Origin of the sequence: Shinella yambaruensis (genome assembly GCF_022899355.1) — a bacterium.
GTDB classification, from domain to species: domain Bacteria; phylum Pseudomonadota; class Alphaproteobacteria; order Rhizobiales; family Rhizobiaceae; genus Shinella; species Shinella yambaruensis.
Genome location: NZ_JALJCK010000002.1, coordinates 451414 through 678517, shown reverse-complemented (window position 1 = coordinate 678517; position 227104 = coordinate 451414). Strand labels below are relative to the sequence as shown.

The 227104-nt window shown below is 67.0% G+C and carries 206 protein-coding genes (2 of these 206 running past the window's edge); 74 read left to right on the top strand and 132 right to left on the bottom strand.

Features of this window, described 5'->3' with window-relative positions:
* Window positions 1-1473 carry the 5' portion of a DNA polymerase Y family protein gene (locus tag MUU56_RS07050; protein ID WP_244766595.1) on the bottom strand. The gene continues 51 nt to the left of window position 1, outside the view, so the window shows 1473 of its 1524 coding nt (coding positions 1-1473); it begins with the start codon at window positions 1471-1473; its stop codon lies beyond the left edge, outside the window.
* Complete coding sequence (locus MUU56_RS07045) at window positions 1385-2146, bottom strand: ImuA family protein (RefSeq protein WP_244766594.1); 762 nt, start codon at window positions 2144-2146, stop codon at window positions 1385-1387. The genes MUU56_RS07050 and MUU56_RS07045 overlap by 89 nt, the downstream gene beginning before the upstream one ends.
* Before the next feature lie 174 nt (window positions 2147-2320).
* Between MUU56_RS07045 and MUU56_RS07040 the strand changes: the two genes are divergently transcribed.
* Complete coding sequence (locus MUU56_RS07040) at window positions 2321-2626, top strand: hypothetical protein (RefSeq protein ID WP_244766593.1); 306 nt, start codon at window positions 2321-2323, stop codon at window positions 2624-2626.
* A gap of 110 nt (window positions 2627-2736) precedes the next feature.
* Here the strand turns inward: MUU56_RS07040 and MUU56_RS07035 are convergent, their stop codons facing one another.
* From MUU56_RS07035 to MUU56_RS07025, 3 genes are all read right to left on the bottom strand, one after another.
* Window positions 2737-3060, bottom strand: a complete 324-nt coding sequence (locus MUU56_RS07035; RefSeq protein ID WP_244766592.1) for a hypothetical protein — start codon at window positions 3058-3060, stop codon at window positions 2737-2739.
* Between the two features lie 76 nt (window positions 3061-3136).
* Window positions 3137-4156: a GlxA family transcriptional regulator gene (locus MUU56_RS07030; protein ID WP_064333285.1), complete on the bottom strand. Its 1020-nt coding sequence runs from the start codon at window positions 4154-4156 to the stop codon at window positions 3137-3139.
* Window positions 4157-4334: 178 nt separating this feature from the next.
* A complete protein-coding gene (locus tag MUU56_RS07025; protein WP_244766591.1) occupies window positions 4335-5198 on the bottom strand; it encodes a DMT family transporter in 864 nt (287 codons plus the stop codon).
* Window positions 5199-5522: 324 nt separating this feature from the next.
* Here MUU56_RS07025 and MUU56_RS07020 point away from each other — a divergent pair, with 324 nt between their 5' ends.
* Complete coding sequence (locus tag MUU56_RS07020) at window positions 5523-6917, top strand: aminotransferase-like domain-containing protein (protein WP_244766590.1); 1395 nt, start codon at window positions 5523-5525, stop codon at window positions 6915-6917.
* Here MUU56_RS07020 and MUU56_RS07015 read toward each other — a convergent pair.
* The 6 genes from MUU56_RS07015 to MUU56_RS06990 all read right to left on the bottom strand — a co-directional run bounded on the left by MUU56_RS07015 (window position 6914) and on the right by MUU56_RS06990 (window position 12923).
* Window positions 6914-7696, bottom strand: a complete 783-nt coding sequence (locus MUU56_RS07015) for an ABC transporter permease (protein ID WP_244766589.1) — start codon at window positions 7694-7696, stop codon at window positions 6914-6916. The two genes, MUU56_RS07020 and MUU56_RS07015, sit on opposite strands and share 4 nt — an antisense overlap.
* A gap of 3 nt (window positions 7697-7699) precedes the next feature.
* Entirely contained in the window at window positions 7700-8878 is a 1179-nt protein-coding gene (locus MUU56_RS07010; RefSeq protein WP_244766588.1) for an ABC transporter permease, read from the bottom strand.
* On the bottom strand, window positions 8875-9948 hold the full coding sequence (locus MUU56_RS07005; RefSeq protein ID WP_398431640.1) for an ABC transporter ATP-binding protein: 1074 nt from the start codon (window positions 9946-9948) through the stop codon (window positions 8875-8877). Before MUU56_RS07005 ends, MUU56_RS07010 begins: the two co-directional genes overlap by 4 nt.
* Window positions 9949-10166: 218 nt before the next feature.
* A complete protein-coding gene (locus tag MUU56_RS07000) occupies window positions 10167-11195 on the bottom strand; it encodes an ABC transporter substrate-binding protein (RefSeq protein ID WP_244766658.1) in 1029 nt (342 codons plus the stop codon).
* A gap of 234 nt (window positions 11196-11429) precedes the next feature.
* Entirely contained in the window at window positions 11430-12170 is a 741-nt protein-coding gene (locus tag MUU56_RS06995) for an SDR family NAD(P)-dependent oxidoreductase (RefSeq protein ID WP_244766586.1), read from the bottom strand.
* Between the two features lie 72 nt (window positions 12171-12242).
* Entirely contained in the window at window positions 12243-12923 is a 681-nt protein-coding gene (locus MUU56_RS06990; protein WP_244766585.1) for a GntR family transcriptional regulator, read from the bottom strand.
* 282 nt (window positions 12924-13205) lie between these two features.
* Here MUU56_RS06990 and MUU56_RS06985 point away from each other — a divergent pair, with 282 nt between their 5' ends.
* Together MUU56_RS06985 and MUU56_RS06980 are read left to right on the top strand one after the other, a co-directional pair.
* Window positions 13206-14255, top strand: a complete 1050-nt coding sequence (locus MUU56_RS06985) for a phosphotransferase (protein WP_244766584.1) — start codon at window positions 13206-13208, stop codon at window positions 14253-14255.
* A gap of 2 nt (window positions 14256-14257) precedes the next feature.
* Window positions 14258-15574, top strand: coding sequence for an aspartate aminotransferase family protein (locus tag MUU56_RS06980; RefSeq protein ID WP_244766583.1), 1317 nt, complete (start codon window positions 14258-14260; stop codon window positions 15572-15574).
* 781 nt (window positions 15575-16355) lie between these two features.
* Here the strand turns inward: MUU56_RS06980 and MUU56_RS06975 are convergent.
* From MUU56_RS06975 to MUU56_RS06945, 7 genes are all read right to left on the bottom strand, one after another.
* Window positions 16356-16694: a RidA family protein gene (locus MUU56_RS06975; protein WP_244766582.1), complete on the bottom strand. Its 339-nt coding sequence runs from the start codon at window positions 16692-16694 to the stop codon at window positions 16356-16358.
* A gap of 22 nt (window positions 16695-16716) precedes the next feature.
* A complete protein-coding gene (locus MUU56_RS06970) occupies window positions 16717-16896 on the bottom strand; it encodes a hypothetical protein (RefSeq protein ID WP_244766581.1) in 180 nt (59 codons plus the stop codon).
* Between the two features lie 116 nt (window positions 16897-17012).
* On the bottom strand, window positions 17013-17942 hold the full coding sequence (locus MUU56_RS06965) for a phosphatidate cytidylyltransferase (RefSeq protein WP_244766580.1): 930 nt from the start codon (window positions 17940-17942) through the stop codon (window positions 17013-17015).
* The gene (locus tag MUU56_RS06960; protein WP_244766579.1) at window positions 17942-18595 is read right to left on the bottom strand and encodes a lysophospholipid acyltransferase family protein; all 654 of its coding nucleotides are present in this window, start codon (window positions 18593-18595) and stop codon (window positions 17942-17944) included. Before MUU56_RS06960 ends, MUU56_RS06965 begins: the two co-directional genes overlap by 1 nt.
* Complete coding sequence (locus MUU56_RS06955) at window positions 18592-19029, bottom strand: hypothetical protein (RefSeq protein WP_244766578.1); 438 nt, start codon at window positions 19027-19029, stop codon at window positions 18592-18594. The genes MUU56_RS06960 and MUU56_RS06955 overlap by 4 nt, the downstream gene beginning before the upstream one ends.
* Window positions 19026-20360 carry a phosphatase PAP2/dual specificity phosphatase family protein gene (locus MUU56_RS06950; protein ID WP_244766577.1) on the bottom strand — a complete coding sequence of 445 codons (1335 nt, stop codon included), beginning with the start codon at window positions 20358-20360 and terminating at the stop codon, window positions 19026-19028. Before MUU56_RS06950 ends, MUU56_RS06955 begins: the two co-directional genes overlap by 4 nt.
* Window positions 20361-20367: 7 nt before the next feature.
* Window positions 20368-22104 carry a bifunctional alpha/beta hydrolase/class I SAM-dependent methyltransferase gene (locus tag MUU56_RS06945; protein WP_244766576.1) on the bottom strand — a complete coding sequence of 579 codons (1737 nt, stop codon included), beginning with the start codon at window positions 22102-22104 and terminating at the stop codon, window positions 20368-20370.
* Between the two features lie 119 nt (window positions 22105-22223).
* Here MUU56_RS06945 and MUU56_RS06940 point away from each other — a divergent pair, with 119 nt between their 5' ends.
* The gene (locus MUU56_RS06940; RefSeq protein WP_244766575.1) at window positions 22224-22820 is read left to right on the top strand and encodes a CDP-alcohol phosphatidyltransferase family protein; all 597 of its coding nucleotides are present in this window, start codon (window positions 22224-22226) and stop codon (window positions 22818-22820) included.
* A 3-nt stretch (window positions 22821-22823) separates the two neighbouring features.
* On the opposite strand, the gene MUU56_RS06935 is transcribed toward MUU56_RS06940, so the two are convergent.
* The 18 genes from MUU56_RS06935 to MUU56_RS06850 form a co-directional block, all read right to left on the bottom strand.
* Window positions 22824-24140 carry a replication-associated recombination protein A gene (locus tag MUU56_RS06935; protein WP_244766574.1) on the bottom strand — a complete coding sequence of 439 codons (1317 nt, stop codon included), beginning with the start codon at window positions 24138-24140 and terminating at the stop codon, window positions 22824-22826.
* Between the two features lie 129 nt (window positions 24141-24269).
* Window positions 24270-25040 carry an ABC transporter ATP-binding protein gene (locus MUU56_RS06930; RefSeq protein ID WP_244766573.1) on the bottom strand — a complete coding sequence of 257 codons (771 nt, stop codon included), beginning with the start codon at window positions 25038-25040 and terminating at the stop codon, window positions 24270-24272.
* 8 nt (window positions 25041-25048) lie between these two features.
* On the bottom strand, window positions 25049-26023 hold the full coding sequence (locus tag MUU56_RS06925; protein WP_244766572.1) for an ABC transporter substrate-binding protein: 975 nt from the start codon (window positions 26021-26023) through the stop codon (window positions 25049-25051).
* Between the two features lie 32 nt (window positions 26024-26055).
* Window positions 26056-26907, bottom strand: coding sequence for an ABC transporter permease (locus MUU56_RS06920; protein WP_244766571.1), 852 nt, complete (start codon window positions 26905-26907; stop codon window positions 26056-26058).
* A gap of 9 nt (window positions 26908-26916) precedes the next feature.
* Window positions 26917-28269 carry an LLM class flavin-dependent oxidoreductase gene (locus MUU56_RS06915; protein ID WP_244766570.1) on the bottom strand — a complete coding sequence of 451 codons (1353 nt, stop codon included), beginning with the start codon at window positions 28267-28269 and terminating at the stop codon, window positions 26917-26919.
* Window positions 28270-28391: 122 nt separating this feature from the next.
* Entirely contained in the window at window positions 28392-28931 is a 540-nt protein-coding gene (locus tag MUU56_RS06910) for a flavin reductase family protein (protein WP_244766569.1), read from the bottom strand.
* A gap of 202 nt (window positions 28932-29133) precedes the next feature.
* A complete protein-coding gene (locus MUU56_RS06905; protein WP_244766568.1) occupies window positions 29134-29526 on the bottom strand; it encodes a RidA family protein in 393 nt (130 codons plus the stop codon).
* 74 nt (window positions 29527-29600) lie between these two features.
* On the bottom strand, window positions 29601-30689 hold the full coding sequence (locus MUU56_RS06900; RefSeq protein ID WP_244766567.1) for a D-TA family PLP-dependent enzyme: 1089 nt from the start codon (window positions 30687-30689) through the stop codon (window positions 29601-29603).
* Between the two features lie 108 nt (window positions 30690-30797).
* Entirely contained in the window at window positions 30798-31547 is a 750-nt protein-coding gene (locus MUU56_RS06895; protein WP_244766566.1) for an SDR family NAD(P)-dependent oxidoreductase, read from the bottom strand.
* A 10-nt stretch (window positions 31548-31557) separates the two neighbouring features.
* A complete protein-coding gene (locus MUU56_RS06890; RefSeq protein ID WP_244766565.1) occupies window positions 31558-32331 on the bottom strand; it encodes an SDR family NAD(P)-dependent oxidoreductase in 774 nt (257 codons plus the stop codon).
* A 108-nt stretch (window positions 32332-32439) separates the two neighbouring features.
* Window positions 32440-33720 (bottom strand): NAD(P)/FAD-dependent oxidoreductase, encoded by a 1281-nt coding sequence (locus MUU56_RS06885; RefSeq protein ID WP_244766564.1) that lies wholly within the window; start codon window positions 33718-33720, stop codon window positions 32440-32442.
* A 64-nt stretch (window positions 33721-33784) separates the two neighbouring features.
* On the bottom strand, window positions 33785-34543 hold the full coding sequence (locus MUU56_RS06880; RefSeq protein WP_244766563.1) for an iron ABC transporter ATP-binding protein: 759 nt from the start codon (window positions 34541-34543) through the stop codon (window positions 33785-33787).
* A complete protein-coding gene (locus MUU56_RS06875; RefSeq protein ID WP_244766562.1) occupies window positions 34540-35481 on the bottom strand; it encodes an iron chelate uptake ABC transporter family permease subunit in 942 nt (313 codons plus the stop codon). The genes MUU56_RS06880 and MUU56_RS06875 overlap by 4 nt, the downstream gene beginning before the upstream one ends.
* A complete protein-coding gene (locus MUU56_RS06870; protein WP_244766561.1) occupies window positions 35474-36451 on the bottom strand; it encodes an ABC transporter permease in 978 nt (325 codons plus the stop codon). The genes MUU56_RS06875 and MUU56_RS06870 overlap by 8 nt, the downstream gene beginning before the upstream one ends.
* Window positions 36448-37350 (bottom strand): siderophore ABC transporter substrate-binding protein, encoded by a 903-nt coding sequence (locus tag MUU56_RS06865; RefSeq protein WP_244766560.1) that lies wholly within the window; start codon window positions 37348-37350, stop codon window positions 36448-36450. Before MUU56_RS06865 ends, MUU56_RS06870 begins: the two co-directional genes overlap by 4 nt.
* A gap of 33 nt (window positions 37351-37383) precedes the next feature.
* On the bottom strand, window positions 37384-37683 hold the full coding sequence (locus MUU56_RS06860) for a DUF2218 domain-containing protein (protein ID WP_244766559.1): 300 nt from the start codon (window positions 37681-37683) through the stop codon (window positions 37384-37386).
* 100 nt (window positions 37684-37783) lie between these two features.
* A complete protein-coding gene (locus tag MUU56_RS06855; RefSeq protein WP_244766558.1) occupies window positions 37784-39391 on the bottom strand; it encodes an alpha/beta hydrolase-fold protein in 1608 nt (535 codons plus the stop codon).
* A complete protein-coding gene (locus tag MUU56_RS06850) occupies window positions 39391-41562 on the bottom strand; it encodes a TonB-dependent siderophore receptor (protein WP_244766557.1) in 2172 nt (723 codons plus the stop codon). Before MUU56_RS06850 ends, MUU56_RS06855 begins: the two co-directional genes overlap by 1 nt.
* Before the next feature lie 231 nt (window positions 41563-41793).
* On the opposite strand from MUU56_RS06850, the gene MUU56_RS06845 reads away from it, so the two are divergent.
* The 5 genes from MUU56_RS06845 to MUU56_RS06825 all read left to right on the top strand — a co-directional run bounded on the left by MUU56_RS06845 (window position 41794) and on the right by MUU56_RS06825 (window position 47868).
* Window positions 41794-42669, top strand: a complete 876-nt coding sequence (locus MUU56_RS06845) for a helix-turn-helix transcriptional regulator (protein WP_244766556.1) — start codon at window positions 41794-41796, stop codon at window positions 42667-42669.
* A gap of 229 nt (window positions 42670-42898) precedes the next feature.
* A complete protein-coding gene (locus tag MUU56_RS06840) occupies window positions 42899-43411 on the top strand; it encodes an RNA polymerase sigma factor (protein WP_244766555.1) in 513 nt (170 codons plus the stop codon).
* 93 nt (window positions 43412-43504) lie between these two features.
* Entirely contained in the window at window positions 43505-44476 is a 972-nt protein-coding gene (locus MUU56_RS06835) for a FecR family protein (protein ID WP_244766554.1), read from the top strand.
* A 132-nt stretch (window positions 44477-44608) separates the two neighbouring features.
* Entirely contained in the window at window positions 44609-46918 is a 2310-nt protein-coding gene (locus MUU56_RS06830) for a TonB-dependent receptor (RefSeq protein WP_244766553.1), read from the top strand.
* A 44-nt stretch (window positions 46919-46962) separates the two neighbouring features.
* Window positions 46963-47868 (top strand): siderophore ABC transporter substrate-binding protein, encoded by a 906-nt coding sequence (locus MUU56_RS06825; RefSeq protein WP_244766552.1) that lies wholly within the window; start codon window positions 46963-46965, stop codon window positions 47866-47868.
* Window positions 47869-47871: 3 nt separating this feature from the next.
* On the opposite strand, the gene MUU56_RS06820 is transcribed toward MUU56_RS06825, so the two are convergent.
* From MUU56_RS06820 to MUU56_RS06795, 6 genes are all read right to left on the bottom strand, one after another.
* Window positions 47872-48936, bottom strand: a complete 1065-nt coding sequence (locus MUU56_RS06820) for an ABC transporter ATP-binding protein (RefSeq protein ID WP_244766551.1) — start codon at window positions 48934-48936, stop codon at window positions 47872-47874.
* Window positions 48933-49856, bottom strand: a complete 924-nt coding sequence (locus MUU56_RS06815) for a PfkB family carbohydrate kinase (protein WP_244766550.1) — start codon at window positions 49854-49856, stop codon at window positions 48933-48935. Before MUU56_RS06815 ends, MUU56_RS06820 begins: the two co-directional genes overlap by 4 nt.
* Window positions 49857-50873 carry an SIS domain-containing protein gene (locus tag MUU56_RS06810; protein WP_244766549.1) on the bottom strand — a complete coding sequence of 339 codons (1017 nt, stop codon included), beginning with the start codon at window positions 50871-50873 and terminating at the stop codon, window positions 49857-49859.
* Window positions 50874-50875: 2 nt separating this feature from the next.
* Complete coding sequence (locus MUU56_RS06805; protein ID WP_244766548.1) at window positions 50876-51721, bottom strand: carbohydrate ABC transporter permease; 846 nt, start codon at window positions 51719-51721, stop codon at window positions 50876-50878.
* Window positions 51721-52605 carry a carbohydrate ABC transporter permease gene (locus tag MUU56_RS06800; protein ID WP_244766547.1) on the bottom strand — a complete coding sequence of 295 codons (885 nt, stop codon included), beginning with the start codon at window positions 52603-52605 and terminating at the stop codon, window positions 51721-51723. The genes MUU56_RS06805 and MUU56_RS06800 overlap by 1 nt, the downstream gene beginning before the upstream one ends.
* Window positions 52606-52674: 69 nt before the next feature.
* Window positions 52675-53913 carry an extracellular solute-binding protein gene (locus MUU56_RS06795; RefSeq protein WP_244766546.1) on the bottom strand — a complete coding sequence of 413 codons (1239 nt, stop codon included), beginning with the start codon at window positions 53911-53913 and terminating at the stop codon, window positions 52675-52677.
* A gap of 189 nt (window positions 53914-54102) precedes the next feature.
* Between MUU56_RS06795 and MUU56_RS06790 the strand changes: the two genes are divergently transcribed.
* The gene (locus MUU56_RS06790) at window positions 54103-55308 is read left to right on the top strand and encodes an ROK family transcriptional regulator (RefSeq protein ID WP_244766545.1); all 1206 of its coding nucleotides are present in this window, start codon (window positions 54103-54105) and stop codon (window positions 55306-55308) included.
* A 243-nt stretch (window positions 55309-55551) separates the two neighbouring features.
* Here MUU56_RS06790 and MUU56_RS06785 read toward each other — a convergent pair whose 3' ends face one another.
* The 3 genes from MUU56_RS06785 to MUU56_RS06775 are packed head-to-tail and all read right to left on the bottom strand — an operon-like array spanning window position 55552 to window position 58288.
* Window positions 55552-56328, bottom strand: coding sequence for an SDR family oxidoreductase (locus tag MUU56_RS06785; protein ID WP_244766544.1), 777 nt, complete (start codon window positions 56326-56328; stop codon window positions 55552-55554).
* A gap of 11 nt (window positions 56329-56339) precedes the next feature.
* Window positions 56340-57488, bottom strand: coding sequence for a galactonate dehydratase (gene dgoD, locus MUU56_RS06780; protein WP_244766543.1), 1149 nt, complete (start codon window positions 57486-57488; stop codon window positions 56340-56342).
* Between the two features lie 35 nt (window positions 57489-57523).
* The gene (locus MUU56_RS06775; protein WP_244766542.1) at window positions 57524-58288 is read right to left on the bottom strand and encodes a FadR/GntR family transcriptional regulator; all 765 of its coding nucleotides are present in this window, start codon (window positions 58286-58288) and stop codon (window positions 57524-57526) included.
* Between the two features lie 191 nt (window positions 58289-58479).
* Between MUU56_RS06775 and MUU56_RS06770 the strand changes: the two genes are divergently transcribed.
* The 8 genes from MUU56_RS06770 to MUU56_RS06735 all read left to right on the top strand — a co-directional run bounded on the left by MUU56_RS06770 (window position 58480) and on the right by MUU56_RS06735 (window position 70929).
* On the top strand, window positions 58480-59463 hold the full coding sequence (locus tag MUU56_RS06770; RefSeq protein WP_244766541.1) for an arabinose ABC transporter substrate-binding protein: 984 nt from the start codon (window positions 58480-58482) through the stop codon (window positions 59461-59463).
* A 78-nt stretch (window positions 59464-59541) separates the two neighbouring features.
* Window positions 59542-61056, top strand: a complete 1515-nt coding sequence (gene araG / locus MUU56_RS06765) for an L-arabinose ABC transporter ATP-binding protein AraG (RefSeq protein ID WP_244766540.1) — start codon at window positions 59542-59544, stop codon at window positions 61054-61056.
* Complete coding sequence (gene araH, locus MUU56_RS06760) at window positions 61053-62003, top strand: L-arabinose ABC transporter permease AraH (RefSeq protein WP_244766539.1); 951 nt, start codon at window positions 61053-61055, stop codon at window positions 62001-62003. Before araG ends, araH begins: the two co-directional genes overlap by 4 nt.
* A 414-nt stretch (window positions 62004-62417) precedes the next feature.
* Window positions 62418-64094: a heparinase II/III domain-containing protein gene (locus tag MUU56_RS06755; protein WP_244766538.1), complete on the top strand. Its 1677-nt coding sequence runs from the start codon at window positions 62418-62420 to the stop codon at window positions 64092-64094.
* Between the two features lie 115 nt (window positions 64095-64209).
* Window positions 64210-64650: a hypothetical protein gene (locus MUU56_RS06750; protein ID WP_244766537.1), complete on the top strand. Its 441-nt coding sequence runs from the start codon at window positions 64210-64212 to the stop codon at window positions 64648-64650.
* Window positions 64647-66866: a glycosyltransferase family protein gene (locus MUU56_RS06745; protein ID WP_244766536.1), complete on the top strand. Its 2220-nt coding sequence runs from the start codon at window positions 64647-64649 to the stop codon at window positions 66864-66866. Before MUU56_RS06750 ends, MUU56_RS06745 begins: the two co-directional genes overlap by 4 nt.
* Window positions 66867-66874: 8 nt before the next feature.
* The gene (locus tag MUU56_RS06740; protein WP_244766535.1) at window positions 66875-68752 is read left to right on the top strand and encodes a methyltransferase domain-containing protein; all 1878 of its coding nucleotides are present in this window, start codon (window positions 66875-66877) and stop codon (window positions 68750-68752) included.
* Between the two features lie 86 nt (window positions 68753-68838).
* Window positions 68839-70929: a caspase family protein gene (locus tag MUU56_RS06735; protein ID WP_244766534.1), complete on the top strand. Its 2091-nt coding sequence runs from the start codon at window positions 68839-68841 to the stop codon at window positions 70927-70929.
* A gap of 177 nt (window positions 70930-71106) precedes the next feature.
* Here MUU56_RS06735 and MUU56_RS06730 read toward each other — a convergent pair whose 3' ends face one another.
* A complete protein-coding gene (locus MUU56_RS06730; RefSeq protein ID WP_244766533.1) occupies window positions 71107-71376 on the bottom strand; it encodes a LexA family transcriptional regulator in 270 nt (89 codons plus the stop codon).
* Complete coding sequence (locus tag MUU56_RS06725; RefSeq protein WP_244766532.1) at window positions 71373-73667, bottom strand: FdhF/YdeP family oxidoreductase; 2295 nt, start codon at window positions 73665-73667, stop codon at window positions 71373-71375. The genes MUU56_RS06730 and MUU56_RS06725 overlap by 4 nt, the downstream gene beginning before the upstream one ends.
* A 162-nt stretch (window positions 73668-73829) precedes the next feature.
* Here MUU56_RS06725 and MUU56_RS06720 point away from each other — a divergent pair, with 162 nt between their 5' ends.
* The 3 genes from MUU56_RS06720 to MUU56_RS06710 all read left to right on the top strand — a co-directional run bounded on the left by MUU56_RS06720 (window position 73830) and on the right by MUU56_RS06710 (window position 83309).
* Window positions 73830-74306, top strand: coding sequence for a GNAT family N-acetyltransferase (locus MUU56_RS06720; protein ID WP_244766531.1), 477 nt, complete (start codon window positions 73830-73832; stop codon window positions 74304-74306).
* A 5-nt stretch (window positions 74307-74311) separates the two neighbouring features.
* A complete protein-coding gene (locus tag MUU56_RS06715; RefSeq protein ID WP_244766530.1) occupies window positions 74312-76327 on the top strand; it encodes a beta-N-acetylhexosaminidase in 2016 nt (671 codons plus the stop codon).
* 187 nt (window positions 76328-76514) lie between these two features.
* A complete protein-coding gene (locus MUU56_RS06710; protein ID WP_244766529.1) occupies window positions 76515-83309 on the top strand; it encodes a beta strand repeat-containing protein in 6795 nt (2264 codons plus the stop codon).
* A 78-nt stretch (window positions 83310-83387) separates the two neighbouring features.
* Here MUU56_RS06710 and MUU56_RS06705 read toward each other — a convergent pair whose 3' ends face one another.
* From MUU56_RS06705 to MUU56_RS06670, 8 genes are all read right to left on the bottom strand, one after another.
* Window positions 83388-84386, bottom strand: a complete 999-nt coding sequence (locus MUU56_RS06705) for a hypothetical protein (protein ID WP_244766528.1) — start codon at window positions 84384-84386, stop codon at window positions 83388-83390.
* Window positions 84383-86071 (bottom strand): glycerol-3-phosphate dehydrogenase/oxidase, encoded by a 1689-nt coding sequence (locus MUU56_RS06700; RefSeq protein ID WP_244766657.1) that lies wholly within the window; start codon window positions 86069-86071, stop codon window positions 84383-84385. The genes MUU56_RS06705 and MUU56_RS06700 overlap by 4 nt, the downstream gene beginning before the upstream one ends.
* Before the next feature lie 38 nt (window positions 86072-86109).
* Entirely contained in the window at window positions 86110-86886 is a 777-nt protein-coding gene (locus MUU56_RS06695) for a DeoR/GlpR family DNA-binding transcription regulator (protein ID WP_244766527.1), read from the bottom strand.
* Window positions 86883-88418: an FGGY-family carbohydrate kinase gene (locus MUU56_RS06690; protein WP_244766526.1), complete on the bottom strand. Its 1536-nt coding sequence runs from the start codon at window positions 88416-88418 to the stop codon at window positions 86883-86885. Before MUU56_RS06690 ends, MUU56_RS06695 begins: the two co-directional genes overlap by 4 nt.
* A 14-nt stretch (window positions 88419-88432) precedes the next feature.
* Window positions 88433-89404, bottom strand: coding sequence for an ABC transporter permease (locus MUU56_RS06685; protein WP_244766525.1), 972 nt, complete (start codon window positions 89402-89404; stop codon window positions 88433-88435).
* A 3-nt stretch (window positions 89405-89407) separates the two neighbouring features.
* Complete coding sequence (locus tag MUU56_RS06680) at window positions 89408-90958, bottom strand: sugar ABC transporter ATP-binding protein (RefSeq protein ID WP_244766524.1); 1551 nt, start codon at window positions 90956-90958, stop codon at window positions 89408-89410.
* A gap of 54 nt (window positions 90959-91012) precedes the next feature.
* Window positions 91013-92131, bottom strand: a complete 1119-nt coding sequence (locus tag MUU56_RS06675) for a sugar ABC transporter substrate-binding protein (RefSeq protein WP_244766523.1) — start codon at window positions 92129-92131, stop codon at window positions 91013-91015.
* 233 nt (window positions 92132-92364) lie between these two features.
* Complete coding sequence (locus MUU56_RS06670; protein WP_244766522.1) at window positions 92365-92769, bottom strand: MerR family transcriptional regulator; 405 nt, start codon at window positions 92767-92769, stop codon at window positions 92365-92367.
* A gap of 51 nt (window positions 92770-92820) precedes the next feature.
* Between MUU56_RS06670 and MUU56_RS06665 the strand changes: the two genes are divergently transcribed.
* The 6 genes from MUU56_RS06665 to nadE all read left to right on the top strand — a co-directional run bounded on the left by MUU56_RS06665 (window position 92821) and on the right by nadE (window position 99616).
* The gene (locus MUU56_RS06665) at window positions 92821-93603 is read left to right on the top strand and encodes a glutaredoxin family protein (protein WP_244766521.1); all 783 of its coding nucleotides are present in this window, start codon (window positions 92821-92823) and stop codon (window positions 93601-93603) included.
* Between the two features lie 157 nt (window positions 93604-93760).
* Window positions 93761-94861, top strand: coding sequence for a hypothetical protein (locus tag MUU56_RS06660; protein ID WP_455431259.1), 1101 nt, complete (start codon window positions 93761-93763; stop codon window positions 94859-94861).
* A gap of 4 nt (window positions 94862-94865) precedes the next feature.
* Window positions 94866-96821, top strand: a complete 1956-nt coding sequence (gene asnB / locus MUU56_RS06655) for an asparagine synthase (glutamine-hydrolyzing) (protein WP_244766519.1) — start codon at window positions 94866-94868, stop codon at window positions 96819-96821.
* Window positions 96822-96823: 2 nt separating this feature from the next.
* Entirely contained in the window at window positions 96824-97078 is a 255-nt protein-coding gene (locus MUU56_RS06650; RefSeq protein ID WP_244766518.1) for an acyl carrier protein, read from the top strand.
* A gap of 13 nt (window positions 97079-97091) precedes the next feature.
* On the top strand, window positions 97092-98630 hold the full coding sequence (locus MUU56_RS06645) for a class I adenylate-forming enzyme family protein (protein WP_244766517.1): 1539 nt from the start codon (window positions 97092-97094) through the stop codon (window positions 98628-98630).
* Entirely contained in the window at window positions 98627-99616 is a 990-nt protein-coding gene (nadE, locus tag MUU56_RS06640) for an NAD(+) synthase (protein ID WP_244766516.1), read from the top strand. The genes MUU56_RS06645 and nadE overlap by 4 nt, the downstream gene beginning before the upstream one ends.
* A gap of 81 nt (window positions 99617-99697) precedes the next feature.
* Here the strand turns inward: nadE and MUU56_RS06635 are convergent, their stop codons facing one another.
* Window positions 99698-101086 carry a S8 family serine peptidase gene (locus MUU56_RS06635; RefSeq protein ID WP_244766515.1) on the bottom strand — a complete coding sequence of 463 codons (1389 nt, stop codon included), beginning with the start codon at window positions 101084-101086 and terminating at the stop codon, window positions 99698-99700.
* Window positions 101087-101197: 111 nt separating this feature from the next.
* Here MUU56_RS06635 and MUU56_RS06630 point away from each other — a divergent pair, with 111 nt between their 5' ends.
* From MUU56_RS06630 to MUU56_RS06550, 17 genes are all read left to right on the top strand, one after another.
* Window positions 101198-101740, top strand: coding sequence for an RNA polymerase sigma factor (locus tag MUU56_RS06630; protein ID WP_244766514.1), 543 nt, complete (start codon window positions 101198-101200; stop codon window positions 101738-101740).
* A complete protein-coding gene (locus MUU56_RS06625) occupies window positions 101737-102477 on the top strand; it encodes an anti-sigma factor family protein (protein ID WP_244766513.1) in 741 nt (246 codons plus the stop codon). Before MUU56_RS06630 ends, MUU56_RS06625 begins: the two co-directional genes overlap by 4 nt.
* Window positions 102478-102937: 460 nt before the next feature.
* Window positions 102938-103618, top strand: coding sequence for a TetR/AcrR family transcriptional regulator (locus MUU56_RS06620; RefSeq protein ID WP_244766512.1), 681 nt, complete (start codon window positions 102938-102940; stop codon window positions 103616-103618).
* The gene (locus tag MUU56_RS06615) at window positions 103569-104105 is read left to right on the top strand and encodes a GFA family protein (RefSeq protein ID WP_244766511.1); all 537 of its coding nucleotides are present in this window, start codon (window positions 103569-103571) and stop codon (window positions 104103-104105) included. Before MUU56_RS06620 ends, MUU56_RS06615 begins: the two co-directional genes overlap by 50 nt.
* Entirely contained in the window at window positions 104098-104406 is a 309-nt protein-coding gene (locus MUU56_RS06610) for a DUF6958 family protein (protein ID WP_244766510.1), read from the top strand. The genes MUU56_RS06615 and MUU56_RS06610 overlap by 8 nt, the downstream gene beginning before the upstream one ends.
* A gap of 104 nt (window positions 104407-104510) precedes the next feature.
* Window positions 104511-105227, top strand: a complete 717-nt coding sequence (locus tag MUU56_RS06605; RefSeq protein WP_244766509.1) for a DUF6065 family protein — start codon at window positions 104511-104513, stop codon at window positions 105225-105227.
* Between the two features lie 178 nt (window positions 105228-105405).
* The gene (locus MUU56_RS06600) at window positions 105406-105765 is read left to right on the top strand and encodes a hypothetical protein (RefSeq protein ID WP_244766508.1); all 360 of its coding nucleotides are present in this window, start codon (window positions 105406-105408) and stop codon (window positions 105763-105765) included.
* 285 nt (window positions 105766-106050) lie between these two features.
* Complete coding sequence (locus tag MUU56_RS06595) at window positions 106051-107313, top strand: ABC transporter substrate-binding protein (protein ID WP_280530971.1); 1263 nt, start codon at window positions 106051-106053, stop codon at window positions 107311-107313.
* 111 nt (window positions 107314-107424) lie between these two features.
* Entirely contained in the window at window positions 107425-108300 is an 876-nt protein-coding gene (locus MUU56_RS06590; RefSeq protein ID WP_244766506.1) for a sugar phosphate isomerase/epimerase family protein, read from the top strand.
* The gene (locus MUU56_RS06585) at window positions 108297-109082 is read left to right on the top strand and encodes a 6-phosphogluconolactonase (RefSeq protein ID WP_244766505.1); all 786 of its coding nucleotides are present in this window, start codon (window positions 108297-108299) and stop codon (window positions 109080-109082) included. Before MUU56_RS06590 ends, MUU56_RS06585 begins: the two co-directional genes overlap by 4 nt.
* Window positions 109079-110023 carry an ROK family protein gene (locus MUU56_RS06580; protein WP_244766504.1) on the top strand — a complete coding sequence of 315 codons (945 nt, stop codon included), beginning with the start codon at window positions 109079-109081 and terminating at the stop codon, window positions 110021-110023. The genes MUU56_RS06585 and MUU56_RS06580 overlap by 4 nt, the downstream gene beginning before the upstream one ends.
* The gene (locus MUU56_RS06575; protein ID WP_244766503.1) at window positions 110020-111093 is read left to right on the top strand and encodes an ABC transporter ATP-binding protein; all 1074 of its coding nucleotides are present in this window, start codon (window positions 110020-110022) and stop codon (window positions 111091-111093) included. The genes MUU56_RS06580 and MUU56_RS06575 overlap by 4 nt, the downstream gene beginning before the upstream one ends.
* A 1-nt stretch (window position 111094) precedes the next feature.
* Window positions 111095-112003, top strand: coding sequence for a carbohydrate ABC transporter permease (locus MUU56_RS06570; RefSeq protein ID WP_244766502.1), 909 nt, complete (start codon window positions 111095-111097; stop codon window positions 112001-112003).
* A 1-nt stretch (window position 112004) separates the two neighbouring features.
* Window positions 112005-112844, top strand: a complete 840-nt coding sequence (locus tag MUU56_RS06565) for a carbohydrate ABC transporter permease (RefSeq protein WP_244766501.1) — start codon at window positions 112005-112007, stop codon at window positions 112842-112844.
* Window positions 112845-112873: 29 nt separating this feature from the next.
* Window positions 112874-113959: a Gfo/Idh/MocA family protein gene (locus tag MUU56_RS06560; RefSeq protein ID WP_244766500.1), complete on the top strand. Its 1086-nt coding sequence runs from the start codon at window positions 112874-112876 to the stop codon at window positions 113957-113959.
* A 32-nt stretch (window positions 113960-113991) separates the two neighbouring features.
* Window positions 113992-114558 carry a TetR/AcrR family transcriptional regulator gene (locus MUU56_RS06555; RefSeq protein WP_244766499.1) on the top strand — a complete coding sequence of 189 codons (567 nt, stop codon included), beginning with the start codon at window positions 113992-113994 and terminating at the stop codon, window positions 114556-114558.
* Between the two features lie 28 nt (window positions 114559-114586).
* Window positions 114587-115432, top strand: a complete 846-nt coding sequence (locus MUU56_RS06550) for a cupin domain-containing protein (RefSeq protein WP_244766498.1) — start codon at window positions 114587-114589, stop codon at window positions 115430-115432.
* 203 nt (window positions 115433-115635) lie between these two features.
* Here MUU56_RS06550 and MUU56_RS06545 read toward each other — a convergent pair whose 3' ends face one another.
* Genes MUU56_RS06545 through MUU56_RS06525 form a run of 5 tightly spaced genes read right to left on the bottom strand, consistent with a single transcriptional unit; the run spans window position 115636 to window position 121847 of the window.
* Entirely contained in the window at window positions 115636-117366 is a 1731-nt protein-coding gene (locus MUU56_RS06545) for an acetyl/propionyl/methylcrotonyl-CoA carboxylase subunit alpha (RefSeq protein ID WP_244766497.1), read from the bottom strand.
* Between the two features lie 10 nt (window positions 117367-117376).
* A complete protein-coding gene (locus MUU56_RS06540) occupies window positions 117377-118969 on the bottom strand; it encodes a 5-oxoprolinase subunit B/C family protein (protein WP_244766496.1) in 1593 nt (530 codons plus the stop codon).
* A 7-nt stretch (window positions 118970-118976) separates the two neighbouring features.
* Window positions 118977-119786 (bottom strand): putative hydro-lyase, encoded by an 810-nt coding sequence (locus MUU56_RS06535; protein WP_244766495.1) that lies wholly within the window; start codon window positions 119784-119786, stop codon window positions 118977-118979.
* A 9-nt stretch (window positions 119787-119795) separates the two neighbouring features.
* Window positions 119796-120563: a LamB/YcsF family protein gene (locus MUU56_RS06530; protein ID WP_244766494.1), complete on the bottom strand. Its 768-nt coding sequence runs from the start codon at window positions 120561-120563 to the stop codon at window positions 119796-119798.
* Window positions 120564-120581: 18 nt separating this feature from the next.
* Complete coding sequence (locus MUU56_RS06525) at window positions 120582-121847, bottom strand: NRAMP family divalent metal transporter (protein ID WP_244766493.1); 1266 nt, start codon at window positions 121845-121847, stop codon at window positions 120582-120584.
* A gap of 243 nt (window positions 121848-122090) precedes the next feature.
* Between MUU56_RS06525 and MUU56_RS06520 the strand changes: the two genes are divergently transcribed.
* A complete protein-coding gene (locus tag MUU56_RS06520) occupies window positions 122091-122753 on the top strand; it encodes a GntR family transcriptional regulator (RefSeq protein ID WP_244766492.1) in 663 nt (220 codons plus the stop codon).
* Window positions 122754-122809: 56 nt separating this feature from the next.
* Here MUU56_RS06520 and MUU56_RS06515 read toward each other — a convergent pair whose 3' ends face one another.
* The 12 genes from MUU56_RS06515 to MUU56_RS06455 form a co-directional block, all read right to left on the bottom strand.
* Window positions 122810-123223 (bottom strand): type II toxin-antitoxin system VapC family toxin, encoded by a 414-nt coding sequence (locus MUU56_RS06515; RefSeq protein WP_244766491.1) that lies wholly within the window; start codon window positions 123221-123223, stop codon window positions 122810-122812.
* Window positions 123220-123468, bottom strand: coding sequence for a type II toxin-antitoxin system VapB family antitoxin (locus MUU56_RS06510; protein ID WP_244766490.1), 249 nt, complete (start codon window positions 123466-123468; stop codon window positions 123220-123222). Before MUU56_RS06510 ends, MUU56_RS06515 begins: the two co-directional genes overlap by 4 nt.
* A gap of 70 nt (window positions 123469-123538) precedes the next feature.
* On the bottom strand, window positions 123539-125143 hold the full coding sequence (locus tag MUU56_RS06505) for a GMC family oxidoreductase (protein ID WP_244766656.1): 1605 nt from the start codon (window positions 125141-125143) through the stop codon (window positions 123539-123541).
* 17 nt (window positions 125144-125160) lie between these two features.
* The gene (locus tag MUU56_RS06500; protein WP_244766489.1) at window positions 125161-126690 is read right to left on the bottom strand and encodes an FGGY-family carbohydrate kinase; all 1530 of its coding nucleotides are present in this window, start codon (window positions 126688-126690) and stop codon (window positions 125161-125163) included.
* Between the two features lie 29 nt (window positions 126691-126719).
* Window positions 126720-127562 carry a class I fructose-bisphosphate aldolase gene (locus MUU56_RS06495; protein ID WP_244766488.1) on the bottom strand — a complete coding sequence of 281 codons (843 nt, stop codon included), beginning with the start codon at window positions 127560-127562 and terminating at the stop codon, window positions 126720-126722.
* A complete protein-coding gene (locus MUU56_RS06490) occupies window positions 127535-129283 on the bottom strand; it encodes a glycerol-3-phosphate dehydrogenase/oxidase (protein WP_244766487.1) in 1749 nt (582 codons plus the stop codon). Before MUU56_RS06490 ends, MUU56_RS06495 begins: the two co-directional genes overlap by 28 nt.
* 12 nt (window positions 129284-129295) lie before the next feature.
* Entirely contained in the window at window positions 129296-130291 is a 996-nt protein-coding gene (locus MUU56_RS06485) for an aldo/keto reductase (RefSeq protein ID WP_244766486.1), read from the bottom strand.
* Window positions 130288-131295, bottom strand: a complete 1008-nt coding sequence (locus MUU56_RS06480; RefSeq protein WP_244766485.1) for a sugar-binding transcriptional regulator — start codon at window positions 131293-131295, stop codon at window positions 130288-130290. Before MUU56_RS06480 ends, MUU56_RS06485 begins: the two co-directional genes overlap by 4 nt.
* Window position 131296: 1 nt before the next feature.
* Window positions 131297-132286, bottom strand: a complete 990-nt coding sequence (locus MUU56_RS06475; RefSeq protein WP_244766484.1) for an ABC transporter permease — start codon at window positions 132284-132286, stop codon at window positions 131297-131299.
* Between the two features lie 22 nt (window positions 132287-132308).
* A complete protein-coding gene (locus tag MUU56_RS06470; protein WP_244766655.1) occupies window positions 132309-133829 on the bottom strand; it encodes a sugar ABC transporter ATP-binding protein in 1521 nt (506 codons plus the stop codon).
* A 224-nt stretch (window positions 133830-134053) separates the two neighbouring features.
* Window positions 134054-135082, bottom strand: coding sequence for a substrate-binding domain-containing protein (locus tag MUU56_RS06460; RefSeq protein WP_133034068.1), 1029 nt, complete (start codon window positions 135080-135082; stop codon window positions 134054-134056).
* Between the two features lie 202 nt (window positions 135083-135284).
* Window positions 135285-136190 carry a choline kinase family protein gene (locus MUU56_RS06455; RefSeq protein ID WP_244766483.1) on the bottom strand — a complete coding sequence of 302 codons (906 nt, stop codon included), beginning with the start codon at window positions 136188-136190 and terminating at the stop codon, window positions 135285-135287.
* A gap of 80 nt (window positions 136191-136270) precedes the next feature.
* On the opposite strand from MUU56_RS06455, the gene MUU56_RS06450 reads away from it, so the two are divergent.
* Window positions 136271-136912: a class I SAM-dependent DNA methyltransferase gene (locus tag MUU56_RS06450; RefSeq protein WP_244766482.1), complete on the top strand. Its 642-nt coding sequence runs from the start codon at window positions 136271-136273 to the stop codon at window positions 136910-136912.
* A gap of 13 nt (window positions 136913-136925) precedes the next feature.
* Here the strand turns inward: MUU56_RS06450 and dmeF are convergent, their stop codons facing one another.
* The 7 genes from dmeF to MUU56_RS06415 form a co-directional block, all read right to left on the bottom strand.
* A complete protein-coding gene (gene dmeF / locus MUU56_RS06445) occupies window positions 136926-137921 on the bottom strand; it encodes a CDF family Co(II)/Ni(II) efflux transporter DmeF (RefSeq protein ID WP_244766481.1) in 996 nt (331 codons plus the stop codon).
* Between the two features lie 87 nt (window positions 137922-138008).
* Entirely contained in the window at window positions 138009-138281 is a 273-nt protein-coding gene (locus MUU56_RS06440; protein WP_064332969.1) for a metal/formaldehyde-sensitive transcriptional repressor, read from the bottom strand.
* Between the two features lie 89 nt (window positions 138282-138370).
* Complete coding sequence (locus MUU56_RS06435) at window positions 138371-140812, bottom strand: GcvT family protein (protein WP_244766480.1); 2442 nt, start codon at window positions 140810-140812, stop codon at window positions 138371-138373.
* Window positions 140809-141720 carry a phosphotransferase gene (locus MUU56_RS06430; RefSeq protein WP_244766479.1) on the bottom strand — a complete coding sequence of 304 codons (912 nt, stop codon included), beginning with the start codon at window positions 141718-141720 and terminating at the stop codon, window positions 140809-140811. The genes MUU56_RS06435 and MUU56_RS06430 overlap by 4 nt, the downstream gene beginning before the upstream one ends.
* Window positions 141720-143753, bottom strand: a complete 2034-nt coding sequence (locus tag MUU56_RS06425) for an ABC transporter permease (protein ID WP_244766478.1) — start codon at window positions 143751-143753, stop codon at window positions 141720-141722. Before MUU56_RS06425 ends, MUU56_RS06430 begins: the two co-directional genes overlap by 1 nt.
* 4 nt (window positions 143754-143757) lie before the next feature.
* Window positions 143758-144777 carry a quaternary amine ABC transporter ATP-binding protein gene (locus MUU56_RS06420; RefSeq protein WP_244766654.1) on the bottom strand — a complete coding sequence of 340 codons (1020 nt, stop codon included), beginning with the start codon at window positions 144775-144777 and terminating at the stop codon, window positions 143758-143760.
* A 94-nt stretch (window positions 144778-144871) separates the two neighbouring features.
* Complete coding sequence (locus tag MUU56_RS06415; protein WP_244766477.1) at window positions 144872-145837, bottom strand: ABC transporter substrate-binding protein; 966 nt, start codon at window positions 145835-145837, stop codon at window positions 144872-144874.
* A gap of 231 nt (window positions 145838-146068) precedes the next feature.
* Between MUU56_RS06415 and MUU56_RS06410 the strand changes: the two genes are divergently transcribed.
* Window positions 146069-146830: a DeoR/GlpR family DNA-binding transcription regulator gene (locus MUU56_RS06410; RefSeq protein WP_244766653.1), complete on the top strand. Its 762-nt coding sequence runs from the start codon at window positions 146069-146071 to the stop codon at window positions 146828-146830.
* 63 nt (window positions 146831-146893) lie between these two features.
* On the opposite strand, the gene MUU56_RS06405 is transcribed toward MUU56_RS06410, so the two are convergent.
* The 3 genes from MUU56_RS06405 to MUU56_RS06395 all read right to left on the bottom strand — a co-directional run bounded on the left by MUU56_RS06405 (window position 146894) and on the right by MUU56_RS06395 (window position 149409).
* Entirely contained in the window at window positions 146894-147127 is a 234-nt protein-coding gene (locus tag MUU56_RS06405; RefSeq protein ID WP_244766476.1) for a DUF2171 domain-containing protein, read from the bottom strand.
* An 82-nt stretch (window positions 147128-147209) separates the two neighbouring features.
* A complete protein-coding gene (locus tag MUU56_RS06400; protein WP_244766475.1) occupies window positions 147210-148523 on the bottom strand; it encodes a type I glutamate--ammonia ligase in 1314 nt (437 codons plus the stop codon).
* Entirely contained in the window at window positions 148513-149409 is an 897-nt protein-coding gene (locus tag MUU56_RS06395) for a MurR/RpiR family transcriptional regulator (protein WP_244766474.1), read from the bottom strand. Before MUU56_RS06395 ends, MUU56_RS06400 begins: the two co-directional genes overlap by 11 nt.
* Window positions 149410-149556: 147 nt before the next feature.
* Here MUU56_RS06395 and MUU56_RS06390 point away from each other — a divergent pair, with 147 nt between their 5' ends.
* The 9 genes from MUU56_RS06390 (at window position 149557) to MUU56_RS06350 (ending at window position 157714) form a co-directional block, all read left to right on the top strand.
* Window positions 149557-150363 (top strand): N-formylglutamate amidohydrolase, encoded by an 807-nt coding sequence (locus tag MUU56_RS06390; RefSeq protein WP_244766473.1) that lies wholly within the window; start codon window positions 149557-149559, stop codon window positions 150361-150363.
* Entirely contained in the window at window positions 150363-151013 is a 651-nt protein-coding gene (locus MUU56_RS06385) for a cysteine hydrolase family protein (RefSeq protein ID WP_244766472.1), read from the top strand. Before MUU56_RS06390 ends, MUU56_RS06385 begins: the two co-directional genes overlap by 1 nt.
* Window positions 151014-151134: 121 nt before the next feature.
* Window positions 151135-152307, top strand: coding sequence for an ABC transporter substrate-binding protein (locus MUU56_RS06380; RefSeq protein ID WP_244766471.1), 1173 nt, complete (start codon window positions 151135-151137; stop codon window positions 152305-152307).
* A 52-nt stretch (window positions 152308-152359) separates the two neighbouring features.
* Window positions 152360-153094, top strand: a complete 735-nt coding sequence (locus tag MUU56_RS06375; protein ID WP_244766470.1) for an ABC transporter ATP-binding protein — start codon at window positions 152360-152362, stop codon at window positions 153092-153094.
* Window positions 153087-153794, top strand: coding sequence for an ABC transporter ATP-binding protein (locus MUU56_RS06370; RefSeq protein ID WP_244766469.1), 708 nt, complete (start codon window positions 153087-153089; stop codon window positions 153792-153794). The genes MUU56_RS06375 and MUU56_RS06370 overlap by 8 nt, the downstream gene beginning before the upstream one ends.
* A 5-nt stretch (window positions 153795-153799) precedes the next feature.
* Window positions 153800-154690 carry a branched-chain amino acid ABC transporter permease gene (locus MUU56_RS06365; RefSeq protein ID WP_244766468.1) on the top strand — a complete coding sequence of 297 codons (891 nt, stop codon included), beginning with the start codon at window positions 153800-153802 and terminating at the stop codon, window positions 154688-154690.
* A gap of 12 nt (window positions 154691-154702) precedes the next feature.
* The gene (locus tag MUU56_RS06360; RefSeq protein WP_244766467.1) at window positions 154703-155731 is read left to right on the top strand and encodes a branched-chain amino acid ABC transporter permease; all 1029 of its coding nucleotides are present in this window, start codon (window positions 154703-154705) and stop codon (window positions 155729-155731) included.
* Window positions 155728-156396: a cysteine hydrolase family protein gene (locus tag MUU56_RS06355; protein WP_244766466.1), complete on the top strand. Its 669-nt coding sequence runs from the start codon at window positions 155728-155730 to the stop codon at window positions 156394-156396. Before MUU56_RS06360 ends, MUU56_RS06355 begins: the two co-directional genes overlap by 4 nt.
* A gap of 13 nt (window positions 156397-156409) precedes the next feature.
* On the top strand, window positions 156410-157714 hold the full coding sequence (locus MUU56_RS06350; protein WP_244766465.1) for an aspartate aminotransferase family protein: 1305 nt from the start codon (window positions 156410-156412) through the stop codon (window positions 157712-157714).
* 3 nt (window positions 157715-157717) lie between these two features.
* Here MUU56_RS06350 and MUU56_RS06345 read toward each other — a convergent pair whose 3' ends face one another.
* From MUU56_RS06345 to MUU56_RS06275, 15 genes are all read right to left on the bottom strand, one after another.
* On the bottom strand, window positions 157718-158962 hold the full coding sequence (locus MUU56_RS06345) for a Zn-dependent hydrolase (protein WP_244766464.1): 1245 nt from the start codon (window positions 158960-158962) through the stop codon (window positions 157718-157720).
* A complete protein-coding gene (locus MUU56_RS06340) occupies window positions 158959-159792 on the bottom strand; it encodes a BtpA/SgcQ family protein (protein ID WP_244766463.1) in 834 nt (277 codons plus the stop codon). The genes MUU56_RS06345 and MUU56_RS06340 overlap by 4 nt, the downstream gene beginning before the upstream one ends.
* Window positions 159793-159797: 5 nt before the next feature.
* The gene (locus MUU56_RS06335; protein WP_244766462.1) at window positions 159798-160709 is read right to left on the bottom strand and encodes a PfkB family carbohydrate kinase; all 912 of its coding nucleotides are present in this window, start codon (window positions 160707-160709) and stop codon (window positions 159798-159800) included.
* A gap of 25 nt (window positions 160710-160734) precedes the next feature.
* A complete protein-coding gene (locus MUU56_RS06330; protein WP_244766461.1) occupies window positions 160735-161499 on the bottom strand; it encodes a glutamine amidotransferase in 765 nt (254 codons plus the stop codon).
* A 28-nt stretch (window positions 161500-161527) separates the two neighbouring features.
* Window positions 161528-162619 (bottom strand): phosphotriesterase family protein, encoded by a 1092-nt coding sequence (locus MUU56_RS06325; protein WP_244766460.1) that lies wholly within the window; start codon window positions 162617-162619, stop codon window positions 161528-161530.
* A 1-nt stretch (window position 162620) separates the two neighbouring features.
* Window positions 162621-163631 (bottom strand): ABC transporter permease, encoded by a 1011-nt coding sequence (locus MUU56_RS06320; RefSeq protein ID WP_398430963.1) that lies wholly within the window; start codon window positions 163629-163631, stop codon window positions 162621-162623.
* Entirely contained in the window at window positions 163628-164428 is an 801-nt protein-coding gene (locus MUU56_RS06315) for an ATP-binding cassette domain-containing protein (protein ID WP_244766459.1), read from the bottom strand. The genes MUU56_RS06320 and MUU56_RS06315 overlap by 4 nt, the downstream gene beginning before the upstream one ends.
* A gap of 70 nt (window positions 164429-164498) precedes the next feature.
* Entirely contained in the window at window positions 164499-165440 is a 942-nt protein-coding gene (locus MUU56_RS06310; protein WP_244766458.1) for an ABC transporter substrate-binding protein, read from the bottom strand.
* 138 nt (window positions 165441-165578) lie between these two features.
* Complete coding sequence (locus MUU56_RS06305; protein ID WP_244766651.1) at window positions 165579-166193, bottom strand: cupin domain-containing protein; 615 nt, start codon at window positions 166191-166193, stop codon at window positions 165579-165581.
* A gap of 147 nt (window positions 166194-166340) precedes the next feature.
* A complete protein-coding gene (locus tag MUU56_RS06300; RefSeq protein ID WP_244766457.1) occupies window positions 166341-166832 on the bottom strand; it encodes an aminomethyltransferase family protein in 492 nt (163 codons plus the stop codon).
* On the bottom strand, window positions 166825-169749 hold the full coding sequence (locus MUU56_RS06295; RefSeq protein ID WP_244766456.1) for a sarcosine oxidase subunit alpha family protein: 2925 nt from the start codon (window positions 169747-169749) through the stop codon (window positions 166825-166827). Before MUU56_RS06295 ends, MUU56_RS06300 begins: the two co-directional genes overlap by 8 nt.
* Window positions 169746-170012 (bottom strand): sarcosine oxidase subunit delta, encoded by a 267-nt coding sequence (locus MUU56_RS06290; RefSeq protein WP_244766455.1) that lies wholly within the window; start codon window positions 170010-170012, stop codon window positions 169746-169748. Before MUU56_RS06290 ends, MUU56_RS06295 begins: the two co-directional genes overlap by 4 nt.
* A 10-nt stretch (window positions 170013-170022) precedes the next feature.
* A complete protein-coding gene (locus MUU56_RS06285; RefSeq protein WP_244766454.1) occupies window positions 170023-171279 on the bottom strand; it encodes a sarcosine oxidase subunit beta family protein in 1257 nt (418 codons plus the stop codon).
* A 7-nt stretch (window positions 171280-171286) separates the two neighbouring features.
* Complete coding sequence (locus tag MUU56_RS06280; RefSeq protein ID WP_244766453.1) at window positions 171287-172435, bottom strand: M24 family metallopeptidase; 1149 nt, start codon at window positions 172433-172435, stop codon at window positions 171287-171289.
* Between the two features lie 32 nt (window positions 172436-172467).
* A complete protein-coding gene (locus MUU56_RS06275) occupies window positions 172468-173649 on the bottom strand; it encodes a M24 family metallopeptidase (protein ID WP_244766452.1) in 1182 nt (393 codons plus the stop codon).
* Window positions 173650-173872: 223 nt separating this feature from the next.
* On the opposite strand from MUU56_RS06275, the gene ehuB reads away from it, so the two are divergent.
* From ehuB to MUU56_RS06250, 5 genes are all read left to right on the top strand, one after another.
* Window positions 173873-174703, top strand: a complete 831-nt coding sequence (gene ehuB, locus MUU56_RS06270) for an ectoine/hydroxyectoine ABC transporter substrate-binding protein EhuB (protein WP_244766451.1) — start codon at window positions 173873-173875, stop codon at window positions 174701-174703.
* A gap of 63 nt (window positions 174704-174766) precedes the next feature.
* Window positions 174767-175495 (top strand): ectoine/hydroxyectoine ABC transporter permease subunit EhuC, encoded by a 729-nt coding sequence (gene ehuC, locus MUU56_RS06265; protein ID WP_244766450.1) that lies wholly within the window; start codon window positions 174767-174769, stop codon window positions 175493-175495.
* Window positions 175492-176148, top strand: coding sequence for an ectoine/hydroxyectoine ABC transporter permease subunit EhuD (gene ehuD / locus MUU56_RS06260; protein WP_244766449.1), 657 nt, complete (start codon window positions 175492-175494; stop codon window positions 176146-176148). Before ehuC ends, ehuD begins: the two co-directional genes overlap by 4 nt.
* Window positions 176145-176924: an ectoine/hydroxyectoine ABC transporter ATP-binding protein EhuA gene (ehuA, locus tag MUU56_RS06255; RefSeq protein WP_280530952.1), complete on the top strand. Its 780-nt coding sequence runs from the start codon at window positions 176145-176147 to the stop codon at window positions 176922-176924. Before ehuD ends, ehuA begins: the two co-directional genes overlap by 4 nt.
* On the top strand, window positions 176924-177619 hold the full coding sequence (locus tag MUU56_RS06250) for a GntR family transcriptional regulator (RefSeq protein ID WP_244766448.1): 696 nt from the start codon (window positions 176924-176926) through the stop codon (window positions 177617-177619). The genes ehuA and MUU56_RS06250 overlap by 1 nt, the downstream gene beginning before the upstream one ends.
* Window positions 177620-177676: 57 nt before the next feature.
* On the opposite strand, the gene MUU56_RS06245 is transcribed toward MUU56_RS06250, so the two are convergent.
* The gene (locus MUU56_RS06245; RefSeq protein ID WP_244766649.1) at window positions 177677-180772 is read right to left on the bottom strand and encodes an efflux RND transporter permease subunit; all 3096 of its coding nucleotides are present in this window, start codon (window positions 180770-180772) and stop codon (window positions 177677-177679) included.
* 23 nt (window positions 180773-180795) lie between these two features.
* Window positions 180796-182016 (bottom strand): efflux RND transporter periplasmic adaptor subunit, encoded by a 1221-nt coding sequence (locus MUU56_RS06240; RefSeq protein WP_244766447.1) that lies wholly within the window; start codon window positions 182014-182016, stop codon window positions 180796-180798.
* Window positions 182017-182133: 117 nt separating this feature from the next.
* On the opposite strand from MUU56_RS06240, the gene MUU56_RS06235 reads away from it, so the two are divergent.
* Window positions 182134-182796: a TetR/AcrR family transcriptional regulator gene (locus MUU56_RS06235; protein WP_244766446.1), complete on the top strand. Its 663-nt coding sequence runs from the start codon at window positions 182134-182136 to the stop codon at window positions 182794-182796.
* A gap of 65 nt (window positions 182797-182861) precedes the next feature.
* On the opposite strand, the gene MUU56_RS06230 is transcribed toward MUU56_RS06235, so the two are convergent.
* The 3 genes from MUU56_RS06230 to MUU56_RS06220 form a co-directional block, all read right to left on the bottom strand.
* Window positions 182862-183173, bottom strand: coding sequence for a hypothetical protein (locus tag MUU56_RS06230; RefSeq protein WP_244766445.1), 312 nt, complete (start codon window positions 183171-183173; stop codon window positions 182862-182864).
* Window positions 183174-183269: 96 nt separating this feature from the next.
* Entirely contained in the window at window positions 183270-184724 is a 1455-nt protein-coding gene (locus MUU56_RS06225) for an FAD/NAD(P)-binding protein (protein WP_244766444.1), read from the bottom strand.
* 37 nt (window positions 184725-184761) lie between these two features.
* On the bottom strand, window positions 184762-186174 hold the full coding sequence (locus MUU56_RS06220; RefSeq protein ID WP_244766443.1) for an LLM class flavin-dependent oxidoreductase: 1413 nt from the start codon (window positions 186172-186174) through the stop codon (window positions 184762-184764).
* 264 nt (window positions 186175-186438) lie between these two features.
* On the opposite strand from MUU56_RS06220, the gene MUU56_RS06215 reads away from it, so the two are divergent.
* Window positions 186439-187650, top strand: coding sequence for an acyl-CoA dehydrogenase family protein (locus MUU56_RS06215; RefSeq protein WP_244766442.1), 1212 nt, complete (start codon window positions 186439-186441; stop codon window positions 187648-187650).
* 155 nt (window positions 187651-187805) lie between these two features.
* On the opposite strand, the gene MUU56_RS06210 is transcribed toward MUU56_RS06215, so the two are convergent.
* The 16 genes from MUU56_RS06210 to MUU56_RS06135 all read right to left on the bottom strand — a co-directional run bounded on the left by MUU56_RS06210 (window position 187806) and on the right by MUU56_RS06135 (window position 205058).
* On the bottom strand, window positions 187806-189020 hold the full coding sequence (locus MUU56_RS06210) for an SfnB family sulfur acquisition oxidoreductase (protein WP_244766441.1): 1215 nt from the start codon (window positions 189018-189020) through the stop codon (window positions 187806-187808).
* A gap of 26 nt (window positions 189021-189046) precedes the next feature.
* Window positions 189047-190024 carry an ABC transporter permease gene (locus tag MUU56_RS06205; RefSeq protein WP_244766440.1) on the bottom strand — a complete coding sequence of 326 codons (978 nt, stop codon included), beginning with the start codon at window positions 190022-190024 and terminating at the stop codon, window positions 189047-189049.
* Between the two features lies 1 nt (window position 190025).
* Window positions 190026-191075 (bottom strand): ABC transporter permease, encoded by a 1050-nt coding sequence (locus MUU56_RS06200; protein ID WP_244766439.1) that lies wholly within the window; start codon window positions 191073-191075, stop codon window positions 190026-190028.
* Window positions 191065-192597 carry a sugar ABC transporter ATP-binding protein gene (locus MUU56_RS06195; protein WP_244766438.1) on the bottom strand — a complete coding sequence of 511 codons (1533 nt, stop codon included), beginning with the start codon at window positions 192595-192597 and terminating at the stop codon, window positions 191065-191067. Before MUU56_RS06195 ends, MUU56_RS06200 begins: the two co-directional genes overlap by 11 nt.
* Before the next feature lie 61 nt (window positions 192598-192658).
* Window positions 192659-193663 (bottom strand): sugar ABC transporter substrate-binding protein, encoded by a 1005-nt coding sequence (locus tag MUU56_RS06190; protein ID WP_244766437.1) that lies wholly within the window; start codon window positions 193661-193663, stop codon window positions 192659-192661.
* 156 nt (window positions 193664-193819) lie between these two features.
* Window positions 193820-195187: an LLM class flavin-dependent oxidoreductase gene (locus tag MUU56_RS06185; RefSeq protein ID WP_244766436.1), complete on the bottom strand. Its 1368-nt coding sequence runs from the start codon at window positions 195185-195187 to the stop codon at window positions 193820-193822.
* A gap of 35 nt (window positions 195188-195222) precedes the next feature.
* The gene (locus MUU56_RS06180) at window positions 195223-196488 is read right to left on the bottom strand and encodes an SfnB family sulfur acquisition oxidoreductase (protein WP_244766435.1); all 1266 of its coding nucleotides are present in this window, start codon (window positions 196486-196488) and stop codon (window positions 195223-195225) included.
* Window positions 196489-196562: 74 nt separating this feature from the next.
* A complete protein-coding gene (locus tag MUU56_RS06175; RefSeq protein WP_244766434.1) occupies window positions 196563-197375 on the bottom strand; it encodes a MetQ/NlpA family ABC transporter substrate-binding protein in 813 nt (270 codons plus the stop codon).
* A 20-nt stretch (window positions 197376-197395) separates the two neighbouring features.
* The gene (locus MUU56_RS06170; protein ID WP_244766433.1) at window positions 197396-198055 is read right to left on the bottom strand and encodes a methionine ABC transporter permease; all 660 of its coding nucleotides are present in this window, start codon (window positions 198053-198055) and stop codon (window positions 197396-197398) included.
* On the bottom strand, window positions 198045-199097 hold the full coding sequence (locus tag MUU56_RS06165; RefSeq protein WP_244766432.1) for a methionine ABC transporter ATP-binding protein: 1053 nt from the start codon (window positions 199095-199097) through the stop codon (window positions 198045-198047). The genes MUU56_RS06170 and MUU56_RS06165 overlap by 11 nt, the downstream gene beginning before the upstream one ends.
* A gap of 5 nt (window positions 199098-199102) precedes the next feature.
* The gene (locus MUU56_RS06160; RefSeq protein WP_244766431.1) at window positions 199103-200335 is read right to left on the bottom strand and encodes an acyl-CoA dehydrogenase family protein; all 1233 of its coding nucleotides are present in this window, start codon (window positions 200333-200335) and stop codon (window positions 199103-199105) included.
* Between the two features lie 220 nt (window positions 200336-200555).
* Window positions 200556-201917, bottom strand: coding sequence for an O-acetylhomoserine aminocarboxypropyltransferase/cysteine synthase family protein (locus tag MUU56_RS06155; protein WP_244766430.1), 1362 nt, complete (start codon window positions 201915-201917; stop codon window positions 200556-200558).
* Between the two features lie 26 nt (window positions 201918-201943).
* A complete protein-coding gene (locus tag MUU56_RS06150; protein WP_244766429.1) occupies window positions 201944-202243 on the bottom strand; it encodes a hypothetical protein in 300 nt (99 codons plus the stop codon).
* Window positions 202233-203021, bottom strand: coding sequence for an ABC transporter ATP-binding protein (locus tag MUU56_RS06145; protein ID WP_244766428.1), 789 nt, complete (start codon window positions 203019-203021; stop codon window positions 202233-202235). The genes MUU56_RS06150 and MUU56_RS06145 overlap by 11 nt, the downstream gene beginning before the upstream one ends.
* Entirely contained in the window at window positions 203018-204019 is a 1002-nt protein-coding gene (locus MUU56_RS06140; RefSeq protein ID WP_244766427.1) for an ABC transporter permease, read from the bottom strand. Before MUU56_RS06140 ends, MUU56_RS06145 begins: the two co-directional genes overlap by 4 nt.
* 4 nt (window positions 204020-204023) lie before the next feature.
* The gene (locus tag MUU56_RS06135) at window positions 204024-205058 is read right to left on the bottom strand and encodes an ABC transporter substrate-binding protein (protein WP_244766426.1); all 1035 of its coding nucleotides are present in this window, start codon (window positions 205056-205058) and stop codon (window positions 204024-204026) included.
* A gap of 479 nt (window positions 205059-205537) precedes the next feature.
* On the opposite strand from MUU56_RS06135, the gene ssuD reads away from it, so the two are divergent.
* Window positions 205538-206707 carry an FMNH2-dependent alkanesulfonate monooxygenase gene (ssuD, locus tag MUU56_RS06130; protein WP_244766425.1) on the top strand — a complete coding sequence of 390 codons (1170 nt, stop codon included), beginning with the start codon at window positions 205538-205540 and terminating at the stop codon, window positions 206705-206707.
* Between the two features lie 56 nt (window positions 206708-206763).
* Here ssuD and cysE read toward each other — a convergent pair whose 3' ends face one another.
* From cysE to MUU56_RS06105, 5 genes are read right to left on the bottom strand one after another with little or no spacing between them, the layout of a single operon-like run.
* Entirely contained in the window at window positions 206764-207612 is an 849-nt protein-coding gene (gene cysE, locus MUU56_RS06125; protein WP_244766424.1) for a serine O-acetyltransferase, read from the bottom strand.
* Between the two features lie 35 nt (window positions 207613-207647).
* Window positions 207648-208688, bottom strand: coding sequence for an isopenicillin N synthase family dioxygenase (locus MUU56_RS06120; RefSeq protein ID WP_244766423.1), 1041 nt, complete (start codon window positions 208686-208688; stop codon window positions 207648-207650).
* Window positions 208689-208736: 48 nt separating this feature from the next.
* Window positions 208737-209480 (bottom strand): ABC transporter ATP-binding protein, encoded by a 744-nt coding sequence (locus MUU56_RS06115; RefSeq protein ID WP_244766422.1) that lies wholly within the window; start codon window positions 209478-209480, stop codon window positions 208737-208739.
* Entirely contained in the window at window positions 209477-210313 is an 837-nt protein-coding gene (locus MUU56_RS06110; protein ID WP_244766421.1) for an ABC transporter permease subunit, read from the bottom strand. The genes MUU56_RS06115 and MUU56_RS06110 overlap by 4 nt, the downstream gene beginning before the upstream one ends.
* Window positions 210313-211266 (bottom strand): sulfonate ABC transporter substrate-binding protein, encoded by a 954-nt coding sequence (locus MUU56_RS06105; RefSeq protein WP_244766420.1) that lies wholly within the window; start codon window positions 211264-211266, stop codon window positions 210313-210315. Before MUU56_RS06105 ends, MUU56_RS06110 begins: the two co-directional genes overlap by 1 nt.
* A gap of 334 nt (window positions 211267-211600) precedes the next feature.
* Between MUU56_RS06105 and MUU56_RS06100 the strand changes: the two genes are divergently transcribed.
* From MUU56_RS06100 to MUU56_RS06080, 5 genes are all read left to right on the top strand, one after another.
* Entirely contained in the window at window positions 211601-211786 is a 186-nt protein-coding gene (locus MUU56_RS06100; RefSeq protein ID WP_244766419.1) for a hypothetical protein, read from the top strand.
* A complete protein-coding gene (locus MUU56_RS06095) occupies window positions 211776-212393 on the top strand; it encodes a helix-turn-helix domain-containing protein (RefSeq protein WP_244766418.1) in 618 nt (205 codons plus the stop codon). Before MUU56_RS06100 ends, MUU56_RS06095 begins: the two co-directional genes overlap by 11 nt.
* Window positions 212394-212501: 108 nt before the next feature.
* Window positions 212502-212981, top strand: a complete 480-nt coding sequence (locus MUU56_RS06090) for a hypothetical protein (RefSeq protein ID WP_244766417.1) — start codon at window positions 212502-212504, stop codon at window positions 212979-212981.
* A gap of 168 nt (window positions 212982-213149) precedes the next feature.
* Window positions 213150-213710: an FMN reductase gene (gene msuE, locus MUU56_RS06085; RefSeq protein WP_244766416.1), complete on the top strand. Its 561-nt coding sequence runs from the start codon at window positions 213150-213152 to the stop codon at window positions 213708-213710.
* Between the two features lie 182 nt (window positions 213711-213892).
* Window positions 213893-214228 carry a protein tyrosine phosphatase family protein gene (locus MUU56_RS06080; protein WP_244766415.1) on the top strand — a complete coding sequence of 112 codons (336 nt, stop codon included), beginning with the start codon at window positions 213893-213895 and terminating at the stop codon, window positions 214226-214228.
* Between the two features lie 63 nt (window positions 214229-214291).
* Here MUU56_RS06080 and MUU56_RS06075 read toward each other — a convergent pair whose 3' ends face one another.
* Window positions 214292-215677, bottom strand: coding sequence for an FAD/NAD(P)-binding protein (locus tag MUU56_RS06075; RefSeq protein ID WP_244766414.1), 1386 nt, complete (start codon window positions 215675-215677; stop codon window positions 214292-214294).
* 324 nt (window positions 215678-216001) lie between these two features.
* Window positions 216002-218791 carry a bifunctional aconitate hydratase 2/2-methylisocitrate dehydratase gene (locus MUU56_RS06070; protein ID WP_244766413.1) on the bottom strand — a complete coding sequence of 930 codons (2790 nt, stop codon included), beginning with the start codon at window positions 218789-218791 and terminating at the stop codon, window positions 216002-216004.
* Between the two features lie 201 nt (window positions 218792-218992).
* On the opposite strand from MUU56_RS06070, the gene MUU56_RS06065 reads away from it, so the two are divergent.
* Complete coding sequence (locus MUU56_RS06065; RefSeq protein WP_244766412.1) at window positions 218993-219466, top strand: hypothetical protein; 474 nt, start codon at window positions 218993-218995, stop codon at window positions 219464-219466.
* A 16-nt stretch (window positions 219467-219482) separates the two neighbouring features.
* Here MUU56_RS06065 and MUU56_RS06060 read toward each other — a convergent pair whose 3' ends face one another.
* From MUU56_RS06060 to MUU56_RS06035, 6 genes are all read right to left on the bottom strand, one after another.
* Entirely contained in the window at window positions 219483-220727 is a 1245-nt protein-coding gene (locus tag MUU56_RS06060) for a CapA family protein (protein WP_244766411.1), read from the bottom strand.
* Window positions 220728-220796: 69 nt separating this feature from the next.
* Window positions 220797-221642 (bottom strand): transporter substrate-binding domain-containing protein, encoded by an 846-nt coding sequence (locus tag MUU56_RS06055; RefSeq protein WP_244766410.1) that lies wholly within the window; start codon window positions 221640-221642, stop codon window positions 220797-220799.
* Between the two features lies 1 nt (window position 221643).
* Entirely contained in the window at window positions 221644-222810 is a 1167-nt protein-coding gene (gene alr, locus MUU56_RS06050) for an alanine racemase (RefSeq protein WP_244766409.1), read from the bottom strand.
* Window positions 222800-223531: an ABC transporter permease gene (locus MUU56_RS06045; RefSeq protein WP_244766408.1), complete on the bottom strand. Its 732-nt coding sequence runs from the start codon at window positions 223529-223531 to the stop codon at window positions 222800-222802. Before MUU56_RS06045 ends, alr begins: the two co-directional genes overlap by 11 nt.
* Window positions 223532-223542: 11 nt before the next feature.
* Window positions 223543-224202 carry an ABC transporter permease gene (locus MUU56_RS06040; protein WP_244766407.1) on the bottom strand — a complete coding sequence of 220 codons (660 nt, stop codon included), beginning with the start codon at window positions 224200-224202 and terminating at the stop codon, window positions 223543-223545.
* Between the two features lie 13 nt (window positions 224203-224215).
* Window positions 224216-225040, bottom strand: coding sequence for an amino acid ABC transporter ATP-binding protein (locus MUU56_RS06035; protein WP_263193632.1), 825 nt, complete (start codon window positions 225038-225040; stop codon window positions 224216-224218).
* 269 nt (window positions 225041-225309) lie between these two features.
* Here MUU56_RS06035 and MUU56_RS06030 point away from each other — a divergent pair, with 269 nt between their 5' ends.
* From MUU56_RS06030 to MUU56_RS06020, 3 genes are all read left to right on the top strand, one after another.
* Window positions 225310-226251: a LysR family transcriptional regulator gene (locus MUU56_RS06030; protein WP_244766406.1), complete on the top strand. Its 942-nt coding sequence runs from the start codon at window positions 225310-225312 to the stop codon at window positions 226249-226251.
* Between the two features lie 166 nt (window positions 226252-226417).
* A complete protein-coding gene (locus MUU56_RS06025) occupies window positions 226418-226903 on the top strand; it encodes a Spy/CpxP family protein refolding chaperone (RefSeq protein WP_244766405.1) in 486 nt (161 codons plus the stop codon).
* 70 nt (window positions 226904-226973) lie between these two features.
* Window positions 226974-227104, top strand: partial view of a cytochrome b gene (locus MUU56_RS06020; RefSeq protein WP_244766404.1) — the 5' end (the start) only. Its footprint extends 406 nt past the window's final position; only the first 131 of its 537 coding nucleotides appear in the window; its start codon is at window positions 226974-226976; its stop codon lies off the right edge, out of view.

Genomic DNA, 227104 nt, shown 5'->3' with positions numbered 1-227104 from the left:
CTCTTCGTTGCCGGAACGGAAGAGCCAGAAGCGCTCCCCCCCTGTGTCCTCGACCTGGAAATAATCCCGCACGGCCGCCAGCTCGGCATCGCGCTTCCACCATTCGCCGAAGATGCGCTCCGGCCCATCGGCCCGCTTGACCAGCCGCCGCACGCCGCGCCAGGTGAAGGAGGCGGGCGGATGGTCCGGCAGGAGCGCCATGACCTCCACCGGCTCCGGCCGGGCGAGGAGACGGGCGGGACGCGGCCAGCGGCTTGGCCAGGTCGTGCCCGTCTCGGGCGAAAGCGGCGGAATGCGGCGGAAGGAGCGTTCCGGCACGTCGCTTTCCACCGGGGCGATGCGGTAGAGGCGCGCGGCACCGATGCGGTTGACGATCACGTCGACGAGGCCGGCAAGGTCCGCTTCCTCCGCCTCGATCAGTGAGGAGACGGCCTGTTGCAGGACAAGCGGTTCGGCCAGCGTCGCGGTCAGGTCCATGATCTCGATGCCGAAGCCGGGATCGATCGTCTCGATGCGGTCTGTCAGGAGCCGGATGAGCTGTCTTTCGTCGCGCGCGGGCCGCGCCGTGCCGATGCGGATCGCCTGCAGGGAATTGTCGACACGATGGAAGAGGAGATCGAGCCGGCGGGCGCCGAGGCCGCGTTTTTCCAGCGCCGCGCAGAGATCGCGCACGAGACCGGCCGTGTAGCGCGCGATGGTCTCGGGGGCGCCGATCGGCTCGCCGAAAACCTTGCGGACCGTGACGAGGTCCGGATCGCGCAGCGGATCGACGGGTTCGGAAATCGTGCCCTGAAGCTGGTCGAGCCGGCGGCCGAGAAGCGGGCCGAAGCGCAGGACGAGCGGCGCGCGCGGCACGGTCAGCACATCCCCGATCGTGGAGAAGCCGAGCACATGAAGGCCCGCCACGGTTTCCGGCGGTATCCGCAATCCCGCGACCGGCAGGGGCGACACGGTCTCGCCGGCCTTGCCCGGCGGGAGGACGCATACGGGATCGGCGAGGAAGCGGGCGGCGGCATGGGCCGCACCCCAGCTGTCGGCGATGGCGGCACGGGCAAAGATGCCGGAGGCGGAGAGACGGTTGACGAGGCCGGTCAGCATGCGCGCCTCGCCGCCGTGCAGGTGATCGGCGCCGGTCGTGTCGATGACGAGGCCATCGGGCGGGTCCGGGGCGACGATGGGCGCATAGTGCTGCAGGGCCCAGAGCGCGAGGCGGCCCAGGGCGGCGGCATCGGCCGCGGGATCGGCCGGCATGGTGGTAACGCCCGGCAGCAGCGCATGGGCCTTGGTGAGCGGCATGCCGACGCGCAGGCCCGCCTGCTCGGCCGGCCGGCTCACCGCCGTCAGGATGCGGCGCGCGCCGTCGCGGCCGACGAGCACGAGCCGGCTATCCGGCGGCGGCGCCGATGCGCCGAGCGCCCGCCGCAGGCGATCGATCGGCCAGCCGGGAAGAAAAAGCGATACGACCCTCGGCATCGGTGGCCTCCACGTCAAAGTCCGCCGCCTCGCCGGCCCGGCAGCGGGCCAGTTCCAGCAGCCATTGCGCCCGGCCGATGCCGGGCACGGGAAGGGGTGCGGAGGGCCGCACATGGACCCGCCAGCGCGTCACCGCGGCGGAGGGCTGCGCAAGGGCATCCGCCTCCTTCCGGTGGCGGAAGCGGCGCAGGGCAAGGCCGAGCGTGCCGCCGGCCTCCGCGGCGAGCTGCAGGCGGCGCGAGGCGGTCATCGACAGGCGCGCCACCTCGGCGACGACGGCGCCGAGCCCGCCATGGCGCAACCCCTCCTCGAAACAGAGCAGCAGGCTCTTCTCGTCGCCCGCCTCCACATAGAGGACGCGGCCGGGCGCAAGCCCCGCCTGCGCCAGCGCCGGCGCGAAAAGATCGCACCGCGTGAGGCACCAGAGCACCTGCCCCTTCGTGCGCGCGGCGATGCCGGCGGCAAAGAGCATAGCGGCGCTGGCCTCGACGGCATCGTTGCCGCCGCCGCAGATCTCGTGCAGGCTGGCCAGCGCCAGCCCGCCGCCCGGCAGCCGCGCGTCGATCTCCGGCACGCCGAAGGGCAGCACCGCCCGGTCGCGCTGGGCGCGGCCGTCGAACTGCCGGATGCGGTCGCGCAGATCGGCGACAACGGCATGGACGGAGGCGGACATCGGCTTGGCGGGCTCCCGGCTGAAAGACAATATGTTCTCTATTTGTTCTCAAAATCCGCAAGAGTCAATCGCCCGGTCATGCCGGAAAGATCACAGTTTGAATCATCGTCGGGAACCAAGTGGCGCGGCGAAAGTTCTCCTTTCGCCATTCCATCAAATCCAGGAGACATGTCCATGGCTGACGAAAAGAGCACCGGCAAACGCACGCTCGGCGTCGTTGAGGGGCGCGACAACATTTCGGAAGACGCCCGTGCTGCTGCGGCCGAAGCAACGGTGAACGAACAGATCGAGGCGCTGAAGACGGAAATCAGCCGGCTGAAGGAATCCGCGGGGCTGATCGCCGAAGGCACCGGCCAACTGGCGGTCGCCAAGGCGGAATCGCTGCGTGACGAGGTGCGCCAGACGATCCAGGCCAACCCGCTCGCCGCGCTGGCCGGCGCCGCCTTCATCGGCTATCTGTTCGGCCTTCGCCACCGGTGACATGCGTATCCCCGGCCAAGCCCGGGATACGTAGAAACCAAGGAAACCCGCGTCTTGCATCCGTTTCCTCACAGCATGAAAAAGCCCGGCGATGCCGGGCTTTCGTCTGTTCAGAACCAGCGCTGGCGGCGGGGCGGTTCGCTTTCGAGCGAGCCGAGCAGGTAACCGATGACGACGCCGGCAAGGCCTGCGGTCAGGACGACCGTCGAGAGCGCGGCCGGGTGTTCGCGCGCGGCCTGCGCGACGGCGGCGCCTTCGTTGCGTACATATTTCGTTGCCGAGCGGACGGCCGGTCGGGCAGCCTCCACGGCATTGCCGGCGCGATCGCGGATGGTCTCGTAGGCCTCGCTGCCGCGTTCGCCAAGGTCCTTCTGGAGCTGGGCGATCTCTGCGCGCAGGGCGGAAATCTGGGATTGGACGTCGTTGCTTGCCATTGCGGTCTCCTTGTCAGCAATGGAGACCGAACGGTTTTCGCACGGGTTGGTTCCCGGCGGCCGGGCGATTTGCCCTTCAGCCGGCCTGGCGGCGGCCGTCGCGGCGGATCTGCGAGGGCGTATCGCCGAAAGCGGCACGGAAGCGGCGGGTGAAGTGCGACAGGCTCTCGAAACCGGTCTCCAGCGCGATCTCGATCAGCGGCTTGTTGGTGCGCATCACCATGGTGAGCGCCGCGGCCATGCGGATCTTCATGTAGATCGCGCTCGGCGAGGCGCCCATGTCGCCCTCGAACAGCCGCTCGAGCTGGCGGCGGGAGACACCCGTCATGGTGGCGATGCTGTCGATCGACAGGAGGTCCTCGGTGTGCTGTTCCATCATCATGATGGCGAGGTGCACGCGGCGGTCGCGGGCCTCGAGGCCGAGCGGATTGCGCGGCTGCACGTCGGTCGCATCGCGCCGGTGGCGGATCTGCAGGATTTCCAGCGCGTTGCGCTCGGCCGCCTCGCCGACATGGTGGCGCACGAGCGTCGCGGCGAGATCGGCGACGCTGCTGCCGCCGGCACAGGTGGCAACCTTGCCGTCGAAACGGAAGATCTGTTCCGACGTCGCTTCGATATCGGGAAAACGGCCGCGGAAATCGCGGTGGTGCAGCCAGCTGACGCAGGCCGTGTGTCCCTTCAGAAGGCCCGCCTCGGCCAGGATGAAGCTGCCCGTACAGAGGCCGATCAGCCCGACGCCGGCCTGGGCGGCCTTGCGCAGATAGGCCTGGGCATAGCTGTCGATGGGCTCCTCCACCGACAGGAGGCCGCCGACGACGGCGATGTAGTCGAAACAGGCGGGATCGGCAAAGGGCGCGGTCGGGGCGACCTGGATGCCGCTCGACGAGGTGATGAAGTTGCGCGTGCTGCTCAGCACGTCCCAATCGCAGTGGACGCGGCGCGAGCGGTCCTCGCTGTCGCTGGCCAGCCGCAGCGTATCGACGAACAGCGCGAAGGCCGACAGCGTGAAACTTTTCGACAGGATGAAGCCGACCCGCAGCGCCTTCGGCGCCAGGGCACCGTTCATCTCTTTCGACGTGCGAACATCTGCCGCCATCCAGCTCTCCCAGGCCGTTCCGCCGGACACTATCGTCGAAGGCACGAACCGCTGGCAAGAGCCATAGCAGATTTCGCGCGCCGTCTCCATTCCCCGAACGCCGCCGGCTGCCGGTCCTGCGCAGGCCTGGCCGGAATTGCCTTACGCAAAACCGCTTCACACTTTTGCTGGAATTGCTTCAGCGGGCAAATTTGCGGGCGCCGGCCACGCAAAGCACGATGGCGAGCGTCGTGACCAGCATCAGCGGGCTCACGCGCTCATGCAGCAGGACGGCGGCGAGCAGCAGGCCGAAGAAGGGCTGGAGCAGTTGCAGCTGGCCCACCGCCGCGATGCCGCCGAGCGCCAGGCCCCGATACCAGAAGACGAAGCCGATCAGCATGCTGAAGACCGAGACATAGGCGAGCCCCGCCCAGGCGCTGCCGTCGATGCCGGCGAAGGTCTCGGGCAGCGAGACGAGCGCGATGATCGCCATCAGCGGCAGGGAGAGGATCAGCGCCCAGGAAATGACCTGCCAGCCGCCGAGCGTGCGCGAGAGCTTGGCGCCTTCCGCATAACCAAGGCCGCAGGCGACGATGGCCGCGACCATCAGGAGATCGCCGACGAGCGAGACTTCGCCGCCCGAATTCAGCGCGAAGCCCACCACCGTCGCGCTGCCGATGCCGGAGAACAGCCAGAACAGCGGCTTCGGCCGCTCCCCGCCGCGCAGCACGCCGAAGATGGCGGTCGCCAGCGGCAAAAGCCCGACGAAGACGATGGAATGCGCCGAGGTGATGTATTGCAGCGCCAGCGCCGTCAGCAGAGGAAAACCGACGACGACGCCGAGCGCGACGATTGCCAGCGAAAGGAGCGTATCGCGCGACGGCCTCGGCTGGCGCAGGGCAAGGAGCAGCGCCGCACCCAGCAGCGCGGCGATGACCGCGCGGGCCGATGTCAGGAACAGCGGCGAGAAATCCGCCACCGCCACGCGGGTCGCCGGCAGCGAGCCGCTGAAGATGATGACGCCGGCAAGCCCGCTGCCCCAGCCTTCCATGGATGTTTTCATTGGTCCTCGCATTCATCCTTCTTTACGGCGGCAGGGCTGGCGAAGACAGGGAAGGAGCGATACAATCTAAAAGAACTGTACTGGTTCAATTAGCAATACAGAGGCGGCAATCCCTATGGCAAGGCGGCCGCCCCTCACCCTAACCCTCTCCCCGCAAGCGGGGAGAGGGGACGTGCCCCACGCGACGATGATCGGTCGGGAAACCGGCGCGGGCATATCCCTTCGCCCCGCTTGCGGGGAGAAGGTGCCGGCAGGCGGATGAGGGGAGGACAAGCGCCTCATCCGCCTGCCGGCAAAGAAGAATCCTGGATGCGGAAAGAGAACATGACCGAAAGCACGAGCCGGATTTCCGAGGTCATGGCGACGATCAACGACCGCATCGCCAGCCGCGCGCTCGCGCCGGGCGACCGGCTGCCCTCGATCCGCCGGTTCGCCGCCAAGATGGGCGTTTCGCCCTCCACCGTCGTGGAGGCCTATGACCGGCTTGCGGCGGAGGGGCTGATCCGGGCGCAACGGGGCTCCGGCTTCTATGTCTCGCAAACCGCCCTGCCCCCGCTGAAGCTTGCCGCGGCGGAGACGCCGAAGGCGCGGGCGGTCGATCCGTTCTGGGTGTCGCGCCAGTCGCTCGACGCCGATGCCGCGGTGCTGAAACCCGGCTGCGGCTGGCTGCCGGCGGACTGGATGCCGGACGCGGCGCTGCGCCGCGCGATGCGCAGCCTGGCGAAGAGCGACGGCGACCTCCTGTCCTATTACGGCAGCACGCGCGGCTCCTCGTTCCTGCGGCGGCTGCTCATCGGCCGGCTCGCGGAGGAAGGCATTTCGGCCGGGCCGGAGCACCTGATGCTGACGAGCACGGGCACGCAGGCGCTCGACCTGATCGGCCGCTTCCTGCTGCGCCCCGGCGACACGGTGCTGGTGGACGATCCCTGCTACTTCAATTTCCAGGCGCTGCTGAAGGCGCATCAGGTGACGGTCGTCGGCGTGCCCTATACGCCGTCAGGCCCCGACATCGCGGCCTTCGAGGCCGTGCTCGCGGCGAAACGGCCGCGGCTCTACGTGACCAATTCGGCCATCCACAACCCGACGGGCGCGACCCTGTCGCCGCAGGTGGCGCACCGCCTGCTCAACGCGGCCGCCGGCAGCGAGACGATCATCGTCGAGGACGACATCTTTGCCGATTTCGAGCCGGAGCCCTCCACCCGGCTTGCCGCGCTCGACGGGCTCGACCGCGTCATCCGCATCGGCAGCTTCTCCAAGACGCTCTCCGCCTCCGCGCGCTGCGGCTATATCGCGGCGCGGCCGGATTGGATCGAGGGGCTGGTCGACCTGCAGATCGCCACCAATTTCGGCGGGCCGAGCCCGATCTCCAGCGAGATCATCGCCCATATGCTCGCCGGCGGCGGCTACCGCAAGCACATGGAAGAGCTGCGCCGCAAGCTGGTGCGCGCCCGGCGCGAGGTGGCGGAGCGGCTTTCGCGACTCGGCATCACGTCCTGGCTCCAGCCGCGCGGCGGCTTCAACCTCTGGTGCCGGCTGCCGGAGGGGCTCGATTCCGGCGAGGTCGCGCAGGCCGCCCTCGCCGAAGGCCTCGTGCTCGCCCCCGGCAACGTCTTCAGCGTGTCGCAGAGCGCCGCCGGCTTCATGCGCTTCAACGTGGCGCACATGCTGGAACCGCGCGTCTACCAGGTCCTCGCCGATGCGTTGAAACGAACGGCCTAGCGCCGCTTCGCCAGCATGGAGCGCGACAGCACCACGACGAGGCCGATCACGACGGTCGCGGCGATGAAGAGGAAGGCGGCGGCGGCGATGGCGGGGCTGATGTTCTCGCGGATGCTGGAGAACATCTGCCGGGCCAGCGTGCGCTGGTTGGGACCGGCGACGAAGAGCGTCAGCACAACCTCGTCGAGCGAGGTGGCGAAGGCGAGCACCGCACCCGAGAGTACGCCCGGCATGGCGAGCGGCAGCGTCACGCGCCGGAAGACCGTGGCGGGCGATGCGCCCAGGCTTTGGGCCGCAAGCTCCACCCGCTCGTCGATGCCGGCGAGCGCGCCGGTGACGCTGACCACCACGAAGGGCACGGCGACGACCGTATGGGCGATGATCACCCCGGCGTAGCTGTTCGTCAGGCCGAAGCCGGCGAGCAGCACCTGCATGCCAACGCCGAGCACGACCGCCGGCACCACCATCGGCAGCAGGAAGAGCGTGCGCATGGAGCCGCGGAAGAAGAGGAGCCGGTTGCGCAGACCCAGCGAGGCGGCCGTGCCGAGCACCGTGGCGAGCAGCGTCGTGCCGGTGCCGATGATCAGGCTGTTGACGATCGCCCGCCGCCAGGCATCGGCGGTGAACAGCTCCTCGAACCAGCGCAGCGACCAGGAGGGGACCGGATAGGTGAGGATGACGCTCGAGGTGAAGGCGAGCGGCAGGATGGCGATGAGCGGCGCGACGAGGAAGAGGATCGTCAGCGCGGCGAAGGCGGTCTTGGCGAGCTTCATCGGCATGGCCTATCGCCTCCCCGGTTCATCGGCGGAGAGCCGCGCATAGACGCTGTAGAGCAACAGCGTCGCGACGAGCAGCACGACGCCGAGTGCGCCGGCCATGCCCCAGTTAGCCGAGCCCGTGGCGTAGAAGGCGATGATGGACGAGATCATCTGGTCGCCCGGCCCGCCGATCAGCGCCGGCGTGATGTAGTAGCCGATCGCCGAGATGAAGACGAGCAGGCTGCCGGAGGCGACGCCGCGCAGGCTGAGCGGCAGAAGCACGCGCAGGAACGCCCGCCAGGGCGGCGCGCCGAGCGAGGCGGCGGCCGGCATCAGGTTCTTGGGAATGGTGATCAGCACGGAATAGATCGGCAGCACCATGAAGGGCAGCAGCACATGGGTCATGGCGATGATGACGCCGGTGCGGTTGAAGATCAGCGGCAGCGGCGCGTCGATGATACGCAGCCAGCGCAGGAGATCGTTGATGAGCCCCTGTTCCTGCAGGAGGATGAACCAGGCGGCGGTGCGCACCAGGAGCGAGGTCCAGAGCGGCAGCAGGACGGCGCCGAGCATCAGGTCGCGCTTCCAGCCGGTCAGCGAGGCGGCGATGATCGCATAGGGAAAGCCGATGCAGGCGCAGGCGAAGGTGACGAGCGCGGCGATCCAGAAGGTCCGCACGAGGATCACCCGGTTGACGGACTGGTCGGCCGGCAGGTGCTCGATGCTGCCCGCGGCATTGCGGCCGAGATCGACGGCGGCGAGCAGGTTGCGGTCGGTATAGGGCGAGAGCGCATCGGCGATCGCCAGCCAGAATTCCGGCCGTTCCCAGCGCTGGTCGATGGAGACGAGGTCGGCGGGCGGACTGACCGTGTCGTCCAGCGCGCTCGTCGTCTTCGCCATCAGCGTGCGGAAGCCGGAGCGGGCGCTGTTGAGGCGGCGCACCATGTCGCCGAGCGCCTGGTCGTCGTCGACGGCCTTGAGGTCTTCCATCAGCGCCGCCTGCATGGGCATGGTCGGCGGCGAGGCGCGATCCCAGTCGGCCAGCACCTCGGCGCTGCGCGGCAGGAGGCGCAGCACGGCCGGATCCGACACGGCCTGCGACATCATGCTGATCAGCGGCCAGACGAAGAAGCCGACGAGGAAGAGAAGCAGCGGCGCCAGCAGGAGGAGCGACCGGCCGGTCCGGGAGGAGCCCGCGCTCATGGCGCGATGACCCGGCAGTCACCGGCCGAAAAGCCCGCATAGACCCGCGTGCCCGGCGGGAATTCACGCGACCGGCGGCCGAGCTTGGCGATCAGCGGATGGGCGGCGTTCTGCAATTGCACGCGCAGGTGATCGCCCTGATAGACGCTGTCGGTGACCTCCGTCTCCAGGCAGTTGCGCGCATCGCCCCGCGTCTCGCTGAGATCGACCCGCTCCGGCCGGATGGAAAGGAAGACGGGCTGGCCGGAGGAGACGCTGCCGGAAACCGCCGAGACGATCTGCGCCCCGGACGGCAGGCGCACGGTCGCCTCCTCCCCCTCGACCGCCTCGACGACGCCCTCGACCAGGTTGGTCTCGCCGATGAATTCGGCGACGAAGCGCGTCGCCGGCTCGTCATAGACCTGCCGGGGCGTGCCGATCTGCTCGATCCTGCCCTTGTTGAAGACGGCGACGCGGTCCGACATGGTCAGCGCCTCCGACTGGTCGTGCGTGACGAAGACGATCGTCAGGCCGAGGCGGCGGTGCAGGTCGCGGATATCGAGCTGCATCTGCTCGCGCAATTGCTTGTCGAGCGCACCGAGCGGCTCGTCCATCAGCACGACGCGCGGCTCGAAGACCAGTGCGCGCGACAGCGCCACGCGCTGCTGCTGGCCGCCGGAAAGCTGCGAGGGGCGCCGGTCGGCGAAGGCCGAAAGCTGCACCATGTCCAGCGCCCGCTTGACGCGCCCCTCGATCTCCGCCCTGCCCATGCCGCGCATCTGCAGCGGAAAGGCGACGTTCTCGCCGACCGACATGTGCGGGAAGAGCGCGTAGCTCTGGAAGACGACGCCCATGTCCCGCCTGTGGGTCGGCACGTCGTTGATCGCGGTGCCGTCGAGCAGGATGTTGCCCGATGTCGGCTGCTCGAAACCGGCGAGCATCATCAGGAGCGTCGTCTTGCCGGAACCGGACGGGCCGAGCAGGCTGACGAACTCGCCCTTGTCGATGCCGAGATCGAGATTTTCGACCACGCAGAGCGGGCCGTAGAATTTGGTGATGCGGTCGAAACGGATGAATTCGGCCAAGGTCATTCTCCATCGGAACGGTCGCTGGCGGGCAAGCACCCCTCATCCGCCTGCCGCCACCCTCTCCCCGCAAGCGGGGAGAGGGGGATGTTGCGCCGTTTTCCTCAACATATGCCTGCGCGCCTGTTTAGGCCCGAGCCTTGCCGCAATTGCCTTCTCCCCGCCTGCGGGGAGAAGGTCGCGGCAGCGGGATGAGGGGCATTTCCGCCCCGCAAGCAGCAGCCTTACTGCGCCAGCCAGGCGTTGAAGCGCTGGGTCAGCGTCTCCGCATTGTCGATCCAGAAATCGACATCGAGGGCGATCGAGTCCGTCATGTTGGCCGGATCGGTCGGCAGGTCCTTGGCGAACTCGGCCGGAACCTTGGCCGCCGCTTCCTTGACCGGCAGGCCGTAGGCCACGAATTCCGGCAGCTTCGCCTGGTTGTCGGGCTCGCTGGCAAAGGCGATGAAGTCCTGCGCGGCGTCCTTGTTCTCCGCATCCTTCAGCACGACCCAGCTGTCGACGGCGTAGATGCTGCCCGGGAAGACGACCTTGAAGTTCTTGCCTTCCGTGCGGTTGATGCCGGTGATGCGGCCGTTATAGGCCGACGTCATCGCCACTTCGCCGGAGGCGAGGAACTGCAGCGGCTGGGCGCCCGATTCCCACCAGACGATGTTCGCCTTCAATTCGTCGAGCTTCTTGAAGGCGCGTTCGACGCCCTCCTCCGTGCCGAGCACGTCATAGAGCTCGTCCTTGGAGACGCCATCGGCGAGCAGCGCGAATTCGAGCGTGTATTTCGGCCCCTTGCGCAGCGAGCGCTTGCCGGGGAATTTTTCGACGTTCCAGAAGTCCGCCCAGGAGGTCGGGCCTTCCGCCAGCTTGTCGCCGTCATAGGCGATTGCCGTGGACCAGACGATCGCGCCGACGCCACAGTCATTGACCGCGCTGTCGAGGAACCTGTCCTTGCCGCCCATCTTGTCCCAGTCGATCTTCTCGTAGAGGCCGTCGGCACAGCCGAGCGCCAGTTCCTCCGCCTCCACCTGCACGGCATCCCAGTTCGGCGCGCCGGCCTTGACCTTCGACTGGATGACGCCGATGCCGCCATCCCAGGCTTCGTCGAGCACCGGCTTGCCGGACTTTTCGGCGAAGGGCTTGAAGTAGATGTCACGCTGCGCGTCCTGGTAGTTGCCGCCCCAGGAGACGATGGTGAGGTCGCGCGCGAGCGACGGCGCGGCAAGGCCTGCCGACAGCACGATGGCCGCGGCCGTGAGCATTCCGGATTGAAAGACAGTCTTCATTGCACTCCCCTTTTCTTCGTTTGTGAAGGAACCGGATGGCCCGGCCCTGATGACGATCCTTTGTCGGACTGCCGGCCCGCCCCGGCCTTTGGCCTGTCGGCGGCGCTTGCAGCCTCTCCGGTCGTCGCGCCCTTTCCCCTGGGCGTTACGGCCGATTGATGCATTCCGGGTCTTCCCGGTCAACGGGATATTTTCCCCGCTTGACAGTCGTCAGACGTGCTGCCCTCCGTTGATGTGGATTTCCGCGCCGTTGATGTAGGAGGACGGCTCGGTGCAGAGGAAATAGATGGTTTCCGCGACTTCCCGCGGCTCGCCGAGCCGCCGCATCGGCACTTCCGCCGCCACCAGCTCGTCGGTTCCCGGCGAGAGGATCGAGGTCTCGATCTCCCCTGGCGCAATCGCATTGGCCCGCACGCCGCGGCGGCCGAATTCATGCGCCATCTCGCGCGTCAGCGAAGCCAGCGCCGCCTTGGAGGCCGCATAGGCGACGCCCGCGAAGGGATGCACGCGGGAACCCGCGATCGACGTGACGTTGACGATCGAGCCCTTCGCCGCTTCCAGCTCCGGCATCAGCGCGCGGGCGATCAGCGCCGTCGAGACGAGGTTGACATTGAGCACCTGCGTCCAGACGTCTGCATCCGTATCGAGCACGCCGAGGCGGCTCCTGCCCGGCCCCTTCGGCGAAATGCCGGCATTGTTGACGAGCGCGTGCAGCCGGCCGTTCGGCAGCCGCTCGCGCACTGTGGCGGCCAGCCGGTCGATCTGCGAAAGGTCGGCAAGGTCCGCCTGGATATGGCTTTCACGGGCGGACGGCCAAGCGCATTCCTCGGAAAAGGGCTGGCGGGAGACGGTCAGGATACGCCAGCCCTTCGACTGGAAAAGCTTGACCGTCGCATGGCCGATGCCGCGGCTCGCTCCCGTCAGCAGCATGTAGCGGCGTTCTTCGGTCATAAGCGATCTCCATTGATGCTTGATACATCGTAATAGGCCAATTCCGAATTGCAAGCCCTCCCGCGCGAAAGGCTATGCCCGGCGCGCCTCCCGCTCCCCGACCCCTTCGATGCGCTCCAGGATCGGCTTGCCGCCGAGCAGGATATCGTCGACGATCGCCATCGAGGCCGCCGCCGGATCGTGGCGCTTCAGCGCTTCCACGACCGGATAGTGATGATCGATCATCGCCCGGCCGCCGGCGATGTAGGCGTCCGAAATGTGCGGCCCCATCTGCAGCCAGAGCCGCCGCAGGATGGTGGTCAGCACCGGAAGCCCGGCGATCTGCGGCAGCAGGAAGTGAAAGGCCTGGTTGAGTTGCGTGCCCTTCAACCGGTCCCCGGCCGCGATTGCCTGCTCGTTTTCCCGCAGGATCTGCTCCAGCGCCTGGATGTCCGCGCTGGTCGCCACCTGCGCGGCGGTTTCCGCCGCCAGCCCCTCCAGCCGGATGCGGATCGCCCGGATTTCCCGGTAGCGGCTTTCGTTGAGGCCCGGAATGCGGATGTCGCGCGGCGAGCGGAAGGTGATCGCCTCGTCATTGGCCAGCCGCAGGATGGCGTCGCGGATCGGCGTGACGCTGGTGCCGAACTGTTCTGCGAGGTCCCGGATCTTCAGCCGGTCGCCGGGCTGGAACCGGCCCTGCATCAGCGCGTCGCACAGCGCGCCATAGACGACGCTGTTGAGGTTTTCGTGTTCCAGTGTCGTGAATTCAGCCATGGCACTGATCCGCAAAATCGAGTAACAAGATACTTGATGCATCTTTTTTGACGTGTTTCAAGTATCACCTGCCGCGTGCATCATCCGCCAAACGCCGTATGGAGGCAATGTCACCGGTGCCGCCATCGGCAGGCGACGCGGAAGGAGCGGCGAAACCAGCGGGAAACCGCACCCGGAGCAATTCCAGCAAAAGTGCGAAGCGGTTTTGCGTCTGGAATTGCGTAGAACAAGCAGAGCGTTTTCGCGATTCGAAGAGAGGCGGAAATGCTCCAGGGAGCAAGCATGACGCAGCCAGCGCCGGCAACCAAGAAGACGGATTCGATGTCGGCGACCTGGAGCGCGACGGCGCTCCCCGATGCCGAGGCCGCCGTCGCCGCGGTCTATGGCCTCTCCGGCGCAGTGAAGCGGCTTTCCAGCGAACGGGACGAGACGTTCCTCTTCACAAGGTCGGACGGCACCGATTTCGTCCTGAAGATCGCCAACCCGGCGGAGGACCCCGCGGCGCTGGAATTCCAGGACGGCGCGCTGCTGCACCTTGCCGCCGCCGCCCCGGCCGTGCCCGTGCCGCGGCTCGTTCCGACGAAAGCGGGCGAGCCGAGCCATGCGCTTGCCACCGCCGACGGCCCGCGCATCATGCGCCTCCTCACCTTCCTCGACGGCGAATTGCAGTACCGCACGCCCGTCTCCGAGGCGCAGAGCCGCAATGTCGGCCGCGCGCTCGCCGAACTCGGCCTTGGCCTTGCGAACTACGACGGCCGCCCGCCGGCCGGAAAGCTGATGTGGGACATTTCCCACACGCTCGACCTTTGCGCGGTCGTCGACCATGTCGCGCCCGAGCGGCGGGCGCAGGTGGAAACCGTGCTCGCCGAATTCGAGCGCGCCCTTCCCGCCATCACCGGCCTCACGCGGCGGCAGATCATCCACAACGACTTCAACCCGCACAACATCCTGCTCGATCCGGCGGAGCCGACGCGGGTGGTGGGCATCATCGATTTCGGCGACATGGTGCATGCGCCGCTGGTCAACGACCTCGCCGTCGCCCTCTCCTACCATCTCGCGACGGACAACTGGGCGGCGCGCACCGGCGCCTTCCTCGCCGGCTTCCTGTCGGCGCGCGCGCTGGAGCCCGGCGAGATCGAGCTGCTGCCGCTCCTGACGCGCTGCCGGCTGGCCATGTCGGTCATCATCGCCGAATGGCGCTCCGCCCGCTTCCCGGAAAACCGGGACTACATCATGCGCAACCACGCCACCGCCTGGCGCGGCCTGCAGAACATAGGCGATCTCACCCCCGCCGGGCTGAAGAGGCTCGTGCCCAACCTTTCCGAGGCCTGATCATGTCGATGGTGAATGCATTTTCGCGCGAGGATTTCGAACGGCTCAGCGAGGCCGAACGGGCGCTGATCGCCCGCCGGGAAAAGGTGCTCGGCCCCGCCTATCGCCTGTTCTACGAAAAGCCGCTGCACCTCGTGCGCGGCGAAGGCGTCTTCCTCTATGACGCTGCGGGCGAAAGATACCTCGACGCCTACAACAACGTCGCCTCGGTCGGCCATTGCCATCCGCGCGTCGTGGAGGCGATCACCCGCCAGACCGCCGTACTCAACACCCATACGCGCTACCTGCACGAAGGCATCGTCGACTATGCCGAGGCACTGACCGCCACCTTCCCCGGCGACCTCAGCCAGGCCATGTTCACCTGCACCGGCAGCGAGGCCAACGACCTTGCCGTGCGCATCGCCCGCTTCGTCACCGGCGGCACCGGCATCATCGCGACGGAACTCGCCTATCACGGCCTGACGAGCGCGGTCGCAGAATTCTCCCCCTCGCTCGGCGAGGCCGTGACGCTCGGGGCCCATGTGCGCACCGTGCCGGCGCCGGACAGCTACCGCCATTCGCCGGAAGAGATGATGGAGAAATTCGGCCGCGACGTCAGCGCCGCCATTGCCGACCTGAAGCGCCACGGCATCAAGCCGGCCATGCTGATCACCGACACGATCTTTTCCAGCGACGGCATCTTCGCCGGTCCGAAAGGCTTTCTGAAGCCGGCGGTGGATGCGATCCATAGCGCGGGCGGCCTCTTCGTCGCCGACGAGGTGCAGCCCGGCTTCGGCCGTACCGGCGAGGCCATGTGGGGCTTCGAGCGCCACGGCGTCTCCCCCGACATGGTGACGATCGGCAAGCCGATGGGCAACGGCTACCCGATGGCCGGCATCGTGCTGCGCCCGGACGTGGTCGCCGAGTTCGGCCCCCGCGCCCGCTACTTCAACACCTTCGGCGGCAATCCGGTCGCCGCCGCCGCCGGCAAGGCCGTGCTCGACACGATCCGGACGGAAGGCCTGCAGCAGAACGCCCTGGAGGTCGGCCAGTACCTGATGGACGGCCTGAAAGGCCTTGCCCGCCTCCACCCGGCCCTCGGCGACATCCGCGGCTCCGGCCTCTTCATCGGCGTCGAGATCGTCGCCGACCCCGCGACGAAACAGCCCGACGCCGCCCTGACGACCCGCATCGTCAACGGCCTGCGCGCCCGCCGCGTCCTGATCAGCGCCTCCGGTCCCAACGCCAACATCCTGAAAATCCGCCCGCCCCTCGTCTTCTCCCGCGAGAACGCCGACATGCTGGTGGACGCGCTAGCCGACGTGCTGAAGCCGGCCTGACGGCCGACACGCCGGAGCGCGCATCCGCCCGCTCCGGCCTAAAGGGCAGCCGCCTTCATCGGCGCACATTTCCGGCTCCGCCGTTTCGGGCAGCACTCCAACATGGAGACGGCAGGAACCTCTACGCCAAATCCCGCTTCCTCGAGACGTTTCAATCCCTGCCCCTCCGCAAGGAGGCGATCCGTCGCTCGACGAGGCCTATCTCGACGTCACCCAGTTTCAATCCACACCTCCGCAGGGAGGTGCCCCCGGCGGCGTTCGCTATCGCGTGGCCTTCGTCGTTTCAATCCACACCTCCGCACGGAGGTGACCGCTGCGCTTCGGCACAGCGACCTTGACCCTTCGCGTTTCAATCCACACCTCCGCAGGGAGGTGACCTGGCCTTTTGTAAACCACGGATTTGTCTGAGCTGGAAGTCCTGGATGTGCGGGAAGGCTGATACCGGGGCGGGATTGTCCGGGCGTGCGTGGAGCATGGAGCGGAAGAGCGTGAAATTTCAACGCCAAAGGGGTCGTGCGAACGTGGCGGGCTTTCGTGGCACGCTTGGGGTTCGCACCCGTGGACCGGGACGCCTGCTGGAGAGCAGCGGGCGGTTGAGGTCGGTGGCGGGCCTGGCGCCGGTAGGGCGTAGCGTGGGTTGTCCACCGCCGGGGCGATGGTGCCCAGCCGCGCCTTCGGGCCAGCCCGTTGCCAGACCCCAGGTTGAAGAGCATCATCGAAATTGCAAGGGCCGCATGCGCGCGGCCCCGCGTCTTCACCCGCGAACGGGTCACCGCGCGGTTCAGACGAGCGCGGTGACCTGGATTTCGACCAGCAGTTCCGGCGCGGCGAGGCGGGCCTCGACCGTTGCGCGGACCGGCAGGTTATCCGCGTCGACCCACTGGTCCCAGACGTCGTTCATCTGGGCGAAATGGGCGATGTCGCGCAGCCAGATGTTGGCGCTGATCAGCTTGGCCTTGGAAGTACCGGCCTCGGCCAGAAGGCCCTCGATCGTGGCCAGGATGTCGCGGGTCTGGGCGGTCGTGTCGGCACCGCTGCCAGTGACGCCGGCCGTGGTGACGACGCCGTTGACGACGACGGCTTGGCAGAAGCGCTTGCCGGGCTTGATACGCTGGATCATGAAAAATCTCCCATGGTGTTGATCACAGATTGGTTTTGCCGAAAGCCGAGAGGATGAAACCGGCGCGTTCCGCGCCGATCGGCGATGGCAGCGCGGCATCAATGCCCGAAACGCCGAGCGAGCGCAACTTGCCGCCGAGCGCCGCCATTTCCACTGCCGGCCGGGGCTGGCGCGCCGTGCTGCCACCGATGCCGCCGGACATGTCGGTGGCCGCCGGCGCATGAAGGCTGCGCGTACCGGCCGAGCGCGGCGTTTTCCCGCGGCATCGGCGCCTCGGCCCGTCTCGGCAGGCTCCCGCCGATGGGCAGACGCCGCTGGTTACGTCCAGGCGTAGCGCACGATGTGAAAGAAGACGGGGGCGGCGAAGACGAGGCTGTCGGCGCGGTCGAGCATGCCGCCATGGCCCTCGATCATGTGGCCCCAGTCCTTCACCCCGCGGTCGCGCTTGATGGCGGAGGCGACGAGGCCGCCGAAGAAGCCCATGATGCAGGCGAGCGCCGCGAGCCCGCCGGCTTCGAACGGCGAGAACGGCGTCAGCCAGTAGAGCCCAGCACCGAGCAGCGAAGCGCTGGCAATGCCGCCGACCAGCCCTTCCCAGGTCTTCGACGGCGAAATGCTCGGCGCGACCTTGTGCCTGCCGAAGAGCTTTCCGAAAATGTACTGCAGCACGTCGCTGCCCTGCACGGTGGCGATGAGGAAGGCGATGAGCAGCAGGCCCCGCCCCTCGTTGCCGGGAATGGGCAGCGTGACCAGCGCCGGCACATGGCTGATGCAATAGACCGACAGCATGATGCCCCATTGCTGCTCGCTGACCCGTTCGAGGAAGCGGGACGTGTCGCCGCGCATGGCCGTCAGCGCCGGCATGGCGAGGAAGCAGTAGACGGGGATGAAGATCGAATAGAGCCCGTACCAGTCGATCCAGATCAGGTAGTATTGCACCGGCACGATGATCAGGAACATGCCGAGCAGCGTCCAGCGGTCGGCGTGGCGCGTGTTGGTGAGGGTGACGTATTCGCGCAGCGCCGCGAAGGAGACGAAAGCGAAAAGCAGGATCACGCCGCCCGTGCCGAACAGGAAGGCGACACTGATGCCTGCCACCATGATCCACCAGGCCTTGATGCGGGCATTGAGGTTTTCGAGCGTCGCCGGCAGCGGTTTCTCGCTGCGCCAGGAAAGCACGCCGGCAACGAGGCTCGCGATGACGAGCACCGAGACGAGGCCAAGGAAAAGACGCGTGTCGTCGCTCATCAGCGGGTTCCATCCTTTCGGGGCGCAAGGGCAAGAAGCGCCGCGCGGGCGCGCTCGAGGAAAGCCTTCCGCTCCTCCCCGGCCTGAAGCACCAGCGGGGCGCCGAAGACGACGCGGCAGAGCAGCGGGACCGGCAGGAGCGCACCCTTCGGCAGGACGCGCGACATGTTCTCGATCCAGCAGGGCACCAGCTCGACATCCGGGCGAAGCGCCGCGAGATTGTAGAGGCCGGAGCGGAAGCGCAGGAGCGGCTCCTCCGTCATGTTGCGCGTGCCCTCGGGAAAGAAGATCAGGGACTGGCCCGCATCGAGCGCGGCGAGCATCACCTGCATCGGATCGGCGGTGCGCTCCACCCAGTTGCGCTCGACGAGCACCGTGCGCAGCATCCTGCCGGAAATGAAGCGGCGGATCGGGCCGGCATTCCAATAGTCCGCCCCGGCGACGGCGGCCGTGCGGCGGCGTTCGGCAAAGGGCAGGCAGGTGGAGACCAGGATGAAATCGCCATGGCTCGCATGGTTGGCGAAATAGATGCGTTGCCGGCCGTAGGGCGCCGAGCCGGCCCAGATCGGCCGCACGCCGGTGACGGCGCGCGAAAGGCCGGCGAGCACCGCGCCGGATACCGTCTGCAACAGGGATGCGCCGTTCGCGCTCATGCCCCGCCTCCCTCCATCCCGTCGAGGAGCAGGATGAGGTAGAGCGCGACGGCGACCGCCAATGCGATCCGCTGCAGCCAGAGGAGCCGCCGGCATCCCCGGAGGCGCTCCGGCAGCGTTGCCGAAACGCCGCCCCGGGCACGAAGCCCCATGCGCGCCAGAACGTCGTCGATGGCCGCAAGCCCCGCCGCTTCCCCGTCATGGGAGGCGGCGAGCCGGAACAGCGCGGCATCGAACAGGAGATGCACCGAAAATGCCAGCGGCACGAGGCAGGAGGCAAGCAGCAGCCCCCAGGCGAGCGGCCCGGTGAAACCATGGGCGCCGGCCGTCGGCGGCGCGGCGGCGAGGATCAGCAGCGCCGCCGCGCCGCCGGCAAGGCCGTTGCGCCGGAGGCGCCGGATGGCATCCGCGACGATCGCCCGCCAGTCCGTCATCGCGCCGCCTCCTCGATCGCGGCATAGGTTTCCAGCGCAAGATGCACCGGCCGCCCCTTCGCCTTGATCTGGGCGACGGCCGCGACGGCGCTGGCCGCAAGCCCCGTCCGCATCAGGACGCAGGCGGCGACGAGCGCGCTGCGCTGGAAGCCGAGCGCGCAGCAGACGAGGACCGGCCCATGCCGCCCCGCTTCCTCGGCGGCGAGCGCCGCCTCGCGGATGCGGGCGGCGGAGAGGGGCAGCAGATCGAGCGCCGGGAAGGCGCGCCAGGAAAGGCCGGGAACGGCAAGGCCCGGCAGCTCCGCCGTCATGTCGATGACGGCGGCATAGGTCGAAAGGGCACGCCGCGTCGGCACCCGGCCGAGGAAGACGCCGTCAGCGATCTCGACGGCGGCCGGCAGGCGCCGCGTCCACCACCAGGCATTCACCCGCACACCGAGCCTGTAGGGCATCAGCAGCCAGCGGCTTGCGAGACTGATGCGGCCATCGCCCTCCTTCTGGAACACATCCGGCCCGGCACCGGCATAGGCGAGCGCGACGATGGCGAGGGCAAGCGCCGGCCAGAGCAGCAGCAACCCCGCCCCGGAGCCGAACGTCGTCCACACCGCAAGGAACAGGAAGACCAGCGCGCCGGCGCCATAACAGACGGCGAGCCGCCGCGCCTTCGGATCGACCGTCAGGCGAAACCCTGCCAGCGGCGACGGCCGGCCGGCCGGGAACAGCCAGAGGGCGGAGAGGCCGAGCAGCGCGCCGGTCGGGATATCGATGCTGTGATGCTGCCAGGTGGTGAGGACGGAGACGCCGATCAGAAAGCTCCAGGCATGCCAGACCGCCAGCGTCTTTCCCCGCAGCCGCATGCGCCAGTGATCCCAGATGATCACCAGCAGGGCGACATGCAGCGAAGGGGCCTGGTTGAACGGCTTGTCGAAGCCGCCGAGCACGTCGAACAGGAAGCCCGGCAGCCCCTGCGTCTCCGGCCGCACGAAGATCGCCTGCAGCGGAAAGGCGATGAAGCAGAGGACGGCGACGACCTGTGCCGTGAGGTAGCGCCGCGCCAGCCGGCCGACCTCCGCCGGCGTCTCGTTGACGAAGAGCGAGAGCGCATAGAAGGCGTTGATCGACCAGTAGGGCAGGATCGTCCAGGCGAGGAAGGGGATGTGCCGCTCCCAGCCGAACGCGAGATTCGGCACGTCCGCCCGCTGCGCAGCCAGCCAGTTGGAAAAGCCGTAGGTCAGGTAGAAGAACGGCGCCAGGACGGCGAGCCAGAGCGCTGCCGCGCGAAAAACCGCGCGGCGATCGACGGCAAGGACAGATGCGACGCCCTCCCCCATGGCCGCCTCAGATGCGCTCGGCCAGCGAGACGGTGAAGATGCCCCATTTGTCGATGCGCTGCTCGACCTTACGGAAGCCGGCGGCCGCCACGAGCTGGTCCATCTCCTGCTGGGTGCGTCGGCGCATGATCCAGGCCTCGCCGCCGCGATGCGAGGTCAGCGCGCGGGCGATCATCTCAAGCTGCGGATGCCAGGGCTGGCCGGTATAGAGGAGCAGCGCGCCCGGCTCCGTCGCCCGCGCGAGGCCGGCCAGCGAGGCCTCGATCAGGGCATTGTCCGGGAAGAGCTCGTAGAGGCCGGAAACGATCGCAAGCGTCGGCCGCGGGGCGATCGCGGCAAGCCCTTCCGTGTCGAAGGCGTCCGCCCGGTGGAACTCCGCCACGTCCGAGAGGCCGCGCTCGGTGATCAGCGCCGTGCCCTTCTCCACGTTGATCGGCGAATAGTCCTGCAGGCGGATGCTCTCCGGCTTTACCTCGGACGCCGCGACCGCATCGAGCACGTAGCGCCCGTGGCCGGCGGCGATGTCGAGCACGCGCAGCGGCCGCCCCTCGGCCTTCAGGCGCGCCAGCGCCGTGCCGATCAGCGCCTCCAGATGGACCTTGCGCTGGCGGATGCCGCGCCAGCCTATCGCGTCGAGGAACTGCCGGTCGATCAGCCGCCCGCCGGGGCCGAGGCCGCGGGCCTCGTCCTCATAGACATAGTCGAGCGTGGAGCCGGAATCGAAGCCGGTGCGCAAACCCGTCTCGATGCCCCTGGAGAAGAGGCCGCCGAGGCGGATCGAGGCGCGCGTCAGTGCCCAGTAGAGCCCGCGCGGGGAGAACAGCGACAGCGGCGTCGCCAGCCGGTCGGCCTCGTCGCGGGTGTAGCCGGAAAGATGGGCACGCCGCAGGTCGGCCACAACGGGCGGTTCGGCGAAACGCTGGAGGAGGAAGGTCCGCACCTTTTCGAGCGCCTTCGCCCGGTCCCGCTCGCCGAGCGTGTCGTGGTAGAAGCCGGGCAGCACATGGCGCTCCTTGATCGTGCTGCCGAGATTTTCGAAGAAGCGGTGCTGCGGCGCATGGCGCACGACGAAATCGCTGCCGGAGACGAGAAGCTGCGTCGGCACCGTGATGGCGCGCGCATCGGCGACCACCCGGTCTGCCGCCTCGTAGAGTTCCAGGAGGATGTTGGAGGCGATGGGGCGGGTGATCAGCGGATCGGCCTCGAAGGAGGCGATGCGCTGCGGATCATGCGTCAGGAAGCGGGCCTTGACGTAGGAATTGACGAAGAACGTGCCCTTGAGCTTCTGCCAGAGCGCGATGCCCTCCTTGGCGAAGGGCACGTAGAGCTTCACGTCGAAGGCCGGGGAAGCCAGCACCAGCGCGCGGATATCCGGCGCATAGTCATGCACCCAGGTGGAGGCCAGCACGGCGCCGACGCTCTGGGCGACGACGGCGACCTGGTCCATGGAAAAGCCGCCGGTCTCGCTTATATGGCGGACGAAGCAGTCGAGATCGCGTACCGAATGGGCGAAGGACGGCGAATGGCCGCGCTCGCCGGGCGACCGGCCATGGCCGCGTGCATCCCAGGCGTAGAAGGCGAAGTCGTCGAGCCCGAGCTCCTCGGCAATATGCGCCACCCGGCCGCTGTGCTCATGGCCGCGGTGCAGCAGAACGACCGCGCCCTTCGCCGCGCCGGAACGGGCGGGCCAGGCACGGTAGAAAAGCTCCACGCCGTCATGGCTCGCAAAGGCGGATTCGATCATGCTGTCATCTCTCCTGCGGAAACCTCAGCACCTATACGGATGAGGACGCATGTTTGCAGTTGATTTCATGTCGATTGCATCCTCTTTTATTGCACGCAATCGAGCGGATTCGAGCTGACATGTCGATCTATAAACTGAAATCATCCTTCCAGAACCTGCTTCGTCCCCTGGTGGGACGGCTTGCGGCCATGGGTGTCACGGCCAATCAGGTGACGCTGATCGCCGCGCTCGTCTCGGTGGGGATCGGCGCGCTCCTTCTCGTCAATCCGGCGTCCGCCCTTTTCGCGCTCGTTCCCGTCTGGATGCTGCTGCGCATGGGGCTCAACGCCATCGACGGCATGCTCGCCCGCGAACACGGCCAGAAGAGCCCGCTCGGCGGCTATCTCAACGAGATCACCGATGTCGTCTCCGATGCCGCGCTCTACCTGCCCTTCGCGCTGGTGGCGCCGTTTTCCCTGCCGTGGTTCACGGCCATCGTCTTCCTTTCGGCGCTGACGGAGTTCGCCGGCGTGCTCGGCGTCGCCCATGGCAACGGCCGCAGCTACGAGGGGCCGATGGGCAAGAGCGACCGGGCCTTCCTCTTCGGTGCGCTCGGCGCGCTCGTCGCCGGTTTCGGCACGTTGCCGGCCTGGACGTGGCACATCCAGCCGATGGCCTGCGTGCTGCTCGCCTGGACGGTGGTCAACCGGGTCCGGGTCGGCCTCACCGGACGTTAGCCTTCAGCGTTTCTCGCCGAAGCGGCGCGGCGTCGGCCGGCCGGTGATCTGGTCCCAGTGCTCGTCGGCCCGCCGCTCGAAGGTCCCCGCCTCGCGGGCGTCGCTCTGGTAGAAGGCGCCGCGCGGAACGTCCGGCGCGTAGACCTGCTCGCTCCAGCCCCGTCCGTCGTCATGCGGGAAGGCATAGCCGACATGGCCGAGCGCCGCCGCGCCCTTGTAATGCGCGTCGCGCAGATGCATCGGCACCGCCGAGGGCGCCTCTTTCGCCACATGGGCGAGAGCAAGCGAAATGCCGCGGCAGGCGGAGTTCGACTTCGGCGCCCGGGCGACGTGCAGGGCGGCATGGGCGAGGATGATCTGCGCCTCGGGATAGCCGATCTTCTCCACCGCATGCAGCGCGGCCACCGCCGTCTGCAGTGCCGTGTTGTCGGCAAGGCCGACATCCTCGGACGCGTGGATCATGATGCGGCGGGCGATGTAGCGCGGGTCCTCGCCGCCATGGATCAGCCGGGCAAGCCAGTAGAGCGTCGCATCGGGATCGGAGCCGCGCATCGATTTCACGAAGGCCGAGACCACATCGTAATGCGCATCGCCCGACCGGTCGTGGTTGACGGGCGCGGCGGCATAGGCCTCCTCGACCATCGCCTCGGTGATGACGACGGGTTTTCCCGGCGCGTGCCCGACGGCAAGGCTTTCAAGCACCGTCAGCGCGCGACGCGCATCGCCGCCGGAGCGGCCGGCGATGCGGCGCAGTTGGTCGGGTTCCAGCTCCACCGCGATGCCGCGCGCCGCAAGGTGGCGAAGCCCCCGCCGCACCACTTCCTCCATCTCCTCCAGCATCAGCGGCTCTAGCTTCAATATGGTGGAGCGGGAGATGAGCGCGGGCGTCAGCGTATGGTAGGGATTGCCGGTCGTCGCGCCGATGAAGTCGGCGACGCCCTCCTCGCAGAGCGCAAGGAGATGGTCCTGCTGCGTCGCGCTGAAGCGATGCACCTCGTCCGCGAAGAGCAGGGTCGGCCGCATGCGCGCCTCGTCGGCGATCTTGCGGATGTCGGCCACGTTGTTGTGCGCGGCATGCAGCGGGCGGAAGTTCTTGCCGAGCATGTTGCCGATGGCGCGCGCGATCGACGTCTTGCCAAGGCCGGGCGGGCCGTAGAGCACGATGCTGCCGAGCCTTCCGGCCGCGATGCGCCGGCGCAGCATGGTGCCCTCGCCGATGATCTTCTCCTGGCCGATCACGTCGTCCAGGCTCGCCGGGCGCAGCTCCGCGGCGAGCGGCATGGCGCCGGTGCGCGGTGCGGCGTCGAAAAGATCGGTCATGGCGTCCTCCGGTCTTAAACGGTCCTGTCCAACCCGGCGGCCTGACGCAAAAGCCCGCCTGCCCGGCCGGATGACGTTCGTCTATCGGCCGGAGCAGGCGGGGTCAAAGGCAATCGTACGCGGTCGCGGTCAGTGCAGGCCGAAGAGGGTCAGCAGTTCCTCGCGATGGCGCACGAATTCCGGCGCGCTGCGGTCGCGCGGGCGTGGCAGGTCGATCTCGATCAGCCGCGGCGCGGCATTCTTCTCGCGCGGCAGGATGAGGATGCGGTCGGCAAGGTAGATCGCCTCCTCCAGGTCGTGCGTCACGAGGATGGTCGTCACGTCCTCGTCGCGCCAGATGCGCGTCAGCTCCTGCTGCATGCCGATCTTCGTCATGGCGTCGAGCGCGCCGAGCGGTTCGTCGAGCAGCAGGATCTCCGGCTGGACGGCAAGCGCCCGGGCAATGCCGACGCGCTGCGCCATGCCGCCGGAAAGCTGGCGCGGATAGGCGTTCTCGAAGGATTGCAGGCCGACGAGCTGGACATAGCGCCGCGCGCGGGCTTTCGCCTCCTCGCGGGAAACACCGCGCGTATCGAGGCCGAAGGCGACGTTTTCGAGCACCGTCAGCCAGGGCAGCAGGCGCGGCTCCTGGAAGATGACCGCCCGTTCCGCGCCGACGCCCGAGACGGCCTTGCCGTCGATCAGCACCTCGCCGCCGTCGGCATCCTCCAGCCCGGCGAGGATGCGCAGCAGCGTCGTCTTGCCGGAGCCGCTGGCGCCGACGATGGCGAGGCTCTCGCCCGAGCGGATCTTCAGGTTGATGTTGTCGAGAACCGGCAGCGGCCGGCCATCGAGCGTGTAGGATTTCGAGAGGTGACGGATCGTCACCTCTCCACGGATCGCTGCGGGGGCAAGGCTCATGGCGGGCCTCAGTTCGTCGCCGCGTCGGGCGAATAGAGCACGTCCTTGGCCGCGAGCTGGCCTTGCTTCAGCTTGCCCTCGCGCACCAGCACGTCGATCCAGAACTGTACGTCCCGCTCGACCGGAAGGCCGCCGGCACGAACGCCGTAACCGCGGAAATACTGTGCGATGTCAGGGTTCTCGCCGCGTTCCTGCAAGGCCTTTGCGAGGATCTTGCGGGTTTCCTCGGGATGTTCGCGGGCATAGTCGAGCGCGCGGGCGGACTGTTCCACGAAGGTCTTCGCCGCCTCGGGATGCGCCTTGACGAAATCGCGGCGCAGCACCACGAAGCCGCCGGCGATCTCGCCGAGCACGTCCGTGTCGCCGAAGATCGCGCGCAGGCCGCCGTTCTTGCTGGCCGCGCCCTCGAAGGTCGTCTGCCAGTAGCCGAAGGCCGAGATGTCGACCTGGCCGGAGCGCAGCACCTGCTCGAGCTGCGGGCCGGGCACGACGACCTGGTTGGCCGCATCCGTCGGCAGGCCGACCGAATGCAGCGCCTCGCGGATCGTGTAGTCGAGATGGGCGCCGAGCGTGTTGACGGCGATGCTCTTGCCGGCAATGTCCTTGATCTCCCTGATCGGGCTGTCCTCCAGCACGTAGAAGATCGACTGGACCTCGGCATTGATGCCGTTCGAGGGATAGGCGGCGACGAAGTCGTTGCCGCTGATGATCGAGTTCAGCACGGCGGAGGTGGCCGCGCTGCCGAGCTCCACGTCGCCGGAGGCGAGCGCGATCAGCGAGGCCGGGCCGCCGGCGGCATAGCCGACATTCTCGATGGTGATGCCGGTTCCCTCGAAATAGCCGAGTTCGGCGGCAAGCTCATGGGCGGTCAGGCCGCCCTGGCTGGCGAGGTAACGCAGGTTGACGTCTTCCGCGGAAGCCGTGCCGGCAAGGCCGAGCACGAAGGCGGCGGAGAGGAGAAGCTTCTTCGAATGGAAGGTCATGACGGTGTCCTTTGACAAAGAGGATGAGGAATTCAGGCGTTCGGCTGCGACCAGCGGCAGAGTTTCTTCTGGAGGAGGACCAGCACCGCATTGGCGATGAGACCGAGCAGGGCGAGAAGCAGGATGGCGGCGAACATCAGCGGGATCTGGAAATTGTACTGGGCGTTCATCACCTGGAAGCCGATGCCCTTGTTGGCGCCGATCATCTCGGCGGCGATGAGCAGCAGCAGCGCCGTGGTGGCCGAGAGGCGCAGGCCCACGAAGATCGCGGGAACCGAGGCCGGCAGGATGACGCGGCGGAAGATCGTCAGGCGCCCTGCGCCATAGGTCCGCGCCATCTCGACAAGCTTGCCGTCGACCTCCTTCACGCCGCCGATCGTGGCGAGCAGGATCGGGAAGAGCGTCGCCCAGAAGATGACGAAGACCTTCGAGGTCTCGCCGAGCCCGAGCAGCAGGATGAAGACGGGATAGAGCGCGAGCGCCGAGGTCTGGCGGAAGAACTGCAGCAGCGGATCGAGCGCCTGCTCGACGATCTTCGCCTGTCCCATGACGAGGCCGAGCGGGATGCCGATCGCGACGGCGGCAGCAAAGGCGATGCCGGAGCGCTGGAGACTGATGGCGATGTCGTCGATGAGCGCGCCGCTGGCAAGGCTGTCCCAGAGGGCCGCGACGATGATGTGGAGCGGCGGGAAGACGGCGGGATTGACCCAGCCCTGCGTGCTCGAAATCTGCCAGAGCGCCAGGAAGGCCAGCACCAGGCCGTAGCGGGCGAGGAACGACGGCAAAAGCGCATTCAGCCGTGCTGTTACCCTTGGCGCCGCCGGTGGGCGGCTGGCCAGGCGAAAATCCGCGCCGAGGGTGGAGTTGACGTTCTCATAGGACATGGTCGTCTCCTATTCGGCGGCCTGGACGGCGGCGCGCGCGCCGGCCCAGCGGTTGACGGGGAAAGGCAGGCCGAGGTTTTCGCGCAGCGTCGTGCCCTCGTATTCGGTGCGGAACAGGCCGCGGCGCTGGAGCTCGGGGATGACCAGATCAACGAAATCGTCGAGCGCGGTGGGAAGCCACGGCGGCAGGATGTTAAAGCCGTCGGCGGCCTCGTTCTCGAACCATTCCTGCAGGGTGTCGACGATCGTCTCGGGCGTGCCGACGATGGTGTAGTGGCCGCGGGCGGAGGCGATCCACTGGTAGAGCTGGCGGATGGTGAAATTGTTCTCGTCGGCGATCTGGCGGATCAGCGCCTGGCGGCTCTTCATGCCCTCGGTCGGCGGGGCGGGCGGCAGCGGGCCGTCGAGGTCGTAGCCCCTGAGGTCCAGCGTGCCTCCGGTGAGCCCGTTGAGGAGACCGACGCCGTCCTCTTCGACGATCAGCGCGGTCAGGCGGTCGTATTTCTCCCGCGCCTCCTCCAGCGTCCGGCCGACGAAGGGAGAAACGCCGGGCATGACGAGGATATGGTCCGGATTGCGGCCGAGGCCGCGGGCGCGCGCCTTGATGTCGCGGTAGAATTCCTGCGCCGTCCCGATGTGCTGGTGGGCGGTGAAGATCACTTCCGCGGTGGCGGCGGCAAGCCCGCGGCCGTCATCCGACTGGCCGGCCTGCACGATGACGGGATGGCCCTGCGGCGAACGGGAGACGTTGAGCGGTCCGCGCACCTGGAAATGCTCGCCGCGGTGGTCGCTCTCGTGCAGCTTTTCCGGATCGTAGAAGACGCCGCGCTCCTTGTCGCGCAGGAAGGCGTCGTCCTCGAAACTGTCCCAGAGCTTCTTGACCACCTCGACATGCTCGGCGGCACGGCGGTAGCGCGCGGCGTGGGGCAGCTGGGTCTCGCGGTTGAAGTTCTGCGCGGTCGGATCGCCCGTCGTGGTGACGACGTTCCAGCCGGCGCGGCCGCCGGAAATGAGATCGAGCGAGGCGAACTTGCGCGCCGTGTTGTAGGGTTCCTCGTAGGTCGTCGAGGCGGTGGCGATGAAGCCGAGGTTCTTCGTGAAGGGCGCGAGCGCCGAAAACAGCGTCACCGGCTCGAAGCCGGCAACGCGGGCATTGCCCCCTTCCCGCGCACCACCGAAACCGATGGCGAGGTTATCCGCCAGGAAGTAGGCGTCGAACAGGCCGCGCTCGGCGGTCTGGGCAAGCTGCTTGTGGAATTCGAAGCTGGTGGCGCCGTCCGCCGGCTGGTCCGGGTGGCGCCAGGAAGCGACGTGCTGGCCGCCGCCGGGAAGGAAGGCGCCAAGCCTGATCTTGCGTGTCATCGTGTTTCCTTTCGTGTCGTCTGGAAAGGGCCGCGTCGGCCACGGGGTCTCGATCCCGCCCGCGGCGGGGGATGGCAGTGCATGGATGGGGATGCCGGTGCGGCGGCGCCGCTCAGCAGGTTTCAGGACAGGGCATGGTAGCGGCCGTCCTGGTAGAGCAGCGAATGGCCGGCGCCGAGGCGGATCGCCAGAACCTTGCCGATGACGATGACGTGGCTGTGCCGTTCGATGGCTTCCTCGACGACGCAGTCGATCGCCGCGACGGCATCGACCAGCAGCGGCGCGCCGCTGACGGCGGTGGTCCAGTCCGCCCCGCGATAGCGATCGGCGCCGCGCAGGCCGCCGCGGCCGGCGAACTGGTTGGCAAGGACCTCGTGAGTGCTGCCGACGATGTTGATGCCGAGATGGCCGTAGCGCTCGACGACGGGCCAGGTGGAGGAAGAGCGGTTGAGGGAAACCAGCATGCGTGCCGGCTCGACGGAAAGCGCCGTCGCCGAGGTGACGGTCGCGCCGGTGCGGGCCTCGCCCTCGCCGGCCGTGATGATGCTGACACCGCCGCCGAGCGTGCGCAGCGCCGCCTTCAACGCGTCGGCGTCGGCCGGCTGCTCGATCGCCGTGGTGCTGCGAATGTTGAAACGTGTGTTTTCGACATGGGCGTTCATCGTTCCCGCTCCGCTTGAGACCCCTGATGGTGATAGGGATAACAAGCGGAAGCCTGGGGCAGCAGGCACGCCATTTCTTATTTCACTATTTTTATAGAAAATATGAATTTCGACTACCCGACGCCTGCGGGAGCGTTTGCCGCCGGGGGAAAGGGGGGGACCGAACGCGCCAGGACCCAAGGCCGACGCATCCGGCACGACCTCAGGCGCGCCCGCGCCGCGCCGCCATCGCCGTCACCTCGACACGCATGCCGGGATCGGCGAGCGCGGCGACGCCCACGGCGCAGCGCACCGGATAGGGCTTCTTGAAATAGGCGCAGTAGACCTCGTTGAAGGCCGGGCGCTCGGTGATGTCGGTGAGGTAGATCGTCAAATGGATCACGTCGGCAAGGCTGCTGCCGGCCTTTTCCAGCGAGGCCTTCAGGCTTTCCAGCGTCGCCACGCTCTGCGTCTTGATATCGCCGGTCTCCAGCGATCCGTCGGCGCGCAGCGGGATATGCGTGGTGACGAGGAGGTTGCCGAGGCCGGCGGTGTCCGACGAGATCTCCGTCTCGTCGGTGTCCTCGATGAAGAAGGGGGCATCGTTTTCAGCCATGGCCGATTCTCCTTGAATGCGTTTGCCGGTCAGCACGAGCGGCTTTGCCGCGTGCCGTCAACCGAAATCCGGGCTCACCAGACCGTGCCGCGCGCGGCGACCTCTTCAACCCTGGTGACGATGCCGCCGCGATGGAAGACCATGCGGTCGAACAGGTTGCTGACGACGCAGGTGTGGTTCGGCACGATGTGCACCACGCTGCCGATGGCGGGAAACGCGCCCCGGCAATCCTTGAGATCGACGACCGCATGCTCCTCCGAGAGGGAGACGATGCGGGCGCCCTCGTGGCCTTCGATCTCGCCGTAGTCGGCAAAGCCGAGCAGGTCGGAGGTGAGCGCCTTGGAACCGGCATCCAGCACCGCGCGGTCCTCCGCCGGGCGCGAGACGACGGTCGCAAGGATGTGCATGGCAAGGTCCTGCCGCTTGCAATGGCCGGCGCGCACCATGCTGCGGTCGTTGTAGACATAGGTTCCCGCACGGTGTTCCGTGGCGGAGGGCACGAGATGGGCCTTCCAAAGGTCTGGCGAACCGCCGCTGGAGCGCACCGGGCAATCGAGGCCGCGGGCCGCAAGCAAGGTCATGGTTCCGGCGATGAAAGCCTCCACCGCGCTCGCCCCGCCGGTCGCCGGATAGGTGAGGATGCCGCCGAAGCGGAGGGCGGGCGCCGCGGCGATCCGGGCCGCGAGGTCCGTCGCCGCCTCCGGCGTCTGCACGCCGCACCGGCGCCCGCCCGTATCGCATTCCACGAGCACGGTCAGCGGACGGGCGGCATCGAAAGCGCCGGCAAGGCCGTCCACGGTCGTGGCGCTGTCGGCGACCACTGCAAGGCGCGGCACCCGTTCGTGCAGCGCGCGCAGGCGCCTGAGCTTCGCCGCGCCGAGAATGTTGTAGGTGATCAGGATGTCCTCAAAGCCGGCATCGGCGAAAACCTCGGCCTCGCTGATCTTCTGGCAGTTGAGCCCGACGGCGCCGGCCGCCCGCTGCGCCTCGGCGACCGCGATGATCTTGTGGGTCTTGATATGCGGGCGGAAAGCCATACCGTGCCCGTCGAAATAGGCCTGCGCGCGGGCGATGTTCGCCGCCAGCCGGTCCTCGTCGATGACGGGCATGGGGGTGGGGACATCTTCGAGCGGCGTGCCGGCGTCGGGCCAGGGATAGGTCATGGAAAGCCTTCCGGTCTTGGCGTCCGCGGCGCCCGTTGGGTTGCGGTCACTATGGTATGAATGGCTTCGGGACGAAACAGAAATCCTCGCCCCCGTCTTGGGCGGGATTCAGGCCTTGCGCTCCTGGAGGATGTTGCCGCCATCGACCACCAGCACGGCGCCGTTGATATAGCTCGCCTTCGGAGAGGCGAGGAAGGCGACGGCGGCGGCCACCTCGTCCGGCCGGCCCGCGCGGCCGCAGGGCGTCGCCATGGCGGCGCGGCGCTCCTCCTCCGTGGAGGCGCCCGTGTCGATCCAGCCGGGCGCCACGGCATTGATCGTGACGCCGTGCGGGCCGGCCTCGAGGGCGAGCGCATGCGTCAGGCCCACCATGCCGGCCTTGGCGGCGGAATAGGCCGTCTCGCCGGGATTGGCGACATAGGGTCCCGTCACCGATGCCACGTTGACGATGCGGCCGTAACCGTCCGCCAGCATGTCCGGCAGGTAGAGGCGGGTCGAAAGGAACGTCGTCTTGAGGGTGACGGAGATGCCGCGGTCCCAGTCCGCCTCCTCCAGCATGGCGAAATCCCGCTGCAGCGCCGGCTGTGCGAGGCTGCCCATGCCGGCATTGTTGACGAGCACCGCGGCCGGTCCCGTCGCCCGCCGCAGCGTTTCGACCTCGGCCCTGACGGTGAGGTCGCAGACATGGCCGGTCGCGGAAAACCCGTCGCGCCGCAATTCCTCGGCGCGGGTCAAAATCCGCGCGCTGGTCGCCACGAGGTGGACGGCATAGCCCTCCTCCGCCAAGCTCCGCGCACAGGCGAAGCCGATGCCGTCCTCCGCCCCTGCCCCGGTGATGATCGCCGTCCTGCGCTGCATCCGCCCCTCCTCAGTACCCGGCCGTCACGCCGAAATCGATGGAGAGCGCCGCCCCGGTGATGGGCGCGGCGTCCGGCTCGCAGAGATAGGCGACCATGCGGGCGATCTCCTCCGGCCGGATGAAGCGCGCCGCCGCCTGCTGGGGGTAGTTGGACAGGAGCTTCGCCTTGTAGCCGTCCGGGTCGCCGCCGCCATAGCGGTCCGCCTGGAACTCGATCATCGGCGTCGCGACGTCGCCGGGGCAGACGGCATTGACGCGGATCCGGCGCGGCGCGAGTTCCAGCGCCAGCGCCTTGGTCAGCAGCACCAGCCCGCCCTTCGAGGCGCAGTAGATCGAAGCGCCGTTGTTGCCGACGAGACCGGCATCCGAGGCGATGTTGACGATGGAGGCACCGGCCCCGAGATGCGGGATCGCCGCCTGGATGAGGAAGAACGCCCCCTTGAGGTTGACGTCGAGGACGATGTCCCAGTCCTCTTCCGTCATCGTCCCGGCTGCGCCCTCGCGCCAGACGCCGGCGGCATTGACGACGGCGTCGAGGCGTCCATGCCAGGCGAGCGCCGTCTCAACGGCGGAAGCGCAGGAGGCGACCTTGCGCATGTCGAGCGGCACCGCAAGCACCGCACCGCCCCCGGCTCGTACCGCCTCCACCGCCGTCGTCAGGCGCTCGGATTCAAGGTCGGCAAGGACGACGGCATAACCATCGGCGGAAAGCCGCGCGGCGATCGCCGTCCCCATGCCGCCGGCCCCGCCGGCAATGAGCGCTACTCGGGTCTGGTCGGTCATGGTTTCCCCTGCCTCGATGCGATGTCCTTTCATGAAAAGGAAGGGGAGCGACGGCGATAGTCAACACCGCAGTTCGGGCAACCCACCGCTCAGTGGCGGCCGGCCGTCTCAGGCGGCACGCTCGCGCCACCGGTCCTGTGCCTGCAGCTTCCAATAGGTCAATTGCGCCACAGCCAGCCCCGCGAGGCCGCCGGCCCAGGCCAGGCCGAAGGGCGCAAAGAGCCTGTAGCGCTCGCTTTCCCCCAGGATGCCCTCGGCGACAACCTTGCCGCCGATCGCCGTCGTGTTGAGGCCGTGGCCGCCGAAGGCGGTGCAGTGCCAGACGCCGGAGGCCATGCGTCCGATCTGGGGCATCAGGTGGCGGGCATAGGACATCAGGCCCGACCAGGCGAGCTCCGTCCCGAGGCCGGCAAGCTGCGGGTAGGTGCCGACCATCTCGGCGCGCAGTTCGCGCACCAGCCCCTCGGCCGAGGCGGCGCGGGTGGTGATGCGCCCGCCCCAGAGCAGCCTCCGGCCATCATCGACGAGGCGGTAATAGTCGCCCGCCCGGCGGTTGTCGCCGATGGCGTCGCCGGTGGCAATCGCTGTGGCGAGAAGGTCAGGCGCCTCCTCGCTGATCATCACATAGGTGGCGATCGGCAGGAAGGCGCGTCGGAGCCGCGCATTCAGCGCCCCGGTGTACCCGCCGGTGGCGAAGACGACGTCCCGCGCCGTCACCGTGCCGCCTGCCGTCTTCACCCGCTTCTCCGCGCCCTCCAGATCCGTCCCCGTTGTCGCGGACTGCTCGAAGATGCGCCCGCCGAGGCGCTCGATTTCCCGGGCGATGCCGCGCAGATAATTCAAGGGGTGCATGTGGAAGGCATCCCCATGGCGCACCGCCTGATGGTAACGATCCGATTTCAGCACCGCGCGCACCGCATCGCGGTCCATGTAGCTGGCGTCTTCGCCATAGCGCCGGCGCGCGTCCTCCACGTCGGCCTTGAGGCGCGCGCCGTCATCGTAGCGCAGCACGCTCATCAGGCCCGGTCGGAGTTTTGCATCCTGCAGGCCAAGGGTCCGGATGTTGTCGCGGACGAATTCGACGCCCTCCATCGACAGGAGATGCAACTCGTGCGCCGACGCCGGGCCGGCCATGCGGGCGATATTGCCCTCTCCCGTCGCATAACCGGCGCTGACGAAGCCGCCATTGCGCCCGGAGGCGCCGAAGCCGATGCTCTCCGTTTCCAGCACCACCACGCTCCGGCCAGCCCGCGCAAGCTGAAGGGCCGTCGAGAGGCCGGCAAGGCCGCCGCCGATGATCACCGCGTCGCAGTCGACGGTGCCGGCGAGCGCGGGGCGCGCCGCCGGATCCGTCATGGTGCGGCGGTAATAGGTATCCGGATAGGCCATGCTGCTCCCCCTCGGCATGCGATGGGTGGACTGATGCGCATCCGCCCCCGTTCGTCAATCGGCCCTAAAGCTGATGCAGCACGAAGGGCTTGCCCTCGATCGTCTCCACCCGCATGTTAAAGCCGAAGACGGCCTCCAGCGTTTCCGGCGTCAGGATCTCCGTCGGCGTTCCGTCCGCGACGATACGACCGCCCTTCATTGCGACGATGCGGTCGGCGTGAGCGCTTGCCTGGTTGATGTCGTGCAGCACGATGACGACCGTCTTGCCCTTGCCGTCGGCGATGCTGCGCAGCGAGCGCATCAGTTCGCGGGCGTAATACATGTCGAGATTGTTCAGCGGCTCGTCGAGCAAGAGGTAATCCGTGCCCTGCGCAAAGGCCATGGCGACAAGCGCGCGCTGGCGCTGGCCGCCGGAGAGCGTCTCGATGAAGCGATCGGCAAGGTCGGCGAGATCGAACCGGGCGATGGCCGCATCGATAATGGCGTGGTCGGCCGCGGTGAGGCGGCCGCGGCCATGGGGAAACCGGCCGAAGCCGACGAGCTCGCGCACCTTGAGGCGGCTTGCCACCGTCGTGTCCTGCCGCAGGATGGCGATGACGCGGGCGAGTTCCCGGCCAGGCGTACTATCCACCGGCAGCCCGTCGATATCGATGGCGCCCGTCTGGAGCGGCTGCAGCCGCGCGACGAGCGAAAGAAGCGAGGACTTTCCCGCGCCGTTCGGCCCGATCAGCGCCACGACGCCACCCTTCGGGATCGTCAGGCTGACATCCGTGAGGATCGGCGTCGTCCGGTGCTTGAAGGAGACGTTTTCTATCCGGATCATTTGCGGCTCCCGAGGACCAGCAGCAGGAGGAAGACGAGCCCGCCGACGAATTCGATGACGACGCCGAGCGCCGTCGCGTTGCCGAGCGCATGCTGGAACAGCGTCTGCCCGCCGACGAGCACGACGATGCCGGCAAGGGCGGCCGCCGGCAGCAGCACGCCGTGGCGGCGGGTATCGACGATGCGCTCGGCCAGCGCCGCCACCAGAAGCCCGAAGAAGGCGACCGGCCCGACGAGCGCCGTGGAGACGGCCACCAGCGCTGAGACGAGCAGCAGCAGGCCCGTCACCGTGCCCGCCCAGCCGACGCCGAGGCCCGTTGCCGTATCCGGCCCGAGCGAGATGATGTCGAGCACGTGGCGCGCCCGCCAGGCGATCACGGCGGCGATGACCGTGACGATGGCGGCGAAGACCAGGAGGTCGGTGCGCACAGCATTGAAATTGGCGAAGCTCGCCGATTGCACGACGGAGAACTCGTTGGGGTCGATGAGGCGGGCGAGCAGCGAATGCAGGCTGCGGAACAGGACGCCGAAGACCACGCCGGCCAGCAGCATCAGGCCCATGTCGAGGCGGCTCTTCAGCATGGGCAGCAGCAGCGCCGAGGCGAGCGCCATCAGCACCAGCACCTCCAGGCCGAACTTCATCTGCGGATCGAGCGTGACATAGCCGACCCCGCCGAGCAGGAAGACCATCAGCATCTGGCCGAAGAGATAGAGCGCATCGAGCCCCATGATCGACGGCGTCAGGATGCGGTTGCCGGTGACGGTCTGGAAGATCACAGTGGAAATGGCGATCGCCACGCCCACCTGCACCAGCGCCGCAAGCTTCACGAGGCGCAGTTCCAGCACGAAGGCGATGTTGCCCTTGAGGCCGATCGCCAGGAACGCGACGGCAGCGGCAAGGGCCGCGGCGGCAAGGCCGAGAAGACGACGGTCAGGCATGGGCGCCACGCCGGAAGAGCAGCCAGAGGAAGATCGCCCCGCCGACCACGCCCATCACCGTGCCGACGGGGATCTCGTAAGGATAGCGGATGAGGCGCCCGGCGATGTCGCAGGCGAGCACCAGCCCCGCCCCGCCGGCGGCGACCCAGCCCAGCGTGCCGCGCACATTGTCGCCCATCAGGCGCGAGACGATGTTGGGCACGGCAAGGCCGACGAAGGGGATCATGCCGACGACGGCGACGGCCAGCGCCGTGATGACGGAGACGAGGACGAGGCCGATCTGCACCATGCGGGCATAGTCGATGCCGAGCCCGATGCTCGCCTCGCGCCCGAGCGCCATGATGGTCAGCCGGTCGGCAACGAACCAGGCGATGGCGACCATCACGGCGGCGATCCACAAGAGTTCGTAGCGCCCGCGCAGCACGCCGGAGAAGTCGCCGTTGGTCCAGACGGCGAGGAACTGCAGGAGATCCGCCTGCCAGGCCGCATAGGTCGCGGCCGCGCCGATGACCCCGCCATAGACGATGCCGAAGAGCGGCACGAGGAACGGCTGGGCGGGCGGCAGGCGATGGGCGGTCGCCAGGAAGATCGAGGTGCCGAGCAGAGCCGCGCCGCCGGCGACGAGCGTCTTCACCGGCAGGGCGGCGGCGGGAAAGAGCAGCGTGACGAGGAGGATGCCGAGTTCGGCGCTCTGCGCCGTGCCGGCGGTCGCGGGCTCGACGAAGCGGTTGCGGGCCAGCGTCTGCATGATGAGGCCGGCGATCGCCAGCCCGGCGCCGCTGAGGATCGCGGCAAGCGTGCGCGGCAGGCGGCTGACGAGGAGCAGCTGCAGCGCTTCGGGATCGCTCAGCACCCGGCCGAGCGGCATCGGGCTGACGCCGACGGCAAGGCTCAGCACAAAAAGGACCGCGAGCCCGAGGCCCGCGATCGTTCCGGTCCGCAAGGAGGGTTGCAGGGCGCGGGCGCTCATTTCGCGGCGGCGAAGGCCTCCGTGATCGTCGCCAGCACGCGTTCGAGCGACTGCACGCCGCCGGCGGCGATGTAGAAATCCGGCGCCGGCAGGTAGACGACCTGGCCCTTCTTCCACGCCGTCGTTTCCGCCACGAGCTCGTTGTCGAGCGTCACCCTGGCGGCCTGCTCGTTGGAGCCGACGGCAGCGGCGCGGTCGAGCACCAGAAGCCAGTCCGGGTTCGCCTCGCGGATGAATTCGAAGGACACCGCCTCGCCATGCGTCGCCGTCTCGATCTCGGCGATCGCCGGCGGCAGGTCGAGCGCCGCATGCACCCAGCCGAAGCGCGAGCCGGGGCCATAGGTGGAGACCTTCGGCCCGTTGGTCATGACGATCAGCGCCTTGCCCTTGCCGGCAACGGCGGCCCTCGCGGCCGCAAGCTTCGCGTCCAGCTCGCCGGCAATCGCCTTTGCCTCCGCCGCCTTGCCGAACAGCTCGCCATAGGTCTCAAGACGCAGCTTGGCCTGGCCGAAGAGATCGTCGCCATCGATCGTCATGTCGATGGTCGGCGCCACCTTGGCGGTGACGTCCGCCTTGGCGGCGGACCGGCTGCCGACGATGACGAGATCGGGGCCGAGCGCGCTCAGCGCCTCGAGGTCGGGCTCGAAGAGCGTGCCGACCGCCGTCGCGCCCGCCTTGATCGGCTCCAGCGCGGGAACGTAGAGCTTGTCCGGCACGCCCGCCGGGCGGATGCCGAGGCGGTCGAGCGTGTCGAGCGCGGCCATGTCGTAGACGGCGATGGTTTTCGGCACGCCGTCGACCGCGACCGTTCCCCGCGCCGTCGGCACGTCCATGGCGCCGGCGGGCAGGATGGAAAGGGCAAGGGCGGCGAAGGCCGCGAGCGGGCGGAACTGTTTCATGGTCTACCTGTCATTCTGGATGGATGCGAACGCTCAGCCGGCCTTGTTCTGCCACTGCCAGTCGAGCGGCTGAAGCTCCTCACGGAAGGCGAAGCGCGCGAGATGCGATTCGATCACCGACTGGGTCTGGGCGAGGTCCTCGCCGTTTTCGGCCCGGGCGGTCATGCGCAGGCCATAGTCATCGGCATCGAGAATGCCGAGGCCGCAGGCGAAGTGACATTCGCCGTGGTTTTCCGAAGCGGCGACCTCGATCTTGTGCGCGAAATGCTTGCACAGCTGCGCCAGGTATTTCCGGCCGTGGGCGGTCTCCAGATAGGCGACGGATTCGAGCATGGCCTTCCCTTTCATCCTTGTCCGGCGGCCGGCTTGCCTGCCGGCAGCGCCGAAAACATAACGTCCTTACTCATGTTTTCCCGACAAGGGAAGCCGGCCGTCAGGGCCGATCCCCACCGAACAGCGCGATCAGCCCGTCCGAGACGACGCCCTGCCAGACGAGATAGTCGTGGCCGCCGGCATAGTCGCGATAGGTGACGGGAATGCCCTTGGCCTGCAGCACGTCCCGCAAATGCCGGCTGGTTTCGAGGATGCCGGCCGTGCCCTGCGCGCCCGTTTCGAAGAGGCCGGCCGAGAGGAAGAAGCGCAGCGGCAGCGCCGGGCCTGCGGCAATCAGCCCCGCCACATGCTCCTGCCGGTCCTCCGGCGTGCCCGGCGGGCTCCACCAGAAGGAGCCGGACATGGAGAGCACGTTGCCGAAGACCTCCGGATGCCGCATGGCGACGGTGGCCGAGGCGAGGCCGCCATAGCTGGAGCCGGCCAGCACCGTGCGCGTGGCCGGGATCGCCAGCCCCGTTTCCCTTGCGACAAGCGGATAAAGCTCCGTGGCCATGAAATCCGCGAAGGCCGGATTGGCCGGAAGTTCGCGCGCCCGCGCCGCCCGGTCGGGATTGGCGACGAAGACGGCCACCACCGGTGGCACCGCGCCGGCGGCGATCATGTTATCGAGGATGCGCGGCACCGGCACGCGGTCGAGATACTGGTCGGCGTCGAAGACGAAGAGCAGGACCGTGTCCTTGCGCGCCGGGTCGAAACCGGGCGGGTAGTAGAGCGTGATGTCGCGGCGGTTGCCGAGCAGGCGGCTTTCGACCGACAGCCGGCTCAACCGGCCCTGGGGATTGCCTTTCTCCGCCAGAAACGGCTGCGGCGGCGCACCGGCCAGTTCTAGCACGGACTCCTGATTGTAGGCGTCCACCGCCTCCATCGGCCAGCGGTGCCGGTTGAGCGGATCGGCCCTGGCCGTCGAAAGGATGGCGACGCGCCGGTCGCGCGCGGTGCCGGGCACGTCGGGCACGTCGAAGGCCAGCTGATAGGACAGCCGCGTGCCTTCCGGCACCTGAAAGCTCCTGAACCAGATGTCCGAATCGCCGAGACGCTGCAATTCCTCGTGGTCGCCGCTCGGCGCGCCGAACAGGCGGATGTTGCGCTTCGCGCCGCGCCCCAGGAAGGTGACGATCCTGTGCCCCTCCGGCCCGTCTTCGACGAGCGGCGTGCCGCGGTCCGCGACCATCGCCCAGAAGGCCTCCGTCGTTCCGCCCGCCGCGACTGCGGCGGCGATCCCGGCGATGGCGGGGCTCAGATAGGCGGTCGGCGCCGGCCGCTGCTCGGCAAGGCCGACCTTGCGCTCGATGCCGAGCACATAGGCGCCCTCGCGTGCGGCCGTGACGACCAGCCGCTCGCCGGAGCCTTCGGCAACGAACTGGAACTCCGCGACGCCCCCCGCCCCTTCGGCGAGCCGGCGCAGGTGCCGGCCCTCGCTGTCCACGAGATCGAGATCGAAGGTGCCGGCCTCGACGCGAAGCGCCCCCTTGAAATAGTCGCCGACGGCCGTCCGGGGATCGAAGGCCTCCCTTGCCCCGGCCGTCGCAGCCTTCCCCGCCACCGCCGTGCCGGCGGCGAGCGGCACGGCTTGCGTCGCCTCCGCCGCAGGCGCCGGCGTCATCGAGAGGATCAAGGCCATGACGCCCGATCCGATCATCCTGCGCATCACCATTCCTTCTTCAGCGTCGCGACGATGCTGCGGCCTTCGCCATAGAAGCAGGCATAGGCGCTGGCGCAGGAGGCGACGTAGCGCTCGTCGCCGATATTCTTGACGTTGAGCTGCAGGGACAGGCCCTTCAGCTCCGGGCTCTTCGCGCCGAAATCGTAGGAGGCCATGGCGTCGAACAGCGTGACGGCGCCGACCTTGAACGAATTGCCGCCATCGCCCCAGCTCGTGCCGATATAACGCAGGCCCCCGCCGACGGTCAGCCCCTCCAGCGCGCCCTCATCGGCCGTGTAGGTCGCCCAGAGCGAGGCCTGATGCTGCGGAATGCGGGCCGGCATCTTGCCGACTTCGCCCGTATTGACGGATTCCTTGACGATCGAGTCGATATAGCTGTAGCCGGCGATCAGCGAGAGGTTGTTCGTCACCTCCGCCCGGGCGGAAAGCTCGATGCCGCGGTTGTGGATCTTGCCGACCTGCGAATAAACCACCTGGCCGAGATCCGGGTCCCAGGCGCCGGCCACCACGTCCTTCTGCCTCAGGTCGTAATAGGCGGCCGTCAGCAGCAGGCCAGAGCCTTCCGGGGCATATTTGACGCCGACCTCGAACTGCCCGGCCGTCGTGGGCGAGAAGGCCGAGCTGCCGGCCGGCGGCAGGTAGAGCGCCGGCTCGAAGGAGGTCGCATAGCTGACATAGGGCGAGAGGCCGTTGTCGAAGGCATAGAGCGCCCCGGCGCGCCAGGTGAAGGCGCCGTCGTCATAGGACTGGTCGTTGGTGCCCAGCCGGTCGTCGATCTCGGTCTTGGCCCGGTCGTAGCGGATACCGGCGAGAAGGTTCAAGGCGCCGATCTCCACCTGGTCCTGCAGGTAGACACCCACCTGACGGGCCGTCAGGTCCTGAAGGTCGGTGGTTGCGAGTACCAGCGACGAGAAGTCGAAGTCGCCGTAGCGCGGGTCGGCAAGGTCGATGCTCGGCCCGGCGGCGCGGCCCCATTTGTAATCACGCGTGCGGTACTGGTAGTCCACGCCGCCGAGCAGCGTGTGCTCGGCCGCGCCCGTCGAGAATGTCGCCTCGATCTGGTTGTCGATGGTGAACTGGTTCCAGGTGTCCGTGCCGCCGCTCGCCGAGCGGCTGACGATCGTGTTGTTCCCGGTCACCGGATCGGGGCTGGCGCTGCCATAGACCAGCGTATGGTGCAGCCAATCGACATGGTGGTAGCGGGCATTCTGGCGGAAGGTGAGATTGTCGTTGAATTCATGCTTGAACTCGTAGCCGATCCAGGCCTGCTTGCGTTCCGAACGCTCGAAATCCGGATCGGACACGAAGAAGTCACGCGGCACGAAGCCGAAGCCCGGGATCGGCGTGACGGTGCCGGCCGCATCGAGGAAGTTGCGGTAGCCTGCATCCGGTTCGTTCTGGTAGCCGCCGAGGATGGTCAGCGAGGTGCCCTCGTCCGGCGACCAGGTGAAGGACGGCGCGACGGCGAAGGAGCGGTTCTTCGCATGGTCCTCCTGCAGGTCGCGCCGGAGGCCCTTCGCCGCGATGCGGTAGCTGAAGACGTCGTCGAACGTGTCGGAGATGTCGAAGCCGGCGGAGAGGTACTTGTCCGTGCCGACCGAAAGCTCCACCGCGCGCAGCGGCGTATCGGTCGGCTTCTTGCTGACCATGTTGACGATGCCGCCGGGATTGGCCTGGCCATAAAGGACCGAGGCGGGGCCCGAGATCAGCTCCACGCGCTCCAAGAGATAGGGATCGATCTTCGCATAGGAGAGGTCGCCGCCGAGGAACAGGCCGTCGAGATATTTCGGCACGTAGTAGAAGCCGCGCACGAAAAGCTCGTCGCGCAGGTTGGAGGCGCCGCGGTACTCGGTAAGGACGCCAGGCGTATAGCGCAGCGCCTCGGCGACGGACTGGGCGCTCTGGTCCTCGATCTGTTCCCTGGAGACGACGCTGACGGTCTGCGGCGTCCGGGAAACGGGCGTATCCGTCTTGGTGCCGGCAAGGCTCTTCTTCGCGACGTAGCCGTCAACCGGCCCGTCGCCCCGCTCGCCGGCGCCGCCCTCGATGACCACCGCCTCCAGCACCGTGTTGCCCTGGCCTGTCGCCTGGCCGGTCCCTTGTTCCTGCGCGACGGCCGCGTTCAGCGCCAGGACGCTGGCCGCGGCAAGCAGCATGATACGACGTTGTCCGATCGACGGCGAAAGAGTGCCCCACATTTCCTGAACCCACATACGACAAGGCCGGCGCGACGGCCGGCGATTAAACTTGATTAACGAAGTCAACTATGCCAGTAGCTTGGATCGGCTGTCGACCGCAAAGACTTTCGCGGAGACCGCAGAAAACTTTGCGGAAGCGGCAGCCGGGGTCAGTTCGCGCGGAAAAAGGCGATGCAAGAGGGCGGCGTCTTGAACATCAGGATCAAACCGGAAGTTCCCCAGCACCTGTTCGTCGGCGCCATGGATGGCCCGGCAAGCTGCACGCCGGACGACAATCTCTACGACGTCTGGCCGAAATTCCTGATCATGGTCCTCCTGCAGGGCCGGCAGCATTTCGTGATGGACGGGGAACATTTCCGCATCGATGCGGGCGATGCGGCAAACCCGGAGCCGACCGTCTTCATGCTGAATGTCGGGCGGGACTGCAAGCTGCAGTTCGTCAACGAAAGCACGACGCCGCTGCGCAAGGTGATGATCTCCGCGCCGCTGCCGTGGGTCGACCGGCTGATACGTTCGCAACCGACGAGCATGCCGAAGCTGCGCGCCTTCTTCGCCCGGCATCTCGCCGAGTTCAGCTTCGCCCCGAACCGCCACCTCATCCAGATCGCCGAGCACATCCTCAAGCCACCGGGCACGATGGCGGGCGAACTCCTGACGCTCTACCGCAATTCGCACGCCTTCGACATCATGTGTCAGGCCTGCTCGGTTCTCGTCGAGGCCGATGCGACAGAACCGCACCAGCCGACGGCGCTCAGTCGCCGGCAGGGCGAGAAGGTGCGCGACTATATCCTCGCCCATGTCTGCGAGGACCTGACGCTCGACCGCATCGCGCGGGATGTCGGCATCAGCACCTCCTCCATCCAGCGCCATTTCAAGGAGCATTTCGGCACGACCGTGTCGGACTTCATCCGCCAGGAGCGGCTGGAAACGGCACGCGCCGCGCTGGAGCGGGACGGCATTCCGATCTCGCAGGCCGCCTACCTTGCCGGCTACCGCAACCCATCGAGCTTCACCACGGCCTTCAAGAAGGCCTATGGCGTGACGCCCAAGCACCGGCGGGCGTGACGGGCGGCCGCTTGCCGGCGATAAACTTGACCTGATAAATCAAGTTAAGCTATGTCTCATGGACACACGGCCGCCGCCCGGGGCGCGGCGATTCTGAAGGGTTGGCAATGGCGGCGACGCGCGGCGATGCCGGAAGGCGGACGGGAGAGGTTCTGGCGCGCAGCGTGACGCGCCGGGGCGGCGTTCCGCCCACCGCCTCCCGCTGGAGCCGCATCGAAGAGGCCGCACCGTGAAGGAGGGAGATGCCACCTCGCTGCTCTACGCCGCCCACCGCCCTGCCCTCGTCCGTTATGCGACGCGGATCCTCGGTTCGCGCGAGGCGGCGGAGGATATCGTGCAGGATGCCTTCCTGCGCTTTTCGCCGGCCAACACCTATGGCGCCTCCGCCGGCCAGACGCTCGCCTATCTCTACCGCATCGTGCGCAATCTCTGCCTCGACCTCATCAAGCGGCGCAGGATCGAGATGAGGGAACAGGACAGCGAGCCGCCGTTCTGGTCCATGCCCCGCGCTGTCGAGACACCGGAGGAGACCGTGCTCGTCTCCGACGAGGTGCGGGCGATCGCCGAGGTGCTCGACCGGTTTCCGCTGGACGTGCGCGTGGCGCTCGAGATGCACCGTTTCGGGGGCTATACGCTGGAGGAAGTCGCCGCCCATCTCGGCATCTCCGTCGCCACCGCCCACCGCCATGTCCGCGCCGCGCTGGTGGAGATCGCGCTTCGGCTCGGCAATGGCGCCCCGTGAAAAAAATCCGCGCGCAAATCGTCCCTACGCAGCAATCTGATATTCGGCTAGAACGCCATGCGCGGCATGGGGAGCCGGGGCACGGGTAAGAACTTGATTCAGGACGACAGCGAAAAGCGCCGCGCGATCGAAGAGGCCATGGACTGGCTGCTGCGGCTGAAGGCCGATCCCGATTGTCCGCAGGCCGCCCGGGACGTGGAGGACTGGCTCGCGCGCGCGGAGATCAACCGCGCCGCCTGGCGCGACGCGCTGAAGGCATGGGACGCCCTCGGCGAGGTGCGGCCGCGCCATGCCGACCTGTGGCCGGCCCGCCCGGTCGCGACCCTGCCCCGCCGCAGCCGCAAGCCCCTTGCGGCGGGCATCGCCCTCGCCCTTGCCGCCGCGCTCCTCTTCGTGCTCGCCGCCCCTGCCCTGATGATCTGGCTGCAGGCCGATTTCCGCACCGGCACCGGCGAAAGCCGGATGGTGACGCTCGCCGACGGCAGCGCCGTGAACCTGTCCGCCGACAGTGCCATCGACGTCGAGCTGACGCCGGAGGGTCGCCATGTGCGCCTCCTTGCCGGTCAGGCCTTCTTCGACGTGGCGCATGACGGCAGGCGCCCCTTCACCGTGGAGGCCGGCAATGCCCGGGTCGTCGTGCTCGGCACGGCCTTCGACGTGGCGCTCGACGACGCCGCGACGACGGTGCAGCTCGCCCGCGGCGTGGTCGGCATTTCCGGCGAGGGCGAAACGCATGCCGTTGCCGAAATGGCGCCGGGCGACATGGCGACGGTCGATGGCGCGACCGGCGCGATCACCCGCGCGACGGTTCCGCTGGAGGAGATCGGCGCCTGGCGGAGCGGCCTGCTCTTCGTCAACGACGTCACCGTCGACAGCGTCGTCGCGCGCCTGCAACGCTACCATTCCGCCTGGATCAGCGTGCCGGACCGCACGCTCGGCCGCCAGCGCGTCACCGGCCTCTACGACCTCCGTGATCCCGACCGGGCGCTGAAGGCGCTGGTAAAACCCCATGGCGGCAAGGTGCGTTCCATCTCCTCCTATACCCGGATCGTCTCGCGCTACTGAGCCTTTCGGAAAGTTTTCCGAAAAATTCAGGAAATTTGCCGGAAGCGTGAAAAAGATTCCCGAGGCGATCGTCTCTGCACCGGGAATGCGCGCTTCAGGGGCGGCGCATCCCGAGGATATACCGGGGGTAAAATGCGTTTGCATATCGATCGATCGACCACGTCGCGCGCCGGGGCGCGCACGCGCACCGTCTTCATGGCCAGGCTGATGGTCTCCACCGCCGCCGCGCTCGTCTTCAGCCTGCCGCAGGCGGTCCTGCAGCCGGCGGCCGCCCAGGCGAAATCCGCCCGCGTCGGCACCATGGCATTCGATATTCCCGCCCAGCCGCTGGCGGGCGCGCTCAACGCTTTCGGCCGGCAATCCGGCCTGCAGGTCTCGCTTGCCGCCGCCACCTCGCGCGGGCTGACATCCCGGCCGGTCAAGGGCGCGTTTACGCCGCAGGAGGCGCTTGCCCGCCTTCTCGAAGGCACAGACACGCGCCATTCGGTCACCACCGACGGCACGGCGATCGTCACCGCCGCGCATCTCTCCCCGCTCGTCACCGGTTCCGTGGAAGACGGATCGACGACGCTCGACCGGATCACGGTGGAGGGCGAAAAGGTCGGCGAGGGCGACGTCAGCGAGCTGAACATTTCCGCCAGGGACCTCGAACGCAAGAACCCCGCCACCATCCAGGACGTCTTCCGCGAGGAGCCGAGCGTCAAGGTCGGCTCCTCGCTGCCCATGTCGCAGAAGGTCTATGTCAACGGCATAGAGGAAACCAACCTTGCGATCTCCATCGACGGCAGCCGCCAGAACAACAAGGTCTTCCACCACAATGCAACGACGCTGATCGACCCGACGCTGCTGAAGGCCGTCAGCGTCGACGAGGGCGTGGCACCGGCCGATGCCGGCCCGGGCGCGCTTGCGGGCTCCATCGTCTACGAGACCAAGGATGTCGGCGATTTCCTCCAGGGCAACGGTTACGGCGGCTTCGTCCACTCCGGCTTCAACACCAACGGCAACATCTTCACCACAGGCCTTTCGACCTTCGGCAAGCAGGACGGTTTCGAATATCTCGGCTATTTCAACATCGGCCGCGGCCAGGAGTTTTCCGCCGGCAATGGCGACGAGGTGCTCGGCACGCGCACCCATTTCCAGAGCGGCATCGGCAAAATCGCCTATGAATTCGAAAGCGGCGACCGCGTCGAGCTCAGCCATGAGGCGATCAAGGACGAGGCGCCGCGCCCGTTCCGCGCCAATATGGGCACGACAACCGGGGCGAAGCCCTGGGAACCGCTGGTGCGCGACTACGAGCTCAACCGCACCAACACGGTCTTCACCTATACGGACACGACGCCCGAGGGCTGGTGGGATCCCAAGCTGGTGCTCGCCTATGGCCGGACGAAGGTCGGCACGACGGTTTTCCTGAGGCCGGGAACCAATCCGGAAACCTATCCGGTGGCCGGCGCGACGGACACGTTCAACGGCAAGTTCGAGAACCGCTTCCATTTCGATCTCGGCACCGTCACGGCGGGCGTCGACTTCTATCGCGACAGGGCGGAGCTCGAGGACATTTTCGAGCCGGCGACGGAAAAGGCGAGCAATCTCGGCGCCTATGTCCAGGCACGGCTGGAGCCCTTCGAACGTGCGCGCCTCTCCTTCGGCGGGCGGGCGGATCACCAGTGGTTCACCGGCACGGGCGGCCAGGAATTCGACAATTCCGGCCTCAGCGGCAATATTTCCGGTGAATACGACCTCATTGCGGACTTCCTGACGGCAAAAGCCGGCTATTCCCATGTCTGGGCCGGCATTCCGCTGGCGGAAAACTTCATCATGAACCCGGCCTGGACCTATCTCCCGGAGCCGGAGCCGACCACATCCGACAACTATACGGTCGGCCTTCTCGCGAAATATCAGGGCTTCAGCATCGAAGGCTCCATCTTCCGCACGGAAATGGAGAATGCGCGCGCCGCCCGATACGCCTATGCCTATGCGGCACGGCAGGTCGAATCCGAGGGTTTCTCCATCGGTGCCGGCTATGACTGGACGGACGGCTACATCCGCGTGAAATATGCCAATATCGACACGCTGATCGACGGCAAGCCGGCCGATTCCGATACCGGCACCTACCTCACGACGCCGGTCGGCGAGATCATCACGGTCTCCGCCGCCCACACCTTCGCCGACTGGGGCCTCACCGTCGGCGGCGATATCGAGATCGCGCCGAAATACGACAAGGTTCCGGACGGCAGCCCGGCCTTCAAGGCCTACCAGGTCGTCAACAGCTTCGTCGAATACAAGCCGCCGAGCCACCAGAACCTGACGCTGCGCGCCGAGGTGAAGAACATCTTCAACGAGACCTATGCCGACCGCGCGACCTATGGCCAGGAATTCGGCGAGGTGAAGCCGCTCTACCAGCCGGGACGCGCGTTCCTCGTCAGCCTGCGCGCCACGTTCTGATGACATGGCCCCGGCCGACCGCCGGGGCCTTATCGGAGACAGACATGAAACGCCTGAAATCCCTTGCCCTCGCGGCCGTCCTGCTTGCCGCCGGCGTTGCCGGCGCCGCCGATGTGGAAATCGACACGGCCGCCGGCCGCAAGACCGTGGCAACGCCCGTCACCACCGTCGCCGTCTTCGACATCGCGGCCATCGACACGCTGGACAAGCTCGGCGTGAAGCCGGCGGGCCTGCCGTCCAATCTCTACCTGAGGGAGCTGTCGCACCTGAAGGACGGCGCGAGCGCGGTCGGCGACATCTTCGAGCCGGACCTCGAGGCGCTGAGCGCGCTTGCCCCCGATCTCATCATCCTCGGCGGCCGTTCCTCCACCAAGGTGGAGGCCGCGGCCAAGGTGGCCCCGGCCATCGACATGACGATGGACGGCGACGACCTCGTCGACCAGGCGCGTGCGCGCATCGCCACCTACGGCCACCTGTTCGGCAAGGAGGCCGAAGCCGAGGCCGCCCGCAAGGACCTGGACAGCGCCATCGAAACGGCCCGCGCCGCGGTTGCCGGCAAGGGCAAGGCGCTGATCGTCATGACCAACGGGCCGAAGGTCACCGCCTACGGCCCCGGCTCGCGCTTCGGCTGGCTGCACCGCTCGCTCGACCTCCCGCCGGCGATCACCGAGGTGGAGGCGGCGACGCATGGCGAGGCGGTGTCGTTCGAGTTCATCCGCGAGGCGAACCCGGACTGGCTGATCGTGCTCGATCGCGCCGCCGCGATCGGCTCCAACGAGCAGAATGCCAGGATCACGCTCGACAACGAGCTGGTCGCCGAGACGGCGGCGTGGAAGAAGGACCAGGTCGTCTACCTGCCGTCCGGCGACTTCTACATCGCCGCCGGCGGCGCGCAGGCGATGATCCGCGTCTATTCCGCCATCGCAGAGGCCTTTAGCGCGGCGAAATAACGGTCAGTTCAGGCGCTGCTCCGTCTCCGCGTCGAAGACGTGGAAGGCGGCGGGCGCAACGGCAAGGGCGATCTCGTCGCCAGCCGCGACGCGGGCGGTCGCCGGCAGGGCGGCCACGAGGCGCTGGTTGCCCATCGCCGCCGTGACGACCAGCTCCGGCCCGGTCAGCTCCGCGACCTCGCAGCGCGCCGTGAGCGGCACGCCCGCGCCCGACCGTTCGATCGCCTCCGGCCGGATGCCGAGGACGAGCCGGCGCCCCGGCGCGACACTTTCCAGGTGAGGCACGGGCACGGTGATATCCGTGCCGTCGATCCGCAAGCCGCCCTCGCCTGCCGTCGCGGCCAGAAGGTTCATCGGCGGTGCGCCGACGAAGGTCGCGACATAGAGCGTCGCCGGCCGGTTGTAGATGTTCTCCGGCGTGTCGAGCTGTTCGATCCGCCCGCCGCGCATGACGGCGATGCGGGTGGCGAGCGTCATCGCCTCGATCTGGTCATGCGTGACATAGACGACGGTCGTCCTCGTCATCTGGTGCAGGCGCTTCAGCTCGGTTCGCATCTCCATGCGCAGCTTCGCATCGAGGTTGGACAGCGGCTCGTCGAACAGGAAGATCTTCGGGTTGCGCACCAGCGCCCGGCCGATCGCCACGCGCTGGCGCTGGCCGCCGGAAAGCTGGCCGGGCTTGCGCTCCAGCAGGTTTTCGATCTGCAGCAGCTTCGCCGTCTCGCGCACGGCCCGGTCGCGTTCCGCCCTGGCCACCTTGCGCATTTCGAGGCCGAAACCGATGTTCCGGTGCACGGTGAGATTGGGATAGAGCGCGTAGGACTGGAACACCATGGCAATGTCCCTGTCCTTCGGATGCACGCCGACAATGGAGCGCTCGTCGATGCGGATATCACCGCTCGACGGCTCGGCAAGGCCGGCGATGATGTTGAGCAGCGTGGACTTGCCGCAGCCGGAGGCGCCGAGCAGCACGAGGAATTCCCCGCTCTCGAGCGCGATGTCGATGCCCTTCAGCGTCTCGACGGCGCCGTAGCTCTTGCGGATGGCGTCAATGGTCAGCGTGCTCATGCCGGAACGTCCTGCGCGGTCGGTGCGTAGCTTCGGGGATGGGTGGAAATGGCGCGCGAGGCCACCGCCGTGCCGGCGGCAAGGCTCGCCTGCAGCGCCTCCCCGGCCGCATGCGCGGCGAGGAAGGCGGCGTTGAAGACGTCGCCCGCGCCGATCGTATCGACGACCCGCACGGAAGGCGCCGCAGCGCGGACAACCCGGTCGTCGGCATCCACGGCGATCGCCCCCTTCGGGCCGCACTTGACGACGACGATGCCCCCGTCCGGCATGCCCTGCCGCAGGATGCGCCCGGCCTCGGCGGGATCGGCAACGCCGGCAAGGCTGGTGGTCTCCACCTCGTTGAACAGCGCGATCCGGCAGCGCGACAGCCAGCCTTTCGCCGCCCGTCTGTTCGTCTCCGTCCAGCCCTCCAGCGGCCAGCCGGTATCGAGGGCGACGGCGATGGCGTGGCGATCCGCCCAGTCGAAGAACCGGTCGTAATCCTCCACCAGCTTCTCCGTCAGGAAGGAGCCGCACAGGAGCACGATGCCGCCGGCAAGCCGCGGCCCGTCGAGCACCGCGAAGACATCCTCCAGGCTGAACAGCGGCAGGTGCCCGCGCGTCGTGAAGAAGGTGCGCTCGCCGTCCGGATGGGTGATGCCGACGGAGAGCGTCGTGCTGTCGTCATGCACCGGCCAGTTCTTCGCATGCGCGCCGAACCCGTTCGCAAGCCACACGCCGAACTGGTCGCGGCCAATGCTGGCGGAGATCTCGAAGGGCGTGCCGAGCGCCATCCAGGCGAGCGCGGCATTGCCCGCCGAGCCGCCGACGCGCAGCTCGTCATGATCGACGATGCTTTCCGTGCCCGGCTGCGGCCAGGGCGCGGCCGGCCCCATGATCAGGTCGACATTGACGTTTCCGACGACGGCAAGCGGCTTCACTCATTCACTCCGGGTAATCTTCGTCGAGCGCACCGGTGTGCCGGCATCGGCAACGCGCGCAGCGGCGAAGGCGATCATCAGCCGCTGCGCCGTCGGCAGCATGGCGAAGACGGCGGCAAGCCCGGTCAGCGGCGGGAAGGCGATCGTCGCCGCGCCCTCGACCGGCGGGCGGCCGGACGCGTCGAACATGACGAGCTTCGCCCCCGCCTCGACCACGGAAGTCGCCATCGCCGTCACGAGGTCCGTCGTCGCGTCGTCGCTGCGGAAGAGAACAATGCCCACATCGGGCGAGAGCATTTCCATCGGCCCGTGGCGCAACTGGCCGCCTTCCAGCGAGAAGCACGGCAGGCGCGACAGTTCCGTGAAGCCGAGCGCGATGGCCTCGGCGAGCCCCTGCAGCCGCCGCCCGGACGTCACGACGGAGCGCACGCCGGACAGTTCGGCCAGCGCCGCGTCGATGGCTGGCTCCTGCGGGTTCTCCAGGGCATGGACCGCCTGCGCGACGTCTTCGCCGAGGGCGGCGAGGATCGCCAGATGCAGCGAGAAGCTCACCGTCAGGCTGCGTGTCGCGGCGAAGGCCTGCTCCGTGCCGCCATGGCCGACGAGGCAGGGCGCGGTGCGGGCGAGGAAGGAGCCGCCTTCGAGCGTGAAGCCGAAGGTTTCGTCATTGCCGCCGGTCTCCTCGAACCAGCGCAGCACCTCGGCGCTTTCCCCGGACTGCGAGGTGACGAAGACCGTGCGCCCGTCGATGGCGAGCGGCGCGCCGAGCTGCTCGGAAAGCGGCAGGGCGATCGCGTCGATGCCGAGGCGGCGGTAGAGCGGCTCGACGGCGCGGCCGACGGCCTGCGAGCCGCCCATGCCGAGAAGCAGCAGCCGGCCGGTGCGTTTCAGGCTGGCGGCGGCCCTTTCGGCCATCGCACCGTTGTTGCGGAAGGAGGCGAGCGCATCGGCATGCTGGCGCGCCATTTCCCGATCGATCGCCTTGAGGCCTTCCGGCCGGGATGCAGTCGTGTTCATCGTCATCCTTTCACACCGCCGCTGGTAAGGCCCGAGATCAGGGCCCGTTGCATGATGAGGCCGACCAGGACCGGCGGCAGCGCGGCCAGGACGCCGGCCGTCGCGATCAGCCCGTAGTCGGAAACCCGGCCGCCCGCGAGGTCGGCGATTGCGACCGTCAGCGTGCGGGCGCGCTGGTCCGAGGTGAAGAGCAGCGCATAGAAGAACTCGTCCCAGCCGAGCAGGAAGGCGAAGAGCGCCGCGGTGGCGACGATCGGCATGGCGAGCGGCAGGGTGATGATGCGCAGCGTCGCAAGAAGGCTCGCCCCGTCCATCATCGCCGCCTGCTCGATCTCGCGCGGAATGCCGTCGAAGCCGGACTTCATCAGCCAGGTGGTGAAGGGCGCGAGGATGGTGAGGTAGACGAGCGCCAGGCCGAAGACCGAATTGAGCAGCCCGAAGGCGGCGAGCGCCATGTAGAGCGGCACGGCAAGCGCGACGGGCGGCAGCATGTAGGTGGCGATGACCAGCGAGAGCGACCAGCCGACCGAGGGCGTGCGCGAGACCGCCCAGCCGGCCGGCACGGCAAGCACGACGGCGGCGACCGTCGCCATGCCCGCCACGAGGATGCTGTTGACAAGCGAGGCGACGAAATTGGCGCCCGCGCTGTTCGGGATGGTCGACAGCAGCGTGGCGTAACGCGAGAAGTCCATCGTGCCCGGCCACCAGCGCAGCGGGCGCGCCACGAGATCGGCGGCCGGCGAGATGCTCATCACGAAGAGCCAGAAGATCGGCGCGACGATGACGGCGGCGAGCAGCAGCGCGGCGGCATGGATGAGGATCGAGGCGAGGAGGCTGCGGCGTTCCATCAGGCGGCGCTCCCCGCCGTGCGCCGCACGAGCATGCCATAGCCGACCGCCAGCACCGTCACGATGAGGGTGACGACGAGGGCGAGCGAGGCGCCGGAGCCGGCGCGCTGGAAGGAGAAGGCCTCCTGGTAGACGAGGATCGACAGGGTGCGCGTCGAATTGGCCGGGCCGCCGCGCGTCATCACCCAGATAATGTCGAACACCTTGAAGGCCTCGATGGTGCGAAGCACCAGCGCCACCATCAGCGGGCCGGCAAGATAGGGCAAGATGACGAAACGGAAGCGCGCGAAGGGGCCGGCACCGTCAACGAGCGAGGCGGAGGTGATGTCGCGCGGCACGGCCTGGAGGGCGGCGAGCGCGATGAGGGCGACGAGCGGAAAATTCTTCCAACAGTCGGCGACGATCAGCGCCGTCATGGCGGTGCCGGGCTCGCCGAGCCAGGAGCGGTAGCCGTCGATGAGGCCGACCTGCGTCAGCGCCGCGTTCAGCACGCCGTATTCCGGATTGTAGATGAGCCGCCAGAGCGTCGCGTTGACCACCGTCGGCAGCGCCCAGGGCAGAATCAGCAGCGCGCGCAGCACGGTGCGGCCATAGAACCGCTGGTTCAGCAGCAGAGCGGCCAGAATGCCGATCACCATCTCCGCCGTCACGGAGACGACGGCAAACCAGGTCGTGGCGTAGAGCGCCCGCTGGAAATTGCTGTTCGACAGCATTTTCAGGTAGTTGTCGAAGCCGACGAAAGCGCCGCCGGAACCGATCAGCTTGGCGTCCGTAAAGGAAAGCCGCACGGTATCGACCATCGGCCAGCCGATCACGGCGAGCATGACCGCCAGCAGCGGCAGCATGAGAAGCCATGCCCGGGTCGTCATCCAGGTGCTGGACATAGCGTCCTCTTCGTCGATTTCAGGAAGGGCGAGTGTGCGGGCGGCTGGCGCCGCCCGCAAGGCCGAACCTCAAAGGCCGCTGTTGTCCGCCGCCGACTTCAGCGCGTCTTCCGGCGATGCCTGGTCGAGCAGGGCTTCCTGAATGGCCTGCTGGAGAGCGGTGGAGAGCTCCTGGTATTTCGGCGTGGTCGGCCGCGGATACATGGCGGCAAGGCCGAGCTTGGCGGCGGCGATCAGCTCTTCCTGGCCGGCGGTGACGGCGGCATCCTCGTAGGACGACGCCCAGATCGGCAGGCTGAGCTTGGCATAGGCGTTCTGCGTCTCCTGCGAGGTCATGTGCACGATGTACTTCCAGGCCTCGTCCGGGCTCTTGCTGGTCGTGGTGATGCCGAGGCCCATCGAGCCGTTGACAGCCGAGACCTCGCTCTTGCCCTCAACGCCCGGCGCGGGCACGACGCCGACCTTGCCGGCGACCTTGCTGTCTTCCCCGCCATTGGCCATGTTGTACATGTAGGTCCAGTTGAGCGCGAAGGCCGCCTCGCCGTTCTGGAAGACGTTGCGCACGTCCTCTTCGAGGAACTCCTTGGAGTTCGGATTGGTGAGGCCGGACTTGTAGCTGTCGACCATGTATGTCAGCGCATCGAGACCGCCGCCCTCGGCAAAGGCCGGCTTGCCGTCCTTCAGGAATTCGCCGCCATAGGCGCTGACGAGCGTGGTGTAGTCGCAGATCGCCGCCTCGGCCTGCGACCAGCTCCAGGCGATCGGGGTGGCGAGCAGGCCCTTGTCCTTGATGATCCTGGCCTGCTCGTTCAGTTCGGCCCAGGTCTTCGGCGGAGCCTGAATGCCGGCCTTCTCGAGGATTTCCTTGTTGTAGAACAGGTATTTGGTGTCGAGGATCCACGGCATGCCGTAGGACTTGCCGTCATAGTCGACGGTCGTCCAAGCGCCCGGCAGCACGCCCTTCTTCATCTCGTCGGTGATGCGGGAGGAAACGTCGACCAGCACGTTGTTCGTCGCATATTCGGCGGGCCAGATCACGTCGAAGAGCACGACGTCATAGCCGCTGCCGGAGCCCTGGGCGAGCACGGTCTTGTCGTGCAGGCCCTCGTAGGGAACGAATTCCAGGTTCACCTTGATGTCCGGGTTCGCCTTGGTGAAGGCGTCCGTCATGGCGCGCACGTCCGCCTCGCTATAGGCGGCCTGCGCCATGAAGAGCGCGTTGAGCGTCGTCTCCGCGAAGGCATGCGGGGCGGAAACGCCGGCAACCAGCGCCGCGCCGAGCAAGGTCTTCTTCATCGATTTCAACATGATTGCGTCCTCCTGTTTGGTTCATGCATCCGAAAGCGCCCTGCAGGCACCCCCGGTCGTTGCGGGTTCATCGCCGGATCATGGCGGGAGACCCGCCGCCGTTCCCCGGAGCTCTCCGGCTCCTTATTAAGTCAAACTTCTTGACTTAAATGTTCTGTATTATTCAAATGGTGTCAAGAGGGGATGTCGATGAACGAACTGCGGACGATCCGCGCCAAGAGCGGGACCAACCAGGAAGGCACCAGCGCCCATAACCGGCGCGTCATCATCGAGGCCATCCGGCTGAACGGACCGCTGTCGCGCGCCGATCTCGCCCGCGCCACGCGGCTGACCAAGCAGACCATTTCCAACCTTGTCGAAAACCTCGAGGTGGACGGTCTCGTCGCCTCGGAGGAGGTGGTGCGCGGCGGGCGGGGCCAGCCCTCGACCCCCTACCGGCTCGTGCCGGAGGGCGCCTTCGCGCTCGGCGTGCAGATCGACCGGCACCTGACGCGTCTCGTCGCCGTCGATCTGATGGGACAGGAGGTCGCCCGCGCGGTGGCCAACCTTCCGCCGGGCGGGCCGGTGGAGGGCTGCAAACTGATCCTTCGCCTCATCGAGGCCATGCGCGCCGACCTCACGCGGCGCATTCCCGAATCGGCGCACCGGCTGGCCGGGCTGGGCCTTGCGATGCCCGGGCCTTTCGGCCTCGCGCCCTCCGACGACGAGACCTGGATGATGGCCGAGTGGCAGGCCTTTCCGCTCGTCGAAACGCTGGCCGCCGGCACGGGGCTGGCCACCAGCCTGCAGAACGACGCGACCGCCTGCGCGGCGGCGGAGCGCATGAACGGCTCGGCCGACGGCCTCGACCACGCCGTCTGCATCTATTTCGGCTACGGCATCGGCGCCGGCCTCATCCTCGGCGGGGAGCTTTATACCGGCAGCAACCGCAATGCCGGGGAGATCGGCATGGTGCTGTTCTCGCGCGGCGGCACCCCGTCGCCGCTGGAGCACCGGTCGTCGCTCGCCTCGCTGTTCCAGCATCTCGGCCTCGATTCGGCGACCACGGAAGCCTATGCCGAGGTCGAGCGGCGAACGCTTGCGGACGATCCGCGCATCCTCGCCTGGCTGGCGGATGCGGCGGCAGACATGCGCCAGGCCGTGCACATGGTCGAGACCATCTTCGACCCGCAGACCGTCATCCTCTCCGGCAGCGCGCCGGAGCCGCTGGCCAAGCGGCTGTTCGACGCGATGTTCCCGCTCATCCCCTCCAATGCCGACCGGCCCGGCCGCACGCTGCCGCGCCTGCAGCTCGGCATGATCGGTCCCTGGGCCGTCGCGCTGGGCGCGGCGGCCGAGCCGATCCGCCGCGCCTTCGACCCGCGCTTTTCCGCGATCCTGAAAACGGCGTCCTGAAGCCTGCCTGTTTCGCAGGCATTTTCCGGCCGCGCCGCGGCCAAAACGGCTGCATCTGCAGTTTATTTGCACGAGCGTACCGGAATCGCCGAATCAGACCTTCCCTGCGCTCCGGCAAAACCCTACTGGGATATCACTCGCGCAACCCGCGAGCTTCCCCGCGTCATTGGGAGCCAACCGTGGCGCTCGCTGCCCCGCTTCGTGCGGGGCCTCTTTTTTTCAGCTACCGAAAAATCCGCCCGCTCAGGGGTGATGCAGCACGCTCATCCCGCCATCCACCGTCAGGCAGGTGGCGTTCATGAAGGGGCATTCGTCCGAGATCATGAAGAGCGCGGCCTTGGCGATCTCCTCCGGCGAGGCGATGCGCCCGCCGGGATGCAGCGCCATCGTCTCCGCCTCGGCGGCGACCGGATCGGGAAAGCTGTTCCAGTATTCCACGGCCTTCTGCGTGCGCACATAGCCGGGCGCCAGCGCGTTCACGCGCACGCCCTGCCCCGCATATTCGAGGCCGAGCGCCTTGGTCATGCCGAGCAGCGCATGTTTGGCGACGGGATAGGGAAAGGTGTGCGGGATGATGGTGAAGGCATGGGTCGAGGCGATGTTGAGGATCACCCCGCCGCCCTCTTCGATCATGCCCGGCAGCACGGCCTTGCTGCAGTTCCACGCGCCCTTGAGGTTGATGTCGAAGCAGCGCTGCCAGTCGGCATCCGAAAGCGTCAGCGGCTCGAAGAAGACGTTGACGCCGGCATTGTTGACGAGCGCGTTCGGCCGGCCGATCTCGGCCGCCGCTGCGGCCACCGCCCGCGCGATGGCGTCGGCATCGGTGATATCGGCCGCGGCATGGCCGACCCGGCCGCCGCCGGCACGAAGCCGCCCGGCTTCGGCGGCGAGCAGGCCGCCGTCCCGGTCGATGAGGAAGAGGCTCGCCCCTTCGGCAAGGAAGCACTCGGCCATGGCAAGGCCGATGCCCTGCGCCGCGCCGGTGACGACGATCCGTTTTCCGTCAAGGCGTCCGCCCATCGCCGCTCTCCTCACCACTCTGCCACGCTGCCGTCTTCATGGCGCCAGACGGGGTTGCGCCAGCGGTGGCCCTCCTTCGCCCGCTCGATGACGTATTGCTCGTCCACCTCCACCCCAAGGCCCGGACCCTGCGGGATCGACACGAAGCCGTCGGCATAGTGGAACACCGCCTTGTTGGAGATGTAGTCGAGGATGTCGTTGCCCGTGTTGTAGTGGATGCCGAGGCTCTGCTCCTGGATGAAGGCATTGTGCGACACCGCGTCCACCTGCAGGCAGGCCGCAAGCGCGATCGGACCCAGCGGGCAATGCGGCGCCAGCGCCACGTCATAGGCCTCCGCCATCGCCGCGATCTTGCGGCATTCCGTGATGCCGCCCGCATGCGAAAGGTCCGGCTGGAGAATGTCGACATAACCGTCCGACAGCACCGACTTGAAGTCCCAGCGCGAATAGAGCCGCTCGCCGAGCGCGATCGGCGTCGCGCAATGGTTGGCGATCTCCTTCAGCGCCTCGCGGTTCTCCGACAGCACCGGCTCCTCGATGAACATCAGGTTGTAGGGCTGCAATTCCTTCGCCAGGACCTTGGCCATCGGCCGGTGCACGCGGCCGTGGAAGTCGACGCCGATGCCGACATGCGGGCCGATCGCCTCGCGGATGACGGCGACGGTCTCCACCGCCTTCTCCACCTTGTCCCAGCTGTCGACGATCTGCATCTCCTCGCAACCGTTGAGCTTGATCGCCTTGAAGCCGCGGGAAACGACTTCGCGGGCATTGTTGGCGACGTCCGAGGGCCGGTCACCGCCGATCCAGGAATAGACCTTGATCCTGTCGCGCACCTGGCCGCCGAGCAGGGCATGGACGGGCTGGCCATAGGCCTTGCCCTTGATGTCCCAGAGCGCCTGGTCGATGCCGGCGAGCGCCGACATGTGCACGGCGCCGCCGCGATAGAAGCCGGCGCGGTACATAACCTGCCAATGATCCTCGATCAAAAGCGGATCCTTGCCGATGAGATAGTCCGCAAGCTCGTGCACGGCCGCCTCCACCGTCAGCGCGCGGCCCTCCACCACCGGCTCGCCCCAGCCGACGATGCCCTCGTCCGTCTCAACCTTCAGGAACAGCCAGCGCGGCGGAACAATATAGGTCGTGAGCTTCGTGATCTTCATGGGACACTCGTCTGGGAACAGGAAAGGGGATGAGGTCAGGCGCCGGCCGGCGCCGGGTGGTTCTTGACGGCGATGGCAAGATCGCGCGCGGCAAGATCGAGCATGCGGTGCGAACATTCGCGCGCCGCCGCCTTGTCGCGCATGCGCAGCGCGTCCACGAGGCGCTTGTGGATTTCCAGCGCCTCGTCCCGGGCATCCGCGGCTTCGGCGGAGGCATGCAGCGAGAATTCGAGCGCTGCCTGGATGATGCTGGCGAGCTGCATGAAGACCTGGTTGTGGCTGGCCTTCAGCAGGGCGGCATGGAAGGCGAAGTCCGCCTGCGAGAAGGCATCGAGATCGCTCTCCGCGTCGCGCATGCGCTCCCAGGCCCGCTCGATTTCCGCCACGTCCTGCACGGTCGCGCGCTCGGCGGCGAATTCGGCGGCAAAGGGCTCGATGGCGCGGCGCGCATCGAGCACGCAGGTGAGAAGATCGAACTCGAAGATGCGCGGGCCGATCCATTCCAGCACCTGCTGGTCGAGGATGTTCCACTCCTCCTTGGGGCAGACAAGCGTGCCCACCCGGGAGCGCCCGCGCACCAGACCCTTGGATTCGAGAATCTTCAGCGATTCGCGGATGACGGTGCGGCTGACGCCGTAGCGCAGGCACAGCTCGTTTTCCGTCGGCAGGAAACCGCCGATGGGGAAGACGTCGGCGCAGATATCCGAGGCGATCGCCCGCGTGACGTTCTTCTGTACCCGGGGGCGCCGTACGCCGCCCTCGCCATCGACCACGCCCGCGCGCCCGTCCTGTCCCTGCACGATCATTCTCCACCCATTCCGTCCGCGATGCATAGCCCGTTTCGCGCCCGATGGCGACGGCCCGCTTCGCATCGTCCCGACGCTACTATCATACACTGATATTTCATTCATCATACAAAGACAATTGACGGATATGATGAAAGACACTACACCAAACCACACTGCAGGCGCAGTTAACTTGGGAGAGAGACATGGGCTTTATCAAAGCAGCCATCCTGGCTGGCACCGTCGCCGTATTCGCCGCAACCTCCGCCTTCGCCGCCGACGTGAAGATCGGCTTCATCGTGAAGCAGCCGGAAGAGCCGTGGTTCCAGGACGAATGGAAGTTCGCCGACGTCGCCGCCAAGGAGAAGGGCTTCACCCTCGTCAAGATCGGCGCCGAGGACGGCGAGAAGGTCCAGTCGGCCATCGACAATCTCGGCGCGCAGGGTGCCCAGGGCTTCATCATCTGCACGCCCGACGTGAAGCTCGGCCCGGGCATCGTCGCCAAGGCGGCCGCCAACGACCTCAAGCTGATGACCGTCGACGACCGCCTGGTCAACGCCGATGGCAGCCCGATCGAAGACGTGCCGCATATGGGCATCTCGGCCACCAAGATCGGCGAGGCCGTCGGCGAGACCATCGTCGCGGAGATCAAGAAGCGCGGCTGGGACATGAAGGATGTCGGCGCGATCCGCGTGTCCTACGACCAGCTGCCGACCGCCGTCGACCGCGTCGAAGGCGCGCTCTCCGTGCTGAAGGCCGCCGGCTTCCCGGAAGCCAACATCTTCGACGCCCCGCAGGCCAAGACCGACACGGAAGCGGCGCTCAACGCCTCCACCGTCGTGCTCAACAAGAATGCCGGCATCAAGCACTGGGTCGCCGTCGGCCTCAATGACGAAGCCGTGCTCGGCGCGGTGCGCGCCACCGAAAGCGTCGGCATTGCCGCCGACAGCATGATCGGCGTCGGCATCGGCGGTGCGGATTCGGCGATCAACGAGTTCAAGAAGCCCGCGGCAACCGGCTTCTTCGGCACCGTGATCATCTCGCCGAAGCGTCATGGCTACGAGACCGCGCTCAACATGTTCGAGTGGGTCGCCAACGGCAAGGAACCGGAAAAGCTCATCCTGACGGCCGGCCAGGTCGCCCTGCGCGACAATTACGAGCAGGTACGCAAGGACCTCGGCATCGAATAATCATCCTCCCAGGATGACGTCAGCCCGGCGGCGCAGTTGAAGGCTTTGGGCCGCCGGGCCTTCTTTCGGGGTGGAGAGATGCAGGACTTTCTTCAATTCAACGCGATATCCAAGGGATATCCCGGCGTGCAGGCGCTGGCCGACGTTTCCTTCTGCGTGAAGAAGGGCGCCGTGCACGGCCTGATGGGCGAAAACGGCGCCGGCAAGTCGACCCTCATCCGCGTGCTCTCGGGCGACCAGTCCGCCGACACCGGCGAGATCCTGATCGACGGCAAGGCGCAGCACTATCGCTCGGTGCGCGACGCCTTCGAGGCGGGCGTCATCGTCATCCACCAGGAACTGCAGCTCGTGCCCGAGCTGACGGTCGCCGAGAACCTTTGGCTCGGCCGCTTCCCCGGCAAGGCCGGCATCATCGACCGCACGCGTCTCGTCGGCGTGGTGAAGCAAAAGCTTGATGATATCGGCATCGACATCGATCCGGCCGCCAAGGTCGCCTCGCTGTCGATCGGCGAGCGCCAGATGGTCGAGATCGCCAAGGCCGTGATGGCCGATGCGCGCGTCATCGCGCTCGACGAGCCGACCTCCTCGCTATCCTCGCGCGAAAGCGAGATCCTTTTCGCGCTGATCGATCGCCTGCGCGCCGAAGGCAAGATCATCCTTTACGTCTCGCACCGCCTCGACGAGATTTTTCGCCTGTGCGACAGCCTCACCGTATTGCGCGACGGCAAGCTAGCCGCCCACCATCCTGACATATCCAAGGTGACGCGCGACCAGATCATTTCCGAAATGGTCGGCCGCGAGATCGCCAATATCTGGGGTTTCCGCCCCCGCGAGCGCGGCGCCGTGCGGCTGGAGGTGAAGGACCTCGCCGGCCGCAAGCTGCGCACGCCGATCAGCTTTTCCGTACGCCGGGGCGAAATCCTCGGCTTCTTCGGCCTCATCGGCGCCGGCCGCAGCGAGATGGCGCGCCTCGTCTACGGCGCGGACAGCCGCTCGCAGGGCACGGTGAGCGTCGACGGCAAGGCCGTCGCCCCGGACAGCCCGCCGCAATCGATCCGCTCCGGTATCGTGCTCTGCCCGGAGGACCGCAAGTTCGACGGCATCGTGCAGGGCCGCAACATCGAGGAGAACATGGCGATCTCCTCGCGCCGGCATTTCTCCCCCTTCGGCATCCTCCAGCCGAAGAAGGAGGCCGAGCTTGCCGACCGCTTCATCGCCAGGCTGCGCGTGCGCACGCCCTCCCGCAAGCAGGAGATCGTCAACCTTTCCGGCGGCAACCAGCAGAAGGTCATTCTCGGCCGCTGGCTGTCCGAGCAGGGCGTCAAGGTCCTCATCATCGACGAGCCGACGCGCGGCATCGATGTCGGCGCCAAGTCGGAAATCTACGAGATCCTCTATGAACTCGCCGGACAGGGCATGGCGATCGTCGTCATCTCCAGCGAACTGCCCGAGGTGATGGGCATCACCGACCGCATCATGGTCATGTGCGAGGGCCGCGTCGCCGCGGATATCGAGCGGGCCGATTTCGACGAGCGCCGCATCCTCGCCGCCGCCCTTCCCGACGTTCCCAACCAGCAGGTCAAGTCCCGATGACGTCCTTGAAAAAACTCCTCCTCGGCGAACAGGGTCTGGTCGTCATCTTCGCCGTCGCCTTCGCCATCGTGGCCCTGACGGTGCCCAACTTCCTGACCGAGCGCAACATGCTCGGCCTCCTGCAGTCGGTCGTCACCATCGGCATCGTCGCCTGCACGATGATGTTCTGCCTCGCCTCGCGCGACTTCGACCTGTCGGTCGGCTCCACCGTCGCCTTTTCCGGCATGGTCGCCGTCATGGCCTCGAACGCCTCGGGCTCGATCCTCGTCGGCCTCATCGCGGCGCTGGTCTGCGGCGGCGCCGTCGGCCTCGTCAACGGCGTGGTGATCGCCCGCTTCCGCATCAACGCGCTGATCACGACGCTCGCCACCATGCAGATCGTGCGCGGCTTCGCGCTGATCGCCTCGGACGGCCGCGCCGTCGGCATCAACGACCCGGGCTTCTATCAGCTCGCCTTGTCGAAATTCCTCGGCATCCCGACGCCGATCTGGGTCATGGCCGTCTTCTTCATCATCTTCGGCTTCGTGCTGAACCGCACCGTCTTCGGCAAGAACACGCTGGCGATCGGCGGCAATCCGGAAGCCTCGCGCCTTGCCGGCGTCAACGTCTCCAACATGCGCATCTGGATCTTCGCGCTGCAAGGCCTCGTCTGCGCCGTCGCCGGCGTGCTGCTGGCCTCGCGCATCACCTCCGGCCAGCCGAATGCCGCGACGGGCCTCGAGCTCTCGGTCATCTCGGCCTGCGTGCTCGGCGGCGTGTCGCTGGCCGGCGGGCGGGCGGCGATGACGGGCGTCATCGTCGGGGTGCTGATCATGGGCATCGCGGAGAACGTCATGAACCTCCTCAACATCCAGGCCTTCTACCAATATGTTGTGCGCGGCCTGATCCTGCTGCTCGCCGTGCTGCTCGACAACCTGCGCTCGGCCGCCGCCGGCCGGCGCGCCTAGTCCGGGCAGGCCGCTGCCCGGGCGATTCGCGCGCCGGAGGGCGGCTTTGCGAACCGCAAACAAGCAAAACATCCGATCGAATGCTCGGCCGGACCGGCTTTGCCTGCCGACACGCCACATGGCCGTGCGAAAGACCCTGTTTTGGGCAGAGGAGATATTGACTTTGCCCGGCTTGTCGCTTTCCATGCAGACTTGCTAATTTCGGGTGGACACGGCCATGACCAGGTTCGTAGTAGCAAAGTGGACTTCCCTCGCGGCTCTCCTGTCGGCGGCTGTGTTACTGAGTGGCTGCGAGACGAGTTCAGGCAAGCCCACGGTCTGTACTGTCAAGGGCAAGCAAGTGCCCTGCAAGGTCGCCAAGAAGACGCAGATCGATACGTCGAGCGCCACGCGCGGGGCCAGGAACAGGAACTATTGATCCTATCCCTGGATGCGGGACAGATCCGGTCTTCGGCCCGGTCCTCCGCTGCCGGAAGTCGCTATGCCGAGGCGGTCCTGCGGGTCGCCGGGGACATCCATGCCTCTCCCCTGCTTGAACTGGAGCGGGAAGACGGACGCGACGTCATCCTTCCGACGAGCCGCAAGCTGTTCGACCGCGTCGCGACGCTGGCCGTTGCCGATTGCCTGGTCGGCGGCAGTGCCTTTCGCCGGCGGGCGATCCGCGAGCTTCTGAACGTCGCCGCCTTTGCCGATTGGAACCCCCCGCATTTCCTCGACACCGCCGAGATGACGACCGGCATGGCGCTCGGCCTTTGCTGGACCCGCCCGCTGCTCGCCCGCACGGAGCACGACACGATCGCCGCGGCGATCGTCGAGAAGGGGCTTTCCCCCGGCCTTGCCGCCGCCGCGACCGGCGTGCCCTGGATGACGGCCAACAACAACTGGAACATCGTCTGCTGCACCGGCATGATCGCCGGCGCCGCCGCGATGGCCGGCACCGGCCATCCTCTCGCGCGCGACGCCCTGGCCTGTTTTATACCCGCGCTGCGGCACGGGCTTTCCGCCTTCGGCGCCGATGGCGGCTATGACGAGGGCCCGGACTACTGGGAATATGCCGTCCGCTACGCGGTGCTCGCCCACGCCCTTCTCGATGATACCGGGCCTGGGTCGGAGGTGCCCGCCGCGCTCGCGCGCACCTGGCGATACGGCCGCGACCTCACCGGCCCGAGCGGCCGCGTGTTCAATTTCGGCGATGCGACGGAACGGCCGCGCCGCGCGCCCGTGCTCGGCTGGCTCGCCGGCCGCGCGGGCGAGGCGGCGGCCATGGCCTGGCAGCACGCCGCGCCCGGCGACCCGCACCCTTTCGACCTCCTGTGGTGCGCGCCGGAGACGGAGCCGCCGACGCCCGACGACGCACCGTCCGCCTATGAGCCGGCAGGCCTTGCCGTGCTGCGCGCGGGCACGACCTGGCTGGTGCTGAAGGGCGGGCGCAACGACGTCAACCACGCCCATCTCGACCTCGGCACCTTCGTGCTGGAAATGGCCGGCCGGCGTTTCGTCAGCGAGCTCGGCCGGGAAAACTACGCCCTCCCCGGCTATTTCGAGCCCGAGCGGCGGTTCGGCTACTTCCGCACGCAGGCCGCGGCCCACAGCACCCTGCTGATCGATGGCGCGCCGCAATCGACCGCGGCCTTTGCGAGGCTCCTCGGCACGGGACGGGAAGGCGACCGCCGTTTTGCCGCCTACGCGGTCAGCGATGACGGATGGCCGGTCGGCTGGCGCCGGGGCGCCGTTCTGGAGGGCACCGACACGGTCTTCATCGTCGACGAGCTGGGAGACGAGGACACTGCCACCCCGGCGAGCACCTGGCAGCTCTACACCGAAGCCGCGGCGGCGCTCGACGGCCCCGGCGCCCTCCTCACCCTCGACGGCGCGGCGGTGACGGCGGAGATCCTGGCGCCGGACGGCCTCGCCTGGTCGTTCGAGCCCGCCTCCTCCCCCGCCGGCGAAAGCAGCAACGCCGCCTTCGGCCGGCTGTTCTTCTGCGTGCCCGCGGCCACCGGAAAGCAATCCGTCATCGTCCGGTTCGCCGCCGGCCGGCCTTCGCGATGGCGCCCCGCCGCCATCGCCGACTGGCCGCTCGACGCCTGATCCCTCGCCTCCCGCATTTTCCGCCCGCCCCTTCGTTGACAGTCCCCGATCCCGGCAATAGCCTTGATCCAAAGGCGCTTTCAGGCCCGCCCGGGGGATCGAGAGGGGAGGCGAAATGGGGATTTTCGGCTGGTTGCCGCAACGCGGCCCTAAGCCCGCCGCACCGGACGATGCGCCGGAGCAAACCCTCGCCATCTACGCTTCGCAACCCGCGCTTACCACGGTCATCGTCACGCTCATCGGCATCGAGGCCGAGCAGATCGACGAGATCATCGACGTGACCGCCCGCCGCTTCGGCAAGAAGCACAGGATCGTCTATCTCACCGACAGCCTCGACTTCATGCGGTTCCGCGACAGGAACGCCATCTTCGAATACCTGCCCTCCGCCCTCGAGCAGAAGCTGCATGCCGCCGAGATCTCCTGGAACGCCTATCTCGCCAGGCGCTGGCGCCTCCTCGTGTCGAAATGGCAGCCGGTGCATGTCATCGGCTACGGCCAGAACATCGACGTCTTCCTTGCCGCAGCGCCCCCGATGACGGCGCGGACCGATCGATGAGCACGGCCCTCGACGTCCTCTTCGTCGCGGATGTGCGCTTCGAGGGAGGAACCTCGACGGCGCTCGCCGTGGAAATCCGCACGGCGGCGCGGGCGGGCCTGCGCACCGGGCTGCTCGCCATCAAGGGGCCGCTGCTCGGCCTGCCCTTCCCCATGCATCCGGACCTGCGGCGCCTGATCGACGAGGGGCTGATCGAGCGCATCGACCCCGACATGCGCCTTCATGCCCGCCTCGTGCTGATCCACCATCCGACGATCATCGAGAACCGCCCGACGCGCCCGCTGTCGATCACCGCCGACAGGCTGCTGGTCGTGCTGCACCACCCGATGTATGACGGATACGGCCGCCGGCAATACGATCTCGACCGCGTCGTCGCCCATGCCTGCGACGCCTTCGGCAGCGACGTGTTCCTGGCGCCGGTCAGCACCGTCGTGCGCGACAGCCTTCCACGCCGCCTGCCGCCCTATGCGCACATGCTGGAAGAGGACTGGGGCAATCTCATCGACCTCGACGACTGGGCGGCGAAACCGGCCCGCCAGCCCGCCTATCCCGTCGTCATCGGGCGGCATTCACGCCCCGACCCGCTGAAATGGCCGACCGCCGAGGAGGTGCTGCTCGCCTATCCGGCAGACGGCGCGCGGTTTCGCGTGCGCGCGCTCGGCGCCGATGCCTTCCTTGCGGAAAAATACGGCACGATCCCGCCCAACTGGGAGCTGGTGCCCTTCACCTGGGACGATGTCCCGGCCTTCCTCGGCACGCTCGATTTCTACGTCTATTTCCACGATCCGGCCTGGTCGGAGGCCTTCGGACGGACGATCCTCGAAGCGCTCGCGACCGGCCTCGTCGTCATCCTGCCCCCGCATTTCGCGCTGCTGTTCGGCAGGGCCGCGGTCTATGGCGAGCCGGCCGATGTCGAGCGCCTCATCGACGGCTTCGTGAGCGACCCGGAACGCTACCGGTCACAAAGCGAACAGGCCCGCCGCTTCGTCGAGAACAACCACGACGCGGCGATCTACGCCGATCGCCTCGCCCGCATCATGGCGGCACCGGACGAGGCGGTAGCGCCGCAGGGCGGGCTTTTCCCCGCCCTGCCGCAACGCAACGTGCTCTTCGCCTCCAGCAACGGCATCGGCGTCGGGCACCTCGCCCAGCAGCTCGCCATTGCGCAGCGGCTGCCGCCAGGCCTGACGCCGGTCTTCGCCACCATGTCCTATTCCATGAAGGCCGCCGTGCAGCAGGGCTACCAGGCGCATTTCCTGCCGCACCACCGCATCCTCGACGCCGACCCCGAGGACTGGAACACCTGCCTTGCCGAGGAGCTGTTCGAGCTCATCGCCCATCTGCGCCCCGCGGTCTTCGCCTATGATGCGACGGCGGTCTTCGAGGGTGTCACCCGGGCGCTCGGCGCGTTTCCCGATATCTTCAAGATCTGGGTGAGGCGGCCGCTCTGGCGGGAATGCCACCGGGTGTTCCTCGACTTCTCCGACCGCTTCGATGCGGTGATCGAACCCGGCGAATTGGCGGAGACCTTCGACCATGGCCCGACAGCGGCCTGCCGCAAGGAAACCTTCCTTGTGCCGCCCGTCCTGCATCTCGATCCGGCCGAGCGCATGGCGCGCGAAAGCGCGCGCGCCGCCCTCGACCTGCCCGAGGGCATGACCGTCGTCGCCTTCCAGCTCGGCTCGGGCGCCAATTTCGACATGCGGGAGGTGCGCGGCGCGCTGCTTGCCGAAGTGCTGCGCCGCCCCGACACGATAGCGCTCGAAATCCGCTCGCCGATCACGCCCGAGGCCGCCGGCCTCGAAAGGCTGGGCGAGCGGCACCGGGTCGTCGAGCTCTTCCCGAGCTTCCGCTTCAGCAACGCCTTCGACGCGGCGATCACGGCGGCGGGTTACAATACGTTCCACGAACAGGTGCTCGGCGCGATCCCGACGCTGTTCGTGCCAAACGAGGCCGACGAGATGGACCTGCAGGCGAGCCGCGCCCGCTGGGCGGAACTCACCGGCCGCGGCTGGCTGATGCGCCGCGACTACGACCTCGGCTTCGTCGCGGCCCATGTGGAGCGCCTGCTGGACCCCGTCGAGCGGGAGAGCGTCGTGCGCCGCTGCCGGTCGATCGCCTGGACCAATGGCGCGCGGGATATCGCCCGCTATGTCGAGGACCATGCCCGCATCGTCCGGACCGACTGGGACATCACCAAACTCGGCAGCCTGTGAGGACGACGGTGGCCCGGCCAACCTGCAACATCTGCGGCAGTTCGGTCTTCGGGGATACCTATGGCGAGAAGGACAGCGCCTTCCTGCGCCAGAACGTACGCTGCGAGGGGTGCGGCTCGCTGGAGCGTCACCGGCTGATCTTCGAGGTGCTGCGCCTGCGGGGCCTCCTGTCGGGAAACCGCCGCATCCTGCACCTCGCCCCCGAGGAGTGCCTCGCCACCCTTTTCCGAAGCCGCTTCGGCAGCCGCTATCTCGGCGCCGACATCGACCCGGGCCAGTTCCCCTTCGCCGTCGCCCGCCTCGATCTCTGCCGCGATCTTCCGACCCTCGCGCCGGCCTCCTTCGACATCGTCCTGCACAACCATGTGCTCGAACATGTCGCCTGCGACTACCGCGCCGTCGCCGCCGGTCTCCACCGGCTGGTGAAGCCCGGCGGCCTGCACATCTTCAGCATTCCCTTCCTCGAAGGCGGCTTCCGCGAGGCGCTGGACGAACACATCGGCACCGAGCGGACGGCGCGCTTCGGCCAGTCGGATCACATGCGCATCTTCTCGCCGGGGGATCTGGCCGCCACGCTCGGCTCGGTCCTGCCGCTGCCGGCGGACTATGACGCGACCCGCCTCGTTCCGGCAGAGCGGCTCCTGGCCATCAACGTGCCGGAAGCGGCCTGGCGCGGCTTCAACAACAATGCCGTCTTCCTCATCGAAAGGCAGGAGGACGGGCGAGCCCTGGAGGCCCCGACCCCGGCGGTGCAACCTGCAAGCCCCGCCCCCCGTCCTCCTCGCCCCGACGGCGTGCTGTTCGTCTCGGCAAACGGCATCGGCCAGGGCCACCTCACGCGCCAGCTCGCCGTCGCGCGCCGGCTGAAGCACCGCCCGTCCGCCTTCCTGACCATGAGCTACAGTGCCGCAATCGTGCGCGATCTCGGCTTTCCCGTGCATTTCGTGCCGCACCACGGCCTGACGGGCGAGGAACCCGCCGCCTGGAACGACCGTCTCGCCGCGGAAATCGGCCTGCTGCTCGAAGCCTATCACGCGACCACCCTCGTCTACGACGTCAACTTCGTCTTCGACGGGGTGATCAAGGCCCTTGGCGAGCATAGCGGCGTGCAGGCCGTCTGGATCCGGCGCGGCATGTGGCCGGCCCACCATGCCGGCTATATCGGCGCCGGGGCACATTTCCCCATCGTCATCGAGCCGGGCGACTATGCCGGCGAATGCGACGGCGGGCCGACCGTGGCCGACCGGGCGAAGACCCGTCTGGTGCCGCCGATGCTGCTGATCGACCCGTCCGAGCGCACGGAACGGGCGGCGGCCCGCCAGGCGCTCGGCCTGCCGCAGGAGGCGACCGTCATCCTCCTCGACCTCTCCCGCTCCGCCAATCCCGACCTCATGCGCTTTCACGCCCGCCTGCTGGACGACCTCCTCGCCCGGCCGGACCTGCATGTGGTGGAGCTGCAGTCGCCGCTGACCGGCAGCGCCGCCCCTCGCCATCCCGCCCGGCACCACCGGGTCACGCTCCATCCGGCCTATGCCGCAAGCCTTGCCTGGGACGCGGCGATCGTGCGCGCGAGCTACAATACTTTCCACGAGACCATCGCCGGCGGCATCCCGACCCTCTTCGTGCCGGACGAAAGCCCGGACATGGACCGGCAGGTCGACCGGGCGCGCTGGGCACAGGCGCGCGGCGCCGCCCTGTTGCACCGGGTCGAAGACGGTGAGACGCAGCGCGCCGCCGCCCTCGACCGTTTGCTCCGCCCCGACATCCGCGCGGGCCTTACCGCCGCATGTGCCGCCATCGCCGGCGCCGATGGCGGCTGGCGGAACGGCGCGGAAACGCTGGCACGCATGCTGGAAGGCAGTTTTGACGAAGGCGGCGCAGAATAACACCGGGCTATATCCCGTCTTGTCCAGGATCGGGCCGCGGGACTATGCTAGCGTCCCGCCGGGATCTTCATGGGGTGGCGATGCTCATGCAAAGATTGTTTCTCTTTCTCGCGCTTCTTCTGTCGATGACAGCCGCGGCACTTGCCGCCGGCAACAATCGCGTCGCGCTGGTGATCGGCAACGGCAAATATGCCGACCTGCCGCACCTGCCCAATGCGCAGAGCGATGCGAAGCTGATGGAGAAGGCGCTCTCCGCGGCAGGCTTCAAGATCGTCTCGGTCATCGACGGCGACCGCCAGCAGATGGTCCGCGCGATGAAGAGCCTGGCCGAGGCGCTGACGCCGGACACCAATGTCGTCGTCTATTATGCCGGCCACGGCATCCAGTTCGCCGACGAGAACTATCTGATCCCGACGGACAGCCAGCTCACCTCCTCCTCCGACCTGCCGCTCGAAGCCTTCAGCCTGAAGATGATCACCGAGCAGATCGAGCGCGCGCGCCCGCGCATCGCCGTGTTCATCGTCGATGCCTGCCGCAACAACCCCCTGGAAACGAACCGTTCGGCCGGTGCGGCGGCCAATGACGGCGCCTCGCGCGGCCTTGCGCGCGCCACCGGCCCGCTCGGCACCTTCATCGCCTTCGCCACTGCGCCGGGAAAGGTCGCGACGGACGGCACGAAGGGCAACAGCCCCTTCACGCGGGCGCTTGCCGACTTCATCACCGCGCCGGGTCTGCCCATCGAGCAGGTCTTCAAGCGGGTGCGCGAGCGGGTGGTCGAGGAGACCGGCGGCGAGCAGGTGCCGTGGGACAATTCCTCGCTGACCAAGGACTTCTTCTTCACCGACGCCCTGCCGGAAGTGCCGAAATTCTCCGCGGAAGCGACGAAGGACGCGGAAGCCTGGCAGGCCGCCTCGGATGGCGACACGACCGAAAGCTACCGGTCCTACCTTGCTTCCTTCCCGCAGGGCCTCTTCGCCGACATCGCCGAAATGCGCGTCGAGGCGCTGGCCGAGGCGAGCAGGCCGAAGGAGGAGAAGGAACAGGAGGTGGCGGCCCTGCCGGTCGACCGCAGCATCAATGCCGCCGAGGACCTCCTGATGTGGAACGGCATCCAGGCGAACGGCACCGCCGACCAGTATCGCGGCTATCTCGAAAAATTCCCCGAGGGCGTCTTCGCCAAGCTCGCCCGGTTGCGGCTGGAAGATGCGACGAAGGGCTCCGACGAGACCGTGCCGGCGATCTCCGGCCGCGTGACGGCGAACTACGAGGAGTTCGCCCAGAACCCGCTCTACCCCGAGATCACCGATTGCGACCGCGAGGCCGGCCATGTGCAGGAGATCGCCGACCCCGCGGTCGGCGTCTATTTCAAGCAGATCAGGCCGGAGACCGCGGTCCCGGCCTGCATGACGGCACTGAAGCAGTTTCCCGACAGCCTGCGCATCCTGATGAACTACGGCCGCGCCATCGATGCCGCCGGCCGGCATGACGAGGCGCGGGAAATCTACCGCACCGGCGCCAGCGCCGGCTTTCCGATCGCCTACCGCTCGCTGGGCGACGTCTATCGCGACGGCCGCGGCATCGAGAAGAACCTGACGGAAGCCCGCTACTGGTATGTGCTGGGGGCGGCGAAGAAGAACGTCTTTGCCGAGTTCAACCTCGCACTGATCTACGAGAACGGCCTCGGCGTGACGGCCGATCCGCAGAAGGCGGCCTACTGGCTCTGGCGAGCGGCCAAGCAGGGATTCGCGCCGGCCATGGAGAAGCTTTCGGCCTATTACCTCGAAGGCAAGGCCATGCCGAAGGATGTCGCCCAGGCGGAGATCCTGCTGACGGGCGCAGCGGAGATGGGCCATATCTATGCCGAGCTCCGGCTCGGCGACCTCTATCTCGACGGCAGCGCCCTGAAGAAGGACCCCGCCACGGGCGCGCAGTGGATATCGAAGGCCGCCCGGCAGGGCTACAACGAGGCGCAGTTCCGCCTTGCCACGCTCTATCTCGACGGTATCGGCCTCAAGAAGGATGCCGGGCAGGCGCTCAACTGGTTCATGCTGGCAAAGGCCAACGGCGTCGAGCGGGCGGGCGAGATGGTGGCGACGCTCGGCGAAAAGCTCGGCGGCAAGGCCGTCAGGAACGCTGAAAAATTCGCTGCCGACTTCCAGCCCATCGCCGTCAAATAGGTGCCGGGCCAGGCGGGGCGAGACAGGACTGTCGCATGTGGAATTCGACGTTGCCTCCTTCCCCTTCTCCCCCGCGGGGAGAAGGGGAAGAACGGTAATGCCGAATTCCATAAGCGGTTGCCCTGCCCTTGTGGGGGAGATGCCGCCAGGCAGAGAGGATCTTCAGGGGCGCTTGCCCTACGAGGCGAGGGAGTAGCGGGTGCGCATCGTGCGCGCGTCCCGGCCGTCGATGCGGATCGCGCCTTGTTCGGCCAGCGCGTTCAGCTCCCGCAGCACGAGGGCATGGGCAAGGCCGAGGCGGCGGGCGAAGGTGCGGCTGTCGCTTGCGACGCCCGTGCGCACCGCCGCGACGAGCGCGGCCTGGATGCCCGTCAGCCGCAGATCCTCGCCTTGCAACCGGGCGACGAGCTCCAGGAAATCCCCGGCCTCCTCCGTTTCGCCGCTCACGCGGCCTCGCGCTTGCGGAACGAGACCATGATCGACTTGGAGGTCGGCGTGTCGCTTTGCTCGCCGGCGCTGGAAAGCGGCACCAGCACGTTCAGTTCCGGATAGTAGCCGGCGATGCTGCCGCGCGGGACATCGTAGGGCACGAAACGGAAGTCGCGCGCCACGCGCTCGATTCCGTCGCCATGGGCGCCGACGACGTCCACCCGGTCGCCGGCCTCCGCCTCCATCGCCTTCAGGTCCTCGGGATGAATGAAGATGACCTGCCGTTCGCCGTAGACGCCGCGGTAGCGATCGTCGAGGCCGTAGACCGTCGTGTTGTACTGGTCGTGCGAGCGGAACGTCTGCAGCGCGAAACGCCCGCCGGCCTTGCGCGCCCGCTGGTGCACGGTCTCCTCCGGCAGCGGGCCGGAGAAGAAGGAGGCCTTGCCGGCCGGCGTATCCCATTCCCGGTGCGCGGCCGCATTGCGCAGGAGGAAGCCCCGCGGCTTGCGCAGCCGCGTGTTGTAATCCGCAAAGCCCGGAATAGTCGCCTCGATATGGTCGCGGATGCGGTCGTAGTCTTCCGCAAGCGCGCTCCAGCTGACGATGCCGCTGCCGACCGTCGCCTCGGCGATGCCGGCGATGATCGCCACTTCCGACCGCAGATGCGGCGAGGCGGGCCGGTTGATGCCGGCAGAGCCATGCACCATGCTCATCGAATCCTCGACGCTGATCAGCTGCGAATTGCCGTTGGGCGCAAGGTCCATCTCCGTGCGGCCGAGGCAGGGCAGGATGAAGGACACTTCCCCCGGCATCAGGTGCGAGTGGTTGGGCTTCGTGGCGATGTTCACCGTCAGCTTGAGGCGGCGCAGCGCCGTTTCCACCAGCGCGCTGTCCGGGGTCGCGCGGGCGAAATTGCCGCCGAGGCCGATGAAGGCTTCCGCCGAACCGTCCAGCATGGCGCCGATGGCCGACAGTACATTGTGCCCGTGCCTGCGCGGCGGGGAAAAGCCGAACTCGCGCTCCAGCGCATCGAGGAAGGCTTTCGGCGGCTTCTCGTTGATGCCGACCGTGCGGTCGCCCTGCACGTTGGAATGGCCGCGCACCGGGCAGAGGCCCGCCCCCGGCCGGCCGATATTGCCGCGCAGGAACATGAAGCTGGCGATCTCGCGGATCGTCGCGACGGAATGCACATGCTGCGTCACGCCCATCGCCCAGGTGCAGATGACGCGCTCGGCCTGCATGTAGACCGCCGCCGCGCGCTCGATCTCGGCCCGCGTCAGGCCGGACTGGTCCTCGATCTCGGCCCAGCCGGTCGCCTCGACCGCGGCACGGTAGGCGGCGAAATCCACGCAATGTTCGGCAAGGAAGGCATGGTCGAGCACCGGCGGCAGGCCCGCCGCGACCGCCGCATCCTCCGCCGCGAGTACCGCCTTCGCCATGCCGCGCACGGCCGCCATGTCGCCGCCGAGCTGCGGCTGGAAATAGTGGCTGGCAATGTCGGTCGAGCCGCCGCGCAGCATCTCGATCTTGTCCTGCGGGTCGGAGAACCGCTCCAGGCCGCGCTCGCGGATCGGATTGAAGACGACGATGCGCGCGCCGCGCAATGCCGCCCGGCGCAGGTCCCCCAGCATGCGCGGGTGGTTGGTGCCGGGGTTCTGGCCGATCACGAAGATCGCATCCGCCGCCTCGAAGTCCTCGAGCAGCACCGTGCCCTTGCCGACGCCGATCGCCTGGCGCAGCGCAACGCCGCTCGCCTCGTGGCACATGTTCGAGCAATCGGGAAAATTGTTCGTGCCGTAGAGGCGCACGAAGAGCTGGTAGAGATAGGCCGCCTCGTTGCTGGCGCGGCCGGACGTGTAGAATTCGGCGCGGTCGGGATTGTCGAGGCTCTTCAGGATGTTGCCGATTTCCCTGAAAGCATCGTCCCAGGCGACGGGCAGGTAGCGGTCGCTCGCCGCGTCATAGCGCATCGGATGGGTGAGACGGCCATGGAGCTCCAGCTCGTAGTCGCTCAGCTCGCGCAGCTCCGAGACGGTATGCGCGGCGAAGAAGGCGGGCGAGGCGCGCTTTTCGGTCGCCTCCCAGGCGACCGCCTTCACGCCGTTCTCGCAGAATTCGAAGGAGGAGCCGTGCTCGGGATCACCCCAGGCGCAGCCCGGGCAATCGAACCCGTCCGGCTGGTTCGCCTTCAGCATGGTCATGGCGCCCGACAGCGGCGTGCCGCTCTCCAGAAGCCGTTTGCCACAACTCTTCAACGCCCCCCAGCCACCGGCCGCGGAGGATTTCTTTCCGATAAAACGAGTATCCATAGGTCAGGTATTTGCCATTCGTCAGGATTGATCAAGAGGCCAGTTCGAATGGCTTGATAGGGAATATCTATCACCGCGGTCGTGCGGAAATTGGCGGTTTGCCTGAATCGCGGCGATTGACTACCAATCTGGTATGCGGAGCATCGAACCGGAGGGCCGGTCTTGGATTATCTCGTCAATCTCTCGCGTCTTTCCCCCGACGCAGCGCTCGATGCCCGGATGGCGGAGGCCGGCGTGACGATCCGCAGGGCGCTTGCCCCGGAAGCCCGGCTCGTCACCGACTGGGTGGCGGACACGTTCGGCAATGGCTGGGCCAGCGAGACCGCGATCGCGCTGACGCGCCAGCCGCCCACCGTCTTCATCGCGACGCGCGCGCGCCGGCTCGTCGGCTTCGCCTGCCATGAATCGATCGCCCGCGGCTTCTTCGGGCCAACGGGGGTGGAAGCGCAATCGCGCAGGCTCGGCATCGGCCACGCCCTGCTGCTCGCCTGCCTCTTCGATCTGAAGGCGATGGGCTACGGCTATGCGATCATCGGCGATGTCGGCCCCTCTGCCTTCTACGAGAAGACAGTCGGCGCCATGCCGATCCCCGGATCGGCGCCCGGCATCTATGCCGGCATGCTGGCCGTCCAGGGATAGCCGCCATGCCGGTGCAGGACCTTCACGCCCCCACGCTCGAAACCGTCTGGATCCCGGCCACGGACGCGCACCCGATGGCCTACAGGCTCACGCTGCGCAACGACGGGACGGCCCCCTTCCGCGATTTTCGCCTGTGCTTCAGCGGCCCCTGCCAGGTCGATGCCACGGCGACCGCCGAGGGCGGCCGTATCGGCCGGCGGCTTTCCACCTTCACCGAACTGCTGCCGCCGGACGGGCTGGACCTTGCCCTCGGCGCAAGCTGGACCGTCACCATCCACGGCCTGAGCTGGCCGTTCCGGCACTGGACGGACGGCGCGCGGGGCGCCTATCTCCTCTTTCCCGATGGCAGCACGCGCAGGGTCGCCACCACGCCGACGAGGCGCATGGGCGACAACGCCGCGCCGAAGCGGGGCGTGGACCCCTATCCCGTGCCCACCAACCCGCCGGCGCCGGTTTCGATCATCCCCTGGCCGAACCATGTCGCGCTCACCCGCCTCGGCCCCGCCCCTGCCGGCCTGACGCTCCTTGCGGAGGACGCCGCGGCAAAGGGAGCAACGGAGGCGTTCCGGCGGCTGGCCGAGGCGCTTTTCGCCGTCGAGGGCATCGTGCGGCCCGGCGAGGAAGGCGGGCTGCCGGTATATTTCCATGTCAGCGAGGATCTTGCGGCCGAGGCCCATGAACTCGTCTTCACGCCCGATTCCGTCTCCATCCGCGCCTGCGGGCAGGCCGGCTTCTTCTACGGGCTCGTCACGCTCGGCCAGATCTGGCGCGGCGCGCACCATTTTCCGCACGCCTACGGCTTTCCCACGGAGGGGCGGATCGCCGATGCGCCGACGATGGGCTGGCGCGGGCTGCATCTCGACGTGGCGCGCCGGTTCTACGGCGCGGCGGAAATCCGGCGGCTGCTCGCGATCCTCGCCTGGAACAAGCTCAACCGCTTCCACTGGCACCTCTGCGACGACGAGGCCTGGCGGGTCGAGATCGATGCCTATCCGGCGCTGACGGAGATCGGCGCCTGGCGCGGCGAGGGCCTTGCCATCCCGCCCCTCCTGGGCTCCGGCGCGGAACGGAGCGGCGGCTACTACAGCAAGGCCGCCATCCGCGACATCGTCCGGCAGGCCCGGGATTTCGGCATCGAGATCGTGCCGGAGATCGACATGCCCGGCCACTGCCACGCCCTGCAAATGGCCATTCCCGAACTGCGCGATCCGCAGGAGCGGGGCAGCTATCATTCGGTCCAGGGGTTTGCCGACAATTGCCTCAACCCGGCACGCGAGGCGACCTACCGTGTGGTAGAGACGATCCTTGCCGAACTGATCGCGCTGTTTCCCTTCCGCACCATCCATATCGGTGCCGACGAGGTCCCGCTCGGCGCCTGGTCCGGCTCGCCGGAGGCGCTCGAAAAACTGTCCGAAATCGCCGGCAAGGACGCGGCCGAAGCCCATGCGAAGCGGCTCAACGTGATCACCAACACGCACGGCGCCGACGCCATCGAGGGCTCCGGCGCGGCGGCGCTGCAGGCGGTCTTCCTCAAGCGCGTCCAGGCATTCCTCGCCGCGCAGGGCTGCGTCACCGGCGGCTGGCAGGAAGCCGCACACGGCAACGTCATCGACAAGGACAAGGCCTATCTCTGCGGCTGGCGGGACGTTGCGGCCTCAGCGGCGCTTGCCGGCGAAGGCTACACCATGGTCGTCTGCCCCGGCCAGGCCTATTATCTCGACATGGCGCATACGGCCGACTGGGACGAGCCGGGGGCAAGCTGGGCCGGCGCCTCGACGCCCGAGATGACCTATGCCTTCGATCCCGTCGCCGGCTGGAGCGCGGCGCAGAAGGCAAAGCTGCTCGGCGTGCAGGCCTGCATCTGGTCCGAGCCTATGCTCGACCGCGCCGTCTTCGATCGCCTCGTCTTTCCCCGCCTTTCGGCCGTCGCCGAAACCGGCTGGACCCACCCGGAACACAAATCCTGGGCGCGGTTCAAGGCCTGCGCCGGCCTCATGCCCGTGCTCTACGCCGCCCCGTAGAACCGCGCGCGGCGGAGGCTCGCTCCTTCGCCTTCCACCCGTGGAAAAACCGCGCAACCCGCGGGAATTCCAGCCTTCGGGCGGGCAACCTTCAGGTACAGGTTCAGGCAAGCTCGTCGCTGTATCGAAATTCAGCAGAATGGTGCGTTTGCTGTTCTTTCGATTCCATATTTCAGGACTTTAATCCATGACGTCGATCGTACCCTCCCTGAGCATCGCCCAGATCAAGCAGTTATCCGCTTCGGCGATTTCGGCCTGGACGACGGAGGACGTCGCCTCGCTTTCCACCAGCCAGCTCAACGCCTTTTCATCCAGGCAGCTCGCCGCACTGGAAGTGGAGGACATCGAGGTTCTCAACACCCGGCAGCTGAGCGCCATTTCACAAAGCGCCATCATCGGCCTGTCGCTCGACCAGCTCGGCGCGCTCGACAAATACGCCATCCAGAACCTGACGCCCTCCCAGGTCGGCGCCCTCACCGCGACCCAGGTGAAAGGCCTGTCGTCGGACCAGGCGGAGGCGCTGACGGCCTCGCAGGTCCGCATGCTGAGCGCCGCCCAGCTCGCCGCCCTCGACCCGGAGGATCTTGCGACCTTTTCCACCGAGGACATGGCGGCCATCAGCTACAAGGCCGTGCAGCGCCTCGGCACCGCAGCCATCGCCGCCCTTTCCCCCGAACAGGTCGGCGCGCTGACGCCGCTCGCCGTCGCCGGCTTCACGCCCGCGCAGACGGCCGCGCTGACCCCGGAGCAGATCGAAGCACTGACCCCGGCGCAGGTCGCCCTCCTCAAGCCGGCACAGATCGCCGCACTCAGCGCGGCCGCGATCGCCGCCTTCAGCGAGCCCCAGATCGCCGCGCTCAGCACCAGCGCCCTGACGGGCCTCAAGCCGACGCAGATCCAGGCCATGAGCACGGCGCAGATGGAAGCGCTGACCCCGGCGCAGGTGCGCGCGCTGAGCGGCCAGCAGCTCACCGCGATGGGATCGACCGGCCTTGCCACCTTCTCCAGCCAGGACATCGCCGCAATCTCCAGCCGCGCGATCCCGGCCCTCGGCATCGGCATCATCACCACGCTCTCCGCCGAGCAGATCGAGGCGCTCAGCCCGGTCGCCGTCCAGGCCCTGACGGTGGCCCAGGTCAACGCCCTCAGCCCTGGCCAGATCGCGCTCTTCTCCCCCGCCCAGATGCGCGGGATGAACATGGCGCAGATCGCAGCGCTTGGGGGCGACGACATCGCGGCGCTCTCCAGCGACAGCCTTGCCGCCATCAACAACGCCGCGCTGAAGGGGCTCAACACCGCCGCCATCGCCGCGCTTTCGCAAGAGCAGATCGAGGCGCTGTCGACCGGCCAGATCAATACGCTGTCGGCACGGCAGATCACCGCCCTCGGTGCCGCGGGCATCGCGCTGTTCTCCACGCTGCAGATCGCCGCCGTCAACAGCAGCGCCATCCCCGGCCTGACGACCGCCCAGATCGCCGCGCTCGACCTCGACCAGGTCGAAGCGTTCTCGCCGTTGCAGGCCAAGGCGCTCACCGCGGCACAGATCGCAGCCCTCGATGCCGACGACATCGCGGTCTTCTCGACCGCCGACATCGCCGCCCTCTCGGTAAGCGCGGTGGCCGGCCTTACCACCGATACCGTCGCCAGCCTGTCCACCGACCAGATCGCCGCCTTCAACGTGAAGTCGATCCCCGGCCTCACGTCCCAGCAGATCGCCACCCTCGACGCCGCGCAGGCCGAGGCCCTCACCGCCGCGCAGGTCAAGGCGCTGACCGCCCGGCAGGTCGGCGCCCTCGGCCCCGAGGCTCTGGAAACCTTCTCGACCGCCGATATCGCCGCCCTTTCGGTCGGCGCGCTTTCCGGCCTTAGCAGCAGCGCCATCGCCAGCCTTTCGCCCGAGCAGATCGCGGTGCTCACCACCGCCCAGATCGCGGCCCTCAAGCCGGCGCAGCTTGCGGCGCTCACCACCGAGCAGGTCGAGGCCTTCATCCCCAACCAGGTCCGCTATTTCAGCGCCGCCCAGCTCGCGGCGCTGGCGCCCGACACGGTCGCGACCTTCTCGACCGAGGACATGGCCGCCATCAGCAACCGGGGTGCGGCCGGCCTCAGCACCGCGGCGATCGCAAGCCTTTCCACCGAGCAGATCGCCGCCCTCAGCGGCGGTGCGCTCGGCGGCCTGACGGGCGCGCAGATCCGCGCCCTCGGCACGGAGCAGATCGAGGCGCTGTCCACCACCCAGATCGCCGCGCTGGGCGTGGCGCAGCTCGCCGCGCTCGGTTCAGAGGACATGGCGGTGCTCACCGAGGCGCATATCGCGGCGATCAACGCCAAGGCCATAGCGGGCCTCAGCAGCGACGCCATCGCCGCCCTTTCCACCGACCAGATCGCGGCCCTCGGCACCAACGCCATCGCGAGCCTGACATCCGTGCAGATCGCCGCCCTCTCCCCCGACCAGGTCGAGGCGCTTTCACCCGCGCAGGTCCGTGTGCTCAGCGCCCAGCAGATCGCGGCCCTCGGCGCGGACGATCTTGCCACCTTCTCCGCCGAGGACATGGCGGCGATCAACGCCAAGGCCATGCAGGGCATCACCTCCGATGCCTTTACCGGGCTTTCGGACGAGCAGGTCGGCGTGCTTTCCACCGCCCAGATCGCCGGTCTCACCGCCAAGCAGTTCGCCAGCATGGACGCCGCATTCCTCGCCTCGCTGACCACCGGTCAGGTCGCAGCCCTCGGCGCCAGCGTCATCGCCGGCTTCACGCCCGACCAGATCGACGCGCTGAGCACGGAGCAGATCGAGGCTCTGACCCCGGCGCAGATCAGGGCAATGACCTTTTCCCAGCTTTCCGCGCTGACCGCGGAAGACATCGCGACCTTCTCCACCGCAGACCTTGCGGCCATCAGCAGCAGGGCCATCGGGGGGCTTGACGCCGATGTGCTGACCAGCCTTTCGCCGAGCCAGATCGCCGCCCTCGACCGCTATGCGATCGCCGGCATGAATGCCGGGCAGATCGAGACCCTCTCGTCCGCCCAGATCGCCGCGTTCACCACCGCGCAGATCGCCAGCCTCACCCCCGCGCAGGCCGGCGCCTTGGAGGCGGAAGACATCCGTGCGCTTTCCACCGCGCAGATCGCGGCCCTTCCTCTACGGGCGATCTCCGGCCTTGGCGCAGCAGCCATCGCGGCCCTGTCCTCCGACCAGCTCGCGGCCCTCAGCCCGAACAGCATGACCGGCTTCACCAGCAGCCAGCTCGACGCGCTGACCTCCCAGCAGGTGAGCCAGCTTTCCGCCGCGCAGCTCCGGGCCCTCAGCGCGGCGCAGCTCGGCGGCCTTTCCGACGATATCGAGGCGCTCTCCACCGCGCAGATCGCGAGCCTCAACCCGACGGCCATCGGCGGCCTCACCACCGGCCAGATGGCGGCGCTGTCGTCCGACCAGATCGCGGCCCTGACGACGGCGCATATCGCGGCGCTCAGTGCCGGACAGGTCGGCGCCCTCAGCACCGCCGACATCGCCGCCTTGACGACCGCGCAGATCAACGCCCTGAGCGGGACCGGCATTTCCGGCCTGACCGCAAGCCAGGTCGCGGCGCTCACCAACGCCCAGATCAACGCCCTCAACAACCGCCAGATGGCGGCCCTCTCCTCCGCGCAGATCGCCGCGCTCGGCACCGACAAGGTCGCGGCGCTCAACACGGCGCAGATCGCCGCCCTCAATGCCGGCAGCATCGCGGGCTTCACGTCCCAGCAGCTCGCCGCCCTCAGCACCGCGCAGGCCGAAGCGCTGACAAGCGCCCAGGTGGGCGTCCTCAACTCCGACCAGATCCACCAGCTCGGCACCGACGACATCGCCACCTTCTCGCCGAAGGATATCGGCATGATCAGCGCCAGCGCCGTCGCGGGTCTCTCGCCGGCGGCGCTTGCCGCGCTCTCGACGGCACAGATCGCCGCCTTCAGCACGGCCGCCATCGGCGCGATGAGCGCCCAGCAGCTCTCGGCCCTTTCCACCGCCCAGGCCGAGGCCTTGACCAGCCAGCAGGTCGCCGCGCTGAGCTCGGCTCAGCTCGCGGCCTTCGGGGCCGATGACCTGGCGACCTTCTCCACCCGGGATATCGCCGCCATCGGTTCGGGCGCCATTGCCGGCATCGCCACCGATACGCTCGCAGCCCTTTCGACCGCCCAGATCGCCGCGCTCAGCGCAGCCGGCATCGGCGGCATGACGGCGCGGCAGTTCGAGGCGCTCAGCGTCGCCCAGGCCGAGGCGCTCACCAGCGCCCAGATCGGCGCGATGAACTCGGCACAGCTTGCCGCCCTCGGGACCGACGACATCGCCACCTTCTCGACGCGCGAGATCGCCGCCATCGGCGCGGGTGCCATCTCCGGACTTTCGTCGGCCGCGGTCGCCGCCCTCTCCACCGCGCAGGTCGCCGCCCTCTCCACCGCCGCCATCGGCGGCCTGGCGACGCGCCAGATCCAGGCCCTTACCAACGCCCAGCTCGACGCCCTGTCGCCCGCCCAGGTCCGGGCGCTCGACGCCCGGCAGATCGCGACGCTCGGCACGGACTATATCGCCGCGCTTTCGACGGAACAGGTCGCCGCCCTCAGCACGGCCGCCATTGCCGGCCTTTCCACCGACCAGATCGCGGCGCTCTCCACCGCCCAGGCCGAAGCGCTCACCAGCAAGCAGGTCGCCGCCTTCACCTCGCGCCAGGTCGCCGCCCTCGGCCTCGACGACCTCGACACGTTCTCCGTCGCCGACATGGCGGCGATCAACTCCGGTGCCATGCCGGGCCTTTCGACCGACATGCTCGCCTCGCTGACCACGAGCCAGATCGCCGCCCTCAGCCCGGCCGGCCTGTCCGGCTTGACGAGCAGCCAGATCGCCGCGCTCACCAGCGACCAGGTCGGTGCGCTCACCACGGCGCAGATCGTCGCCCTCGGCTCCAGGCAGACCGCGGCGCTCGGCACGGACGATATCGCCGCCCTGTCGCCGGCGCAGATCGCCGCCCTCGGCTCGGCCGGCGTCTCCGGTCTCACCACCGAACAGATCGCCGCGTTTTCCACCGGCCAGGCCGAGGCGCTGACCAGCGCCCAGATCGCCGCACTGAGCTCCACGCAGGTCGCCGCCTTCAGCGCCGACGCGATGGAGACCTTCACCACCGCCGAGATAGCCGCGATCGCATCCGGCGCGGTCTCCGGCCTGTCGCCGGCAACCATCGCCGCCCTGACGACGGGGCAGATCGCCGCGCTCAACGGTGCGGGCCTGACATCCGCGCAGGTCAACGCCCTCGGCAGCGGCCAGCTGGAGGCGCTGACCAAGACCCAGCTCGCCGCCTTCGGCTCGGCGCAGATCGGCGCGCTCGGCACGGATGACATCGCCGTTCTCTCGCCCGAGCAGATCGCCGCCCTCGGCACCGCCGGCATCGCCGCCCTCTCCACCGCACAGGTCGCGGCGTTGTCCAGCAGCCAGGCCGAGGCCCTGACCAGCAGGCAGGTCGCCGCGTTGAACTCGCACCAGATCGCGGCGCTCGAGGCCGAAGACCTCGAACTGTTCTCGACCGCCGATCTCGCCGCGATCAATTCGCGGGCCATTTCGGGCCTGTCGACGGCGATGCTCGCCGCACTCGGCCCCGGGCAGATCGCCGCCTTCAGCCCCTCCGGCATTTCCGGCCTGTCGAGCGCGCAGATCGGGGCGCTGACCGCCGACCAGGTCGAGGCCCTGACGAGCGCGCAGGTCGGCGCCCTGACATCGCAGCAGATCGCAGCGTTCGATGCGGACGATATCGCGCTGTTCTCGACGGCCGACATGGCGGCGATCGGTTCGAGCGCCATTGCCGGCCTGCCGCCGGCGGTGCTCGCCGGCTTCTCGGCCAGCCAGATCGCCGCACTCAGCGCCGCGGGGATCGGCGGGCTCACCACCAGCCAGGTCGCCGCCCTGACATCCGCGCAGGTCGCCGGGCTCTCCACCCAGCAGCTCGGCGCGCTCAACTCGAAGCAGGTGGCCGCCCTCGATGCCATCGACGTCGGCGCGCTGACACCCGCCCAGATCGCCGCGCTCAGCACGAGCGGCGTTGCCGGGCTCACCGGCACGCAGACCGCGGGCCTTTCGCTGGAACAGGTCGAAGCCCTCACCACGAGCCAGATCGCGGCCCTCGGCTCGGCCGCCCTTTCCGGCCTTTCGACCGAAGCGCTCGACACGTTCTCGCCCGGCAAGCTCGCCGCCATCAGCGCCAGCGCGATCAAGGGCCTGCCGCCGGGCTACATGGCGACGCTCTCCGAGAGCGAGATCGCCGCCCTTGGCACCGCTGCGATCTCCGGCCTCAGCAGCGCCCAGATCGCCGCACTCAGCACCGCGCAGGTGGAAGCCTTCTCGCTTGCCCAGATCGCCGCGCTGAGCCTGCCGGGCATTGCCGGCCTCACCTCCGCGCAGATGCAGACCATCTCCGCCGAGGAGCTGGCGGCCATCGGCACGGCAGCCATCCGCGGGCTTTCGAGCGGCACGATCGGTGCGCTGTCCACGGATTCGATCGCCGCATTGTCGACGGCCCAGGTCGCCGCCCTCACCTATGGCCAGATGTCGGCGCTCGGCCCCCAGCAGGTCGGCGCGCTCTCGTCCGACCAGATCGGCGCCCTGACGGCGACGCAGGCCGCGGCCCTCGGTGCCGACGACCTCGCCTCCTTCTCGACCGAGGACATCCTCTCGCTGAGCTCGAGCGCGATTTCCGGCCTCAGCACGGCAACGCTCGCCGGCCTTTCCAGCGAGCAGGCCGCCGCCTTCACGCCCGGCCAGCTCGCCGCCATGACCTCGTCGCAGATCAACGCCCTGCCGCAGGCCGGCGGCGCGGGCGCGCAGAGCTTCACCTTCTTCGCCATGAGCGACGAGCCCGGGGTGGAAGACGCCGGCACCGGAACAGGCGAGCCGCAGGCCGAGAGCGACCCGCAATCCGAGATCGCGTCGATCATCTCGTCCTACCTCGCGGTCTGACCGGCGTCAGGAGCCTGAAAACGCTTTCGCCCCGGCAAGCCGGGGCGAAATGCATTTCGATCGTTTCCGCTTGGGCGACTACGGGTTGCCGTCTTCTCTCAGGGCCGCATCGGTGATCGTGTTGTCGAGATCGAGCGCGCGGTCCGGCTTCAGGCCGAGCCGCTGCAGGTCGCCGTGATAGCCGCGCACGGCTTCCGCCGGCGTCACGTTTCGGTCCGCGACGGCGCGCATCCATGTCGTCAGCGACAGCTGGTGTTCGGCAAGGTTGATCTTGCGGCCGAAGATGGCAAGGCGGGCGCCGCTCGCCTCGGCGCGGGCGACCATTTCCATTGCATCGCGATGCGTGCCGCTCGCCCCGCCCATCACGCCGACGACGACCGTGTCGTCATGGGCGACCAGTTCCTCCAGCGCCCGGCGGCCGTTATAGACGATCTTCAGGAATTCCGGCCGCTCGGCGCGCGTGAGGCTCGCCAGCGCCCGCACGATGCAGTCGTTGACGAAGGTGCCGGTCTCCGCGACCCCGAAGCCGGTCGCCACATTCGGGTTGAACACTTCGAGGAAATGCCGCTTTCCGGCAGCGCGCGCCTCGACGCGGAAGGCGCGGTAGGCCTCCAGCATGGCGACGTCCGAGGCGGCATCGTTGTTGAAGGTCATCGAGAACAGGCAGAGGTCGGCCCGCGCGCGCAGAAGATCGGCGCCGCGATAGGGCTGGGCCGGTGTCTCGCGGTAGCGGCCGCCGCGGATGTTGAGCCAGACGTCGGTCGTCTCGTTGGCGCGGAAGGCCGGCGTCACGGTGCTTTCCGCGAAAATGCCGCCCTCGACCAGCCGCTCGATGTTGGCTGCCGATCCCAGCATGACGTCGACGGCCCTTTCCGCCACGAGGGTTTCCATCTCGGCCAGGAATTCCCGGCGCGTGCGGCTGCCGGCGGCCGACCCGTCGGCGCCGCGGCGAAAACCCGTCGTCAGGATGCCGCCGGAAATGTCGGCATCCTTGGCGTCGACGAGGATGAAGTCACCCGATCGGTAGGCGCCGGCACGGATGCGCGCCATCTTCTCGTCGTAGCTCTTGGGGATCATGTCAGGTCGACTCCATGGAAGGTCTTCAGCCGCTCGCGGACAGCGGCGATTTCGGAGGCACTGCGGGCCGCATCCCAGCCGAGCGTCTCGCCCGCCTGGAGGGCGAGCGCCTCGACCAGCCGGGCCGTCAGGCGGCCGGTCACGGCCAGCGTCGTGCGGCGGAAGGCAAGGTCCGCGAGGGAACCGACCTGCTCGTGGCGCAGCACGTAGTCCATCTCGCCGGTGCTGTAGTCCGCAGCGTCGGGAAGCGGCGCGTCGGCCGGAAACGCCGCGACATGCGCCGCAACGACCCGCGCCGTCGTGCCGTAATGGGCGAAGAGCTCGCCGATGCGCTTTTCCGCAAGCCCGGTTTCCCGTGCGAGACCGGCAATCCACGTCTGCCTTGCCGCCTCGGTCTTCGGATAATCGCGCCCGCCGCCGATGGCGAGGTCGCGCGTGGAGACCTTGCGGCTTGCGGACAGGCGCTTCAGCAGCATGTCCGCCACCTCTTCCGCATAGCCGCGGAAGGTCGTCCACTTGCCGCCGACGAGCGAATAGACCGGATAGGGCCGGCCGGCGACGGGTTCGAGGACCGGCGTCGCATGGTCGCGGGTGATGAGGCCCGGGTCCTTCGCATCGGAGGCCGGCAACGGGCGGATGCCGCTGTAGACATAGACGATCTGGTCGCGGGAGAAGCGAAGCTTCGGCAGGAGCCTGCGCAGGCTTTCGAGAAGGTATTCCACCTCGTCGGGCTCGCAACGCACCGTGTCGGGATTGGCCGCCTTGATATCGGTGGAGCCGGCAAGGGCGCGGCCGAGATATTCGAAGACAAGGCAGATGCGCCCGTCATCCGCCTCGAAATAGATCATCCGGCCCTTCAATTCCTTCAGCAGGTCCGGATGGTCGAGCAGGATATGCGAGCCCTTGGTGCCGCCGATCATGCGCGAGGGCGCGCCAAGGATGGCATTCACCTCGTCGATCCAGGGGCCGGCCGCATTGACGACGATCTTCGGCCGCACGGTCGCAGCCGCCTCGCCGGCAAGGCTTCTCACCATCAAAGCACCGCCATCAGCGCGTTCCAGCCGGACATGGTTGAGGGCGGCGGATCGCGGGCTGTCGGCAAGGCCGTCGCGCACGAGTTCGAGGATCAGGCGCTCGGGATGGGTGACGGTGGCGTCGTAATAGGTGCCCGTCGCCACGATGTCGGGCGTCAGCGCCGGCAGGTCGCGCAGCGAGGCGGCCCGGCTCGCCGTCGAATGCCGCGGCATGACGCGGTGGCGCGCACCGTAGAAGTCGTAGAGCATCAGGCCGATCTTGACGAGCAGCGCGCCGCGGCTGCGCGGGGCGCTCTTCGAGCCGAACAGCGTGCGCAGCGCAGCGCCGATGCCCTTCGTCCAGGAGAAGATCGGGATCAGCGTCGGCAGCGGCTTGACGTAATGCGGCGCGTTGGCGAGCAGCAGGTTGCGCTCCAGCGTCGACTGCGCGACGAGGCGGAATTCGCCCGTCTCGAGATATTTCAGCCCGCCATGGATGAGGCGGGAAGGCGCGGCGCTGGTGCCGGCTGCGTAATCGTTCTTCTCGATCAGCAGGCAGTCGAGCCCCTGGGCCGTCAGGTCGCGGAAAAGGCCCGCGCCGTTGACGCCCGCCCCGACGATGAGCACGTCGAGCGTGCCGCGCGCCTCCATCGCCGCCATTCGTTCGCCCATGCCGCCGGGAAAGGCGGCGGCGCCTGCCGCGTTCGCATTCATGTACTCTTGCCCATTTTCACGATTTCGAGATTGACGCCGGCTTCCTTCAGGCGTGCCCTGTCCGCTTCGCCGACCCGGTCCGTCGTCAGAACGACGTCGAAGGCGGTGAGGTCGCTCAGGACGTTGAGGGCGACCTTGCCGAATTTCGAGGAATCGACGAGCAGGATCTTGCGGCTCGACGAGGCCATCATCGCCTGCTTGACCTTGGTGACCTGCGCGTCCTGGATGAAGGCCGTCACGCCGTCGATCGCGGAGGCGGAACAGAAGAGGACGGTCGCCCGAAGGCTTGCCACCGCCTTCTCGCAGATGATGCCGATATAGGCGTTGTAGTTGCGATGGTACTTGCCGCCGAGGCTGATCAGGTCCACCTCCTCGGCCTCGATCAGCTTGCCGGCCGAGATGTAGCTGTTGGTGATGACGGTGAGCGGACGGGCTTCCGGCAGGAGGTCCGCGAGCGCGCAGGCCGTCGAGGAATCATCCAGCATAACCGCCTGCCCGGCCTCGACATAGGCCATGGCGGCGCGGGCGAGCGCCTCCTTCTCCGCCTTGCCGACCGTCTCGCGGTAGCGGAACGTGCTCTCGTAGAGGCCGGAAGGCTGGACGGTGACCATGCCGTGCAGCTTGCGCAGCACGCCCTGCTGGGCGAGCGCGTCGATATGCCGGTGGATGGTCATGCGCGACACGCCGAAATGCTCGACGAGATCCTCGATGCGCGCCTGGCCGGCCCGCGTGATGTAGTCGGCAATCTCCTCGCGCCGTGCGTCCGCCTTCATCCGTCCACTCCCCTTGACCGTCTTGCGAGATCCTCGATGGCCCGCCAGTGCGGCGCCATCCCGTCCGCAAGCTGTCTATAGAGATTGTAGCGCTCGGCAAGCCGGGCGCTGCGCGCCGCATCCGGCCGGTAGGAACGCAGGATGCGGGTCGTCGCGGCCGCGCCGGCTTCCGGGCTCGCATAGAGCCCGACCGCGGCGCCGGCGACGAGCGCCGCCCCCCAGGCAGCAGCTTCGTCGGCAGAGGAGACATCGACGGCGAGCCCCGTCGCATCGGCGAACATCTGCGCCAGAACCGGGCTGCGCGCGCCGCCGCCGCTGATGCGCATGCGCTCCACCGGCACGCGGGACAGGAGGTCGTCGATATGGAGCTTGTGGTTGAAGACGATGCCTTCCAGCACGGCCTTCAGGAGGTCGCCGCGCTCGTGCCAGCCGTGCACGCCGAAGAAGCCGGCGCTCGCGCCGCTGCCGAAGGGCGAGCCGAAGAGGAAGGGATGGAAGACGATGTCCGAGGGCTTTTCCAGCGCCCGGTCGAGTTCCGGCCGCAGCAGCGCGTGAATGTCGCTCGCCTCGCTTTCGGCCTTCTCCGCCAGGTCGCGGCAGAAATTGTCGAGGAACCAGTCATAGTTCGCGGTGGAGGCCGGGGAGATCGCCATGGCGTTCCACCAGCCCTTGCGGATGCCGTTGCGGCAGAACCAGCGCGGATCGGCCATCGGCTCCTCGGTGACCAGCTCGTTGATCGAATAGGTGCCGGCAACGACGGCAAGCAGGCCCGGCGCGTGGCCGCCGATGCCGAGGGCCGAGGCCGTCACGTCGTGCAGGCCCGCGGCTACGGGCGTACCCTCGACGAGGCCCGTCGCTGCCGCCGCGTCACGCGTCACCGTGCCGATGATCTCGTCCGGCCGGGCGACGGGCGGAAGGGCCGGCCAGAGGTCGCCGAGGCCGAAGACCTCCAGCGCCGCCTTGTCGAAGGCCTGCGTGCGCACATTGGTGAAGCTCGTGCTCGCCTCGGTCAGATCCGTGCCGACGACGCCGGTCAGGCAGAAGCGCAGCCAGTCCTTGCAGGTGAAGACATGGCCGATGGCGCCGTAGCGCTCCGGCTCGTGCTGCCGGATATGGGCGAGCAGGGCCGAGGGCGCGGAGGCGTGGGCGGTCTGGCCGGTCAGGTCCAGAGCGCGCTGCGCCACGCCGTCCTTCTCCCATGCGTCGACGATCGCGCCGGCGCGGCTGTCGAGCGAGAGGATGCCGGCACCGAGCGGACGCTTGTCGCGGTCGAGCAGGTAGAGGCCGTCGCCATGGGCGGTCGCCGCGACGGCCTTGATGTCAGCCGCCGGCCGGCCGCTCCTTTCGATCGCCTCGCGGATCGCCTCGGCGGTTGCGGTCCACAGGCCCGCCATGTCGCGCTCGACATGGCGCGGCTCGGGGAAGGACTGCGGCACCCGCCGCCGCGCGACGGCGATCGGCGTGCCGTCCTGCTCGAAAATCACCGCCTTGGTGACCGTCAGGCCGTTATCGATGCCCAGAAGCAGCGCCATGGTTCTCTCTCCCGTCAGTTCCGGCTTGCACGCAGGGCGAAACGGTCCTGCAGGCTGGCAAGATAGATCGCGACGAGCAGCACGCAACCGAAGACCATCTGGCGGATCGAGGGCTCGATGCCGGTGAGGTTCATCAGGTTCTCGATGATGGCGATGACGATGACCGCGCCGAACACGCCGGAAAGCCGCCCGATCCCGCCATTGAGGCTGGTACCGCCGAGAATGGTGCCGGCGAAGACCATGAGGATATCCCCCTCGCCGAGATCGGCGACGACCGATTGCAGGCGGCCGACTTCCAGGAGACCGCCGATCGCGGCGGCAAGACCGGCAATGCCGAAGCAGAGGATCTTGGTGCGGTGCACCTTCACGCCGGCGAGGAAGGCGGCTTCCTCGTTGTTGCCGATGGCGTAGATCTCCTTGCCGATGCGATGGCGCTCCATGAAGATATAGGCGACGCCGTAGAGCACGAGCCAGACGAAGATCGCCACGGGAATGCCGAACCAGCGGGCCTCGCCGAGATAGGTGTATTCGGCCGGCAGGTAATAGACGCCCTCGGGAATGAGGAAGACAACGGCGCCGCGCATGACAAGCAGCGTCGCGAGCGTCACGAGGAAGGCATTGACACGCAGGTTCACCGCGAAGGCACCGGCCGCGAGGCCGACCAGCAGGCCGACGACAGGCGTCAGGATGACGGCGAGAACGGGATGGACCACATCCGGCGCCCAGACCGTCATCGCCACGATGGCGACGGCCGGCGCGAAGGCGAAGCTCGATTCCAGCGAGAGATCGACCTCCTTGATGAGCAGGACAAGGAAGAGGCCGAGCACCATGCAGCCGAGGGGAGCGGCCGCCCAGAGCACGTTGGTGATGTTCTGCAGCGAGGCGAAGCCGGGAACGGTGAGCCCGACGGCGACGAGAACGGCGAGCAGCACCCAGATGAGGTGGCGCTCCATCAGACGGGAGAACAGCCGGACTGTGCTGGACATCGTTCAAACTCCTTGGATGGTCTTGTAGAGCGCGGAGACGGTGAAATTCTCCTTGCCGCGGTTGAGGACGGCGATGATGCGGCCGCGGAAGAAGACATAGATGCGGTCACAGACCGTGATCATCTCCTCCTCGCTCTCCGTCAGCACGATCACCGCGCTGTCGCGCGACAGGTCGGTGCGGACCGCCTTGAGGATTTCGGGTTTCGTCGCAAGGTCGACGCCGCGCGTCGGCTCGTTGAGGATGAGAAGGCGCGGCGCGTTCAGCGTCAGGCGCGCGATCAGCACCTTCTGCTTGTTGCCGCCGGAAAGGCCGCTCATGCCAATCTCCGGCCCCTTGGCCTTGACCTTGAACTCCACGATCTTGTCGGCCGTCACCTGGCGGGCGCGGCGGCTGTCGATCAGGCCGAGCGCCGTGGAGAACTGGCGATAGCTGGAGATCAGCGTGTTCTCGGCAATCGAGCGGCCCTGGATGACGGCCTGGCGCTCGCGGTGTTTCGGCAGAAGCGCGATGCGGTGCTTCATCGCCTCGCCGGGCGATGCGAGATGCAGGACCTTGCCCTCCATCTCGAAGGTGCCGGCGTCGAGCTTGCCGAGGCCGAACAGGGCTTCGGCCGCCTCGTCCTTGCCAGAACCGTCGAGCCCGGCAAAACCGACGACATCGCCCGTGCCGAGCGACAGCGTGACGTCCTCGAAGACGCCGCGGCGGGTGAGGCCGGAAATGCGGGCGATCGGGCGGGATTGTCCTTCCGGCACGGCGCGCGACAGGCCGTCGAGGCTCATCACGGGAATGTCGCCGACGATCCAGTTGGCAAGCTCCGCGCCGGTGGTCGCGGCGACGTCGAGCGTGGCGACGGCGCGGGCATCGCGCATGACGGTGACGCGGTCGCAGAATTCCATGATCTCGGAAACGTGGTGCGAGATCAGCGTGTAGGACCGGTCGGGATGGCGGTGCACGAGATCGCGCAGCAGCGACAGCAGCATGGTCTTGCGCTCGCGCGACAGCGACGCGGTGATCTCGTCGAGCAGGATGACCTTCGCCTCGTCGATGAACTGCGCCTTGCCGAAGGCGAGCAATTGCTGGCTTTCGATGGGCAGCGTCAGCATCAGCGCGTCCGGGTCGACGATGAGCCCGACCGCCTCGGCGACCTCGACGGCCTTGCGCCGCATGTCGGCACGGCGAAGGAAGCCGAAGCTGCGGGTCAGCGGCTGGCCCATGAACATATTGTCGACGACGGACAGGCGCGGCGCGAATTTCGGCTCCTGCGGCACCAGCGAGACGCCGAGCCCGTGGGCGCGCACGGGATCGTAGTCGGCAATGGCGACGCTCTCGCCGCCGATTTCGATTGTGCCCGACGTCGCCTGCTGCGCGCCGGAAATCAGGCTCATCAGCACCGACTTGCCGGCGCCGTTGCGGCCGATGATGCCGTGGATCTCCCCGCGGCGCACGGAAAGATCGACATCCGCGACGGCGGTAAGGCCCGGGAAGGTCTTGGTCAGCCCGGCAAGGCGATAGGACGGCGCCTCGGTCGCCGGAAGGGCGGCGGATTGGATCATGGTCTTGCTCACGGCGGGAAAGAAGGCGGCGGCAGATATGCCGCCGCCCGTCGATCAGTTGGCGGCCTTCATCTGGTTCGCCCAGTTGCGGGCGTCGGCCGCCGGCACGTCCTCCGGCACGGAATAGGCCTGGATCTTGTACCAGTCGCCGTCGAAGGCGTCGGACGGCACGATCTCGACCGGCGCCCAGAGTTCCTCGCCCTCGATGGGGAAGGTACCGGCGGAAGCCGACTTGTCGAGGAGCTTGCCGCTCTTCATCATGTCGTAGAGCAGGCGCATGGAGACGATGCCCTCGCCCGTCGCCGGCTGCACGGAGACGTGGGTGAGATCGCCCTTCTCCACGGCGGCGAGTTCCGGCTGGGTGCCGTCGATCGTCGCGACCGGGATATGCGCCGGGTCGTCCGACTTCTTCAGCATGCCCTGCGCCCCGAAGGCCGGGATGGCGCCGCCGATGCCCATCGTGCCATCGATGCTGGCGACCGCGAGGATCTTGTCCTTGCCATAGCGCGAGATCATGTCGTCGACGACCTTGCGGGCCTTGGAGCCGTCGCAGCCCGCCTCGTGGGATTCGACCTTGATGTTCGGGTTGTCCTTGACGATCGGATCGAAGGCCGCGTGATAGCCGGCGCTGCGGCCGATATCGAAGGACGCGGTGATGATGCAGCGCAGCTCGATGATCACGCCGTCCTGCTTGCGCCAGTCCTCACCCCGGTTCTTGTCGAGCCAGTTCACGATCGCCTCGCCGCCCTTGCGGCCGGCCGTCTCGTTGTCGAAGGCGACGAAGGTCGACTTGGACTTCGGCACGAAGGCGTTCGTCACGACGACCGGGACGTTCTTGGCGGCCAGGTCCTCGACGACCTTGATCATCGCCTCGCCGCGCCAGGGAACCAGGAGCACGCCATCGACGCCGCGGGCGATCTGCGCGTCGAGCGCATTGCGCTGCGCGCTCACGTCATTGGCGCCGAACACCGTGAATTCGATCTTCACACCGTCCTTTTCCTCGATGCGCTTCTTCTCGATCTCCTGACCGAGCTGCACGCCGTTGAAATAGATGTCGTTGGGCTCCCAGCGGATCACGGCGACACGGTAGCTGTCCTTCGCCACGGCAGCCGTCGACAGGGAAAGGGCAAGCGTCATCGCTGACAGGCCCGTCAGCAAAGTCCTGGTTTTCATGGATTCTCCTCCGAATGCGCCGCTTCGTCCAGCGCTATTTGTAACGTATACATACGTTATAATATCGTCAATAGATGTTACAAATTATCCAGGCGCCCATTTTCGGGCAAAGGAGTGCGTGCCCCGCTGAAGCCGCCGCCGGCAAGAGAAAGTCGAGGAAAAACAATAGGGAAATACCACCGAGCGGACGGCGGAAGGCCGCGATCGAGCCGATGGGCCGTGCGGCCGGCTGCTCAGGCCTTGAAGGATTTCAGGATGGGACAGGGGCCGGTCTTGCCGACCGCGCATTCCGAAACGAGCCTTTGCAGCGACAGGCGCGCCTCCTGCAGCTCCGCCATCCGGGCCTCGAGCTCGGCCAGCCGTTTCGTCGCCAGAAGACGCACCGCCGCCCGGTCCTCGCCGGAATCGAGCGCGAGAAGCTGGCGGATCTCCTCCAGCGTGAAGCCGGCGGCCTGCGCCTGGCGGATGAACCGCAGGCGGCTGACGTCGGCCGGCCCGTACCGGCGGATGCCGTCGAGGCGCCTTGGCGTCGCGAGCAATCCCCTGCGCTGGTAGAAGCGCACGGTCTCCACGCCGACATTGCCCGCCGCCGCGAGTTTTCCGATCGTCAGGTCGTCGGGCGCTTGACTCCGTACCATGGTACGGAACTTATAGTCCCGCCAACGATTTCACAAGACAGGAGACGTGAGATGTTGGACAGAAACAATCAGGCCGGCCGCACGGCCATCCTCTACCGCATGGTGATGCCGGGCCACATCTGCCCCTACGGGCTGAAGGCGAAGGACCTGCTCCGCCGCTCGGGCTACGCGGTCGACGACCGTCACCTGACGAGCCGCGCGGAGACCGACGCCTTCAAGGCGAAACACGACGTTCCCACCACCCCGCAGGTCTTCATCGACGGCGTGCGCGTCGGCGGCTACGACGACCTGAGGCGTTATCTGGGCAAGCCCGTCGCGGACCCGAAGGCGACCACGTACCGTCCGGTCGTCGTGCTCTTCGCGCTCACGGCGCTGATGGCGATGGCCGCAAGCCATGCCGTCAGCGGCACGCCCTTCACCGTCAGGGCGGCGGAATGGTTCATCGCCTTCTCGATGGTCGCGCTCGCCATGCTGAAGCTGCAGAATGTCGAGAGCTTCGCGACCATGTTCCTCAACTACGACCTGCTTGCCAGGCGCTGGGTGCCCTACAGCTACATCTATCCCTATGCCGAGGGCCTTGCCGGCATCCTCATGGTGGCGGGCGTGCTCAACGGGCTGTCGATCCCGATCGCCCTCTTCATCGGCACGATCGGCGCCGTCTCGGTCTTCAAGGCGGTCTATATCGAGAAGCGCGCGCTGAAATGCGCCTGCGTCGGCGGCTCCAGCAACGTCCCCCTCGGCTTCATCTCGCTGACGGAGAACCTGATGATGATCGCCATGGCCGTCTGGATGGCGGCGGTCAGCCTCGGCTATGCCGGCGGACACACCATGTAGCCACGCCATGGAGGGTCCGCTTCGTCTCGCGGCCCCTCCCCGCCCCACGCCGTCGCGCCGCAAGGCCTTCTTGACCTTTTCTTCACGCTCCTCGCGTAAGCAAAGCGGGGGCGAGGCCCGGAATGGGACAGGGGCCGGATAGGTGTCGATGTCGAGCGTGCGTTCATTTGAAGCGGGGGATGTGGATGCGGTCGCGGACCTGTTCCAGCGCCTTCTGCGAAAGAGCGCCCAGCCGCCAAGCGACGACCTGAAAACCTATCTCCGCACCCTCTTCATCGATTTTCCCGCCGCCGAACCGGATTTGCGCTCGCGCGTGCATGTCCGCGCGGATGGCAGCGTTTCGGGCTTTCTCGGCGTGCTGCCGGTGGAGATGGAATTCGAGGGGCGGCGCCTGAAGGCCGCCAATTGCGGCACCTTCGCCTGTGACGACCGCGATGGCGACCCCTTCGCCGGTGCGCGCCTGCTGCGCGACGTGCTCTCCGGCCCGCAGGACCTCTCCTTCACCGAGACCTCGAACGATGTTTCGACGGACATGTGGAGAACGACGCGCGCCACCGTCCTCGGCCCCTACAGCCTCGAATGGCTGCGTGTGATAAGACCCTCCGCCTTCGCGCTGGAAGCCGCCGCCGGGCGCCTGTCCGCCTTGAGGCTGCTCAGCCCCATGACCCGGCCCATCGACGCGCTTTTCTGCCGACGCGGCGAAAAGCAGAGCTGGTCGCACTACGCGCCGCTTGCCGGCAAGGCCGACGCCTTCGTCATCGACGCGGTCAGCGACACGGAATTTGCCCATCTGTGCCGCCAGTTCGTACGCCATTTCCCGCTGCGCCCCGCTTGGGAAACGCCGATGCTGGAGACCATGCTCGGGCACGCCACCCGCAAGGCGCTGCACGGCGAGCGCATCCAGCATGCCGTCAAGACGCGGTCCGGCAAGGCGATCGGCCTCTACCTCTACTACGGCGATCCCGGCGGCATCGGCCGCACGGTGCAGATCATGGCCGAGCCCGGCCAGGAGGCCATCGTCATCGACTGCCTGATACGCAACGCCCATGCCCGCGGTCTCGTCGGCATTCGCGGGCGCACGCAACCCGCCCTGCTGCAGGCGATGATCGGCAAGAAATGCGCCTTCCTGCATACGTCCTCGACCATCGTGCACTCGCGCAACCCCGCGCTGCTCGAGGCGCTGACCAGCGGCCGGGCATTCCTCAACGGTCTTGCCGGCGAAGGCTGGACCCGCCTCATCGGCGATCGGTTCGGGTAAGGCCATGTGCGGGATCGCCGGATATTGCGGGGGAAACATCGCACCGGAACGGGCGGCGGACCATCTGCGCCGCATGGTCGACGCGCTCCGCCATCGCGGACCGGACGGCGAAGGCATCCTGGTGCGCGGCGATGCGGGCCTTGCCCATACCCGCCTCTCCATCGTCGGCCTTGCCGACGGCGCCCAGCCGATGGCGACGGCGGACGGGGCGCTCGCTCTCACCTTCAACGGCGAGATCTTCAACTATGTCGAGCTGCGCAACGACCTGGCGGCCCGCGGCCACAGGTTCCGCACCACGTCGGACACCGAGGTGCTGCTTGCGGCCTTTACGGAGAAGGGCGCCGCCTGCCTGACGGATTTCAACGGCGACTTCGCCTTTGCCCTGCACGATGCCAGGAACCGCCGGCTGGTGCTTGCCCGCGACCGGATGGGCGTGCGCCCGCTGTTCTACACCCAGCACGAGGGCGCCCTGTTCTTCGCCTCCGAGATCGGCGCGCTGCTGGCCCTGCCCGGCATGGTGGCCGAGATCGACCCCGTCGCGCTCGACCAGATCTTCACGCTCTGGTGCCCGATCCCGCCGCGCACCGCCTACCGCAACATCTTCGAACTGCCGGCGGGCCACCTTATGACCGTCGAGGACGGTCGCCGGACGGTCCGTCCCTGGTGGCAGCTCTCCTTCCCCGACCGGGGCGACGCCGAGCCGGCCGGCCGGTTCGAGAGCCGGGTCGAGGAACTGCGCGCGCTGCTCGCCGATGCGACCCGCCTTCGCCTGCGCGCGGACGTGCCCGTCGGCGCCTATCTCTCCGGCGGCATCGATTCCTCGATCATCGCCGCGCTTGCCGCACGCACGGTGACGCGCGGCCTGCGGACCTTCTCCCTGACTTTCCGCAGCGAGGAGCATGACGAAAGCGCCTGGCAGCGGCAGATGGCGGCAACGCTCGATGCGCAGGCCGACAGCGTCGAATGCACGACGGAGGCGATCGCCCGCCACCTGCCCGCGGTGATGGGCCATATCGAGCGGCCGATCCTGCGCACCGCGCCCGTGCCGCTGCACCTGCTCGCCGGAAGGGTGCGCGCGCGCGGCATGAAGGTGGTGCTGACCGGCGAGGGCGCAGACGAGATCTTTGCCGGCTACGACCTTTTCCGCGAGGCACGCGTCCGGCGCTTCTGCGGCCGGCAGCCGGGCTCCGCCCGGCGCCCTCGCCTCTTCCAGCGGCTTTATCCCTATCTTCCCGGCCTCAAGCAGCAGACGCCGGAATATCTCGCGCGTTTCTTCGCCTTCGGCTCGGAAACCCTTGACGATCCGCTCTATTCCCACCGCCCGCGCTTCCGCTCCACGGCGGCGGCAAAACTGTTCTTCTGCGCCGGCCTCAAGGAGGCGCTCGGCGACTACGACGCCGCCGAGGACCTTGCAGCGCAATTGCCGGCCGATTTCCGCCGCTGGCATCCGCTGCACCAGGCGCAATATCTCGAAACCGCCTTCCTGCTGCCGGGCTACATCCTCTCCAGCCAAGGCGACCGGGTGATGATGGCCAATGCCGTGGAGGGGCGCTTCCCGTTCCTCGACCACCGGGTCGTCTCCTTCGCCGCCGGCCTTGCTCCGGATGCCAAGCTGCTCGGCCTTAGAGAGAAGCACGTCCTCAAGGAAGCCGCCCGCGGCCTCGTGCCGGCGGCCATCATCGAGCGCCCGAAGCAGCCCTACCGCGCGCCGGACAGCGAGAGCTTCGCCGCCCCGCAGACGCCCGCCTATCTCGACACGGTGCTGTCGCCGGACCGGCTCGCCGGGAGCGGACTGTTCAACGTCCAGGCCGTCGACAAGCTGAAGGAGAAGGTCATCAGGGGGCAGGTCTCCGGCTTCCGCGACAACGCGGCCTTCATCGGCATCCTGTCGACCCAGCTCCTGCGCGGCACCGGCGCCGCACGATCCACAGAACCTGCATCCAGCATCGGGATAAGCTGACCATGTCCGACGAGACCAAAGCCGCCATTCGTACCTTCATCGTGGAAAACTTCCTGTTCGGCGACAACAGCCACCCGCTGCCCGCCGACCTGTCACTGATCGACAACGACCTCGTCGATTCCACCGGCATCCTCGAACTCGTCGGCTTCCTTGAAGAACGCTTCGGCGTCCAGGTCGCCGACGCGGACATCGTGCCGGCCAATCTCGACACGATCGAACGCATCGCCGGCTTCATCACCCGCAAGCAGGCGGCCTGACGGCGGGCCGGCCATGCGGATCGAGCGATATCTTGAGGACAGCACAGCCCGCGACGGCGCCCGGACGGCGATCGTCTCGGGCGAGGTGCGGCTGAGCTACGCGCGCTTCCTCGACCTCGCCGCCCGCATGGCAACCACGCTGCGCATGCGCGGCGTCAGGCGCGGCGTCAGGCGCGGCGACCGCGTTCTCGTCTTCCTCGACAATGGCTGGCAGGCCGCCGTCGCCGTCTTCGCCGCCTGGATCGCCGGCGCCGTCATCTGCCCCGTCAACCCGGCGACCAGGAGCACGCGGCTCGCGCAGATCGTGCGCGACTGCACCCCTGCGCTGGTCTTCGTGGAGAGCCGCCTCGAACGGCTGCTCGATGAGGTGCCCGAGCTCGCCACCACACCACGCATCGTGACAGGCGACAGCTTCGAGGCCGCGCTCGATGCAGCACCGCTCAAAGCCGGGCCCCTGCCCGACACCGACCTTGCCGCGCTGATCTACACGTCGGGCTCGACGGGCGAGCCGAAGGGCGTGATGCTCGCCCATGAGAACGTGGACGCCGCCGCCCGCGCGATCACCGGCTATCTCGAAAACACCGAAGCCGACACGATCCTCGTCGTGCTGCCCATGTCCTTCGGCTACGGGCTCAACCAGCTCGTCACCGCCATGCGCTGCGGTGCGACGCTGGTCATCGAAAAGTCCTTCGCCTTTCCGCAGGCGATCTTCGAGAAGATCCGCGACGAGCGTGTCACCGGCTTTCCGCTCGTGCCGGCCATGGCGGCCATGATGATGCAGGCGCGCGACCTCGACGCCGCGCTCTTCGCGAGCCTGCGCTACATCACCAGCGCCGCCGCGCCCCTGCCGCTTCCCCATCTCGACTGGCTGCGCGCCTTCCTGCCGCAGGTAAAGCTCTATTCCATGTACGGCCAGACCGAATGCACCCGCGCCAGCTGGCTGCCGCCGGGCGAGGTGGACACCCGGCGCGGTTCGGTCGGCATAAGCATACCGGGCGGGCGGGCCGAGGTCGTCGACGAGGCGGGCGAGCCGGTGGCGCCCGGCATGACCGGCGAATTGGTGATCAGCGGGCCGCATGTCATGCGCGGCTACTGGCAGAACGAGGCCGCGACGCGCCGCGCGCTGCGGCCCGATCCGCACACGGGGGGCCTGCGCCTCCATACCGGCGATCTCTTCACCGCGGATGCGGACGGCTATCTCACCTTCGTCTCCCGCATGGACGACATCATCAAGTCGCGCGGCGAGAAGGTCGCGCCCAAGGCCGTGGAGGACGTGCTCTGCCGCATGCCGGGCGTGGCGGAAGCGCTCGTCGCCGGCGTTCCCCATGAAGTGCTCGGACAGGCCGTCAAGGCCGTGATCGTCGCCTCGGACCCGGCCCTTACCGAACGGGACGTGCTGCGTTTCTGCGCCCGCCATCTGGAGGACCATATGGTCCCCAAGCAGGTCGAATTCCGGGATTTTCTCCCCAGGACCGATTCCGGCAAGGCAAGCCGCCGGCTTGCCGCCGACCCCGCCGGCACGACCGGCCAAGATACAGGATCGCCCGAATGACCACGCCGAAGCCCCACACGCCCTCCTTCGCCCCGCTCGTGCTCGATCCCGCCGCGGAGGTGGAGCGCATCACCGGCTGGATGCGCGACCGGCTGCGCCTCGACCTGCGCAAGCGCGGCCTGGTGCTCGGCCTTTCCGGCGGCATCGATTCCAGCCTCTGCGCGGCGCTCGCCGTCAAGGCACTCGGCGCGAAGAACGTCTTCGCCCTCTTCATGCCGGAAAACGATTCCGACCCGGAAAGCCTGCGCCTCGGGCGCAGCGTCGCCGAGACCTTCGGCATCGAGGCCATCGTGGAGGATATCGGCCCGTCGCTCGCCGCCATGGGCTGCTACGAGCGCCGCGACGCCTTCATCCGCGAGGCCGTGCCGGAATACGAGGCCGGCTGGGCCTCCAAGATCGTCTTCGACAACCCGATGACGACGGGCGGCTACAACATTTCCTCGCTCGTCGTGCGTTCGCCGGACGGCGCGATGCGCAAGGTGCGGCTTTCGGCCGGAGCCTATCTCGGCATCGTCGCGGCGACCAACATGAAGCAGCGCACCCGCAAGCAGCTCGAATACTACCATGCCGACCGGCTGAACTTCGCCGTGCTCGGCACGCCGAACCGGCTGGAATACGACCAGGGCTTCTTCGTCAAGAACGGCGACGGCGCCGCCGACATCAAGCCGATCGCCCATCTCTACAAGTCGCAGGTCTTCCAGCTTGCCGCCCATCTCGGCGTGCCGGCCGACATCCTCTCGCGCCCGCCCACCACCGACACCTATTCCCTGCCGCAGACGCAGGAGGAATTCTACTTCGCCCTGCCCTACGACAAGATGGACATCTGCCTCTACGGGCTGGAGAACGCCGTGCCGTCGGCGGAGATCGCCGCGGCGACGGGCCTCGAGGCAAGCGACGTCGAGCTGGTCTGGGCCGATATCGCCGCCAAGCGCAAGGTCGCCCGCTACCTGCACTGCCCGCCGCTCATCTTCGACGGAGCGAAGTAGCGCGTTCCCAGCCGAAACGGCACCGGATAACGCAGTAGAAACAAGGATCAAGAGCAATTCCGGGATTTCACCGGGCCTGCCCTAGGTCCCGCAAAGCGCACGGGCGTTGAGCAGCCCCCAGCCGTAGACCGCATCCTTGCCGGGCTTGCCGATGTCCTCGGCGGATCTCATCAGCTCCGCCTTGAGCGCATCCGGCGAAAGGTCGGGCCTGGCGGAGAGGAGCACGGACACGGCGGCCGTGACGAAGGGGGCGGCGAACGAGGTGCCGGTCTTCTGCCGTGCACCGGAAATCGACGCCGCCGTCCACACGCCGACACCGGGCGCGGCGATGTCGATGTGATCACCCCGCACCGCGCGGCGATAGGGATTGCGGGCCTTGTCGACCGCCGTCACGGCGATCACGTCGTCATAGGCGGCGGGATAGACCGGCTCGGCATTCGGTCCGTCATTGCCGGCAGCCGCGACCAGGATCGTTCCCCGCCCAGCGGCGGCCGCCACGGCCCGCTCCAGCACCGCGTTGGCCGGGCCCGTGAGGCTCAGGTTGACGACCCGGATATCGCGCCGGATCAGGAGGTCGAGTGCGCGGACGAGGTCGTAGACATTGGCGATGTCGGCGGTCTTGCGGAAACGCTGGAAGGCATCGACGGCGACGACCTCCGCCTCCGGCAAGAGGCCGGGCACGCGGCTGCCGGGCGCGCCGACCAGAAGGGCGGCGACCGCCGTGCCGTGCTGCTCGCCCGATGCCGCGTCCTTCTCGTCGCCGAGGCTCAGCACCTCCAGCCGTGCCCGTGCCAGAACCGCATGGTCGGCGTTGATCGCCGTGTCGATGAGGCCGATACGCTGCGGCTTCAGGCAGGCCATGCCGCTGCCGTCGCCCCCGGTCGGCCAGCCGACCATATGGCGCACCAGGGTGCAGCTTTCGCCCCTGCAGACGGCCTTGTCCGCGGCCTGCGGCTGGTAGAAATGGTTGAAATCCACCGTCGCCGAGGCGCTGCGGGCCGAAACGGCCGCGCGTGCCGCCTCGAGCGTCAGGCCCTGCGGCACGATGAGGCGGACCATTTCGCCGCCGACGAGCGCGATCTCGACGCGACCGTCGATGACGAAGCCGTCCTGCGTCAGGCCGGCAAGGGCGTTTTCGTCAAGGCCAGCGGCGACGATCTCGTTCGGCGCCTGCTCCGGCACCGCGACCGCACGGCGCACGGGCGCACGGCGCACCGCGCGGGTCGACTGGCGGAACAGCGGGCGCAGGATGCGCTGCGGGTCTGCACGGCGATCGTCTCCGCCCCGCCCGCGACTGCCGCCGCGGTCGTCGTCGTCATCGTCATCGCCTCCGTCATCGTCATCGGCGAGGGCCACGGCCATGCCGGGCGACAAACCACCCTGCGGCGCGGGCAACGCGACGAGCCCCGCCATGGCGAGGGCAAGGAGGAGGGAAAGGCGCTTGGTTCTGTCTGCAAGGCGGCTCGGCATGGTCCGTCTCCCGTGGCGGCGGCCGTCCGTCGGGTGCGGCCTTCCGTTGATTGTCCTTCCTGGCATACGTTCGACTCGACAGCTTATTCCATGGCATGCCAAAGAAATCCCATGACGAACACCATGCCGACGGTGCCGGAACGGCTTGTGGCCTTCCTGCCGAACCTCAGACGCTTCGCGATCTCGCTCTGCCGGTCGCGGGAGCTGGCCGACGACCTGGTGCAGGCGGCCTGCGAGCGGGCGATCCTCGCGGCAGACAGCTTTGCGCCCGACAGCCGCTTCGACGCCTGGATGTTCCGCATCCTGCGCAATCTGTGGATCGACCACCTGCGCCGCCAGAAGACCGCCGGCCCGCACGACGACATCGAGGAGGCGCGCGACGTCTCCGTGCCGTCGGGCGAGGCGGCCGCCCATGCGCGGATGGATCTCGCCGGGGTGGCCGCCGCCCTGCAGAAGCTGCCGGCCGAGCAGCGTGAAGTGCTGGTCCTGGTCTGCGTCGAGGACATGAGCTACCGCGATGCCGCCGAGGTGCTGGCCATTCCGATCGGCACGGTGATGAGCCGCCTTGCCCGCGCCCGGAAAAATTTGATGGAGCTCACGGGAATAAGTTTCGGCGAAGGGCGTTCGTCCGATACGAAAGGCGGCGTTCTATGAGCAAACAGGCATTCGACGACGAAACATTGATGGCCTTCGCCGACGGCGAACTGGACGAGGCGCGGAGCCTCGCGCTGGAAGAAGCGCTGGCCGAAGACGAGGCCCTCGCCGAACGGCTCGCCGTCTTCCTCGACAGCCGCCGGCTGGTCGGCGATGCCCTCAAGCCGCTGATCGACGAACCGGTGCCCGAAGCGCTCGCCGCCTCGGTGCGCCGCATGGTGCAGGAGGCCGGGGAGAAGACGGCGCCGCCGCAGGACAATGTCGTCTCCTTCCCCGCAAGGCCGCAGCCGGAGGCCGGCCGGGCGGCGGCACGGCGCTGGCTCATGCCGATCGCGGCAAGCCTCGTGGCATTGGTCACCGGCGTCGTCGGCTTCACGCTCGGACGCATGGGGCCATCCGTCCCCGATGCCGGCGCGGAAATCGCCGCCGCCCTCGACCGCGAGGCGTCCGGCCGGGATGTGACGCTCGGCACCGCCGTGCTGCATGTCGTCGCCACCTTCCGCGACGAGCGGGGCGAGCTCTGCCGGGAATACAGGCTGACGCAGCCGGCAAGCAGCACGCAGACCGTCGCCTGCCGCCAGGACGGCGCCTGGACGACGCGGCTCGCGCTGACGACGCCGCTGGCCGAAGGCTATGTGCCCGCCTCCGCGCAGGAGACCGTCGACGCCTACCTCGCCTCCATCCAGGCCGGCGCGCCGCTGTCCGCCGAAGAGGAGCGCAAGGCGCTTTCCCCCTGAAACGAGGGACCTGCTGACGTCCCTTTCGGGCCGGGTATGCAGAAGGCCATCGCCCTTCCCGTCCCCTATGGCAAGAGAATTCGACGTTGCCGTTCTCCCTTCTCCCCACGGGGAGAAGGTGGCCCGAAGGGTCGGATGAGGGGGTGGCTCCGCCGGGTCGTCTGCGCTTCCGACCTCCCCCTCATCCGCCTGCTGGCACCTTCTCCCCGCGGGGGAGAAGGAAGATGAGGCAACGATTTCCTATCTCGATGGCCTGCTCCCATGAGGAGGGCTCAGCCTGCGGGGCATCCTTGACGCCAAAAGACTGACGGATAGCCGCACCGCTGGCGGAGGAGACGCCCGCAGGCAGAGGGCGGCTTCCCATGTGATTGCGCGCCATTCGAAAAGGGCGTGCGGAACATCACATGGGTTGATATCAATCCATTATTGACACATACCGACCGTATGGTATGTTAACGACATGTCCAGACCAACCAAACACGCACCCGAACGCGGCAACGCACGAACCCGGCTCCTGGAGGCGGCGCGCGACATCATCCGTGAGAAGGGTTTTGCCGCAACCAGCGTCGAGGATCTCTGCAAGGCCGCCGATGTCACCAAGGGTGCCTTCTTCCATCACTTCGCCAGCAAGGAGGCGCTCGGCGTGGCGGTGGCCGAGTTCTGGGCGGAGACGACGACGGCCTACTTCGCCGCCGCGCCCTATCATGCACCGGACGACGCGCTGGCCCGGATCCTTGCCTATGTCGCCTTCCGCAAGGCGATCATCACGGGCGCGCTGAAGGATTTCACCTGCCTCGTCGGGACGATGGCGCAGGAAGTCCATGCGAGCGCGCCCGACATTCGCGATGCCTGCGGCCGCAGCATCTTCGGCCATACGGCGACGCTGGAGGCCGATATCGAGACGGCACGGCGGGAACGCGGCATCACGGCGGACTGGTCGGCCGAGAGCCTGGCGCGGCACATGCAGGCCGTTCTGCAGGGCGGTTTCGTCCTCGCCAAGGCCGGCAACGACCCTGTGCTCGCGCGCGAAAGCCTCGATCACCTGGAGCGATACATACGACACCTGTTCAACGCCATGGAGGATGACGCACATGATGAGAACGACCCGGATCGGCTGCGCCTGCGGACAGACGCGCCTTGAACTGCGGGGAAGCCCGATCCTCGTTTCCGAATGCCTGTGCAACAGTTGCCGGGCCGCCGCCGGCAGGCTCGCCGTCCTTCCCGGCGCAAGGAACACCCTGACCGCCTATCAGGCGACGCCCACGGCGGAGTACCGCAAGGACCGGGTGGAAATCCTCTCCGGCGCGGAAAACCTCCGGGAATTCCGCCTCTCCCGCACCGCCGGCTCGCGCCGGGTGATCGCGGCCTGCTGCAACACGCCGGTCTTCCTGGAGATGAAGGGCGCGCACTGGCTGAGCCTCTACCTGCATCTGTGGCCGGAGGAGATACGGCCGAAGGCGGCGTTCCGCACGATGACCGGCGACCTTGCCGACCCCTCCGGCCTGCCGGCCGACATGCCGAACCTCAAGACCCATACCGTCGCCTTCTATGCCAGGCTTCTGGCGGCATGGATCGCCATGGGCTTCCGCAATCCGAAAATCACCGTGGGAGGAACCATCGATGCCTGAGAAGATCGAAATCGAGAACGTCAACATTCCCGGCCGCACGGAGCGGGTGGACCGCACGAAATACACGGCGATGCGCAAGGCGCTGCTCGCCGCCCTGCCGCACACTGCGCCCGGCATGACCGTGGCCGAGGCCCAGGCGGCCCTCCTGCCCTTCCTCTCGGAAACGGACTTTCCGGAACGGCAGAAGGCGGGCTGGTGGATGAAGGCCGTGCAGCTCGACCTCGAGGCGAAGGGCCTCATCCGACGCGCGCCGCACAAGCCGGTCCATCTCTACCGGATCGCTCCCGCCACCGCCGACTGAAGGCCGCGGCCGGGCGACGGCATGTCCCGACATTTTTTCGAGATGCCGGGAATAGACCGCGCCCGGCGCCGTTCCTCCCCCATCGAACGATGAGGAGAACAGCGATGGCACTCGCCCTTCTGAAGAAGCCGCAGCCCCGGTTGACCTTCCTCTGCCGCAAGGAGGACGAGGGCGTCATCCCCGCCCCCGTGCGCGCCAAGACGGCCCTGCCCGACTGGTTCCGCAAGCTGCCGCCCGTCGATGCCGCCCATGTCTCGCCGAACAACAGCGGCCTGACGGTGAAACGCTGCATGCCCTTCCTCGACGCCATGGCGGCAGGCTGGGTCATCGGGCTTGCCGGCACCGTGCGCATGGAGATCTCCGACGGCGGGAGGACCGTGGATTGCGGCTGGGATTTCGATCGCACGCTGGTCAGCAACCATGCCAGCCACCAGGTCGCCGGCAATCCGCGCGAGCCCCTGCCGCCCTGCAAGTTCCACAACTACTGGACCATCCGCACGCCGCCCGGCTGGAGCTGCCTCTTCGTGCCGCCGCTCAACCGGCCGAACGGCGTCTTCGAGGTCGTTTCGGGCGTCGTCGATACCGACACCTACCAGTCGGAAATCCACTTTCCGTTCTTCGCCACCGGCGAAGACGGCCTGCATGTGCTGGAGCGCGGCACGCCCCTCGTGCAGGTCATCCCCTTCCGCCGCGAGACGTCAGACCTCGACGCCGACATCCGCGCCGAACGCGAGGCAGAAGGGGTCGTCCGCAAGACGATCCTGCGCAAGACGCTCGCCGCCGACGGCTGGTACCGCAAGTTCGCGCGCGCCCAGCGATAGGACCGAAGAGACAACCGCTCTTCCCACCGCCGCTGCCGCACGCAGCAGCGGCGAAGCCGCATGGGGTGGAATGGTGCGCTATAGCATTGAAAAATAACTCATTTTTCATGGAATAGATGTCCTGGCCCACCGTTCCTCCTGTGCAGCCGGCAAGGCTGCCATTCAAAGGAGACATGCCATGAAGAAACTCATCGCAATCCTCGGCGCCCTGCTCGTGGCCGGTGCCGCCGCGCCGGCGCCGGCCGTCGCCGACGACCCGGTCCACCGCTTCCTGCAGAAGATGGTGCGCAGCAGCAAGGCGAGCCATGTCCGCTCCGGCCGCGACCGGGACGACGACCGCCGGGGCAGCTGGAATTCCAACCGCAACTCCAACAGCTCGTCGAATTCCTCGCGGAATTCCAACTCGAATTCGAGCTCCAACTCGTCGAGCAATTCCAACTCGAACAGCTCGTCGAACTCTTCCAGCAATTCGAGTTCGAACTCGTCGTCGAACTCCTCCTCCAACTCCTCGTCGAACTCGTCTTCCGACGACGATTGAGCACCAGTCTGAAGGACCGAAGGGAGGGCGGAGCCTGTGCTTCCGCAATCCCCCTTCCCGCACCCCACGCCGGCCGGCCGGCGTGGGGGACTTTTCCACCCCCGAAGCGTACCCGCCGGGCAGATCGCCGGCACGGTGGAAAGGGGTCGCCACGCGCCTGCGCAGCCAGCTCGCTCCGTTATCCACCATCGCCGTCCAAAGGACCTTTCGCCCGCTTTACTTTACCGACCAGACGGTATAGTAATTTTTCGTGCTCAACGCAGTGTGGGAGGAAACACGGTGCAGCTGGATGGATTTCTGAGAACGACGGCGCTGGTCGGCGCCGTCCTGTGGGGTGGCTCTGCAACAGCGGCGGAAGTGTCGATCTTCTGCAGCTCGGCCGGCGCCGAGCTCGAGCTTTGCCAGTCGGCCTCCGAGGCCTGGGCGAAGGAGACCGGCAACACGGTCAAGATCAACAAGATGCCGGCGAACTGGGGCGAGGCCCTGCCGCTCTACCAGCAGCTTCTCGCCGGCAAGTCGGGCGACATCGACGTGCTGACGCTCGACAACATCTGGGTCGGCGCGCTCGCCGCCCACCTCGTCGACCTCAAGGAGAAGGTCCCGGCGGAGGAGCTTTCGGCGCATTTCGAGGCGGCGCTCGCCGACAGCACCATCGAGGGCAAGCTGCTCGCCATGCCCTGGTTCGTCGATGCCGGCCTGATGTTCTACCGCAAGGACCTGCTTGAAAAATACGGCAAGGCCGAACCGAAGACCTGGGCGGAACTGACCGAGACGGCAAAGTCCATCCAGGAACAGGAACGCGCCGACGGCAACAAGGACATGTGGGGCTATGTCTGGCAGGGCCGCGCCTATGAGGGGCTGACCTGCGATGCGCTCGAATGGGTCGCCTCCTATGGCGGCGGCACCTTCATCTCGCCGGACGGCGAGATCACCGCGAACAATCCGAAGGCCGTCGAGGCGCTGGAACTCGCCCGCACCTGGATCGGCGGCATCAGCCCGGAAGGCGTGCTCAACTATGACGAGGAAGGCTCGCGCGGCGTCTTCGAGGCCGGCAACTCCATCTTCCACCGCAACTGGGGTTATGTCTGGGGCACCAGCCAGGCGGAGGGCTCCTCGCTGCTCGGCAAGGTCGGCGTGATGGCGCTGCCGGTTGGCGCGGAAGGCGAGAAATCGAGCGGCTGCTACGGCGCCGGCCTTCTCGGCGTATCGAAATATGCCGACGACGTCGATGCCGCCGTCAGCCTCGTGCAGTACCTCACCAGCGCCAGCGAGCAGAAACGCCGCGCTTTGCAGGGCTACAGCCCGACGCTGAAGGCGCTCTACCAGGACGCGGAGATCATCGAGAAGAATCCCTCGCTGCGTTTTGCCGAGAAGGCCTATGCGGAAAGCGCCTCGCGGCCGTCGCAGGTCACGGGCGCCTCCTACAACCGCGTCTCGCAGCGCATCTTCAACGGCGTGCACAACGTGCTGAGCGGCAAGGAAAGCGCCGCCGACGCGCTCGCCAAGGTGAGCAGCGATCTGGAACGGCTGAAGAAGCGCGGCTGGTAACGGTCCGGACGCCTTTCCGGGGAAAGCCGGGAAGGCGCCGTCTTTCTGTTTTATGCGGTTCCGGAAGCGAGATCGCCGCCGGGGCCGTTCTGGAAACCCAAGGAAAAGACAGTGAATATCGCGATCGCACCGTGCTGCTGGGGCGTCTACTGGCCCACCGGCAACGACCTCGGCTGGACCGATTACCTCGACCGCATCGTCGCGGCCGGATACCGGCATACCGAACTCGGCCCCTACGGCTACTTCTCCACCGATCCCGAGGTGCTTTCGCACGAACTGAACCGCCGTGGCCTCTCCGTGGTCGCGGCGGCCCATGTCCATACGCTGGCCGATGCCGCCACCGCGGACGCCCTCACGGAACGGACGCACCAGATCTGCACGCTGCTTTCGGCCGTCGGCGGCACGCATTTCATCCTGATGGACGAGTCGGAATTCTACCCGAAGGACCGGATGGGCATCGTCGGCGAGGACGGCTGGCGCGCCGTCGTCGAGCAGACCCTGCTTTCAGCCCGGATCGTGCGCGACTACGGCCTGCACTTCAGTTTCCACCCGCATGTCGGCACCTGCGTGGAGCATGAGGACCAGATCGAGCGACTTCTCGCGGAGACCGATCCCGGTCTCGTCGGCCTCTGCCTCGATACCGGCCACCACGCCTATTGGAAGGCCGATCCGAAGGCGTTCTTCCTGCGCCACAAGGCGCGCATCAACGCCATCCATCTCAAGAACGTCGACGGCGCCTTCCGCGATAAGGTTCTGGCGCAGAACATCCATTGCGACCGTGCCTTCGAGGACGGCATCATGACCGATCTCGACCGCGGTGCGGTCGAGATCGCCGATTTCATGCGGACGCTGCTGGCGAGCGGCTATGACGGCCCGCTGGTCGTCGAACAGGACCTTGCGCCGAACCATCCCGAGACGCCGGAGGCGATCGCCGCGCGGAACTTCGCCTTCGTCTCGGCTTTGCTTGCGGAGCGGACCGGCCGATGAAGACCATGATCCACGACACGCCCGAGGCGATCGGCGCGCATCTTTCGGCCCGCATCCTCGCGGAAATCGGCGCCGCCAATGCCGCCGGCCGGCCCTATGTGCTCGGCTGCCCGGGCGGGCGCAGCCCGACGCCGGTCTATCAGGCGCTGGAGCGCCAGCTGACCGCCGCCCCCGTCGACTGCTCCCGTCTCGTGATCGCGATGATGGACGAATACCTGCTGCCGGACGGCGATGGCTTCAGTCCGCCCGCCGCCTCCGCGCATTATTCCTGCCGCGGCTTCGGAGCGCGCGAGATCGTCGGGCGTATCAACCGGGCACTGCCGGACGCCCTGCGCATGCCCGAGACGAATTTCCGCATGCCCTCCCTCACCGATCCCGCGGCCTATGACGGCGAGCTCGCGACCCTTGGCGGCATCGACCTGTTCCTGCTCGCGTCCGGCGCCGGCGACGGCCATATCGCCTTCAACCCGCCGGGTTCCGCACGCGACAGCCGCACGCGCATCGTCACGCTCGCCGAGCAGACACGGCGCGACAACCTTGCGACCTTCCCGGACTTCCGCGGGATCGAAGAGGTGCCGACCCACGGCCTCACCATCGGCATCGGCTCCATCGCCACGCTTTCGAAGGCCGTCGCGATGATCGTCTGGGGCGACGGCAAGCGCGAGGCCTTCTGCCGTCTTTCGGCCGCGACGGCCTACGATCCATCCTGGCCGGCGACCATCCTTGCCGAATGCCGGAACGGCGAGCTCCATGCCGACGCGGCCGCCGGGGCGCGGCCATGACACGGCACGCGATCGGCATCGATGTCGGCGGCACCAAGACGAAGGCCTGCATCGTCCGGCTTTCGGACGGCGCGGTCGTCGCCGAGCGCACGGAGGCGACGCTTTGCCAGAACGGCGGCGCCGCCGTGCTCGACCTCGTCTGCGATCTCGTGGCGGCCATGCAGGATCGCGCGGACGCGCAAGACCTCGACATCGCAGCCCTCGGCATCTGCCTGCCGGAACTCGTGACGCGGGACGGCGAGCCGGCCTCGGCCTGGAATTTCGACTGGCGCGGCCTCGACTACCGTGCCCGCCTTGGCGCCTTCGCCCCCTTGCACATCGACAGCGACGTGCGCGCCGCCGCCTTCGCCGAGGGCTGGATGGGTGCCGGCAGGGGCGTCGATCCCTTCGTCTACGCCACCATCTCCACCGGCCTTTCCCATTCGCTGGTCATCGGCGGCGCGCCCTATGAAGGCGCCCGCGGCTTCGCCATCCATTTCTCCGGCAGCGATATCGTCGCCTTCGACGGTGAGGGCCGCGCGGTGCGGCACAATCTCGAGCTCTTTGCCGGCGGCAAGGCGCTCGGCGAGCGCTACGGCGCGCTCACCGGCCGCCCCGACGCCTCGGCGCGCGCGCTGTTCGAGGCGGAGGCGACGGACCCGCGGGCGGCAGCGATGGTCGCCGATGCGCTCCTTTCGCTTTCCTCCTATCTCGGCCAGCTCGTCAACACGCTCGACCCCGCCATGCTCGTCCTCGGCGGCGGCATCGGCAGCGACCCCAAGGTGACCCCGCGGCTTGCGGCGCTGACGCGCGGCTTCATCTGGGCGGAGGGAGCGCGGGACATGCCGATCGTGCCGAGCCTCATCGGTGACACGGCCTGCGCCATCGGCGTTGCGGCACTCGCGGCCCGGGCGAGCGGCACGATCGCGGAAAAGACAATCAGCAAGATGGAACGGCCATGAGCGGTATAGATCTCATCAATGTCGTCAAACGGTTCGGCGCGCTGACGGTCATCGACGGCGTGGACCTTGCGATTGCCGAGGGCGAGTTCGTCGTCTTCGTCGGCCCTTCGGGCTGCGGCAAGTCCACGCTGCTGCGCATGATCGCGGGGCTGGAGGAGATCTCCGACGGCGAGCTGCGCATCGCCGGCAGCCGCATGAACGAGACGCCGCCGGCAAAACGCAACATCGCCATGGTCTTCCAGTCCTACGCGCTCTATCCGCACATGAATGTCGAGCGCAATCTCGGCTTCGCGCTGGAGACCGCCCGGCTTCCCGCCGCCGAAATCCGCGAGCGCGTGACGAAGGCGGCGAAATTCCTCAAGATCGACCACCTGCTCGACCGCCGCCCGGCGCAGCTTTCCGGCGGCCAGCAGCAGCGCGTCGCCATCGGCCGCGCCCTCGTGCGCCAGCAGAAGCTCTTCCTGTTCGACGAGCCGCTGTCCAACCTCGATGCGGACCTGCGCATGGAGATGCGCGTGGAGATCGCCCGCATCCACCGCGAGGTGAAGGCCACCACCGTCTACGTCACGCACGACCAGATGGAGGCGATGACACTCGCCGACCGCATCGTCGTGCTGAAGGACGGCCGCATCGCGCAGGTCGGCACGCCGATGGAACTCTACGAGCGCCCGGCAAACCGCTTCGTCGCGGGCTTCATCGGCTCGCCGCGCATGAATTTCCTGCCGGGCATGCTGGTGCGCGAGGGCGAGGAGAGCGTGCTGTCGCTTGCCGGCGGTCGCCATCGCCTCTCCGCCCACGACTATGCGGGCGATGTCAGCCTCGGCATCCGGCCGGAAGACCTGATCCTCGGCGGGGGCGATGCAACGCTGGAGGCCGAGGTCCTGCTCGTCGAGCCGCTGGGCGGCGAATCCCTCGTCCATCTCAATGTCGGCGACGGCCGCTCGATCGTCGCCAAGGCGCAGGGCAGGCCGGAGATCCGGCCGGGCGCCACCACGGTCGTCGGCTGGAACCACACGCGCGCGCATCTCTTCGACAAGGACGAGCGCGCTCTCAACCCGAGGGGTGCATGACATGGCCACGGGAGCGATACGCATCGGCCTCAATGCCAAGCGGGCGCGCACGGCCTGGCTGTTCCTCGCGCCGAGCCTTCTCGTGCTCTTCGCCGTGGCGCTCTGGCCGCTCGGGCGGACCTTCCTCTTCTCCTTCACCGACGCCTTCCTCACCGAGCCCGACATCTACGCCTATATCGGCCTCGAGAACTATTTCACGCTGTTCGAGGATGCGCTGTGGTGGCAGTCGGTCCGCAACACGCTCTATTTCACGGTCGTGTCGGTCTCCATCGAGACGGCGCTGGGGCTTGCCATCGCGCTGCTGCTGAACGCCCACATGTCCGGCCGCGGTTTCATGCGCGCGGTCATTCTCATTCCCTGGTCCATTCCCGTCGTCGTCAGCGCGCGCATGTGGCAGTGGATGCTGCACGACCAGTTCGGCATCCTCAACCATGTGCTGAAGCTCATGGGCGTCATCGACCACGGCATCGCCTGGACGGCCAATCCCGATCTCGTCATGCCCGTCATCATCGCCGTCGACGTCTGGATCACCACGCCCTTCATGGTGCTGCTCATCCTCGCCGGCCTGCAGATGCTGCCGAAGAGCATCTACGAGGCCGCCTCGATCGACGGCGTGTCGGAATGGCGGCAATTCACCGCGCTCACCCTGCCGCTGCTTGCGCCCAGCATCGCCGTCGCCGTGCTTTTCCGGCTGCTCGATGCGCTGCGCATGTTCGACCTCAGCTTCGTGCTGTCCTCGAACAGCGACGACACGAAGACCGTGTCGATCTATGCCCGCGAGGTGCTGGTCAATTTCCAGGACATGGGCGTCGGCTCGGCGGCGAGCGCCGCGATCTTCCTGATGATCGCCGTGGTGACGGCGATCTACGTGACCGTCTTCCGGCTCAACCGCAAGCTCCTGGGGGTGTGACATGGTGCGCAGTGCAACGGGCAGGCGCCTTCACCGCATCGCGATCTACGGGCTCTTCGCCGTGGTCGCGCTCTACACGCTGTTTCCCTTCTACTGGATGATCGCCTCCTCGCTGAAATCCGGCCAGGCGATCTTCGACGTCACCTTCCTGCCGGACCTGAAGTTCAACAATTACGAGGCGATCCTGTCGGACGGCGTGTTCCTGCGCAGCCTCCTGAACTCCCTCATCGTTGCGGCTTCCGTCGTGGCGCTCTCGCTGGGGCTGGCGATCGCGGCGGCCTATGCGCTCGGCCGCATCGATTTCCGGGGCCGCTCGCCGATCATGTTCCTCTTCCTCGCCGTCTCGATGTTCCCGCAGATCGCGCTGCTCTCCGGCCTCTTCGAGATGATCCGCTGGCTCGGCCTCTACAACACGCTCGGCTCGCTGATCTTCGCCTACATGATCTTCACGCTGCCCTTCAACATCTGGGTGCTGACCACCTTCATGCGCAGCCTGCCGCGGCAGATCGAGGAAGCGGCGATCATGGACGGCTGCTCGCCGCTGCGCATCGTGCGCTGCATCTTCCTGCCGATGATGGGGCCGGCGCTGATCTCGACGGGCCTGCTCGCCTTCATCGCCTCGTGGAACGAGTTCCTCTTCGCGCTCACCTTCATCCTGACGGACGAGAACCGCACGGTGCCGGTCGCGATCGCCCTCATCTCCGGCTCCAGCCGCTACGAGTTCCCCTATGGCGCGATCATGGCCGCATCGACCATCGTCACCGTGCCGCTGATCGTGATGGCGCTGCTCTTCCAGAAATACATCGTCTCCGGCCTCACCGCCGGAGCGGTCAAGGGTTAGGCCCCTTGCGGGGCAGAAAGGTCTTTTCCATGCGTATCGTCCGTGTCGGCCTCATCGGCCTTGGCGAGGTGAGCCAGCTCATGCACCTGCCGATCCTTGCCGATCACCGCCATCTCTTCGAGGTCGCCGGCGTCTTCGACGTCTCGCCGAGCCTCACCGCCCATTGTGCCGGCCGCTATCCCGGGGCGCGCGCCTATGAGAGCGCCGAAGCGCTGCTCGCGGCGTCCGACATCGACGCCGTCTTCATCCTGACGCCCGACCAGACGCACCGTCACTATCTCGACCTGGCGCTGAAGGCCGGCAAGGACGTCTTCCTCGAAAAGCCCGCCTGCCTGACGCTCGGCGAGATCGACGACGTCCGGCCGCTTGCCGAAAAATCCGGCCGCCTCGTCTTCGTCGCCTATATGCGGCGCTATTCGGCAAGCTTCCTGAAGGCCAAGGAGATGATGCCGGCACAGGAGGCGCTGCGCTATGTGCGCGTGCGCGACCTCATCTGCGAAGGCCCGTTCTTCATCCGCCAGACGCGCAACATCTTCTATCCTGATGATCTCGACGGCGCCTTCCTCGCAAAGTCCCGCGCCGAGACCGGGGCGCTGCTGCGCGACGTCGCCGGCAAGGACGCCTCGCCCAGCCTGATGCGCGCCTACCAGGTGCTGACCGGCCTCTCCTCGCACAGCCTCTCGGCCATGCGCGAGCTGATCGGCCTGCCGCAGCGGGTCATCGCCGCCCACCACAAGCAGAACGGCGAGCAGATCGTCGCGCTCTTCGACTACGGCCATTTCACCGCGATCTACGAGGCGCTGATCGACAATGTCGCGCGCTTCGATGCCCGCATCGAGGTCTACTCCGACCGCCGCCGCCTCAGCTTCGGCTACGACACGCCTTACATCCGCAACCTGCCGACCACGCTGGAAGTCACGGACTCGACCGACACCGAGACCGAGACCCGCACTTTCGGCCCGAACTACACCGATCCCTTCGCCATCGAGCTGCGCGCCTTCCACGACCATCTGGTGAACGGCACGACGCCCAAGACGACGCTCGACGACTCCCGCCAGGACCTCGCCCTGATGGCCGAAATCGTCGGTCGCCTGCGCGAAAGTTCGTCGCTATAGCGGGAAGACCAGCAACAGCATCGGGGTTCGACATGGCAAGACGTGGCACCGCACGGGAACGCATCCTCAGCGCCGCCGAGGAGATCGTCGTCAACGAGGGCGTCTCCTCGCTCACCTTCGACAAGGTGGCGGAGGTGACGGGGCTCTCCAAGGGCGGCATCCTCTACCACTTCGCCAGCAAGGATGCGCTGGTGCGCGCCATGGTCGAGCGCTTCGTCTATCGCTTCGAGACCGGTCTTTCCGGCATCGAGGGCGAGGACGAGGAGCCGCATGGCCGCTACACCCGCGCCTATGTGAAGGCGACGATGGGCGGGGCCGCCAGCACCGGCGACCAGTACGACCGGCTCGGCGCCAGCATCACGGCGGCGCTGTCGAACTTTCCCGACCTGCTCGAAATCGTCCACCAGCAGAACATCCGCTGCCAGGCCGCCGTCGAGACGGACGGCCTCGATCCCGTCGAAGCGACGATCATCCGCCTCGCCATCGAGGGCATGTGGATGGCCGAGGTGTTCAACGTCATGCATCTCGATCCCGCCATGAAGCAGGCCGTCATCGACCGGCTCATCGCGCGCACCCGTCCAGTGGGCGCCGCCCCCTAGCTTGCCACTATCTGAAAAGGAGTTTTCCATGGGCTACAAGCCGTCCCCCCGCCCCGTCTTCGACCGGCCGAGCCACATTCCCTATGCCGGCGTGACGCGCCATCTGTGGGGCGAGGAGAATGCCGGCCTCGTCGACGACTGGATCTATGCCTCCACGGAAAACATCCACCAGATCGTCTTCGGCATGCAGCCGGGCGGCTGCTTCAAGCACACCGATGCCTTCCGCACCATCTTCGGCGCGGACGAGCTGCTTTACGTGATCAGCGGCACGCTCGGCCTTGCCAATCCGGAAACGGGCGAGGTCTGCATCGCCAAGCCCGGCGAGGCGCTGTTCTTCCGCAAGGACACCTGGCATCACGGCTTCAACCTCAGCGAGGAGCAGGTGCGCGTGCTCGAATTCTTCGCCCCGCCGCCGGCCAAGGGCACATCCGGCCCCTACGCCCGCACCAAGCCGCTGCTTTCGGAAAACCGCTACATCCAGGACGAATTCCTCGGCCGCTGGCCGATGGAGGCGGCGGCACAGGAGAAGTCCCGCACCATCCATCCCAAGCGCGATGCGGACATGCTCTGGAGCCTCGATGCGGAGACGCAGGGCGCCTATACCGGCTTCTACTGCGCGACGGACCAGCTGACGGTCGGCAAGACGACGGTGCTCGGCGGCAAGCGCACCCGCATCGAGCGCCACAAGGGCGACGAATGCCTCTATGTCGTCTCCGGCGTGCTCAACATCCACATCCCGGATGCCGAAGGCCAGGCCTGGTTCGAGCTCAATCCGCGCGACGGCTTCTACATCCCCGCCGGCTTCGACCACCAGTATTTCAACATGTCGCACACGCCCTGCGAATTCGTCTTCGGCGTGGCGCCGGATTTTTGATTGGAAAGTGGGCTCTCGAAGACCGAGAGCCGTCAACTCGATGATAAGCATCACCCCAAGCACTCCGTCATCCTCGGGCGCGCCCCGAGGATCCACGCGGCACCCGCGGCTGTGGATGGTCGGGTCAAGCCCGACCACGACGGAGGAGAGGTATGCGGGTTTCGTCCCTGACAGGCTGCCGAAAACCGGGAGCCGGCATCCAATCAGCCTTCGAACACCATCAGCACGTCGCCGGCCTGGAGGTAGTCGCCTTCCTTCACGCGCAGCCTGAGCCGCCCAGCCTTCGGCGCGAGAACCTGCGTTTCCATCTTCATCGCCTCCATGACCGCCACGAGGTCGCCTTCCGCGACGGTGGCGCCGTCGGCGATCTTGAAGGCCTGCAGCGTGCCGGAAACCGGGGCCGTTATGCCATCCTCGGCGGGCCGTCCGCCCTTGCCCGCGGCCGATGCGCTGCCCTGCCCCGTCGCGCCGAGGCCGGCGAGCAGAAGGCTCGGCAGGGCGATCGACACGCGCCTGCCGTCGATTTCGATATGGGTGCGGACCAGCGTCGGATCGTCGGCCGGCTCGGGCCGGGCCATGGCCTCGGGCATGGCGGCGAAATCGGTCTCGATCCAGCGGGTATGCACCTTGAAGCCGTCCGTGCCGATGAAATCCGCCGTGTCGATGGCAGCGCGGTGGAACGGCAGGACCGTCGCGACGCCCTCTATGCGGAACTCCTTCAGCGCGCGTCGGGCGCGGCGCAGGGCCTCCTCGCGCGTCGCGCCGGTCACGATCAGCTTGGCGACCAGCGAATCGAAGACGCCGGGCACGGTGGAACCTGTAACGACGCCGCTGTCGAGGCGCACGCCCGGGCCGGAGGGCGGATCGAACACGGTGATGGCGCCGGGCGTCGGCAGGAAGCCGCGGCCGGGGTCTTCCGCATTGATGCGGAACTCGATGGAATGGCCGCGCGGCTCCGGCGTTTCCAGCACACGCAGCGGCAGGCCCTCGGCGATGCGGAACTGCTCGATGACGAGGTCTATGCCGGTCGTCTCCTCCGTGACGGGATGCTCGACCTGGAGGCGGGTGTTCACCTCGAGGAAGGAGATCGTGCCGTCGACGCCGAGCAGGAACTCCACCGTGCCGGCGCCCGAATAGCCGGCAGCCGCGCAGATGGCCTTGGCAGCGGCGTGGATCTTCCGGCGCTGCTCGTCGGAGAGGAAGGGCGCCGGGGCCTCCTCGATGAGCTTCTGGTTGCGGCGCTGGGCCGAGCAGTCGCGGGTGCCGAGCACCAGCACGTTGCCATGCTTGTCGGCAATGACCTGCGCCTCGATATGGCGCGGCCGGTCGAGGAAGCGTTCCAAGAAACATTCGCCGCGGCCGAAGGCCGCCGTCGCCTCGCGCACGGCGGATTCGTAGAGGTCGGCGACCTCCTCCATCTTCCAGGCCACCTTGAGGCCGCGCCCGCCGCCGCCATGCGCCGCCTTGATGGCGACCGGCAGGCCGTGCCGTTCCGCAAACGCGACGACCTCGGTCGCCGAGGACACCGGGCCGTCGCTGCCCGCGACCAGCGGCGCGCCGACGCCCTGCGCGATGCGCCGTGCCTCGACCTTGTCGCCGAGCGCCTCGATGACGTCCGGATCGGGGCCGATCCAGATGAGGCCGGCGCCCTGCACGGCGCGCGCGAATTCGGCACGCTCGGAAAGGAAGCCGTAGCCCGGATGCACCGCATCTGCGCCGGCGCGCCTTGCGACTGCGATCAGCTTCTCGATATCGAGATAGGTTTCCGCCGGGCGCACGCCGCCAAGGCCGCAGGCTTCGTCGGCAAGGCGCACAAACAGCGCGTCCGCATCCGGATCCGCATAGACGGCGACCGACTGGAGTCCGTAATCACGGCAGGCGCGCACGATGCGCACGGCGATCTCGCCACGATTGGCAATCAGCACTTTCTTCATGGCAGTCCTCCTAGCGGGTCGCGGCGATGTCGGCGAAGGAGCCGATCGGGCGGAAACGGATTTTTGCGTTGATCGGGATCTGGCCGGCAAGGTCCAGATGGTATTCGGCGACGGCGCCGATGACGGGATAGCCGCCGGTCAGCGGATGGTCGGCAAGGAAGAGCACCGGCTGGCCGCTGTGCGGCACCTGGATGGCGCCCGTCGCCGTGCCTTCGCTCGGCAGTTCCGCGCTGTCCTTGCGCTCCAGCGGCACCTCGCCGGCAAGGCGGATGCCGACGCGGCTCGATTGCGGCGTGACCTGCCAGAGCTGGCTCGTCAGCGTCTCGATGCCCTTCTGCGTGAACCAGTCCGTGCGGGGGCCGAGCACCACGTCGAGCGTCACCACGTCGCCGGCCGAGGGCAGGTCGAAGGCGGGGAGTTCATCCGGCGAGACGCTCGCCAGCCCCTCCTTGCGGCCGCTCAGCGCCAGCACCGTCCCGGCCGTGACCGGCTCGGGACCGACGACGGCCAGCGTATCGGTCGCCGCGCTGCCGAGGACCGGCGCGACATCGAAGCCGCCGCGCACGGCAAGATAGGTGCGCATGCCCGCCTTCGGATGGCCGATCGTCACGACGTCGCCGGGCTCCAGCGCGATGGGCTGCAGAATCGAAAAGTCGTGGGCACGGCCGTCCGCATCGCGGACCGTCACGGGACAGGCGGCGCCGGCAAGGCCGATCACGGCGCGCACGTTGCTTTCGAAGGAGAAGCCGCCGAGCGTGAGTTCCAGCGCCGGCGTGTTGGCCGGATTGCCGACGATGCGGCCCGCGGAATTGAAGGCAGCGCGATCGAGCGCGCCGGAGGCGGAAACGCCCTGCCCCGTCTGGCCGAAACGGCCGAGATCCTGGAAGACCGCCGGCATGGGCGCGGCCAGCACCCTGAACTGCGGCGCATCCGCCGCGACGGTGCGGTCCGGCTTGACGGCCGGCTCGGGAATGCTGACGGTCCGGCCCGCGGCCTCCATGTCGAAGAAGCGCACGCGATAGCCGGGCTGGAACAGCGCGCCAGGCTCGCGGTCGATATCCCACATCCGGACCGGCGTCGTGCCGATGATCTGCCAGCCGCCGGGGCTCGCCTGCGGGTAGACGCCGCTGAAGGCGCCCGCAAGGGCCACCGAGCCGGCCGGAATGCGGGTGCGCGGGCTCTTGCGCCGCGGCACATGCAAGGCCGGATCGCCGCCGACGAGATAGCCGAAGCCCGGCGCAAAGCCGCAGAAGGCCACGGTGAATTCGCTTTCCGTATGCCGGCGCACGACCTCCTCGACGCTGAGGCGGGTCAGCTCGGCGACATCGCGCAGGTCCTCGCCGTCATAGCGCACGGGAATTTCGACCAGATGCTCCGACGGGGCGATCTTCGCCGAAAGGTCGCGGGTGCTGATCCGGGCCGAAAGATCCGCGGCCGTCACCTTTTCGGGATGGAAGCGGATCATCAGCGTGCGCGCGGCCGGCACCATCTCCTCGATGCCGTCGACGAGATCGGCCGTGAGCGCGGCGAAGAGGGCGAGCGTCTCGTCGAGATCGGCAAGCTCGACGAGGATGGTGGTCAGGCTGACGGGAAGAAAGCGCATCGAACCCTCACGCGTGATAGGCGGAATCGGGGATATCCGTGATGAACATGTGGCCCGGCGCATGGGTGATGGCGAAGGGCACGCCAGACGCCATCACGGCCGCCTGCGGGGTGACGCCGCAGGCCCAGAAGACCGGCACTTCGCCGGGCTCGATGCGCACCGCATCGCCGAAATCAGGCTTCGCAAGGTCGGCGATGCCGATTTCCTCGGGCGCCCCGACATGGACCGGTGCACCATGCACGGCCGGAAAGCGGCCGGAAATGGTTGCGGCGTCGGCGACGCGCGAGGCCGGGATCGGCCGCATGGAGACGACCATGTTGCCCTTGAGCCGGCCGGCGGGCCGGCAGGCCCTGTTGGTCAGGTACATCGGCACATTGGTCTTGTCCGTCATGTGGCGGATCTCGATGCCAGCCTCGACCATCGGCGTCTCGAAGGTGAAGGAGCAGCCGATGAGAAAGGCGACGAGATCGTCGCGCTCCGCCCAGGCGGCTGACGCGTCCGGCGTCTCCTCCGCGAGCCTGCCATCGCGCCAGATGCGGTAGAGCGGCAGGTCGGTGCGCAGGTCCGCGCCGGGCGCAAGCAGCGTCGTCGGCGAACCCGGATCGGAGACGTCGAGCACCGGGCAGGGCTTCGGGTTGCGCTGCGCATAGAGCAGGAAATCGAAGGCCCAGTCGCGCGGCAGCACGATCATGTTGGCCTGGGTGAAGCCCGGCGCGATGCCGGAGGTGGGCGCGACGAGCCCGCCTCGATAATCGGCCCGCGCCTTGCGGGCGGCCGTGGCGTCGGCATGGTCCAGGAAGGCGATGGGGATCGTCATGGCCGCTCCTTACGACTTGTCGGCGAAGGAGCGGATGGCGATGCCTTCCGCCTCGAAGCGGCGGCGGATTCCCTCTGCGATGGCGACCGCGCCGGGACTGTCGCCGTGCACGCAGATCGACTGTGCATCGATGCAGATCGTGCTGCCGTCGATGGCTTCGAGCGTCCCCTCGCGGGCGAGCTGCACCATGCGGTCGGCGATCTTCGCCGCGTCGTGCAGCACCGCGCCGGGCTCGCGGCGCGAGACGAGCTCGCCCTTCGGCGTATAGGCGCGGTCGGCGAAGGCCTCGGCGACGACGGCAAGGCCGGCCTTGCGGGCGAGGTCGAGGATCGGCGCATTGGCAAGGCCCATCAGGACCAGCGAAGGATCGACCGCCTTGATGCCGTCGATGACGGCCTGGCCCTGCCTGGCGTCATAGGCGATGCGATTGTAGAGCGCGCCGTGCGGCTTGACATAGCGCACCGTCGTTCCCGCCGCGGCGGCGACGCCCTTGATCGCACCGATCTGGTAGATCACGTCGGCGATCAGCTCCTCGGACGTCGCGTCTAGGTCGCGCCGGCCGAAGCCGACGCGGTCCGGATAGGAGACATGGGCGCCGATGACGACGCCGTTCTTCGCGGCCGCCTGCACCGTGCGGTAGATGCCGGCCGGATCGCCCGCATGGAAGCCGCAGGCGATGTTGGCGGAGGAGACGACGGCGAGCATCGCCGCATCGTCGCCCATGCGCCAGGCGCCGTAGCTTTCACCGAGATCGCTGTTGAGATCGATCGCTGCCATTGTTCCCTCCCCTTTTCCTTAGAGACCGAGCAGGCCGAAGATCGTGCCCGCCGACTTGTAGCCCATATACCATGTCAGCGCGCAGACCAGGACGCCAAGGGCGAGCAGCCAGCGCGGATAGCGATAGCCACCCATCAGGTCCTCGCGCTTCCAGGCGGCGAAGAGGAAGATGCTGAGGCCGATCGGCAGGATGAGGCCGTTGAGGCCGCCGACGAAGACCAGCATGGCGGCGGGCGGCGTGGTGATCAGCAGGTAGGAGACCAGCGAGATGGCGATGAAGACGACCGTCGCCATGTTGCGGGCGTGTTCGCTGATGTCCTGTTTGAAGACGGTGATGAAGGAGATCGAGGTATAGGCCGCGCCGATGACGCTGGTGATGGCCGCCGCCCAGAAGATGATGCCGAAGAGGCGCAGACCGACATCGCCGGCAGCGGCCTGGAAGGCCTGGGCGGCCGGGTTCGCCGCCTGGCTCGCCGTGTCGATGACGACGCCGCTGGCAACAACGCCGAGGATGGCGAGGAAGAGCACGTAGCGCATCAGGCCGGTCACGGCGATGCCGGTGAGCGCCGCGCGGGTGACGGCCGACAGGTGCTCCTGGCCGACCATGCCGCGGTCGAGCAGGCGGTGCGCGCCGGAATAGGTGATGTAACCGCCGACCGTGCCGCCGACGATGGTGGTGATCGTGGCGAAGTCGATCGTATCGGGCAGGACGGTCTGGAACAGCGCGTCACCCACCGGCGGGCCGGACACGAAGGCGACGTAAAGCGTCAGCACGATCATCAGGATGCCGGCGAAGACGATGAAGCGGTCGACCGCAAGGCCGGCACGCTTCGACAGGAAGATGCCGATCGAGAACACCGCGCTGATCGCCCCGCCGATCTTCGGATCGAGGCCGAAGACCGCATTGAGGCCGAGGCCGGTGCCGCCGATATTGCCGATGTTGAAGAACAGGCCGCCGACGATGACAAGAATGGCCAGAAGATAGCCCGAGCCGGGAATGGCGGCATTGGCGACATCGGAAGCGCGCATGCGCGTCAGCGTGACGATGCGCCAGATGTTCAGCTGAACGACGAAGTCGATTAGGATGGAGGCGAGGATGCCGAAGGCGAAGGCGGCGCCGAGCTTGGTGGTGAAGGTCGCCGTCTGCGTGATGAAGCCGGGGCCGATGGCGGAGGTCGCCATCAGGAAGATCGCGGCGACCAGCGCCGAACGACGGGACTTGACGGTGTGGATGCCCTGCGCGATCACACCCGCGCCGGCAGGCGCAGCTGCATTCTGTTCCATGAGATTTCTCCGCTCTCACACACCCGCCCCTCGCGAGTGATGCATCGTCAAATGATGAACCGTCACACAAAAATGTCAATATTGTTCAACAATATTTCTATATCGTTCCTTATTATTGCCGTTTTACCAATCACATAGCACGGGATTCGCCGCACTTTTCAGCCCCATTGCTCACCCATTCGTGCTATGGCCAGCTCGGAAAGAGGGCGCCCGAGGAAACGGAATCGGGCCGGGGAGACGACGATGACGGATGACGGAGAAGGCCTGCCGCTGGCGGATCGATTGGCGCGGCGCATTCGCACGCTGCTGATCTCGGGGGAACTCTCCCCCGGCCAGCGCCTGTCGGAAGCCGCCTTCAGCGACCGCTTCGACGTCTCGCGCAACTCGCTGCGCGAGGCCTTCCGCCTGCTCACCAAGGACGGGCTGCTGCGCCACGAGGCCAACCGCGGCGTCTTCGTCGCCGTGCCCTCCATGGCCTCGATCATCGACATCTACCGCGTGCGGCGCATGCTCGAATGCGGCTCACTGCGCCAGGCCTGGCAGCAGCACCCGGCGATCCGGGCGATGCGCGCGGCGGTGGAGATGGCGCGCGAGCGGCGTGCCGAAGGCGACTGGATCGGCGTCGGCAGCGCCAACATGATGTTCCATACCGCCGTCATCGACCTTTCCGACAGCGCGCGGCTCAACGAATTCTACGAGCGCATCTCGGCGGAACTACGCCTCTGCTTCGGGCTGCTCAACGACCCGGAGCACCTGCACTCCCCCTTCGTCGACATGAACGACGCCATCACGACGCTCGTCGAGACCAACCGGCCGCAGGAGGCCGCGGCGCAGATGGAGACCTATCTCAACCTTGCCGAACGCACGATGCTGAAGGCGCTGGAGCGGGCCTCCGAACTGGCCTGACGAGATCCGGTCCACGCGACGACAGCACGGCGCTTCCTTGCGATCCACGTCGGTCGTCAGAATGCCCAGGGATCGACGAGTTCGACGCCGGTGCCGGTAAAGTCCCGGATGTTGCGCGTCGCAAGCCGGCCGCCGTTGACGCGGGCGATCGCGGCGATCATGCCGTCGGGCGCCGTCATCGGGCGGCCTTCCCGTGCCGCCTGTCCCATGATCTCGCCATAGGCAAGGGCCGCCGCCTCCGTCAGGCCGAAGATCCGCCCGGCAAAGCGACGGCGCCATTCGGCCAGCCCCTGCTCCAGCCGGTCTGCCCGCTCGTCCGGCCTGATCTTCCGGATGCCGAAGGCGATCTCGGCAACCGTCACCGTCGACAACGCCAGTTCGGCGTCGAAACGCACGAGCCAGGCGAGCACGCTTTCCGATGGCGCCTTCTTCAAGGTCTCGGACACCACGTTCGTGTCGAGGAAGATCACAGGTCGAGCCCCTCGTGAGGCGTGCGATGTTCGCGGATCGCGGCTTCCAGATCGACCTCCGCGCCGAAATCGGCGGCAAGCCGCCGGTAGAAGCGGGCCGCCGGCTCGCTGCCGGTCTCCCGCACCGCATAGGCCTCCAGCGCCCGCTCGACGATATCGGCGATCGTGCGGTTTTCCCGCCGCGCGAGGCGGTGGGCGAGGTCGCGGGCGCGGGCGCTGCGGACGGAAAGCTGCGGTTCTGCCATGATGGCCTCCTTCGGCGGAAACATAGTGCCGCACCGCCTTGCCATCAAGATGGCAAGCGATGGCAAACCATCACCTCGTTGCCAGGATCGCTTCCGCCGCCTTTTCCGCGATCATGATCACCGGCGAATTGGTGTTGCCGGAGACGATGCTCGGCATGATCGAGGCGTCGACGACGCGCAGCCGGTTCAGGCCGTGCACGGCGAGATTCGTGTCCACCACCGCCATCGGGTCGCTGCCCATCTTGCAGGTGCCGACCGGGTGGAAGATGGTGGTGGCGATGTCGCCGGCCCGGCGGATCAGGTCCTCCTCGCTCTCGTATTCCCGGCCGGGCAGCATTTCCTGCGGGCGAAAGGGCGCGATGGCCCTGGTCTGCATGAGGCTGCGGGCATGGCGGATGGATTTCGCCGCAAGAAGCCGGTCGCCGGCCGTCGAAAGGTAGTTCGGGCGGATTTCCGGCGCCTCGGCAAGGGCGCGGGTCGTCACATGCACCGTGCCGCGGCTTTCCGGCCGGAGGTTGCAGACCGAAACGGTGACCGCCGGGTAGCGGTGCAGCGGCTCGCCGAGCCGGTCGGTGCTGAGCGGCTGGACGTGATATTCGAGGTCGGGCGTCGCGACGGCGGGATCGCTCCTGGCGAAGATGCCGAGCTGGCTCGGCGCCATGGAGAGCGGGCCGGAACGGGAAAACGCATATTGCAGCCCCATGCCGGCACGGCTGAAGAGGTTGTGGTAGAGCTGGTTCAGCGTGCGCGCGCCCTCGATCCGGAAGACCGTGCGGATCTGCAGGTGGTCCTGCAGGTTCTCGCCGACGCCGTTCAGTTCATGGCGCACGGGAATGCCGAGGGCGGAAAGCAGGCCCGGCCGGCCGATGCCCGACAGTTCCAGGATTTTCGGCGAATTGATCGCGCCGGCCGACAGCACCACCTCGCGCGTGGCGCGGGCAAGGCAGATGCGGCCCCGCAGGCGAAAGCGCACGCCGGTCGCCGTCCTGCCGTCGAATTCCACCCGCTCGGTCTCCGCCCCGGTCAGGACACGCAGGTTCGGCCGTTTCATCGCCGGCCGCAGGAAGGCCTTCGTGGTGTTCCAGCGCAGGCCGCCGCGCTGGTTGACCTCGAAATAGCCGGAGCCCTCGTTGTCGCCGTCGTTGAAATCGTCGGTCTTCGGAATGCCGAGTTCCTCGGCCGCATCGCGGAAGGCGTCGAGGATCGGCCAGGAGAGCCGCTGGCGTTCGACGCGCCATTCGCCGCCGGCCCCGTGCAGGGCGGATTTTCCACGGTAGTTGTCCTCCGACTTCAGGAAATAGGGCAGCACGTCGTCCCAGCCCCAGCCGGCATTGCCCGCCTGCCGCCAGCCGTCATAGTCGGCGGCCTGGCCGCGCATGTAGATCATGCCGTTGATCGACGAGCAGCCGCCGAGCACCTTTCCGCGCGGGTAGTTGAGCATACGGCCATTGAGGCCGGCCTCCGCGGCCGTCTTCATCATCCAGTCCGTGCGCGGATTGCCCATGCAATAGAGGTAGCCGATCGGCACATGGACCCAATGGTAGCGGTCCGAGCCGCCGGCCTCGATGAGCAGCACCCGGTTCTTCGGATCAGCCGAAAGCCGGTTCGCCAGAACGCAGCCGGCCGAGCCGGCGCCGACGACGATGAAGTCGTAGCTGCCCTCGTCCACCGGCATTTCCTCTCCATGGATGGTCACGTTGCAACTCCTGCTGCCATGTCCCGGGACGCCGTGAGCCGCCGCCACAGCGGCGTCATGGCCTCGCCGATGTCCCTGTAGAGGGCGTAGCGCCGGTCGTAATGGGCCGACAGCGCGCCGTTCGGCCTGTAGTGCCGGTCGGTCCGCACCATGGCATTGGCGCCGTCCGTGAAATCGGAAAAGAGGCCGACCCCGGTGCCTGCCGCGATCGCCGCGCCGAGCGCGCCCGTCTCGTGCGAGACGGCGACGGAGACTGGCACGCCGAGCACGTCGGCGAAGATCTGCGGCCAGAACCTGCTGCGCGCGCCGCCGCCGGAAAGGACCGCCTCCTCGAAGGTCGCGCCGGCCTTGCGGATCGCCTCGACATGCTGGCGGTGGCCGAAGGCGACGCCTTCGAGCAGCGCGCGGACCAGATGCCCCCTGGTGTGCCAGCCGGCAATGCCGTAGAAGCCCGCCCGCGCATGGCCGTCCTGCTGGGCGCCGTAGAGATAGGGGTGGTAGAGCGGATCGTCCGCCGCGGGCTCCACCGCCGCGGCATGCGCGCAGCACGCGTCGAAGGGCGAGATGTCCGCCGCGTGGTCACCCTCGAAGAACTCCCGCACCAGCCATTCGAGATTGGCCGCCGAGGTGGCGCTGTTTTCCATCGCCATGTAGCGGGTCCGGTCGAAGGTCGAGGACATGAAGACGGGACCGTCGAGATCCGGGCCTTCGATGACGACCTGGTTGATGCTCCAGGTGCCGGCGATGATCGAGGCGCTGCCGGTGCGCGAGACGCCCGAACCGAGCGCCGAGGCGACGACGTCGAAGAGCCCGCCGATGACGGGCGTGCCGGCGGCAAGGCCGGTCTCCTCCGCCACCGCCGCCGTCACCCGCCCGGCAATGTCGGCGCTTTCGATGAGCGGCGGCAGGAGATCCATGCAGTCGCCGAGGCCATAGGCCTCCATCAGCGCCCGGTCGTAGCGGCGGGCCGCAAGGTCGATGAGGCCGGCGCCGGACATGTCGGAGACCTCGCTGACGCGCTGGCCCGTCAGGCGGTTGACGACGAAATCCTTGGAGAAGAACACCGTGCCGATGCGCTGGAAGAGCTCCGGCCTGTAACGCTTCAGCCAGGCGAGCAGGGTCGGCGTCTGCGACGGCCAGGGGCGCTGGCGGGCGATCGGATAGGTCCGTTCGCCGACGCCCTCGGCCAGCCACGCCTCGACGAGGCCGGTCGCCCGCGTGTCGAGCGACTGGATGCCGATGAGCGGCTCGCCCGCCCGGTCGAGCGCATAGAGCCCGTTGCCGTGGCCGGCGCAGCCGATGGCGGCGATGTCGCCGGCCGCAATGCCCGCCTTGTCGAGGCAGGTGCGGATGACGTGCCGCGCATTGGCCCAGAGTTCGCCGAGATCGCGCTCGACATGGCCGGGGCTCGGCATGCGGCTATGGCCCTCCTCGCCCGCATGCGCCAGCTCCCGGCCCGTCCGGTCGAAGATCACCGCCTTGATCACGGTGTTTCCGGCATCGAGCCCCAACAGATAATCCGTCATGCTGAACCCCTCCCAAGGTTCGTTTCACCCTATCCCTGCCGGTAGAGCGCGAAAGCCTCTTCGCCGCTCGCATCCGCATGGATGATCGCCATCAGGCCCCGCACCACGGCGCTCGGATTGGCGTGCTGGTAGATGTTGCGTCCATAGACCATGCCCACGGCACCCTGCCGCATCAAGGCCGCGGACTTGTCGAAGACCGCGCGAAGGTCCTCCTTGCCGCCGCCGCGCACGAGGACCGGGCAGCGCGCCGCCTCGACGACGCGGTGGAAATCCTCCGCATTGGTGGTCGGGTCCGCCTTGACGATATCGGCGCCCATCTCGCGGGCAAGCCGCGTCAGGGTGACGATCTTCTCCGCATCGCCATCGACCATGTAGCCGCCGCGCTCCGTGACGGGCTGCATGACGAGCGGCTCGATCATCAGCGGCATGCCGTATTTCTCGCAATCCGCCCGGACGCGCGCGATGTTCTGCACGCACTGGCGGAAGAGGTCGGGCTCGTCCGGCAGCATGAAGAGGTTCACCACCACGCAGGCCGCATCCATCTCCAGCGCGCCGATGAGCGGTTCCGCCTCATTCTGCAGCACGGCCCACATGTCGCGATGGCGGATGCGGTTATAGGGATTGCCCATGTCGATGCGCATGACGAGGGCGGGCTTGTCCTTGCCGGGAAGCCCCTGCAACAGGTCGGCCTGACCGTAGTTCATCTGGATCGCGTCGGGCCTCGCCTCGACCAGCGCCTTCACCACGGCCGGCATGTCCTCCAGCCCGTCGAGGAAGGACGGCTCATTGCATACGCCGTGATCGATCGCCACGTCCAGGCAACGACCGTTGCCGAACAGCCGGTTCATCCGGACCTTGCGGTTGTCTCGCATACATCACTCCTTTGTTCGTTCCGTGCGGAAAGGGTTTCCTCCGCGACGCCGTGGCGCTCGCGCAGGAGGGTCAGAAAACGGCATCGCTCCTCGGCCCTGCGCGCCGCGGGCCAGCCTTTTTCGGCAGCCAGCACGTCGAGTGCGGCCTCCATCATGGCGAGCGAGAGCTCGCCGGTAATGGCAAGCGCGGTGCGGCGCAGGAGCAAATCGTCCAGATGCTCGACCGCTTCGCAGCGGATAAGGCAGAGAAGTTCGCGGGCGCTGTAGGCCGGATGGGGCATGGCGTGATCCGGCCCGGCGGCGATGAAAAGGGCGATGTCGCGCGCATCCGTGCCGTAGCGGGCAAACAGCGTCGCGGCCCGTTCCAGGGAAAGGCCCGTCGAGGCCGAGAGCGCCCGTGCCCAGCCGTCGCCGTCCTCCGGATAGTCCCGCCCGCCGCCGAGCGGGCGGTCCGCCGTGTCGATGCGACGCGGCAGGCCGAGCCGGTCGAGCGCCATGTCGGCGGACAGTTCGCCGAAGGAGCGGAACGTCGTCCATTTGCCGCCGATCATGCACAGCACCGGCGGCCCGCCGTCGCGCCCTTCGAGAACAGTGCAGAAATGGTCGCGCGGAATGCGGCCGGTAAAACTGTCCTTGCTCGCCGGCAACGGCCGCACGCCGGAAAACTGGAAGACGATCTCCTCCGGGCGGATGCGGATGCCGGGCAGCACAAAGGCGAGCGATTGCAGGATGTAGTCCCGCTCGTCCGCCTCGCAGCGCACCGTGCCGGGATCGTCGACGCGGATATCCGTCGAGCCGACCAGCACCTTGCCGAGATAGGGGAAGAGGATGCAGATGCGCCCGTCCTCGTTCTCGTAATAGATCATGTGGCCGTCGAGCATGTCGCGCAGCGCGGGATTGTCGATGATGAGATGCGAGCCCTTGGTGCCGCCCATCAGCGGTTCGGGCCTGCTGTCCGCAGGAAAGAGGCTGGCATTGGCGATGTCGACCCAGCCGCCGGTCGCGTTGACGATGAGCCGCGGCTGAAGAGCGAGCGCCTCGCCGGTGAGGCCGTCGTGCAGCCTGTAGCGCCCGCCGCCGGCCGCCTCGATCGTCGCATAGTTGAGCGCCCGGGCCTGCTTTCCGCCGGAAAGGCCGTCACGCAGCACCTCGATGCCGAGGCGCTCGGGATGGCTGACCCAGGCGTCGTAATAGGTCGCCGAATTGCGGATCGCCGGGTTGAGCGCCGGCCATTTTTCGAGTGTCGCGCTACGGCTGCGGAAATGGTGCTTCGGCATCAGCGCTCGCTTGCGCGTCAGGAAATCATAGATGCCGAGCCCCGCCTTGATGGCGATCGCGCCGCGGCGGCTGGGGCGGCGGGTGAGGCCGAGGAAGCGGACGACGCCGTTGGCAAGGCCGGAGAAGATGTCGAAGATCGGCACCGCGGTCGGCAGCGGCGCGACATAGTGCGGCGCATTGCGCAAGAGACGGTCGCGTTCGACGAGGGATTCCCTGACGAGGCTGAACTCGCCGTTTTCGAGATAGCGCAGACCCCCGTGCACCATGCGCGAAAGGGCGGCGCTCGCACCGGAACAATAGTCGGCCTTCTCGACGAGGAGCACGTCGACGCCCTGCAGCGCCAGCTCGCGGAAGACGCTGAGCCCGTTGATGCCGCCGCCGAGGACGCATACGTCCACCTTCGGGCTCCGGCGCAGCCCGTCCAATGTCTGTTTCCGGTTCATGATGGCAGTCCGTTATCCGTCCATGGAGACGAGGTGCGCCGTAATGGCGGTGTCGATGGCCGCCAGATCGTCCGTCGCAAGCCGCAGCGTGCCGGCCCGCGCATTGTCGAGCGCCTGCGCCGGGTTCCTCGCGCCGCAGAGCGCGAAGGTCACGCCTTCCTGCGCCAGCGTCCAGGCGATCACGACCTGGGCGATGCTCGCGCCATGGCGCTCGGCGACGGGGCGGATCGCGTCGGAAAAGGCCTTCGCCTTCTGCCGGTTGGCGACGGAGAAGCGCGGATTGTCCTTGCGCTGGTCGTCGCCGGAGAACACGCGATCCGGGCCGATCGTGCCGGAGAGCAGGCCGAGCGCCAGCGAGGAATAGCTGAGCGTCGCCACGCCGTTTCGAACGGTGAGCGGCAGCAGGTCCGCCTCGATCTTGCGATCGATCATGCTGAACCGCTCCTGGATCGCGTCGAGCGATCCGGTCTCAATGTACTGTTCGAGCTCCGACCGGTTGACATTGCTCGCGCCGATGGCGCGGATCTTGCCGGCCGTCTTCAGCTCTTCCAGCGCCGCGACCGTCTCGGCGATCGGCGTCGTCGCGTCTGGCCAGTGGGTGATGTAGAGGTCGATATAGTCCGTGCCGAGCCGGCGCAGGCTCTCCTCCACCTCGTGGACGATCGCGTCCCGGCCGAGATAGCGATGGACCGGCCTGCCGTCCTGGTCGAAGAAGTGGCTGCCCTTCTGCGTGTGCCAGACGAGGCCGCATTTCGTGGCGATGATGGCCTTGTCGCGGCGCCCGGCGATGGCCTTGCCGACGATCTCCTCCGCGCGGCCGAGGCCATAGGCGGGCGCCGTGTCGATGAGTGTCACGCCGGCGTCGAGCGAGGCCTCTATGGCGGCGATGGATTGCGCCTCGTCCGTGCCGCCCCACATCCAGCCGCCGATCGCCCAGGTGCCGAGGCCGACGGCCGCGGCCTTGACGCCGGAGCGCCCGACGTCGCGGATCAATTGTTCGCCGCTCATGCGGAAATCCCTTCTTCGGATGCCAGTTCAAGAATGCGCGCGCCGGTCGCCTCGTCGGTGACGAGCGTGTCGAGATGATCGCCGCGCAGGACGCTGAGGATGGAGCCGGCCTTGTTGAAGCCGCTCGCGACGCCGATCTTCGTCGGGATCGAGGCGAATTCCGGAAGCGTCAGCGAGACCAGCGCACGGTTGAGGCTGTAGTCGCAGAGCCTGCCTTCGCCATCCAGAAGATGGGCGAGAAGCTCCGAACTCGCGCCGGAACGCTCGATGGCCTTGCGGTCCTCGCTCGACGAGGGGTGCAGGTCGTAATAGGTCGAGTCCGGGCTGAGGATCGAGCCGATGCCGACGACGGCCACCTTCGCCTCGCGCGCCCTCTGGAAGACGTCGGCGACGGAACGCATGTTCATCAGCATCTCCCGCTGCTCGGCATCGTCGGCGAAGAGCGGCGCGTGGATCTGGTAGGAGCGTCCGCCGAGCCGTTCGGCCATCAGCGTCGAGACATGGTTGACGTCCGTATAGTGTTTTCCCTGCACGCAGCCCGTCGCGGGGATGACCTCGACATCAAAGCGGCGCGGCGCCTGCAGGCCGGCGACGACGGCGCTGACCCCCTTGCCGCCGGTGATGCAGATCGTGTCCCCGTCGGCAATCTCTTCGAGCAGCAGGCGGGCGGCGGCCTCCCCCACCGCCTGCAAGGCGGTCTGCGGATTGTCGGAGACGGTCGGCACCACGACGGCGCGGCTGATGCCGCCGAGCGCCAGAAGCCGCTCCTCCATGTCGACCAGCGGCTCGACCGGCGACTTGATCTTGATCTCGACGAGGCCGAGCTGGCGGCCGCGCTTGATGAGGCGGTTGACGGTGGCGTGCGACAGGCCGAGCCGGTCGGCTATCTGCGCCTGCGTCAGGCCTTCCAGGAAGTGCAGCACGAGCGCCTGGTGCATCTGGCGGGCGATGACGATCTCTTCGCGCGGCGCCGTGGTCTTGGGTTTCAACTTGGCGATCGGCATGTCAGGCGGCCTTCCGCTTGTGCAGGAAATGATCGATCGAGACGGCGGCGAGCAGGATGCAGCCCTTGATCATGTCCTGCCAGTAGACCGAGACATTGAGCAGGATCAGCGAAGAGGTGACGACCGAGAGCAGCGCGATGCCGAGGATGGCGCCGAGGATGGTGCCCGAACCGCCATTGAGCGAGGCCCCGCCGATCACCGCTGCCGCGATGATGTTGAGCTCCATGCCGACGCCGAAGGTGGGGGTCGCCGCGCCAAAGCGGGACATGTAGATGACGCCTGCGACACCGGCGAGCGTCGAGCACAGCACCGTCACCCAGAACTTCACCTGGTTGGTCTTGATACCGGAATAGAGCGCGGCCTTCTCGTTGCTGCCGGTGTAGAAGACCTTGCGGAAGGCGGTCGCCCGGCGCAGCAGGAAATCGAACAGGATGACGACGGCGACGAAGATCAGGATGACATAGGGCACGCCGTAAAAGGTGCCCTGCCCCACCGCCTTGAAGCCGGCCGGCAGCGTGAAGAGCGAGAGCGGCGTGCCCTTGGTGATGATGAGGCAGAGGCCGCGCACGATCACCATGGCTGCCAGCGACGTGATGAAGTGGTTGAGGCCGACGACCGTCACGAAAAAGCCCATGGCGGCGCCGATGGCGCTCGAGGCGAGGATGCCGACCAGCGAGGCCGTCCACGGATCGAGCCCGGCCAGGAACAGCGAGCCGGACAGCACCATCGCGAAGCAGACGACGGAGCCGACCGCAAGGTCGATGCCGCCGACGATCAGGAGGATCGTCATGCCGACGACGACGATGCCTTCCACCGAGAAGCTCATCAGCATGGCGCGGAAATTGCCGAGCGTCAGGAAGTGCGGCGAGGCGAAGCTCATGATCACGCAGAGCGCGAGGATGATCGCGATCAGCCCGGCCTCGCGCATGGTGCCGATGCGCCTGAAGGACGATGTCTTCGGCGTGCCCGCCGCCATCGTGTCGATTGCCATTCCCGTCTCTCCCAGTTTCTTCTCACGCGGCATGGTTTGCCGCCCTTGCCGTGCCCAGGCCCGAAGCGAGCCGGATCACGGCCTCCTCCGTCATCTCCTTTGCGCCGAGTTCCCCCGCGATGCGTCCCTCCCGGACGACGAGCACGCGGTCGCAGAGCCCGAGCAGCTCCGGCATTTCCGAGGATATGACGACGATGCCGATGCCCGCGCGCGCAAGCTCGCGCAGCAGGCGGTGAATTTCGGTCTTCGCGCCGACATCGATGCCGCGCGTCGGCTCGTCCATCAGGATGACCTTCGGCTTGACCGCGAGCTGCTTGGCGATGGCCACCTTCTGCTGGTTGCCGCCGGAGAGCGATTTTACCGGCGCGTCGATGCCGCCCATGCGCACGGCGAGGCGCTTCGCAAAGTCCTCCGCCAGCGCCGCCTCGGCGCGGCGGTCGAGCAGGCCGAGCGGACCCGTCAGCGATTTCAGGTCCAGGACGGAGATGTTCTGCGCGATGGAAAGGTCGAGGAAAACGCCCGATCCCTTGCGGTCCTCGGAGAGGTAAACGATGCCGGCCTTCACCGCATCCGCATAGGCGCGGATCGCCTGCGCCGCGCCATGCAGGCGCACCGTGCCGGCGGTGTGCGGCCGCAGCCCGCAGATACCCTCGGCGATCTCCGTACGGCCGGAGCCGATGAGGCCGCCGATGCCGAGGATCTCGCCCTTGCGCAGGGTGAAACCGACGGCGTGGAAACGGTCGCCGTCACCGAGGTCATCGACTTCGAGGATGGTCGCGCCCGGCTCCGTATCGAGCTTGTCCGGATAGAGCTGGGTGATCTCGCGTCCCACCATGCGGCGCACGACGTCATCCGGCGTGATGTCGGCGATGCGGTCGGTACAGACATAGCGCCCGTCGCGGAAAACGGTCACGCGGTCGCAGAGCGAGAAAATCTCGGCCATGCGGTGGCTGATATAGATGATCGAGATACCGTTCGCCTTGAGGTCGCGGATGATGGAGAAGAGCTGCTGCGCCTCGGTTTCGGTGAGCGCGGCAGTGGGCTCGTCGAGGATCAGCACGCGGCAGTCGAGCGTCAGCGCCTTGGCGATCTCGACGAGCTGCTGGCTGGAAATCGGCAGGTCCGCCACCTTGCGGCGGACGTCGATGGCGGCAAGGCGGTTCATCACGGCCTGCGCGTCGCGCTCCAGGGCGCGGTAATTCATGAAGGGCGAGCGACGACGGTTGGTGGCGGCCATGAACATGTTTTCCGCCACGCTCGCATCCGGGCAGAGCGCGATTTCCTGGTGGACGAGGCCGATGCCGAGCGCCTGGGCGGCGGCAGGGGATGCGATGCGCACGGCCTTGCCGTCGACGCGGATCTCGCCCTCGGTCGGCTGCAGGACGCCGGCGATGATGTTCATCAGCGTCGACTTGCCGGCACCGTTCTCGCCGCAGAGCGCATGGACCTCGCCGCGTTCCAGCGTGAAGTCGACCTCGGTCAACGCCTTCACCGCCCCGAAATGCTTGGTCACGCCATGAATGGTGAGCACCGGCTCCGCCATCGTCTTTCCTTCCAGATCGTCGTCCATAGCTTCCCCCCTCTGCCCTGCCGGGCATCTCCCCCTCAAGGGGGGAGATCAGATGGGGGGAAGCACTTCGCCCATCGTCGGCCGTTTCGATATGGGCACCGCCCTCCGTCTTGCCGATCTCCCCCCTTGAGGGGGAGATGCCCGGCAGGGCAGAGGGGGGCCACGGTGGAAGCGGCCAAAGGCATGAGCCGCCGATACTACTCCTCGATGCCCTTGGTGCCGCGACGCTTCAGGTACTTGTCCCAATAGAAATCGTCGGCGTTTTCCGCCGTCACGATGGACAGGCCGTTGTCGACGACCGGGATGCTCATCGGGTTGAAGCCCGAGCGCTTGGCGTCGTTCATCGGGTCGATCAGTTCCGGATGCTTGGCGAGCCACAGCAGCATGAAGCCCATATAGCCCTGCATGCCCTGGTTCGGGTTGATCGAGCCGAACACCTCGCCGGCCTTGATCATGTCGAGGATGTTGGCGTTGACGTCCGCGCACATGACGAGAACCTTGCCGCCGGCTTCCTTGTTGGCCTGCGCCGCGCCGATGGCGGAATTGGCTTCCGGCATGAAGACCGCGCCGAGATTCGGATTGGCCTGGATGATGCTGGAAAGACCCTGATAGGCCTTGGTCGGATCCTGGTTGGAGGCGGCGCGGCCGACCAGCTTCATGTCCGGCCACTTCTCCTCCATCCGGGCGATGAAGGCGGCGATGCGCTTGTCGTGGTTGTCCTGGCCCGGGTTCTCTAGGACCGCATATTCGCCCTTGCCGCCCATCTTCTCGGCGATCGCGTCGGCCGCATAGGTGCCTTCGCGGGTGTTGTCGGAGGTGATGAAGGACACGCGCTTGGAAAGCGGCGAGTCGGCGGCGAAGGTCACGACCGCCGTGCCCTGGTCGATGGCGCGGTTGATCGGCTCGATGAACGGGTCGGAGTTCATCGGGTGGACGAGAATGCCGGCCGGGTTCTGTGCCAGCGCCTGGTCGAAGGTGGCGATCTGCTTGTTGACGTCATATTCCGGCGTGCCGGTATATTCCGTCTCGCAGCCGAGCTGCTGGCCGGCCTGCTTGAACATCTCATAGACCGGGAACCAGTATTCGACGCCCGAGACCATGACATTCATGACGTATTTCTCGCCCGGCTTGCAGCGGAACGGGTTCTCCGTCTCAGCCGCCGCGGAACCGGCAAAAAGCGTCGTCGCAAGGACCGCCAACGCGGTCGTCGTCAGAAAAGTGCGCAAGTATCCTCCTCCGGGGCGAAAGCCCCTCCCAAAAGCCCGTGGGCGTCGTTCCGACGCCGCTATCTCGTGAAGACCGGAATTCCTCCTCGAAGTCCGGTATGGGCAGCTAATCGCAAAGCAAAGGAAGTGTCAATATAATTCAGACGATGAAATATATTTCATGCCTAAATCATGAAATCAAGCCCGACGGCTGAAATATCTTTCATCCCTTCGCGACGGCCGCCACCGACGCGGCAAAGACCGGATCGGCCATCAACGTCCGGCAGCGGGCAAAGCGCCCGTCCGCATAGGCCCGGAAATCGGCGGCCGGGTTGCCGTTCGCAAGCTGGATCAGCCCCCAGAGCGTCCAGAGCAGATCGCACATCGCCTTGTAGATGACGATCCGGCCACGCTCGGCCGGTTTCGGCTCGCCGCCGAAATAGGCGCGGATCATCGCCTCCTCCTGCTGCCGGTCGAACTCCGCCTCGACAGAGAGATCGCCGAGGTCCCACATCGGGTCGTTCATGCCGGAATATTCCCAGTCGACGATCCACATGCGATCCCCCGTATCGAGGAAGTTCTCGCAGAGCGGATCGCAATGGCAGGCGACGACGGGCAGCGGGTGGGCGGCGAGCGCGGCGTGCACCGTTTCCGCCTCGCGCAGCCCCTCGTGATAGCCTTCCGGCAGGGCGACATCCTTGGTGGAGAGCACGGCAAGGTACTCGTCGATCATGGCGAAGAGCTCGAAGCGCGCAGGGAAGATCGCGCCGCTGTCGTGCAGGCGCCGGAAGGCCTCGCCCGCCCGCGCCGGCGCGCCGGAAACGGCCTTGAAGCCCTCCGGCGTCATCGTCGTCGCGCCGGGAATGAAACGGGTGACCATCAATCCGGTCGCCGCATCCGCGTGAAAGACCTCCGGCCCCACGCCGACGCGCGCCGCTTCCCGCGCCGCAACGGCCTCGTTACCGCGGTCGATATATTCCTCCGTGCCTCTGCCGGGCACGCGCAGGCACCAGTCGCGGACGCGGAAGACGAGATTGGTGAGGCCGCCGAGCCGTTCCACCGGGCCGTCATAGCCTTCCAGAAGGGGAATTTTCGCGATTGCATCCAAGGCCTGCCGCTCTTCGCTCATGAACACCTCCTTTTGGCCGTCCGCGACGGTTTCACAGATTTCAGCCTTTCGCTATCATCATCAAAACATGAGGGAAGGCCATGGCAAACGGACATCATGAGGGTGCACTCGGCGCGGTCTACAATGCAAGCGGCACGGAGGAGGTCGCGGCCCTCTACGACGGCTGGGCGGAGACCTACGACGCCGACATGGCGAGCGCCGGCTACCGCCATCCATCGATCTGCCTCGCGCTCCTCGCGCGCCACCTGCCGCGCGGCGCCGCGCCCCTGCTCGATGCGGGCGCCGGCACCGGTCTCATCGGCGAATGGCTGGCGATCCTCGGCTATGCCCATGTCGAGGGCCTCGACATTTCCGACGGCATGCTCCAGCGGGCGGCGGCGAAGGCCGTCTATGCCGCCCTGCACCGCGCCGCCCTCGGCAATCCCCTGCCCTTCCCCGACGGGCACTTCGCCGGCATCGTCTCGGCCGGCGTGTTCACGTCGGGCCATGTCGGCGTCGAGGGCCTGCCGGAACTCATCCGCATCACGCGGCCGGGCGGCGTCCTCGTCCTGACGGTGAAGAACACGCTGTGGAACGACGGTTTTTCCGACCGGCTGGCGGCCCTGGAGCGCGAGGGCATCCTCGCGCGGACAGAGGAGACCGCGCCCTATGTCTCGATGCCCGGCGAGACGGGCACCGTGCCGAGCCGCGGCGTGGTGCTGAAGGTGCTGCGCCACGCCTGAGGCAGGGCCCCGGTCAGGCCGGCTGCACCTCGACCGTCACATGCGACAGCCCGCCGAGATGGGCAAGCCGCGCCTTGTAGTCGGACGGCGCCTGCGGGTGCGGGGACGAGAGCGAGACGATGGCCGCGTGATGGCCGGGGCCGACCTGCCAGACATGCAGGTCGGTGATGTGCTCGTCGCCGCGTTCCAGCACCGTGCGGATATCCTCCGCCAGCGCCCCGCCCTCCGGCACCGCGTCGATCAGCACGCCGCCCGCCTCGCGGATGAGGCTCCACGACCAGCGGACGATGACCAGTGCCCCGACGACGCCCATCACCGGATCGGCCCAGAGCCAGCCGTAGCTCCGGCCGAGCAGCAGTGCGACGATGGCAAGGATGGAGGTCAGCGCATCCGCCAGCACATGCAGGTAGGCGGCGCGAAGATTGTTGTCGCGCGCCGAATGCGGGTGGTCGTGCGCATGGTGGTGATCGTGGTCGTGGTGATGATCGTCATGGTGGTCATGATGATGGCCGCCATGGCCGTGACCGTGATGGCCGTGGTGGTGATGTGCGTGGTCGTCCCGCAGCAGCCAGGCGCTGGCAAGGTTGACCGCAAGGCCGGCGACGGCCACGGCGATCGCCTGGCCGAAATGGATCTCGACCGGATCGGCAAGGCGCAGGACGCTTTCCCAGCCGATGAGCAGGGCGATGAAGGCGAGGACGATGGCGCTGGCAAAGCCCGCGAGATCGCCGAGCTTGCCGGTGCCGAAGGTGAAGCGCGGATCGCGCGCATGGCGCCGCGCATAGGAATAGGCGAGCGCCGCGATCAGCATGGCGCCGGCATGGGTGGACATGTGCCAGCCGTCCGCCACCAGCGCCATCGAGCCGTAGATCGTGCCCGCGACGATTTCCGCCACCATCATGCCGGCGGTCAGCGCGATGACGAGCCAGACCCTGCGCTCGTTGCGGCTGTGGTCGGCGCCGAGGAAGACGTGGTCGTGGGTTGGCCTTGCCGTCGTATCGTTTGCCATTGGACTCCCTTTCGTTGCGGCAGGCGGGGCCGAATACCCCCGGCAGCGCCCACGGCAAGGCTGCTTCGCCCTGCTGCGGGACCTGCGCTATTTCATGTAGGTCCGGATGACCCCGATCAGCTCCTCGCCGCCCTGAAGACAGTCCGCCTTCGTCTCGGCTTCCATCACGTGATGGCGCAGATGGTCCTCCATCACTTCCGCCGTCAGGCCGCCGAGCGCGCCGCGCACGGAGGCGAGCTGGCGCATGATCTCGGCACAGCCCGCCTCGCCTTCCAGCGCGCGTTCGATGCCCTCGATCTGGCCGCGGATGCGGCGCACCCGGGCGATCAGCTTGTCCTTCTGCTGGATGGTGTGGCTCATGCGGGATCGCCTTTCGAATCCATAATATAGGGGGGTATACTATGGATTCTCCGATCCGGAAAGGCCCGGAGGCCTTCCCTGCCGCAGGATCAGGCTTTCACGCGCGCACCGGCCGGGTCGTAGAGCGGTTCGAGGTGGATCTTCGCCGGCGTGCGTTCCATGGCGACGACGAGCTCGTAGTCGCCGCCCGTCAGGAAATCGTCGTCCACACCCTCGGCGCGGCGCACATAGCCGTAGCCGACATTCTTGCCGAGCGTATAGCCGTAGCCGCCGCTGGTGAGGTAGCCGACGGGCTCACCGTTGCGCAGGATCGTCTCGCGGCCGACGAGCACGATGTCCGGATTGTCGACCGTGAAACCGGCCAGCGCCTTCTTGCGCTTTTCGCCCTGCAGGGCCTCCAGCGCCCGGCGGCCGAGGAAATCGGTGTTCTTGCGCAGCTTCACCGCCCAGCCGAGGCCGGCATCGAAGGGCGTGTCGTTCGGCGTGATGTCCGAACCCCAGGCGCGATAACCCTTTTCGAGGCGCAGCGATTCCAGCGCGCGATAACCGACCGGGCGGATACCGAACGGGGCACCGGCCGTCATCAGCGCATCGAAGACCGTGCCGATGGCCTCGATCGGCACATGCAGCTCCCAGCCGAGCTCGCCGACATAGGTAACGCGCAGCGCCCGCACGACATGGCCGGCAAGCACGATTTCCCGCACATGGCCGAAGGGGAAGCCGGCATTGGAGACATCGGCATCGGCAAGCGCGGCCAGAACGTCGCGCGCCTTCGGCCCCATCAGCGACAGCGTGCCGAAATCCTCGGTTACATCGCGGAGCGTCACGTCGAGGCCACCGGGAAGATGATCCGTGATCCAGCCGAGGTCATGGGTTCGGAAGCCCGTGCCGGTCACGATGTAGAATTTCTCCTCGGCGAGCCGCGCCACCGTCAGGTCCGCCTCGATGCCGCCGCGGCTGTTGAGAAGCTGCGTATAGGTCAGCCGCCCCACCGGCTTGCCGACATCGTTGGCGCAGATCCAGTCGAGCGCCTTCAGCGCGTCCGGCCCCGTCATCTCGTATTTGGCGAAGGAGGACTGGTCGAAGATACCGACGGCCTCGCGCACATGGCGGTGCTCGTCGCCGACCGTCGAGAACCAGTTCTGCCTTCCCATCGAATAGACGTCCCGCGCCTCCATGCCCTTCGGCGCGAACCAGTTCGGCCGCTCCCAGCCAAGCTTGGAGCCGAACACCGCGCCATGCGCCTTCAGCCGCTCGTAGAGCGGCGAGACAACGCGCGGGCGGCCGCTCTCATATTCCTCGTGCGGAAAGCCAATCGTGTAGTGCTTGCCGTAGGCTTCCAGCGTGCGGTCGAGCACCCATTGCCGGTCGCGATGCATGCCGGCAAAGCGGCGGATATCGACCACCCAGAGATCGAGCGGCGCCTCGCCGTCGATCACCCATTGCGCCAGAACCCAGCCCGCCCCGCCACCCGAGGCGATGCCGAAGGCGTTGAAGCCCGCGCCGACGAACATGTTGCTGCATTCCGGCGCCACGCCGAGGATGAAGTTGCCGTCGGGCGTAAAGCTCTCCGGCCCGTTGATCATCTGCTTGACGCCGACCTTCTCCAGCGCCGGCACGCGGGCGATCGCCTCCACCATATGCTGCTCGAAATGGTCGAAATCGTCGTCGAAGAGCCGGTAGGCCCACTCGTCCGGCACGTCGCCGGTCGTCCAGGGCTGCGGGTTCGGCTCGTAGCCGCCCATGACGAGCCCGCCGACCTCCTCCTTGAAATAGGTACGGCGATCGGGATCGCGGATCGTCGGCGCGTCGGTGGCGAGCCCCGGCACGGTTTCCGTGATGATATACTGGTGCTTGACCGGCTGCAGCGGCACGTTGATGCCGGCCATCGCGCCCACTTGCCGCGCCCACTGGCCGGCGCAGTTGACCACCTTTTCGCAGGCGATGTCGCCGCGCGTCGTGCGCACGCGGCGAATGCGCCCGTCCTCGATGTCGAAGCCCGTGACGCGCACGTTCTCGACAATCTTCGCGCCGTGCATGCGCGCGCCCCTTGCGAGCGACTGGGTGATGTCCGAAGGGCTCGCCTGGCCGTCCGTCGGCAGCCAGCTTGCGCCGACGAGGTCGCCGACCTCCATCAGCGGCCACATGGCCTTGACCTCCTGCGGCGTCAGGAGGTGCATTTCCATGCCGAAGCTCTTGGCCGTGGTGGCGAGGCGGCGGAACTCCGTCCAGCGGTCCTGGTTGGTGGCAAGCCGCAGGCATCCCGTCATCTTCCAGCCGGTCGCAAGGCCCGTCTCGGCTTCGAGGCCCTTGTAGAGATCGACGGAATATTTCAGCACCCGGGTGATCGACGCCGAGGAGCGGAGCTGGCCGACGAGGCCGGCCGCATGCCAGGTCGAACCCGAGGTCAGCGTGCCCTGCTCCAGGAGGATCACGTTCGCCTTGTGGTCGCGGGCGAGATGATAGGCCGTCGAGCAGCCGATGATGCCGCCGCCGATGACAACGATCTCAGCATGGGATGGCAGGGTCATTTGGCGTGTTTCCCGTATTTTGTTCTGTAATGGTCGAGCGCCCTATCGAGACGATCGAGATTTTCGGCGGTGTAGCCGACATAGTCGGCGCCGGGGGCTGTCAGGTGGAGTTCGGAGACCATGCTCCACATCGCCTCGCGCAGCAGCGAGGCGCATTGCATGGCGGCATGCGAGCGAAGGATCGCCGGGTCGGGGGCGCCGGCGAAATAGGCGGCGAGGAAATCCTCCGCCTCGTCGGGCGAAAGCCCGGCATTGGAGGTGGCGCCGGCAAGGTCGAACATGGCGGTGGAGAAGCCGGCATATTCGAAGTCGATCAGCCAGAGCCGCGCGCCGTCGTCGAGAATATTGGCCGGCAAGAGGTCGTTGTGCGCGAAGACGATGGGCAGCGGCGCCTGTGCCGCCTCCAGTTCCTCGGCAAGCGCCAGATAGCCCGGAAGGTGCGGCTTCATGCGGCTGCCGCCCTCCCGCAGCGTGCGGGCATAGTCGCGCACCACATGGAAGGGCCAGAAGAGGAAGGCGGCGCCGCTCACCTCCTGCGGCATCTCGTCGTGGAACCGGCGCAGCAGGTCCGCCACGCGCCGCCGCTCGGCGGCGACATCCGCGGCGCCGAATGTCTTCGCGCCGAGGAAGGCCGAGACCATGACGCCGGGCTCGGCGTAGCGCACCTCCGGGCCGAAGCCGGCCGCATGGGCCGCCCGCGCCGTCATCAGCTCCCGCTCACGGAAGACATGGTGGAAAGGGTAATCCCGGCCGAAGCGCACGACATGACGCCCCGCCGCATCGCTGACGAGATAGCTCTCGTTGCTGATGCCGCCCTTCAAGGGCGCGATCTCGATGCGGCCCGCCCAGCAGGGCAGAGCGCGGACGCGGTCCTCGACGGCGCGGCTGAGCTCGACATGGCCCTCCATCAGCTCATCCTCTCGCGGATGCGGTTCGCGCCGGCGGAGATCAGCCGGTCGGCGATGATGGCGATGAAGGCGATCGAGAGGCCGGCGACGATACCGCGGCCCGTATCGGCCTTGGTGAGCGCGATATAGACCTCCTGCCCGAGATCGCGCGTGCCAACCAGTGCGGTGATGACCAGCATGGAGAGGGCGAACATGATCGTCTGGTTGAGGCCGAGCAGGATTTCCGGCAGCGCCAGCTTCAGCTTGATCTTGGCGAGGATCTGCCCGGACGTGCAGCCCATGGCGCGGCCCGCCTCCACCACGCGCGGATCGACGCGCTGGAGACCCAGCACCGTGTAGCGGATCGCCGGCACGACGGCATAGGCGACGACAGCGATCATCGCGGTGAAATCGCCGACGCGGAAGAGCATGACGACGGGCATGAGATAGACGAAGGACGGCAGCGTCTGCAGCGTGTCGATGACGAGCTGGAGCCAGCGCCACAGCCGTTCGCGCTCGGCCGCCAGGATGCCGAGCGGCACGCCGATGAGGCAGGCGAAGACGACGGAGATGCCGCACAGATAGACGGTGATCATCGCCTTCTCCCATTGCCCGGTCGCGGCGATCAGGAAGGAAAGCACGCCGACCAGCGCGGCAAGGCGCAGGCCGCCCAGCCGGTAGCCCGCCAATGCCAGCAGCGCGACGACACCGGCCCAGGGAAGGTCGCCGAGCAGCCGCTTCAGCGGCACGAGGATGTTCAGGAGGATGACGTTGCGGATCGCCTCCAGCGCGTCGAAGAAATTGACGTTGATCCAGCGCACCACTTCGGACCAGAAGGTGCCGGTGGAGACCTGCCAGCGTTCCGGGAAGCTCTGCAGTGCCGGCATGGCAAGCCCGGCGAGGAAGGTCGCGACGACGATCGTCAGTGCGGCGACGAGATAGGGGTGGCGGGAGACGAAGCCGCCGCCCGCCGCGATGCCGGCTGCCGGCCGGCCGGCCTTTTCCGCATAGGCCTGGCTCAACCGGTCGAGCGCCACGGCGAGCGCGACGATCGCCAGCCCCGCTTCGAGGCCTGCGCCGATATCGAGGCGGCGGAGCGCGGCGAGCACGTCGAAGCCGAGGCCGCCGGCGCCGATCATCGAGGCGATGATGACCATGTTCAGCGAAAGCATGATGACCTGGTTGACGCCGACCATCAGGCTGTCCTTGGCAGACGGCACCATGACCTTCCAGGTCATCTGCCGCCGGCTGCAGCCGACCATGTTGCCGAGGTCGCGGATCTCCGCCGGCACGGAGCGCATGGCGAGGATGGTGACGCGCGCCATCGGCGGCAGGGCATAGATCAGCGTCGCGACGATCGCCGCCGTCGGGCCGAAGCCGAAGAAGACGAGCACGGGCACGAGATAGGCGAAGACCGGGATCGTCTGCATGAGGTCGAGAACGGGAACCAGCATCCGCTCGAAGAACGGCCAGCGCCAGGCGGCAAGGCCGAGCAGGAGGCCGGCCAGCACGCCGATCGGCACGGCGACGACGATGGAGGCGAGCGTCACCATGGCGCTCGTCCACTGGCCGAAGATGACAAGGAAGCCGAAGCAGGCCGTGACGAGCGCGGCGAGCCGCGCACCGCCGGCATGGTGGCCGATCAGCGCGACGATGGCGAGCACCGCAAGCCAGGAGAGCGGCGGCAGGTGCTGCACGGCGCTCGAGCCCTGCCCCGACAGGAGGCCGCTCGACAGGAGGCCGAGCGCCACCCGGTAGGGAACGTCGATGATATCGGCGAGGAAGCGGGTAAGGTCCGTAAAGGTGAAGAGGCCGAAGCTCGCCTCGTCCACCAGCCATTTCGCCGCCCTGCCGATCCAGCGCGCCGCCGGGATCTCGAGGGCGCGCGGATAGGAGAAGGCCCATTTCGCAAAGCCCTCGCCGAACTGCCAGAAGAGGACGAAGAGGGCGAGCGCGAGCGGCCACAGCCAGCGCGCCCGCGCCGCACCGCGCGAGGCCGGGTTTTCCGGGATCGGCTCGGAGACGGGCTGGAGGACGGGGAAGGACGCGCCCATGCCGTCAGCCCCGCATCATCACGTCGACGACCGCCGCACGGTCGATGAGGCCGACGGGCGTTCCCGCCCCGTCGACCGCGGCAAGCGTCTCCGCGCCGCGCGAAAAGAGCGGCGCGGCCTCGGCCACCGGCGCATTCGCACGGATCGAGGCCGGCGGCAGCGTGCCGTTCAGCGGCCGCATCAGGGCGGCCACCTTGACGACCTTGGCCCGGGCGACGCTGCGGGTGAACTCCGCCACATAGGGCGTCGCCGGGTTCAGCACGAGATCCTCGGGCGTGCCCGCCTGCACGATCTCGCCGTCCTTCATGATGGCGATGCGGTCGGCAAGGCGGATCGCCTCGTCGAAATCGTGGGTGATGAAGACGATGGTCTTCTTCAGCACCGATTGCAGGCGCAGGAACTCGTCCTGCATCTCGCGGCGGATCAGCGGGTCGAGCGCGGAAAAGGGCTCGTCGAGGAACCAGAGCTCCGGTTCGGCGGCGAGCGAGCGGGCAATGCCGACGCGCTGCTGCTGGCCGCCGGACAGCTCGCGCGGGAAGGCGTTCTCGCGGCCGGAAAGACCGACGAGGTCGATCATGCGCCGCGCCCGCTCCTCGCGCGCTGCCCGCTCGATGCCCTGGATCTCCAGCGGAAAGGCGACATTCGCCAGTACGGTGAGGTGCGGCAGCAGGGCGAAATGCTGGAAGACCATGCCCATCTGGTGGCGGCGGATCTCGATCATCCGCGCCTCGCTTGCCGCAAGCAGGTTCTCGCCGTTGAAGAGGATGTCGCCGGAGGTCGGCTCGATGAGGCGCGAGAGGCAGCGCACCAGCGTCGACTTGCCCGAGCCGGATAGGCCCATGATGACGAAGATCTCGCCCTCGCGTACCTCGATATTGACGTCGCGCACCGCGCCGACGGCGCCGGCCGCGCGCAGGTCCGCGCTCGTCAGCCGCGCGGCCGAAGGGCCGGCCAAGGATCTGCCGCCTGCGCCAAAGATCTTCCAGACGCCGCGGCAGACAAGTTTCGGTTCGCTAGAGGCCATCGTCATTCCGGTCGCGTGATCGAAACGCGGTCCCTAAGGGACCGCACGAAAGGCGCCCGGCCTCCCCTGCTGGCGGAGGGCCGGGCCTTGCGCGCTACTTCTTGATCCAGCCGGACCAGCGCGCTTCGTTCGCCGCCATCCATTCGGCGACCACCTCGGAGACCTTCTTGCCGTCGAGGTCCACCTTGGTGATCATCGCCCCCATCTCGTCATTGTTGACGTTGAACGCCTTGATGGCGGCATAGGCGCCCGGCCACTTGTCCTTGACGCCGGACCAGCCGACCTTCCAGATCGGGCCGAAGGGCTTGCCGCAGTCATAGGCGGCATCGGGGTTCACGCCGGCCGCCGGGTCCTCGTAACATTCCTTCGAATAGGGCGGGAACTCGACCCACTCGCCCTGGTATTTGGCCGGCGCCCAGTGCGGCGCGTAGATCCACAGCAGGATCGGCGCCTGGCGCTGGTAAGCGCTTTCCAGCTCTGCGAAGAGCGCGGCGTCCGTGCCGGCATGGATCACCTCGAAGGGCAGGTCCAGCGCCTCGACGCGCTCGTCGTCGAAACCGCCCCAGGTGACGGGGCCGCCGAGATAACGGCCCTTCGGCGCGGTCTCGGGGATCGAGAAGGCTTCCGCGCAGGCCTCGCTCTTCAGCGCCTCCCAGTTCGGCAGGCCGGGGCATTTCTCCTTCATATAGGCCGGATACCACCACTCTTCCTTGGCCTGCATGCCGGTCTCGCCGAAATTCTCGACCTTGCCGGTGGCCGTCGCGGCGTCCATCGCGTCGCGGCCGGTGGTTTCCCACATCTCCATGGCGACATGCAGGTCGCCGGTCTCCAGGCCTGCGAACTGCGCGAGATAGTCGGCCTGGACATATTCGACGGAATAGCCGGCCTTCTTCAGCACCTCGCCCATGATTTCCGTGGTGATGAGCTGGCCCGTCCAGTCGTGCAGCGTCAGCTTGATCGGATCGGTGGATTCCTGCGCCGCCGCGGGCGCAATCGTGAAGGCCGCGGACAGGCAAAGCGTCGCGGCGAACAGTCCTGGCAGGCGAATAGGTTGAAACATGCGTGATCTCCCGGTCGCACTTTGAAGTCGATGCTTTCTGATGCGCCGGATGCCGTTCCCCGTACTTTTGTATCTGTCGGCCTGCGCATAGTGTAGATCACACGCTGGATGAAAGCGGCTGTCAATCCTGAAATGTGGCTTTTTCTGCCTTTGTGACCGAATCTGCGGCTTTCTTGCCAGATGATCCGTCTAGGATTATGAAGCAGGAGAACGCATGCGGACATGACGACGATGAACCACTCCAAACGCCACAACGACATTCTGAGGCTGCTCCAGCAGGACGGCACGGTGACGATCGCCGACCTCGCCAGGAAACTCGACGTTTCGCTGGAAACCGTGCGGCGGGACATCAAACCGCTGACGACGAACGGCACCGTGGTGAAGATGCACGGCGCCGTGGCGCTGCCCTCCGTGGTCGGCGAAGCGCCCTTCGAAAAGCGCATGCGCGAGAACAGCGAGGCAAAGAAGGCGATCGCCGTCGCCATGGCCGCGACGATCCGCGACGGTGATTCGATCATGCTCGATACGGGCACGACGACGAGCTACCTCGCCCGCGAGCTGCTGGGCCACCGGCGGCTGACGGTCGTGACCAACTCCTCCGACATCGCGCGCACGCTTTCGACGGTCAACGACAACCGGGTCTACATGGCGGGCGGCGAGCTGCGCAGCGACAATGGCGCGGCCTTCGGCGTCTCGGCGATCGAGTTCATCAACCATTTCACCGTCGGCCATGCGGTCATTTCCACGGGCGCGATCGATGCCGCGATCGGCGTGATGGACTACGACCTGGAGGAAGCGGAATTCGCACGTGCCGTGGTCGCGCGCGGCAAGCGGGCCGTCGTCGTCACCGACCATACGAAATTCGGCCGGCAGGGGCTGGTGCGCGTCTGCGAATTCAGCATGCTGACCGATCTCTTCACCGACAAGGCGCCGCCCCGCGATGTCTCCGCCGCCCTGAAGGCGGCCGGCGTCAACGTCGCGCTGGCGCGCTGACGAAAAAGCGGCCCGGCGAATATTTCGCCGAACCGCTTTGGATCCTGCCGAGAGGCGGGACGATCAGTTCATCGCCGACCACTGGCGCTCGACTTCCTGTGCGTCCTTGTTCAGATGCACATGGGCATCGACATGGTCGACCCAATCGAGGGGGATCAGGTGGTGCTGGCCGTCCTTCGAATCGCTCTTGGTGAGCTTGATGCGGCTGTCGCCTTCCATGTGGTCGACGGTGCCGACATGGCGGCCATCGGCGGCGCGGACTTCCATATGTTCACGAATTTCGCTTGCAGCGACCATGGAAATTCTCCTTTCAGGTCAAATTCACCCGAAAGGAACGCGGGGAGCCTTGCGTGGTTCCCCGCGCCGCAAAGCCTTGTGGCTAGTAGGCGCTTTCGTAGGCGGCGCAGATCTCGGCCTGCGTCTTGCCGGCAAGATAGGCGATCTCGCCTTCCTTGTGCTTGACGTAGACGTCGGCAAACCCTTCCGGAAACCAGCCGCAGACCGTCGCATTGCCGCGAAACCGCTGGAGCGCGGCCTCCAGCGTCTGCGGCAGGCGCACGTAACCGCGCGCGGCCAGCGCCTCGACGCCCAGCAGCGAAAGGTCCTCCTGCGTCGCCTCCGGCACGGCCAGCCCCTCCTCGATGCCCTGTACGCCGGCATGCACGATGGCGGCGAGCGCCAGATGCGGGTTGGCCGCACCGTCGGCGGCGCGGAACTCGAAGTTGAACTGGGCCGCGCGGGCGATGTCGCTGATGTCGGAAACCGGGCAGATGCGCACCGAGGCCTCGCGATCGCGGAAACCGAGATTGTTGAAGGCGGCGCTCCAGCGATGCGGGGTGAGGCGCAGGTACGAGACGACGCTCGGCGCGGTGATGGCGACGATCGAATCGAGATATTTCAGGATTCCGGCGACGAATTTTCCGGCGACGCCGGAGAGCTCGTGCTTGCCGGCCGGATCGTGGGTGACGGGATTGCCGGCCGCATCCAGCATGCTCATATGCACATGCACGCCGTTGCCGACGCCCGCCGGATCGCGGATCGGCGTGAAGGTCGGGTCGTAGCCGAGTTCGCGGGCGACGAGGCCGACGAGTTCGCGGGTGATCAGCGAGTGGTCGGCGATGGTCACGCCCTTCTGCGGGCCCATCGTCACCTCGAACTGGCCGGCGCCGAATTCCTTTAGGATGGTGTCGGGCGTCACGCCCGCCTCCCGCATCGCCGCGATGATCGCCTCGCAGAAGTGCCGCTCCTCCTGGAACCCGCCGAGCGTGAAGGCCTTGCCGATATCGGAGACGAGGTGCTTGATCTGGAACTCGTGCTCGAAGGCGCCGTAGAGCGTGACGCCCGCCACCCTTTGCAGACGATCGAGCGCCGCCTCGAGGATCGAACGCGTGCAGAACTCCCACGGCCGGCCATCGGTATAGCGGATGTTGCCGATGACGAAATTCTCGTTCGGCGCCCCCTCCTCGCTCTCGATGCTGACGCGCGTCGCGGGATCGGGAATGAGCACGAGGTCGCCGAGCGAGCCGAACGGGCTTTCGGCGATGTTGTCGAAGCAGGTGATCTGCACGTTGGTCGGCGTCCAGCCGACGCCGCGCTTCAGGCGTTTGTCCATCTGCGCCAGCGGAAAGGCCTTGCCGCGCACCTTGCCCGAAAGGTCGCCGCAGCAGGCGACCATCATTTCCTCACGTTTCATCGGCGTCCCCGTTGATCTGGTCATAACCCGGCATCGAAAAGCGGATGCCGTCCCAATCCTTGATGCGTTTTTGCGTCGCCTCCCAGTCGGCCTCCGAGACGCGCACGATCAGCGCCTCGACGAGCGCCATGGCGGCGGCCACCGTATCCCAGGCCGTGCCGGCATCGATCGGCAGCGCGACGATATGGTCGGCGCTGCGCGCGGCCGGCGACATCCACTTGTCGGTGACGACGACGATGGTCGCGCCACGCTTCTTGGCGATCGTCTCGGCAAGGCGCGCGAGGCTGAGCTGGTAGCGCCGGAAATCGAACAGCAGCACGACGTCCTTCCGGCGCATGCGCAAGACGTGCTCCGGCCACATTTCCGGATTGTCGGACATGTGATAGATGCCGCTGCGGATCTGGCGCAGGTGGATCGACAGGAACGCCGCGACATTGTCGCTGACGCGCCCGCCGAGCAGGAAGATGTTGCGCGCCGGATCGGCGAGCAGGTCGGCGAGAATGTCGAACTGCGCCTGCGACACCGTCGCCGTCATCTCCTGCATGACCGCCGAGACGCGCGCCACATATTCCGACAGGAATTCCGAATGGCCGACCGGCTTCTGGCTCGATTTCAGGTCGAGCGGCGAGCGCTGCCCTTCCTTCAGCTCGGTGATCAGCTGGCGCTGCAGGTCCTGGAAGCCGCCGCAGCCGATCTTGCTGACGAAGCGGGTGATCGAGGGCGCGCTGACACCGGTCTTGGCCGCCAGCTCCTGGATGCTTTCGAGGCCCGTGAAGGGATAATCGGCAAGAATGGCATTGGCGATCTTGCGCTCGCTGGCGGTCAGCTGCGCTGCCGCATCGCGGATCCTCGTGCGGATCGTCGTCGACGACTTCCCATCGCTCATTGGCGTTCGTTCCCCTGGTTGGCCCGAATATTCGCGCCATGAAAAAAATTAGTCAAATGGAAAAACTAGATTGACTATGATCTAAAAATTTCCTTGACTGCCCAACATGGAAGCCCGCATCGGCGGGCGCATGGCGGATCCCATCTCATGCTCAGGTTCGCAGACCGCGATACGACCAGATTGCTGCAGGCGGGCGACCCGGAACCCGTGGAGTGGATCAATTCCGCCGGCGCCTCGTCGATCTTCCTGACCTGCGAACATGCCGGCCGCGTCATTCCGGCTACCCTCGGCGACCTTGGCATTCCTCCCGCGGAGATGGACCGCCACATCGCCTATGACGTCGGCGCGGAGGGCGTCGCCCGCGGCCTTGTCGATCGCCTCGACGCCGCGCTCATCCTGCAGCGCTACAGCCGTCTCGTCATCGACTGCAACCGTCCCTTCGAGGCGAAGGATTGCGTCGTCGGGGAGAGCGACGGCACACCGGTGCCGGCGAACGCCGATGTCACGGATCTCGACCGCCGCCGCCGCTATGTGGAAATCCACCAGCCGCTGCACGAGGCGATCGCCGTGGCGCTCGACCAGCGGCAGGCGACGGGAAAGCCGCTCGTCCTCGTCTCGGTGCACAGTTTCACGCCGATCATGCGCGCGACGGGCGCGACGCGGGACTTCGAACTCGGCCTGCTCTACAACCGCGATGCCCGCCTTGCCGAGCGGCTTGCGCAGACGTTCCGCGCCGCCAATCCGGACGTCACCGTCAAGCTCAACGCACCTTATCACGTCGACGACATCTCCGACTACACGATCCCGGTGCACGGCGAGCGGCGCGGCATAGCGCATGTGCTTCTGGAAGTGCGCAACGACCTCATCAACGATGCCCGCGGGCAGGAGGAATGGGCAGGCCGCCTCGCCGGCCCCCTCCGCCTTGCGGCAGACAGCCTCGAAGGAAACGCCTGATGGCCGCTGACCATCTGACCACCCGCGACGTGCCGCTCGATCCGGCCGCCTCCGCCATCCTCTTCATCGACGTGCAGAACTTTTCCGTGCGCCGCGAGGGCGGCGAGTTCAAGGACGTGTCCGAGGCCGATATCGCGGGAAAATACGGCTATTATTTCAAGCGCATCCACGAGGTCGCGATCCCGAACATGCAGCGCCTGCTGGGAGGCTTCCGCAAGGCCGGCATCGAGGTGCTGCACACCACGATCGAAAGCCTCACCAGGGATGGCCGCGACCGCAGCCTCGACTACAAGATCACCGGCTTCAACGTGCCGAAGGGCTCGTGGGACGGCAAGGTCATCGACGAGCTGGAGCCGCTGGAGGACGAGATCGTCTTCCCGAAGAGCTCGTCCAGCGTCTTCGTCTCCACCCATATCGACTACATACTGCGCAACCTCGGCGTAAAACAACTCGTGCTGTGTGGACTTCTGACCGACCAGTGCGTGGAATCGGCCGTGCGCGATGCCTGCGACCTCAACTATCTCGTGACGCTGGTGCCCGATGCCTGCGGCACCTATTCGCAGGAGCGCCACGACACCTCGCTGAGCGCCATCAAGGGCTATTGCCGGCAGGTCTCTACCGATGCGTTGCTGAAGGAGATCGGGCAGTAGGGCCCACAGACGAACCGACGGGACGGAAACGAGGAGCATCCGAAAGCGGGCCGCAGAACACAACAAAAGACCGGGCCGCGCGACACTTCACTGCCGAAAGGCATCAAAAAGGGGAACGACCATGATGAAGACTTCCAAACTGCTTCTGGCGGCCGCAAGCCTTGCGCTCGCCGCCTCCGCGGCCTTTGCCGAGGACGACAAGATCGTCATCGGCGGCGCGCTCTCGATGACGGGCATCCAGGCGCCGCTCGACACGCCCGGCTACAACGGCGCGCAGGTCGCGGTGAAATATCTCAACGACAATGGCGGCGTGCTCGGCAAGCAGGTCGAGTTCATCAACATCGACGGCAAATCCGATCCGGTGACAGTCGGCAACGTCGCCGTCGAGCTGATCGACAAGGGCGCCCAGGTCATCGTCGCGCCCTGCGATTTCGACTTCGGTTCGCCGGCGAGCCGCGAGGCGCAGTCGGCCGGCCTCGTCGGCATCTCGACCTGCGCCTCCGATCCGCTCTACTCTTCCTGGTCGCTCGGCGACAAGCAGTTCACGCTCTCCATGTGGAACACCACGATGGGCGCGACGGCAGCCGATTTCGCCTTCAAGGAGAAGGGCTGGAAGACGGCCTATGTCGTCACCGACCAGTTCATCGCCTACACCAAGTCGCTGTCGAAGTATTTCGTCGAGCAGTTCAAGGCCGATGGCGGCGAGATCATCCTCGAAGACACCTACACGAACGGCGACAACAACTTTTCCGCCCAGCTCGCGCGTCTCCAGGCGCTCGGCAAGAAGCCGGACGTGATCTTCGTCTCGTCCTACGGCACGGATATCGGCGTGATCATCCGCGCGCTGCGCGAAGTCGGCTATGACGCGCCGATCCTCGGCGGCGACGCCTATGACGACCCGGCCATGCACGAGGCGCTCGGCGAAAAGTTCGGCAACGACGTCTACTTCGTCACCCATACCTGGATGGGAACGGGAGCCGATCCGGAAATGGAGAAGTTCATCGGGCTCTACAAGGAGATGTTCGGCAAGGACCCGGACACGTCCTTCGTCTCGACGGGCTGGGACACGATCATGATGATCGCCGAGGCGATCAAGGCCGCCGGCACGACGGAAGGCGCCGCGCTCGCCAAGGCGCTGGAGGACGGCCAGTTCAAGCTCCTGACCGGCGACCTCGACTACGGCACGGCCGAAGAGGGCCACGTTCCGAACAAGGCGGCGGCGCTCATCGAGCTGAAGGGCGGCAAGCCGACCTTTGTGGGCTGGCGCAAGCCGGAATCCCTGCCGAAGCCCTGATCGTACTTTACGGGCCGGCTGCCAAAGCCGGCCCATCACCTTCGGAAAAGCCATGTCTGAAACGCGCCTCGCGGTAAACGACGTGTCGGTGGAATTCACCGGCCTCCGCGCCCTCGACCATGTGTCGCTCTCCGTCCTCACCGGCGAGGTCGTCGGCCTGATCGGTCCGAACGGCTCGGGCAAGACGACGCTCATCAATGCCATCACCGGCCAGGTGAAGCTGGCGGGCGGCACGATCACCGCCGGCGACACGACCCTTTCCGGCCTCTCGCCGCGCCAGATCGCCCTTGCCGGCGTCAGCCGCTCCTTCCAGATCGTGCGCCTTTTCAACACGATGACGGTGCTGGAGAATGTCGAGGCCGCAGCACTGGCGAAGGGCGCCTCCCGCGCCGTCGCCACCGAGCGCGCGAAAAACCTTCTCGACGAACTCGGCCTATCGGCGAAGGCGGACGAGCTGGGCGAAAGCCTCAGCTACGGCGACAAGCGCCGCGTCGAGATCGCACGGGCGCTCGCCGCCGAGCCGCGCTTCCTGCTGCTCGACGAGCCCGCCGCCGGCATGAACGACGCGGAGACGGAAACCCTGCTGCATACCCTCTCCGAACTGCCGAAGAAACGCGGCCTCGGCCTTCTCATCATCGATCACGACATGGGCCTGATCATGCGCCTCTGCCACCGGCTGCACGTGCTCGCCTCCGGCCGCACCATCGCGGAAGGGGACGCCGCCCATGTCCGCAGCCATCCGGCCGTCATCGAGGCCTATCTCGGCAAGGGGGCGGCCCATGCTTGAGATCACCGGCCTCTCCGTCAATTACGGCACGATCCGCGCGGTGCGCGGCATCAGCCTCACCGTCGCCAGGGGCGAGCTGGTCAGCCTGCTCGGCGCGAACGGCGCGGGCAAATCCTCGACCATCAAATGCATCGCCGGTGCGCTGAAGGCGGCGGGCGGTACGATCACGCTCGAAGGCCGGGACATCACCGCCGCCAATCCCGAACAGGTCATCCGCGCCGGCCTTGCCACCGTGCCGGAAACCCGCGACGTCTTCCCGGACCTGACGGTCGCCGAAAACCTCATGCTCGGCGCCTATATCCACCGCCGCGACCAGGCCGGCAACCGGCAGAACCTCGAAAGGCTGCACACGCTCTTCCCGCGCCTCGCGGAGCGGTCGAACCAGCCGGCCGGGACGCTTTCGGGCGGCGAGCAGCAGATGCTCGTCATCGCCCGCGCGCTGATGGCCCGGCCGCGCGTCCTCCTCCTCGACGAGCCCTCGCTGGGTCTTGCGCCCGCCATCGTCGAGCGCATCTTCGAGATGATCGAGACGCTGAAGAAATCCGGCCTCACCATCCTTCTCGTGGAGCAGAACGTGAACCAGGCGCTCTCCATCGCCGACCGCGCCTATGTCATGCGGCTCGGCGCCATCGTCGCCTCCGGCACTGCCGAGGAGATCCGCTCGGGCAGCGATCTCAGCGCACATTATCTGGGAGGCTGATTGCGATGGCTTTCACGATCCAGTTCGTCATCGACGTCCTCAGCCTCGGCGGGGCCTATGCCCTCATGGCGCTCGGCCTCGTCATCATCTACGGCATCCTGCGGCTGGTGAACTTCGCCTATGGCGAACTCATCATGGTCGCCGGCTACACCATGTATCTTTCCAGCGGCTCGGGCCTGCCCTGGCTCGTCATGGCGGCGCTCGCCGTCGCCATGGCGGTGCTCTTCGGCATCCTCACCGACTATGCCGCCTTCCGCCCGGTGCGCGCCAAATCGGTGACGGCGGTGCTGATCACCTCCTTCGCCTTCTCCAACCTATTGCAGAACGCCGCCCTCCTCTTCATCTCGCCGCGCCCGCGCAACGTGCCCCTGCCGGACATCTTCTCCCAGACCGTCTCGATCGGCGGCGCGATCACGCCGGTGCGCAACCTCATCACCATCGCCGCCTCCATCGTGCTGCTCGCCGCCGTCGCCTTCCTGATGCGCAGGACGACGCTCGGCATCGCCATGCGCGCGGCCGCCACCAACTTCACCATGGCCCGCATGCTCGGCGTACCGGCGAACCTCATCATTTCCTCGGCCTTCGCCCTCTCCGGCTTCCTTGCCGGCGTCGTCGGCATCCTGTGGATCGGACGCATCGGCACGGTCGTGCCGGGCGTCGGCCTCGAACCGCTGCTCGTCGCCTTCATCGCCACCGTGATCGGCGGCATGCGCAGCCTTCCGGGCGCCGTCGTCGGCGGCTTCCTCCTGGCGCTGATCGATACGACGCTCAACTACACCCTGTCGCAGGATCTCCTGAAGTTCCGCGACGCCTTCACCTTCAGCCTCGTCATCCTGATCCTGCTCTGGCGCCCGCAGGGCCTCATCAAGGGCCCGGCGAGCGGACAGCGAACCTGAGGAGCGGAGACCATGAAACATTCCTATCTCACCGCCCTCGTCCTCATCGCCGTCATCGCCGCCATCGCCATCGGCAGCCAGCTCATCGGCATCCGCCTCTACGACCGGATCGCCACCAACCTCCTGATCTCGCTGGTCCTCGTCGTCGGCCTGCAGACCTTCATGGGCAATTCGGGCCTGCTCTCCTTCGCCCATATCGGCTTCATGGGCCTCGGCGCCTACACCTCCGCCGTTCTGACCATACCTGCCCAGATGAAGGGCATGGCGCTGCCGGACCTCTACGACTTCATGAAGGTGGTGGAGATCTCGCCGCTGCTGGCCATGCTGGCTGCGGGCGTGCTCGCCGCGGTCGTGGCGGCCGTCGTCGCCTATCCGCTGATGCGGCTTTCGGATGCGGCCTCCGTCATCACCTCCTTCGCGCTGCTCGTGGTGCTCTACACCGTCATGAACAACTGGAGCGCCTTCACCAACGGCCCGCGCACGCTCTTCGGCCTGCCGAAGACGACGGACCTGCCGATCGCCGCCATCGTCGCGGCCGTCGTGGTGGTCGTCGCGCTGCTCTTCAAGGAATCGCGCACCGGCAAGCTGCTCCGCGCCTCCCGAGAGGACGAGGTCGCCGCCGCCGCGCTCGGCGCGAATATCCCGCACCTGCGCTGGCGGGCCTTCATCCTCGCCGCCTTCATCGCCGGCATCGGCGGCGCGCTCTGGGGCCACTTCATCACGTCGTTCGCGCCGAAGGCCTTCTACCTGAAGGAGACCTTCCTCATCATCACCATGCTGGTGATCGGCGGGGCGAACACGGTGACCGGTGCCGTCGCCGGCACCATCCTCATCACGTTTGCCTATGAGGGCCTGCGCGGCACCGAGGGCGCGCTGAACGCCACCGCCATCGGCGCGGGCCAGGTCGTCGGCCTCACCGAGATCGTGCTGGCGCTCGCCATGATCGCCGTGATGATCGTCAAGCCCGGCGGCCTCTTCCCGAACCGCGAGATCGGCCACATCCTCACCCGCGCCCGCCGCAAGAAGGAGACAGTTGCATGAGCTGGAAGACCGCCTACCGTTCCTTCTACTACGCCAATGCCGAGGCGCCGGACGACATCATGCTCGATCCGCAGACGACCGCGCTGCTCGTCATCGACATCCAGAACACCTATCTCGACCCGAAGGACACGCCGGAAGAGACCGCCCGCTGGCAGCCCTTCTACGATCGTATGCGCAAAACGGTGATCCCGAACACCGCACGCCTCATCGAAGAGTGCCGCAAGCGCAAGGTGGAGGTCATCTTCGCCCGCATCGCCTGCCTGAAACCGGACGGCCGCGACCGCTCGCTCAGCCAGAAGAAACCCGGCTTCAACTACCTGCTTCTGCCGAAGGACCTGCCCGAAGGCCAGGTCGTGCCGGAGCTCGAACCGCGTCCCGACGAGATCGTCATCACCAAGACGACCGACAGCGCGCTGACCGGCACGAACCTCCGCCTGATCCTGCACAATATGGGCATCAAGGACGTCATCTGCTGCGGCATCTTCACCGACCAGTGCGTCTCCTCCACCGTGCGCAGCCTCGCGGATGAGAGCTTCGGCGTGGTCGTCGTCGACGATTGCGGCGCGGCGGCGACGGACGAGCTGCACCGGCGGGAGCTGGAGATCATCAACATGATCTATTGCCACGTCGTCCAGCTCGACGAGGTCCTGACCTTCTTCAAGTAACGAGGAGAGCGACATGTCCGGCCTCTACGCCCGCGAAAGCCGATCGGTCTCGACGATGGCGCATCTGCGGTTCTTTCCGCAGGCGGTGGTCGGCGGAAGCGGCGCGTACCTCACCGGCGACGACGGCCGCAAACTCCTCGATTTCGCCGCCTCCTGGGGCGCGGCGAGCCTCGGCCATTCGCATCCCGCCCTCCGCGAGGCGGTGAACCGCGCGCTTTCCGACCAGGCGGGTGCAAGCTATCTCTCCACCGCCAACGAGCCCTCGGTGCTGCTCGCCGAAAAGCTGCTCTCCCTCGTGCCGGAACGCGCCCGCGGCCGCGTCTGGTTCGGCCATTCCGGCTCGGACGCCAACGAGACGGTCGCCCGCATGGTCGTCGCCGCCACCGGCCGGCCGCGCATCCTCGCCTTCAACGGCGCCTATCACGGCGGCACCGTCGGCTCCATGGCCGTCTCCGGCCATCCCGCCCAGCAGGGCGCGCGGGCGAAGGGCCTGACGCTCGTGCCCTACCCCAACAGCTACGCCGCCGGCAGCCCCGAAGCCGCGAAGGACGCCGCCCTCGCCCATCTCGAAACCCTTTTCGCCACCGAGATCCCGCCGCAAGAGGTCGCCGCCTTCTTCATAGAGCCGATCCAGTCGGACGGCGGCATGCTGGTGCCGCCGGACGGGTTTTTCAAGCACGTGGAAGCGCTCTGCCGCACACACGGCATCCTCATCGTCTCCGACGAGGTGAAGGTCGGCCTCGGCCGCAGCGGTCGCTTCAACGCCTTCGAGCATTGCGACATCGAGCCCGACATCGTCGTCTTCGGCAAGGGCCTCGGCGGCGGGCTGCCGGTCTCGGCGGTGGTCGGCCCGGAGGCGATCCTGAACCACGCCGTCGCCTTCTCGCTGCAGACCGTGCACGGCAATCCGGTCTGCGCCGCCGCGGCGCTCGCCGTGCTGCAGACCATCGAGCGTGACCATCTCGTCGCCAATGCGGGACGGACAGGACGCATGCTGCGCGAGGCGCTCGACCGCCTCGCCGCCCGCCATCCTCTGATCGGCGACGTGCGCGGCCGGGGCCTCGCCCTCGGCGTCGAGCTTGTGGCGGATGGCGCACCGGCCGCGCGGCAGACGGCGCTGACGGTCTACCGCGCTTTCCAGCTCGGCCTCGTGCTCTACTATGTCGGCGTCAACTCCAACGTGCTGGAATTCACGCCGCCGCTGACCTTGACGAAGGCGGAAGCCCAGGAGGGCGTCGCGATCCTCGACCAGGCGCTCGCCGATGTCGCGGCGGGCCGGGTCGATGAAGCACTGCTCGCGGATTTCGCCGGCTGGTAGGTTTCAGGCGGCCGAAAGACGAAGCGCGACGCCCAGCAGGGTTTGCGCGCCGGCGATGATATGCGCGTCGGAAACGAACTCCGCCTCGTTGTGGCTGATGCCGTTGCGGCAGGGCACGAAGATCATCGCCGCCGGGGCGACCCGGCCCACGAAGAGCGCATCGTGAAAGGCACCCGACACCATCGGCCGGCAGCGGATGGCGAGCGCCCGGCACGTTTCCTCGATCGCCGCCGTCACCTGAGGGTCGAAGCGGCCGGGGGCCATGTCGACGCGCAGTTCTATGACCGTTCCGCAGTCCCATCGCGCGCCCGCGGCCTCGCATTCCTCGTGCACACGCCGTTCCATGGCGGCGAGCGCGACCGCGTCCGGATGGCGGATGTCGACGGTGAAGGAGACGCGGCTCGGGATGACGTTGATGGAGCCCGGCTCGGCGGCGATGCGGCCGACCGTCAGCCGCGCTGCGGGATCGGCCGGCATGATATCGCCCTGGATGCACGCGATGGCGGCGGCCGCCGCGCCCATCGGGTCCTTGCGGAACTCCAGCGGCGTGGTGCCGGCATGGGCCGCCTCGCCGGAAAAGGCGATCTCCAGCCATTTCGTGCCCTGAACGGCGGTGACCACGCCGATCGGCACGTCCTCGCGTTCGAGGACGGGACCTTGCTCGATATGCAGCTCGACGAAGGCGGAGACGGCGTGCCCGATGGGCCGCATGCGGGCTTCCGGCAGCGCTTGCAGCGTCGCCGCCAGTTCGTCGGCAAGCAACGCGCCGTCCGTCGCCCGTGCCCGACGCCAATCCGACAGGTTGCCCGCGCCGGCAAAGGCCATGGAGCCCATGCAGCCCGGCGAGAAGCGGCTTCCCTCCTCGTTGGTGAAGGCGACGACCTCGATGGCGCGGCCGGTCTCGACGCCCGCATCGGCGAGCGCTTCCAGCACCTCGAAGGCGCTGAGCGTGCCGAGCGCGCCGTCGAAGCGGCCTCCGGTCGGCTGGCTGTCGAGATGGCTGCCGATGAGGAGCGGCGGCAGCGTCGCATCCCGGCCGTCGCGGCGGAGGAAAAGATTGGCCGCCTCGTCCTGGAAGACGGTGAAGCCGCGGGCGAGCGCGCGCTCGGCCAGCAAGCGGCGGGCGGCACGGTCTTCGACACTCAGGGCCTGCCGGTTGACGCCGCCGGCGGGCGTCGCGCCGATGGCCGCGAAATCGGCGAGGGATGTAAGGAGGCGCGCGGGATTGACCTCCGGCATTCTGCTCATCGGCCGAGGCCTGCGATGAAGCGCTTCACCCGGTCCGGATCGACCGCGTTCCACCAGACGCCGTCATATTTGAGGGCACTGGCGATGATCACGCCGTCGGCGACGGCAAGGATGTCGTTGGCATTGTCATGGGTGACGCCGCTGCCGACCAGCGTCGGCAGCGAGGCGGCCTGCTTGATCATGCGGATATAGCCGAGATCGGCCGTATGGCCGGTGCGCTGGCCGGTAGCGATGACGACGTCGGCGTCGAAGAAGACGAGGTCCTTGACCTGCTCCTCGACCGGCCGGTCGGCGACGATGGCATGCGCGCCGTGCTTGACATGGGCGTCGGCGAAGATGCGGATGCCCCTGGCACGCAGCTGCGCCCGGTAGCGCATGGCGCGGGCGGATTCGCCCTCTACGAAGCCCTCGTTGGCGACATAGGCATTGGCCCACTGGTTGACGCGGATGAACGAGGCCGAGGAGGCCGAGGCGATGGCCAGCGCCGGGATCGCCGCATTGGCGAGCACGTTGATGCCGATCGGGCGGCCGAGCTCGCGGCGGATGCGGTCGGCGATGACGGCCATGTGGGCGGAGGTCTCGTGGCCGATCTGGTCCGGCTTCGAGAACGGCACGTCGCCGTGGTTCTCGACGATCAGCGCATCGCAGCCGCCGGAAAGATAGGCGCGCGCATCCGAAAGGCCGCGCTCGTAGATCGCCTCCACGCCCTCGTCGTCATAACGCGGCGCGCCCGGCAGCGGGAGCAGGTGCACCACGCCGATCACCGGCTTGTCACGCCCGAAAAGCGTCTTCAGCGTATCCTTGTCCTGCCGTCCGATGGGGTTGCTCATGGCGATCACACGTTTTCCAGTTTCAGTGTCTTGGTGAGGGCGGCGATTTCCGCCGGCGTGGGGAAGGAGGCGAGCGTGCCGGGACGGCCGACGGCGATGGCAGCCGCCCGGGTTGCCAGCCGCGCGGCATCCCGGAGCGGTGCCCCCTGCGCCAGCAGGCCGGCAAGCGTGCCGGCAAAACAATCGCCCGCACCGCTGGCATCGACGGCCTCCACATCCGAGGGTGGGAGACGAAGGACGGACGAAGCCCCTGCCTCAAGAAGCAGGGCACCCGCGCTGCCGAGCGTGACGATGGCGCTATCTGCACCCATCGCCAGCAGGCGGCGCGCTGCGCGCTCGGCATCGGCCTCGCCGGTCAGGGCCTCCGCCTCCGGCCGGTTGACGACGATGAGCGACACGGCCGCAAGGTCGAGCGGATCGGCGGAGAGCGGGCTCGGATTGAGCACCGTGACGAGGCCCGCCGCGCGCGCCGCCGTCAGGCAGGCCATCGTCGCGGCCGTCGGGAGGTTCCCCTGCATCAGCAGCATGTCGCCGGCGGCCCACGTGTCGCCGAGGGCGGTCATGGCGAGCGGGTCGAAGGCCTCCGCGCAGGCCGCGGCGGTGATGATGACATTCTCGCCGGAGCGGTCGATCATGATCACCGAACGGTCGCAGGGCAGGTCGAGATGCACGAGGCGGAGATCCGGGATCTCGGCGGCGATCGCCCCCTCAACCCAGTCGCTCGCCGCATCCCGGCCGACCGGCGCCCAGAGCGCCACGGCCGCCCTCGTACGGGCCGCGGCCACCGCCTGGTTGGCGCCCTTTCCGCCCGGACCGTCGCCGGCAGCGGCCGCATTCAGCGTTTCACCGGGCAGCGGCAGCCGCTCCAGGCGAAAGCTCGTATCGACGCAGACATTGCCGACGACATGGATGGTCATGGGGCTGTTTCCTGGAACCTCCGGCTCAGTCCGTCGCCCAGGCGAGCATCTGCTCGAACAGCGTCTTGTAGCCGGGCCAGGCGATGAATTCCGGCGGCAGCCAGTGCGGGCCGACATCCGACGTCCAGACCACCGTGCGGCCTTCGCCATAGGTGCCGGTGACGAGCAGCGGCAGCGAGCCATATTCGGAGGAGACCGTCATCAGCTGGTTGGCGCCGTCCTTCAGCGTCACCTCGTTGAAGCCGAGCAGGTAGGGGAATTCGCCGGAAATACCCGACAGGATCGGGTGCGACGCGTCGCCCGAGACGACAGGCGTAAAGCCTTCCGGCACTTCCACGCGGTCGTCGACCGAGAGGCAGGCGACGGGCAGGACCTCTTCCACGGCCGTGTTGCGGAAACGCGCGCCGCCGTTGATGCCCTGGAAGGAGTAGTAGCCGCCGAACATCAGGAGCGCGCCGCCCTTGGCGACATAGTCGCGCAGCAGCTTCAGGCGGTTCGGCGTGCGGCGGGAGTGGATCCAGGTGTCGGGATGCAGCAGCAGCGTGTTGGCGCCGATATCCGAGAGCACGATGGCGTCATAGGCCTGGAGGCCTTCCAGCGTGTTCGGAAACTCCTTCTGCGCCTCGTGCGCCGGCATGAAGGTGACGTCGAAGGGGCTGTCCTTCAGCGCCTTCAGGAGTTCGTCAGCGCCGGTGTGGTAGGTGACGGTCGGGAACTGGTCGAAACCCTTGATGTGGGTCGCGGTCGAAACCCAGGATTCGCCGGCCAGCAGCACTTTCTTCTTGGTCATGGTAACTCCTTGAACGGTTGGCCGGCGCTCAGTGCGCGGCGGAGAAGACGGATTTCGGATTGTCGATCAGCATGCGGTCGATGGCCGCCTGCTCGACGCCGTGCCGCTTCAGGCGCGGCAGGAAATGCTTGAGGATGTAGCCGTAGCCGAAGCCGCCATAGCGGGTGAGCATGATCTTGAGGAACACGTCCTGCGACAGCAGCAGCCGATCGACGAAACCCTTGTCGACAAGGGCCGCGATGGCGCGGGCGTTCTCCTCGTCGGACGGCGACTGGGCGTCCTGGTCGGCATAGTAATAGTCCATGCCGATCATGTCGTACTCCAGGAAGGCGCCGCGCCTTGCGAGCGCCATCTGGTAGTCGGGATCGCTGTGGCTCGGGTTCATGTGGCAGAGCACAGTGTGCGCCGGATCGGCGCCCTCCTCCTCCACCACGTCGAGCACGCGGTGGGCGAGGCGTTCCCAGCCCGGCAGATGGATGGAGAGCGGCAGGCCGGTGATGCGCGCCGCCCGCGCCGAAGCGCGCAGCGACTTTTCCTCTTCAGTGGTGAAGTTGCGGCTGACGCCGACCTCGCCGATGATACCCGCCATGATCTCCGGCTGGCTCTCGCCGCCGCCGACATCCTCGACGATGAACTGCGTCACCTCTTCCACATCCATCGCCTTCAGCCAGTCGGGATGGGTATGTTCAAGATAGAAGCCCGTGCCCATGATGATCCGGAGCCCCGACATGCGGGCGATGCGGGCAAGGCCGGCCGCATCGCGGCCGATGCCGAAATTCGTCGTCTCCACCACGGTGCAGCCGCCCAGCGCCTGGAAGCGCTTCAACTCGCTGAGCGCCAAGTCCCCATCGTCGAGCGAGACGTTGTCCCGGTTCATGTAGGGGTTCATCCGCAGCTCGCCGACGATCTCGATATTGACCTTCTGCTCGGCGATCGCCTTCTCGTCGGGATGGCAGGGGCAGATCCAGCTGCGCGCACCATCGAGGAAGATGTGCTCGTGCATCAGCGTCACGCCGAGGTCTTCGACCGGGACCGGTCCCGTCACGGTCATCGCGGTGCCGGACGTCACGCCGATCGGATGGCGTTTCCGCGGCTCCTCGGCAAAGAGGTGGTCGAGCATGTCAGCGCCCCCTCGCCCCGTCCTTGAAGAGGCGGAAGTTGAGCCAGATCGCGACCAGGATGATGAACCCGGTGACGATGGGCGTGAAGAAGGGCGAGAGATGCGACAGGATGAGGCCGTTCGCCAGCACCGCGACCGTCAGCGCCCCGAGGATCGTGCCGACGAGCGAGCCGCGCCCGCCGAAGAGACTGGTGCCGCCGAGCACCACGGCCGCGATGACGTCGAGCTCGAACCCCTGCCCCGCATTCGAGGAGCCGGAACCGAGGCGGGCGGACAGGATGACGCCGGCCGCCGCCGAGGCCGTGCCCGAAAGGATGTAGACCCACAGGATGATGCGCCGCGTGTTGACGCCTGCCCGGCGCGTGGCCTCCGCATTGGCGCCGACGCCGGTGACGTAGCGGCCGAAATGGGTCTCGTTGAAGGCGATGTAGGCGACGATCAGCACGACGATGGCGATGAGCGCCGGGGCCGGAATGCCGAGGACCCAGGCCCGGCCGATCGTGACGAACGGGCTCGTCGGCTCGATCGGGATCGAATAGCCGCCGGTTATCAGAAGCGCGAAGCCGCGGATGACGGAAAGGCCGGCCAGCGTGACGATGAAGGCGGGAATGCGCTCATAGGCGATGAAATAGCCCTGGACCAGTCCCACCACGCCGCCGAGCGCGAGCATCAGCAGGATGGCGAGCGGCCAGGGAACACCGGCCTGCAGGGCGGCTGCGGAGAGCGTCGCGGTCAGCGCCAGGACGGAGCCGACGGAAAGGTCGATGCCGCCCGTCGTGATGACGAAGGTCATGGCGGCCGCGACGATCAAGAGCGGCGCGGACTGGCGGATGATGTTCAGGAGGTTCGGCGCCGTGAGGAAGGCATCCGTCGTCACCGCGAAAAACAGGCAGCAGACGATGAAGAACAGCGCGATCGACATGACGCCGCCATTGGCGACGACCTTGTCGAGGATGGTCGCATCCCGCAGGCGCGGCGGATGGCTGGAATAGGCGTTGGGCTCGGAGCTCATGCGGGTGCGCCTCGTTCCTGATGGTTGTGGCCGGCGGAACGGGCGGTGAATTTCCGCCCGACGATGAGATTGACGACGTCCTCGATATTGGTGTCCTCGATGCGCCGCTCGGCGACGTTGCGGCCCTCGTACATCACCTGGATGCGATCGCAGACGAGGAAGAGGTCCTGCAGCCGGTGCGTGATGAGGATGACGGAGACCCCGCGCTTCGAGACAGTGCGGATGAGTTCGAGCACGGCCTCTACCTCGGCGACCGCAAGGGCGGCCGTCGGCTCGTCCATGATCAGAACGGAGGGATTGAAGGACGCGGCGCGGCCGATCGCGATCGACTGGCGCTGGCCGCCGGAAAGGTTCTCCACCTTCATGCGCGTATCGGGAATGACGATGCCGAGATTGGAGAGCATGTCGCGCGCCCGCTCGTGCATCGTCTTCTTGTCGAGCATCGGCACGCCGGCGATGCGCCGCTTCGGCTCGCGGCCGAGGAAGAGGTTGCCGGCGACGTCGATCGTGTCGCAGAGGGCGAGGTCCTGGTAGACCATCTCGATGCGCGCGGCGCGCGCCTCGGCGGGCGAAGTGAAGGACACCGGCCGGCCGTCGATCTCGATCGTGCCGGCGTCGGGGATGACGGCGCCCGAGAGCACCTTGCTGATGGTGGATTTTCCCGCGCCGTTGTCGCCCACCAGCCCGAGCACTTCGCCCGGCATGAGGTTGAGCGAGGCGTTGTCGAGCGATTGCAGAGCGCCATAGCGCTTGGATATGCCGGTCATCCGGACGCGGCTGACGTCAGTGTCGGTCATGTTCGATGGCCCCTGGAGGAGGTTCCGGCTGCCCGACCCGCTTGCGTGGACCGGGCAGCGGCGGTTCGGCTTACTTGAACATGTCGCGATACTGGTCGACGTTCTCCTTGGTGACGATCGTCACCGGCACGTTGATGATCGGCTCGATCGTCTCGCCCTTCTTCACCTTGACGAGCGCCTCGACGGCGGCCTTGCCTTCACCGGCCGGGTCCTGCTGGATGACGGCGGTGACAAAACCCTGGTCGATGCCGTCTATGGCGGATTTCGTCAGGTCCCAGCCAAAGACCTTGATGCTGTCGCCGCGACCCTGGCTGGCGACGGCCGAGACCGCGCCGAGCAGTGCCGGTTCGCCGGTGGCGTAGAGCGCCGTCATGTCCGGATTGGCGGTCATCAGGTTTTCCGCCGCGGCAAGCGCGACGTCCTGCACGTTCTGGCCGTCGACGGTGTTGAGGAATTCGACGTTCTGGCCGCCCTCGGCAACCGCCGCCTTGAAGCCGTCGAGGCGCTGGTTCTGGATGAAGGAGTTGAGCGCGCCGACGACGCCGACCTTGGCGGTGCCGCCCATGTCGCTCTTCACATAGTCGGAGAAGAACTTGCCGATCTCGCCGCCCGCCGCCGTGTTGTCGACGCCGACGAAGGCGATGTTGTCGCCGTCCGGGATCTGCGCGTCGATGGCGATGACGGGAATGCCGGCATTCTTGGCGGCGGTGATGGCGGGCTTCACGCCGTTGACATCGATGGCGACCAGAATGATGCCGTCGACCTTCTGGGTGATGTAGGTCTCGATCGCGTCGTTCTGGGCAGAGGGCACGTTGTTGGCGTTGAAGATGACGAGCTCGGCGCCGGCCTCCTTGGCCGCCGCGTTGGCGCCGTCATTGATCTGGTTGAAGAAGAGCGCCTGTTGGTTGATGGTGACGAGCGCGAACGTATCGGCAAAGGCGTTTGCGGCGCCCATGGACAGCGTCATGGCAACGGCTGCTGCGCAGCCGAGGAGATATTTGGTCCGACCCATTTTGATGTTCCCCTTGTTTGATGCCGTTGGCGGCAACCGGAATTTACGGAAGGCATTATTCAAGTAGCTTGAATTCTTGTCAAGATACTTGAATGGCGCGTCCGCCGAATCCGCTGGGAAGGCTTTTCAAGAAAGATGTCAGAAGGTTGGCGGCGTATTCACCCAGAAGATGGAGGCGCGCTCGGTCCCGACATTGCGATACCAGTGTGCAAGCTCGGAATTGAACACGAAAGTGTCGCCGGCCGAAAGCCGGAAGGTCTTGTCGTCGATCATCAGCTCGATCTCCCCGACCAGCACATAGCCCACCTCTTCGCCGACATGCTGGATCGGCCCGGCGCTCTGGCCGCCGGCATCGATGTGGTGGATGTTGCACTGGAGAAGGTGGCCTGCCGAATAGGGAATGACGCGTTCGAGCGAGATGCCCTCGCCTCGCCGGAGAGGATCGAGCGTGATGAGCGGACGGGTTCCGGCGCGGAACACCACGCCTTCCTCGCCGTCGGTCTCCTCGAACATCCAGCCGATATTGGAATCGAGCGCCCGCACCAGCCGATGCAGCATGGGCAGCGAGGGCGAGGCCTTGCCGTTCTCGATCTTGGAAAGCAGGCTTTCGGAACATTCCGCCGCCTGCGCCAGCGCCTTCAGGGTCAACCCGCGTGTCTGGCGGGCAAGCTTCAGGCGTGCGCCGAGCCGCACCGGATTCGAGTGGATCCTGTCCTCCCGGCTGCTGTCAGACGGCGAAGGCGGCTTGAGCATGTTCATGATATGAGTATCGCATTGATCGAGACCGCAATCATAAATCCTTCAAACGACGGCTGTCCAGAGACCACCGCAAGCCCATCCGACACCACTTACGCGACGAAGGCGGCGCGGACACGGCCATGATGTCATCAAGCCCAATCGTCAGCAGTCTTCCAGCCAATCGGCAATGCTCTGTGCGAAAGTACGAGGCACGACGAGTGTCCCGTGCTCCGTCGATCCGCGGGTAAACATCACCGGAACGCGATGCAGCGGCGCAAACACCGCTCGGTCCTGCGTTCGGTCCCAGTCGACGGCGAGGCATCGGGCCAGCACGTCGCGCAATGCGGGTGTCCGTATGTCGATGCGCTCCCGGCCTTCGCCAAGATCCAGTTCGGCGCCGAGAGTCCCCGGAAGGCCGCGCGGCACTGTGTCAGGATCGCTCGCCAGCAGCCAGAAGCGGCGGGGCGCGATCTTCACGGCCGTCACACCATCCGATTTGACGATCTGTCCCACCTCTGCCGGCAAGGAGGCCCCCAGGCGTCCCGCGGCGAAACGGGCAAAACCATCGTCGTCATCGCCCCACGCCTGCCATTGAACCAGCGGGCAGCGGGACCGCGTGATCGTGATCCCTTGGATTGCTGTCGGATCAGCCATGCATGCGTTCTCCCATGGGATCGAGGAAGACCGGCGAAACGACCCGCGCGCGGACCACCTCGTTCTTCATCGGATAGACGGCCACGACCTCGTCGCCGGCAAAGTCGGCGGCCAGCAGCCCGAGCCCGATGGACTTGCCGATATCGGGGCTGAAGGTGGTGGACGTGACGCGGCCGCGGCCGTGTCCCTGCCATGCCTCGTCGGGCGCGAAGAGGATCGCACCGCCCCGCAGCCGCTTGCCGCTCTCCGCGCATTCGAGCCCCACCACCCGCTGGCGGTCAGGCGCGAGGAATGCCGGCCGCTGCCCGAGGACCGCGCCGATATAGCCGGAGCGTTTCGCCACCATGCGCGCCATGCCGAGATCGGCGAGCGTGGTGCGGCCATCGATCTCCGGCCCGGCGACATGGCCCTTCTCGATACGCAGCGCGCCCAGCGCCTCGACGCCATAGGGCCGCAGATCGGAATCCTTGCCCATCGCCAGCAGGTGTTCCCAGGCGGCAAGTCCCTGAGAGGCGCCGACATAGATTTCGTAGGCCCGTTCGCCGGAATAGCTGAGGCGGACGATCCGCAGCCGGCTGCCCCGGAAGGTTCCCTCGACGAGGCCCATATGCGGCAGCGCCTCGTTCGAGACGTCGATTGCCGGGAAAGCCGCGGCCAGCACGGCGCGGCTCTTCGGCCCCGCGACCGACATGCCCGCCCATTCGTCGGTTACAGACGTCACGGATACGCGCAGCTCCGGCCAGGCGACATCGAGCAGGAACTCCAGCCAGGACATCACATCAGCCGCCTTGGCCGTCGACGTGGTCATGAAATAGCTGTTCTCGGCGATCCGTGTCGTCGTGCCGTCGTCCAGCACGATCCCGTCGTCGCGCAGCATGACGCCGTAGCGCGCGCGACCGACCTTCAGGCTGGCAAAGCCGTTCGCATAGACGCGGTCGAGGAAGGTCGCGGCATCCGGTCCTTCGACGGCGATCTTGCCCAGCGTGGAAATGTCCATGAGGCCGGCGGCCGAGCGGACATGCCGCATCTCGGCGACATAGGCTTCGTCGACATCCGCGCCGAAGGACCGGAAGTACCACGGCCGCATCCAAAGCCCGACCTCCAGCATGTCCGCGCCGTTGGCGACATGCCAGTCGTGCATCGGCGTCCGCCGGAAGGGGCGGAAGTGGTGCCCCTTCGCCCGGCCTGCAATGGCGCCGACGGCGACGGGCGCATAGGGCGGGCGAAACGTCGTGGTGCCGGCCGCCTCCATCGGCGTGCCCCGCAGCGCCGCCATGGCGCGGACGGCGTTGACGTTGCTCGTCTTGCCCTGGTCGGTGCCCATGCCGAGCGTCGTATAACGCTTGAGGTGCTCGACGGATTCATAGCCCTCGCGCTGCGCAAGCGCGATATCGTCGAGGCTCACGTCCATCTGGAAATCGACGAACGCCTTCTTCCGGCCGAAGGGAAGCGCCTGCACGGCATGAGGCAGGCCGGATTCCTCGAAGGCGGGCAGCACGGCGGCGTCCACCTTCCGATCGTATCCCGCGGCGGCGGCTGCGGCAGAGCCGGCCCGATGCCCCTGCCGCACAGCCTCGGCAGCCGTTGCCGCACCGGTCACCGCTCCGGCCGCAAACTGGCCGGTTGGCAGACCGCCCGGGATGAAAGCGTCGATATCCTGCCGGTACTGCGGCTTGACGCCGAGATGCGAGGTGAGATGCAGGACGGGCGTCCAGCCGCCGGCCATGCCGACGAGATCGCATTGACGCCGGAAAGGTCCGGACCGGCCTTCCAGCTCGACGGCGCGCACGCCGCGCGCGCCTGTGGCCTTTACGATCAGCGTCCCGGCATGCACCTCGACGCCGCTCCGGACCGCCTGTCCGAGAAGCTGCGGGTCGATCTCGGCACGGCTGTCGGCCAGCACGACCTCTGCGCCGTTCGCCGCAAGGTCGAAGGCCGTGCGGTAGGCGCTGTCCGCCGCTGCGCCGATCACGACCTTGCGCCCCGGCAGCACCGCGAAGCGATTGAGATAGGTGCGGATCGCCGATGCGAGCATGACGCCCGGCCGGTCGTTGTTCGAAAAGACCATCGGCCGCTCGACGGCGCCGGTGGCGAACACGATGCCGCCGGCCCGAAGCAGGGTGAAGACCTGGCGTGCCGCCGCCTTCGCGCCGGGATCGGCATGGCTGAGCAGCCCCAGTGTGTTACCGTCATAGAGGCCGAAAGCGGTCGTGCGCCGCATCAACCGCAACCCGGGCATAGAGCCGAGCTCGGCCAGCATGCCGGCAAGCCAGTCCTGTCCCCGCGGCTCGGCCAGCATCTGGCCGCCCAGCTCGAAATCCTGCTCGACCAGCAGAACGCGCGCACCCGCCTGCGCGGCAGCCCGCGCCGCTGCAAGCCCCGCCGGCCCGGCGCCGACCACGACGACATCGGCAAAGTCGTGCCGCGTCTCATAGCGGTCCGGATCCGCCTCCATCGCAGCCATGCCGAGACCGGCGGCCTTGCGGATGAAATGCTCGTAGACCATCCATGCCCTGCGGCCCGGCCCCATGAAGGTCTTGTAGTAGAAGCCGGAGGCGAGCAGCGGCGCGAACAGCCCGTTGATGCCCTGCAGGTCGAAGCCGAGCGACGGCCAGCGGTTCTGGCTCTCGGCCGTAAGGCCCGGCGAGAGTTCGACCATCGTCGCCGGAACATTGGGCTCGCGCCGGCCGCCGGCGCCGAGCGTTACCAGGGCATTGGGCTCCTCGATGCCGGCAGAGATAATGCCGCGCGGCCGGTGATACTTGAAGCTGCGGCCAACGAGCGTCACGCCGTTCGCCAGGAGCGCCGAGGCGAGCGTATCGCCCTTGAAGCCGGCATAGCTGCGACCGTCGAAGCGGAAGTCCACCGGCAGCGACCGGTCTATGCGGCCGCCGGAGGGAAGGCGGTTGTCTGTCATGATGCCTGCTGCCCTGCAAAATGGACCGAATGAATGGTGTGCGTGGCCGTGTCGCGTTCCACCACCAGCCATTGCCGGCAGCCGTGGACGTGTTGCCAATATTCGCGATGCAGCCCCTTGGGGTTGGCGCGCACATAGACGTAGCGATACCAGGCCTCGAAATCCGGATCGTCATGCGCCGGACGGACGACCGACGCATCGCCGGCATAGCGGAACTCGTCATGATCGCGCGGGCCGCAGCAGGGGCAATGGATACGCAGCATGTTCCGCCTCCTATTGCAGCCAGGCAAAGGGACCGGCCCCCGCCTCGTCGAGAGTGTGACCGGTGCGGAAACGGTCGAGCCCGTAGCCGCGCGTCAGCGGGTGAACCTCGCCCGTCGCCAGCATGTGCGCGAAGCACCAGCCCGATGCGGGCGTCGCCTTGAAGCCGCCGTAGCACCAGCCCCCGTTGAGATAGAGGCCCGGGACGGGCGTGAGCGAAATGATCGGGCTTGCATCCGGGGTCATGTCCATGATGCCGCCCCAATGGCGCAGGAGCCTCAGCCGGGAAATGTTCGGCATCAGGGCGACGGCGGCCTCGCAGACCTCCTGCAGCACGCCGGCATTGCCGCGCTGGGCATAGGAATTGTAGCCGTCGAGATTCCCGCCGAAGACGAGGCCGCCCTTGTCGGACTGGCTGACATAGAAATGGTCCGCACCATAGGCGACGACATGGTCGACCAGCGGTTTCACCGGCTCGGTCACGAAGGCTTGCAGGACATGGCTTTCGATCGGCAGCTCCAGCCCGGCCTTCCGGCTGAGAACGGACGTATGCCCGGCGACCGCAAGCCCGACCCGCTCCGCGCCTATGCGCCCACGCGTCGTCTCCACGCCAACGATCCTGTCGCCCTTGCGCAGGAAATCGATCACCTCGCAATTCTCGATGATGTCGACGCCATGGCCGCTCGCTGCCCGCGCATAACCCCACGCGACCGCATCATGCCGGGCCGTGCCGGCGCGCCCCTGCAGGATGGCGCCGTGAATGGGAAAGCGGGCCGTATCGGAGAAATCGAGATAGGGCACCAGCCGGCGCACCTCGTCCCGGCCGAGGATCTCGGCATCGATGCCGTTGAGGCGCATGATGTTGGCGCGATGGCTGAAGGCGTCCATCTGGTCCGCCGAATGCGCCGTGACGATCTGCCCGCGCTGGGAGAACATGACGTTGAAGTTCAGCGCGGCCGACAGGCCTTCCCAGAGCTTCATCGAGAATTCGTAGAACTGGGTGTTGCCGTCGAGCAGGTAGTTGGACCGGATGACCGTGGTGTTGCGCCCCACATTGCCGCCACCGATATAGCCCTTCTCGATCACCGCGACATTGCGGATACCGTGGTTCTCCGCAAGGTAGAACGCCGTGGCCAGCCCGTGGCCGCCGCCGCCGACGACAATGACATCGTAGGAGGGCTTCGGCGAAGCGGCGCGCCAATGACGCTGCCAGTGACGGTTTCCGCCGATGGCATGCCGGAGGAGGGAGAATGCGGAAAAGCTGCCCATCACGAATTCACCGAAGGATCGGCCCCATTGGTGTGCGTGTCAGGACTTCCGGACCGTCGTCCGTCAGCAACACGGTGTTGGAAATGAAATCGTCGCCCCGGCCGGTGCCCATCAGCCAGGAGAGGATGTGGAAGCTCATGCCGGTGCGGATCGCGAGATCGGAATCGTGTCGAAGGCCGGTGACGGAATTCCCGCCGGTCCAGGACGGGGGTTGGCCGATGCCGACGCAATAGCCGCAATGATGCCGGCGATAGTGCGAAAGCCCCCGTTCGTCGGCGACGTTCTGCCAGGCGGCATAGACGTCACGGGCACGCGCGCCGGGCCTCAGCGCATCGACCACCGCGCGGAAGGCCTCGGCGGCAATCTCCGCCATGCGCGCATCCGCATCGCTGATCCCGCCAAGGCGCACCAGCCTGCCGAGCGGGGCGTGATAGCGCGAAACGCAGCCGGACAGCTCGATGAACACCGGCTCGCCCTTGCGATACCGTGCCGAGCCCCACGTCGTGTGCTCCTCGCCCAGCCGCGAGAACGGCCGGATGAAGGGGCCGAAGCCGGGGACATGGCCGCCGGCGCGCGTCATCGCCGCGAGGCATTCGGCCGCGACGTCACGCTCCGCCGCACCGTCATGGACGGCGTCGATCGCGGCCTGCGCGGCGATGTTGGTGATCGCGGCCGCCTTGCGCATGAGCGCCTGTTCTTCGAGGCTCTTCACCAGCCGCAGCCGGTCGACGAGGTTGGAGACGTCCGTCCATTCGGCCTCCACCAGCGCCTCCAGCCGCCGGGCAAGGCCGTGGCTGAGGCCCGCGGTCCAGAATTCCAGCCCGAGCCGCCGTGACGAAAGCCCTCGCTCGGCAAGGATGCGCGCGGCGAGATCGGCAGCGGTTTCGCTGTCGGAATGACCACGGAACTCGGCGGAGCGGACATGATTCTCGATCGTCACGCGCTCCATGGCCCGTGTGACGAGCACCGGCCGGCCTTCGACGGGCACGATCAGCAGATGCGGCGCGAAATAGCCCCAGTGATCGAGGCCCGTCAGATAGAAGACGTTTTCCGGCGACGCGAAGACGGCGGCGTCGAGCCCGCAAACGGCGATCTCATGCCGCACGATATCGAGCCGCCGCGCGATCTCCTCTGCGCTGAAGGGATTGCCATCCATAGTTCATGCCTCGTGAATTTCGGGGGTTTCTGTCAGTCGACGACGATGAGCTGCCGGGGCGCGGCGCAGAGCTTCTCGCCGCCCGTGTCGGTCACGACGAAGGATTCGGATATCGCCAGGCCGAAGTCCTCAAGCCAGACGCCGGCCATCATGTGGAAGCACATGCCGGGCTCCAGTTCGGTCCTGTCGCCGGGGCGCAGGCTGGCGGTGCGCTCGCCCCAATCCGGCGGATAGGCAAGCCCGATGGGATATCCGACGCGGCTTTCCTTCTTCAGGCCGTTGCGGCGCAACTCCGCCTGCCATGCCGCCTCCACCTCCTCCGCCACATTGCCGGACCGCGCCTTTTCGAGCCCGGCATCGACGGCATCCACGATCACCCTGGCAATGTCCTGATACCGTTGCAGCGGCTTGCCGAAATGGACGGTCCGCGTCAGCGCGACATGGTAGCGGGAGCGGACACCGGCAATCTCGAGGATCGCAAGTCCGCTGTCCGGCAGCGGGTCGTCGTTCCACGTCAGGTGGGGCGTCGCCGTCCCCTCCCCGACCGGCATCAGCGGGCAGATGGCCGCGTAATCGCCGCCCATGCCGTCCACCCCCATGATCTGGGCGTGATACAGTTCCGCGATCACCGCGTTCTGCGGCACGCCGGGTCGCATGCGCTCGACGGCGCGGCTCATGGCATGCGTGCAGATCCGGCCCGCCTGGCGCATCAGCGTGAGCTCCGGCTCGGACTTCACGAGCCTGGCCCAGTTCACGAGGTCGCGATTGTTGGAGAAAGCCGCGTCCGGCAGGCCGGCGACGAGGTGTGCGTGGCAGCGCGCCGTATAGTAGTGCGCGTCCATCTCGACCCCGATGCGGGCGCCCGCCCATCCGCGCGAGCGGATGAGATCGGCCAGTTCGTCATAGGGGTGCCCGTCCGGGTTCTGAACGAGATGTTCGGAAAAGGCGACGACGTTTGCCTCCGGCAAGCCGGTCGTCATGAGCGCGCTCTTGCGATCCTGGGCACGGCCGAACCAGATCGGCAGATCCTCGTCCAAATGCACGAGCACGCATTGCGGCACGTAGAACGACCAGCCGTCATAGCCGGTCAGCCAGTTCATGTTGGCCGGATCCTGGCAGACGACGAGGTCCAGCCCGGCGGCGGCCATACGGTGCTTCACCTCCCGCAGCCGGCGCGAATATTCCTCGCCCGTGAAGATCTGCTGTCGCGACATCCCGCCCTCCAACACTGAACCACCGATGACAAGATGTGTACATCAATTCTCAGTCCGTGCAATATATCGCCTGAAAACTTTTTATTTATCCGAAACCTTGCAAATTTTATCAACAAGACGTATACATCTTTAGGTGCTCGGCCACGGGCGCCGCTCTTTGAGACTCCTGACAAAAACACAAGGGGAACCCATGTCTCGATTTCTCTTCTCTCGCCGAAATGCCATGAAAACCGCCGCGCTGGCATTTGCCGCCTTCTCGGTCGCAGGCCCTTCCCTCGCCGAGACCACCCTCGAAAAGGCGAAGGCCGCCGGCTACATCCGCATCGGCTTCGCCAACGAAGCCCCCTTCGGTTTCGCCACGCCCGACGGCAAGCTGACGGGCGAAGCGCCCGAGGTCGCCAAGGCGGTGCTCGCGAAAATGGGCATTCCGGAGGTCGACGGCGTGCTGACCGAATTCGGCTCGCTGATCCCCGGCCTCAAGGCCGGACGTTTCGACATCATCGCCGCCGGCATGTTCATCAACCCGAAGCGCTGCGCCGAGATCGGCTTCTCGGAGCCGTCATACGGCATCGGCCAGGCCATGCTGGTGCCGGCCGGCAATGCCAAGAAGATCGCCGATTATTCCAGCTTCGCCGACAACAAGGATCTCAAGCTCGCCGTGATGGCCGGCGCCGTCGAGGCGGGCTATGCGAGGGAGGCCGGCGTTGCCGAGGAGCAGATCGTGACCTTGCCGGACCAGTCGAGCCTCGTTGCCGCCGTCCAGTCGGGCCGCGCCGACGGCGCGGCGCTGACCGCCCTTTCCATCGCGGACATGGCGAAGAAGGCGGAAGGCGTGGAATCGACCACGCCCTTCGGCGAAGTCGCCGGCAAGTCGGTCAAGGGTCACGGCGGGTTCGGCTTCCGCAAGGAAGACACGGACCTGCAGGAGGCCTTCAACAAGGAACTGGCTGCCTTCCTCGGCTCGCCGGAGCATCTCGCCCTTGTCGAGCCCCTCGGTTTCGGCAAGGATTACCTTCCGAACAAGACGACCGCCGAACTCTGCCAAGGCGAATAAGCTTTTCGCGCGGGCGGCGATGCCAAGGCCGTCCGCGTCTTCGTCTATGACGGGGGATTTCCGATGTGGATACGCGTGCTCGCCGCCATGCTGGCGGCTACCCTGACGGCCATCGTCATCCTGTCCTTCCAGGACGGTTTCAAGGTCTTCGTGCCCGGCCTGCTCCAGGGTGCCTGGCTGACGGTCCAGATCGCCGTTCTCGGCGCCTTGCTGGCCGTCGTCATGGCGCTGACGGCAGCGCTCGCCAAGCTCTATGGCCCGCTGCCGTTGCGATGGCTGGCGGTCGCCTACATCGAGATATTCCGCGGCACGTCCGCGCTCGTGCAGCTCTTCTGGCTGTATTTCGTGTTGCCGCAGTTCGGGATCTTCATGGATGCGTTTCCCGTCGCCGTGCTGGCGCTCGGGCTGAACATCGGTGCCTACGGTGCCGAGGTCGTGCGCGGCGCCATCCGGGCCGTCCCGAAAGGCCAGTGGGAAGCCTCCACGGCGCTCAACATGACGCGGGCGCAAATGCTCCGGCGCATCATCCTGCCGCAGGCTTTCGTGGCGATGATCCCGCCCTGGGGCAACCTTTTCATCGAGCTCGTCAAGTCGACCTCGCTCGTCTCCCTGATCACGCTCGCCGATCTCACCTTCAAGGCACAGCAGATGAACCAGGCAACGCTGCAGACCGTACCGATCTTCACCCTCGTCCTGCTCCTCTATCTCGCGATCTCGCTGACGATCACGATCTGCATGCGCTTCACCGAGGGATGGGCGGCCAAGGGCGTGCTGCACGGAAAGGCCTCGTGATGTGGGACTGGGCCTTCACCATCGACATCCTGCCCGTGCTGGCGCGGGCCGCGGTCATCACCGTCCAGGCAACGGCGATCGGCTTCGTCATTGCCGCACTCCTCGGCCTTGTCCTGGCATCGATACGGCTCTCCTCCCCGGCGGCGGGCCTCGTCGTCGCGATCCTGGTCGAGCTCGTCCGCTCCACGCCGCTCCTCATCCAGATCTTCTTCCTGTTCTTCGTCCTGCCCAAGGTCGGCATCGTACTGGATGCCTTCACGGCGGGCGTGCTCGCGATCGGCCTGCACTACGCGGCCTATTGCTCGGAGGTCTACAGGGCCGGCTTCGAGAACGTTCCCCGCGGCCAGTGGGAGGCATCGATCGCGCTCAACCTCTCCCCCTGGACCACCTTCAAGGACATCATCCTGCCGCAGGCGCTGCCGCCGGTGGTGCCGGCGCTCGGCAACTATCTGATAGCGCTGTTCAAGGAGACACCCCTGCTTTCGGCGATCGCCGTCGTCGAACTCATGCAACGCGCCAAGATCATCGGCTCGGAGACCTTCCGCTACACCGAACCGGTGACGCTCGTCGGGCTTTTCTTTCTGGTGATGAGCCTCCTGTCCGCGGGACTGGTCCGCGTCTTGGACGGCTGGCTTTCAAGGAGATACGGATGACCGAAATGCCCATGGTCCGCTATGAGAACGTGTCCAAGCGTTACGGCGCCTTCACCGTTCTCGACAATCTCAACCTCGACGTCGCGCGCGGCGAGAAGGTCTCGATCATCGGCCCGTCCGGATCCGGCAAGACGACCGTGCTGCGCATGCTGATGACGCTGGAAAGCATCAACGGCGGCACGCTGTGGGTCGATGGCGAGCCGATGACCCACATGTCGAAGAACGGACGGCTGGTGCCCGCGGATGCTCGGCATATCCGCCGCATCCGCGCGAAGATCGGCATGGTGTTCCAGTCCTTCAACCTCTTCCCGCACATGACCGCCCTCGGCAACTGCATAGAGGCGCCGATCACCGTCCTTGGAATGGGAAGGAAGGAAGCGGAGGAGCGCGCCGCCGAGCTGCTCGACATGGTCGGCCTGTCGGCCAAGAAGGATCACTATCCGGGCCAGCTTTCCGGAGGCCAGCAGCAGCGCGTGGCGATCGCCCGGGCCCTGGCCATGCGGCCGAAGATCATGCTTTTCGACGAGGTCACCTCCGCGCTCGACCCGGAACTCGTGGGCGAGGTGCTTCAGGTCATCCGCAGGATCGGCGCCGAGCACGATCTGACGATGCTCATGGTGACCCACCAGATGGGGTTCGCCAAGGAATTCTCCGATAGGGTTTGCTTTTTCTATCAGGGGAAAATATGCGAACAGGGACCGCCCGCGCAGATCTTCGGCAACCCGCAGAACGAGCGGACGCGGCAATTCCTGAACGCTGTCCTGGAAGCTGGTTGATGGCACAGACCGACAATTCCGGTGCAAAGGAGCAATCCGCCCCTCTCGTCGGCGCGAAAGAGCGTTTCGACCGCATCTACAACACGATCCGCGACCAGATCTGCCTCCTGGAATACGCCCCGGGCACCCGGCTTTCGGAGGAGGAACTGGCAAAGCAGTTCGATACGAGCCGGACCCCCGTTCGCCGCGTCCTTGCACGGCTGGAAGCGGAAGGGCTCGTCGCCTCCGTGCACGGGGTCGGCACGATCGTCACGGATCCCGATCTCGACGAGATCTTCCAGATCTACCGTCTCCGGCTGGAACTTGCCGAACTGGTCGGCAAGCTCGATCCGCTCCCGCGCACCCCGGACGATCTGGACAGGATCCGCGCGCTCATCAAACGCTGCGACGACGAGATGCAGGAACCGTCCCAGCGCGCCTTCCTGCGCCTCAACATGGACTTCTACTGGGAGATATCGGCATTCACCGGCAATGCGGCGCTGCGCGAGGTGAATGAACGGCTGTATCTCAAGATCGTCCGCGTCGTCCTGAAGATGATGCCCAAGCTCGGGCTTGTCGAGGAATACCGGGCATTCCGCGACGAAATGCAGGCCGTCTTGAACGCCGCCGAGATCGGGGATTGGGAAGCCATCGGCTACATCCGCCGGGCCCATCTCTCGATGAGCTACAATCGCATCAAGAATTATGCGAGATGATTTTGACATCGAAGGGCAAGGACTGGCGATCCCGCTCGACGGATGCGGCAAACGCGTCTATGCGGCCCTCGGCCTGCCCCTTCCGGCCACGATCACGAAGAGCAGCGGCACGAAGAAGACACCGAGCACGGTCGCTGCGATCATGCCGCCCATCACGCCGATGCCGATGGCGTTCTGCGCGGCCGAGCTTGCCCCCGTCGCGAAGGCGAGCGGCAGGACGCCGAGGATGAAGGCGAGCGAGGTCATGACGATCGGCCTGAGGCGCATGCGGGCAGCCTCCAGCACGGCGTCGACGACGCTTTTGCCCTGATCGCGCAGGTCCTTGGCGAATTCGACGATCAGGATGGCGTTCTTGGCGGTAAGGCCGATCGTCGTCAGCAGGCCGACCTTGAAATAGACATCGTTCGATTGACCGAATATCCAGGCGGCGACGAGCGCGCCAAGCACGCCGACCGGCACGGCAAGGATGACGGAAAGCGGGATGGACCAGCTTTCGTAGAGCGCGGCAAGGCAGAGGAAGACGACGAGCAGGGAGACGGCGTAGAGCATCGCCTCCTGCGAACCGGCAAGCCGCTCCTGGTAGGACAGACCGGACCAGGCCGCGCTGTAGCCGCCGTCGAGACCGGCGACGAGCGCCTCCATGCGGTCCATTGCATCGCCGGAGCTGGCGCCGGCCTGTGCCGCACCGTTCATGGAGATGGCCGCCGTGCCGTTGAAGCGGGCGAGCGAGGGCGAGCCCTGGATCCATGTCGTCGTCGCGAAGGCGGAGAACGGCACCATCTCGCCATCGCCATTGCGCGCGTACCAGCGGTTGACGTCCTCCGGCTGCATGCGGAAGGGCGCGTCCGCCTGCACATAGACGGGCTTGATCTCGCCGTTATAGACGAAGTCGTTGACGTTGCTGCCGGCAAAGGCCGTGGAGATCAGCCCGTTGATGCCGCTGAGATCGACGCCGAGCGCACCTGCCTTCTCCTGGTCGATCTCGATCTTCAGCTGGCTTTCCAAGGTGCGGGTATTGCCGCGTACATTGCCGACCGTGTCGTCCTGCTGGGCGAGGTCGGCAAGCTGGTTGCTGGCCGCCGTCAGCGCGTCGCGGCCGCGGTTGCCGGTGTCTTCCAGATACATGGAAAAGCCGTTGCTCTGCCCCAGCCCCTGGATGGCGGGCGGCGCCAGCACGAAGACCTCCGCGTCGCGGATCTTGCGGAAATGCGCCGAGGCACGCTGCGAGATGGCGGAAGCCGAAAGCGACGTATCCGTGCGCGCGTCGAAATCCTTGAGACGCACGAAGGCCATGGCGGCGTTTTCGCCGCTGCCGCCGAAGCCGAAGCCGAGCGTCATGAAGACGCTCTGCACGGCGTCCTTCTCCTCCGTGAGGAAATAGTTCTCGACCATGTCGATGACGGCCTGCGTACGGGCGGCATTGGCGCCGGCCGGCAGGGTGATCTGCGTCATCAGCACGCCCTGGTCCTCCTCCGGCAGGAAGGAGGTCGGCAGCTGCGTATAGACCCACCAGGCGCCGCCGAGGAGCGCGGCGAAGAGCACGAGCATGCGCAGCGGCCGCACAAGCATGCCGCCGACGGTGCTCACATAACCGCGCGTCGTCTTCTCGAAACCGCGGTTGAAGCCACCGAAGATGCGCGCCGCCAGCCCGCCATGCGTGGGCTTCAGCAGCATGGCGCAGAGCGCCGGCGTCAGGATGACCGCGACGAGGACGGAGAGCAGCATGGCGCTGGCGATGGTGACGGAGAACTGCCGGTAGATGACGCCGACCGAGCCCGAGAAGAAGGCCATGGGAATGAAGACGGCAGTGAGGACGAGCGCGACGCCGATGAGCGCGCCGGTGATCTCGCCCATCGACTTCTCCGTCGCCTCGCGGGCGGAGAGCCCCTCCTCCGACATGACGCGCTCGACATTCTCCACCACGACGATCGCATCATCGACGAGAAGACCGATGGCGAGCACCATGGCGAACATGGTCAGCATGTTGATGGAATAGCCGAGCGCCGCAAGCACGCCGAACGTTCCAAGCAGCACGACGGGCACGGCGATCATCGGGATGATCGTCGCGCGCAGGTTCTGCAGGAAGAGCAGCAGCACGAGGAAGACCAGCACGATCGCCTCGATCAGGGTCTCCACGACCTTCTCGATGGACAGTTCGACGAAGGGCGTCGTCTCGTAGGAATAGGCGATCTCGACGCCCTCGGGCAGCGAACCGGCGAGGCTGTCGAGTTCGGCATGCACGGCCTCGGCCGTCGTGATGGCATTCGCGCCGCTCGCCAGCTGCACGCCGAAGCCGGCGGCCGGCATGCCGTTGAAGGTCGAGCTCTGGCCGTAGCTTTCAAGCCCGATCTCGACGCGCGCGACATCGCCCAGGCGCACGACGGAACCGTCCGTCGCCGTCTTGAGGATGATCTTCTTGAACTCGTCGGCCGAGGTCATCTGCGTCTGCGCGACGATGCTCGCCTTCAGCTGCTGGCCGCGCACGACGGGCGTCGCGCCGATGGAGCCGGCGGCGACCTGGGCATTCTGCGCCTGAATGGCCGCGGTGACGTCGGAGGGAACCAGCTGGTACTTCTGCATCTGATCGGGATCGAGCCAGATGCGCATGGCATAGCCGCTGCCGAAGGCCTGCACGGAACCGACGCCGTCGAGCCGTTCGATGCGCTCCTCGATGCTGCTCGACATGATGTCGGAAAGCTCCGAGGAGGTGTAGCGGCCGTCGCGCGAGATGATGTTGCCGATCATCAGGATGCCGGAGGGCGAGCGGGAGACGGTGACGCCGGCGTCCTGCACGGCCTCGGGAAGCTGGGATTCGACGCGCGACAGCTTGTTCTGCACCTCGACCTGCGCCAGTTCCGGATCCGTGCCGCTGGCGAAGGTGAGCGAGATGGAGGCCGAGCCGGTGTTCGACGTGGATTCCATGTAGAGCAGGCCATCGAGGCCGGTCATCGCGCCCTCGATCTTCGTCGTGACCGAGTTCTCGACCGCTTCCGCCGTGGCACCGGAATAGGTCGCGCCGATACGGACCGTGACGGGCGCGACATCGGGATATTGCGAGATCGACAGCGAGTAGATGCCCATGACGCCGGAAAGCAGCGTGGCGATCGCGAGCACGATGGCAAAGACGGGGCGGGCGATGAAGAAGCTCGCCAGGGCATTGCGCCGGAAGGCTTCGGTCATTGGGCGGCCTCCGACGCTTCGCCCGCACCGGCGGGGCTGGCGAGGGACTGCTTGACCACGCCGTCCTCATCGATCGTCGCTTCCACGGCCGTCACGGCAGCGCCCGCGGAAATCTTCTGGAAGCCATCGACGATCAGGTGCTCGCCGTCCTTCAGGCCGTCGGTCACGATCCAGTTGTTGCCGCTCGTGCCCTCGGTCGCAAGCTTGCGCTGCTCCACCTTGCTGTCGGGCGAGACGACATAGGCGATGGGATCGCCCGTGCCGCTGCGCTGGACGGCGCGCTGCGGGACGAGGAAGGCGTTCGGCATGGTGCCGAGATCGACGGAGGCGCGCACGAACATGCCCGGCAGCAGGATGCGCTCCGGATTGGGGAAGCTTGCGCGCAGGGTGAAGGTGCCCGTGCTCTCGCTGACATTGACCGTCGCCAGCGAGATCGTGCCGATGGTCTTGTAGTCCTCGCCGTTCTCGAGCGTCAGCCTGACGCTCGGCGCCCCCGCGCCGTCGCGGCCGAGGCGCCCCGCCTCGACATCCTGCCGGATCCGCAAAAGGTTGGCGCTGGTATCGACGAGGTCGACATTGACGGGATCGATCTGGCGGATCGTCGCCAGCGCATCCGTCTGGTTCTGCGTGACCAGCGAGCCGACGCTGACGCCGGCCGTGCCGATGATGCCCGATATCGGCGCCTTGATCGTGGTGTTGTCGAGATCGATGCGCGCCGTCTCAAGGCTGGCCTTGGCCGATTCCACATCCGCCTTCGCCTGCAGCAGCGCTGCCGTCGCCTCGTCCAGCGCCTGCTGGCTCACGGCGCTCTGCGATTGCAGCCGCTGGTTCCGGTCGAAAGCCGACTGCGCCGACTGCTGCGTCGCCTCGGCGCGCGACAGCGTGGCCGCCGCCGCCGCATAGGCCGCGCTGAACTTCGCATCGCGCACCTTGAAGAGGATGTCACCGGCCTTCACCTGCCGGCCCTCGCGAAAATCGATGCTTTCGATGATGCCGTCGATCTGCGGGCGGATCTCCGCCGTGGCGTGCGCCACCACGCGGCCGGAGAGCTGGGTATAACGCGGAACGGACTGCGCCTTCAGCACCACGAAGCCCACCTCGGCCGCGGGCAAGGCCCCTGCGCCGGGCGGAGCGTTTCCACCGCTCTGGTCCGAGCAGGCGGCCAGGAAGAGGCCGGCGGCAACGAGGCCGATCCGCAGGGTTTTCTCGCGCATCATGCACCTTTTCTTCGGAGTGGCGGATCATGCCGCACGCTTGCCATATTTACAAAACTCATGAGTACCATTAATATCCGGATATCGGCATTGTCAATGGCCCGCCTCTGGATAACCTCCATGACCGAAACAACCGCCACAACTCTCCCGGCCAAGCGCCGGAAACGCGGCCGTCCCAGACTCGCGACGCCTGCCGAACAGAGGGCCAAGATCGTCGAGGCGACGCGCAAGCTGTTCCTGGCCGAAGGCTACGGCAGGACGACGATGAGCGAGGTTGCCGCCCATTGCCATATCTCCAAGCGCACGCTCTACGAACTCTTCCCCTCCAAGACCGATCTGCTCGCCGCGATCATCGAGCAGCACCGCACCAGCATGCTTGCGCTTCCTGGCGACTATACGGGCCTGAGCCTCTCGGACGCCCTCGAACGCATCTTCCAGATCGATATCAGCGCGGAAGAGGATAGCGCGCGCGCGGCCTTCCTCAACCTCACCATCGTGGAAGCCGCGCGCTATCCAGAAGTCGGCGAGATGATGAAGAGGCTCGGCGGCCAGCGGGCCCATGCGCTGCTTGCCGAATGGATGGAAGGGGAAAAGCGGGCCGGAAGGCTCTTCGTCGACGATACGACGAGCGCCGCGACGATCCTCATGGACATGATGTTCGGCGCCGTCGTCACGAAGACGGGCGCGGGCGCCGAATGGCCGGGCTTCGACGCACGCAAGGACTACATGCGGCGCTGCATCCGCATCTTCGTCCACGGCACCGGAAAATCGCCCGCTATCTAGAGCATTTCCAGAAAAAGTGCGACGCGGTTCTGCGTCCGGAAACGCGCAAAGACAATTGAACCTGCTCAGACGTATATTTCCCGCTCGCCAAAGGGATCGCCATCCTCGAAATTGCGCGTGCCGATGCGCGAGGTGCTTTCGCCTTCGGCGGTCTGCCGCTGTGCCGAACCCGCCTCCTTCGCCTTCAGCGCAGCGATCTCGGCCTTGAGGCTGGCGATCGCTTCCTTGAGTTCGGCCTGGGCCTCCTCGTCCATCGCTTCGGCAAGCTCGCTCTCCTTGGCCGAGAGCTGCGCTTGAAGCGCGGAAAGGCTGGTGCCGCCGGACGAGGACGTGAGTGTCACGGTTGCCGATGTCGTCGAGGAGACTGCTCCGACCATGTCTATCCACCAGATCGCTTTCGATAGGCCGGAGCGTAGCTGGAACTTATTGAGGTACTCTCAGCGCGCGTTTTGTACCTCCGCGTCCCGCCTCCTCTACCCAGCGATGTCGTGATCGCCGTGATAGCTCGACTGCCGAGAGCGAAAGGTCGCCGTGGCGTTCATCTGGCGCACGATGTCTTCCGCCACGAAGACCGCATGGTCCGTCACCTGGGGCAGGCCCATCAACTCACCGAACGTGCCGCGGGCCAACGGGCCGGCGATGTAGAGGCTATTCAGCGCCTGCCCATCGGTTCCGATGGCGCGGCTTCGCTCGTCGACCGCGATGCCAAGTCCGACGGCATCCGGTTGCAGATCGCCCGCGGTGGCGAGACCCGCGAGGAATGGCTGGCTTGAAAGCACCGACGCATGCCCCGGGCCTGTCGTCACGATCAGGCTGCCATACGTTTCCTGGAACGGCTCCCGCCCATGGCGCGGGCGAAAATCCACGGCAATCCCGCCCTCTGCGGGGCAGGTTACACCGGCGATGGCCGCAGCATGAAAGGAAAGCGTGCCAGCGGCCAGGCGCCGGTCGATGACCGCTTCCACCTGGGGCGCGATACGGAAACGGTGCACGTCCCAATAGGGTCGCAGGAAGCGCGCGACGCGCCGGCGCTCGGCGACTGGCAGAGAGCGCCAGATATCGCCGCCCTGGCCGCGAACCCGGTCGAAAACCGCATGCCAGCTGAGCCCCGCAGCATCGGCCTGGACAAGGCCCTCCCGGATCCGCCGCAGCAAGGCCCGCGCCGAGCGGGATGGCGGATCGGCAAACTCGCCGAACGGCTCCTGAGCGGAAAGGTTGTGCCCGCGCGCGCGAAGGCCGCGGCGCGAGACGGCCGTGATCCTGCCGCGATGCCCCGCGGCATCGAGTGTCGCGATGACGTCCGCTGCGGTGAGCCCCGTGCCCACGACCAGCACCCGGTCGTCCGGGGCGATGCCGGAGAGGGCGCCGGGCACCGTGGCATCCGGGATGTAGCCGGCACGGCCGGAAAGGGCGCGGTGGAGGGTTGCGGGCGGCTGCGGGCTTGGATGCGTCGTCGCGACGACCACGATATCGGCCTCCAGCGCCGGGCCGTCCCCGGTCTCGACATGCCAGCGCCCCGAGCGCGCCGCCGTCAACGCACGGACGCGGCTGCGGCGATGCTCGATCGCTCCGCTCGCGACCAAGGGGGCAAGGTTGTCGGAAACATAACGGCCAAAGGCGGAACGGCGCGCGAAGGCGTGTCCCTCCGGCGTGACGGCCTCCGGATCGTCCGCAAGGGTCCCGCTGCGGACGAGCCAGCGCTGGAAATGATCGCCGTCGTCGGGAAGGAGCGACATGCGCGTCGCGGGCACATTGATGCGGTGCGTCGTCTCGTCCGTATCATAGGCAAGGCCGCCCCCGAGCATCGCCCGGGGCTCGAAGACGACGATCCTCGCGGCGCCGACGGGAAGCCGCCGCACGAGATGATAGGCGCAGGCGGCACCGGTGAAGCCGCCCCCGATGATCGCCACGACTGGCCTTGCCGGCATCCGTTTCACCTCCGCGCCACGCAGCGGCATCGCCGCGTCACGCGCCGACCGATTTCAGCGCCGGGAGCTCGGCGTCGCGCCGCTTCACGGCCTCGATATCCCTGTAGCCGTCGGCCGGATGGGTTTTCGGCAGGTATGGTCCCTCGCCGAACAGCTTCTCCCGCAAGGTACCCTCCCTGTAGGCCGTCGGATAGGCGCCGCGCTTCTGCAGCTCCGGCACGATATGGGCGACGACATCCTCGAAGCTGTCGGGCGTCACCGCATAGGCGAGGTTGAAGCCGTCGACATCCGTATCGGCCACCCATTCCTGAAGGATGTCGGCAATGCGCTCCGGCGAGCCGACGAAGACCGGTCCCATGCCGCCGATGCCGCCGAACCGGGCAAGCTCGTCGATGGTCCACGACTTGTCGCCGCCGGCAATGTGCTCGACGAAGGAGTGGATGGCGTTGGTCTCGATCTTCTCCACCACATCCGTCGGCGCATACTGGCCGAAATCGATGCCGCTCCAGCCGGACATGAAGGTCAGCGAGCCGTCATAGGAAACATAGCTCTTGTAATCCTCGAATTTCTTCTGCGCCTTCTCCTCGGTCTCGTCGGTGATGACGGTGACGAGCGTGTAGATATAGACCTTTCTGGGGTCGCGGCCGGCAGCGGCGATGCGCTGGCGGATATCGGCGACATAGGCCTTGAGCACCGACTTCGTCGGCGCGGCGACGAAGATGCACTCGGCGTGCGCGGCGGCGAACGCCTTGCCCGGCCCGGAGGCGCCGGCCTGGTAGAGAACCGGCGTGCGCTGCGGCGAGGGCTCGGTGAGGCCGTAACCCGGCACCTCGAAATACTTGCCCTTGTGGCCGATCTCGTGGACCTTTTCCGGATGGGTGAAGATGCGCCTGTTGCCGTCGCGCACCACCGCGCCCTCCTCCCAGGAGCCTTCCAGCAGCTTGTAGAGCACTTCCACATATTCGGCGGCGACCTCGTAGCGGTTGTCGTGCCGGCGAAGGCCGCCCTGCCCGACATTCTTCGCGCCGCTCTCCAGATAGGAGGTGACGATGTTCCAGCCGACGCGGCCCTTGGAATGATGGTCGGCCGTCGCGAGGCGGCGGGCGAAGGTATAGGGATGCTCGAAGGAGGTGGACGCCGTGATGCCGATGCCGAGATGCTCGGTGGCGAGCGCGATGGGGGCTGCAAGTTGCAGCGGATCGTTCACCGGAATCTGCGCGGCCTGGTGGATGGCATGATAGTTCGAGCCCTTGTAGACATCGTAGTAGCCGATGACGTCGGCGATGAAGATGCCGTCGAAGACGCCGCGTTCCAGCGTGCGGGCGAGATCCTGCCAATAGTCCAGGTCCTTGTATTTCCAGGACCTGTCGCGCGGATGCGCCCACAGGCCGGGGGACTGGTGGCCCACGCAGTTCATGTCGAAGGCATTGAAGCGGATATGGCGTGCCATGGGTCTCTCCAGGGTATCGGGCCAGGGTATCGGGCCAGGGTATCGAGAATGCCTGGCGGCATTGGCCGGGGCGAAGATAGCGCCTTCTTCCATTAAATACAGAAATTCTATCTTTTATATGTATTAATTTCGGAAACGGCTTTTCTGGCTGCCGTCCGGGGACTCTGGGAAGATGCGCGCAGCGGCGGAAAACCGTGCGCACCCTTTCACCCACCCCGACCGTGGCGACCTGCCCGGGATCGGCCGGAGAGCAGGAGACCGACCATGACCGCCCTACACCTTGTCAAGGAGTCCGACCTTCAGGACGATCGGGCCCGCCTCTTCGCGAAGGCCGAGGAGATTTCCGCCGACCTTGCCCGCCGCGGGGCGCAGCTCGATGCCGACGGCAAGCCGCCGTTCGCGGAAATCGAGCGGCTGAAGACGGAGGGCCTCCTGACCGCGCTGCACCCGGTCGAGATCGGCGGCGGCGGTCTCGACTGGGTGGACGGGCTGCGGCTCGTGCGCATCCTGGCGCGCGGCGAAAGCTCGATCGGCCAGTTGCTCGGCTATCATTTCGTCAACAGCCAGTACGTCTACTGGGCGGCCGACGACCCGGACAAGGCCTGGGACCTCGGCGTCGAGACTGTCGCAAAGAGGCTCTACTGGGGTGCCGCCGTCAACCCGCGCGATCCCGGCCTCACGCTGACCCGCAGCGGCAACCACTACCTGCTCAACGGCCGCAAGACGTTCTCGACCGGCGCGCATGTCTCCGACCGCATCAATGCCAATGCGGCCTTCGGCGACGAGATCGCCAATATCGTGCTGCCGACCGACCGGCCCGGCTACATCGCCAATGACGACTGGGACAATATCGGCCAGCGGCTCTCCGACAGCGGCAGCGTGGAATTCCGGGATTTCCCGGTCTACGAAAGCGACTTCCTGCTGCCGCTTGCGAGGAAGGATGACGCCCCGCCCGTGCAGGCGACGTTCAACACGCCGCTGATCCAGCTCGTCTTCGTCAACTTCTACCTCGGCACGGCGGAAGGCGCGCTGGCGGCAGCCACCGACTATGTGCGCACCACGACGCGCCCCTGGGTCACGTCCGGCCTCGAAAAGGCGAGCGAGGATCCATATATCCTGGAACGCATCGGCGAGTTCCGCGCAGCGCTGAAGGCATCCGCCGCGCTCGCCGATGCGGCCGCCGCCGTCGTCCAGTCGTCGCTTGCGCGCGGCAGGGGCGTCACCGCCCGCGAACGCGGCGAAGCGGCGATCGAGGCCTACGCCGCAAAGGTCAACGCCACCCATGTGGCGCTCGACGTCACCTCGCGCATCTTCGAGCTGACCGGCGCCCGCTCGACGGCCTCTCACCACCGTTTCGACCGCTACTGGAGGAACGTGCGCACCCACACATTGCACGACCCGGTCTTCTACAAGGCCCGCGAAGTCGGCGACTTCGCCCTCAACGGCCGCGTGCCGGAGCCGAGCCTCTATAGCTGAGGCGAGGATCGGCTGACGAAACGAAGGCGGCCGATGGCCGCTTCTTGTTTTTTGGCAGGCACCGTTCCTGCAAGCTTCGCCGCCCTTGGGCAAAAAAAGACCGCAACCCCGAAGGATTGCGGCCAGGTGACCACCCCCACCACGAGGGTTGGATTTCAGAGCGCGCCGTTCTTCGGCGGCGTGACGCCGTTGAGGTGATAGTTGCCGACGACGTGGTACTTCCAGCGCACCGGATCGTGCAGCGTATGGGTGCGGGCATTGCGCCAATGGCGTTCGAGGTTCAGGCCGCGCCTGGTGGCGGACGTGCCGGCCAGCTCGAAGAGCACGTTGGTCGCGTCGATGGCGAGCTCCGTCGTCAGCACCTTGGCGGCGGCCACCGCCAGCGTCGCGGCCACGGCATTCTCCGCATTGAGGTTGACCTGCGCCTGGTCGACCTTGCGCCCGGCCCGCTCCAGCGTCGCCTCGGCCGCCTCGACGCGGATGGCGAGCTCGCCGATGCGGGCGATGGTCAGCGGATCGTCCGCGGCACGCTCGACGCCGCTGTCCGTCCAGGGCCGCGCGGTGTCGCGCACGTAGCCGATCGTCTCCTTCAGCGCCGCGCGGGCGATGCCGAGATCGACGCCGGCATGGATGATCTGGCCGACCGAGCCGATCGTGCCGGGGCGCTCGAACCCCTTCTGGTGCGGCACGACGGCCTCGGCCGGCACGTAGACGTCGCGCAGGATCGTCGTGCCGCTGCCCGTCGTGCGCTGGCCGAAGCCATCCCAGTCATCGACGATCTCGATGCCTTCCGTCTCGCGCGGGGCAAACGACATGGTGAGGCGGTCCTCGTCGTCGAGCGCGAAGATCGCCACCCAGTGGGCGAAGAGCACACCCGTCGAATAGAACTTCCGCCCGTTGATACGGAAACCCGCGCCATCGGGCGTAATCCGCGTGTTGTAGTCACCGACCGTCTTGGTGCCGACCTCGGAAAGGGCGTTGCCGAAGCGGTCGCCGGCGAGAGCCCGGCTGAAGTAGAAGCGCTTCTGCGCCTCGCTGCCGTCGTGACGGAGCGCCTCGAGAATGTAGAAATGGTTCTGCGGGATCTGGCCGATCGAGCTGTCGGCCTCGGAGAGGATCGCCGTGACCTCGGCGAGCACCGCATTGGAGACGTCGATGCCGCCATATTCGGCAGGAACGGTGATGGCGAGGAGGCCGGAGGCGGAAAGCCGGTCCAGCTCCTCGTACGGCAGCGCCCGCTCGTAATCCCGCCGGCTCGCGCCGCCGGCGAATTCGCCGGCAAGCGTGCGGGCGACGGCAAGCGCCTCGTCCTCGCTGGCGATACGATGGGCGGTGTCCTGGGGGTTGGCGAGCCGGGTGACGCTGCTCATGAGAAATCCTTTCGAGATATCCGGGTTCAGGCCCGGGCAGCCGCCTTGCGATTGGCGAAGCCGATGGCGAGGACGGAGAAGATGAGCAGGCCGGTGCCGACCTGCTGCCAGTAGAAATTGAGACCCGACAGCAGGAGGCCATTGGCGACGACGCCGAGCAGCAGCACGCCAAGCACGGTGCCCGGCACGTTCGGCCGGCCGTGCGGGTCGAAGGTGGTGCCGATGAAGGTCGCGCCGATGGCGTTCAGGAGGAACGCGTTGCCCGAGGACGGAATGTAAACCGTGACCGTCGAGGTGAGGATGAGCCCGACCACGGCGGCAATCGTCGAGACGAGCACATAGGTCAGGGCGGTGATGCGCGACAGGCGCAGGCCCGAATAGCGCACGACACTCGCCTGGATGCCGGCGGCGAGCGTCACCCGGCCGAAGCGGGTGTGCGAGAGCACGAGCCAGGCACCGGCGACGACGAGCGCGGTGACGAGGAGCGGCACGGGAATGCCGGCGACCGTGCCATGGCCGAGGAAGCGGAAGGCTTCCGGCACGCCGGCCGGCGGCAGGTAGACCGGATTGCCGCCATTCGTCAGCAATTGCTGCGCGCTGCGGCCGACGAAGAGCGTGCCGAGCGTGGCGAGAAAGGGCGAGATGCCGATGCCGGCGATGAGCACGGCATTGAAGACGCCGACAAGCGCCCCGCCGGCAAGCCCGCCAAGGGCGGCAAGCGCGATCGGCTGTCCGGCGAGCACGAGGGAAACGAAGGCGAAGCTCGCGAAATCGACCGCCGTGCCGACCGAGAGATCGATGCCGCCCGCCGAGACGGCGAAGGTCATGGCGATGGCGACGATGGCGAGCAGGGCGAAATTGTTCACAAGCACGCTGAGGAGGTTCGCACCCGAGAGGAAGCCCGGCGCGAGCGCTGCGAAGAGGGCGAAGACGGCGGCGAGCGCCGCGACCAGCGCATAGCGGGCGACGCCGCGGGTGAAGGAGGAAAGAGCGGTCGTCGCCATGTCAGGCGTTCTCCTTGCGGCCGAGCAGCGTGGTGGCGGAAACGACGAGCAGGATCAGCAGCCCCTGCACGCCGCTCACCAGCGTGCTGGAAATGTTGAGGAGCTGGAAGCCGTTGATGAGGAAGCCGACGAAGAGCGCCGACAGCAGCGTGCCGGTCACGGTCGGCACCAGCCGGCGGGAGAAGACCGTGCCCAGCAGGGCGGTGACGACGACCGGCAGCAGCATGTCGCCGGCCCCGGTGGTGCTGCCCGAGAGGTAGGAGACCGACAGGATGCCGGCGAGCCCGCCGCACAGGCCGCTCGTCAGGAACGAGCCGGCGACGAAGGACTTGACGGGAAGGCCCGCCGCCCGCGCCGCATCCGGAAACGCGCCGACCGCATAGAGGCGAAGGCCCAGCGGCGTATATTGCACGATGGCCGCGACGACCAGCGTGAAACCGAGCAGGACATAGGCGAGAACCGGGATGCCGAAGGGACCGCCGGCGGAAAGCGCGGAGAGGAATTCGCTCGAGGCCGGGACGACGGTGTTCTGCGTCAGCACCAGCTCAAGGCCGGCGACGACATTCATGACGGCGAGCGTCGCGAGCAGCGGCACGATGCCGGCGAGCGTGACGGCGGCGGCGTTGACCGCGCCGATGGCGAGCCCCGTGCCGAGCGCGCCTGCAATGGCGACGCCGTCGCCATGCCCCGCCTGTGCCAGCGAGGCGTAGACGGCGGCGCTGAGCCCCATATTCGCGGCGAGCGACAGGTCGATCCCGCCCGTCACCACGTTCGAGCCGCCCGCGATGATGACGATGGTGAGCCCGATCGCCAGAACGCCGGCAATGGCCGACTGGCCGAGCACGTTGCCGATATTGCCGATGGTGAGGAAGAAGGGTGCGGTGACGGAGAAGACGACAAGGACGCCGACGAAGACGGCAAGCGCGCCGCCCCGCAGCGCCAGCGTGGCGAGGCGGCGGCCGAAGGCGGGGCCGGGCCTTCCCGGCTCGACAGCCTTCTGCGCCTCGATTTCGAGAGCGGAGGCCGGAATATAGGGGGCGTCAACCAGCATGGCGAAGCGTCTCGTAGGCACCCGTCACATCCGCAAGGACCTGGTCCGGGCTCGTTTCGGAGGAGATGAACTGCCGCGTCACACGGCCACGGAAAAAGACGAGAAGGCGATCGGTGACGCCGAGCAGTTCCTCGATGTCGGAGGAGAGCACGAGCACAGCCGCACCGCGTTCGGCAAGCTCGCCGATCAGCCGGTAGATCTCCACCTTGGCGGCGATGTCGACGCCGACCGTGGGCTCGTCGAGCAGGTAGATTTCCGACTGGCGGCTCAGCCATTTGGCGATCGCCACCTTCTGCTGGTTACCACCCGAGAGCGTCTTCACCAGCGCATCGACGCCGTCGGTCTTGATCTGCAGCCGTTTGACAAGGTCTTCCGTCTGGCGCCGTTCCGCGCCGCGGTCGATGAGGCCGCGGGAGAAACGGCCGAGGCTGGCGAGCGTGGTGTTTTCGGTGACCGAGAGGTCAAGCGCGACGCCGTCGCGGCGGCGGTCCTCCGGCACCAGCGCCAGGCGGCGGTCGGTGGCCGCGGCGGGATCGGCGGAGAACACGGCCTCGCCCTTGACGGAGACCGTACCGCCGGTCGGCCGGTCGAGGCCGAAGAGCGTGCGCACCACCTCCTTGGCGCCCGAGCCGACGAGACCGGTAAGACCCAGGACCTCGCCCCTGCGCAGCGTGAAGGAAACGGCATCGAAGCGGCCGGCAAGCGCCAGGTTTTCCACCTCCAGCACCACCTCGCCGGGCGCGACGTCGGGCTTGGGATAGAGCTCGCCGATATCGCGGTTGACCATCAGGGCGCCGATCTCCGCCGCCGAGGTTCCGGCGACCGGCAGGGTTGCGACGTCGCGGCCGTTGCGCAGCACCGTCACCGTATCGCAGAGGTCGACGATCTCGCCGAGATAGTGCGAGATGTAGAGGATGGTGACGCCCTCCGCACTGAGGCGGCGGATGAGCTGGAAGAGCAGGTCCGCCTCGCGCCGGACGAGCGCCGCGGTCGGCTCGTCGAAGACCAGCACCTTGGGACTGGCGATGAGCGCGCGGGTAATCTGCACGATCTGCTTTTCCGCCGCCGAAAGATCGGCGATCAGCGCGGAATGGGGCAGCGCGAGACCGAAATAGCGCTCGAGAATCTCGGCGGACCTCCGCCGCATCGCCGCGCGGTCGAGGAAGGGCGTTCCGGGAAACCGCAGCTCGCGGCCGAGGAACAGCGCCTCGCCCACCGTGAAGGTCGGGACGAGCAGGCGATCCTGGTGGATGAAATGGATGCCGAGCTCTTCCGCGAGATGCGGCGTCAGCCGGTCATAGACCTTGCCGTCGATCTCGACCGTGCCTTCGTCCGCCCGGTGAAGCCCGGCGATGAGCTTGATCAGCGTCGACTTGCCGGCGCCGTTCTGGCCGACGAGGCCATGCACCGAACCGCGCTCGACGGTGAGCGACGCACCCGAAAGCGCCTCGGCGCCGCCGAAGCGCTTGACGATGTTTTCGAGCCGGACGATCGCCGCGCCGCGCCCTGCCGTGTCCGCCATGGCCGCATTCCCCGTTGACAGAAAGAGACCGCGGCGAGGCCGCCGCGGTCCGCGCCGGATTTCAGCCGATGCCGAGCTTCCTGGAGACCTCGCCGACATTCTGCTTGTTGGCGAGCAGCGCCGGCACATAGGTCTCGCGCGGCAGCGTCTCGCCGGCGAGGTAGCGGGCGACGTTCCGGATCGCGACGCGGCCGAGCTCGGCGGGCTGCTGGGCAACGTCGGCGGCGGCCGGCGAATTCGGATCGGCGACGAGCTGGAGCACTTCCGGGCTGCCGTCGACGCCATAGGTCCTGATCTCCGTGCGGCCGGCGGCGGCGAGCGCCTGCGTCGCGCCGAGCTGCGGGATGTCCCAGGCCGACCAGATGGCCTTGATCGATCCCTTTTCCGGATATTTGGCGAGGATCGCGGTGATCTGGGTGAAGGCATCCTGAACGGTGTTCGGGATCACGTCGCGCAGCTCCGGCTGCACGATCTGCACCTTCGGGAAATATTTGACCACGTTGACGAGCTGGTCGTAGCGGATGGCGCAGGGCGTGACGCCGTAAAAGCCGTTGAAGACGACGATATTGCCCTCGCCGCCGATGTCGGAGACGAGCTGGAGGGCGAGATCCTTGCCGATGCCCCAGTTGTCCGAGGTGGAATTGTTGATCGAGTTGACCGAGCCGACATCGATGGTGAAGACCGGAATATCTGCCTCGCGCGCCTTCTTCAGCCAGGGATCGATGACGCTGAGCGTGCCGAGAAGCTGGACGATGGCGTCCGGCTTCTGGGCGATGAGCGTCTGGAGCTGGGAGACCAGCTTGCCGTCATTGCGGCTGGCATCCACGGCGATCGGCTCGCCGCCGAGACGCTTCACCTCCTCGATCTGGGCGTTGTAGGCCTGGAGATCGAAGAAATGATCGGTGCCGGCGGTGCTGATGCCGATGCGCTTGCCCTTGAGCGAAAGCCCGTCCTCGGCCGCGGCGGTGCGCGCCGCAAGAAGGCCCGTTCCCGCCACCACGCCGGCCACTGCGGTGAGCTTGAGGAGATTGCGGCGGTTGACGCCGGAGCGGATGTCGTCGGTCATGATGTCCCCGTCAGATCAATAATGATATAATCTATAAATTAAATATACTAACGAGCGGCGACAGGCAGGAATTTCCAAAATACGGGCGCCTTGGGAAAAGATTCGGCGCGGCGGACCGGAGGGACGCCGGCGCCATATCCGTCCCATGCCCGCCCCTCACTCCGCGCCCTCCGCCTGCGCGCGAAACGCACCGGCAGGATGGCGGTCCGGCAGGCGGTCGCCTTCGCCGAAAAGGCGGTTGCGAAGGCTGCCCGCGCCGTAGGCTGTCTTGTAGCGCCCCCGCTCCTGCAGAATCGGAATGACGAGATCGATGAAGTCCTCGTAGCTTTCCGGCGCGACGGTGCGGGCGAGATTGAAGCCATCCACCTCGCCCTCGGCGATCCACACCTCCAGTGCATCGGCAACCTGAGCGGGATCGCCCACGATCAGCGGATAACGCCCGCCGAGCGCCATACCGGAGAGGATGGAGCGCTTCGTCCAGCCGCGCGCGCGGGCAAGGTCGACCGAGGTCTGCACGAAATTGCCCTTGCCGTAGGCGATCGGCTCGTCGAGATCGTATTGCGAGAAATCGATGCCCGTGCCGGCGGAGAAATGCGCAAGGCCCGCCTCGGGGCTGGCATAGCGGGCATAATCCTCGAACTTCTCCTTCGCCTTCTTTTCCGTACGATCGACGACGACGGTGAGGCCGGCGAAGATGCGCACGTCCTCCGCCCGCCGGCCCGCTTCCACCGCGCCCTGGCGGATGGCGCGCGACGCCGCGCGGGCGACGCCGGTGTCGGGCGGCGAGATGAAGACGCATTCAGCGTGGCGGGCGGCGAACATCCGGCCGCGACCGGAGGTGCCGGCCTGGTAGAGCACCGGCGTGCGCTGGCGCGAGGGCTCGCTCAGATGATAGGCCTCGGCGCGGTAGAATTTTCCCTCGTGCCGGATTTTGCGCACCCGGGCCGGGTCCGAATAGACGCGGGCGCGGCGATCGCGGATGACGGCGTCGTCGTCCCAGCTTCCTTCCCAGAGCCGGTAGAGGAGATCGAGGAATTCGTCGGCCCGGTCGTAGCGCTGGTCGTGTTCGCCGAGCGCGGTTTCGCCCATCGCCCGCGCCGCGCTGTCGAGATAGCCGGTGACGATATTCCAGCCGATGCGGCCTTCCGTCAGGTGGTCGAGCGTCGAGATACGGCGCGCGAAGATGGCGGGCGCCTCCGCATTGACGTTGACCGTGACGCCGAAGCCGAGCCCCTTCGTCACCGCCGCCATGGCGGAGACCAGCATCAGCGGATCATTGACCGGAAGCTGGATGGATTCGCGCAAGGTCAGGTCGACGGACTGCTGATAGACATCGTAGACCCCGACGATATCGGCGAGGAACACGCCGTCGAACAGGCCGCGCTCCAACGTCGCCGCCAGGTCCGTCCAGTAGCCGAGCCTGGTATAGCGGTGAGACTGGTCGCGCGGATGAGTCCAAAGCCCATGGTTGATATGGCCGGCGCAGTTCATCGTGAAGGCGTTGAGAAGGATTTCTTTTCGCATGTCTTCTTGCGGAGGGCGGCACGCGCCCTCCCCGTTCAAATCCACGAATGCAGCGGCGGCTGCACGCCGTTGAGGTAATACTGGCCGACCGCATGGAACTTCCAGCGCACCGGATCGTGCAGCGTGTGGGTGCGTGCGTCGCGCCAGAAACGGTCGAGATTGTGCGTGCCGAGCGTGGAACGCGTGCCGGCAAGCTCGAAGAGCTTGTTGGATGCGGCGAGCGCCACTTCCGTCGTCAGCACCTTGGCTTCCGCGACGGCGATCTTCGCCCTGCCGATCGTCTCCTCGGTGACGTCGGCGATGGTCTCGTCGAGCTGGCGGCCGGCCCGCTCCAAGAGCGCCTCGGCGGCGTGAAGGCGGATCTTGAGGTCGCCGATCGCCGCGATCGTGTAGGGATCGTCCGACGCCGTGTCGGAACCGCTGTCGATCCATGGGCGGGCGTGGTTACGCACGAGGTCGATTGTCGCCTCGATGGCCCCGCGCGCGATGCCGGCGTCGATCGCCGCATGGATGAGCTGGCTCTGCGGGCCGACGGCGCTCTGGTTCTCGTAGACGATATGGGCGGGCAGAACGCGGGCTTCCGGGATCGCCACCTCGTCGAGGATCACCGTGCCGCTTGCCGTGGTGCGCTGGCCGAAGGCCGACCAGTCGTTGACGACCTCCAGCCCCGCCGCGCCCCGATCGGCGACGGCGACGACGACATGGCCGGCCTCATCCAGCGCGACGATGGGCACGAGATGGGCGAAGAGCGCGCCGGTGGCGTAGAACTTCCGGCCCGAGACCACGAAATGATCGCCCTTGCGGACAAGCTTCGTCTCGAAGGCCTCGACGTTCTTGCCGCCGAATTCGGAAAACGCGTTGCCGAGCCGCTTGCCGGCCAGCACCGCGCCGAACAGCTCGTGCTTCTGCGCCTCGCTCCCCGTCTGGCGGATGACATCGATGATCTCGAAACTGTTCTGGGCGATCTGGGTCAGCGAGGGATCGCCCGCCGCAAGCGTCGCGAAAACTTTTGCAAGCGTGACCTGCGAGACGCCGGCCCCGCCATATTCCTTCGGGATGGTGATGCCCCACAGGCCGCTTTCGGAGAAGAGGTCGACCTCCGCGAAGGGGAGACGCCGCTCCCGGTCGCGTTCCTTCGCCTCGGCGGCGAACAGCGGCTTCAGCCGTCCCGCGACGGCGATCGCCTCCGCGTCGTCGCGGATGACATGGGCAGGCCTTTCCGGCGGGGCGGGCAGCCAGCCGGGGTTGCCGGGCGCGGGATCGGCGGGGGTTTGTCGGGCGGTGGCTTGGGTCGGGGTCATCGGTCTCGGCCGTCATTTCAGAAAGGGATTGCCGGGCTGCGATAGGGCGCAGCCCGGCGGCGAGGGACGAAAAATCAGAAGGCGGCGACCACCTGTCCCTTGTAGCGCTCCTCGATGAATTTCCGCGTCTCCTCGCTGTTCAGCGCCTTGGCGAGCTTGGCGACGCGCGCGTCGTCCTTGGTCTCGGGGCGGGTGACGAGATATTCGCTCCAGACATTGTGGCCGTCCTGGCCGCGGTCGATCAGCAGCGCCTTGGAGATGTCGAGCTTGGCCTCGAAGACGTAGTTGCCGTTGAGCGCGGCGAGATCGACCTCGCCGAGCGCGCGCGGCAGGAGTGCGGATTCCAGCTCGACGATCTTGAGGTTCTTCGGATTCTCGACCACGTCCTTGATGGTCGGCAGCGGGTCTTCCGGCGATGTCAGCTCCGGCTTGCCGGAGACCTTGATGAGGCCGAGCTTCTGGAGCAGCAGCAAGCCGCGCCCGCCATTGACCGGATCGTTCGGGATCGCGACGGTCGCGCCGTCCTCGATCTTCTCAACCGAATCGATCTTCGTCGAATAGGCGACGAAGGGCTCGATATGCACAGGCACGATGGGCACCAGCTCCGTGCCGCGCTCCCGGTTGTAGTCGTTTAGGAACGGCCGGTACTGGTAGTAGTTGGCATCGAGTTCGCCGGAGACGAGCTGGGCGTTCGGCTGGATGTAGTCCGTGAAGACGCGGATATCGAGGTCGAGGCCGTCCCTGGCGAGGATCGGCTTGACGAATTCGAGGATCTCGGCGTGCGGAATGGCGGTGGCGCCGACGACGAGCGTCTCGTTCGCCCTGGCGGAGCCGAAGACGGCGAAGGCGAGGCTGGCGGCGATGGTGAGCGATTTCAGGATGCGCATGTGGGTCCTCCTGGCGCGGGTCATTTACGGGAGAAGTGGGCGACGAGACGGTTGCCGCTCGCCTGGATGAGCTGGACGAAGACGATGAGGATCGCCACGCAGACCAGCATGATTTCAGTCTGGAACCGGTGGTAGCCGTAGCGGATGGCGAGGTCGCCGAGCCCTCCGCCGCCGATCGCGCCGGACATCGCCGTATAGTCGACGAGCACGATCGCCGTGACGGTGACGGCCGCCAGCAGGCTCGGCAGCGCTTCGGGCAGCACGGCGCGCAGGATCGTCTGGCGCGTCGAGGCGCCCATGGCCAGGCTCGCCTCGATGACGCCGCGATCCACCTCGCGCAGCGCCGTCTCCACCAGCCGCGCGAAGAAGGGCGCGGTGCCGACGACGAGCGGGAAGATGACGCCGCGGATGCCGAGCGACGTGCCCGTGACGATGACGGTGACCGGCATCAGCACGATGAGCAGGATGATGAAGGGCACCGAGCGGATGATGTTCAGAACGAAGGAGAGCCCGCCATAGGCGACCGGCGCCTGGAAGAGCTGCTGCCGCCCGGTGAGGAACAGCAGGATGCCGAGCGGCAGGCCGACGATGACGGTGAGCAGCAGCGCACCGCCGACCATGGCGAGCGTCTGGCCGAGCGCCGCACCGATATCGCCCCAGTAGATGTTCTCAAACGACATGGCGGGGCCTTTCCTCGGGCGGCGCGAGCGGCGCGCCGCCCTGCAGCTCCACGTCGACGCCGCTCGCCCGAAGGCCCGCGATCGCCCCTGCCACGTCCCGCCCGGAGAGCGAGACGATGAACTGCGCATAGGGCGTCTCGCGGATATGGCCGACCCGGCCGGCGAGGATGGCGTAGTCGACGAGGTTTTCCCGGGCGATGCGGCCGAGGATGGGCTTGTGCGCGGCAGGCCCCGTGAAGGTGAGGCGCACCGTGCGCCCGCCAAGATCGGCCCCTGCGACGGCGTCGAGCGAGCCGCCGTCCGGCTCGGCCTCGCGCACCAGCCGCAGCGTCGCGGGGTGGCGCGGGTGCAGGAAGACGTCCGTCACCGGTCCCTCCTCCACCACGCGGCCGCGATCGAGCACGGCAACGCGGTCGCAGGTGCGGCGGATCACGTCCATCTCATGGGTGATGAGCACGATGGTGACGCCGAGGTCGCGGTTGATCTGGCGCAGGAGATCGAGCACCGCGCCCGTCGTCTGCGGATCGAGCGCGCTCGTCGCCTCGTCGCAGAGAAGGACCGAGGGTTCGCAGGCGAGCGCCCGTGCGATGCCGACGCGCTGTTTCTGCCCGCCCGAAAGCTGGCGCGGATATTTCCCGGCGTGTTCGGAAAGGCCGACGCGGGCAAGCAGCGCGGCGACCCGCCCGGAAATCTCGGCCTTGCCGTATTCGCCGGTCAGCTCCAGCGGATAGGCGACATTGCCGGCGACCGTGCGGGCGCTGAGCAGGTTGAAATGCTGGAAGACCATGCCGATCGACCGGCGCAGCGCGCGCAGACGCTCGCCGCGGGCCTCCGTCACCCGCTCGCCGGCGACGAAGACGTCACCGCCGCTCGGGCGCTCCAGGAGGTTGATGAGCCGCACAAGCGTCGACTTCCCCGCGCCGGAGGAGCCGATGACGCCGAAAATCTCGCCCTTGGCGACGGAGAGATCGACGCCGTCGAGCGCGGCGGCCGCGCCTTCCTTGCCGGCAAAACTCTTCGTGACGCGTTCAAGCCTTATCATCGCCGTCAGCCCGCGCTTGCGCCGATGCGCCACTGATAGGGCGGCGGCGTGCCATTGACGGCGAAATCGCCGATGATGCGGTGCTTGTAGATGCGCGGATTGTGCGAGGCGAGCGTGCGGGCGTTGCGCCAGTGCCGGTCGAGGCCGGCGGACTTCTTCGTCGCGGAGGCGCCGAGCGCATCGAAGAGCAGCGTCGCGGCTTCGAGGATGAGGTCGGAGACGACCGTCTGGGCCTGCGCGGCTTCAAGCTCGGCGATGGCATTGGCCTTTTCCTCCGCCTCCGCATCGTCGACGAAATGCGCTTCGAAGGCGCGCTGGAGGCCGTTGGCCGCCTGGAGGGTGATCGCGCCCGCCGCATAGGCCGCGGCGCGGATGCGCCCGACGACCTGCAGGACCTGCGGATCCTCGCTGGGGCGCGCGGCCGCGGCGTGGGTATAGGTGCGCCGGCGCTCCACCACGGCTTTCGCGACGTCGGCAGCGATCGCCCGGCCGATGCCGGCGAGCGTGGCGAGGTGCACGAGCTGGTAGAAGGCGGCCGAATATTTGAAGCGCTCGTCGTCGACGACGATGTCCCCGGGCTCGACCACGACGTCGCGGAAGATGGCCGTGCCGCTCGCCGTCAGCGTCTGGCCGAAACCGTCCCAGTCGTCAATGACCGCGACGCCGGCGGCCTCGCGCCGCACCGCGACGGCGATCCCCTCGCCCGCCGCGTCGCTCGCGCCGACATCGATCCAGTCGGCGAAGAGCGAGCCGGTCGTGTAGTATTTCTCGCCGTTGAGGACGAGCCGGCCGTCCTTCTCCGCGACGGTCGTGGAGAAGCGGTCGAGCGCCGCGCCTGCGCCGATCTCGCTCCAGGCGCTGCCGGCGGTCTCGCCCCGCGCGATGCGGGCGAGCCACAGGGCGCGGCGTGCGGCATCCTTCGTGTTCAGGATATCCTCGGTGAAGCCGAAATGGGCGCGCAGGGCCTGCGTGACATTGGAATCGGCTGCGGAAAGCTCGATCAGCAGATTGAAGAACTGCGGCAGGCTCGCCCCCTTGCCGCCCGCCTCCACCGGCAGGCGGACCGCGCCGAAACCGGCCTCCTTCAAGCGGCGGATCGCCTCGTATGGCAGATCGCGCCCCAGGTCGCGCGCGGTCGCCTGCGCGGCGATCTCCGCGAAAATCGGCCGGAACGGCGCGGCCAGCGCCTCATATCGTTCACCGGGGCCGGCGCCCCAGGCATTGTCGATCTGCGTCATGCATCCTGCTCATCGTCGCTGCCGTGCCGGCCTTCGGACCGGTCACGCTTGGAATTGACGAGGAGGGTAGCCTTCGCTGCGGATAAATACAGAAATTCTATCTTTTTTATATATTACAAAGCGAAACGCTGTTCCCCTCGCTGCCGGAGCGCACGCAGCGCAAGGAAAACCCGGCGCGAGGAGGAAGCGCCGGGTCACACGCCGATCGGGGTGGCCGGCCTCAGGCCAGCGCGATGGCTCGTTCCAGATCGGCGATCAGGTCGTCGGGATGTTCGAGGCCGATGGAAAGGCGCACATAGCCGGGCGTGACGCCGGTCGCGAGCTGGTCTTCCAGCGAGAGCTGCGAATGGGTCGTCGTCGACGGGTGGATCGCCAGCGACCGGGCGTCGCCGATATTGGCGAGGTGATAGAAAAGCTGGAGGCTGTCGATGAAGCGGCGCCCCGCCTCGCGCCCGCCCTTCAGCTCGAAGCCCACCAGCGCGCCGAAATAACCCGGCTTGAAATATGTGTCCGCCCGCGCCTTCGCCTCGCCGTCCTGGAATTTCGGGAAGATGACACGTTTCACCTTGTCATGGCCCTTGAGATATTCGGCGACCTTCACCGCGTTCTCGTTGTGCTGGCGAAGGCGAAGCGGCAGGGTCTCGAGGCCCTGGATGAACTGGAAGGCGTTCTGCGGGCTGATCGCCGCGCCGAGATCGCGCAGCAGTACGGCGCGGGCGCGCAGGATATAGGGATGGAAGGCGATGGCCTCGGCCTTCTCGATCCACGTCTTGCCCTGGTAGCTTGCATCCGGCTCGGTGAGGTTCGGCTGGCGCGCGGCATGCTCCGCCCAGGGGAAATTGCCGCCGTCGACGATCGCGCCGCCGATGGAGGTGCCGTGGCCACCGATATATTTCGTGGTCGAGTAGACGACGACCGCCGCGCCGTGCTCCAGCGGCCGGATGATCAAGGGCGCTGCCGTGTTGTCGACGATCAGCGGAATGCCGTGCCGGCGGCCGATGGCCGCGACCTCGGATATCGGGAAGACTTCCAGCTTCGGGTTCGGCAGGGATTCGGCGTAGTAGGCGCGTGTACGCTCGTCGGTCGCCGCCTCGAAGGCCTGCGGGTCCGACGCATCGACGAAACGGGTCTCGATGCCGAAGCTTTTCAGGGTGGCGGCGAAGAGCGCCCAGGTGCCGCCGTAGAGACCAGCGGCGCTGACGATGTTGTCGCCGGCCCGGGCGACGTTGAGGATCGCGAAAGCCAAGGCCGCCTGGCCGGAGGAGAGCGCCAGCGCGGCCGCGCCGCCTTCAAGCTCGGCAAGGCGCTGCTCGAAGGCGTCCTGTGTCGGGTTGGAGACGCGGGTGTAGAGATGGCCGGGCGCTTCGAGGGCGAAGAGCCTGTCGGCGCCGTCCGTGCCGGGCAGCTGGAAGGACGTCGTCTGGTAGATCGGCACGGCGACCGCACCGCTTGCCGGATCGAAGCGGAAGCTGCCGCCGTGCAGCGCGATCGTCTCGGGATGGCGGCTCTTGAAGGTCGCGGCTCCGGCCGGGACCTCGACGATATCCTGTTCGGCGACCTCGGGGGCTTGATGGATCGTCATGGCACTTCTCCTTTGCTGCGGCGCATTCAGGCGCGCGAGGGACGGACGGACAGGATGGCGCCCGCGACGAGAATGCTCGCCGCGGCCCAGAAGGCTTCCGGCGCATACCAGCGGATGCCGTAGAGATGATCGTTGGTGCACAGTGCCTGGGCGAGCGTGCAGAGGTCGCTCGCGCCGGCAAGGCACGTGACGGCCTGGCGGACGGTGAGGTAGTCGTTCTCGACGACCTTGCTGAAGATCAGCCACCACCAGCCGACGGCAAGGACAGCGAGGACACCGCCGGCAAGCGCGACGGCGTGGTGGGCGAGCCGCGCGCTAGACGTCATGGGAGATCCCCAGCTTTTCGAGCAGCGACCGGCGCAGCGCGACGAGGTTCGGATCGTCCCGGCGGCGCGGATGCGGCTGGCCGACGCGCACCTCCGCGACGATGGAAGCGGGCCGGTCGGAGAGCACGATGACGCAGTCGGCGAGCAGCAGGGCCTCCTCGACATCGTGCGTGACGAGCAGCGCGGTGAAGCCGGCGCTCTTCCACAGATCGAGGAGCTCGTTCTGCATCCTGAGCCGCGTCAGCGAATCGAGCTTGCCGAAGGGCTCGTCGAGCAGCAGCAGCTTGGGATCGTTGACGAGCGCGCGGGCGAGCGCGGCGCGCTGCGCCATGCCGCCGGAAAGCTGGTGCGGGTAGAAATCGGAAAAGCCTTCCAGCTTCACCAGCGTCAGCACCTCGTCGATGCGGTGTTTCCGCTCGCGGACAAGGCCGCGCGCCTCAAGGCCCGTCGCGACGTTGCCGCGCACGGTGCGCCAGGGAAACAGCGTCGCATCCTGGAAGACGAGGATGCGGTCGGGATTCGGCGTGGTGATCGGCCGGCCGTTTTCAAGCACCTTGCCGGCGGTCGGCGTCTCCAGCCCGGCGGCAAGACGCAGCAGCGTGGACTTGCCGCAGCCGGACGGTCCCAGCAGGGCGACGAATTCGCCCGGCGCGATCGCAAGGCTCACATCGTCGAGAACCTGCAGGTCCTTGCCGTCGAGCTCGTAGCGGTGGGAAACGCCTTCCACGTCGAGCGCGATGCTGTCGGCAGCGGTTTCTGCGAGAGCGAGCGCCATCATAGAATCCCCTTCTGCCAGCCGAGCAGGCGGTCGCGCACGACGAACAGGAGGCGCACGAGCCCGGCGCAGATCAGCGCCATGACGATGAGGGCGGCATAGACATTGGCATAGGCCGAATAGGCCGTGTTGAACTGGAGATACCAGCCGAGGCCGAACTTGGCGCCGAGCATTTCGGCGACAACCAGCACGGCGAAGGAATAGTAGAGCCCCATGAAGAGGCCGACGAAGACGTTCGGCAGCGAAGCGGGGATCGCGACCTTGAAGATGAGGAAGCGGTTGTCCGCGCCGAGCGTGCGGGCGACGTCGTAGAAGGACCGGTTGACCTGGCTGACGCCCGCCGCCGTGAGGATCGCGACCGGGATGCCCGAAGCGAGCGCCACGAGGAAGATCGAGGCGTGGAAGGTGGATGGGAAGATGAAGAAGGTGCAGGGAATCCAGGCGCTTGCCGGCACAGGTCCGATCAGCTTGAGAAGCGGCATGCCCCAATAGGCGAAACGCTTCGACCAGCCGAGCGCGACGCCGCCGGCAAAGCCGACGAGGACGCCGGAAAAGAAGCCGAGCCCCCAGAGCCGGCCGGTATAGGCGACGCAGATCAGCAGGCGGTCCCAGTCCGTGACATAGACATGCAGCAGGCCCTGCGGCGGCGAGAAGAACGGCTTCGGCAGCCAGCCGAGCTTGGCGGTCAGCACTTCCCAGACCGCAAGCCAAAGGCCGAGCACGATGAACCAGGGCCCGTAATGGACGAGCGTGCGGCCAAGGCCGCCGAGCCGGTGGACCGTGACCGACAGCGCAAGGAAAATCCCCGCCCCGGCCAGCGCGAGGACGGCGAAGAGCTGCGTCGCACCCCAGGTGATGACATCGGGCAGAGCATAGGTCAGCGCCGCGGCGAGAAACCACGTGCCGGCCGCAAACAGCCCGTTGCGCCAGATGCCGGGAAGAGAGGGGGCGAAGGTGCGCCGCCCTGCCCCGCCGAATGTGTCCTCGACCGCCGTGCTCATGGCATCATGCGAAGATGTCGATGGTGATGCGGCTTGCGATCTCCTCGGGATCGGTGGAAGCGTCGATGACACCGGTCAGCTTCAGGTCCTCGTAGCCGATCCGCACCTCCTTCAGCAGGTCCTTGCCGAACCAGTGGTCGTGGTAGGTGAAGGCGGCAAGCACCTCCGTCAGGTCCTCCAGCGAGAGGCCCGGCTTCAAGGTGTCGAAATACCACTTGGCCACCTCGTCCGGGTGCTTGGCCGTGTACTGGTGGATTTCGAGGTTGGCGGCGGCGACGCGCTTGATGGCGTCCCTGTTGGCCTCGTAGTAGTCGCCATTGACGCCGAGCACGCAGCAGACGCGGTCCTTGAAGCTGCCGGTCTGCGTGTCGGCGACGCGGCGGAAGCCGTGCAGCTTCTCATAGGAATAGGCCCAGGGGTCCATGTGCGCGACGGCATCTGCCTCCCCCTTCAGCACGCCCTCGGCCACGAGGTCGAAGGGGAAGACCTTCCAGGTGACGTCGGTTTCCGGATTAAGCCCCGCCTTGGCGAGCGCGACCGAGAAGGCGACGCGCGAGGGCGACATGACGTCGAACGTGCCGATCGTCTTGCCCTTGAGGTCCGTCAGCGTCGTGATATCGCTCTCCGGCTTGACGAGGATGCTCTGGCAGCCGCCGTGCGAGCCGGCGAAGAGCCGCACATCGAAGCCCTGTTCGATCGGCTTCAGCCAGTCGTAGAGCAGGCCGGGGCCGGCCTCGGCCTTGCGGGTGGCGAGCGCCTGGATGAGCGTCTGGCCGCTCGCCCCCTGGTAGAACAGTTCCACATCGAGGCCGTGCTTGGCATAGATGCCCTTGGCAAGGCCGAAGCCGACGGGAGAATGGCAGGCGGCGACCTCGGTCCATTCCAGCTTGATCGGAATGAGGTTGCCGGCAATGGCATAGCGCGTCGAGCGCGCGCCGATGACGCCTGCGGTGGCGGCAATGGCCGTGACGCCGGCTGCCTTGATCAGGCCGCGGCGCGACAGGCCCCTGGAAAGCATGGTTTCGGATTGCTGGCTCATCGGATGTCCCCTCGCGAAGTGATGCGGCCAGCGTAGCAAAATCATATTTAGTTTATAGATTTTATAGATTATTTCGAAAGGCTATCGGGGAATATTCTTTTGCCGTTCGCCCGCGCGACGGATTTGCCGTTCCTTCGCGCAAAGGCAACAGGCGCCTCCTTGGGACTGCATGTCACCGCAAGCGGCCTGGCCCGGGCACACCGTCCGCGGGTTCTCCGGCCGGCCCCTTCGAGAAACACCCAAGCCTCCCAGGTTACAGGCAGCCCCACGCTTCGCAGATCGAAACCGGCCATCAAGCGCTGTCCCCGGAAAGCTGTAGCGCGCGGCAGGACGAGATCCGGCTCCACCAACGGTGCGGCGCCGGCGCCGCGCAAGGATTAATTCGCGGGCGGGCGGTACAAGAGAATATAATTTCTTACTCAAACTATAGAATTTATTATCTTACGAGGCATCCCGTTCCTCAATCCGGAAGACAGCGCATGAGCAAATCCGACCAGCCCCTCGATTTCCTCTGGTTCATCCCCAGTTCCGGCGACGGTTCCTATCTCGGCTCGGACGAGCTCAGCCGACCGCCGGATCCGGGCTATTTCCGGGAGATCGCGGTTGCGGCCGACCGGCTGGGCTATTCCGGCGTGCTCATTCCCGTCGGCGCGGCGTGCGAGGAATCCTTCGTGCTCGCCGCCGATCTCGCCGCCCGGACCGAGAAGCTGAAATTCCTCGTGGCCATCCGCCCCGGCACGGCGACGCCCGCCTACTACGCCCGCCTCGCCTCCACGCTCGACCGCGTGTCGAACGGCCGCCTGCTGCTCAACATCGTGGTCGGCGGCAGCGCGCAAGAGCTTGCCGGCGACGGCATCTTCCTGCCGCATGACGAGCGCTACGACCACGCGGCCGAATTCATCCAGGTCTTCAACGAGCTGATCGAGACCGGCCGTTCCACCCTCGACGGCAAGTATATCAAGGCAATCGACGCGAAGCTCGGCCTGCCACCGGTGCAGCAGCCGCGCCCGCCGATCTATTTCGGCGGGTCGTCCGATGCGGCGATCGATTTCGCCGGCGGCATCGTCGACAAATACCTCACCTGGGGCGAGCCGCCGGCGCAAGTCGCCGAGAAGATCGCCCATGCCCGCAAGGCCGCCGCCGCGAAAGGCCGCGAGGCGACCTTCGGCATCCGCCTGCATTTCATCGTCCGCGAGACGGACGAAGAGGCATGGGAGGCCGCCGACCGGCTGATCTCCAAGCTCTCGGACGAGGCCATCGCCTCGGCTCAGGCGGTGCTGACGAAGAATTCCGATTCCGTCGGCCAGGCCCGCATGGTGGCCCTGCACAACGGCCGGCGCGACAAGCTGGAGGTCTCGCCGAACCTGTGGGCCGGCATCGGCCTCGTGCGCTCGGGCGCCGGCACCGCCCTCGTCGGCTCGCCGAAAACCGTCGCCGCCCGGCTTCGCGAATACCAGGCGCTCGGCATCGACACGGTCATCGCCTCGGGCTATCCGCATGTCGAGGAGGCCTATCGCGTCTCCGAGCTCCTCTTCCCCGAACTCGGCCTGCCCGGCCCCCGGGGCCAGCTGCGCTCGTCCTTCGGCGGCCATCAGGTCTTCGGCGGCGGCGGCCACGGCGGCAACGTCAAGCTGACGTCGGCATCCTAGCCGCAATCCAGCCTCCCCGGGTGGCATCCGCCACCCGGCGGCAAACACGAGCCTTCTCAGATCATGTATTCCGGCTCGCTGAGGCTCTGGTCCATGGTCACGCCCGGCAGGACCGTATGGGGCCTGCCCACCGGTCGCGCCGGAACGCCGACGACAGACGTGTAGGGCGCGACCGGCCCGACGACGACGCTGCCGGCCCCGATCTTCGCGCCGATACCCACCTCGATGTTCCCGAGGATCTTCGCGCCCGCGCCGATCAGCACGCCGCGGCGCACCTTCGGATGCCGGTCGCCCGTTTCCTTGCCGGTCCCGCCGAGCGTCACGTTCTGCAGGATGGAGACGTCATCCTCCACCACCGCCGTCTCGCCGATGACGAGGCCGCTGCCGTGATCCAGCATGATGCCGCGTCCCATCACCGCGGCCGGGTGGATGTCGATCGCGAAGGTCTCCGAAATCCGGCTCTGGATGTGGCGGGCAAGGTGCCGCCGGCCCGTCGCCCAGAGCCAATGGCCGACACGGTAGGCCTGCAATGCGGAAAAGCCCTTGAAATAGAGGAAGGGCGTCAGTGCCTCGCTGTTCGAGGGGTCGCGGTCCTTCACCGCCTGGAGGTCCGCTGCCGCCGCCCCGAGCAGGCCCGGCCTGTCGGTATAGGCGCCGTAAATGAGCGCGAGCAGCTCGTCGCGGTCGACGTCGTGATCGGCCAGCTTGATCGCCAGCCGGTGCGAGAGCGCATGGCCGAAACTCGCATGCATCAGCACGGCCGAGTTCATCGCCCGCGCCAGCGCCTGGTCGCGCTGGGCTGCCGCGGCTGCTTCCTCCCGCAGGGTTTGCCAAAGCGTGGCGACCACGCCGCGGGCCGCGTCCTCGACGGGAAGGAAAACGACGTTGCTCTCGTGTCCGGGCATGGCCCGATCTCCTCGGACTGGGACGGGAAAGGACTTCACGCCTTTGCCGGCTTCTCCAACAGATGCAGCAGGTCCGGATGGTGCTTTGCCGCGACATCCGGATGGGACCTGAGGCGGCTTTTCAGGTGGTTGATGCCGACCTCGCGGAATATCGGGTTGAGCGGATCGACCGTCACGCCGCGCTCGCCGCGCTTCAACGCCTCCGCGAGGGGAATGACGGGGATGGTCGCGTCGTAGCGCGCGCCGAGGAAGAAGGCGACGGAGAAGCGCTCCGTGCCGGCGGGCGGCGTGACGACATCGTGCACGTCGGCGCGCACGAAACCGTTGGTCGCAAGCTCCAGGAGCTCGCCGCTGTTGATGACGAAGGTGCCCGGCACCGGCGGCGCCTCGATCCAGACGCCCTCCTCCGTGCGGATACGCAGACCCGGCGTCGTATCCTGCAGCAGCACCGTGACGAAGCCGCCGTCCTTGTGCGCGCCGACGCCCTGGTCGCTGCCGGCGGCCTCGCGGCCGGGATAGCGGATGATCTTCAGAAGCTGCGAGGGCGACGGCTCGTAGATTTCGGCAAAGGCGTTTTCCGGCTGGCCGAGCGAAAGTGCGATGGCTTTCAGCACATCGATGCCGATGCGGGTGACCTCGGCTTGGTAGCGCAGCAGCAGCGGCCTCAGCTCCGGCAGGGCTTCAGGCCACTGGTTGGGGCCGTAGAGGCGGTTCCAGGGCGTGCCCGGCCCATCCTCGACCGGCTTGCCTTCCGTGTTGATGTCGAGCTGCTCGCGCCAGTCCTGCTCGCCGCGGGTGCGCTCGTAGCCGGCCCGGTTGTAGCCGCGGAAATGCGGCGACTTCACCATCTCGATCGACAGCTTGTCCGCCTCCGGCAGGGCGAAGAACCGCTTTGATGCGGCCAGCACGTCATCGATCAGGCTCTGCGGCACGCCATGGCCGGTGAGATAGAAAAAGCCGTGATCGTGCAGGATGCGCGTCATTTCCCGGATGAAACCCGTGCGCTCTTCGGGGCTGCCGTAGAAGCGGGAAAAGTCGATGGTCGGCAGGTGGACGGGTTTGGCGTGGATGGTCATGGGGGCCTCATAAGGATGACTTCCGGCCGGCGCCGCGGCCGGATGGTTCTACACGGCGTCCAGGATCTGCCTTTGCAGATCGACGGCCCGCGGGTCGGCAAGTTCCTGCCGGGGACGGTCGAGATCGATGTCGATATCGAGGGCGATGGCGCCATCGCGCAGCACGACTACGCGATCGGCCAGTGCCACGGCTTCCGCGACGTCATGGGTGATCAGCACACTGGTGAAGCGGCGATCCGTCCAGATCCGCTCCAGCAGGCGGTGCATCTCGATGCGCGTCAGCGCGTCCAGCGCGCCGAAGGGCTCGTCGAGCAGCAGGATCTGCGGCTCGCTGACCAGCGCCCGGGCGAGCGCCACGCGCTGCCGCTGGCCGCCGGAAAGCACGCTCGGCCAGTCGTTCTCGCGGCCTTCGAGCCCGACATCGACAAGCGTGCGCCTCGCCTTCTCCTGCCAGTTCGCACCGCGGGCGATGCCGACATTCTCGACGACGCGCTGCCACGGCACCAGGCGCGCCTCCTGGAAGAGAAGGCGGACGGAGGGATGCAGGCGCTCGACCCTGCCCCCGCCGATGCCGACGCGGCCGCTGTCAGGCGTGTCGAGGCCGGCGACAAGACGCATCAGCGTCGACTTCCCGCCGCCCGACCGGCCGACGACGGCAAGGAACTGGCCCGCCGGAATCTCTAGGTTGAAGTTCGCGAGCACATTCAGCTTGCCGAAGGACTTCTCCACCCGCGACAGCGAGATCGGCAGGCCCGCCGCGGCATCCGGCACATGGAAAGCGGCGATGCTCATCGCTCTCCTCCCTGCCGTGCCTGATAGGCGGGGTGCCAGACCAGCACGCGCTTTTCGATCGCGCGGGTCGCCACATCCGCAAGCTTGCCGAGAAGGGCGTAGACGATGATGCCGAGCAGGACGATGTCCGTCTGCAGGAATTCCCGCGCGTTCATCGTCATGTAGCCGATGCCGCTGGTGGCGGAGATCGTCTCGGCGACGATGAGCGTCAGCCACATGAAGCCGAGGGCATAGCGCAGGCCGACGAGAATGGAGGGCAATGCGCCGGGCAGGATGATGCGCGTGATCAGCGCCTTGCGGTCGAGCCCGTAGACGGAGGCCATCTCGACGAGCTGCGGATCGATGGTACGCACGCCGTAGAAGGTGTTGATGTAGATCGGGAAGAAGACGCCGATCGAGACGAGGAAGATCTTCGCCGTCTCGTCGATGCCGAACCAGAGGATGACGAGGGGGATGAGCGCCAGATGCGGGATGTTGCGCACCATCTGCAGCGTGCTGTCGAATGCCGTCTCGGCCGGCTTCCACAATCCGTTGACGACACCCGCGACGAAGCCGAGCCCGCCGCCGATGGCAAGGCCGATCAGCGCGCGCTGCGTGGAGGCGAGCGTGTGGACGAGAAGCGAACCGTCCAGCAGCGACCGCCAGAAGGCGGCGGCGACGGTCGTGGGCGCCGGCATAAGGCGGGCGGTCACAAGGCCCGTCCGCGCCGCGATCTCCCAGACGATGAGGAGAACGATGGGAAGGGCCCAGGGCGCCAGCGCGCTCCCCAGGCCCTTGAGGTTGAGCTTGCGGGTTTCGCCGGCAGCATAACCGGCCACCGACGTCTCCGCCATCAGGCACCACCCTTGCGCACGACATCCGCGATCGAGATCTTCTCGGGGATCAGCCCGAGGTCGAAGAAGGTGTCGGCGATCGACTGCTGCTGCCTGACGACGCTCTCGTCGATCGCCTTGACGCCATAGGACTGGCGCTCGAGCGCGATGGCGAGCACATCCTGCGGAATGCCGACGGAGGGCGCGAGCTCCGCCGCGGCCGCCGCGGTATTGGCCTTCGCCCATTCGTCGATCTCGGCAACGGCCTCGATGACCACGTCGACCGCCTCGGGATTGTTCTCCACGAAGCTCTTCGCACCGAGATAGAACTGGTGGTTCGGCACGATGCCTTCGCCGTTGCGCAGCTCGCGTGCCTCGATCGCCACTTCCGCGGCCGCCTGGAAGGGATCCCAGATCACCCAGGCATCGACCGCACCCTGCTCGAAGGCGGCGCGGGCATCGGCCGGCGGCAGGAAGGAGGTCTTGATGTCGCTATATTTCAGGCCCGCCTCCTCCAGCGCCTTGACGAGCAGGTAGTGCACATTCGATCCCTTGTTGAGCGTGACCGTCTTGCCCTTGAGGTCCGCCACCGTCTTGATGGGGCTGTCCTTGGGCACGAGGATCGCCTCGCCGCGCGCGGCCGGCGGTTCGTGGGCGATGTAGATGAGCGGCGCGCCGGCGGCCTGTGCGAAGATCGGCGGCGTTTCGCCGGTCGTGCCGAAATCGACGGCGCCGACATTGAGCGCCTCCAGCAGCTGCGGGCCGGCGGGGAACTCCGTCCAGGTCACCGTATAGCCGATCTTCTCCAGCTTTTCCTCGAGGAGGCCCTTGCCCTTGAGCAGAACGAGCGTACCGTATTTCTGGTAGCCGATGCGGACCGTCTTGTCGGAAGCGTATGCCGGCCCACCGCCGAGAAGCGGCAGGGCGAGCAGGGCAGCAAGAGCCGTCGAGAAAAAGCGGCGTGAAATCTTCATGGCGTTCCCCTGGGTCAAGATCATGTAGATTATATAATCTATAGAATATAATTGATTTCGAGGGCACCCATTCCAACCTTTCCCGGGCCTCGTAGTTTTTTCTCCTATGCCGCCCCCTTTCGCCGGGCATCGGCGCCGCAGCCATGGCAGAAAAATGCCCGGCCGCTTGGCCGGCCCGGCATCGCAGAACCACCCTGGCGCCTCGCCTCCCGTTTCGCGCCGAGCCCGGCAAAGGAAAAACTTTTCCTGCCACGCCACCCCTTTTGAGTGGGCCTGCCTTTCATGCCGGCGAGAAACACATAATTCTTATAGACAATCACGCCGGGGGACATTCATGGCAGCCGAAAGTGCGAAAATCGTTGATTTCCAGGCCTATCGCGACGCACGCCGCAAGGCCTCCGCGCCGTCTCTTCCAGCGCAGGCCGCAATACAGCCGACCGGCATGCAGCCGATGATGATGTGGGTTCCTGTCTGGACGTTCTTCCCGGTCGTTACGAGCCCGTGGGCCTATGCGCGGTGAAGTCGCCGTGCTCGACCGGGAAACCGCTCCGGCGCCGTCGGACGCGATCTGCATACGGACCGGCCAGCACCTGCGCCGGCTGAGAACGCGGCGCGGCTATTCGCTCGACCGGCTCGCCAAGGTCTCCGGCGTCAGCCGGGCCATGCTGGGGCAGATCGAAACCGGCAAGAGCAGCCCGACGCTCAGCATCCTCGCCAAGATCGCCGCGGCCCTCGACGTCACCTGCGGCTCGCTGATCATCGAGGCGGAAGAGCCGGCGACGGTGCTGCTCACCCGCTCGGCCTCCAAGACTCTGTCGTCGAGCGACGGGAAATTCGAGACCCGCGCGCTCTTTCCCTATGACGGTGACCGCACCGTGGAATTCTACGAATTGCGGCTGGCGCCGCACCATGCCGAGCGGGCCGAAGCCCACCGCAACGGCACCGTGGAAAACCTCGTCGTCGCGCAAGGCACGGTCGAAGTGATCGTCGGCAAGCAGCCCTATATTCTCGGTGAAGGCGACGCCCTCGTCTTCGAGGCGGACGTGCCGCACGTCTACCGCAACATGACCGGCAGCCCCGCGACCGTCTATCTCGTCTCGACATACCGGGACGTCATCCACATATGAGGGGCCTCCCCAAGGGAGGCCCGGCCATATGAAAAGGCCTCCCGGAGGGGAGGCCTTATAGCTTTGCGGTGCGATGCGCCTCAGGCGGCCATCGAGCAGCACATCATCATGCCGCCGCACATCATCATCATCGGCATGCCGCCGTTCATCATGGCCATCATGCGCTTGCAGCATTCCATGAACATCGCCGGGTCCATGCCGTCCATCGGCTTCATCTCGCAGACCATGCCGGCGTCGGTCATCTTGCAGGACATCGTGCTCATCATCATCGGCATGGGCATCGGCATCATCATGGGCATGCCGCCCATCATCGGCATCATGCCGTTCATCATCATCGGCGACATCATCGGCTGGCCCATGCCACCCATCATGGCGTTCATCATCGGCATCATGTTCATCGCAGTGTTCATCGAAGTCTCCCGGCCCGCGGCCCGTGTTTCGCGTTTCAATGACCGGATGGGTAATAAATGCGCGAAACACGCTCAAGGAGAAAATTCTTTCCAAGAATCTTTCCTCCAATGGAACGAACGCCCCATCCGCTGCGAATGCAAAACCGTTCGATATCACGGAAAATCCTCCGTTATCTGAGAGACGGGAAGGCTCCGGAAAAGCAGGAGCGGCGCGCGATACGCCCGCCGGGGCCTAGGAGGCCACCGGATGCGTGGGCGATCTTTCCTCCAGACGAGCCGAAAATAGCGTGCTTTTCCTTTAATCTATAATTTTTATAGAGAATCATAGATTAAAATGGAGAACGCCATGTCGATACCGAGGCTCGTCAGCATAACAGGCAGCTACAACAGACCGTCGAAAACCCAGGCGCTTACCGGGCACATCGCCTCGCTGATCCAGGCCCGCTACGCGGTGGAGACATCGTCCTACGACCTCAATGACGTCGGCCCTTCGCTCGGCCGCGCGCTCTGGCGCAAGGACCTCGACCATCAGGCCCGGCAAGTCTTCGCCGATATCGTCACGGCAGACCTGCTGCTGGTCGGCTCGCCCACCTACAAGGGCTCCTATCCCGGCCTCTTCAAGCACCTGTTCGACCTGATCGACCCTCTCGAACTGCGCGGGAAACCCGTCATCCTCACGGCGACCGGCGGCGGCGACCGGCATGCGCTGGTGGTCGAGCATCAGCTGCGTCCCCTCTTCGGCTTCTTCAGCGCCCGGACACTCCCGACGGCGATCTATGCATCCGATGTCGATTTCAAGGACCACAGGGTTGCATCGGCCCGCCTTGCGGCGCGCTTCGACGACCTCCTGTCGGATCTGTCCGGCCTTCTTCCGGCTGTCGACAAGGATGTCCATCATGCGGCGTGACATCGGCCGCCGGCCGGTCTTGAGGCCTTCGAGCGAACTGAGCTGGTTTTTCGTCGGGGTGGCGGCAGCCGTGGCGCTCGTTGCCGCCGCCCTGTGGCTCAGCGTGTCTGTGCGGCCCCTGGGCTTTTCCTGAAGCCCGAAAGACAACACGCCTTCGCCAGAACGACAAAGGAAGGACAGGCATGGACATCCGCAAGATCAACGAGGACTACTCGGTTTCACCGCAGATCGAGGCTGAAGATGTCGACATCGTCAGCCTGCTGGGGTTCCGCTCCATCGTCTGCCACCGGCCCGACCGGGAGCAAGCCGACCAGCCCGCATTCTCGTCGATTGCCGGCCGCGCGGCCCAGCTCGGCATCGAGGTCCGGCATATCCCCGTGCTTTCCACGGGACTGACGGACGAGGCCGTGGGCAGCATGATCCAGGCTCTGGACGATCTTCCCCGGCCGATCCTGGCTTATTGCCGTTCCGGCGCCCGTTCGACGAAGATCTACGAACAGGCGCTGCTGCCCCGCTGATCCGCACCTGTCGCGGCCTCTCGCGACTGGTCTGACCCGGCTGCCGGCCGGGCCGGCGTCTTTCTAGCGCGTGCGAGACTCCGCGGCTTTGCTGCTCGCGGTTTCCGCAAGCCAAGCCCCGAGGGCGTCGGCTGCCGCGTGAGCCTGAACGACGATCTGCGGCACGAGGTCGATATCCGGCAGGCTTCCAAGACCCAGCGGCCCCATCGCGAAGAGCCCCTCGAATGCCCCCGTTTGCGAAAAGACCCGGCCGTCACCGTCGACGAGGATGCCGAGGTCGAGCTCGTCCCGCCGCGCAAGCTGCGCCGACAGGAGCGAGCGGAAGAGCGGGGAATCGAGATCGGTCGGGCGGACACGACAATCGATCGTCCGGTCCGCCGGCAGAACCTGCAGTCCCCCCGCGCCCGAGAGCAGCACGCCATTGGTCGCGATGCGCTCGATCTTGCCCTTGCGCACCGTGATCGCCCCGCTGTCGATTGCCCGGCGCAGCCGCTCATAGTGGCCGAGCGGAAGACGGTTGCGGTGGCTGTCGTAGATCGGCTTGACATGGCGCTTGAAGCGACGCCGCTCCTCCGGCGTCAGGCCCTGCCAGAGCTCGCGGGCGCGCAGGCGGAAATCGTTCATGATGCCCTGCCAGCCAGTCCCCTCCAGTGCCGCCCGGTTCGCGGCCTCGCGCAGATGGCGGAAGGCGCCGCGGAGCGTGTTCGGGAACGGACGATCGGAGGATACGGCGCCGACGGCCGACGGCGCATGCGGCTGCGGCAGGAAACCGGACGCGGAAATGAGCGTGACATGGGACGCCTCCCCTGCCGCAAGCAGGCGCAGCGCACGGTCGACGGCATGAACGCCGCCGCCGATGACCTGCACCTCCCTTGCGCCGGTCGGGCCGGCATTGCCTTCGGCGATCTCGCGCAGGCCATAGCCCGTCGCCAGGAAGACGGCATCGAAGCGCGCCTGATCGCCCTCGCCCGAAAGAACGGAAAGACCGCCCCGCGAGTGGCGCCCGATGGCCGCGACACTCTCGGCACGCACCTGAACCATCACATCGGCCCGTTCGCGCAGCGCTTCGGAGAAACGCTGATAGGCATAGGCGCTGAACACCTCCCCGGGCACGAAGGCATGATCGACATTGCCGGGCACCGCCTGGTCGCGGTCACGCCAGCCGTCATTGGCCTCCAGCCAATGACGAAAATCGTCGCGGGCCGCCGGATCGACCGAGAGATCGCGGACGCGGCTGTTCAGGAGCCCGGACGCCGGGCGGCCGATGCTCTCCCCGCCGTCGATTTTCGGATAGGGGTCGAACATCACGAGATGGAACGGCCTGTGGACGGCCTTCAAGAGCGCGATTGCCGTCATGAGGCCGGTGAAGCCACGACCGATGATGGCGATCCGTGCGAGGGTATCGGCGTCCTGCGATTGCGGAAGGAGTTGGGCGGGCGCAAGCGTCATCGATGGGTTCCTTTCCTGCACGGCGTGAGGCGGTTTCCAGGAACTCGTCCTGTCCGACGAGTGGGTGACACGGCATTCCCTACTAAAACAATAGAATACTGCCCGTAAAATCAAGCCCTCCCGAGCGCGCCCGCACTCACCCAGCGGCAGGGGTGCCACGGGACAACGCGCCGCCGGTCCGCGCCGGATCTTCATCCGTGCGCAGATTCCGGGGATGAGCGAGTGTAATGAATCGCTCGGGCTTACGCCCGCCTGACAGCAGGGCGCCTCGCCGGGCCACCCAATCGGCGTCAGGCTTTACGGCGCCCTCTCGATGTCGAGCCCCTAGTAATGGACGGACAGGGAATCGATCGGAGCGACTTTCGGCGGAGCGAACTTTGTCAGGTCTATTCCGTCGACGGCAGCCCGGTACTCTTCCATGCTCGGCGTGCGGCCGAGGATCGCCGACAACACCACGACCGGGGTCGAGGCCAGCAGCGATTCACCCTTCTTCTCGGTGGTGTCTTCCACGACGCGGCCCTGGAACAGGCGGGTCGAGGTCGCCAGGACGGTATCGCCCTTCTCCGCCTTTTCCTGGTTGCCCATGCACAGGTTGCAGCCCGGACGCTCGAGATAGAGGATGTTCTCGTATTCGGTCCGCGCTTTGCTCTTCGGCATCAGGTCGTCGAACTCGAAGCCCGAATACTTCTGCAGGATTTCCCAATCCCCTTCGGCCTTCAGCTCGTCGATGATGTTGTAGGTCGGGGCGGCGACGACGAGCGGCGCCTTGAACTCGACCTTACCCTCGGCCTTCTCGATGTTCTTCAGCATCTGGGCGACGATCTTCATGTCGCCCTTGTGCACCATGCACGAGCCCACGAAGCCAAGATCGACCTTCTTGGCGCCGCCGTAATAGGACACCGGGCGGATCGTGTCGTGGGTATAGCGCTTGGACACATCGGCATTGTTCACGTCGGGGTCGGCAATCATCGGCTCGTCGATCACGTCCAGGTCGACGACGACTTCGGCGAAGTATTTCGCATTGTCATCGGGCGCGAGCGCAGGCTTTTCGCCCGAGCGGATCTCGGCAATGCGCCTGTCCGCCTTGGCGATCAAGCCGTGCAGGGTCCGTGCCGCGTTTTCCATGCCCTTGTCGATCATGATCTGGATGCGCGACTTGGCGATTTCCAGCGACTCGATCAGCGTCTCGTCCTGCGAGATGCAGATCGACGCCTTGGCCTTCATCTCGGCCGTCCAGTCGGTGAAGGTGAAGGCCTGGTCGGCCAGAAGCGTGCCGATATGGACCTCGATCACCCGGCCCTGGAACACGTTGTCCCCACACTGCTTGAGCATCTGCGATTGGGTCGCATGCACCACGTCGCGGAAGTCCATATAGGGCTTCATCGTTCCCTTGAAGGTCACCTTGACCGACTGCGGGATCGGCATGGTCGCCTCGCCGGTGGCCAGCGCCAGCGCCACGGTGCCCGAATCGGCGCCGAAGGCCACGCCCTTGGACATGCGGGTGTGGCTGTCGCCGCCGATGATGATCGCCCAGTCATCCACGGTGATGTCGTTCAGCACCTTGTGGATCACGTCCGTCATCGAATGATAGACGCCCTTCGGGTCGCGGGCGGTGATCAGGCCGAAGTTGTTCATGAAGGCCATGAGTTTCGGAATGTTCGCCTGCGCCTTCTTGTCCCAGACGGATGCCGTGTGACAACCCGACTGGTAGGCGCCGTCCACGAGCGGCGAGATGACGGTGGCCGCCATCGCCTCGAGTTCCTGCGCGGTCATCAGGCCGGTGGTGTCCTGCGAGCCGACGATGTTCACCTTGACCCGCACGTCCGAGCCCGCGTGCAGCACCTTGCCCGGCGTCACGCCGACGGCGTTGCGGTTGAAGATCTTCTCGACCGCGGTCAGGCCCTGGCCCTCGACGGTGATTTCCTTGTTCGGGGCGAAGACCGGGGTCGGCTCGACCCCGAGCGTCTGGGCGGCAAAGGTCTGGAGCTTCTTGCCGAAGACGATAGCATAGGAGCTGCCGGCCTTCATGAACTCCATCTTCTGGGGTGTGAAAGCGGCGGCGACGTCGACCAGCTCCTTGCCGTTCTCGTCGCGGAGCTTCTTGTTCTTCGTGTCGATCTTCAGGACTGTCCCGGTCTCGACCGAGAATTGCTGCTCGAGGACCGGGTTGCCGTCGTTGTTGAGGATCGGCTTGCCGTCCTCGCCGGTTTTCCTAGTCCAGTTCTTCAGGTTGATTCCGATGCCGCCGGTCACGTCGACGGTGGTCGCGAAGATCGGCGAGATGCCGTTGGTGCCCGCGACGACCGGCGCGTAATTGACGAAGGGCACATAGGGGCTGGCCTGCTTACCGGTCCAGAGCGCCACATTGTTCACGCCGGACATCCGCGACGAGCCCACGCCCATCGTGCCCTTTTCGGCGATCATCATCACGCGCTTGTCCGGGTGCTGCTTCTTCAGCGCCACGATTTCCTGCTGCGCCTCGGGCGTGATCATGCACTGGCCGTGCAGCTCGCGGTCCGAGCGCGAATGCGCCTGGTTGCCGGGCGACAGCAGGTCGGTCGATATATCGCCTTCGGCGGCGATGAAGGTCACGACCTTGATCTCGTCCTCGACATCCGGGAGCTTGGTGAAGAATTCGGCCTTGGCATAGCTCTCCAGAACGCCCTTCGCGATGGCATTGCCCGCCTTGAAGGCATCGCGCAGCCGGAACATGTCGGCATCGTAGAGGAAGACCTGCGTCTTCAGCACCTCGCCGGCCTGCCCGGCGATCGCGGCGTCATCGCCAAGCGCGATGTCGAGCAGCACGTCGATCGAAGGGCCTCCTTTCATATGCGACAACAGTTCGAGGGCGAATTCGGGGGTGATCTCCGGGACGATCGTTTCGCCGAGGATGATCTTCTTCAGGAAAGCGGCCTTGACGCCAGCCGCGCTGGTCGTGCCCGGCAGCGTATTGTAGATGAAGAAATTCAGGGCATCGGCCCGATGCTCGTTACCGGCATCCTGGATGATTGCAATGATTTCGCCGGTCAATCCGCCGTCGTCGATCGGCTTGGGGGCGAGCCCTTGTGCTTCTCTGCTTTTGATCTCAGCCAGGTAATCCAGGTAAAGGTTCATCGCTATCCCACGTCATGAACTGCATGGCGCGGAAACGTAGCGCCACCGAGCGGTTTGTTGCTTGGCCCACAGGGCTCTGTGGGTTTCGAGTACGTCAACCAGGACCGCGTGACAAGATACCGCATTTCATTAAAAAGTGGTGTTTCGAAATCAACTTTAATCGTCTAAAGAAGGCCTCCGCGTGCCGCTCGGACTGGATTTATGGAAACCATCAATTTTACCCCGCTTGGCTTTTCCGATCTGACCAGTGACGAAGCATTCGTCGTTTCGGTTTTCCGGCACTGGCAATCTTGTGGCTCGACATGCAAGGAGGCCGAAGGCAGCCTGACCGAAATGCTGAAGAATGACCGCCTGCGAGAGGGCCTCCTGTCGCTGTTTGACCTTTTTGGAACGCTTCCGGACCAGAATAGGCGACGAACAAAAAATGACAGTTCCGTTCTGACCTCGGTTGAGGAGGCGCTGCTCGACGAGATCGGCTCGCTCGACACCATGCCAAGAGGCTGCGTCAAAGCGTTCCAGCAGGTTCTGGAAGAAGCAGGCACGACAATTCGCCCTGCATCGGAGATCCCTCGGTCCGGTTACGATCACCTTGCGGAGGCGGTTGACCGGAAAACCGCGAAGGTATTCGACGTGCTTTACCCTGGATTCTCGGGGTCGCTCAGTTACCAAAGCTGATCGCCGGTCATTGTCGTTACGCGCTGATCTCTGCCGTTATTCTCCCAAAACGCTCGACGAAGGCAATCGACACGCCGTGTGCCTTCGAGCGGATTGCCAAATCCTCGATCATCCTCGCTGCCAGCCCTTCCGGGGCAGGGACCGGAACGATCCGTTCGTGATAATTGTCAGCGTCCAGATTCTCGCCGCCGATGACGACAGGATGAAGGTCGATCGACCGGAGCCTGGCGTCGGCATCAAAGCGGCATGTCGCCACGACGCTTTTCCAGACGTCCGGTGCGCTCCATACGACCTCCCCCTCATCGAGATGGAAGAGAAAATTGCCGAGCCCGAAGAAGATCGGCGCGCCGCGATAGATTTCGATGGGCTGCAGGACCGGCGCGCCATGACTGACGAACATCCCCGCGCCGGCATCGATACAAGCCCGTGCGAACGCCTGAACCCAGGAAGGCACCTCCCGCCAGTTCGGCTCCCAATGATGATGGTGGAGGTAGGCGATGACGAAGGCGCCTTCCGCGGCAGCGCGGCGGATCGCCGACAGATGACGCTGCAGGCTCGCCTCGTCCACCAGGATCCGGCGCCGGTTCTCCGGGGCGCGGCAAAAGACCGTTCCGTAAAAATCGATCTCATCGGCCGATTGCAGGTCCGGCGGATCGTGCGGCTGGGCGTAGTTGCCCCGTTCCATCGGACTGCTCTGGAAGATGTCCTGAATGCCGGAGAGGCTCGCGAATACCGCGGGCTCGACCGCAAAACGCCTCGACACGTCGAGCCCATTCACGCCCGGCCTTGCCGGACGCCGGTCCGTCGCGTCGGCCGCATACATGGTCGCCGGGCCGGGGCCGGCGTCCATGGCAACGAGCGCCACCCGTCTTGTGCCGAAGGTTTTCATTCCCGGCCGGCCCGCGTCTGTGGCATCGACACCGATACCGGCGTGAAGGAACCCCCTCTCCGCCACTTCCTCCAGCGTCGACAGAACGCCCGGAGGGCCGAGGTCGAAGGCGTGGTTGTTGGAGAGCGCCAGGGTGTTGAAGCCGATGTCCTTCAGCGCATCCAGCACAAACGGCGCCGAACATCCGAAATAGGAACCTTTCATCGGCCACCCGCCATGCCGGCCGAACACCGTCGTCTCGAAATTCGTAAAAGCGATATCGGCCTGCTTGATCAGTGCCTTGATTGCGGCAAATCCATCGTCCCGGACCTGCCGGACATCATGATGAATGAGAGATTGCCCGGTGACGGCGAGCGTGAACGGTGAAGACATGGCGATGTACCTTGGAGAAGAATTCAGGAGGCGGCGGCCCTAGGGCCGCCGATAGTCGCAGGGGGACAGTCAGTTCGCGAGCTGCGGAGCAATATCCACGCCGAACCATTTTTGGCTGATCTTCCCGAGCGTGCCGTCCCGGGTGCTCGCTTCGATGGCCTTGTCGAAGGCCTCGGCAAGATCGGCATCCTCCTTGCGAAGACCGACACCGACGCCGGGGCCCCAGGTGCCTCCCGAAAGTTCAGGGCCGAAGAACTCCACCGCCTTGCCCTCCGGCGTGTCGAGGAACTGCTTCCAGACCAGGCGATCGCCGAGGCCACCGTCGATACGCTCCGATGTCAGGTCGAGCTTCAGGTTTTCCTGGCTGTCATAGCTGCGCACCTCCGCAATGTCGCCGAAGAGTTCCTGCACGACCGCCTCCGAGTTGGAGGAGCGAAGGACACCGAGGGTCCTGCCCTTCAGGCTTTCCCTCAGCTTGTCGATGGTCTCCTTCTTCGCCGCGTCGATATCCGTGAGGTTCAGCTTCGCCTCGCTATCCCCGGGCGGCAGGCCGAGCGCCCGGCGCATGACGATCTGGTTCGGCGCCACCGCATAGGGAACGGAGAAGGCGATTGATTTCTTGCGCTTTTCGGTGATCGACATGCCGGCCATGATCGCATCGTACTTCTTCACCAGAAGGCCGGGGATGATGCCGTCCCAGTCCTGCGCGACGAAGGTGCATTGCAGCTTCATCCGGGTGCAGAGCTCGTTGCCGACGTCGATGTCGAAACCGACGAGCGCGCCGTTCTCGTCGATATAGTCCCACGGCGGCGAGGCGCCTTCCGAGGCGATGGTGATGGCCGTGCGCTCCGCGCCATGGGCAAGGCCGGCAGCCAGCAGGAGCGCCGCGAGGGCGCAGGTCAGTTGTCGTTTCATGTCATTCCCCTTCTTCTTGGTTCGGTTTCGATCGTGGTGCGGCGTCTATCCGCCGCAGGCTCTCCCTGAGGCCGCAGCCGACGCCTGTTTCATCGGTGTTCCAGGCTTCGGCGAGTTGCGGCAGCGTGATGCGGTCCGCACCGGAAGAGCCGAGCAGGACCGCCTCATCCCCGAGCACCGCTTCGGGAATATCCGTGACGTCGATGCGAAGATGTTCGAGATGGACGGGCGGCACGACGGGCGCACGCCGCCCCCGGACGAGCACCGAGGCCGAGGAGCCGAGGTCTCGCGGCACCCCGTGCCCCCAGCCGATCCCCAGCACGGCAAGGCGCATCGCCGGGTGGTAGCCCGGCAGGCCCGGCGGCCTTCCCATGCTGTCGTGGCACGTCTTGAGCGCTACGATGCGCGCCTTGATCGCCGACAGGGCCGGCCGGATGGAGAGGGTCCGACGCCCGGCCCCGGAACGGGCCAATCCGAAGAGGAGGGCACCGGGATCGACCGCGTCCATGTCGAATTCCGGGTGCTGAAGCAGGCTTTCGCTGCTTGAAACCATGACGGTCGAGGGAAGCCGCCCCTCCGCCTTCAGCGCGTCAAGAAGCGGCGTCAGGCGTGCGACCTGCGCCGGCGCAGAAGACCCGGCGTCGCCGAACTCACTGAGATGGGCATAAAGGCCGTCAACGGCGAGATTGCTTTGCGAGGCGCACAGTTTCACCAGGCCCCGGAGGCTGGCGGGCACCACGCCGGCGCGCCAAAAGCCGAGATCCACCTTCACGAAAACCTTGAGCGGCACGCCGGTCGCAAGCCAGCCCTGCAGGTCCTCCTCGCCGGAAACTGAAATCGTCAGGTCGAGGTCCCTGACAAGGTCGACGGCATCCGGGCCGATGCCCGGATACATGAGGATCGGCGTTCCGGGCGCTGCCCGCCGCACGGCGATCGCATCGGCGATGGACACGACGCCGAAGGCATCGGTGCCGGCCGCGGACAGGAGAGAGGCAACTTTACCCGCCCCGCATCCATAGGCGTCCTGCTTCAGGCAGGCGAAGATCTTTGTCCCGGGACCGATCGCCGCCCGTATGGCGCGGTAGTTGGAAACAATCGCCGACGGATCGATCTCGCGCCACGCGCTCTCCCAGAGCGGCAGCAGGTCTTGACGGGCGTTACTGTTCATGGGGCACCTGCCGCAGGATGACCCGGCGCGGATGTGTCCTTGCCTGGGGCGCCGCGTTCAACCGGGCCTCCAGCACGTTGAAGAAGCCGGTCAGGAGGAAGGTAAGGCCGAGATAGAGCACGCCCGCGGCGATGAAGATCTCGTAGGGTGCGAAGGTCTCCGACACCAGTTTTCGCGAAAGGCCGGTGATCTCCAGCAAGGTCACGGTGCTGGCGAGCGACGTCGCCTTCACCAGGCTGATGACCTCGTTGGCATAGGACGGAAGCACGCTTCTGAAGGCGATCGGAAAGATGATCCGGCGCTTGATCTGCAACGGCGACATGCCGACCGCCTGCGCCGCCTCGATCATGCCGGTCGCCACGGCCTGGATCCCGCCGCGAAAGATCTCCGTCGTGTAGGCGGCGCCGTTCAGGGAGAACGCCAGCAGGCAGCACCAGAAGGGATCGCGCAGCAGGACCCAGAGCACGCTCGAGCGAATGGCGCCGACCTGACCGAGGCCGTAATAGATGATGAAAAGCTGGACGAGCAGCGGCGTGCCGCGAAACACGTATGTATAGGCGAGCACTGGTAGGGAAAGCCACTTGCGCGGCGACGCCCGCATGAAGGCAAGGGGCACGGCGAGGACGAAACCCGCCAGGAGCGATGCGAATGTCAGGAGAAGCGTCAGCGGAATGCCGCCGGTAAGCGTGACCGTGCTGGTGAGGAGGAGCATGATATCCATGGCGCGGCACCTCACCGCCCGGGAACGGCGAAACGCCGTTCGAGGAGATTGAAGATCACCAGCGCCAGGCTGGTCAGCGCGAGATAGAGCGCCGATGCCGCAAGATAGAATGTCAGCGGCGCCCGCAGCGACCCCGCGCCGATGGCGGCGACCCGCATGATATCGGTCAGCCCGACGATCGAGATCAGCGACGTTTCCTTGACAAGGGAGATCCACTGGTTCGCAAGCGCCGGCAGGGCGATGCGCAGCATTTGCGGAAGGATGACGAGCAGCCAGGTCTGCCAGGGATGCAGCCCGAGCGAGCGGGCCGCCTCGATCTGCCCTGCCGGTATGCTGAGCACCGCCCCTCGGAAGATTTCCGCCGTATAGGCGCCGAAGACGACGGTGAGGGAAACGACCCCGGCGAGGAACGCGTTGACCTCGACATAGCGTCCGAAGAAGGCACTGATGGCGACCGTTCCGCCGAAATAGATCAGCAGGATGATGATGAGTTCGGGCACGCCCCGAATGATCGTCGTGTAGAAGCCGACCGCGGCGCTTACCGCCCTCCACCGCGACAGCCGCCCCGCCGCGGCAAGCAATCCGAGCGCCATGCCGAGCGCGCCGCTGACAAGCGCCAGCAGTACCGTCGTCTTCAGTCCGTTGACGAACTGCACCACGAAACCGTCCATGCGCGAGGTCCTCCTATCGATGGGAAGCGAGAAAGCCGCGAAGACGGCCTGAGACGGGAGAGGAGAAGAATTCCTGCGGCGGGCTTTCCTCTTCGATCAGCCCGCCGTGCATGAAGGCGGCCCGCGTCGAGACCTCGCGCGCGAAAGCAAGTTCGTGGGTGACGATCACCATGGTCCGCCCCTCCCCGGCAAGCGCCGCCATGACACGCAGCACTTCGCCCACCAGTTCCGGGTCCAGCGCCGAGGTCGGCTCGTCGAAAAGCAGCACCTGCGGCTCCATCGCCAGCGCCCGGGCGATCGCCACGCGCTGCTGCTGGCCGCCGGACAAATGGCGCGGATAGGCGTCCGCCTTGTCCGAGAGCCCTACCTTGGCGAGGTAGTGACGGCCGAGCTCGGCGGCGGCGCCGCGCCGGATCCCCTTGACGAGAACCGGCCCCTCCGTGACGTTCTCGAGGGCCGTCTTGTGCGGCCAGAGATTGAAGTTCTGGAAAACCATGCCCATGGAAGCCCGCACCCTTCGGACCTGCCGGTGATCGAGGATGCCGGCAGGTCCGCCGTGCTGCGATGCGGCGCGGATCGCCAGCTTCTCGCCGTGCACCCAGATGTCTCCGCGATCGGGAATGGTCAGGAGATTGAGGCACCTGAGCAGCGTGCTCTTGCCCGAACCGCTGCTGCCGAGGATCGAGAGGATCTCGCCGGGACGGACGATAAGCTCGACACCCCGCAGGACATCGTTGCCGCCGAGCCGCTTTTCGATCCGCTCGGCGCGGATACCGGGTTCCGCGGCCGGTTCACCGACGCCGAATGCAGGATACGACAAAGCCTTTGCTGCGCGCATGAAGCGGCACCACCCTTTCGCTTTCGATTTTCGATGTAGCGGAACCCCTTGTGTTCCTTCGGCGCCGGCTGTCCGTCACGGCGGCGTTACGGACATAGAATTGCCTGTCGCGCCCATAGGGTCAATTTATAAGCAGGATTATTTTTAGATAAGCCTAGCTTATATGAAGAAGAGCCATTCGGCTCGGAGGTGGCGGTTCCGCGCGAGAGGGTATAAGTTGATCTTTGCATTTGCAGAGCTACGAACCGCGCGCGCAGGAACGCATCATCATGGTCGAAATCGCAGGGACGGGCGTCACGCTTCGCCAGCTTCAGATTCTGCGCGAGGTCGTCAGGACCGGTTCCGAAAGGGCGGCGGCAAAGGCCCTCGACATCACCCAACCCGCCGTCAGCCAGCAGATCAAGCAGCTGGAAACCCTGCTCGGCGTGCAGCTGTTCATGCGCGACAAGGGGCGGCTCGTTCCAACGGCGCAGACGATGACCCTCTTTCGCGACGCCGATGCGACCTTCGTGCAGATGGAAAGGATCGCCCGCACCGTCTCCTCGCTGAAGGGCATCGACAGCGACACGATCGGCATCGCCGCGCCGCACGTCTTCTCGCTCCGGCTACTTCCCGATGCCATCCGCATGCTGCGGTCGCGCCAGCCGGTCGCGGCGGTCCACATCAAATCCGGCACCTACCGGGAGGTAACGGACCATGTGCTCGAAGGGCGGGCGGATCTCGGACTTGGCCGCCTGCCGCTCGACGAAAACGTCTTCGACTGGCGCCCGATGACGACGGCGACCAATGTATGCATCTTCCATCCGGAGCACCGGTTTGCCCGGAAGGACTTGATCCGGCCGGAGGATCTGGTCGGCGAGCCGCTTGCGGATATCGAACCGCAGATGCAATCCCACCTCATGAGCGAGAATGCCATTCGCTACATGGGAGCGGAGCCGCACCTCGCCATCCAGGTGGATGTCATCGGCCAGGAGGTCAGTTTCGTCGCCGCCGGCCTCGGCATTTCAAGCAGCAATACCTTCGCCGCCCGGCAGGCTGCGTGCTTCAACGTCGAGATCCGCCCCTTCGAGCCAAGCGCGCTCTATCACTACGTCGTGTTCTGGCAGAAAGGCCGATATCTGGGCCCCATGTTGCAGGAAGCCGTGAACGTACTCGTCGCGTGCGCGCAAGACACCGATCTGCCAGCGGGCGCAAAAGCACCCGATGGCTAGGGATCTTGAAGGACGCCAGCCGGCGGCCCGGCACGCGAATGTCCGTCGGCGCCCTCCTCCTGCTTCTTCACAAAACTTAATATGACGCGTGGATGGGAGAAACACGCGGACATCATCTTCTCCTTGTCGCGGCGATGAGAGGCCGTGCAAGACGAGGAGAAGCAACATGGAAGACAGCAGCAAGAAAGGCCGCCTGCGCAAGTATCTGGTAGGCGGGATGACCGCGGTTCTGGCGCTCGGCGCGCTCGCAGTCACCGGCGTGGTTCAGGCGAACGGCTTTCGCGGCCATGGATTCGGCGACCCCTTCGGCGGCTTCGGCCTGGAACGCGCGCTGAAATCGGTGGACACGACCAAAGAGCAGCGCCAGAGAATCTGGGCCATCGTCGATGCCGCCCGGACGGAAATCCGCCCCATGATCAGCGATCTGGACGACCGGCGCGACCGCCTGGCCGCCCTCGTGAGGGCCGAGACGCTGGACCGCGCCGCGATCGAAACCCTGCGGAAGGAAGTCCTTGCCACCGCCGACGCCGTCTCAGCCCGGGCGCTCGACGCCTTCATCCAGGCAGCCGAGGTCCTGACGCCCGAACAGCGGACGGAACTGCTGGAGAAGCGCCGCTCTTTCGGTCCCGGCTTCAGGCCGGGCCGTGAATGAAGGCGCATGGTTCGGCCGGGGCGGCCACGCCCCGGCTCCCCGACCCGATATCCAATCAGGAGTTCCGATCATGATGAAGAGCAGCGCAGATCGCTACGGCAGCGTTGCCGTGACAATCCACTGGCTCAGCGCCGCCGCGATTCTCGTCCTCCTGGGAACCGGCTTTCGAGCCGCCGCCTCGAGCGATCCGGCGATGTTCCT

What these genes read in the sequence shown, in the direction of transcription:
- MUU56_RS07045 (WP_244766594.1), bottom strand. Translation starts at nt 2,146, where the DNA reads ATGTCCGCCTCCGTCCATGCCGTTGTCGCCGATCTGCGCGACCGCATC.
- MUU56_RS07040 (WP_244766593.1), top strand. Translation starts at nt 2,321, where the DNA reads ATGGCTGACGAAAAGAGCACCGGCAAACGCACGCTCGGCGTCGTTGAG.
- MUU56_RS07035 (WP_244766592.1), bottom strand. Translation starts at nt 3,060, where the DNA reads ATGGCAAGCAACGACGTCCAATCCCAGATTTCCGCCCTGCGCGCAGAG.
- MUU56_RS07030 (WP_064333285.1), bottom strand. Translation starts at nt 4,156, where the DNA reads ATGGCGGCAGATGTTCGCACGTCGAAAGAGATGAACGGTGCCCTGGCG.
- MUU56_RS07025 (WP_244766591.1), bottom strand. Translation starts at nt 5,198, where the DNA reads ATGAAAACATCCATGGAAGGCTGGGGCAGCGGGCTTGCCGGCGTCATC.
- MUU56_RS07020 (WP_244766590.1), top strand. Translation starts at nt 5,523, where the DNA reads ATGACCGAAAGCACGAGCCGGATTTCCGAGGTCATGGCGACGATCAAC.
- MUU56_RS07015 (WP_244766589.1), bottom strand. Translation starts at nt 7,696, where the DNA reads ATGCCGATGAAGCTCGCCAAGACCGCCTTCGCCGCGCTGACGATCCTC.
- MUU56_RS07010 (WP_244766588.1), bottom strand. Translation starts at nt 8,878, where the DNA reads ATGAGCGCGGGCTCCTCCCGGACCGGCCGGTCGCTCCTCCTGCTGGCG.
- MUU56_RS07005 (WP_398431640.1), bottom strand. Translation starts at nt 9,948, where the DNA reads ATGACCTTGGCCGAATTCATCCGTTTCGACCGCATCACCAAATTCTAC.
- MUU56_RS07000 (WP_244766658.1), bottom strand. Translation starts at nt 11,195, where the DNA reads ATGCTCACGGCCGCGGCCATCGTGCTGTCGGCAGGCCTTGCCGCGCCG.
- MUU56_RS06995 (WP_244766586.1), bottom strand. Translation starts at nt 12,170, where the DNA reads ATGACCGAAGAACGCCGCTACATGCTGCTGACGGGAGCGAGCCGCGGC.
- MUU56_RS06990 (WP_244766585.1), bottom strand. Translation starts at nt 12,923, where the DNA reads ATGGCTGAATTCACGACACTGGAACACGAAAACCTCAACAGCGTCGTC.
- MUU56_RS06985 (WP_244766584.1), top strand. Translation starts at nt 13,206, where the DNA reads ATGACGCAGCCAGCGCCGGCAACCAAGAAGACGGATTCGATGTCGGCG.
- MUU56_RS06980 (WP_244766583.1), top strand. Translation starts at nt 14,258, where the DNA reads ATGTCGATGGTGAATGCATTTTCGCGCGAGGATTTCGAACGGCTCAGC.
- MUU56_RS06975 (WP_244766582.1), bottom strand. Translation starts at nt 16,694, where the DNA reads ATGATCCAGCGTATCAAGCCCGGCAAGCGCTTCTGCCAAGCCGTCGTC.
- MUU56_RS06970 (WP_244766581.1), bottom strand. Translation starts at nt 16,896, where the DNA reads ATGTCCGGCGGCATCGGTGGCAGCACGGCGCGCCAGCCCCGGCCGGCA.
- MUU56_RS06965 (WP_244766580.1), bottom strand. Translation starts at nt 17,942, where the DNA reads ATGAGCGACGACACGCGTCTTTTCCTTGGCCTCGTCTCGGTGCTCGTC.
- MUU56_RS06960 (WP_244766579.1), bottom strand. Translation starts at nt 18,595, where the DNA reads ATGAGCGCGAACGGCGCATCCCTGTTGCAGACGGTATCCGGCGCGGTG.
- MUU56_RS06955 (WP_244766578.1), bottom strand. Translation starts at nt 19,029, where the DNA reads ATGACGGACTGGCGGGCGATCGTCGCGGATGCCATCCGGCGCCTCCGG.
- MUU56_RS06950 (WP_244766577.1), bottom strand. Translation starts at nt 20,360, where the DNA reads ATGGGGGAGGGCGTCGCATCTGTCCTTGCCGTCGATCGCCGCGCGGTT.
- MUU56_RS06945 (WP_244766576.1), bottom strand. Translation starts at nt 22,104, where the DNA reads ATGATCGAATCCGCCTTTGCGAGCCATGACGGCGTGGAGCTTTTCTAC.
- MUU56_RS06940 (WP_244766575.1), top strand. Translation starts at nt 22,224, where the DNA reads ATGTCGATCTATAAACTGAAATCATCCTTCCAGAACCTGCTTCGTCCC.
- MUU56_RS06935 (WP_244766574.1), bottom strand. Translation starts at nt 24,140, where the DNA reads ATGACCGATCTTTTCGACGCCGCACCGCGCACCGGCGCCATGCCGCTC.
- MUU56_RS06930 (WP_244766573.1), bottom strand. Translation starts at nt 25,040, where the DNA reads ATGAGCCTTGCCCCCGCAGCGATCCGTGGAGAGGTGACGATCCGTCAC.
- MUU56_RS06925 (WP_244766572.1), bottom strand. Translation starts at nt 26,023, where the DNA reads ATGACCTTCCATTCGAAGAAGCTTCTCCTCTCCGCCGCCTTCGTGCTC.
- MUU56_RS06920 (WP_244766571.1), bottom strand. Translation starts at nt 26,907, where the DNA reads ATGTCCTATGAGAACGTCAACTCCACCCTCGGCGCGGATTTTCGCCTG.
- MUU56_RS06915 (WP_244766570.1), bottom strand. Translation starts at nt 28,269, where the DNA reads ATGACACGCAAGATCAGGCTTGGCGCCTTCCTTCCCGGCGGCGGCCAG.
- MUU56_RS06910 (WP_244766569.1), bottom strand. Translation starts at nt 28,931, where the DNA reads ATGAACGCCCATGTCGAAAACACACGTTTCAACATTCGCAGCACCACG.
- MUU56_RS06905 (WP_244766568.1), bottom strand. Translation starts at nt 29,526, where the DNA reads ATGGCTGAAAACGATGCCCCCTTCTTCATCGAGGACACCGACGAGACG.
- MUU56_RS06900 (WP_244766567.1), bottom strand. Translation starts at nt 30,689, where the DNA reads ATGACCTATCCCTGGCCCGACGCCGGCACGCCGCTCGAAGATGTCCCC.
- MUU56_RS06895 (WP_244766566.1), bottom strand. Translation starts at nt 31,547, where the DNA reads ATGCAGCGCAGGACGGCGATCATCACCGGGGCAGGGGCGGAGGACGGC.
- MUU56_RS06890 (WP_244766565.1), bottom strand. Translation starts at nt 32,331, where the DNA reads ATGACCGACCAGACCCGAGTAGCGCTCATTGCCGGCGGGGCCGGCGGC.
- MUU56_RS06885 (WP_244766564.1), bottom strand. Translation starts at nt 33,720, where the DNA reads ATGGCCTATCCGGATACCTATTACCGCCGCACCATGACGGATCCGGCG.
- MUU56_RS06880 (WP_244766563.1), bottom strand. Translation starts at nt 34,543, where the DNA reads ATGATCCGGATAGAAAACGTCTCCTTCAAGCACCGGACGACGCCGATC.
- MUU56_RS06875 (WP_244766562.1), bottom strand. Translation starts at nt 35,481, where the DNA reads ATGCCTGACCGTCGTCTTCTCGGCCTTGCCGCCGCGGCCCTTGCCGCT.
- MUU56_RS06870 (WP_244766561.1), bottom strand. Translation starts at nt 36,451, where the DNA reads ATGAGCGCCCGCGCCCTGCAACCCTCCTTGCGGACCGGAACGATCGCG.
- MUU56_RS06865 (WP_244766560.1), bottom strand. Translation starts at nt 37,350, where the DNA reads ATGAAACAGTTCCGCCCGCTCGCGGCCTTCGCCGCCCTTGCCCTTTCC.
- MUU56_RS06860 (WP_244766559.1), bottom strand. Translation starts at nt 37,683, where the DNA reads ATGCTCGAATCCGTCGCCTATCTGGAGACCGCCCACGGCCGGAAATAC.
- MUU56_RS06855 (WP_244766558.1), bottom strand. Translation starts at nt 39,391, where the DNA reads ATGCGCAGGATGATCGGATCGGGCGTCATGGCCTTGATCCTCTCGATG.
- MUU56_RS06850 (WP_244766557.1), bottom strand. Translation starts at nt 41,562, where the DNA reads ATGCTGCTTGCCGCGGCCAGCGTCCTGGCGCTGAACGCGGCCGTCGCG.
- MUU56_RS06830 (WP_244766553.1), top strand. Translation starts at nt 44,609, where the DNA reads ATGCGTTTGCATATCGATCGATCGACCACGTCGCGCGCCGGGGCGCGC.
- MUU56_RS06825 (WP_244766552.1), top strand. Translation starts at nt 46,963, where the DNA reads ATGAAACGCCTGAAATCCCTTGCCCTCGCGGCCGTCCTGCTTGCCGCC.
- MUU56_RS06820 (WP_244766551.1), bottom strand. Translation starts at nt 48,936, where the DNA reads ATGAGCACGCTGACCATTGACGCCATCCGCAAGAGCTACGGCGCCGTC.
- MUU56_RS06810 (WP_244766549.1), bottom strand. Translation starts at nt 50,873, where the DNA reads ATGAACACGACTGCATCCCGGCCGGAAGGCCTCAAGGCGATCGATCGG.
- MUU56_RS06805 (WP_244766548.1), bottom strand. Translation starts at nt 51,721, where the DNA reads ATGGAACGCCGCAGCCTCCTCGCCTCGATCCTCATCCATGCCGCCGCG.
- MUU56_RS06800 (WP_244766547.1), bottom strand. Translation starts at nt 52,605, where the DNA reads ATGTCCAGCACCTGGATGACGACCCGGGCATGGCTTCTCATGCTGCCG.
- MUU56_RS06795 (WP_244766546.1), bottom strand. Translation starts at nt 53,913, where the DNA reads ATGTTGAAATCGATGAAGAAGACCTTGCTCGGCGCGGCGCTGGTTGCC.
- MUU56_RS06790 (WP_244766545.1), top strand. Translation starts at nt 54,103, where the DNA reads ATGAACGAACTGCGGACGATCCGCGCCAAGAGCGGGACCAACCAGGAA.
- MUU56_RS06785 (WP_244766544.1), bottom strand. Translation starts at nt 56,328, where the DNA reads ATGGGCGGACGCCTTGACGGAAAACGGATCGTCGTCACCGGCGCGGCG.
- dgoD (WP_244766543.1), bottom strand. Translation starts at nt 57,488, where the DNA reads ATGAAGATCACGAAGCTCACGACCTATATTGTTCCGCCGCGCTGGCTG.
- MUU56_RS06770 (WP_244766541.1), top strand. Translation starts at nt 58,480, where the DNA reads ATGGGCTTTATCAAAGCAGCCATCCTGGCTGGCACCGTCGCCGTATTC.
- araG (WP_244766540.1), top strand. Translation starts at nt 59,542, where the DNA reads ATGCAGGACTTTCTTCAATTCAACGCGATATCCAAGGGATATCCCGGC.
- araH (WP_244766539.1), top strand. Translation starts at nt 61,053, where the DNA reads ATGACGTCCTTGAAAAAACTCCTCCTCGGCGAACAGGGTCTGGTCGTC.
- MUU56_RS06750 (WP_244766537.1), top strand. Translation starts at nt 64,210, where the DNA reads ATGGGGATTTTCGGCTGGTTGCCGCAACGCGGCCCTAAGCCCGCCGCA.
- MUU56_RS06745 (WP_244766536.1), top strand. Translation starts at nt 64,647, where the DNA reads ATGAGCACGGCCCTCGACGTCCTCTTCGTCGCGGATGTGCGCTTCGAG.
- MUU56_RS06735 (WP_244766534.1), top strand. Translation starts at nt 68,839, where the DNA reads ATGCAAAGATTGTTTCTCTTTCTCGCGCTTCTTCTGTCGATGACAGCC.
- MUU56_RS06725 (WP_244766532.1), bottom strand. Translation starts at nt 73,667, where the DNA reads ATGGATACTCGTTTTATCGGAAAGAAATCCTCCGCGGCCGGTGGCTGG.
- MUU56_RS06715 (WP_244766530.1), top strand. Translation starts at nt 74,312, where the DNA reads ATGCCGGTGCAGGACCTTCACGCCCCCACGCTCGAAACCGTCTGGATC.
- MUU56_RS06710 (WP_244766529.1), top strand. Translation starts at nt 76,515, where the DNA reads ATGACGTCGATCGTACCCTCCCTGAGCATCGCCCAGATCAAGCAGTTA.
- MUU56_RS06705 (WP_244766528.1), bottom strand. Translation starts at nt 84,386, where the DNA reads ATGATCCCCAAGAGCTACGACGAGAAGATGGCGCGCATCCGTGCCGGC.
- MUU56_RS06700 (WP_244766657.1), bottom strand. Translation starts at nt 86,071, where the DNA reads ATGGGCGAACGAATGGCGGCGATGGAGGCGCGCGGCACGCTCGACGTG.
- MUU56_RS06695 (WP_244766527.1), bottom strand. Translation starts at nt 86,886, where the DNA reads ATGAAGGCGGACGCACGGCGCGAGGAGATTGCCGACTACATCACGCGG.
- MUU56_RS06690 (WP_244766526.1), bottom strand. Translation starts at nt 88,418, where the DNA reads ATGGCGCTGCTTCTGGGCATCGATAACGGCCTGACGGTCACCAAGGCG.
- MUU56_RS06685 (WP_244766525.1), bottom strand. Translation starts at nt 89,404, where the DNA reads ATGTCCAGCACAGTCCGGCTGTTCTCCCGTCTGATGGAGCGCCACCTC.
- MUU56_RS06680 (WP_244766524.1), bottom strand. Translation starts at nt 90,958, where the DNA reads ATGATCCAATCCGCCGCCCTTCCGGCGACCGAGGCGCCGTCCTATCGC.
- MUU56_RS06675 (WP_244766523.1), bottom strand. Translation starts at nt 92,131, where the DNA reads ATGAAAACCAGGACTTTGCTGACGGGCCTGTCAGCGATGACGCTTGCC.
- MUU56_RS06670 (WP_244766522.1), bottom strand. Translation starts at nt 92,769, where the DNA reads ATGGTACGGAGTCAAGCGCCCGACGACCTGACGATCGGAAAACTCGCG.
- MUU56_RS06665 (WP_244766521.1), top strand. Translation starts at nt 92,821, where the DNA reads ATGTTGGACAGAAACAATCAGGCCGGCCGCACGGCCATCCTCTACCGC.
- asnB (WP_244766519.1), top strand. Translation starts at nt 94,866, where the DNA reads ATGTGCGGGATCGCCGGATATTGCGGGGGAAACATCGCACCGGAACGG.
- MUU56_RS06650 (WP_244766518.1), top strand. Translation starts at nt 96,824, where the DNA reads ATGTCCGACGAGACCAAAGCCGCCATTCGTACCTTCATCGTGGAAAAC.
- MUU56_RS06645 (WP_244766517.1), top strand. Translation starts at nt 97,092, where the DNA reads ATGCGGATCGAGCGATATCTTGAGGACAGCACAGCCCGCGACGGCGCC.
- nadE (WP_244766516.1), top strand. Translation starts at nt 98,627, where the DNA reads ATGACCACGCCGAAGCCCCACACGCCCTCCTTCGCCCCGCTCGTGCTC.
- MUU56_RS06635 (WP_244766515.1), bottom strand. Translation starts at nt 101,086, where the DNA reads ATGCCGAGCCGCCTTGCAGACAGAACCAAGCGCCTTTCCCTCCTCCTT.
- MUU56_RS06630 (WP_244766514.1), top strand. Translation starts at nt 101,198, where the DNA reads ATGACGAACACCATGCCGACGGTGCCGGAACGGCTTGTGGCCTTCCTG.
- MUU56_RS06625 (WP_244766513.1), top strand. Translation starts at nt 101,737, where the DNA reads ATGAGCAAACAGGCATTCGACGACGAAACATTGATGGCCTTCGCCGAC.
- MUU56_RS06620 (WP_244766512.1), top strand. Translation starts at nt 102,938, where the DNA reads ATGTCCAGACCAACCAAACACGCACCCGAACGCGGCAACGCACGAACC.
- MUU56_RS06615 (WP_244766511.1), top strand. Translation starts at nt 103,569, where the DNA reads ATGATGAGAACGACCCGGATCGGCTGCGCCTGCGGACAGACGCGCCTT.
- MUU56_RS06610 (WP_244766510.1), top strand. Translation starts at nt 104,098, where the DNA reads ATGCCTGAGAAGATCGAAATCGAGAACGTCAACATTCCCGGCCGCACG.
- MUU56_RS06605 (WP_244766509.1), top strand. Translation starts at nt 104,511, where the DNA reads ATGGCACTCGCCCTTCTGAAGAAGCCGCAGCCCCGGTTGACCTTCCTC.
- MUU56_RS06600 (WP_244766508.1), top strand. Translation starts at nt 105,406, where the DNA reads ATGAAGAAACTCATCGCAATCCTCGGCGCCCTGCTCGTGGCCGGTGCC.
- MUU56_RS06585 (WP_244766505.1), top strand. Translation starts at nt 108,297, where the DNA reads ATGAAGACCATGATCCACGACACGCCCGAGGCGATCGGCGCGCATCTT.
- MUU56_RS06580 (WP_244766504.1), top strand. Translation starts at nt 109,079, where the DNA reads ATGACACGGCACGCGATCGGCATCGATGTCGGCGGCACCAAGACGAAG.
- MUU56_RS06575 (WP_244766503.1), top strand. Translation starts at nt 110,020, where the DNA reads ATGAGCGGTATAGATCTCATCAATGTCGTCAAACGGTTCGGCGCGCTG.
- MUU56_RS06570 (WP_244766502.1), top strand. Translation starts at nt 111,095, where the DNA reads ATGGCCACGGGAGCGATACGCATCGGCCTCAATGCCAAGCGGGCGCGC.
- MUU56_RS06565 (WP_244766501.1), top strand. Translation starts at nt 112,005, where the DNA reads ATGGTGCGCAGTGCAACGGGCAGGCGCCTTCACCGCATCGCGATCTAC.
- MUU56_RS06560 (WP_244766500.1), top strand. Translation starts at nt 112,874, where the DNA reads ATGCGTATCGTCCGTGTCGGCCTCATCGGCCTTGGCGAGGTGAGCCAG.
- MUU56_RS06555 (WP_244766499.1), top strand. Translation starts at nt 113,992, where the DNA reads ATGGCAAGACGTGGCACCGCACGGGAACGCATCCTCAGCGCCGCCGAG.
- MUU56_RS06550 (WP_244766498.1), top strand. Translation starts at nt 114,587, where the DNA reads ATGGGCTACAAGCCGTCCCCCCGCCCCGTCTTCGACCGGCCGAGCCAC.
- MUU56_RS06545 (WP_244766497.1), bottom strand. Translation starts at nt 117,366, where the DNA reads ATGAAGAAAGTGCTGATTGCCAATCGTGGCGAGATCGCCGTGCGCATC.
- MUU56_RS06540 (WP_244766496.1), bottom strand. Translation starts at nt 118,969, where the DNA reads ATGCGCTTTCTTCCCGTCAGCCTGACCACCATCCTCGTCGAGCTTGCC.
- MUU56_RS06535 (WP_244766495.1), bottom strand. Translation starts at nt 119,786, where the DNA reads ATGACGATCCCCATCGCCTTCCTGGACCATGCCGACGCCACGGCCGCC.
- MUU56_RS06530 (WP_244766494.1), bottom strand. Translation starts at nt 120,563, where the DNA reads ATGGCAGCGATCGATCTCAACAGCGATCTCGGTGAAAGCTACGGCGCC.
- MUU56_RS06525 (WP_244766493.1), bottom strand. Translation starts at nt 121,847, where the DNA reads ATGGAACAGAATGCAGCTGCGCCTGCCGGCGCGGGTGTGATCGCGCAG.
- MUU56_RS06520 (WP_244766492.1), top strand. Translation starts at nt 122,091, where the DNA reads ATGACGGATGACGGAGAAGGCCTGCCGCTGGCGGATCGATTGGCGCGG.
- MUU56_RS06510 (WP_244766490.1), bottom strand. Translation starts at nt 123,468, where the DNA reads ATGGCAGAACCGCAGCTTTCCGTCCGCAGCGCCCGCGCCCGCGACCTC.
- MUU56_RS06505 (WP_244766656.1), bottom strand. Translation starts at nt 125,143, where the DNA reads ATGCCGGTGGACGAGGGCAGCTACGACTTCATCGTCGTCGGCGCCGGC.
- MUU56_RS06500 (WP_244766489.1), bottom strand. Translation starts at nt 126,690, where the DNA reads ATGACGGATTATCTGTTGGGGCTCGATGCCGGAAACACCGTGATCAAG.
- MUU56_RS06495 (WP_244766488.1), bottom strand. Translation starts at nt 127,562, where the DNA reads ATGCGAGACAACCGCAAGGTCCGGATGAACCGGCTGTTCGGCAACGGT.
- MUU56_RS06490 (WP_244766487.1), bottom strand. Translation starts at nt 129,283, where the DNA reads ATGAACCGGAAACAGACATTGGACGGGCTGCGCCGGAGCCCGAAGGTG.
- MUU56_RS06485 (WP_244766486.1), bottom strand. Translation starts at nt 130,291, where the DNA reads ATGAGCGGCGAACAATTGATCCGCGACGTCGGGCGCTCCGGCGTCAAG.
- MUU56_RS06480 (WP_244766485.1), bottom strand. Translation starts at nt 131,295, where the DNA reads ATGCCGATCGCCAAGTTGAAACCCAAGACCACGGCGCCGCGCGAAGAG.
- MUU56_RS06475 (WP_244766484.1), bottom strand. Translation starts at nt 132,286, where the DNA reads ATGGCAATCGACACGATGGCGGCGGGCACGCCGAAGACATCGTCCTTC.
- MUU56_RS06470 (WP_244766655.1), bottom strand. Translation starts at nt 133,829, where the DNA reads ATGGCGGAGCCGGTGCTCACCATTCATGGCGTGACCAAGCATTTCGGG.
- MUU56_RS06455 (WP_244766483.1), bottom strand. Translation starts at nt 136,190, where the DNA reads ATGAGCGAAGAGCGGCAGGCCTTGGATGCAATCGCGAAAATTCCCCTT.
- MUU56_RS06450 (WP_244766482.1), top strand. Translation starts at nt 136,271, where the DNA reads ATGGCAAACGGACATCATGAGGGTGCACTCGGCGCGGTCTACAATGCA.
- dmeF (WP_244766481.1), bottom strand. Translation starts at nt 137,921, where the DNA reads ATGGCAAACGATACGACGGCAAGGCCAACCCACGACCACGTCTTCCTC.
- MUU56_RS06440 (WP_064332969.1), bottom strand. Translation starts at nt 138,281, where the DNA reads ATGAGCCACACCATCCAGCAGAAGGACAAGCTGATCGCCCGGGTGCGC.
- MUU56_RS06435 (WP_244766480.1), bottom strand. Translation starts at nt 140,812, where the DNA reads ATGACCCTGCCATCCCATGCTGAGATCGTTGTCATCGGCGGCGGCATC.
- MUU56_RS06430 (WP_244766479.1), bottom strand. Translation starts at nt 141,720, where the DNA reads ATGGAGGGCCATGTCGAGCTCAGCCGCGCCGTCGAGGACCGCGTCCGC.
- MUU56_RS06425 (WP_244766478.1), bottom strand. Translation starts at nt 143,753, where the DNA reads ATGGGCGCGTCCTTCCCCGTCCTCCAGCCCGTCTCCGAGCCGATCCCG.
- MUU56_RS06420 (WP_244766654.1), bottom strand. Translation starts at nt 144,777, where the DNA reads ATGGCCTCTAGCGAACCGAAACTTGTCTGCCGCGGCGTCTGGAAGATC.
- MUU56_RS06415 (WP_244766477.1), bottom strand. Translation starts at nt 145,837, where the DNA reads ATGTTTCAACCTATTCGCCTGCCAGGACTGTTCGCCGCGACGCTTTGC.
- MUU56_RS06410 (WP_244766653.1), top strand. Translation starts at nt 146,069, where the DNA reads ATGAACCACTCCAAACGCCACAACGACATTCTGAGGCTGCTCCAGCAG.
- MUU56_RS06405 (WP_244766476.1), bottom strand. Translation starts at nt 147,127, where the DNA reads ATGGTCGCTGCAAGCGAAATTCGTGAACATATGGAAGTCCGCGCCGCC.
- MUU56_RS06400 (WP_244766475.1), bottom strand. Translation starts at nt 148,523, where the DNA reads ATGAAACGTGAGGAAATGATGGTCGCCTGCTGCGGCGACCTTTCGGGC.
- MUU56_RS06395 (WP_244766474.1), bottom strand. Translation starts at nt 149,409, where the DNA reads ATGAGCGATGGGAAGTCGTCGACGACGATCCGCACGAGGATCCGCGAT.
- MUU56_RS06390 (WP_244766473.1), top strand. Translation starts at nt 149,557, where the DNA reads ATGCTCAGGTTCGCAGACCGCGATACGACCAGATTGCTGCAGGCGGGC.
- MUU56_RS06385 (WP_244766472.1), top strand. Translation starts at nt 150,363, where the DNA reads ATGGCCGCTGACCATCTGACCACCCGCGACGTGCCGCTCGATCCGGCC.
- MUU56_RS06380 (WP_244766471.1), top strand. Translation starts at nt 151,135, where the DNA reads ATGATGAAGACTTCCAAACTGCTTCTGGCGGCCGCAAGCCTTGCGCTC.
- MUU56_RS06375 (WP_244766470.1), top strand. Translation starts at nt 152,360, where the DNA reads ATGTCTGAAACGCGCCTCGCGGTAAACGACGTGTCGGTGGAATTCACC.
- MUU56_RS06370 (WP_244766469.1), top strand. Translation starts at nt 153,087, where the DNA reads ATGCTTGAGATCACCGGCCTCTCCGTCAATTACGGCACGATCCGCGCG.
- MUU56_RS06365 (WP_244766468.1), top strand. Translation starts at nt 153,800, where the DNA reads ATGGCTTTCACGATCCAGTTCGTCATCGACGTCCTCAGCCTCGGCGGG.
- MUU56_RS06360 (WP_244766467.1), top strand. Translation starts at nt 154,703, where the DNA reads ATGAAACATTCCTATCTCACCGCCCTCGTCCTCATCGCCGTCATCGCC.
- MUU56_RS06355 (WP_244766466.1), top strand. Translation starts at nt 155,728, where the DNA reads ATGAGCTGGAAGACCGCCTACCGTTCCTTCTACTACGCCAATGCCGAG.
- MUU56_RS06350 (WP_244766465.1), top strand. Translation starts at nt 156,410, where the DNA reads ATGTCCGGCCTCTACGCCCGCGAAAGCCGATCGGTCTCGACGATGGCG.
- MUU56_RS06345 (WP_244766464.1), bottom strand. Translation starts at nt 158,962, where the DNA reads ATGAGCAGAATGCCGGAGGTCAATCCCGCGCGCCTCCTTACATCCCTC.
- MUU56_RS06340 (WP_244766463.1), bottom strand. Translation starts at nt 159,792, where the DNA reads ATGAGCAACCCCATCGGACGGCAGGACAAGGATACGCTGAAGACGCTT.
- MUU56_RS06335 (WP_244766462.1), bottom strand. Translation starts at nt 160,709, where the DNA reads ATGACCATCCATGTCGTCGGCAATGTCTGCGTCGATACGAGCTTTCGC.
- MUU56_RS06330 (WP_244766461.1), bottom strand. Translation starts at nt 161,499, where the DNA reads ATGACCAAGAAGAAAGTGCTGCTGGCCGGCGAATCCTGGGTTTCGACC.
- MUU56_RS06325 (WP_244766460.1), bottom strand. Translation starts at nt 162,619, where the DNA reads ATGCTCGACCACCTCTTTGCCGAGGAGCCGCGGAAACGCCATCCGATC.
- MUU56_RS06320 (WP_398430963.1), bottom strand. Translation starts at nt 163,631, where the DNA reads ATGAGCTCCGAGCCCAACGCCTATTCCAGCCATCCGCCGCGCCTGCGG.
- MUU56_RS06315 (WP_244766459.1), bottom strand. Translation starts at nt 164,428, where the DNA reads ATGACCGACACTGACGTCAGCCGCGTCCGGATGACCGGCATATCCAAG.
- MUU56_RS06310 (WP_244766458.1), bottom strand. Translation starts at nt 165,440, where the DNA reads ATGGGTCGGACCAAATATCTCCTCGGCTGCGCAGCAGCCGTTGCCATG.
- MUU56_RS06305 (WP_244766651.1), bottom strand. Translation starts at nt 166,193, where the DNA reads ATGCTCAAGCCGCCTTCGCCGTCTGACAGCAGCCGGGAGGACAGGATC.
- MUU56_RS06300 (WP_244766457.1), bottom strand. Translation starts at nt 166,832, where the DNA reads ATGGCTGATCCGACAGCAATCCAAGGGATCACGATCACGCGGTCCCGC.
- MUU56_RS06295 (WP_244766456.1), bottom strand. Translation starts at nt 169,749, where the DNA reads ATGACAGACAACCGCCTTCCCTCCGGCGGCCGCATAGACCGGTCGCTG.
- MUU56_RS06290 (WP_244766455.1), bottom strand. Translation starts at nt 170,012, where the DNA reads ATGCTGCGTATCCATTGCCCCTGCTGCGGCCCGCGCGATCATGACGAG.
- MUU56_RS06285 (WP_244766454.1), bottom strand. Translation starts at nt 171,279, where the DNA reads ATGGGCAGCTTTTCCGCATTCTCCCTCCTCCGGCATGCCATCGGCGGA.
- MUU56_RS06280 (WP_244766453.1), bottom strand. Translation starts at nt 172,435, where the DNA reads ATGGATGGCAATCCCTTCAGCGCAGAGGAGATCGCGCGGCGGCTCGAT.
- MUU56_RS06275 (WP_244766452.1), bottom strand. Translation starts at nt 173,649, where the DNA reads ATGTCGCGACAGCAGATCTTCACGGGCGAGGAATATTCGCGCCGGCTG.
- ehuB (WP_244766451.1), top strand. Translation starts at nt 173,873, where the DNA reads ATGAAAACCGCCGCGCTGGCATTTGCCGCCTTCTCGGTCGCAGGCCCT.
- ehuC (WP_244766450.1), top strand. Translation starts at nt 174,767, where the DNA reads ATGTGGATACGCGTGCTCGCCGCCATGCTGGCGGCTACCCTGACGGCC.
- ehuA (WP_280530952.1), top strand. Translation starts at nt 176,145, where the DNA reads ATGACCGAAATGCCCATGGTCCGCTATGAGAACGTGTCCAAGCGTTAC.
- MUU56_RS06250 (WP_244766448.1), top strand. Translation starts at nt 176,924, where the DNA reads ATGGCACAGACCGACAATTCCGGTGCAAAGGAGCAATCCGCCCCTCTC.
- MUU56_RS06240 (WP_244766447.1), bottom strand. Translation starts at nt 182,016, where the DNA reads ATGATGCGCGAGAAAACCCTGCGGATCGGCCTCGTTGCCGCCGGCCTC.
- MUU56_RS06235 (WP_244766446.1), top strand. Translation starts at nt 182,134, where the DNA reads ATGACCGAAACAACCGCCACAACTCTCCCGGCCAAGCGCCGGAAACGC.
- MUU56_RS06230 (WP_244766445.1), bottom strand. Translation starts at nt 183,173, where the DNA reads ATGGTCGGAGCAGTCTCCTCGACGACATCGGCAACCGTGACACTCACG.
- MUU56_RS06225 (WP_244766444.1), bottom strand. Translation starts at nt 184,724, where the DNA reads ATGCCGGCAAGGCCAGTCGTGGCGATCATCGGGGGCGGCTTCACCGGT.
- MUU56_RS06220 (WP_244766443.1), bottom strand. Translation starts at nt 186,174, where the DNA reads ATGGCACGCCATATCCGCTTCAATGCCTTCGACATGAACTGCGTGGGC.
- MUU56_RS06215 (WP_244766442.1), top strand. Translation starts at nt 186,439, where the DNA reads ATGACCGCCCTACACCTTGTCAAGGAGTCCGACCTTCAGGACGATCGG.
- MUU56_RS06210 (WP_244766441.1), bottom strand. Translation starts at nt 189,020, where the DNA reads ATGAGCAGCGTCACCCGGCTCGCCAACCCCCAGGACACCGCCCATCGT.
- MUU56_RS06205 (WP_244766440.1), bottom strand. Translation starts at nt 190,024, where the DNA reads ATGGCGACGACCGCTCTTTCCTCCTTCACCCGCGGCGTCGCCCGCTAT.
- MUU56_RS06200 (WP_244766439.1), bottom strand. Translation starts at nt 191,075, where the DNA reads ATGCTGGTTGACGCCCCCTATATTCCGGCCTCCGCTCTCGAAATCGAG.
- MUU56_RS06195 (WP_244766438.1), bottom strand. Translation starts at nt 192,597, where the DNA reads ATGGCGGACACGGCAGGGCGCGGCGCGGCGATCGTCCGGCTCGAAAAC.
- MUU56_RS06190 (WP_244766437.1), bottom strand. Translation starts at nt 193,663, where the DNA reads ATGACCGACGACATCCGCTCCGGCGTCAACCGCCGCAATCTCCTCAAG.
- MUU56_RS06185 (WP_244766436.1), bottom strand. Translation starts at nt 195,187, where the DNA reads ATGCGAAAAGAAATCCTTCTCAACGCCTTCACGATGAACTGCGCCGGC.
- MUU56_RS06180 (WP_244766435.1), bottom strand. Translation starts at nt 196,488, where the DNA reads ATGACCCCGACCCAAGCCACCGCCCGACAAACCCCCGCCGATCCCGCG.
- MUU56_RS06175 (WP_244766434.1), bottom strand. Translation starts at nt 197,375, where the DNA reads ATGCGCATCCTGAAATCGCTCACCATCGCCGCCAGCCTCGCCTTCGCC.
- MUU56_RS06170 (WP_244766433.1), bottom strand. Translation starts at nt 198,055, where the DNA reads ATGTCGTTTGAGAACATCTACTGGGGCGATATCGGTGCGGCGCTCGGC.
- MUU56_RS06165 (WP_244766432.1), bottom strand. Translation starts at nt 199,097, where the DNA reads ATGATAAGGCTTGAACGCGTCACGAAGAGTTTTGCCGGCAAGGAAGGC.
- MUU56_RS06160 (WP_244766431.1), bottom strand. Translation starts at nt 200,335, where the DNA reads ATGACGCAGATCGACAATGCCTGGGGCGCCGGCCCCGGTGAACGATAT.
- MUU56_RS06155 (WP_244766430.1), bottom strand. Translation starts at nt 201,917, where the DNA reads ATGACGATCCATCAAGCCCCCGAGGTCGCCGAACAGGATATCGTCGAG.
- MUU56_RS06150 (WP_244766429.1), bottom strand. Translation starts at nt 202,243, where the DNA reads ATGACGTCTAGCGCGCGGCTCGCCCACCACGCCGTCGCGCTTGCCGGC.
- MUU56_RS06145 (WP_244766428.1), bottom strand. Translation starts at nt 203,021, where the DNA reads ATGATGGCGCTCGCTCTCGCAGAAACCGCTGCCGACAGCATCGCGCTC.
- MUU56_RS06140 (WP_244766427.1), bottom strand. Translation starts at nt 204,019, where the DNA reads ATGAGCACGGCGGTCGAGGACACATTCGGCGGGGCAGGGCGGCGCACC.
- MUU56_RS06135 (WP_244766426.1), bottom strand. Translation starts at nt 205,058, where the DNA reads ATGAGCCAGCAATCCGAAACCATGCTTTCCAGGGGCCTGTCGCGCCGC.
- ssuD (WP_244766425.1), top strand. Translation starts at nt 205,538, where the DNA reads ATGAGCAAATCCGACCAGCCCCTCGATTTCCTCTGGTTCATCCCCAGT.
- cysE (WP_244766424.1), bottom strand. Translation starts at nt 207,612, where the DNA reads ATGCCCGGACACGAGAGCAACGTCGTTTTCCTTCCCGTCGAGGACGCG.
- MUU56_RS06120 (WP_244766423.1), bottom strand. Translation starts at nt 208,688, where the DNA reads ATGACCATCCACGCCAAACCCGTCCACCTGCCGACCATCGACTTTTCC.
- MUU56_RS06115 (WP_244766422.1), bottom strand. Translation starts at nt 209,480, where the DNA reads ATGAGCATCGCCGCTTTCCATGTGCCGGATGCCGCGGCGGGCCTGCCG.
- MUU56_RS06110 (WP_244766421.1), bottom strand. Translation starts at nt 210,313, where the DNA reads ATGGCGGAGACGTCGGTGGCCGGTTATGCTGCCGGCGAAACCCGCAAG.
- MUU56_RS06105 (WP_244766420.1), bottom strand. Translation starts at nt 211,266, where the DNA reads ATGAAGATTTCACGCCGCTTTTTCTCGACGGCTCTTGCTGCCCTGCTC.
- MUU56_RS06100 (WP_244766419.1), top strand. Translation starts at nt 211,601, where the DNA reads ATGGCAGCCGAAAGTGCGAAAATCGTTGATTTCCAGGCCTATCGCGAC.
- MUU56_RS06095 (WP_244766418.1), top strand. Translation starts at nt 211,776, where the DNA reads ATGCGCGGTGAAGTCGCCGTGCTCGACCGGGAAACCGCTCCGGCGCCG.
- MUU56_RS06090 (WP_244766417.1), top strand. Translation starts at nt 212,502, where the DNA reads ATGCCGCCGCACATCATCATCATCGGCATGCCGCCGTTCATCATGGCC.
- msuE (WP_244766416.1), top strand. Translation starts at nt 213,150, where the DNA reads ATGTCGATACCGAGGCTCGTCAGCATAACAGGCAGCTACAACAGACCG.
- MUU56_RS06080 (WP_244766415.1), top strand. Translation starts at nt 213,893, where the DNA reads ATGGACATCCGCAAGATCAACGAGGACTACTCGGTTTCACCGCAGATC.
- MUU56_RS06075 (WP_244766414.1), bottom strand. Translation starts at nt 215,677, where the DNA reads ATGACGCTTGCGCCCGCCCAACTCCTTCCGCAATCGCAGGACGCCGAT.
- MUU56_RS06070 (WP_244766413.1), bottom strand. Translation starts at nt 218,791, where the DNA reads ATGAACCTTTACCTGGATTACCTGGCTGAGATCAAAAGCAGAGAAGCA.
- MUU56_RS06065 (WP_244766412.1), top strand. Translation starts at nt 218,993, where the DNA reads ATGGAAACCATCAATTTTACCCCGCTTGGCTTTTCCGATCTGACCAGT.
- MUU56_RS06060 (WP_244766411.1), bottom strand. Translation starts at nt 220,727, where the DNA reads ATGTCTTCACCGTTCACGCTCGCCGTCACCGGGCAATCTCTCATTCAT.
- MUU56_RS06055 (WP_244766410.1), bottom strand. Translation starts at nt 221,642, where the DNA reads ATGAAACGACAACTGACCTGCGCCCTCGCGGCGCTCCTGCTGGCTGCC.
- alr (WP_244766409.1), bottom strand. Translation starts at nt 222,810, where the DNA reads ATGAACAGTAACGCCCGTCAAGACCTGCTGCCGCTCTGGGAGAGCGCG.
- MUU56_RS06045 (WP_244766408.1), bottom strand. Translation starts at nt 223,531, where the DNA reads ATGGATATCATGCTCCTCCTCACCAGCACGGTCACGCTTACCGGCGGC.
- MUU56_RS06040 (WP_244766407.1), bottom strand. Translation starts at nt 224,202, where the DNA reads ATGGACGGTTTCGTGGTGCAGTTCGTCAACGGACTGAAGACGACGGTA.
- MUU56_RS06035 (WP_263193632.1), bottom strand. Translation starts at nt 225,040, where the DNA reads ATGCGCGCAGCAAAGGCTTTGTCGTATCCTGCATTCGGCGTCGGTGAA.
- MUU56_RS06030 (WP_244766406.1), top strand. Translation starts at nt 225,310, where the DNA reads ATGGTCGAAATCGCAGGGACGGGCGTCACGCTTCGCCAGCTTCAGATT.
- MUU56_RS06025 (WP_244766405.1), top strand. Translation starts at nt 226,418, where the DNA reads ATGGAAGACAGCAGCAAGAAAGGCCGCCTGCGCAAGTATCTGGTAGGC.